The organism is Corynebacterium sp. CCUG 61414 (genome assembly GCF_024453945.1).
GTDB classification, from domain to species: Bacteria; Actinomycetota; Actinomycetes; order Mycobacteriales; family Mycobacteriaceae; genus Corynebacterium; species Corynebacterium pseudogenitalium.
This window is the reverse complement of the sequence record NZ_JAGPYU010000001.1, coordinates 57,018-287,703: the sequence shown is the minus strand read 5'-3', so window position 1 is coordinate 287,703 and position 230,686 is coordinate 57,018. Positions and strand designations below refer to the sequence as shown.

General features: G+C 58.3%; 216 protein-coding genes, 1 pseudogene and 1 riboswitch (2 of these 218 only partly in view). Of the genes and pseudogenes, 69 read left to right on the top strand and 148 right to left on the bottom strand.

Annotated features, from left to right (window positions below; genetic code table 11):
- On the top strand, positions 1-827 hold the 3' portion of the coding sequence (locus KBX14_RS01345; protein WP_256041712.1) for a glycosyltransferase family 87 protein. The gene continues 490 nt to the left of window position 1, outside the view; 827 of the gene's 1,317 nt are visible here — the last part of the coding sequence; the start codon falls outside the window, past its left edge; it ends in the stop codon at positions 825-827.
- Positions 766-1,185 carry a peptide-methionine (R)-S-oxide reductase MsrB gene (msrB, locus tag KBX14_RS01340; protein ID WP_070976779.1) on the top strand — a complete coding sequence of 140 codons (420 nt, stop codon included), beginning with the start codon at positions 766-768 and terminating at the stop codon, positions 1,183-1,185. The genes KBX14_RS01345 and msrB overlap by 62 nt, the downstream gene beginning before the upstream one ends.
- A 55-nt stretch (positions 1,186-1,240) precedes the next feature.
- On the opposite strand, the gene hemQ is transcribed toward msrB, so the two are convergent.
- Positions 1,241-1,942 carry a hydrogen peroxide-dependent heme synthase gene (hemQ, locus tag KBX14_RS01335; RefSeq protein WP_070362360.1) on the bottom strand — a complete coding sequence of 234 codons (702 nt, stop codon included), beginning with the start codon at positions 1,940-1,942 and terminating at the stop codon, positions 1,241-1,243.
- Positions 1,943-2,131: 189 nt separating this feature from the next.
- On the opposite strand from hemQ, the gene KBX14_RS01330 reads away from it, so the two are divergent.
- On the top strand, positions 2,132-2,707 hold the full coding sequence (locus KBX14_RS01330; protein ID WP_070362359.1) for a DUF3000 domain-containing protein: 576 nt from the start codon (positions 2,132-2,134) through the stop codon (positions 2,705-2,707).
- Positions 2,708-2,724: 17 nt separating this feature from the next.
- Positions 2,725-3,921: an HRDC domain-containing protein gene (locus KBX14_RS01325; RefSeq protein WP_070478958.1), complete on the top strand. Its 1,197-nt coding sequence runs from the start codon at positions 2,725-2,727 to the stop codon at positions 3,919-3,921.
- 12 nt (positions 3,922-3,933) lie between these two features.
- Here KBX14_RS01325 and dxs read toward each other — a convergent pair whose 3' ends face one another.
- From dxs to dut, 4 genes are all read right to left on the bottom strand, one after another.
- The gene (gene dxs / locus KBX14_RS01320; protein ID WP_070478956.1) at positions 3,934-5,871 is read right to left on the bottom strand and encodes a 1-deoxy-D-xylulose-5-phosphate synthase; all 1,938 of its coding nucleotides are present in this window, start codon (positions 5,869-5,871) and stop codon (positions 3,934-3,936) included.
- Positions 5,872-5,944: 73 nt separating this feature from the next.
- Positions 5,945-7,198, bottom strand: coding sequence for a class I SAM-dependent RNA methyltransferase (locus KBX14_RS01315; RefSeq protein ID WP_083290926.1), 1,254 nt, complete (start codon positions 7,196-7,198; stop codon positions 5,945-5,947).
- Complete coding sequence (locus tag KBX14_RS01310; RefSeq protein ID WP_070478954.1) at positions 7,198-8,061, bottom strand: DUF3710 domain-containing protein; 864 nt, start codon at positions 8,059-8,061, stop codon at positions 7,198-7,200. Before KBX14_RS01310 ends, KBX14_RS01315 begins: the two co-directional genes overlap by 1 nt.
- Positions 8,062-8,145: 84 nt before the next feature.
- Positions 8,146-8,616, bottom strand: coding sequence for a dUTP diphosphatase (gene dut / locus KBX14_RS01305; protein ID WP_070362355.1), 471 nt, complete (start codon positions 8,614-8,616; stop codon positions 8,146-8,148).
- An 85-nt stretch (positions 8,617-8,701) separates the two neighbouring features.
- On the opposite strand from dut, the gene KBX14_RS01300 reads away from it, so the two are divergent.
- Positions 8,702-9,208 (top strand): DUF3093 domain-containing protein, encoded by a 507-nt coding sequence (locus KBX14_RS01300; protein WP_070362354.1) that lies wholly within the window; start codon positions 8,702-8,704, stop codon positions 9,206-9,208.
- A gap of 26 nt (positions 9,209-9,234) precedes the next feature.
- On the opposite strand, the gene KBX14_RS01295 is transcribed toward KBX14_RS01300, so the two are convergent.
- Positions 9,235-9,528, bottom strand: a complete 294-nt coding sequence (locus tag KBX14_RS01295) for a DUF4193 domain-containing protein (protein WP_070363501.1) — start codon at positions 9,526-9,528, stop codon at positions 9,235-9,237.
- 292 nt (positions 9,529-9,820) lie between these two features.
- On the opposite strand from KBX14_RS01295, the gene ppgK reads away from it, so the two are divergent.
- Together ppgK and KBX14_RS01285 are read left to right on the top strand one after the other, a co-directional pair.
- Positions 9,821-10,603 carry a polyphosphate--glucose phosphotransferase gene (gene ppgK / locus KBX14_RS01290; protein WP_070363500.1) on the top strand — a complete coding sequence of 261 codons (783 nt, stop codon included), beginning with the start codon at positions 9,821-9,823 and terminating at the stop codon, positions 10,601-10,603.
- Between the two features lie 210 nt (positions 10,604-10,813).
- On the top strand, positions 10,814-12,253 hold the full coding sequence (locus KBX14_RS01285; protein ID WP_070478953.1) for an RNA polymerase sigma factor: 1,440 nt from the start codon (positions 10,814-10,816) through the stop codon (positions 12,251-12,253).
- Between the two features lie 62 nt (positions 12,254-12,315).
- Here KBX14_RS01285 and KBX14_RS01280 read toward each other — a convergent pair whose 3' ends face one another.
- Positions 12,316-14,028 (bottom strand): DEAD/DEAH box helicase, encoded by a 1,713-nt coding sequence (locus KBX14_RS01280; RefSeq protein ID WP_070363498.1) that lies wholly within the window; start codon positions 14,026-14,028, stop codon positions 12,316-12,318.
- A gap of 65 nt (positions 14,029-14,093) precedes the next feature.
- The gene (locus tag KBX14_RS01275; protein WP_070363499.1) at positions 14,094-14,348 is read right to left on the bottom strand and encodes a DUF3039 domain-containing protein; all 255 of its coding nucleotides are present in this window, start codon (positions 14,346-14,348) and stop codon (positions 14,094-14,096) included.
- Between the two features lie 51 nt (positions 14,349-14,399).
- Here KBX14_RS01275 and KBX14_RS01270 point away from each other — a divergent pair, with 51 nt between their 5' ends.
- From KBX14_RS01270 to KBX14_RS01250, 5 genes are all read left to right on the top strand, one after another.
- The gene (locus KBX14_RS01270) at positions 14,400-14,876 is read left to right on the top strand and encodes a DUF3099 domain-containing protein (RefSeq protein ID WP_256005073.1); all 477 of its coding nucleotides are present in this window, start codon (positions 14,400-14,402) and stop codon (positions 14,874-14,876) included.
- A gap of 4 nt (positions 14,877-14,880) precedes the next feature.
- On the top strand, positions 14,881-16,434 hold the full coding sequence (locus tag KBX14_RS01265; RefSeq protein ID WP_256041711.1) for a methyltransferase: 1,554 nt from the start codon (positions 14,881-14,883) through the stop codon (positions 16,432-16,434).
- Between the two features lie 2 nt (positions 16,435-16,436).
- On the top strand, positions 16,437-16,871 hold the full coding sequence (gene dtd / locus KBX14_RS01260) for a D-aminoacyl-tRNA deacylase (protein ID WP_256005076.1): 435 nt from the start codon (positions 16,437-16,439) through the stop codon (positions 16,869-16,871).
- 92 nt (positions 16,872-16,963) lie between these two features.
- Positions 16,964-17,959 carry a sigma-70 family RNA polymerase sigma factor gene (locus KBX14_RS01255; protein ID WP_070478945.1) on the top strand — a complete coding sequence of 332 codons (996 nt, stop codon included), beginning with the start codon at positions 16,964-16,966 and terminating at the stop codon, positions 17,957-17,959.
- A 139-nt stretch (positions 17,960-18,098) separates the two neighbouring features.
- Positions 18,099-18,785, top strand: a complete 687-nt coding sequence (locus KBX14_RS01250) for a metal-dependent transcriptional regulator (protein ID WP_070362348.1) — start codon at positions 18,099-18,101, stop codon at positions 18,783-18,785.
- A 13-nt stretch (positions 18,786-18,798) separates the two neighbouring features.
- Here the strand turns inward: KBX14_RS01250 and KBX14_RS01245 are convergent, their stop codons facing one another.
- Positions 18,799-19,956, bottom strand: a complete 1,158-nt coding sequence (locus KBX14_RS01245) for a DUF4192 domain-containing protein (RefSeq protein ID WP_168156179.1) — start codon at positions 19,954-19,956, stop codon at positions 18,799-18,801.
- A 136-nt stretch (positions 19,957-20,092) separates the two neighbouring features.
- On the opposite strand from KBX14_RS01245, the gene KBX14_RS01240 reads away from it, so the two are divergent.
- Together KBX14_RS01240 and KBX14_RS01235 are read left to right on the top strand one after the other, a co-directional pair.
- On the top strand, positions 20,093-21,133 hold the full coding sequence (locus KBX14_RS01240) for a PAC2 family protein (RefSeq protein ID WP_083290923.1): 1,041 nt from the start codon (positions 20,093-20,095) through the stop codon (positions 21,131-21,133).
- Between the two features lie 36 nt (positions 21,134-21,169).
- Entirely contained in the window at positions 21,170-23,713 is a 2,544-nt protein-coding gene (locus KBX14_RS01235) for a DEAD/DEAH box helicase (RefSeq protein WP_256041710.1), read from the top strand.
- Between the two features lie 35 nt (positions 23,714-23,748).
- Here the strand turns inward: KBX14_RS01235 and KBX14_RS01230 are convergent, their stop codons facing one another.
- Both KBX14_RS01230 and KBX14_RS01225 read right to left on the bottom strand, forming a co-directional pair.
- Complete coding sequence (locus KBX14_RS01230) at positions 23,749-24,273, bottom strand: carboxymuconolactone decarboxylase family protein (RefSeq protein ID WP_256000254.1); 525 nt, start codon at positions 24,271-24,273, stop codon at positions 23,749-23,751.
- A 77-nt stretch (positions 24,274-24,350) separates the two neighbouring features.
- The gene (locus tag KBX14_RS01225; RefSeq protein WP_070362343.1) at positions 24,351-24,947 is read right to left on the bottom strand and encodes a peroxiredoxin; all 597 of its coding nucleotides are present in this window, start codon (positions 24,945-24,947) and stop codon (positions 24,351-24,353) included.
- Positions 24,948-25,083: 136 nt separating this feature from the next.
- On the opposite strand from KBX14_RS01225, the gene KBX14_RS01220 reads away from it, so the two are divergent.
- Together KBX14_RS01220 and hrpA are read left to right on the top strand one after the other, a co-directional pair.
- The gene (locus tag KBX14_RS01220) at positions 25,084-26,040 is read left to right on the top strand and encodes a hydrogen peroxide-inducible genes activator (RefSeq protein WP_070479000.1); all 957 of its coding nucleotides are present in this window, start codon (positions 25,084-25,086) and stop codon (positions 26,038-26,040) included.
- 15 nt (positions 26,041-26,055) lie between these two features.
- Complete coding sequence (hrpA, locus tag KBX14_RS01215; protein WP_256041709.1) at positions 26,056-29,961, top strand: ATP-dependent RNA helicase HrpA; 3,906 nt, start codon at positions 26,056-26,058, stop codon at positions 29,959-29,961.
- A 13-nt stretch (positions 29,962-29,974) separates the two neighbouring features.
- On the opposite strand, the gene nrdR is transcribed toward hrpA, so the two are convergent.
- Positions 29,975-30,436: a transcriptional regulator NrdR gene (gene nrdR / locus KBX14_RS01210; protein ID WP_070362341.1), complete on the bottom strand. Its 462-nt coding sequence runs from the start codon at positions 30,434-30,436 to the stop codon at positions 29,975-29,977.
- A gap of 49 nt (positions 30,437-30,485) precedes the next feature.
- Positions 30,486-30,878, bottom strand: a complete 393-nt coding sequence (locus KBX14_RS01205) for a hypothetical protein (protein WP_143000867.1) — start codon at positions 30,876-30,878, stop codon at positions 30,486-30,488.
- A gap of 204 nt (positions 30,879-31,082) precedes the next feature.
- Between KBX14_RS01205 and lexA the strand changes: the two genes are divergently transcribed.
- The 5 genes from lexA to KBX14_RS01180 all read left to right on the top strand — a co-directional run bounded on the left by lexA (position 31,083) and on the right by KBX14_RS01180 (position 36,230).
- Positions 31,083-31,766, top strand: coding sequence for a transcriptional repressor LexA (lexA, locus tag KBX14_RS01200; RefSeq protein ID WP_070976759.1), 684 nt, complete (start codon positions 31,083-31,085; stop codon positions 31,764-31,766).
- Positions 31,767-31,902: 136 nt separating this feature from the next.
- The gene (locus tag KBX14_RS01195) at positions 31,903-32,688 is read left to right on the top strand and encodes a DeoR/GlpR family DNA-binding transcription regulator (protein WP_256041708.1); all 786 of its coding nucleotides are present in this window, start codon (positions 31,903-31,905) and stop codon (positions 32,686-32,688) included.
- A gap of 159 nt (positions 32,689-32,847) precedes the next feature.
- On the top strand, positions 32,848-33,816 hold the full coding sequence (locus KBX14_RS01190) for a 1-phosphofructokinase family hexose kinase (protein ID WP_256041707.1): 969 nt from the start codon (positions 32,848-32,850) through the stop codon (positions 33,814-33,816).
- Positions 33,817-33,838: 22 nt separating this feature from the next.
- Positions 33,839-35,893 carry a fructose-specific PTS transporter subunit EIIC gene (locus KBX14_RS01185; RefSeq protein WP_070362336.1) on the top strand — a complete coding sequence of 685 codons (2,055 nt, stop codon included), beginning with the start codon at positions 33,839-33,841 and terminating at the stop codon, positions 35,891-35,893.
- A 67-nt stretch (positions 35,894-35,960) separates the two neighbouring features.
- Positions 35,961-36,230, top strand: coding sequence for an HPr family phosphocarrier protein (locus KBX14_RS01180; protein ID WP_070363496.1), 270 nt, complete (start codon positions 35,961-35,963; stop codon positions 36,228-36,230).
- Positions 36,231-36,288: 58 nt separating this feature from the next.
- On the opposite strand, the gene KBX14_RS01175 is transcribed toward KBX14_RS01180, so the two are convergent.
- Entirely contained in the window at positions 36,289-37,581 is a 1,293-nt protein-coding gene (locus KBX14_RS01175; protein ID WP_070362335.1) for a uracil-xanthine permease family protein, read from the bottom strand.
- Between the two features lie 62 nt (positions 37,582-37,643).
- On the opposite strand from KBX14_RS01175, the gene nagB reads away from it, so the two are divergent.
- Positions 37,644-38,405: a glucosamine-6-phosphate deaminase gene (gene nagB, locus KBX14_RS01170; protein WP_070362334.1), complete on the top strand. Its 762-nt coding sequence runs from the start codon at positions 37,644-37,646 to the stop codon at positions 38,403-38,405.
- A 19-nt stretch (positions 38,406-38,424) separates the two neighbouring features.
- On the opposite strand, the gene hflX is transcribed toward nagB, so the two are convergent.
- Positions 38,425-39,942, bottom strand: a complete 1,518-nt coding sequence (gene hflX / locus KBX14_RS01165; RefSeq protein ID WP_256041706.1) for a GTPase HflX — start codon at positions 39,940-39,942, stop codon at positions 38,425-38,427.
- 127 nt (positions 39,943-40,069) lie between these two features.
- On the opposite strand from hflX, the gene KBX14_RS01160 reads away from it, so the two are divergent.
- Positions 40,070-40,834, top strand: coding sequence for a hypothetical protein (locus tag KBX14_RS01160; RefSeq protein WP_070478927.1), 765 nt, complete (start codon positions 40,070-40,072; stop codon positions 40,832-40,834).
- A gap of 16 nt (positions 40,835-40,850) precedes the next feature.
- Positions 40,851-41,366 (top strand): hypothetical protein, encoded by a 516-nt coding sequence (locus KBX14_RS01155; RefSeq protein WP_071572552.1) that lies wholly within the window; start codon positions 40,851-40,853, stop codon positions 41,364-41,366.
- Here KBX14_RS01155 and miaA read toward each other — a convergent pair whose 3' ends face one another.
- Positions 41,367-42,281, bottom strand: coding sequence for a tRNA (adenosine(37)-N6)-dimethylallyltransferase MiaA (gene miaA / locus KBX14_RS01150; protein ID WP_256000259.1), 915 nt, complete (start codon positions 42,279-42,281; stop codon positions 41,367-41,369).
- Positions 42,278-42,601, bottom strand: coding sequence for a hypothetical protein (locus tag KBX14_RS11265; RefSeq protein ID WP_370687038.1), 324 nt, complete (start codon positions 42,599-42,601; stop codon positions 42,278-42,280). The genes miaA and KBX14_RS11265 overlap by 4 nt, the downstream gene beginning before the upstream one ends.
- Before the next feature lie 434 nt (positions 42,602-43,035).
- On the opposite strand from KBX14_RS11265, the gene KBX14_RS01140 reads away from it, so the two are divergent.
- Entirely contained in the window at positions 43,036-44,415 is a 1,380-nt protein-coding gene (locus KBX14_RS01140; RefSeq protein WP_370687037.1) for a DUF349 domain-containing protein, read from the top strand.
- 11 nt (positions 44,416-44,426) lie between these two features.
- Positions 44,427-45,479, top strand: a complete 1,053-nt coding sequence (locus tag KBX14_RS01135) for a GNAT family N-acetyltransferase (RefSeq protein WP_256041704.1) — start codon at positions 44,427-44,429, stop codon at positions 45,477-45,479.
- Here the strand turns inward: KBX14_RS01135 and KBX14_RS01130 are convergent.
- From KBX14_RS01130 to KBX14_RS01110, 5 genes are all read right to left on the bottom strand, one after another.
- A complete protein-coding gene (locus KBX14_RS01130; protein WP_070362328.1) occupies positions 45,476-46,054 on the bottom strand; it encodes a hypothetical protein in 579 nt (192 codons plus the stop codon). The genes KBX14_RS01135 and KBX14_RS01130 overlap by 4 nt on opposite strands.
- Before the next feature lie 29 nt (positions 46,055-46,083).
- Positions 46,084-47,664 (bottom strand): tRNA (N6-isopentenyl adenosine(37)-C2)-methylthiotransferase MiaB, encoded by a 1,581-nt coding sequence (gene miaB, locus KBX14_RS01125; protein WP_370687036.1) that lies wholly within the window; start codon positions 47,662-47,664, stop codon positions 46,084-46,086.
- 45 nt (positions 47,665-47,709) lie between these two features.
- Positions 47,710-48,312: a recombination regulator RecX gene (gene recX, locus KBX14_RS01120; protein ID WP_071572548.1), complete on the bottom strand. Its 603-nt coding sequence runs from the start codon at positions 48,310-48,312 to the stop codon at positions 47,710-47,712.
- 3 nt (positions 48,313-48,315) lie between these two features.
- On the bottom strand, positions 48,316-49,425 hold the full coding sequence (gene recA, locus KBX14_RS01115) for a recombinase RecA (protein WP_071572547.1): 1,110 nt from the start codon (positions 49,423-49,425) through the stop codon (positions 48,316-48,318).
- A 210-nt stretch (positions 49,426-49,635) separates the two neighbouring features.
- A complete protein-coding gene (locus KBX14_RS01110; RefSeq protein WP_083290922.1) occupies positions 49,636-49,851 on the bottom strand; it encodes a DUF3046 domain-containing protein in 216 nt (71 codons plus the stop codon).
- A 75-nt stretch (positions 49,852-49,926) separates the two neighbouring features.
- Here KBX14_RS01110 and KBX14_RS01105 point away from each other — a divergent pair, with 75 nt between their 5' ends.
- The 3 genes from KBX14_RS01105 to KBX14_RS01095 are packed head-to-tail and all read left to right on the top strand — an operon-like array spanning position 49,927 to position 51,816.
- On the top strand, positions 49,927-50,499 hold the full coding sequence (locus KBX14_RS01105; RefSeq protein WP_070362325.1) for a biotin transporter BioY: 573 nt from the start codon (positions 49,927-49,929) through the stop codon (positions 50,497-50,499).
- A 14-nt stretch (positions 50,500-50,513) separates the two neighbouring features.
- A complete protein-coding gene (locus KBX14_RS01100; RefSeq protein ID WP_070478922.1) occupies positions 50,514-51,209 on the top strand; it encodes an energy-coupling factor ABC transporter ATP-binding protein in 696 nt (231 codons plus the stop codon).
- Positions 51,199-51,816: an energy-coupling factor transporter transmembrane component T gene (locus tag KBX14_RS01095; protein ID WP_336296753.1), complete on the top strand. Its 618-nt coding sequence runs from the start codon at positions 51,199-51,201 to the stop codon at positions 51,814-51,816. The genes KBX14_RS01100 and KBX14_RS01095 overlap by 11 nt, the downstream gene beginning before the upstream one ends.
- A gap of 77 nt (positions 51,817-51,893) precedes the next feature.
- Here KBX14_RS01095 and KBX14_RS01090 read toward each other — a convergent pair whose 3' ends face one another.
- The 4 genes from KBX14_RS01090 to pgsA all read right to left on the bottom strand — a co-directional run bounded on the left by KBX14_RS01090 (position 51,894) and on the right by pgsA (position 54,288).
- Complete coding sequence (locus tag KBX14_RS01090; protein WP_070977168.1) at positions 51,894-52,721, bottom strand: PspA/IM30 family protein; 828 nt, start codon at positions 52,719-52,721, stop codon at positions 51,894-51,896.
- A gap of 90 nt (positions 52,722-52,811) precedes the next feature.
- A complete protein-coding gene (locus KBX14_RS01085) occupies positions 52,812-53,186 on the bottom strand; it encodes a helix-turn-helix domain-containing protein (protein WP_083290921.1) in 375 nt (124 codons plus the stop codon).
- The gene (locus tag KBX14_RS01080) at positions 53,186-53,752 is read right to left on the bottom strand and encodes a CinA family protein (RefSeq protein ID WP_070362321.1); all 567 of its coding nucleotides are present in this window, start codon (positions 53,750-53,752) and stop codon (positions 53,186-53,188) included. The genes KBX14_RS01085 and KBX14_RS01080 overlap by 1 nt, the downstream gene beginning before the upstream one ends.
- On the bottom strand, positions 53,752-54,288 hold the full coding sequence (gene pgsA, locus KBX14_RS01075) for a CDP-diacylglycerol--glycerol-3-phosphate 3-phosphatidyltransferase (protein WP_240492803.1): 537 nt from the start codon (positions 54,286-54,288) through the stop codon (positions 53,752-53,754). The genes KBX14_RS01080 and pgsA overlap by 1 nt, the downstream gene beginning before the upstream one ends.
- A gap of 45 nt (positions 54,289-54,333) precedes the next feature.
- Between pgsA and KBX14_RS01070 the strand changes: the two genes are divergently transcribed.
- Positions 54,334-54,621, top strand: a complete 288-nt coding sequence (locus KBX14_RS01070) for a YciI family protein (RefSeq protein WP_070362320.1) — start codon at positions 54,334-54,336, stop codon at positions 54,619-54,621.
- A gap of 12 nt (positions 54,622-54,633) precedes the next feature.
- Here KBX14_RS01070 and KBX14_RS01065 read toward each other — a convergent pair whose 3' ends face one another.
- Both KBX14_RS01065 and KBX14_RS01060 read right to left on the bottom strand, forming a co-directional pair.
- Positions 54,634-55,803 carry a TerC family protein gene (locus tag KBX14_RS01065; RefSeq protein WP_256041703.1) on the bottom strand — a complete coding sequence of 390 codons (1,170 nt, stop codon included), beginning with the start codon at positions 55,801-55,803 and terminating at the stop codon, positions 54,634-54,636.
- A 179-nt stretch (positions 55,804-55,982) separates the two neighbouring features.
- Entirely contained in the window at positions 55,983-58,733 is a 2,751-nt protein-coding gene (locus tag KBX14_RS01060; RefSeq protein ID WP_256041702.1) for a DNA translocase FtsK, read from the bottom strand.
- Positions 58,734-58,767: 34 nt separating this feature from the next.
- Between KBX14_RS01060 and KBX14_RS11260 the strand changes: the two genes are divergently transcribed.
- Positions 58,768-58,914 carry a hypothetical protein gene (locus KBX14_RS11260; protein ID WP_246814942.1) on the top strand — a complete coding sequence of 49 codons (147 nt, stop codon included), beginning with the start codon at positions 58,768-58,770 and terminating at the stop codon, positions 58,912-58,914.
- A 166-nt stretch (positions 58,915-59,080) separates the two neighbouring features.
- Here the strand turns inward: KBX14_RS11260 and KBX14_RS01050 are convergent, their stop codons facing one another.
- The 5 genes from KBX14_RS01050 to dapB are packed head-to-tail and all read right to left on the bottom strand — an operon-like array spanning position 59,081 to position 64,232.
- Positions 59,081-59,707: a TIGR03085 family metal-binding protein gene (locus tag KBX14_RS01050; protein WP_083290919.1), complete on the bottom strand. Its 627-nt coding sequence runs from the start codon at positions 59,705-59,707 to the stop codon at positions 59,081-59,083.
- Positions 59,708-59,760: 53 nt separating this feature from the next.
- Positions 59,761-61,773 (bottom strand): ribonuclease J, encoded by a 2,013-nt coding sequence (locus tag KBX14_RS01045; protein ID WP_256000265.1) that lies wholly within the window; start codon positions 61,771-61,773, stop codon positions 59,761-59,763.
- A gap of 2 nt (positions 61,774-61,775) precedes the next feature.
- Complete coding sequence (gene dapA, locus KBX14_RS01040) at positions 61,776-62,684, bottom strand: 4-hydroxy-tetrahydrodipicolinate synthase (protein WP_256000266.1); 909 nt, start codon at positions 62,682-62,684, stop codon at positions 61,776-61,778.
- Between the two features lie 45 nt (positions 62,685-62,729).
- Positions 62,730-63,482 (bottom strand): FAD-dependent thymidylate synthase, encoded by a 753-nt coding sequence (gene thyX, locus KBX14_RS01035; protein WP_070362315.1) that lies wholly within the window; start codon positions 63,480-63,482, stop codon positions 62,730-62,732.
- Positions 63,483-63,485: 3 nt separating this feature from the next.
- Complete coding sequence (dapB, locus tag KBX14_RS01030; RefSeq protein WP_071572535.1) at positions 63,486-64,232, bottom strand: 4-hydroxy-tetrahydrodipicolinate reductase; 747 nt, start codon at positions 64,230-64,232, stop codon at positions 63,486-63,488.
- A 97-nt stretch (positions 64,233-64,329) separates the two neighbouring features.
- Here dapB and KBX14_RS01025 point away from each other — a divergent pair, with 97 nt between their 5' ends.
- The gene (locus KBX14_RS01025) at positions 64,330-64,944 is read left to right on the top strand and encodes a hypothetical protein (RefSeq protein WP_256020320.1); all 615 of its coding nucleotides are present in this window, start codon (positions 64,330-64,332) and stop codon (positions 64,942-64,944) included.
- 60 nt (positions 64,945-65,004) lie between these two features.
- On the opposite strand, the gene KBX14_RS01020 is transcribed toward KBX14_RS01025, so the two are convergent.
- The 4 genes from KBX14_RS01020 to KBX14_RS01005 form a co-directional block, all read right to left on the bottom strand.
- Positions 65,005-67,323 carry a polyribonucleotide nucleotidyltransferase gene (locus KBX14_RS01020; protein WP_070362313.1) on the bottom strand — a complete coding sequence of 773 codons (2,319 nt, stop codon included), beginning with the start codon at positions 67,321-67,323 and terminating at the stop codon, positions 65,005-65,007.
- A gap of 137 nt (positions 67,324-67,460) precedes the next feature.
- Positions 67,461-67,730 carry a 30S ribosomal protein S15 gene (gene rpsO, locus KBX14_RS01015; protein WP_070362312.1) on the bottom strand — a complete coding sequence of 90 codons (270 nt, stop codon included), beginning with the start codon at positions 67,728-67,730 and terminating at the stop codon, positions 67,461-67,463.
- Positions 67,731-67,829: 99 nt separating this feature from the next.
- Complete coding sequence (locus KBX14_RS01010) at positions 67,830-68,783, bottom strand: nucleoside hydrolase (protein WP_256041701.1); 954 nt, start codon at positions 68,781-68,783, stop codon at positions 67,830-67,832.
- 38 nt (positions 68,784-68,821) lie between these two features.
- Positions 68,822-69,814 (bottom strand): bifunctional riboflavin kinase/FAD synthetase, encoded by a 993-nt coding sequence (locus KBX14_RS01005; protein ID WP_252930810.1) that lies wholly within the window; start codon positions 69,812-69,814, stop codon positions 68,822-68,824.
- Between the two features lie 30 nt (positions 69,815-69,844).
- Between KBX14_RS01005 and truB the strand changes: the two genes are divergently transcribed.
- Positions 69,845-70,738: a tRNA pseudouridine(55) synthase TruB gene (gene truB, locus KBX14_RS01000; protein ID WP_070362310.1), complete on the top strand. Its 894-nt coding sequence runs from the start codon at positions 69,845-69,847 to the stop codon at positions 70,736-70,738.
- A 31-nt stretch (positions 70,739-70,769) separates the two neighbouring features.
- Here truB and KBX14_RS00995 read toward each other — a convergent pair whose 3' ends face one another.
- The 9 genes from KBX14_RS00995 to rimP all read right to left on the bottom strand — a co-directional run bounded on the left by KBX14_RS00995 (position 70,770) and on the right by rimP (position 80,004).
- On the bottom strand, positions 70,770-71,423 hold the full coding sequence (locus tag KBX14_RS00995; protein WP_070362309.1) for a 4'-phosphopantetheinyl transferase: 654 nt from the start codon (positions 71,421-71,423) through the stop codon (positions 70,770-70,772).
- On the bottom strand, positions 71,423-72,226 hold the full coding sequence (locus KBX14_RS00990) for a metallophosphoesterase (RefSeq protein ID WP_070478902.1): 804 nt from the start codon (positions 72,224-72,226) through the stop codon (positions 71,423-71,425). The genes KBX14_RS00995 and KBX14_RS00990 overlap by 1 nt, the downstream gene beginning before the upstream one ends.
- A gap of 7 nt (positions 72,227-72,233) precedes the next feature.
- The gene (locus KBX14_RS00985; RefSeq protein ID WP_256008106.1) at positions 72,234-73,547 is read right to left on the bottom strand and encodes an MATE family efflux transporter; all 1,314 of its coding nucleotides are present in this window, start codon (positions 73,545-73,547) and stop codon (positions 72,234-72,236) included.
- A 12-nt stretch (positions 73,548-73,559) separates the two neighbouring features.
- A complete protein-coding gene (locus tag KBX14_RS00980) occupies positions 73,560-74,546 on the bottom strand; it encodes a bifunctional oligoribonuclease/PAP phosphatase NrnA (RefSeq protein WP_256041700.1) in 987 nt (328 codons plus the stop codon).
- A 5-nt stretch (positions 74,547-74,551) separates the two neighbouring features.
- A complete protein-coding gene (rbfA, locus tag KBX14_RS00975; RefSeq protein WP_070362305.1) occupies positions 74,552-74,986 on the bottom strand; it encodes a 30S ribosome-binding factor RbfA in 435 nt (144 codons plus the stop codon).
- 136 nt (positions 74,987-75,122) lie between these two features.
- Entirely contained in the window at positions 75,123-77,852 is a 2,730-nt protein-coding gene (gene infB, locus KBX14_RS00970; protein WP_256041699.1) for a translation initiation factor IF-2, read from the bottom strand.
- A 106-nt stretch (positions 77,853-77,958) separates the two neighbouring features.
- Entirely contained in the window at positions 77,959-78,273 is a 315-nt protein-coding gene (locus KBX14_RS00965) for a YlxR family protein (RefSeq protein ID WP_071572529.1), read from the bottom strand.
- 155 nt (positions 78,274-78,428) lie between these two features.
- Complete coding sequence (nusA, locus tag KBX14_RS00960) at positions 78,429-79,433, bottom strand: transcription termination factor NusA (protein WP_070478894.1); 1,005 nt, start codon at positions 79,431-79,433, stop codon at positions 78,429-78,431.
- A 19-nt stretch (positions 79,434-79,452) separates the two neighbouring features.
- A complete protein-coding gene (gene rimP, locus KBX14_RS00955; RefSeq protein WP_256041698.1) occupies positions 79,453-80,004 on the bottom strand; it encodes a ribosome maturation factor RimP in 552 nt (183 codons plus the stop codon).
- 42 nt (positions 80,005-80,046) lie between these two features.
- Between rimP and KBX14_RS00950 the strand changes: the two genes are divergently transcribed.
- Positions 80,047-80,862, top strand: a complete 816-nt coding sequence (locus KBX14_RS00950; protein WP_256041697.1) for a DUF4439 domain-containing protein — start codon at positions 80,047-80,049, stop codon at positions 80,860-80,862.
- 20 nt (positions 80,863-80,882) lie between these two features.
- On the opposite strand, the gene KBX14_RS00945 is transcribed toward KBX14_RS00950, so the two are convergent.
- Positions 80,883-82,664, bottom strand: coding sequence for a proline--tRNA ligase (locus tag KBX14_RS00945; RefSeq protein ID WP_256041696.1), 1,782 nt, complete (start codon positions 82,662-82,664; stop codon positions 80,883-80,885).
- Between the two features lie 30 nt (positions 82,665-82,694).
- Between KBX14_RS00945 and yaaA the strand changes: the two genes are divergently transcribed.
- Genes yaaA through KBX14_RS00930 form a run of 3 tightly spaced genes read left to right on the top strand, consistent with a single transcriptional unit; the run spans position 82,695 to position 84,835 of the window.
- Positions 82,695-83,417, top strand: a complete 723-nt coding sequence (gene yaaA / locus KBX14_RS00940; RefSeq protein ID WP_256041695.1) for a peroxide stress protein YaaA — start codon at positions 82,695-82,697, stop codon at positions 83,415-83,417.
- Positions 83,418-84,143, top strand: coding sequence for a DUF1648 domain-containing protein (locus KBX14_RS00935; protein ID WP_256041694.1), 726 nt, complete (start codon positions 83,418-83,420; stop codon positions 84,141-84,143).
- Positions 84,140-84,835: a thermonuclease family protein gene (locus KBX14_RS00930; RefSeq protein WP_256041693.1), complete on the top strand. Its 696-nt coding sequence runs from the start codon at positions 84,140-84,142 to the stop codon at positions 84,833-84,835. The genes KBX14_RS00935 and KBX14_RS00930 overlap by 4 nt, the downstream gene beginning before the upstream one ends.
- Here KBX14_RS00930 and KBX14_RS00925 read toward each other — a convergent pair.
- Positions 84,810-85,778: a methyltransferase gene (locus KBX14_RS00925; protein WP_256041692.1), complete on the bottom strand. Its 969-nt coding sequence runs from the start codon at positions 85,776-85,778 to the stop codon at positions 84,810-84,812. The genes KBX14_RS00930 and KBX14_RS00925 overlap by 26 nt on opposite strands.
- An 87-nt stretch (positions 85,779-85,865) precedes the next feature.
- Here KBX14_RS00925 and KBX14_RS00920 point away from each other — a divergent pair, with 87 nt between their 5' ends.
- Positions 85,866-87,074: a protein adenylyltransferase SelO family protein gene (locus KBX14_RS00920; protein WP_256041691.1), complete on the top strand. Its 1,209-nt coding sequence runs from the start codon at positions 85,866-85,868 to the stop codon at positions 87,072-87,074.
- A 57-nt stretch (positions 87,075-87,131) separates the two neighbouring features.
- Here the strand turns inward: KBX14_RS00920 and mqo are convergent, their stop codons facing one another.
- Complete coding sequence (gene mqo, locus KBX14_RS00915) at positions 87,132-88,628, bottom strand: malate dehydrogenase (quinone) (protein ID WP_256041690.1); 1,497 nt, start codon at positions 88,626-88,628, stop codon at positions 87,132-87,134.
- 258 nt (positions 88,629-88,886) lie between these two features.
- Between mqo and KBX14_RS00910 the strand changes: the two genes are divergently transcribed.
- The 4 genes from KBX14_RS00910 to KBX14_RS00895 all read left to right on the top strand — a co-directional run bounded on the left by KBX14_RS00910 (position 88,887) and on the right by KBX14_RS00895 (position 92,582).
- Positions 88,887-89,891, top strand: a complete 1,005-nt coding sequence (locus tag KBX14_RS00910; RefSeq protein ID WP_256041689.1) for an alpha/beta hydrolase — start codon at positions 88,887-88,889, stop codon at positions 89,889-89,891.
- A 3-nt stretch (positions 89,892-89,894) separates the two neighbouring features.
- Positions 89,895-91,307: a mycothione reductase gene (gene mtr, locus KBX14_RS00905; RefSeq protein ID WP_256041688.1), complete on the top strand. Its 1,413-nt coding sequence runs from the start codon at positions 89,895-89,897 to the stop codon at positions 91,305-91,307.
- A gap of 344 nt (positions 91,308-91,651) precedes the next feature.
- Positions 91,652-92,053, top strand: coding sequence for a hypothetical protein (locus KBX14_RS00900; RefSeq protein WP_256041687.1), 402 nt, complete (start codon positions 91,652-91,654; stop codon positions 92,051-92,053).
- 49 nt (positions 92,054-92,102) lie between these two features.
- Positions 92,103-92,582, top strand: coding sequence for a hypothetical protein (locus KBX14_RS00895; protein WP_256000280.1), 480 nt, complete (start codon positions 92,103-92,105; stop codon positions 92,580-92,582).
- A gap of 139 nt (positions 92,583-92,721) precedes the next feature.
- On the opposite strand, the gene map is transcribed toward KBX14_RS00895, so the two are convergent.
- The 5 genes from map to dxr form a co-directional block, all read right to left on the bottom strand.
- On the bottom strand, positions 92,722-93,621 hold the full coding sequence (map, locus tag KBX14_RS00890) for a type I methionyl aminopeptidase (protein ID WP_256041686.1): 900 nt from the start codon (positions 93,619-93,621) through the stop codon (positions 92,722-92,724).
- Positions 93,622-93,656: 35 nt separating this feature from the next.
- Positions 93,657-95,480 (bottom strand): penicillin-binding transpeptidase domain-containing protein, encoded by a 1,824-nt coding sequence (locus KBX14_RS00885; RefSeq protein ID WP_256041685.1) that lies wholly within the window; start codon positions 95,478-95,480, stop codon positions 93,657-93,659.
- Positions 95,481-95,542: 62 nt separating this feature from the next.
- Complete coding sequence (gene ispG, locus KBX14_RS00880) at positions 95,543-96,706, bottom strand: flavodoxin-dependent (E)-4-hydroxy-3-methylbut-2-enyl-diphosphate synthase (RefSeq protein WP_070362289.1); 1,164 nt, start codon at positions 96,704-96,706, stop codon at positions 95,543-95,545.
- Between the two features lie 20 nt (positions 96,707-96,726).
- A complete protein-coding gene (locus tag KBX14_RS00875) occupies positions 96,727-97,935 on the bottom strand; it encodes a site-2 protease family protein (RefSeq protein WP_256041684.1) in 1,209 nt (402 codons plus the stop codon).
- A gap of 27 nt (positions 97,936-97,962) precedes the next feature.
- On the bottom strand, positions 97,963-99,126 hold the full coding sequence (dxr, locus tag KBX14_RS00870; RefSeq protein ID WP_071572513.1) for a 1-deoxy-D-xylulose-5-phosphate reductoisomerase: 1,164 nt from the start codon (positions 99,124-99,126) through the stop codon (positions 97,963-97,965).
- A 327-nt stretch (positions 99,127-99,453) separates the two neighbouring features.
- Between dxr and KBX14_RS00865 the strand changes: the two genes are divergently transcribed.
- On the top strand, positions 99,454-99,894 hold the full coding sequence (locus KBX14_RS00865; protein ID WP_070478870.1) for a DUF2631 domain-containing protein: 441 nt from the start codon (positions 99,454-99,456) through the stop codon (positions 99,892-99,894).
- Between the two features lie 93 nt (positions 99,895-99,987).
- On the opposite strand, the gene rlmN is transcribed toward KBX14_RS00865, so the two are convergent.
- Genes rlmN through frr form a run of 3 tightly spaced genes read right to left on the bottom strand, consistent with a single transcriptional unit; the run spans position 99,988 to position 102,605 of the window.
- Entirely contained in the window at positions 99,988-101,085 is a 1,098-nt protein-coding gene (gene rlmN / locus KBX14_RS00860) for a 23S rRNA (adenine(2503)-C(2))-methyltransferase RlmN (RefSeq protein ID WP_070478868.1), read from the bottom strand.
- Positions 101,086-101,105: 20 nt separating this feature from the next.
- On the bottom strand, positions 101,106-102,035 hold the full coding sequence (locus KBX14_RS00855; protein ID WP_083433144.1) for a phosphatidate cytidylyltransferase: 930 nt from the start codon (positions 102,033-102,035) through the stop codon (positions 101,106-101,108).
- Positions 102,036-102,047: 12 nt separating this feature from the next.
- Positions 102,048-102,605 (bottom strand): ribosome recycling factor, encoded by a 558-nt coding sequence (gene frr, locus KBX14_RS00850; RefSeq protein ID WP_070362284.1) that lies wholly within the window; start codon positions 102,603-102,605, stop codon positions 102,048-102,050.
- A gap of 137 nt (positions 102,606-102,742) precedes the next feature.
- Here frr and KBX14_RS00845 point away from each other — a divergent pair, with 137 nt between their 5' ends.
- Positions 102,743-103,834, top strand: coding sequence for an amidase family protein (locus KBX14_RS00845; RefSeq protein ID WP_252930797.1), 1,092 nt, complete (start codon positions 102,743-102,745; stop codon positions 103,832-103,834).
- Here the strand turns inward: KBX14_RS00845 and pyrH are convergent, their stop codons facing one another.
- From pyrH to rpsB, 3 genes are all read right to left on the bottom strand, one after another.
- Positions 103,835-104,518 (bottom strand): UMP kinase, encoded by a 684-nt coding sequence (gene pyrH / locus KBX14_RS00840; RefSeq protein WP_256041763.1) that lies wholly within the window; start codon positions 104,516-104,518, stop codon positions 103,835-103,837.
- 200 nt (positions 104,519-104,718) lie between these two features.
- Positions 104,719-105,537, bottom strand: coding sequence for a translation elongation factor Ts (gene tsf / locus KBX14_RS00835; RefSeq protein ID WP_070362282.1), 819 nt, complete (start codon positions 105,535-105,537; stop codon positions 104,719-104,721).
- 167 nt (positions 105,538-105,704) lie between these two features.
- Complete coding sequence (rpsB, locus tag KBX14_RS00830) at positions 105,705-106,619, bottom strand: 30S ribosomal protein S2 (protein ID WP_070362281.1); 915 nt, start codon at positions 106,617-106,619, stop codon at positions 105,705-105,707.
- A 308-nt stretch (positions 106,620-106,927) separates the two neighbouring features.
- On the opposite strand from rpsB, the gene KBX14_RS00825 reads away from it, so the two are divergent.
- Positions 106,928-107,419, top strand: coding sequence for a M23 family metallopeptidase (locus KBX14_RS00825; RefSeq protein WP_143110510.1), 492 nt, complete (start codon positions 106,928-106,930; stop codon positions 107,417-107,419).
- 4 nt (positions 107,420-107,423) lie between these two features.
- Here KBX14_RS00825 and KBX14_RS00820 read toward each other — a convergent pair whose 3' ends face one another.
- From KBX14_RS00820 to rpsP, 12 genes are all read right to left on the bottom strand, one after another.
- A complete protein-coding gene (locus tag KBX14_RS00820; RefSeq protein ID WP_252930795.1) occupies positions 107,424-108,329 on the bottom strand; it encodes a tyrosine recombinase XerC in 906 nt (301 codons plus the stop codon).
- A 21-nt stretch (positions 108,330-108,350) separates the two neighbouring features.
- Positions 108,351-109,535, bottom strand: a complete 1,185-nt coding sequence (locus tag KBX14_RS00815; protein ID WP_071572509.1) for a DNA-processing protein DprA — start codon at positions 109,533-109,535, stop codon at positions 108,351-108,353.
- Positions 109,532-111,088: a YifB family Mg chelatase-like AAA ATPase gene (locus KBX14_RS00810; RefSeq protein WP_256041683.1), complete on the bottom strand. Its 1,557-nt coding sequence runs from the start codon at positions 111,086-111,088 to the stop codon at positions 109,532-109,534. Before KBX14_RS00810 ends, KBX14_RS00815 begins: the two co-directional genes overlap by 4 nt.
- The gene (locus KBX14_RS00805) at positions 111,075-111,449 is read right to left on the bottom strand and encodes a YraN family protein (RefSeq protein ID WP_083329535.1); all 375 of its coding nucleotides are present in this window, start codon (positions 111,447-111,449) and stop codon (positions 111,075-111,077) included. Before KBX14_RS00805 ends, KBX14_RS00810 begins: the two co-directional genes overlap by 14 nt.
- Positions 111,450-111,591: 142 nt before the next feature.
- A complete protein-coding gene (locus KBX14_RS00800) occupies positions 111,592-111,900 on the bottom strand; it encodes a DUF2469 domain-containing protein (protein WP_070362276.1) in 309 nt (102 codons plus the stop codon).
- Positions 111,897-112,541 (bottom strand): ribonuclease HII, encoded by a 645-nt coding sequence (locus KBX14_RS00795; RefSeq protein WP_256041682.1) that lies wholly within the window; start codon positions 112,539-112,541, stop codon positions 111,897-111,899. Before KBX14_RS00795 ends, KBX14_RS00800 begins: the two co-directional genes overlap by 4 nt.
- A gap of 25 nt (positions 112,542-112,566) precedes the next feature.
- Positions 112,567-113,256 carry a signal peptidase I gene (lepB, locus tag KBX14_RS00790; protein WP_083290932.1) on the bottom strand — a complete coding sequence of 230 codons (690 nt, stop codon included), beginning with the start codon at positions 113,254-113,256 and terminating at the stop codon, positions 112,567-112,569.
- 119 nt (positions 113,257-113,375) lie between these two features.
- Entirely contained in the window at positions 113,376-113,723 is a 348-nt protein-coding gene (gene rplS / locus KBX14_RS00785) for a 50S ribosomal protein L19 (RefSeq protein ID WP_070362274.1), read from the bottom strand.
- Positions 113,724-113,837: 114 nt separating this feature from the next.
- Positions 113,838-116,138: a Tex family protein gene (locus KBX14_RS00780; protein WP_256041681.1), complete on the bottom strand. Its 2,301-nt coding sequence runs from the start codon at positions 116,136-116,138 to the stop codon at positions 113,838-113,840.
- A 17-nt stretch (positions 116,139-116,155) separates the two neighbouring features.
- On the bottom strand, positions 116,156-117,343 hold the full coding sequence (gene trmD, locus KBX14_RS00775) for a tRNA (guanosine(37)-N1)-methyltransferase TrmD (protein WP_256041680.1): 1,188 nt from the start codon (positions 117,341-117,343) through the stop codon (positions 116,156-116,158).
- Positions 117,336-117,848 (bottom strand): ribosome maturation factor RimM, encoded by a 513-nt coding sequence (gene rimM / locus KBX14_RS00770; protein WP_350338457.1) that lies wholly within the window; start codon positions 117,846-117,848, stop codon positions 117,336-117,338. Before rimM ends, trmD begins: the two co-directional genes overlap by 8 nt.
- 89 nt (positions 117,849-117,937) lie before the next feature.
- The gene (rpsP, locus tag KBX14_RS00765) at positions 117,938-118,432 is read right to left on the bottom strand and encodes a 30S ribosomal protein S16 (protein WP_070362270.1); all 495 of its coding nucleotides are present in this window, start codon (positions 118,430-118,432) and stop codon (positions 117,938-117,940) included.
- Between the two features lie 359 nt (positions 118,433-118,791).
- Here rpsP and KBX14_RS00760 point away from each other — a divergent pair, with 359 nt between their 5' ends.
- The gene (locus KBX14_RS00760) at positions 118,792-120,957 is read left to right on the top strand and encodes an acyltransferase family protein (protein ID WP_256041678.1); all 2,166 of its coding nucleotides are present in this window, start codon (positions 118,792-118,794) and stop codon (positions 120,955-120,957) included.
- A gap of 64 nt (positions 120,958-121,021) precedes the next feature.
- Here the strand turns inward: KBX14_RS00760 and ffh are convergent, their stop codons facing one another.
- Entirely contained in the window at positions 121,022-122,623 is a 1,602-nt protein-coding gene (ffh, locus tag KBX14_RS00755; RefSeq protein ID WP_256041677.1) for a signal recognition particle protein, read from the bottom strand.
- Positions 122,624-122,718: 95 nt separating this feature from the next.
- Positions 122,719-124,302, bottom strand: a complete 1,584-nt coding sequence (gene ftsY, locus KBX14_RS00750; RefSeq protein ID WP_256041676.1) for a signal recognition particle-docking protein FtsY — start codon at positions 124,300-124,302, stop codon at positions 122,719-122,721.
- 77 nt (positions 124,303-124,379) lie between these two features.
- Here ftsY and KBX14_RS00745 point away from each other — a divergent pair, with 77 nt between their 5' ends.
- Positions 124,380-124,904 carry an META domain-containing protein gene (locus KBX14_RS00745; protein WP_256020263.1) on the top strand — a complete coding sequence of 175 codons (525 nt, stop codon included), beginning with the start codon at positions 124,380-124,382 and terminating at the stop codon, positions 124,902-124,904.
- 15 nt (positions 124,905-124,919) lie between these two features.
- On the opposite strand, the gene smc is transcribed toward KBX14_RS00745, so the two are convergent.
- The 7 genes from smc to KBX14_RS00710 all read right to left on the bottom strand — a co-directional run bounded on the left by smc (position 124,920) and on the right by KBX14_RS00710 (position 133,200).
- Positions 124,920-128,384 (bottom strand): chromosome segregation protein SMC, encoded by a 3,465-nt coding sequence (gene smc / locus KBX14_RS00740; protein ID WP_256041675.1) that lies wholly within the window; start codon positions 128,382-128,384, stop codon positions 124,920-124,922.
- A 10-nt stretch (positions 128,385-128,394) separates the two neighbouring features.
- Positions 128,395-128,679, bottom strand: coding sequence for an acylphosphatase (locus KBX14_RS00735; protein WP_256041674.1), 285 nt, complete (start codon positions 128,677-128,679; stop codon positions 128,395-128,397).
- A 3-nt stretch (positions 128,680-128,682) separates the two neighbouring features.
- Positions 128,683-130,218, bottom strand: a complete 1,536-nt coding sequence (locus tag KBX14_RS00730) for a sodium:alanine symporter family protein (protein ID WP_256041673.1) — start codon at positions 130,216-130,218, stop codon at positions 128,683-128,685.
- Positions 130,219-130,246: 28 nt separating this feature from the next.
- Complete coding sequence (gene mutM / locus KBX14_RS00725) at positions 130,247-131,083, bottom strand: bifunctional DNA-formamidopyrimidine glycosylase/DNA-(apurinic or apyrimidinic site) lyase (RefSeq protein ID WP_256041672.1); 837 nt, start codon at positions 131,081-131,083, stop codon at positions 130,247-130,249.
- Positions 131,084-131,086: 3 nt separating this feature from the next.
- On the bottom strand, positions 131,087-131,872 hold the full coding sequence (rnc, locus tag KBX14_RS00720; RefSeq protein WP_071572495.1) for a ribonuclease III: 786 nt from the start codon (positions 131,870-131,872) through the stop codon (positions 131,087-131,089).
- On the bottom strand, positions 131,869-132,405 hold the full coding sequence (locus KBX14_RS00715) for a DUF177 domain-containing protein (RefSeq protein ID WP_070362261.1): 537 nt from the start codon (positions 132,403-132,405) through the stop codon (positions 131,869-131,871). The genes rnc and KBX14_RS00715 overlap by 4 nt, the downstream gene beginning before the upstream one ends.
- Positions 132,406-132,468: 63 nt before the next feature.
- Complete coding sequence (locus KBX14_RS00710; protein WP_070363481.1) at positions 132,469-133,200, bottom strand: DivIVA domain-containing protein; 732 nt, start codon at positions 133,198-133,200, stop codon at positions 132,469-132,471.
- 74 nt (positions 133,201-133,274) lie between these two features.
- Between KBX14_RS00710 and KBX14_RS00705 the strand changes: the two genes are divergently transcribed.
- Positions 133,275-134,399 (top strand): glycerate kinase, encoded by a 1,125-nt coding sequence (locus KBX14_RS00705; RefSeq protein ID WP_256000299.1) that lies wholly within the window; start codon positions 133,275-133,277, stop codon positions 134,397-134,399.
- Here KBX14_RS00705 and KBX14_RS00700 read toward each other — a convergent pair.
- Positions 134,369-134,767, bottom strand: coding sequence for a hypothetical protein (locus KBX14_RS00700; protein WP_070362260.1), 399 nt, complete (start codon positions 134,765-134,767; stop codon positions 134,369-134,371). The two genes, KBX14_RS00705 and KBX14_RS00700, sit on opposite strands and share 31 nt — an antisense overlap.
- 39 nt (positions 134,768-134,806) lie before the next feature.
- On the opposite strand from KBX14_RS00700, the gene KBX14_RS00695 reads away from it, so the two are divergent.
- From KBX14_RS00695 to KBX14_RS00685, 3 genes are all read left to right on the top strand, one after another.
- A complete protein-coding gene (locus tag KBX14_RS00695) occupies positions 134,807-136,129 on the top strand; it encodes a DUF4921 family protein (RefSeq protein WP_176754849.1) in 1,323 nt (440 codons plus the stop codon).
- A 97-nt stretch (positions 136,130-136,226) separates the two neighbouring features.
- Positions 136,227-137,483, top strand: a complete 1,257-nt coding sequence (locus KBX14_RS00690) for an amidohydrolase (protein ID WP_070362259.1) — start codon at positions 136,227-136,229, stop codon at positions 137,481-137,483.
- A 65-nt stretch (positions 137,484-137,548) separates the two neighbouring features.
- Entirely contained in the window at positions 137,549-139,945 is a 2,397-nt protein-coding gene (locus tag KBX14_RS00685; protein WP_256020250.1) for a glycogen/starch/alpha-glucan phosphorylase, read from the top strand.
- A 142-nt stretch (positions 139,946-140,087) separates the two neighbouring features.
- Here the strand turns inward: KBX14_RS00685 and pyk are convergent, their stop codons facing one another.
- The 16 genes from pyk to KBX14_RS00605 all read right to left on the bottom strand — a co-directional run bounded on the left by pyk (position 140,088) and on the right by KBX14_RS00605 (position 153,461).
- Positions 140,088-141,533 (bottom strand): pyruvate kinase, encoded by a 1,446-nt coding sequence (pyk, locus tag KBX14_RS00680; protein WP_070478976.1) that lies wholly within the window; start codon positions 141,531-141,533, stop codon positions 140,088-140,090.
- A gap of 110 nt (positions 141,534-141,643) precedes the next feature.
- Positions 141,644-142,534, bottom strand: coding sequence for a prolipoprotein diacylglyceryl transferase (lgt, locus tag KBX14_RS00675; RefSeq protein ID WP_256041671.1), 891 nt, complete (start codon positions 142,532-142,534; stop codon positions 141,644-141,646).
- A gap of 18 nt (positions 142,535-142,552) precedes the next feature.
- Positions 142,553-143,347, bottom strand: a complete 795-nt coding sequence (locus KBX14_RS00670; RefSeq protein WP_070362256.1) for a hypothetical protein — start codon at positions 143,345-143,347, stop codon at positions 142,553-142,555.
- Between the two features lie 103 nt (positions 143,348-143,450).
- Positions 143,451-144,095 (bottom strand): TIGR02234 family membrane protein, encoded by a 645-nt coding sequence (locus tag KBX14_RS00665; RefSeq protein ID WP_070362255.1) that lies wholly within the window; start codon positions 144,093-144,095, stop codon positions 143,451-143,453.
- Positions 144,096-144,464, bottom strand: coding sequence for a phosphoribosyl-AMP cyclohydrolase (gene hisI, locus KBX14_RS00660; RefSeq protein ID WP_070362254.1), 369 nt, complete (start codon positions 144,462-144,464; stop codon positions 144,096-144,098).
- Positions 144,464-145,237 (bottom strand): imidazole glycerol phosphate synthase subunit HisF, encoded by a 774-nt coding sequence (gene hisF, locus KBX14_RS00655; RefSeq protein ID WP_070478840.1) that lies wholly within the window; start codon positions 145,235-145,237, stop codon positions 144,464-144,466. The genes hisI and hisF overlap by 1 nt, the downstream gene beginning before the upstream one ends.
- Positions 145,238-145,307: 70 nt before the next feature.
- Positions 145,308-146,132 (bottom strand): inositol monophosphatase, encoded by an 825-nt coding sequence (locus KBX14_RS00650; protein ID WP_256041670.1) that lies wholly within the window; start codon positions 146,130-146,132, stop codon positions 145,308-145,310.
- A 5-nt stretch (positions 146,133-146,137) separates the two neighbouring features.
- The gene (gene priA, locus KBX14_RS00645) at positions 146,138-146,887 is read right to left on the bottom strand and encodes a bifunctional 1-(5-phosphoribosyl)-5-((5-phosphoribosylamino)methylideneamino)imidazole-4-carboxamide isomerase/phosphoribosylanthranilate isomerase PriA (protein WP_256000341.1); all 750 of its coding nucleotides are present in this window, start codon (positions 146,885-146,887) and stop codon (positions 146,138-146,140) included.
- A 44-nt stretch (positions 146,888-146,931) separates the two neighbouring features.
- Positions 146,932-147,585 carry an imidazole glycerol phosphate synthase subunit HisH gene (gene hisH / locus KBX14_RS00640; protein WP_256005147.1) on the bottom strand — a complete coding sequence of 218 codons (654 nt, stop codon included), beginning with the start codon at positions 147,583-147,585 and terminating at the stop codon, positions 146,932-146,934.
- 11 nt (positions 147,586-147,596) lie between these two features.
- Positions 147,597-148,823, bottom strand: a complete 1,227-nt coding sequence (locus KBX14_RS00635; protein WP_083290931.1) for an MFS transporter — start codon at positions 148,821-148,823, stop codon at positions 147,597-147,599.
- 76 nt (positions 148,824-148,899) lie between these two features.
- On the bottom strand, positions 148,900-149,076 hold the full coding sequence (locus tag KBX14_RS00630; RefSeq protein WP_168156151.1) for a hypothetical protein: 177 nt from the start codon (positions 149,074-149,076) through the stop codon (positions 148,900-148,902).
- Positions 149,077-149,679, bottom strand: coding sequence for an imidazoleglycerol-phosphate dehydratase HisB (gene hisB / locus KBX14_RS00625; protein ID WP_256041669.1), 603 nt, complete (start codon positions 149,677-149,679; stop codon positions 149,077-149,079).
- The gene (locus tag KBX14_RS00620) at positions 149,669-150,799 is read right to left on the bottom strand and encodes a histidinol-phosphate transaminase (protein WP_256041668.1); all 1,131 of its coding nucleotides are present in this window, start codon (positions 150,797-150,799) and stop codon (positions 149,669-149,671) included. Before KBX14_RS00620 ends, hisB begins: the two co-directional genes overlap by 11 nt.
- A 2-nt stretch (positions 150,800-150,801) precedes the next feature.
- Positions 150,802-152,115 (bottom strand): histidinol dehydrogenase, encoded by a 1,314-nt coding sequence (hisD, locus tag KBX14_RS00615; protein ID WP_252930773.1) that lies wholly within the window; start codon positions 152,113-152,115, stop codon positions 150,802-150,804.
- Positions 152,116-152,247: 132 nt separating this feature from the next.
- Positions 152,248-152,781 carry a hypothetical protein gene (locus KBX14_RS00610; RefSeq protein WP_256041667.1) on the bottom strand — a complete coding sequence of 178 codons (534 nt, stop codon included), beginning with the start codon at positions 152,779-152,781 and terminating at the stop codon, positions 152,248-152,250.
- On the bottom strand, positions 152,772-153,461 hold the full coding sequence (locus KBX14_RS00605) for a hypothetical protein (RefSeq protein WP_070362246.1): 690 nt from the start codon (positions 153,459-153,461) through the stop codon (positions 152,772-152,774). Before KBX14_RS00605 ends, KBX14_RS00610 begins: the two co-directional genes overlap by 10 nt.
- Before the next feature lie 170 nt (positions 153,462-153,631).
- Here KBX14_RS00605 and KBX14_RS00600 point away from each other — a divergent pair, with 170 nt between their 5' ends.
- The 6 genes from KBX14_RS00600 to KBX14_RS00575 all read left to right on the top strand — a co-directional run bounded on the left by KBX14_RS00600 (position 153,632) and on the right by KBX14_RS00575 (position 162,229).
- Positions 153,632-154,225 (top strand): TetR family transcriptional regulator, encoded by a 594-nt coding sequence (locus tag KBX14_RS00600; protein ID WP_256041666.1) that lies wholly within the window; start codon positions 153,632-153,634, stop codon positions 154,223-154,225.
- A gap of 63 nt (positions 154,226-154,288) precedes the next feature.
- A complete protein-coding gene (gene glgX / locus KBX14_RS00595) occupies positions 154,289-156,472 on the top strand; it encodes a glycogen debranching protein GlgX (protein WP_252930770.1) in 2,184 nt (727 codons plus the stop codon).
- A gap of 93 nt (positions 156,473-156,565) precedes the next feature.
- On the top strand, positions 156,566-157,969 hold the full coding sequence (locus KBX14_RS00590; RefSeq protein ID WP_252930769.1) for an exonuclease domain-containing protein: 1,404 nt from the start codon (positions 156,566-156,568) through the stop codon (positions 157,967-157,969).
- A gap of 228 nt (positions 157,970-158,197) precedes the next feature.
- Positions 158,198-158,611, top strand: a complete 414-nt coding sequence (locus KBX14_RS00585; RefSeq protein WP_252930768.1) for a hypothetical protein — start codon at positions 158,198-158,200, stop codon at positions 158,609-158,611.
- 47 nt (positions 158,612-158,658) lie between these two features.
- Positions 158,659-161,166, top strand: a complete 2,508-nt coding sequence (gene treY, locus KBX14_RS00580; RefSeq protein ID WP_256041665.1) for a malto-oligosyltrehalose synthase — start codon at positions 158,659-158,661, stop codon at positions 161,164-161,166.
- A 25-nt stretch (positions 161,167-161,191) separates the two neighbouring features.
- The gene (locus tag KBX14_RS00575; protein WP_070362242.1) at positions 161,192-162,229 is read left to right on the top strand and encodes a GTP pyrophosphokinase family protein; all 1,038 of its coding nucleotides are present in this window, start codon (positions 161,192-161,194) and stop codon (positions 162,227-162,229) included.
- On the opposite strand, the gene KBX14_RS00570 is transcribed toward KBX14_RS00575, so the two are convergent.
- Genes KBX14_RS00570 through KBX14_RS00560 form a run of 3 tightly spaced genes read right to left on the bottom strand, consistent with a single transcriptional unit; the run spans position 162,226 to position 163,510 of the window.
- Positions 162,226-162,612: an RNA-binding S4 domain-containing protein gene (locus KBX14_RS00570; RefSeq protein ID WP_256041664.1), complete on the bottom strand. Its 387-nt coding sequence runs from the start codon at positions 162,610-162,612 to the stop codon at positions 162,226-162,228. The genes KBX14_RS00575 and KBX14_RS00570 overlap by 4 nt on opposite strands.
- A gap of 9 nt (positions 162,613-162,621) precedes the next feature.
- Positions 162,622-162,855 carry a hypothetical protein gene (locus tag KBX14_RS00565; protein WP_070362240.1) on the bottom strand — a complete coding sequence of 78 codons (234 nt, stop codon included), beginning with the start codon at positions 162,853-162,855 and terminating at the stop codon, positions 162,622-162,624.
- A gap of 10 nt (positions 162,856-162,865) precedes the next feature.
- Positions 162,866-163,510, bottom strand: a complete 645-nt coding sequence (locus KBX14_RS00560) for a YigZ family protein (RefSeq protein ID WP_070362239.1) — start codon at positions 163,508-163,510, stop codon at positions 162,866-162,868.
- Positions 163,511-163,567: 57 nt separating this feature from the next.
- Between KBX14_RS00560 and treZ the strand changes: the two genes are divergently transcribed.
- A complete protein-coding gene (gene treZ, locus KBX14_RS00555; protein ID WP_070976595.1) occupies positions 163,568-165,352 on the top strand; it encodes a malto-oligosyltrehalose trehalohydrolase in 1,785 nt (594 codons plus the stop codon).
- On the opposite strand, the gene ilvA is transcribed toward treZ, so the two are convergent.
- Positions 165,336-166,625: a threonine ammonia-lyase IlvA gene (gene ilvA, locus KBX14_RS00550; RefSeq protein WP_070362237.1), complete on the bottom strand. Its 1,290-nt coding sequence runs from the start codon at positions 166,623-166,625 to the stop codon at positions 165,336-165,338. The two genes, treZ and ilvA, sit on opposite strands and share 17 nt — an antisense overlap.
- Before the next feature lie 194 nt (positions 166,626-166,819).
- On the opposite strand from ilvA, the gene KBX14_RS00545 reads away from it, so the two are divergent.
- Positions 166,820-167,278 (top strand): hypothetical protein, encoded by a 459-nt coding sequence (locus KBX14_RS00545; RefSeq protein ID WP_070362236.1) that lies wholly within the window; start codon positions 166,820-166,822, stop codon positions 167,276-167,278.
- Between the two features lie 36 nt (positions 167,279-167,314).
- Positions 167,315-167,689, top strand: coding sequence for a hypothetical protein (locus KBX14_RS00540; RefSeq protein WP_256008081.1), 375 nt, complete (start codon positions 167,315-167,317; stop codon positions 167,687-167,689).
- A gap of 80 nt (positions 167,690-167,769) precedes the next feature.
- Here KBX14_RS00540 and KBX14_RS00535 read toward each other — a convergent pair whose 3' ends face one another.
- The 8 genes from KBX14_RS00535 to lspA form a co-directional block, all read right to left on the bottom strand.
- On the bottom strand, positions 167,770-168,978 hold the full coding sequence (locus tag KBX14_RS00535) for a cobalamin-independent methionine synthase II family protein (RefSeq protein ID WP_070478808.1): 1,209 nt from the start codon (positions 168,976-168,978) through the stop codon (positions 167,770-167,772).
- A 101-nt stretch (positions 168,979-169,079) separates the two neighbouring features.
- Complete coding sequence (gene dnaE / locus KBX14_RS00530) at positions 169,080-172,643, bottom strand: DNA polymerase III subunit alpha (protein ID WP_256041663.1); 3,564 nt, start codon at positions 172,641-172,643, stop codon at positions 169,080-169,082.
- 56 nt (positions 172,644-172,699) lie between these two features.
- A complete protein-coding gene (locus KBX14_RS00525; protein ID WP_070362232.1) occupies positions 172,700-173,980 on the bottom strand; it encodes an ABC transporter permease in 1,281 nt (426 codons plus the stop codon).
- Complete coding sequence (locus KBX14_RS00520) at positions 173,977-174,690, bottom strand: ABC transporter ATP-binding protein (protein ID WP_070478973.1); 714 nt, start codon at positions 174,688-174,690, stop codon at positions 173,977-173,979. The genes KBX14_RS00525 and KBX14_RS00520 overlap by 4 nt, the downstream gene beginning before the upstream one ends.
- A gap of 186 nt (positions 174,691-174,876) precedes the next feature.
- On the bottom strand, positions 174,877-176,544 hold the full coding sequence (locus KBX14_RS00515; RefSeq protein ID WP_256041662.1) for an efflux RND transporter periplasmic adaptor subunit: 1,668 nt from the start codon (positions 176,542-176,544) through the stop codon (positions 174,877-174,879).
- 76 nt (positions 176,545-176,620) lie between these two features.
- Positions 176,621-177,157 carry a hypothetical protein gene (locus tag KBX14_RS00510; RefSeq protein ID WP_145945241.1) on the bottom strand — a complete coding sequence of 179 codons (537 nt, stop codon included), beginning with the start codon at positions 177,155-177,157 and terminating at the stop codon, positions 176,621-176,623.
- Positions 177,150-178,040, bottom strand: a complete 891-nt coding sequence (locus tag KBX14_RS00505) for an RluA family pseudouridine synthase (RefSeq protein WP_083290930.1) — start codon at positions 178,038-178,040, stop codon at positions 177,150-177,152. The genes KBX14_RS00510 and KBX14_RS00505 overlap by 8 nt, the downstream gene beginning before the upstream one ends.
- Before the next feature lie 44 nt (positions 178,041-178,084).
- Complete coding sequence (lspA, locus tag KBX14_RS00500; RefSeq protein ID WP_370687032.1) at positions 178,085-178,597, bottom strand: signal peptidase II; 513 nt, start codon at positions 178,595-178,597, stop codon at positions 178,085-178,087.
- 72 nt (positions 178,598-178,669) lie between these two features.
- Here lspA and KBX14_RS00495 point away from each other — a divergent pair, with 72 nt between their 5' ends.
- Both KBX14_RS00495 and KBX14_RS00490 read left to right on the top strand, forming a co-directional pair.
- Complete coding sequence (locus KBX14_RS00495; protein ID WP_256041661.1) at positions 178,670-179,602, top strand: DUF6263 family protein; 933 nt, start codon at positions 178,670-178,672, stop codon at positions 179,600-179,602.
- 34 nt (positions 179,603-179,636) lie between these two features.
- Positions 179,637-181,334, top strand: coding sequence for an ABC-F family ATP-binding cassette domain-containing protein (locus KBX14_RS00490; protein ID WP_070362226.1), 1,698 nt, complete (start codon positions 179,637-179,639; stop codon positions 181,332-181,334).
- Between the two features lie 7 nt (positions 181,335-181,341).
- Here KBX14_RS00490 and KBX14_RS00485 read toward each other — a convergent pair whose 3' ends face one another.
- Positions 181,342-181,932 (bottom strand): hypothetical protein, encoded by a 591-nt coding sequence (locus KBX14_RS00485; protein ID WP_256041660.1) that lies wholly within the window; start codon positions 181,930-181,932, stop codon positions 181,342-181,344.
- Positions 181,933-182,062: 130 nt separating this feature from the next.
- On the opposite strand from KBX14_RS00485, the gene KBX14_RS00480 reads away from it, so the two are divergent.
- Positions 182,063-182,974, top strand: a complete 912-nt coding sequence (locus KBX14_RS00480) for an asparaginase (protein WP_256005179.1) — start codon at positions 182,063-182,065, stop codon at positions 182,972-182,974.
- On the opposite strand, the gene KBX14_RS00475 is transcribed toward KBX14_RS00480, so the two are convergent.
- From KBX14_RS00475 to KBX14_RS00370, 22 genes are all read right to left on the bottom strand, one after another.
- Positions 182,963-184,348 carry a DNA polymerase IV gene (locus KBX14_RS00475; protein ID WP_070976574.1) on the bottom strand — a complete coding sequence of 462 codons (1,386 nt, stop codon included), beginning with the start codon at positions 184,346-184,348 and terminating at the stop codon, positions 182,963-182,965. The two genes, KBX14_RS00480 and KBX14_RS00475, sit on opposite strands and share 12 nt — an antisense overlap.
- A 6-nt stretch (positions 184,349-184,354) precedes the next feature.
- Entirely contained in the window at positions 184,355-187,543 is a 3,189-nt protein-coding gene (ileS, locus tag KBX14_RS00470) for an isoleucine--tRNA ligase (RefSeq protein ID WP_256041761.1), read from the bottom strand.
- Positions 187,544-187,887: 344 nt separating this feature from the next.
- Positions 187,888-188,904, bottom strand: coding sequence for a DivIVA domain-containing protein (locus KBX14_RS00465; RefSeq protein WP_252930753.1), 1,017 nt, complete (start codon positions 188,902-188,904; stop codon positions 187,888-187,890).
- Positions 188,905-189,177: 273 nt separating this feature from the next.
- Positions 189,178-189,471 carry a YggT family protein gene (locus KBX14_RS00460; RefSeq protein ID WP_070362221.1) on the bottom strand — a complete coding sequence of 98 codons (294 nt, stop codon included), beginning with the start codon at positions 189,469-189,471 and terminating at the stop codon, positions 189,178-189,180.
- A gap of 50 nt (positions 189,472-189,521) precedes the next feature.
- Positions 189,522-190,010 carry a cell division protein SepF gene (locus tag KBX14_RS00455; protein WP_070362220.1) on the bottom strand — a complete coding sequence of 163 codons (489 nt, stop codon included), beginning with the start codon at positions 190,008-190,010 and terminating at the stop codon, positions 189,522-189,524.
- Positions 190,011-190,081: 71 nt separating this feature from the next.
- Positions 190,082-190,795 (bottom strand): YggS family pyridoxal phosphate-dependent enzyme, encoded by a 714-nt coding sequence (locus tag KBX14_RS00450; RefSeq protein WP_256041659.1) that lies wholly within the window; start codon positions 190,793-190,795, stop codon positions 190,082-190,084.
- The gene (gene pgeF, locus KBX14_RS00445) at positions 190,796-191,536 is read right to left on the bottom strand and encodes a peptidoglycan editing factor PgeF (protein WP_256008076.1); all 741 of its coding nucleotides are present in this window, start codon (positions 191,534-191,536) and stop codon (positions 190,796-190,798) included.
- Positions 191,537-191,545: 9 nt separating this feature from the next.
- Entirely contained in the window at positions 191,546-192,763 is a 1,218-nt protein-coding gene (ftsZ, locus tag KBX14_RS00440) for a cell division protein FtsZ (RefSeq protein WP_070362217.1), read from the bottom strand.
- A 154-nt stretch (positions 192,764-192,917) separates the two neighbouring features.
- Entirely contained in the window at positions 192,918-193,661 is a 744-nt protein-coding gene (locus tag KBX14_RS00435) for a cell division protein FtsQ/DivIB (RefSeq protein WP_252930750.1), read from the bottom strand.
- Position 193,662: 1 nt separating this feature from the next.
- Positions 193,663-195,150: a UDP-N-acetylmuramate--L-alanine ligase gene (gene murC / locus KBX14_RS00430; RefSeq protein WP_071572461.1), complete on the bottom strand. Its 1,488-nt coding sequence runs from the start codon at positions 195,148-195,150 to the stop codon at positions 193,663-193,665.
- A gap of 7 nt (positions 195,151-195,157) precedes the next feature.
- Positions 195,158-196,237 (bottom strand): undecaprenyldiphospho-muramoylpentapeptide beta-N-acetylglucosaminyltransferase, encoded by a 1,080-nt coding sequence (gene murG / locus KBX14_RS00425; RefSeq protein ID WP_256041658.1) that lies wholly within the window; start codon positions 196,235-196,237, stop codon positions 195,158-195,160.
- Positions 196,238-196,270: 33 nt separating this feature from the next.
- On the bottom strand, positions 196,271-197,770 hold the full coding sequence (locus KBX14_RS00420) for an FtsW/RodA/SpoVE family cell cycle protein (RefSeq protein ID WP_256041657.1): 1,500 nt from the start codon (positions 197,768-197,770) through the stop codon (positions 196,271-196,273).
- Between the two features lie 43 nt (positions 197,771-197,813).
- Positions 197,814-199,229 carry a UDP-N-acetylmuramoyl-L-alanine--D-glutamate ligase gene (gene murD, locus KBX14_RS00415; protein ID WP_256041656.1) on the bottom strand — a complete coding sequence of 472 codons (1,416 nt, stop codon included), beginning with the start codon at positions 199,227-199,229 and terminating at the stop codon, positions 197,814-197,816.
- Entirely contained in the window at positions 199,226-200,335 is a 1,110-nt protein-coding gene (gene mraY, locus KBX14_RS00410; RefSeq protein ID WP_070478780.1) for a phospho-N-acetylmuramoyl-pentapeptide-transferase, read from the bottom strand. Before mraY ends, murD begins: the two co-directional genes overlap by 4 nt.
- 9 nt (positions 200,336-200,344) lie before the next feature.
- A complete protein-coding gene (gene murF, locus KBX14_RS00405; protein ID WP_070976548.1) occupies positions 200,345-201,883 on the bottom strand; it encodes a UDP-N-acetylmuramoyl-tripeptide--D-alanyl-D-alanine ligase in 1,539 nt (512 codons plus the stop codon).
- A 9-nt stretch (positions 201,884-201,892) separates the two neighbouring features.
- Positions 201,893-203,410 carry a UDP-N-acetylmuramoyl-L-alanyl-D-glutamate--2,6-diaminopimelate ligase gene (locus KBX14_RS00400; RefSeq protein WP_256041655.1) on the bottom strand — a complete coding sequence of 506 codons (1,518 nt, stop codon included), beginning with the start codon at positions 203,408-203,410 and terminating at the stop codon, positions 201,893-201,895.
- 21 nt (positions 203,411-203,431) lie between these two features.
- Positions 203,432-205,369: a peptidoglycan D,D-transpeptidase FtsI family protein gene (locus tag KBX14_RS00395; protein WP_370295848.1), complete on the bottom strand. Its 1,938-nt coding sequence runs from the start codon at positions 205,367-205,369 to the stop codon at positions 203,432-203,434.
- A 114-nt stretch (positions 205,370-205,483) separates the two neighbouring features.
- Entirely contained in the window at positions 205,484-206,191 is a 708-nt protein-coding gene (locus tag KBX14_RS00390; RefSeq protein WP_070976545.1) for a hypothetical protein, read from the bottom strand.
- 14 nt (positions 206,192-206,205) lie between these two features.
- Entirely contained in the window at positions 206,206-207,204 is a 999-nt protein-coding gene (gene rsmH / locus KBX14_RS00385) for a 16S rRNA (cytosine(1402)-N(4))-methyltransferase RsmH (RefSeq protein WP_256041760.1), read from the bottom strand.
- Positions 207,205-207,406: 202 nt separating this feature from the next.
- Positions 207,407-207,841 carry a division/cell wall cluster transcriptional repressor MraZ gene (gene mraZ, locus KBX14_RS00380; protein ID WP_070362207.1) on the bottom strand — a complete coding sequence of 145 codons (435 nt, stop codon included), beginning with the start codon at positions 207,839-207,841 and terminating at the stop codon, positions 207,407-207,409.
- Positions 207,842-208,246: 405 nt separating this feature from the next.
- On the bottom strand, positions 208,247-208,642 hold the full coding sequence (locus KBX14_RS00375) for a DUF3040 domain-containing protein (protein WP_070362206.1): 396 nt from the start codon (positions 208,640-208,642) through the stop codon (positions 208,247-208,249).
- A 96-nt stretch (positions 208,643-208,738) separates the two neighbouring features.
- Positions 208,739-209,173: an SAV_6107 family HEPN domain-containing protein gene (locus tag KBX14_RS00370; protein ID WP_256041654.1), complete on the bottom strand. Its 435-nt coding sequence runs from the start codon at positions 209,171-209,173 to the stop codon at positions 208,739-208,741.
- A gap of 129 nt (positions 209,174-209,302) precedes the next feature.
- Between KBX14_RS00370 and KBX14_RS00365 the strand changes: the two genes are divergently transcribed.
- Genes KBX14_RS00365 through KBX14_RS00355 form a run of 3 tightly spaced genes read left to right on the top strand, consistent with a single transcriptional unit; the run spans position 209,303 to position 212,519 of the window.
- The gene (locus KBX14_RS00365) at positions 209,303-209,875 is read left to right on the top strand and encodes a GNAT family N-acetyltransferase (protein ID WP_256041653.1); all 573 of its coding nucleotides are present in this window, start codon (positions 209,303-209,305) and stop codon (positions 209,873-209,875) included.
- Between the two features lie 56 nt (positions 209,876-209,931).
- A complete protein-coding gene (locus KBX14_RS00360; RefSeq protein WP_070362203.1) occupies positions 209,932-211,044 on the top strand; it encodes a polyprenyl synthetase family protein in 1,113 nt (370 codons plus the stop codon).
- 2 nt (positions 211,045-211,046) lie between these two features.
- Positions 211,047-212,519 (top strand): alpha-(1->6)-mannopyranosyltransferase A, encoded by a 1,473-nt coding sequence (locus tag KBX14_RS00355; protein WP_070976531.1) that lies wholly within the window; start codon positions 211,047-211,049, stop codon positions 212,517-212,519.
- Here the strand turns inward: KBX14_RS00355 and KBX14_RS00350 are convergent.
- Positions 212,488-212,850, bottom strand: coding sequence for an Rv2175c family DNA-binding protein (locus tag KBX14_RS00350; RefSeq protein WP_240492798.1), 363 nt, complete (start codon positions 212,848-212,850; stop codon positions 212,488-212,490). The two genes, KBX14_RS00355 and KBX14_RS00350, sit on opposite strands and share 32 nt — an antisense overlap.
- Before the next feature lie 48 nt (positions 212,851-212,898).
- Between KBX14_RS00350 and KBX14_RS00345 the strand changes: the two are divergent.
- Positions 212,899-214,086: pseudogene (locus KBX14_RS00345) on the top strand (protein kinase); the annotation flags it as partial.
- Positions 214,087-214,123: 37 nt separating this feature from the next.
- On the opposite strand, the gene KBX14_RS00340 reads toward KBX14_RS00345, so the two are convergent.
- From KBX14_RS00340 to KBX14_RS00275, 14 genes are all read right to left on the bottom strand, one after another.
- The gene (locus KBX14_RS00340; protein ID WP_256041652.1) at positions 214,124-215,512 is read right to left on the bottom strand and encodes a class II 3-deoxy-7-phosphoheptulonate synthase; all 1,389 of its coding nucleotides are present in this window, start codon (positions 215,510-215,512) and stop codon (positions 214,124-214,126) included.
- A gap of 86 nt (positions 215,513-215,598) precedes the next feature.
- The gene (locus KBX14_RS00335; protein WP_070478769.1) at positions 215,599-216,111 is read right to left on the bottom strand and encodes a polyadenylate-specific 3'-exoribonuclease AS; all 513 of its coding nucleotides are present in this window, start codon (positions 216,109-216,111) and stop codon (positions 215,599-215,601) included.
- Positions 216,111-216,287 (bottom strand): hypothetical protein, encoded by a 177-nt coding sequence (locus KBX14_RS00330; protein WP_168161635.1) that lies wholly within the window; start codon positions 216,285-216,287, stop codon positions 216,111-216,113. Before KBX14_RS00330 ends, KBX14_RS00335 begins: the two co-directional genes overlap by 1 nt.
- Positions 216,288-216,300: 13 nt before the next feature.
- Positions 216,301-217,041: a 1-acyl-sn-glycerol-3-phosphate acyltransferase gene (locus KBX14_RS00325; protein WP_070362198.1), complete on the bottom strand. Its 741-nt coding sequence runs from the start codon at positions 217,039-217,041 to the stop codon at positions 216,301-216,303.
- Complete coding sequence (locus tag KBX14_RS00320) at positions 217,034-218,005, bottom strand: ROK family protein (protein WP_070362197.1); 972 nt, start codon at positions 218,003-218,005, stop codon at positions 217,034-217,036. The genes KBX14_RS00325 and KBX14_RS00320 overlap by 8 nt, the downstream gene beginning before the upstream one ends.
- A gap of 11 nt (positions 218,006-218,016) precedes the next feature.
- Positions 218,017-219,162 (bottom strand): glycosyltransferase family 4 protein, encoded by a 1,146-nt coding sequence (locus KBX14_RS00315; RefSeq protein ID WP_256041651.1) that lies wholly within the window; start codon positions 219,160-219,162, stop codon positions 218,017-218,019.
- Between the two features lie 5 nt (positions 219,163-219,167).
- On the bottom strand, positions 219,168-220,214 hold the full coding sequence (locus tag KBX14_RS00310; protein ID WP_256041650.1) for a C40 family peptidase: 1,047 nt from the start codon (positions 220,212-220,214) through the stop codon (positions 219,168-219,170).
- Positions 220,215-220,339: 125 nt separating this feature from the next.
- Positions 220,340-221,083, bottom strand: a complete 744-nt coding sequence (locus KBX14_RS00305; RefSeq protein WP_256041649.1) for a C40 family peptidase — start codon at positions 221,081-221,083, stop codon at positions 220,340-220,342.
- Between the two features lie 14 nt (positions 221,084-221,097).
- Positions 221,098-221,269: riboswitch (cyclic di-AMP (ydaO/yuaA leader) on the bottom strand.
- Between the two features lie 535 nt (positions 221,270-221,804).
- The gene (locus KBX14_RS00300) at positions 221,805-223,424 is read right to left on the bottom strand and encodes a cytochrome bc complex cytochrome b subunit (RefSeq protein ID WP_256041648.1); all 1,620 of its coding nucleotides are present in this window, start codon (positions 223,422-223,424) and stop codon (positions 221,805-221,807) included.
- Positions 223,424-224,644 carry a ubiquinol-cytochrome c reductase iron-sulfur subunit gene (locus KBX14_RS00295; protein ID WP_070362192.1) on the bottom strand — a complete coding sequence of 407 codons (1,221 nt, stop codon included), beginning with the start codon at positions 224,642-224,644 and terminating at the stop codon, positions 223,424-223,426. The genes KBX14_RS00300 and KBX14_RS00295 overlap by 1 nt, the downstream gene beginning before the upstream one ends.
- Positions 224,641-225,489, bottom strand: coding sequence for a cytochrome c (locus tag KBX14_RS00290; protein ID WP_070362191.1), 849 nt, complete (start codon positions 225,487-225,489; stop codon positions 224,641-224,643). The genes KBX14_RS00295 and KBX14_RS00290 overlap by 4 nt, the downstream gene beginning before the upstream one ends.
- Before the next feature lie 80 nt (positions 225,490-225,569).
- Positions 225,570-226,190, bottom strand: coding sequence for a heme-copper oxidase subunit III (locus KBX14_RS00285; protein WP_176754846.1), 621 nt, complete (start codon positions 226,188-226,190; stop codon positions 225,570-225,572).
- Positions 226,191-226,645: 455 nt separating this feature from the next.
- Entirely contained in the window at positions 226,646-227,077 is a 432-nt protein-coding gene (locus KBX14_RS00280) for a cytochrome c oxidase subunit 4 (protein ID WP_070362190.1), read from the bottom strand.
- A 17-nt stretch (positions 227,078-227,094) separates the two neighbouring features.
- Positions 227,095-228,189, bottom strand: coding sequence for a cytochrome c oxidase subunit II (locus KBX14_RS00275; protein WP_070362189.1), 1,095 nt, complete (start codon positions 228,187-228,189; stop codon positions 227,095-227,097).
- 436 nt (positions 228,190-228,625) lie between these two features.
- On the opposite strand from KBX14_RS00275, the gene asnB reads away from it, so the two are divergent.
- Positions 228,626-230,548 carry an asparagine synthase (glutamine-hydrolyzing) gene (asnB, locus tag KBX14_RS00270; protein ID WP_256041647.1) on the top strand — a complete coding sequence of 641 codons (1,923 nt, stop codon included), beginning with the start codon at positions 228,626-228,628 and terminating at the stop codon, positions 230,546-230,548.
- Between the two features lie 13 nt (positions 230,549-230,561).
- Positions 230,562-230,686, top strand: partial view of a S41 family peptidase gene (locus KBX14_RS00265; protein ID WP_071572448.1) — the 5' end (the start) only. Its footprint extends 868 nt past the window's final position; the window shows 125 of its 993 coding nt (coding positions 1-125); the start codon lies at positions 230,562-230,564; its stop codon lies off the right edge, out of view.

The window sequence follows — 230,686 nt, the reverse complement described above, 5'->3', positions numbered from 1 at the left end:
CAGTTGTGAACACACTCGTCTTTTCGAACATCAATGGTGTATTGCTGCTCCTCTTTACCGTATTCCTCTATAGCTATACTCACAGGCGCTTTGCGTTAGCCGGCGTCTGCCTAGGCCTCGCCATACTGGTCAAGCCGATGTTTGCCCCCTTGGTGGTGTTGCCACTCATGCAACTCCGCTGGCGTTGCGTCGTACCGAGTGTCCTAGTTCCCGTGCTCTTCAACGTTGTCGCATGGCCAATGACACCGGGCGCCCGCGATTACATCGATGTCGTCGTCCCCTATCTAAAGATCACCCGCGACTATGCCAATTCATCGCTTGCCGGCTTCACGACTTACTTTGGCTTTCCGACGCAGTTCTACGACGCACTATTCGTCTTTTTCGGCATCACTGTCGCTATAGCGGTCCTGGGGCTTGCCCGCTGGCGCTGGTCAGACGAGCTCCTATGGCTCACGTTTAGCTCCACGGTTTTACTCGCGGGTGTATGTTTGCTCTCGTCCCTCGGCCAGGCTTACTACTCGATGATGCTCTTCCCGGCGGCTTTCACTGTTCTTTCAGCACGAAGCCCAATGCACACCAGCGGCCCCTGGATCGGACTATTTTTCTGCCTTGCACCGTTACAATGGACGACACTTCGAAACCCTCTCATCGGGAACTGGATTACTACATTCCTCCCCACATTGGGTTGGGCTGTGTTCATCGTATCGACGGCCACCTGGGTACTCACAACAGTGTTCACAACAAAGAAAGGCGACAGAGACCCTCATGACAGAGAATCGTTTTCAGCAGATGACGGAAGCAGAGTGGAAAGCTCACCTCGCCCCTGAGGAATTCCGTGTACTTCGGCAAGCCGGCACCGAAGCACCTGGAGTTGGTGAGTACACCGACCATTTCGAAGAAGGCATCTACGTGTGCCGCGCATGCGGCGCAGAGTTGTTCCGCTCTACAACGAAGTTCGACGCCCACTGCGGGTGGCCAGCGTTCTACGCTCCTGATAGCGAAGCCGCCGTCATCAAGCGAGCCGATTACTCTCTCGGGATGGTAAGAACTGAGGTGCTTTGCGCTCAATGCCATTCCCACCTGGGGCATGTATTCGAGGGTGAGGGTTTCAACACACCAACCGATCAGAGATACTGCATCAATTCAATTTCTCTGAAGTTTGATGCCCCAAGAAAGGACGATTAAAGAACTCCCCCAGCGCCGAGATGCGCTGAGGGAGTTTTTGATTTCGCAATGCCAGCTACGGCAGAACCTTTATGACGTCAGCAATGCTTGCGACGCGGCGCCCGGTCTGGAACGGGATTTCTTCTCGGACGTGAAGGCGCGCTTCTGTGTAGCGCATCGTCTTCATAAGTGACTCAATACGCTCCAGCGTGTCCGCCTCGAACGAAAGCATCCACTCATAGTCGCCAAGGACAAAGGCCTCGACGGTGTTGGCACGAACGTCTGCATAGTCGCGTGCTGCCATGCCATGCTCCATTAGGATCTTGCGACGCTTCTCAGGCTCCATTACGTACCAGTCGTATGAACGAACGAATGGGTACACCGTAATCCAGTCCTTCGGATCCTCCCCCATGATGAAGCTCGGAAGATGCGATTTGTTGAACTCCGCAGGGCGGTGAATTCCATTACCGAGCCACGAAACCTCCAACAGCTGACCGAACGCAGTGTCACGGCGGAATCGCGCGAGTGCATCCTGGATGTACTCAAATTCCTCCGCATGCCACCAGATCATGAAGTCCGCGTCAGCCCGAATACCAGTGTTGTCATAGATACCACGTACGACAACTTTCCCTTCCTCTTTGAGCTGCTCAAAGAACTTTTCTGCTTCTGCGATAACTTCGTCGCGCTCGGTACCAAGTGCACCTGGGATCGCACGAAATACCGCGTACTGCAGGTAGCGCTGGGTTGCGTTCAGCTTTTCGTAGTCAAGCTTCGCCATTTAAACTCTCCTTCTGAGATTCACGGAAACACGTTGGATGCCAAGGCGACCAACCGTCGCTATAAAAACATACATCAAACGAAAGTACTAGTTCAGTGTACACTTCGCTGCAAACGCTGAATCTTGCGAACCAATATACGGCGCGCCTCGCCCCCTCAAAGCCGCATCCTCATTAGCTTGGTTGGCGTGATGAACTCGGATACCACCTCCCCAAGCGAGAGCGCGTCGACTCCTGCGGAGTTCACCGCAGCGGTCGAATCGATGCATAAGGCTCAAGTGCGCCCAGAAATCTCCATCGGTACCATTCGGCCTCCTCAGCGGCCTGCACCGTTTAGCCACGCCGTTGGGCTTGAGGTTATCCAGACCAAGCCAGACCAAGGTGACGCGTTCGGTCGCCTCATCCTGCTTCATTCCCCCGACGCTGAAGAGGCCTGGGAGGGTTCAATGCGACTAGTCGCCTATATCCAGGCAGATATGGACGATGCTGTTGCGGCGGATCCACTTCTCCCCGATGTGGCATGGCAGTGGCTTAACGAGTCGCTCGATGGCAATGGGGCCGGGTTTACCAACCTTGGAGGTACGGTAACCTCCACAGCTTCCGTCCGCTACGGGGAGATTGGCGGCCCTCCGCGGGCGTACCAATTGGAGATGCGCGCATCTTGGACAGCTGAAGGAATTGATCTGTCATCACATGTGGAAGCGTTTGCAAATGTCCTCAGTTTAGTGGCGGGTCTGCCACCCGAAGGTGTGCGAACTATTTCGTAGCATTAGTATGTGTACGCATGGAAGTGAATTTGTCCTACACCTTTGTCGATCATCCATCGCAGTTTGCCGAGGTAGCTGATCGATTAGCCGAAGGACTTGGTCCTTTTTGTATCGATACCGAACGAGCCGGCGCGTACCGCTACGATGACCGAGCATTCCTCGTACAGATCTACCGCAAAGACGCGGGAACGTTCCTCATTGCCCCTGAGCACTATCGAGACGAGTTCGAACAGTACTTTGCACCAGTCTGCAATGATCAGGAGTGGGTAATACACGCGGCGAGAGAGGATCTACCGTGTCTCGCGCAATTAGGATTACGTCCGTCCACTATTTTCGATACCGAACTTGCAGCACGATTTGCAGGCTACCCAGCAACCAAACTTGGCGTGTTGGTAAAGGAGTTTTGCCAAGTCTCACTTCCCAAGCAGCACGGCGATGCCGATTGGTCACAGACACCACTGACCGACTCAATGCTCGAGTACGCAGCGCAGGACGTTATTTACCTGCCCCACCTTGAACAGGCCTTAGTACACCTCCTCGATATGCAAGGCAAACTTGAATACGCGAATCAAGAATTTGCTCATTTGGTAGCTACGCGTTCAAACCCGGGGGTAAAGAAACATTCTTGGCTCGATATACCCCAGGTTTCGGACAAATTGTCGGATCTCGAGCTCACTTTGACGAAGTGGCTTTGGGATGCTCGCGATTGTTTTGCCTACGACCAAGACATAGCTCCGGGATTAGTACTTCCGAACAAGATGCTGGTACCACTGGCTCAGTCCCGCCCAACGACCGTTGACGAATTGCTGGCGTTTGACGGTGCAACCCATGCGCTCACCACCTATCCATACTTCTGGCTCGAGACAATCCATGATGCGCTGTTATCCCCATTTGAAACCGCACTGAGGGAACAACTTCGCTTACCTACTAGGAAAAGCATTTGGGAGTGGACAAGGCACAACAAAGTGGCGCTACGTACGCGACAAAACATAAACAATCGGGTCGCCGAAATCGCCGAGACTCTTAAGATCCGCAAAGAGCTGATTTTGACGAACAAGGTCCTCGAACGGACCATATGGACCGCCTTCCACGAACGTCTAGATTGGCCAATGGAATACACCCGTCCCCTGCTCAAGCAGATGGGACTGCGCGAATGGCAAATAGACTTCCTAGCACCTATTTTCGTGGCGGAACAGCCGGAACCTCGCCGCTAGGCAGCGAGTGCCTTATTGATCGCGGTCCTCAAGGCCGCGTACCCACTCGCGAATCTTTTTCGTCGCAGCTGACTCGTCCATACCGAATTCTTCAAAGATCTGTTCCCGGGAAGCGTGCTCTGGGAACACCTGAGGAAATGCAATATGCCGCAGCGGTGTGTCGATTTCAGCGTAGGACAACGCTTCTGCAATTGCTGAACCAACGCCTCCATGCACGATCCCGTCTTCATACACCACGACAAGATCGGACTCAACCGCAAGCTCGAGAATATCAGGGGAAACAGGCACAACCCAACGAGGATCTACCAGGGTAACTCGAACATTGTCCGATTCCAATCGTTCAGCGACCCGTAGTGCCGAATCCGCAAAAACTCCCACTGCAACAATCAACACATCAACTGTCTGGTCACTTTCATCATCTTGCGCAGTCGATGATGGCTCTCGAAGAATATCGACGCCACCTGGCAGCCGCTTAATAGCTGCTCGGTTCTCGCCGACGTTCCCCTTAGGGAAGCGGACGACAGTTGGCCCGTCCTTAACAGTCAAAGCTTCCCTAAACAGTTCCCTTAGCTGCTGCGGATCGCGAGGCGCCGCGACACGAATATTTGGGACGATCGACGTCAGCGCCATATCCCACACGCCGTTGTGGCTTGCGCCGTCCGTACCAGTGACGCCCGCTCTATCGAGCACTACAGTCAACGGCTGCTTGATAAGTGCTGCGTCCATCAGGAGCTGATCGAAAGCTCGGTTCAAAAATGTGGAGTAGACCGCGACAACGGGGTGCAGTCCCCCGAGAGCAAGCCCGCTGGCAGAGGCAATCGCATGCTGCTCCGCAATACCGACATCAAAAAATCTATCAGGAAATTCCTCTGCGAACGGTACAAGGCCTGTCGGCCCAGCCATAGCGGCCGTGATTGCGACAATGTCACGTCGAGTCCTAGCGGCGTCGAGAAGTTCCTCGGTGAAAATTGATGTCCACCCTGGCTTGGACTTCTTCAGAGTTTCTCCTGTAACAGGGTCAATCGCACCAGTGGAGTGCATTTGGTCGGCGATGTTGTTAACTGCGGGGGCGAAGCCGTGGCCTTTCTCAGTCACAACATGCACAATCAAGGGCCCCTCGTAGGTCTTCGCGTACTCGAAAGCGCTTAGCAACGCCGTGAGGTCGTGACCTTCTACTGGCCCAACGTACTTCATCCCCAGCTCCGGGAACATCTCTGTTGGGATAACCTGGGCCTTCACTCCTTCTTTCAGCGCATGAAGCGCTTCAAACGTCCGTTCTCCGACCCAACCCATCGACTTGAGGGTCTTCTTACCGGATTCCATTACGTCGTCGTAGCCGGGTTTCATGCGCAAAGCTGCGAGCTGATCACGAAGGCGAGTCAGGTTGTTCGCAAAACCACCAATAGTTGGCGAATACGAGCGACCATTGTCATTTACGACTATGACTACGTTGCGTTCTGCGGCTGCAATGTTGTTCAGCGCTTCCCAGCACATCCCACCTGTCAGTGCACCGTCACCGACGACGGCGACAACATTTTCGTCGCCCTTGCCCTGAATGTACTTGGCTTTCGCTAAGCCATCTGCAATTGAAAGCGAAGCACTCGCGTGCGATGACTCAGTCCAATCATGTTCCGACTCCGAGCGCGAGGTATAGCCAGAAAGACCGTCTTTCTGACGCAAGGAATCAAACTGACCAGCACGCCCGGTCAGAATTTTATGCACGTACGACTGGTGAGAGGTATCAAAAACGACCGGTTCCGTTGGCGAGTCGAATACGTAATGCAGTGCAATTGTCAACTCGACAACGCCGAGGTTCGGCCCCAGGTGACCTCCCGTTGCTGACACCTTCTCAATTAAAAACTGGCGTACTTCATCAGCGAGATCTGATAATTCCCCAGGCGCCAACGACTTCAAATCCGCTGGCGAATTGAGTTTACCTATCAGTCCCACGGTCCTCTACTTCTCCTTTAGAACAAGCAATAGTTGACGCTAGTTTACACCTTGCGGGGCGCACGCCCCATTCCTAATGAGGACGCAGAGGCTCCAGGCATGCAAGCGTTTCAAAGTGATGCGTTCCTGGAAATGCATCGATGACTTTTATCTCAGTTACGTGATATCCGCATGCTCCCCAACTTGCTAAATCTCTAGCAAATGTTGCCGGATCGCACCCAATGTGAATCACTCGCTGCGGACTCGCCGCTGCGATATCATGAATCACTTTGTCTCCAGCACCAGTTCGAGGAGGGTCGAGCACAACCAGGCCCGCGGGGGGCAAGGATCGAATTCCTGTTTCTACCCGGGAGTTGACTTTGTTGACGTCGAGGCTTGCAAGTGCAGGCTGAGAATGCGCCATCGCGGACTTCGAATAGTCGACGGTTGCAACCGGACCACCACCGAGTGCCGCGGACATGGATGGAACAAAGAGCCCTACTCCGCCATAGAGGTCCCAACCGGAATTGTTCTGATAAGGCCTCCCCGCAAGGGACCACTCACGCACCAGATCTGCATATGCCGACGGTGCACTACGGTGCGCCTGCCAAAACGCAGTCGCCGGAAACTCAAACCTATCGTTTCCGACCATTTCTACGATGTTGCCGGAGCCTTCAACCGTACGGTCTATTCGTTCCACGCGCCGTCCGCGTTGGACTTTGCTCGTTTCAACGACATGCCGGTTCCCGAGAGAATCGATGACGACGACTATCTCAGACCCAGGAGTAAATCGTCGTGCCCCATCGCCAACAATCCCGTCAAACAGTTCCGGCATCGCCTGAGTACAACGCTCGGCGACGACGTCATTGGAACGTGCTTTCCTGAAACCGGCACGCCCCTGCGCATCAGTGCCGAGTCGGATACGCGTCCGCCATCCGGTCGTAGGCGCTAAAGCCTGAACCGAAATGGCGGTGAGATCAATGCCATCAAGCACACCAGATGGACGTGCCATTTTTTCAAGCTGTCCAACAAGTACCTCTGTTTTGGCGGCCCGCTGCAGAGATTCACTCATATGCGCAAAGTCGCAGCAGCCCGCACCTGCCGCAGCAGCAGGACATCCTACCTTCACTCGATCTGGTGAAGTTTGTTGTATCTCGAGCAGTTCACCGCGAGCCCACCGCTTTTTCACTTTCAGCAGTTTGACGGTCGCTGTTTCTCCAGGTAGAGCGCCTTGCACGAAGACAACTCGTCCGTCATTGGCAAGGGCAATAGCCTCACCGCCGTGAGCAAAGGCGTGGAATGTGACTTGAATGCTGTCGCCTGGTGTCAGCGATGGTTGGGCACTCATTAATTATTCTTATTCGCTTCGTTGTTTTGTGCGATGATCTGTTTCAGCGCGTCACTCAGGGCGTTCGGGTTTCCAGCCTGTGGGCTCTGCTGCTGCGACTCCTGCGCAGCCCGCTCCTGTACAGCCTGCTGCACCTGCCGAGCCAACTGCGCAGGCAGGACGACTGGCAAAGAGTTACCCGCCAAAATTGGGTCCGGACCGCGGTAAACAAAGCTGCGTGCTACGACTTCCCGCCCGAGCTCAGCAAGCTGTTCTTCCATTCCCGCCGGAGCGGCCAACGTGACACGGTACAGCCATCGAGGCGCCTCAACACCGATGATGCGGATCACACCGTTAGCGCCAGTACCAACGATTTCGGTTCCCCAGGGGCCCTCTTCAAACTCGACAGGCATGTCCTCGTTCTTCATGCCCTCGGCAATTTCTTCTGCCGATTCGGCCCACAGGCCGCCGTTACGCGGTGCAGCGAAAGCAACCGGAGTGATGCGACCGTACCTGGTAACGATGTGCACCATCTTCGGGCCGTTCTCGCCCATTTCAACCTGCACCTGCGAATCCTTTGGCAGCGGAATCTGCATTGATCCGAGGTTGAGGTTCACCTGGGAGAAGTCAGAAAAATCGAACTCCTCAATGTCGACGTTGTCGCCGTCGAACGGACCGGTAGATCCACTGATTGGATCATAATCGGCAAGAGTACCAGTGGCTGATGGAGTCTGGGATGGATCAGTATCCGCTGCAATCCCCGTGTCCTGAGACTTTGGTGCTGTGACCTCTAGATCGTCGTTGGTCTCTGCCTCCGTCTGAGCGGGGGCAGCGTCTTCCTTCTGCTGGTCTTTCTTCTTTTTACCAAATGGCCACCATGCCATGGGTGATCACCTTTCGAGTGAAGTTGTGTATTTCAAAAAAGTTTCTTCGGGTGAGAATTACTCTAGTACGGGCCCAATGTGGCCTCAGGCGAGCCCCGTTGATCCGTATCCTTGGGCACCACGCTGGGTATCGTCAAGCTCGGAAACTTCGACGAAGTCAACCAACTCGACTTTTTGCACCACTAGTTGAGCAATCCGCATTCCTCGTTCAACTGTAAACGAACATTCACGGTCGGTATTAAGAAGGCAAATCTTCAACTCCCCTCGATACTGGGCATCAATGGTGCCTGGCGTGTTCACAATAGAAATCCCGTGTTTGGCAGCGAGTCCCGAACGAGGATGAATGAGCCCGACAGTTCCCATGGGCAACGCGACAGCAATTCCGGTGCCGATGAGCGCCCGTTCGCCGGGAGCCAATGTCCGTGTTTCCGAGGAGTAAAGGTCCGCCCCGGCGTCACCTTCATGCGCTCGTTTAGGAAGCGGCATGTCTGGATCAAGACGTTTTACTGAAATTGGTTCAAGAGAGGTCACTTCATACACCTTACGGGATTCCATTGCGTGTGCATTCTTAAGATAATTTCGCCTAGTGTTATTGGGTAACGTATTCGGGAGTACATCGAATTGACGAGTTGATGAGGGTATGAATAGCAACCAAAACGCACCGGCATCCAGTGGTTCCAAAGTCTTATATACGGAGCGTCAATGGGTGCCTTGGTACTGGTGGATCATCGGTGCAGCATTAACGCTGCTCATCGGGGCACAACTTACGCTCAACCGCAATATTTGGTGGTTTATTATCCCCGTGCTCGTTATCGGAAGTTTAGTTTTTTGGTTCTTGACATGGCTTTCGAAAACTACAATTGCGGTCGAGCAAGACAGCGACGGCACTCGTTGGCTCGTCGTTGACGACGCCAACTTACCCAACACCGTTGTCAGCAGATCTATGGTTGTCCCTGCATCAGCGAAGCGAAATGCTCTCGGACGACAGTTAGACCCAGCTGCTTTCTTGGTATCGCATGGTTGGGTGAAAGAACATATTCTGCTTGTCTTGGACGATCCTCAGGACCCAACCCCCTACTGGCTAATTGCTGCGAAAGAACCGGAGAAAATCCTCGGAATGTTTTTGCCTGAGCAGCGGACCGCCTAGGGATCGCGCGACTGCGTTGCTCGCTACTACTCGCAGTCGAGGCAAATCTTCTGGCCGTCTTCGGTTTCGTAAGCCAGCCGATTCTTTTTCTGAACCAAATAGCAAGACGCACAAGTGAATTCGTTATCTTGGCGAGGCTTTACCTCAACGTTCAGTTCCTCACCAGACAGATCTTGAAGTGGCGGTTCAAACGGTTCAACGATTTCACCGTCATCATCCATGCTGCTGCCCGCAACCTCCGCAGCCTTCAAGCCCTCGAGGGAGTCAGTCTCAAGCTCGTCTTCTGCGCGCTTACGCGGTGCATCGTAATCGGTCGCCATGGTGGTGGTGCCTCCAGGAGTAGTCAAGTTCAGCAATGCCTAGGCCCGTTGAGGAGATACGCTTCCTATAGATGAGCCTCAGCCTTTTTATTGGTTTGGAGCCGAATAATAAAGCACACAAAGCTATATGTCATATTACAAGGTCAGCAGGCCAATACCCACGGGTTCCCTACACATCAAAGGCTTTATAGCTAATTAAAGTACAGCGACGTCAACCCGCTCGTTCTAGGTACCGCGCTCCTAAATATTTTCCTACATGCGCAATGAGCACACCTTTTGTATGCTCAATGTTATGACTACAACAAGTGGAATTGATGGTGCCCAAGAGCACTATGGTATGGGCGTCGATGTCGGCGGTTCTGGAATCAAGGGCGCCATCGTCAACCTCAAAACCGGAGAATTCGTCGGCGACAGGATCAAGATCGCAACTCCTCAGCCAGCTACACCTGAAGCTGTTGCATCAACAGTCGCAGAGATCGTCCGTCTCCACGAATGGGACGGCCCTGTGGGAGTAACGCTGCCGTCGGTGATTCAGCATCAGATCGCAAAGAGCGCAGCTAACATCGACCCGTCGTGGATCGACACCGATGTGCATGAGCTCTTTGAGCAGCATCTCCCTGAGCGCTCTGTCACTGTATTAAACGACGCCGACGCCGCGGGGCTTGCTGAAGTTGCCTTTGGCAATGAACGAGCCCGAAACGGTTCTGTCATATTCCTCACGTTTGGCACTGGTATTGGTTCAGCGTTCCTGGTTAATGGGCACCTCTTCCCTAACACAGAAATTGGCCATTTAATCGTCAATAGGAAGGAAGCAGAGCACGTCGCCTCCTCAGCTGTAAAGCAGAGGGAAGACCTGAGCTTCAAGAAGTGGGCGAAGCGAGTTGATAAGGTGCTGCACGAATACGCGCGACTGTTTAATCCAGAGTGTTTCGTCGTCGGTGGTGGCATCTCGCGGAAATCTGACAAATGGGTCCCTCTATTGACTGTCGACACTCCTGTCGTCGTGGCCACTCTTCGCAACCGAGCAGGCATTGTCGGAGCAGCGATGGCGGCCAATGAGCACCTCGCACCGTAACTAGCGAGACTCGGCGTCTAACACAAAGCAGCTTGACAATGCTGTTAAGATAGGCGTTCTGAAAAATCAGCACAGTTTGCGTACGCTAGGAAGGCAGACCGGCGTTTGCTGGTCTGCTTTCACCAGAGTGACTTTCTTTCCATCCATTGTTGGAGGAAGTCTCGGTGTCCGCAAAAGCATCAATCAGTTCACAAAGGCGAAAGGGCGTACGTGGTAGCCAGCGAAGCTTCAGGCAAAAACTCCGTCAACGATGCGGCAGAGAGCACTTCCGGCGGCGTAACCGACGGCACAACGACCGCCAAGAAAGCCACCAAAAAAGCAGCCAAGAAAACCGCCAAAAAGGCTGCCAAAAAGACCGCCAAGAAGACTGCGAAGAAAACAGCACGCAAAACCGCGAAAAAGGCGTCAAAGGTAGCTAAGAAAGCGAAGAAGACAGTAAAGAAAACCGCCGCAAAGAAGGCTGCTTCACCCGCAACTGATGAGGTCACCAGCGACGACTCCGCGCTGGAAGAAACGGACGAATCGCTCGACGATTCTGACCAGGAGCAGGACTTCGACCCGCTGACGGCTGAAGAAGATGACGAAGAATTTGACGAGCATCTTGGTGATGACGACGAGGAAAAAGAAGACGAGGAAGACGACGGATCTTCTGTCTGGGATATCGAGGAATCTGCTGCACTTCGCCAAGCCCGCAAGGACGCTCAGCTCACCGCATCTGCGGACTCTGTCCGTGCGTATTTGAAGCAAATAGGTAAGGTTGCTCTGCTCGATGCTGAGCAGGAGGTTTCTCTCGCGAAGCGCATTGAAGCTGGTCTCTACGCGCAACACCGACTCGACGAGATGGCCCGTGCAGCTGAGGAGGGAGACAAGGAAGCACGCCTTACCCCTGCGGTTAAGCGCGACTTCCGCGCCGTCGCCCGAGACGGTCGCAAGGCGAAGAACCATCTGCTCGAAGCTAACCTTCGACTCGTGGTTTCGCTGGCAAAGCGCTACACCGGTCGCGGTATGGCCTTCTTGGACCTCATCCAGGAGGGCAACCTCGGTCTCATCCGTGCAGTTGAAAAGTTCGACTATTCCAAGGGCTACAAGTTTTCCACCTATGCAACGTGGTGGATCCGCCAGGCAATTACACGTGCCATGGCAGACCAGGCTCGAACCATTCGCATCCCGGTGCACATGGTCGAGGTCATCAACAAGCTTGGCCGTATCCAGCGTGAGCTTCTACAAGATCTTGGACGCGAACCTACACCGCTTGAACTCGCAAAAGAGATGGACATCACCGAAGAGAAGGTGTTGGAGATCCAGCAGTACGCCCGTGAGCCGATCTCATTGGATCAGACGATCGGCGATGAAGGCGACAGCCAACTCGGTGATTTCATCGAAGACTCCGAAGCCGTTGTGGCAGTCGACGCTGTTTCCTTTACGCTTCTTCAGGACCAACTTCAGGATGTCCTCCACACACTTTCCGAGCGTGAGGCCGGCGTCGTGCGGCTCCGCTTCGGCTTGACCGATGGCATGCCTCGCACGCTAGATGAAATCGGCCAGGTGTACGGTGTGACACGCGAACGCATCCGGCAGATCGAGTCCAAGACGATGTCGAAGCTTCGCCACCCGTCGCGTTCACAGGTGCTGCGCGATTACCTCGATTAAATGCGTTTCTACGTAGTAAGCAATAACCGGTAGGAGGTCCACTCTCCTACCGGTTTCGTGTATTACCAATCTCGTAAGTACGCAATACGCGCCCGCAGCTGTTCCGCATTGCACAGCGCGGTCGGCGGACCACCACACGCTTTACGCGCTTCCGTATGGATCGCACCATGCGGGCGACCCGTCTTTCCAGCGACGATTGAAACGCGAGCGTTGAGTTCCTTTCTCAACTGGGGAATCTCATCAGCCGCCACTGATGCCTCCTCGCTGCTACCCGGCGCGGAGGTTTGCTTGGACGGCTGAGTGGGAGCCAAGTGCTCTCCTAGTACTTCAGCACGCTCGCGTGCTTGGCGCTCGGCAGCCTTTCGCGCTTTTTCTTCTGCTTCTCGGGCATCTAGTTGGTCGCTTTGGCGTTTGCGGAGCAGAGTCTTGACCTGTTCTTCGTCAAGCAGCCCTGGAAGGCCTAGGAAGTCTTGTTCCTCTGCGGATCCTGCGACGGTGGGTGTGCCGTAGGTGGAGCCGTCGAAAATTAAAGAGTCTAGCTCGGCTGATGCGCCGATGGCTTCGTACGAAGGGTTGTCGTCTGGTTCGTTTTGAACTTGGTTTGCTTGGGCTAGTAGTTCGTCGGACCACCCTGATTCTCGGTGTGGTTTGCCCAAAACGTGGTCGCGTGACACCTCCATTTCTTCCGCGAGGCGGAGCAGAACCGGGACCGACGGGAGAAAAACGGAGGCGGATTCGCCTGGCATGCGTGAGCGTACGAATCGTCCGATTGCCTGCGCGAAAAACAGTGGTGTCGATGCTGATGTTGCATATACTCCGACAGCGAGGCGAGGAACGTCGACTCCCTCAGAGACCATTCTGACTGCGACCATCCATTCGTCGGTGGACGCGGAGAATTCGTCGATGCGGTCGGATGCCCCGGCTTCGTCTGAGAGCACGACCGTAACGGGCGTGCTCGAAATGCTGGAGAGGATCTTGGCGTAGGCGCGTGCTGTCGTCTTGTTCGTAGCGATGACGAGGCCTCCGGCATCCGGCATATTCGTACGAAGTTTTTTCAGCCTTGTATGTGCCGCCTGGAGGACTGCCTTGATCCAGTCCCCTTTCGGATCTAGGGCAGTTTTCCAGGCACGCGCGGTCTGCTCGGCATTCAGTGGCTCACCAAGCCTTGCGGAATACTCTTCCCCGGCGGAGTCTTTCCACTGTGCCTCGCCGGAATATGCCAGGAATACAACTGGGCGGACGACGCCATCGGCCAAGGCGTGGGAGTACCCATAGGTGTAGTCCGCTTGTGAAACGAGGTGCCCATCGCCGTCTTCGACGTATCGGACGAACGGAATCTGGGAATCATCAGAGCGAAACGGCGTACCTGTCAACGCTAAGCGGTGTTCGACATCGTTGTAAGCCTCGTAGACTCCATCCCCCCAACTTTTGGCGTCACCAGCATGGTGAATCTCATCAAGAATCACCAAACTGCGCTTCGCAGTGGCCACCGCATGATGCTTGAACGGGTGCATACCGATTTGCGCATACGTCACGACAATGCCGTCATAGGCAGGGTTTACCGCAGATGAGTTTGTGAAGTTTGGGTCTAGCGAAAGGCCGAACCTCGCTGCTGATTGGGACCACTGGTGTTTTAGGTGTTCTGTTGGTACGACGACGATGATGCGCTGCACTGCCTTCGATGCGTGCAGTTTGCTGGCTAGTGTCAGTGCAAACGTCGTCTTACCCGCACCAGGAGTTGCTACAGCGAGAAAGTCTCGAGGTTTGGTGCGCATAAACGAATCGAGGGCCTCTTGCTGCCATGCGCGCAGCTGAGGCCCGGCCGACGTACCTGGAGCCGTCACTTCCGACGCAACCCCTTATAGATGCGTTCGCAGTCAGGACATACTGGCGACCCAGGCTTCGCCTGCTTCTTCACCGGAAATGTCTTGCCACAGAGTGCGACTACGACTTTTCCAGAAATCGCAGAATCGAAAATCTGATCCTTCTTCACATAGTGGAAAAACTTGGGGGTTCCATCATCATTTGTTGACGATGTGTCTTCCCGAAGGTCTGTGCGCTCAAGAGTCTTCGTCGTCGTATTCACGACTCCCATCATGCCCCACTTTGGCAAAGTTTTTAAGCCGAGGCGCTAACCTGTGTATTTATGAACGAGAGAGAGGACGAGGCACAAGAGCACGTCTCGATTGATGCGGAAGTCGAAGTCCACGACGATAAGCATTTCCTTTTTCGTCATTTCCGCTCAAAACGACACCGTGCACTCATTACGGATGCGAAGCAGACGCCGGAGCAAAACCTGCAGAGCCGAGAGGCTCAATACCTTTGGTTGCAGGCGCTTCGAATCCCATTCATTTTGCTTTCGATCGCATCTGCGTGGTGGCTCGGAAACTGGTGGATTGCGACGTTGCTCTTTATTGTTTCCGTACCGCTCCCCTGGGTCGCAGTGATGTTGGGCAACGCGAAAGGAGAGTCGCGTGATCCGCGTGAAAAGAATGTCTACAAGCCTGCGCTGAGTCGTGCCTATGCCGCGTTGGAGGAGCAGTCGAGGCAACAACTATCCTCGAACCAGGCTTCAACAGATACGACGCCGACCGTTATCGATCACGAATCCCACTCGGAGTAGCAGCATGACAGATTTATCATCTACAGCATTTGGATTACACCCTGGACTTGCGCGGGAGCTCGGTGAACGATTGCGCGCGCTCCCCTACACCACATCTTCGATTGGAAGTTATCTTGGGCCAAATGCATACCAGGCTCTCTACCGGGGCGAGGTGGGAGCCGTCCTGCGTCGCTGCCATTCAGAAGACGTTATCGGATCGGCCATATCCACTTTGTTGTTGCGGCGCCCGACTTCCCAAAACGAGCTCGAGGCGTTATTTGGCTCGTCCCTTGCTGAGAAACTCATCAGCGCAGGTGTCTTTCACCAGACCAAAGAGCAACGCTACGAGGTTGCTTACGACATCCGGCCTCATTTGTTGTCTCAACAGCATCACCTCATAGTTGCAGATCTCGACGCCTCTACGTCTGCAATCGTTCCCGGCAAAGATCACGTACTTGGAGTCGGAGCGGCGTCGAAATCCCTGTTGCACGCGATCCCGCAGTCACCGACTGGAACGGTTTTGGACCTTGGAACCGGTTCAGGGGTGCTGTCGGTAGCACAATCTGGCCTTGCCGATCAGATCGTCGGTACTGACATTCATCATCGAGCGATCGAGTTGGCTCAGGCCACGCTCGAGATGAATGGCATCACTAGCGTTCAGCTCCGCGAAGGATCTTGGTTTGAGCCTGTCGCGGGCGAGCAGTTTGACAGGATCGTTGCCAACCCGCCGTTTGTAGTCGGCATTCCGGAGGTGGGGCATGTTTACCGCGACTCCGGCATGCCACTGGATGAAGCAAGTCGCCTCGTGGCAGAGCACGCACCTGAATATCTCGCAGAAGGTGGGATGCTGTGCATGCTGGGCTCATGGGCCCATATTGATGGTGAGGCGTGGCAGTCGCGAGTTGCGAGTTGGGTCCCTTCGCAAGGAGTCAGCGCATGGGTGCTTCAACGAGAAGTGGTTGACCCCGAGACCTACGTCGCCACGTGGCTGAAAGATGAATCAGTCGACCTCAGGACTGAAAGCGGCATAGCCCGCACACAACAGTGGCTCGATTACTTCCAAGCCGCGGGTGTTCACGCTATTGGTTTCGGTTGGATTTTCATGCAACACATCGGCGACCAGCCCTCCGAGATTACTGCGGAAGAATTAACACACCCGTTCACGGACCCGCTTGGGCCTGAGGTCGAAGAATACTATCTACGGCAGGCGTGGCTACGGCAAAAATCCGTCCAGGAACTCTTAGATAGTTCGTTCCTGGTCCGGCCCACAGTCGCGATCGAAGACATCGCTGTGCCAAATACTGAAGAGGGGCTGGGTTTCACGCGCGAAGAGCTGCGCATTACTCGAATGGATGGCCCACGATTCTCTCATTCATTGGATGAGGCGTTGAAAACCGTCCTTGCAGGATTGCATCCCGCCGGCTTGCCACTGCGTGACGTGGTGGGCATCCTAGCAGCATCTCGAGGTGTCGACGACCAGCAGGCCCTTGAAGAATTGGAAAACCAAACGGTTGCAGCTGTTGTGGATCTTATCCGCCACGGCATCGTGCTGCCGTCGGAAATTGCAGAGGTGGAGTAGGAATGAAGGCTGTATTGACAAGAGTTACGAGCGCGAGCGTCACCGTCGACGGTGAAGTCGTCGGAGCAATCGACTGCGAGGCGACTGGTGGAATTCTGGCCCTTGTCGGAGCAGGACGTAAGGATAGCGACGACGCTTGGGAAACGGTTGCTCGCAAAATCGCGGAACTGCGAATCCTGGAGGGCGAAAAGTCTGTAGTGGACGCACAAGCCCCTGTTTTGCTTGTGAGTCAGTTCACGTTGATGGGTCGCACGGCAAAAGGACGGAGGCCATCATGGAGTGACGCAGCCCCCGCAGATGAAGCAGCACCCATCATTGAAAAAATCGCAGCCTACCTCCGGGACCGGGGCATCACGGTCGCTGAAGGAAAGTTTGGTGCCCATATGAAGGTGCAGAGCATCAACGACGGCCCATTCACGGTGATTGTCGAGGCCTAGCACTCTTTTGATCATTGGGAACAAAAATGTGTCCAAGATCGTTGAGGGTGTAGAAGATTACCTGTTCCACTCGTCCAAGGAGGCAGTGCTCAATGACGTCGAAGAGTCAGACCTTAACAGCGGACAACGAAGAAAAAGTTGACCGCGGTAGTCGTCGCAATCAAACGAACGACAATCCATCGGCTGACCTTGTTCGCGTGTATCTCAATGGCATTGGCAAGACTGCCCTGCTCGATGCAGAAGAAGAGGTCGAACTAGCCCAGCAGATCGAAGTTGGACTCTATGCCCAGCAGCTTCTTGATGATCCAGACTGCAAGCTCACCCGAGCCCAGAAACGTGACTATAAAATTCTGGCGAAGCAAGGACGGAAAGCTCGCGCCCACCTCCTCGAGGCAAATCTTCGTCTGGTTGTGTCGTTGGCAAAGCGCTACACAGGACGCGGGATGCCACTGCTCGATCTGATCCAAGAGGGCAACCTCGGACTGATCCGCGCGATGGAGAAATTTGACTATGCCAAGGGCTTTAAATTCTCAACGTACGCGACGTGGTGGATTCGCCAGGCCATTACTCGCGGCATGGCAGACCAGTCTCGTACTATCCGTCTCCCTGTGCATCTTGTAGAACAAGTCAATAAACTCTCCCGAATTCGCCGCGAGATGTACCAGTCGTTTGGCCGCGAACCAACGAATGAGGAGTTGGCAGAGGAGTCTGGCATCGAAGAGGACAAGATTGAGCTCCTCCTGCGTCAATCCCGAGACCCCGTGAGTCTTGACATGCCGGTCGGAGCGGATGAAGAGGCCCCCCTGGGGGACTTCATTGAAGATGCAGAAGCTACAGACGCCGAAGACGCGGTGGTATCCGTGCTCCGTCACGATGACATCCAAGATGTCATCAACGGTTTGGAGCAGCGCGAGCAGGACGTCATCCGTATGCGCTATGGGCTGACCGACGGTGTTCCCCGCACATTGGACCAGATTGGGCGTAAATTCGGCTTGTCTCGTGAGCGCGTTCGCCAAATCGAACGAGAGGTCATGGCGAAGCTTCGCGTAGGTGACCGGGCAGAGCGCCTTAGGGATTACGCAATGTAACAACCGCGACGAAGCGTTCCGCAACTAATAGTTTTTTGGGTTACCATAGCAATCGTTAATAGGCGTCGATTCTTGGACTGCGTTGAATGTTGATGCAGCCTCAACGCTTCAGAGCGACTTTTAGGCAAGGGAGTTCCACGTGCGTGATCTCGTAGACACAACAGAAATGTATTTACGTACAGTTTACGAACTTGAGGAGGAAGGCATTGTGCCGCTCCGCGCACGAATCGCAGAGCGGCTCGAGCAGTCTGGCCCGACAGTTTCCCAGACCGTCGCCCGCATGGAGCGCGACGGCCTGATTGTTGTTGAAACAGATCGCTCGCTCTCCCTTACCGACGAGGGACGCGCCCGTGCGACTGCGGTGATGCGTAAGCACCGCCTCGCAGAGTGCCTTCTCACCAGCATCCTCAAGTTGGATATTGAACAAGTGCACGACGAAGCATGTCGCTGGGAACACGTGATGAGTGAAGCCGTGGAAAAGCGCGTATACGAGGTACTCAACCACCCTCAGGTATCTCCGTTTGGCAACCCCATCCCTGCGTTGGATGAAATTGGCGGTTCAAATGTTGCTAAGCCTGAGCTTGGCACTCGCGCAACGGACTTAGATCTCTCCGAGGGCCGCGAAGCTGTAGTGGTCCAAATCAGTGAGATTCTGCAGCTCGAAGCAGAGCGCTTGCCGGAGCTGGCAGGCCTAGGCGATATCGTCGGCCAAAAAGTCATAGTGAGCCTTCCGGATGATGGGGGGCTACAGCTATCACTTCCTGGCCAAAAAGATTTCGTCATTCCTGATGACCTCGCGCATGCCGTGCGCATTGAGCTTCAGTAGAGCCGATCTGCTGTTAGGAACCTGCAAGCATCTCTAGCTCCATCCAGACTGCTTCCCCGCCTTCTTCAACTGCGTGCAGGAGACCCTCATATTGACCGATCGCGAGTAACTGCAGGAGCACGTCGCTTAATGAGTGGTCCGGCATTTCTTGCAGCGCGCACTGTAGTGCGACCCCTGCCCAAGACCCGATCTCGCACCGCACAGCGATCACAGCCCACAACGCTAACGCGTTTGCCCGCACTGTCCCCACAGCATGGCGCGACAAGAATAGTAGTGGAGCAGCAAGTCGCTTTGGGTTCTGCATAATCGTGGGGATAAGTGTATCCCGCAGTAGAGCATGGGTGAGCAGAGCCGTCAAGCCTTCGAGCGCGATTCTCATTTCATTCGAGATTTCGCCGATTGGATTAGCATCGCGCTGGCCGATGAGGCAAGTCTCGGGCAAGCAAAGCAGAACCTCGATAATGCTTTCAATTTCTTCTTTCGCCAGTTTTGCCGGGTGTTCCTCCTCCCCAGCGTGGCTACCGCCCCACAAGTCTTTCAGTAGCTGCAACCCGTCTTTGCGTGTCTGTGCCTGGATTTGTTGCGCCAGTTGGACGGACTCCGAATCGACCGGCTCAAAATAGCTAAACGTGTCTTGTCTATCGAGTTCTGGGAGTATCCCCTGCTCAACGTATGGGCGCATCGATGGAGAGGAAATCACTGACGATACACAGCCACCAATGAGGGAGGACGCGCGATCGCATTCTTCGGCCGCATTCAATGGCGGTCCAAAAAGCAATGTATATGGGGTACCCTGCGCAATTTCGGAAACATGCCAGCACAGGTCGACTTTGAAACCGGTTTCTTCTTCGAGGAACTGCAAGCGATCAACTGCGTCTTTGACGAGCTCTGAGTTCGGAATACGGCTCACAATGACTGCAAGGTACGCGATGACGTCATCCCCCAGTAGGTATTGCGTCACGTCGGTCTTGAGGCTTTCTATGAATGCTTCAAGGCGCGTGAGGTCAACGCGAACTACAGGTCCAAGTTGAAGCCCACGTGTTCCTTCGCTGTCCGGAATGATGCCGAGCACCACGACCGATTCTTGAGGATAAAACCCTAGAACCCCGGGCAGGGCTGCGATGATATCTGATGGTCCAAAAAGTGATGAATTAGCTGCATTTATTTTCATACAGTTTAGACGTAGCCAACACAGCATCGGTTCCCGCTTTGCTAGAATTCCTTATTTTCAGCAGGAATATTTCTTCACCCCAGACGTTGTGGGTAAGTACAAAGTTAGATCCTTTCAAATTATCCTAGGAGCGGTCATGCCAACGAATAATCGCATGTATGAACTTGAGTACCCGTCTCCCTCGAGTCTTGGCGAATCTCCTGAGGGGCCAACGCTCGTCGTTGCGTTACAGGGTTACGCAGATGCGGGCCATGCGGTTGAAGGGGTATCGAATCATCTCAACGCGGCGTTGGAAACCCGCACTTTAGCCACCTTCAATAACGATGAACTCATTGACTACCGCTCTCGCAGGCCTGCTGTAACCCTGGCGAATCACACGGTGGCCGACGTCGAAGAGATCGGCATTGAGCTGCGTGTTGTCCGCGACACAAAGGATATGCCGTTTCTGCTGCTGAGCGGGCCAGAGCCTGATCTGCGTTGGGAGGCATTTAGCAAGTCTGTGGCTGACCTTGCAGTGCAGTTTGGAGTTCAGCAAACGCTGTGCCTCTACGCTGCCCCTGTTGCCGCTCCCCATACCCGCCCAGTAGTGGTTTCCACACACGGAAATGATGAGAGCTTGGTGAAAGACAAGTATCTCTTCGACGGAATTATTACTGTGCCCGGGGCTGCCTCCATCATGATCGAGCGAGAGCTAGATAAGCGAGGCGAAAAGGTCGCTGGTTTTACTGCGCATGTACCTCATTACATTGCAAACTCTCCTTACCCGATGGCGGCGTTCCAGCTCATGCAGGCGCTCGAGGATACAGCAAATCTTCAGTTGCCACTCCGCGCGCTCGAGCAAGAGATAACAAGTGTTCAGCGTCAATTAGCAGAGCAAACGGCTGCGTCAAAGGAGATCGCGCAAGTCGTCTCGGCTCTCGAACAGCATTACGACCGTGAAGTTGAGGAGTACCGCAGGAACAATCCCAACGCAAAGATGCCCGGTGAGGCACAGGTTCCTTCCGGCGATGAGATCAGCGAAGCCTTCGAGAACTATCTCACGGCGATCGAGGACCAGCAGAGTCGTCCGCTTGTCGACGGACAACGGGGACTGCCTTTTGGCGATGATCTCAGTCAGGCTTTGCAGGATTTTTACTATATTGACCCAGCTCAGCCAACCGATGAGGAAGACGAGTAGCGGCTTTTCGCGACGAACTCGGCTACGGTAGTTGGCGTGACTCTTTCGACGTATTTGGCAGACCTTGACGACGTTCCAGCAGACCTTTTTGAAGAGGCCGTCTGGGACTCTTTCACTGCGTGGACACAGAGTCGTGGAATCTCGCTTTATGAAGCTCAGGAAGAAGCTTCGCTTGCGTTGCTTGCTGGGGATAATGTGATCCTGGCGACGCCAACCGGTTCGGGAAAGTCGATGGTGGCAAACGCTGCGCACTTCATTGCCATGGCTCGAGGGCAGCGCTCGTTTTATACTGCCCCAATTAAGGCGCTTGTGAGCGAAAAGTTCTTTGCACTGTGTGAGATCTTCGGAGCAGAAAACGTAGGGATGATGACCGGTGATGCCACAGTAAACAGCGGCGCCCCTATTATCGCAGCCACCGCTGAAATCGTCGCGAATATTGCGCTGCGAGAAGGTGAGCACGCGAAGATTCAGCAGGTCATCATGGATGAGTTTCACTACTATTCGGAGCCGGACCGCGGATGGGCATGGCAGGTGCCGCTACTGGAACTCCCCCAGGCCCAGTTCCTTTTGATGTCTGCCACGCTTGGAGAAACTGCCTGGATAGAAAAGGATCTCACCGAGCGCACTGGCCGCCCAACCACGTATGTTGGTGGGTCGGAGCGTCCCGTGCCACTCGATTTCAGTTACGTGTTCTCCCCCGTCCATGAGACGATCGAAGAACTACTGGCGGATAACAAAGCGCCGATCTACGTTGTGCACTTCTCACAACGCGAGGCAGCAGAGCGCGCGCAGGCACTGACCAGTATGAAAATCATCACCGCAGAGGAGAAGCAACGTATCGCCGAGGAGATCGGGAATTTTAGGTTCACGACTACCTTCGGTAAAACGTTGTCGAGGTTACTTCGAAAAGGCATTGGCATTCACCATGCCGGAATGCTGCCGAAGTATCGACGGCTCGTCGAAAAACTATCTCAAACAGGGCTTTTAAAGGTGATCTGCGGAACGGACACCCTCGGCGTCGGTATCAATGTGCCAATTCGTACTGTGCTGATTACCGGCCTGGCAAAGTATGACGGGACGAAACAACGCATCCTTAAATCGAGGGAGTTTCACCAAATCGCCGGCCGCGCGGGGCGAGCTGGGTACGACACCGAGGGCACGGTCGTCGTCGAAGCGCCAGAACACGAGATTGAGAATGCAAAGCTTCGGCGTCGCGTCGGCGACGATCCGAAGCGGCTTAAGAAGCTCAACAAGAAGTCAGCTCGTGATGGCGAAGTTACCTGGTCCGAAAAAACTTTCCAGCGCCTCACTACGGCGGAACCGGAGGAACTCACTAGCCAGTTCCAAGTTTCGAATTCCATGTTGCTCAATGTTATTGCTCGCCCGGGTGACGGCTACGGGCACATGAAGCACTTGATTCGGAGCAACCATGACACACGCGCTAAGCAGAACCGTGACATTCTTACGGCAGTCGATCTGTTTCGCGGGCTCATCCAGGCTGACATTGTAGAACGCACTCCTGATTCTCCAGCGTATCGCCCCTATACTCTCACGCGAGAGCTGGACAGGGACTTTGCGCTCAACCAACCGCTTTCCCCGTTCGCGCTGGCATTTCTCACGGTGCTTGACCCCGAGTCTTCAACGTATTCGTTGGATGTAATCTCAGCGTTTGAGGCAATCTTGGATGACCCCCGTCAGGTGCTGCAAGCTCAGCAGTCAGCAGCTCGCGGCGAGGAGATCGCAGCTCTCAAGGCAGAGGGCGTCGACTACACGGAGCGCATGGCACTCATCGAAGATGTGACGTACCCTCAGCCGCTCGCGGAGGAACTGGAAGATGCATTTGAGACCTACTGCTCCAGTAACCCGTGGGCGAAGGAGTGGCAGCTTTCGCCAAAGTCGGTGGTACGCGACATGATCGAGCATGCGATGACGTTTTCGGATCTCATCGCAACCTACGGGCTATCCCGCTCTGAGGGTGTGGTGCTCCGCTACCTCACCGATGCGTGGCGCACCCTCTCCCACTCTGTGCCCGAGGCATATATGACTGAGGAGCTCGAAGATATCATCGTATGGCTAGGCGAGCTGATCCGTCAGGTGGACTCGTCGCTCATTGACGAATGGGCGACACTAGCTGATGACGACGCCCCAATCTCCCAGGATGTTCTCGACCGCGAGCTTGCGTTCGGTGTTGAGGATCCTACGGCGCTCACAGCGAACCGCAGGGCGTTCAAAATCATGGTTCGCAACTATTTCTTTAGGCTTGTCGAACTGTTTGCGTTCGAAAAGGAAGAAGCCCTGGAGTCGATGCTTGAATATCTCGACCCCGATGTTCGGCCCGACTGGCCCTCGCTTCTTGACGACTACTTCGACGAGTACGACGATGTCATGATCGACGCAGATGCTCGCGGGCCAGAGTATTTCCGAGTTAAGGATGAAAGCTCGCGGCTCTGGGAAGTCGTACAGATCGTGAAAGATCCAGATGGGGACCGCAGCTTCCAATTCCACGGCGTCGTCGATCTCGATGCCTCTGATGAGGCAGGAGAAGTTCGGCTGAGGGACTTGGACGTTGTCCAGATGTAGTCCCTCAGCCGACTATCGCGCAGAAGACGTAACAGTTAGCGTGCGTCTTCTACCACTACGGTCTGTGCAATGGCCTGGATAACAGCAGCAATCTTTACTGCCTCCCAGACCTGCTCCTTGGTCAGGCCCTCTTCGCGCACGACGTTGGAGTGTGCAACAGCGCAATGCTCGCAGCCATTGATAGCAGATACTGCGAGCGACCACAGCTCAAAGTCTGCCTTCTCGACGCCAGGCTTCGAGATGATGTTCATGCGAAGGCCAAACTTTACCTGTGCAAAGTCATCGCCGAGCCAGCCCTTTGCGCGGTAGGCAACGTTGTTCATTGCCATAACAGTTGCTGCGCCGAAAGCGGCATCGAGAGCCTCTTCGGACAGGTGCTCCTTGGCCTCGTCCGTAATCTCAGAGATCACGGTGGGGTTCTTTGTCGCTGCAGCGGAGGCAACGAGAGTGCCCCACAGCTGCTGCTCGTTCAGCTCTGTAGAGCGTGTCAAGGAGCCAAGGTTCAGCTTCTGGTCTTTTGCATATTCAGGCAAAGCGCTGCGCAGGTTATCGATCGACATATCTCTTTCCTCTCTATTGTTTATTAATAAATCCCCGTCACTGAGTATTGAACTAGTGACGGGGACTCGGAGTTCATTTACTTCAGGGATTCCTGAACGACAGCCAACTTGTCGATATTCTTCGTTGGGTCGTTCTTCTGCCAGTCACAGGCGCAGACCTCTTCGGACTGGAGAGCATCCAAAACGCGAAGGACCTCTTCGACGTTACGGCCAACAGCATCCGGGGTGACAGACACGAACTGGATGACGCCGTCTGGGTCGATGATGAACGTTGCACGATCAGCGACGCCTGCCTCATTTTCAACGCCCAGTGCACGGATCAAGTCGTGGCGGACATCAGCAAACATTGGGAACGGAACGGTCTTCAGATCTGGGTGCGTTGCACGCCAGTTGAAGTGGGAGTACTCATTGTCAGTGGAGCCACCAAGGACCTGCGTATCGCGATCTTCGAACTCTTCGTTCAGCTTGCCGAACGCTGCGATCTCGGTTGGGCAGACGAACGTAAAGTCCTTCGGGTAGAAGAAAACGACCTTCCACTTACCCTCGTACTTTTCCAGGGATACATTCTCGAAGTAGTCCTCTGGGCTTGTTGCGTCGACCTCATGAAGGTCGCCACCCTTCAGCGCTACCAGATCGAACTCAGGGAAACGCTCGCCTACAGTCAGAATTGCCATAGCTTAACCTCCGAATGTGAGATGTCGTATATATACGGTCTTGGAATGCAATCGCTCGCACTCTGACAAACATTGTGCCAGAAACGCCGCGCAATTTCAACAGCAAAACCTATTGCAATGCCGTATGGTTATAAGAATGAACAATAAAGAATATAAACCAACCTTGGCCCAACTTCGTACGTTTGTGACCATCGCCGAGAATAGGCACTTCGGCACTGCTGCGAGCAAGCTCAACATTTCTCAACCGTCATTATCCCAGGCATTGGTCGCGCTAGAGACCGGTTTAGGGATTCAACTTATCGAGCGATCCACCCGAAAGGTCATCGTCACTCCAACTGGGGAGGCGCTCCTCCCCTATGCGAAAGCAACGCTTGAAGCAGCCGATGCTTTTGTTGCACATGCCCGCGGTGCACATGGGGTCCTTTCCGGGCCTCTCAATATCGGCATCATCCCCACCATCGCACCGTATATCCTGCCCACCCTTTTACAACTGATTCAGAGCGAGTTCCCCGATTTAACTCCTCGAATCATCGAAGAGCCCACCAAACACCTACTCGCTAAATTGCGCGACGGAAACGTCGATGTGGCGCTGCTAGCCCTGCCTACGCACGCGCCTGGAGTCAGTGAACTGGAACTCTATGACGAAGACTTCATTGTCGTAACAAATGAGAAACACAAGTTGTCTGGGCTCCAAAACCTTACCCTCGATGTCCTGGAAGAACTCGATTTGCTTCTTCTCGACGACGGCCACTGCCTGCGCGACCAAATAGTTGATCTTTGCAAGAACGTTCAAACCACGCCCTCAAATTCAAGCCAATCAGATACACGGGCTGCGTCACTGACTACCATCATGCAGCTGGTTGTTGCTGGCCTTGGATCAACCCTCGTTCCCAAGTCAGCTATTGCAGCTGAGTGCACACGTCCTGGTTTGGGGCTTTCTACCTTCCAGAAGAGTGTCGACGCGAAGCGTACAATTGGACTGGCCTACCGCTCTTCTTCTTCCCGCATCCATGAGTTTGAGGAACTTGGAGCGTTGTGTAGAAAGGCGTACAAAGAGGTAGCGAAAACCAGTGATGCGATTCTGTCCCGCTAAACTGGGACGCTAGTTATGAAGGACCAGGAACAAACACCTAAGAAAGAACTCTTCCGCCAACTAGACAACGTGGAACTACGCGACGTCCGACGTCTTCGCCGTCGCATTCGACAGGCCAAGAACGGCAAGGAACTTAACAAAGTTGAAGAGGCAATTGCCCGAAGCTTGCACGTCGTTCGGGCGCGGGATGAACTCATTCCGAACATCGAGTACCCAGATGCACTCCCGGTTTCTCAACGCAAGAATGACATCTTAGAAGCTGTCGCGAACCACCAAGTGACTGTTATTGCTGGTGAAACTGGATCCGGCAAGACCACCCAGATTCCTAAGATGCTGCTCGAGCTCGGCCGCGGTCGACGAGGACGTATAGCGCATACTCAGCCGCGCCGTCTCGCTGCTAGAACTGTCGCTGAACGCATAGCAGACGAATTAGGTCAGAGCATTGGAGAATCGGTCGGCTACGCCATTCGCTTCGACGACAAGGTCAGCACCACTACCTCAGTGAAGCTCATGACAGACGGAATTCTCCTTACGGAGATTCAGCGTGATCGGTTCCTCAACGCGTACGACACCATCATTATCGATGAGGCGCACGAGCGTTCCCTGAACATCGACTTTTTGCTTGGATACGTCAAGGAGCTTCTCCCCAAACGCCCCGACCTGAAGGTCATCATCACGTCCGCCACCATTGACGTCGAACGCTTCGCGCAGCACTTCTGTGACGAAGAAGGCAACCCCGCCCCGGTTATTGAGGTTTCAGGTCGTACCTACCCGGTTGAGGTGCGCTACCGTCCGCTCGTCGAAAATGCCGGCGATCGTGAAATTGATATTGACATGATTGACGGTGTTATCAACGCCATCAAGGAGTTGATGGCAGAAGGCGACGGTGACATCCTCTGCTTTTTCGCCTCAGAACGTGACATCCGTGACTGCATGGAAGCAATTGAAAAGCAGCATTGGAAGAATGTTGAAGTCGCGCCACTTTTCGGACGCCTTTCGAACGCAGAACAGCACCGCGTCTTCTCCCCACATAGCGGGCGTAGGATCGTCCTCTCTACGAACATCGCCGAAACTTCGCTCACAGTGCCGGGAATTCACTACGTTGTGGACACTGGCCTCGCTCGCATTTCACGGTATTCAACGCGGACTAAAGTACAGCGTCTTCCAATTGAGGAGATATCCCAAGCCTCAGCAAACCAGCGCTCGGGCCGTTGTGGACGTGTTGCTGACGGTATCGCTATCCGCTTGTACTCGGAAGAGAACTTTAATTCACGCCCGGAATTTACTGACCCTGAAATATTGCGGACCAACTTGGCAAGTGTAATCCTGCAAATGATTTCTCTCAATCTCGGCGACATGCGGCACTTTCCATTCGTGGAATCCCCAGACGACAAAGCTATTCGCGATGGCCTTACGCTCTTGTACGAGCTCGGTGCAATCAAAGCAATACCAAAGGGTGAACTTCCAAAACTCACGAAAATTGGCCATACGCTTGCGAAAATCCCAGTCGACCCCAAGATGGCTCGCATGCTCGTCGAGGCCGAACGCTACCGGGTGTTGGAGGATGTCACCGCAGTTGTCGCCCATATGTCGATTCAAGACGTGCGCGAACGCCCCCTGGAATTTCAGGCACAAGCAGACCAAGCCCATGCACGCTTCAAAGACAAGACATCCGACTTTCTTTCAGCGCTCAAGCTCTGGGATTACGTCGGAGGTCTCCGTGAAGAGCTTTCAGGCAATCAGTTCAGAAAGCGCATGAAGCGTGAGTATTTGCACTATATGCGAATTCGTGAATGGCACGACCTCGTTCGTCAGCTCCGCGACGTCGAACGTCGACTGGGCTGGGACGTCGACAAAGCAATGACAACGAAACGTGACGCTGACTCGATTCATCGAGCGTTGCTCACTGGCTTACTTTCGAATATCGGTGCTCGCGACGGAAACAGCAAGGAATACCAAGGTGCTCGTGGTACCCGTTTCCTGATTTTCCCAGGGTCATCGCTGGCCAAGACCCCACCAGAGTTTTTGATGGCAAGCGAGCTTGTAGAAACCTCGCGGCTTTGGGCCAGAGACGTGGCAAAAGTAGAATCCTCATGGATCGAGCACGCGGCAGGATCACTCCTGAAACATGTCTATTCAGAACCGTTCTGGTCACGGAAACGCGCATGCGCAATGGTTCATCAAAAATCGTTATTGTACGGCATCCCTATCGTGCGAGACCGACTTATCCCCTACCACCGCGTTGATCCTACGGCTGCGCGCGAGATGTTTATTCGTCACGCACTCATTGACGGCGATTGGACGAGGACTCATAAGTTTCTCGAACACAACAGCTTGTTGCTAAGCGAAGCCGCAGAAGTTGAAGAAAAGCTACGGCGTAGGGGCATCGTCGTTGACGAAGACACTCTATTCGATTTCTACGACGTGAAACTGCCGGATTCAGTCACAACAGCGAACAATTTTGACAGTTGGTGGAAGAAGCAACGGCAGCTCGATCCCGGATATCTTCACTTTGATCCAAGTAAACTCGTTGACGATTCTGCCCAGACTATCTCTGCAGAAGACTTTCCAATGTCATGGTCACAAGGGTCGATGCGGTTCGATGTGTCGTACAAATTCGAGCCTGGAACCGCCTACGACGGCGTTACCATCGCAATTCCCCTGCCTCTACTGGCCAGCGTTGAATCAGTCGGATTTGACTGGCTTGTACCTGGGCTACGTAAAGAGTTGCTGACTGAACTCATTCGTTCACTGCCGAAACCACTACGCAAGGGCGTCGTCCCCGCTCCAGACTTCGCTGACCGTGCACTTGAGCGTATGACGTTCGATCCACGCACGTCGGTTACCGAAGCACTGGCTCAGGCCCTCACTGAATTGGGTGCCAGCGGCATTAGCGGGCATGATTTCCGCACGCACCTGCTGCCACCGCACTTGCTCATAACGTTTGCAGTCATTGATAAACGTGGGAAGATTGTCGACTCAGACAAGAGTCTCCTTGCTTTGAAGAAGCGTCGGGCCACACAGATTCGTTCTTCAGTCGCGAAAGCAAGCCGCCACTCTGAAACTGCCGAAGTTCCTGTATGGACCGAAGACACACTCGGCGATATTCCCGAAAGTACGACCACAACCATTGATGGCAACAAAGTCGAGGCCTATCCTGCGCTCGAGGTGACTCCCAAAGGCGTTCGCGTTGCTGTGCATCCAACCCGGGCGAGTGCTGATGCATCAATGATGACGGCAACGCTCACGTTGCTGCTGCGGGCAATCGAGGTTTCCGATACTCAGATGACGAAGGGACTGCCACTACAGCAACGTGTCGCTGTTGATAGGTATCCACATGGCGGGGCTTCCGGCCTTGTCGAAGACGCTCGCGTTGCAGCAATCCGCGACGCGATGATTCAAGCCGGCGGCCCTGTGAGGTCACCTGCTGATTTCGACGCACTATGTGCGAAAATTAAACCGACTATTCCGGGAGCTGTCCGACGATCAATTGTATCGATCGCGCCAGGTCTCGCTGCATACTCAGATTTGATGCAAGAGCTCAAGAATTGGTCTGGTCCTGCGATTGACGATATTCGGGAGCAACTAGCATTCATGCTGCCCGCGAACGCTATCACGGTTCATGGCATGCAACACCTACAGCACCTCCCCCGTTACATAGAGGCAATCCAGATACGGCTTGAGCATCTAGAAGCGGAACCGGAACGTGACGAAGAGCGGCAGGCTGAAGTAGCAAATGCTAAGGCTTACCTAGAGCGACGATTGGAACAGCTCCCTGCCCAACGCAGGAAGACACGCGCATACAAGGACGTGATGTGGCGAATTCAGGAGCTGCGAGTGAGTTTGTTTGCACAACACCTTGGCACCCAAAAGCCTGTGAGCGTGCGTCGTATTGAAAAAATGGTCGATAAACTTCGCTAGTGAGCCTCGGACTTTATTCCAGTCCCTCTCGCTCGCGTCGTTTCATCAAGCGGATTTCCGACTGAAAATCTTCGGCGCTTTCAAAAGACTTGTACACCGAGGCAAATCGCAGGTACGCAACTTCGTCCAGTGTGCGAAGCGGTTCCAATACCGCCAGTCCAATGTCATTTGCCGCAACTTGAGAACTTCCTTGGGCCCGAACCGTCTCCTCTACTTGCTGCGCTAGCCGCTTCAATGCGTCGTCGCTAACGTTCCTGCCTTGACAAGCACGCCGAACACCAACGATCAACTTTTCCTTGTCGAACGGTTCAGTTACTCCATTGCGCTTCACAACGGTCAGCACGGCCTTCTCGATCGTTGTGAATCGGCCCCCGCACGATGTGCACTCTCGCCGCCGCCGGATAGCAGAGCCCCCGTCTACAACACGAGAATCTGTAACTCGCGATTGTTCGTGATGACAAAACGGACAGTACATCTACACCCCACTTTCTCGGAGAACAGTTATCACCCCCTACATTAGCGGGTTAACGTTGCGCTGCAGAAGCGACTTCATAGCTATGAGCAACGTTCGAATCGTCCCGCGACACCGAGTCCCACTCGCTATTACCGAAATCGCCCGAGATAAGTACAGCGACGAACATAGTTACCCCAAGAAGGGCTCCCATTAGAACGTTTGCTCGCTGCTCTTGAGGCTCGGCGGAAGAATAAACGGTTGGCTCGGGAGCATCTGCAGCCGCCCAGCGGCAACGAAAGTTCTGGTTGATAACCTGCTCGTGGCGTGACGGCTCACCCCCTCGATCACCCCGCATGGGTACAAAATCCCACACTTCAGCTGGCATTGAAGACCGTGGTGCAAGTGGAGCTCCCGCCATATCAGCACGAGTAGAAATTATTTTCGCCTGGTCAATGATGCTCATAAAATGCCCCTTACTTCATTTCGCGAATTCGAAGGTTTCTCATCTCACGCGAAACATTTTTAGCGTATTTGTTCGATTTAACTTCTATGTTCGATTTATACCATCTCATATCAGATCCCCACAACCCCCCCAACTATCGAACATATTTGCCCTCTTTGATATATTCTGTACAGAAGACACTATCGAGACTCAATGTGAGGACCCATGGCACGCAAGAACACAACCAGTGAAAAGTTCGATATGAGCGTACTTTCAGACAGACAAAAGCGAATCCTTCAAGTCATTCGCGACGCCGTCGTATTACGTGGCTATCCACCAAGCATTCGAGAGATCGGCGACGCCGCAGGACTCCAATCAACTTCTTCTGTCGCCTACCAGCTGAAGGAGCTCGAAAAGAAAGGGTTCCTTCGCCGTGACCCAAACAAGCCACGAGCCGTAGACCTCCGCCACCTGCCAGAATCTATGGGAGGTTCGGTTACACCGAAAGACGATGCGGACATTGATGGAACTTCTCCAGCACGGATGATCCCTGTCCTCGGCCAAATCGCCGCTGGAACTCCGATCCTGGCAGAGGAAAACATTGAACACTACTACCCCCTGCCGGAAGAACTACTCGATAGCGGCGACCTCTTCATGCTTCAGGTGGTTGGAGAATCAATGCGCGATGCAGGCATTCTCAATGGTGACTGGGTAGTCATCCGCTCACAACATGTTGCCGAAGAGGGCGAGTTCGTAGCAGCGCTAATTGACGGGGAGGCAACTGTCAAGGAGTTTCATAAGGACTCTTCCGGAGTATGGCTCATTCCTCATAACGATGCCTTTTCTCCGATACAAGGCAACGACGCCGAGATTATGGGCAAAGTGGTCTCTGTTTTCCGGACCCTGTAGCCATTTTTCGCCATTTCGCCCCCAACCGGGGGCTATCAAACACATGTAAAAGCATTCGGGCGCACGGTTTTGCAACAATAGGGGCAACCTAATTTTTGAACCCTGCTGATTCGTGGTTGCCCCACGGAGGAGTTGTATGTACGCCGAAGAGAGAAGAAGGCAGATCGCGTCACTTACCGCAGTCGAAGGACGCGTGAATGTTACGGAGCTGGCCGAACGGTTTGATGTAACAGCCGAGACCATCAGGCGGGACTTGGCAATTCTCCATAATGAAGGAATTGTCCACCGCGTTCACGGCGGAGCCGTCGCTAGCCAATCATTTCTCACCACAGAGTTTTCTCTTGATGCCCGGTTCCGGTCGGCACCGACCGCCAAATCGGCGATCGCGCGCGCTGCGACACAGTTTCTCCCAGAGGATCCTGGCGCTGGCATCTTTCTCGACGCCGGCACCACCATCAATGGACTGGCCGATCTTATTGCCGCAGCAGGAAAAACACAACATTGGTCTATAGTTACGAACTCCCTCCCGATCGCGCTAGACCTATCATCCTGCGGGCTTACAGACGTTCAGCTCCTCGGGGGGACAGTCCGTGCAATCACCCAAGCTGTTGTAGGCGATACGGCATTACGCACTCTCGCGCTTATGCGTGCAGATGTTGCTTTTATTGGCACGAATGCCTTGACTATTGACCACGGCCTCTCTACCGCCGACGCCCAAGAGGCTGCGGTCAAATCTTCAATGGTCACCAATGCACGCAAGGTAGTTGTGCTCTGCGACTCCACGAAGCTCGGCAATGATTATCTAGTTAGCTTTGCGCCGCTAGACGCAATTGACATCGTTGTTACCGACACAGACGCACCAGAGAGCTTTGTCAGCGAATTGCGGGAGCGTGGAATCAAGGTCGTCCTTGCCGAAGAGTGAAACAAAAGGAACCAAATGCCCGATTGCGTCCGACCTATTGCATTAACGGACACAATCGGGCATTATGGCTTTAGTAGCGCTTTTCGATACTGCAGCTGCACAACAGACTTTCGGTAGGCGCTACCCCACAGAGCACCAATTACTCTAAGGATGCGCCACATGATTCTGACGTTCACTCCGAATCCAAGTACAGATGCAACGCTTTCTGTAGCAACGTTGCGTCGCGGCGAAGTCGCCCGTGCCATTACCGCTACGCGAGAAGCTGGCGGAAAAGGCGTCAACGTGGCCCACGCCGTAGCGAAGGCTGGAAGAGCGGCACTCGCTGTAGTTCCTTGCGGGGAAAGCGACCCTTTCAAGTTCGCTGCTAACCGACTCGGTTTTCCTTTTGTTTTCATCCCGGTTGAGGGCACTATCCGTACCAATACTGCGATTACTGAATCCGACGGTACGACTACCAAAATCAATGAGCTTGGCCCTCAATACACCATTGATGTCCAGCAGGGGTTCCTCGACGCGCTTGATTCGCATAGCAGCGAATGTAAGGCCGTCGTCATGGCAGGGTCGCTGCCCAGTGGAGCCCCGGCGGATCTCTACGCAACGTTGACCCGAGAAATCCGATTGAGGCTCGCCGAAGACGTACTGGTGGCCGTCGACACATCAGACGAACCCCTGGTAAAGCTGGGAGATCAGCTTGAATCTGCAGCCCCCGATATCCTGAAACCCAACGCTTTTGAATTAGCGCAATTGGTGGGAGCCGATGGGCATGTACTAGAGACTAGCGCTTCAGCCGGAGACTACTCCGAGGTTGTTGAGGCAGCGAAGCGCTTGATTCAGCGAGGGGCTAAGGAAGTTCTCGTCACCCTTGGTGGCGCAGGTGCTTGCCTGGTCACTGCAGACTCTGCCTGGGCAGCAACGCCACCACCGACTGTTGTGAAATCTACCGTTGGAGCAGGCGACAGCTCACTTGCTGGATATGTTATGGCTCGCACTCAAGGCCTGCCGTTGGACCAGTGCCTTCAAACCGCGGTCGCCTATGGCTCTGCTGCAGCAGGCCTACCAGGTACCGGGATTCCAAGCCCTGACGACATCAACTTGGAACAAACCCAAGTTGTAGAAATCGATTCATAATTTAAGAGAACAGGAGTCCACCATGAGTGACAACATCATCACTCCACAACTCGTTAGTCTCGATGTGGACTACGGGTCGACGCCGAGAGAGGTCATCGAACACCTCGCGCAGCAAGCCCAGGACGCAGGCCGAGCAAGCGACAGCTTGAAGCTAGCCGACGCAGCCTACGCCCGTGAGCAGAAAGCTGGCACCGGTGTGAATGGCCGTGTTGCAATCCCCCACTGCCGCACCGAAGCAGTCGAAACCCCAACGTTGGTTTTTGCCAGGTTACAGCGGCCCGTTGACTTCTCGGGGCCAGATGGAGACGCAGAGCTTGTATTTTTGATCGCTGCTCCTGAAGGCGGCGGTAAGGCGCATTTGAAGATCCTTTCCAAGCTTGCACGTGCCTTGGTACGCGGCGACTTCGTAACTCAGCTCCGCGAGGCAAAGGATGAGCAAACGGTCGTCAACGCGGTGCTGGACGTCGTCAACGCTGCTCCTAAGAAGAAAACTGCCGCAGCACCTACTCCCGCTGCGACGGGCAAGACCGATGGCGTGAAAAAGTTTAGGATTGCAGCTGTTACATCGTGCGCGACCGGCATTGCCCACACATACATGGCAGCCGACGCTCTGACACAAGCTGCGCAGGCTCGCGATGATGTCGAGTTTCAGGTGGAGCCGCAAGGTTCTTCCGGCGGCGATCCTCTGGATCAGGCCTACATCGACAGTGCTGACGCCGTAATCTTCGCCCATGATGTTGCTGTGCGTAACAAAGCACGTTTTGCAGGCAAGCCGGTCGTTGATAGTCCAGTAAAGCGTGGCATCAACGAGCCAAACAAGATGATCGACGAGGCCATTGCCGCTGCAAACGATCCGAATGCACCAAGAGTCACCACGGCGGGATCGGAGCAGCGAGAAGACTCCGCTTCCTCTGGTGAAAGCTGGCCAAAGAAGATCCAGCAAGCTGTAATGACCGGTGTGTCGTACATGGTGCCTTTCGTTGCAGCAGGCGGCCTGCTCCTCGCGCTTGGTTTCCTCTTCGGCGGATACGACATGGCGAATGGCTGGCAGTCCCTCGTCACGAACTTCTCCCCGACCCACCTGCCTGGACATACAATCGATGTCGACGGTGAAATGATGACGTTCCGCCGTTCCGGCTGGCTTCTGTATCTCGGTGCTGTCATGTTCGCGACAGGCCAGATGGGCATGGGCTTCGTTGTTGCGGCGCTCTCCGGCTACATCGGGTATGGCCTTGCAGGACGTCCAGGTATCGCGCCAGGATTTATCGGCGGTGCTATCTCCGTCATGGTTGGCGCAGGTTTTATCGGCGGCCTTGTCACAGGTCTGCTGGCTGGTTTGATCGCATACTGGATTCAGACATGGAAGGTTCCGCGCTGGCTCGGGTCCCTGATGCCAGTGGTCATCATCCCGCTGCTGACTTCCCTTGCTATCGGCCTCATCATGTTCTTACTGTTGGGGCGTCCGCTTGAGTCTCTCATGCTGGGACTGCAGGGCTGGCTTGAGTCGATGAGCGGATCCTCTGCGGTCCTGCTCGGCGTCATCATCGGGCTCATGATGTGCTTTGACCTAGGTGGCCCGGTCAACAAGGCGGCGTACCTCTTCGGAACCGCTGGTCTGTCTGCGGGAACGGAGGCAAGCTTCCAAATTATGGCGGCTGTAATGATTGCTGGCATGGTTCCCCCGATCGCACTGTCAATCGCGACGTTCCTCCGCAAAGGATTGTTTACCCCGGCGGAGCAAGAGAACGGCAAATCCGCATGGCTCCTCGGACTGTCGTTTGTCAGCGAGGGCGCAATCCCGTTTGCTGCAGCTGACCCGTTCCGCGTTATCCCTTCGATGATGCTCGGTGGCGCCACTGCTGGCGCGGTCAGCATGGCACTCAATGTTGGTGTGCAGGCTCCACACGGTGGTCTCTTCGTGCTCTTTGCCTACGAGCCTTGGTGGGGACTGTTCGTCGCGCTCATTGCAGGCGTGGCGGTCGCAACTGTAGCGGTCATCGTCGCTAAGCAGTTCTGGCCAAACGAGGAGATCCAGAAGGTCGCTGCCCAAGCAGAACCTGCAGCGGTGGCGAACTAAGGACACAGGCCCCTAAACTGAATACAGAAACTCGATAGATACTTTCAAAGCAGAAAGGATGAAGCACATGGCTTCAAAGACAGTTAAAGTCGGATCCACCGTTGGACTGCACGCACGTCCAGCAACCATTATTTCTGACGCCGCCGGTGAATACGATGACGAGGTCATCCTGACCCTTGTCGGTGACGAGGACGAGGAAGAGACGGATGCTGCTTCCTCGTTGATGATCATGGCAATGGGCGCCGAGTTCGGTGACGAGGTCACCGTTACCTCTGACAACAGTGAGGCAGTTGAAAAGATTGCCGCATTGATCGAGAAGAACCTCGACGAAGAGTAAATTCCTCAACAAAAGCCCGAGCGCTACATCTGAGCGCTCGGGCTTTTGCTTGTTCAAGCTATTTTCGAGATGCAGCGTTGAACTGCCCCTCACCCACTGTGTTGTAAATCCACTTCAACAGAGGATAGAACACGATGATGCCGACCGACCCCAGGGCAATGCCCTCAAGCGTCACCTGACCGACAGTGAACGACAGGTTGCCGATACCAACAATGAGTGCCACAGCCGCAACTGTTAGGTTCACCGGGTTCGTGAAATCTACCTTGTTATCCTGCCAAATACGTACACCAAGCATTCCAATCAGGCCGTAAAGAACCAGGCACGCTCCGCCTAGCACACCGGCCGGGATTGTGAAGATGACTGCGCCGAACTTCGGGATGAACGCCAAAACGATCGCGAAACACGATGCGACCCAATACGCAGCCGTCGAGTAAACCTTGGTAGCAGCCATCACGCCAATGTTCTCCGCATAAGTCGTCGTACCAGAGCCGCCAAAGCCACCAGCCAATGTCGTCGCGATACCGTCACCGATCAACGCCCTGCCTTGGTATGGGTCCAGGTCGCGTTGCGTCATCTCAGAAACTGCCTTGACATGACCAATATTCTCCGCGATCAGCACGACGATGACAGGAAGCGTCACCAAAATCGCTGAGAGGTGGAACTCTGGCGTATGGAACTGCGGCAAGCCGATCCAAGGACTAGCGCCAATTGTGTCCAGTGCATCATCCGATAACCCGCCAGTGAGCGCCGCAAACACCCAGCCGACGATGACGCCGATCAGAATGCTCAGACGAGACAGCATTCCTCTAGCAGCGACAGTCAGCAGAGCAATCGTGCCGAGCGTGACAAACGCGACCCCGGGCTGAGTTTCCACATTAGAAACGGCAGTCGGCGCAAGATTGAAACCGATCAACGCGACGATGGCACCAGTGACCGTGGGAGGCATGACGGCGTCGATAACTTTCTTGCCTGCAAGTTGAACAACAAAGCCAACTGCAATCAACGTCAGACCTGTGATGAGCACCCCGCCCAGCTGAGAGCCGATTCCGTACTGGGACGACGCAGACAGCGGCGCGATGAAAGCGAATGACGAGCCAAGGTAGCTAGGCAGTTTATTACGGGTAATCAGCAAAAAGATGATGGTTCCCAGTCCTGAAAACAGCAGCGTTGTGTTTACAGGGAATCCCGTCAACGTTGGAACGAGAAGTGTAGCTCCGAACATTGCTACGACATGCTGCATGCCGATGCCAATTGTTCGAGGCCAAGAAAGGCGTTCATCAGGGGCGACCACCGCGCCGGGCAGAACGCGGCGCCCGTCGCCATGCAAGGTCCATCCAATAGTTTTACTCACAGGCTCATATTATGTCGCTAGATAATTGCCGAAAGCGAATTGGGCAAAGTAGCGTAATACGCATGGAGATTTTCATTCGCCGCACGGCAGACGAAATTGGCGATTTCGCTGCAAACATGATTGAACCATTCGTCAAGCAAGGTGCAACGCTTGGTCTTGCTACTGGCTCGACACCGAGTCCAACGTATCAGGCACTGATCCGAAAGCACCGCGAGGAAGGCCTCAGCTTCGCCGACTGTGACGCATTCTTGCTCGACGAATACTACGGAATCGATCAACACCACGAGCAGTCATACTGGTCCACAATCCGACGCGAGCTGACGGCATCAATCGATATCGATGACGCGGCCGTGCACTCGCTTAGCAGCTCAGCGGCCGATCCGGAGCAGGAGGCTGCGACGTATGAGTCCATGATGAAAGACGCCGGTGGTGTCGACATTCAGCTGCTCGGCATCGGCGCGAACGGCCATATCGCTTTCAACGAGCCGACCAGCTCGCTGAGTTCCCGGACCCGACTGATTGATCTACGCCCGCGGACCATTGCTGACAACGCACGCTTCTTCGAGTCAGAAGATGAAGTGCCTCGCCAGGCAATGACACAGGGCATCGGCACCATCTTGGAAGCGAAGAAGATCCTCCTCATCGCTACCGGTGCAGCGAAGGCCGAGGCTGTCCAAGCAATGATCGAAGGGCCCTTGAGCTCTTTCTGCCCTGCCTCATCGCTGCAAATGCACAACGATGTGTGCATATTACTCGACGAAGCCGCAGCATCCGGCCTCGGCGATGTGGAGTTCTACAAGGAGATCGACGCCTACTGGCGTTAATTCACCACTCCAGCAGTCTCTAGTAGACCTGCTGGACAAACTCGTCATACTGGCGCGCCAGAACTCGTGGCAAGCGGACATCGATCCTGGTGCCGTCGGTTTCATATTCTTCGGAGCGAATCGTCCCGTGTTCATGGACGAGTGAGACAACATCTCCTCGGGTGTACGGGATCAGCATGACTACATGCTCATCGAGCGTGTTCAGGAACATCTCGATGTTTCCCTCGAGTTCAGCAATACCCTCACCCGTGAGCGCTGAGACAAACACCGCTTCCCGACCGGTCGCGTCAAACACGTGGCGTAACTCTGCCAAAACCACAGGGTCAGCGGAGTCAATCTTGTTGACGACCACAATCTCCGGAGGCAATTCGGAATCTTGATCTCGCGTGATCTCTGCCAGCACCTCGCTCACGGCAGCAATCTGCTTGAGTGGGAACTCGTCTGCTCCATCAACGACGTGTAGCAAAAGGTCTGCATTGCTCACTTCCTCCAGCGTCGACTTAAACGCCTCGACCAACTGGGTCGGCAGGTGCCGAACGAAACCAACTGTGTCCGTCAAAACGACGTTTCGCCCATCGGCCAGCGTTGCGCGTCTCGTGGAGGGGTCAAGCGTTGCAAACAATGCGTCTTCCACAAGCACGCCGGCGTCCGTCATTGCGTTAATGAGTGAGGACTTCCCTGCGTTCGTGTATCCGGCAATCGCAATCTTGGGTGTCGTCGAGCTCTGCCTCTTCGCGCGCTTAATCTGACGAACAGTCTCCATGTCTGCTAATTGATGACGCAGCTTTGCCATCTCTGAGCGCAACCTTCGCCGGTCTGCCTCAATTCTGGTTTCACCGGGACCGCGCAAACCAACGCCGCCATTCGAACCCGCACGACCACCGGCCTGGCGCGAAAGGTTGCCGCCCCAACCACGGGTACGGGTGTAGAGATACTCCATCTGCGCGAGGCTAACTTGTGCTTTGCCCTCCTTGCTCTTTGCGTGTTGAGCAAAGATATCCAGAATGAGCATCGTTCGGTCGATCACTTTAGAGTTGAGGGCTTCCTCTAGCGCCACCATTTGACCAGGGGATAGCTCACCGTCGAATACGACGGTGTCCACTCCACTGGCGTCGACAATCTCGCGCAGCTCTTTCACCTTTCCGGAACCAATGTATGTCCCTGGATCCGGCTTATCTCGTTTTTGATAGAGCATGTCAATAACTTCAGCGCCTGCGGTTTCGGTCAGTGCTGCCAATTCCCGCATGTTTGCTTCCATTTCGGCGGTGGAACCTTCAGTCCATGCTCCAACAAGGATGACGCGCTCGAGCCGCAGTTTACGGTACTCGACTTCGTAGATGTCTTCCCGGTCTTCGTTGCGCAGCTCTGTCGTGGTGTTTACGCGACGAAACGAGTTTCGTTCCTCTAGGTCGAGTGCGCCCTGTGTTGGCGTCGATGGGTCTGTTCCCGAGGTTTCGGTGCGCGTCTGTGCGTTATGGCGAAACGCTTCATCCAGCAACGCCTCATGCGAATCAGGAGTGGTTGATTTCGAATTCATGCAAGCTTTCAAAAATAGTGTGTATACGTAACTTTTTTCGCTTTCTTCCTTGTTCAACGGTAGCCCACCCATTTTTCTTCCACCACATTTCTTCACCTCAGAGCGCATTCGACTAGGCTTCACACTTATGAACCAACAACCTCTGACTGAAAACAAGGATCTGGCCGCGATCGGCCTGAACTTTCCTAAGTGGCAAGACGCGGTAGAAGCTGCAATCGCATCCGGTCGCCTGGGTGTTATCGGTGAGGTACGCGGCGGCCAAATGGTCCAATACCAGGACCGCTCTGGTGCCCAGCTGAATATCTTGGCAGTTGAGCCATTCGCCACCTTTGCCGGCTTTGAAGGCATCACACGCACAAACGCGCACATCACCCCGGCAACCGATGTGGTTGCGCTTGCTGAGGTTGTGGATCCACATGGGAATCCAATCGGATCTCTGACGCTAAACCTGGCGCAGGAGCCATTGATCGTCGATGAGCCCACAATCCAGTGGCAAGAGCTCAGCGTGACCGCCCTTGCGCTCGATGTGAGCACGTACGAATCCACCTCAGCTTATCTTGAGGAGCACCCTGGTAGCACGGTTGGCACAGTCGCTTCTGCAGGAGCCGAAGCGATTGCAACTGGCGCAGCCTCCTCCCCCGATGCAAAAGCCACTTTTTCCGCACGCGTGCTGGAAGCTGAATACCGCACGTCGGAGTTGACGGGTGACCGCTTCATTCATGTTTCAGTCGACGGGGCGTTTCCATTCGACGTTTGCTTACCTGATGGCGATCTCCCCCAACGCGACCAAGTCATCGCCGGCAACGCCGTCATGGTCGGTACCATCCCGGTGCCTACAGGTGGCGGATGTGGTGGTTGTGGTGGCTCCTGCGGTTGCGGTGGCGGTTGCTAGGAACTAGGCACTACTCATGGATCCAGCACGTCGTGATCTTTCCATAGCACTGTGGGGCGCCCTGATCTTCGCCGTCATGGTGCTGCTTGTGCTGCTCCTCAAGACTCCTGGCGCCATCATCGCCGGGCTTCTTGGTGTCACGGCGCTTTTGACCCGCAGGCGTTTTATTCCTAACCCGGAAGTAGAGTCGCTTCGCTCATCGCTTCTGATTGCGTGCGATGACATCCGCGACATCGTTGAAGCATTTGATAACTTGCAACATGGTAGCTCGACGCAGGCGTTGGCCGACCGCACGCTTCATTTTCCCGCGCTTGCGAACAGCGATCTTTCTGTACCCGAAATCAGCGAATTTCATCTCAAGTACAGTGCGGCACAGCGCTTTCTCGCGCGCGTTGACACCTACTTGCAGTCACCGGACTTGGAACGCGTCCACCTTGAAAAACTCATTCGAATTGCGGACGAGCGCGCCCTCGAGCTTGAGGACGCCTGGGTCGCTGCCCGTAACGCTGCTCGAGAAATTGGTCCGTCGTAATCAACCAAGCTGTGCTACTAGTTCCGCAACGTCATAGTTCGCCGCGTCAATCCAAGTGATTCGTTTGTCGCGCCTAAACCAGGATTTCTGACGCCGCACATAGCGCCGCGTTCGCAGCTTGGTGTCCTCGCAGGCTTCGTCGATGGTGAGGTGGCCGTCGATAACTCCAAGCCCTTGGGCGTATCCGATAGCTCTGCCAGCAGTCGAATCCTTCGCTAATCCCTGGCCCACCAACCGATGAATCTCATCGATGAGCCCCTGCTCGAACATCGCATCAGTACGCTGCGCAATCCGCGGGTTGAGCCACTCTGGGGTTGTCTCCAACCCAATCATGCGCGTACCCCAGCGTGTAGGGGCGTTTTTGGGGGGTTGAGATGCCTGAAAAGGCTTACCAGTAAGCTCAATGACTTCGAGTGCACGCACTGTGCGCCGGGGGTCACGGTCTTCAATTATCGACGCCGCCACAGGGTCAACTGCAGCTAGCTGCGCATGGAGGCGATCTATCCCGATTTCCTTCAATAGAGACTCGTAGCGCCTGCGGACTTCGGGGTCGGTTGGCGGGAACTGCCAAGCGTCGACAAGTGACTGCATGTACAGCATGGACCCACCAACGAGAATCGGCAGCTTTCCTCGATTGGAGATCTCCTCAACGGTCTCCACCGCTCGTTGCTGATATTCTGCAACACTGGCAGTCTTTGTAACCTCCCAGATATCAAGCAGGTGGTGCGGTATTCCTTGTCGCTCCGCAAGAGGCAATTTGGCAGTGCCGATATCCATCCCGCGGTAAAGCTGCATCGAGTCAACGTTGACAATCTCACCCTCGAGTTCGTGCGCAAGCGCGAGACTCAGCGAGGACTTACCTGAAGCCGTCGGGCCGACGATTGCTACTGGTTGGTGTCCGATCTCCTTGTTCACTGCTCTACCTCCCAGTAAGCAACATACCGACCAACGCCCAACGTGTCGTCTACGTCTACGAGTGTGGCATTCGTTGGCTGCAGTGTTTGTAGCTCAAGCCAAATATCTGGTTCCAGTACTCCTGCGTCTCGCATTTCCTGCTCACGGATCAGGGAGCTCTGCTTTCCTGACAACAAAGCCTGGAGTTTGTCGTGCGTATCAGCAGCCGCAGGGATTAACGCTAGCGGAGCGCGAGTTGTCAGCCCTGCAGGTCCATCGACTACCAACACTGTGAGCACCGAAGGATCTAACGGCAACAGGTGCTCGCGGCTCTCACGCACCGTAGCCCCGTGAAGGCAGTATCTGGCGACAAGTTCGCCTAATACGTGCCCACCTCCTACTTCGACGTGTGGTGCTCCCCAGGCAGCAAACGAGCCAGCAAGGTGCGTTGTCCATCTCCTGTCGTGGCTGCACACAATGTCAATAGTTTTCGTCAGTTTTCCGGCTGTCTCTCTAATTGAGTTCAGCAAACGCTGAGACGGTTCGTCAGCAGGTGCGAGTTCTCGCACGAGAGCTGGCGAACCAGGCATGACAAGTAGACAGGCACGGGCTTCATTCACCTCGCCCACCATAGTGGGGTTTTCTCGGAGTTGAAACCACGACACATGACGCATGTTCGTCTGCAACACGCTAGAGTTATGAAGACGAGAATGCCGTCGATTATGTATCTCGGCGCCGTGACGCGCGGCACAGCTATTTGTGAAAGGACTGTTTCATGACTTCCTCGACTCCAAAGCCACAGCCACCAGCTGGACGTCCGAACCCGGCTGCCATGCCGAAGCAAACGCCGAAGCCCGGACCTCGTCCAGGTGCGGCACAGTCTGTTCCTTCACAGCGGGTTGTTCCACTCGCGCATGCTCAGTCGTCATCAGCGAACACTGATCCGTCGAAGTTCGGGCGCGTCGATGATGCCGGCAATGTTTTTGTCACCCGTGACGGCGTTGAGCGTCAGATCGCATCTTGGCAGGCCGGGTCTCCCGAGGAAGGACTTCGCCACTACGGGCAGCGTTTCGACGACCTCATCGTCGAAACTGAAGTCCTGGAGGCGCGACTCACTGCACACCCAGAGGACGCACACACTCTGCATCGCAGCGTGACTGAGCTGAAAGACTCGCTGAAAGACGTCGCCGCAATTGGCGACTTCGCAGCGCTCGAGGCACGCCTACAAGAATTACTGCGCAAAACAGAGGTTGCGGAACACGAAGCAAAGGAACTCAAGCAGACCCGACGGGCTAACGCAATTGCCCAAAAGGAAACTCTAGCGGCCGAGGCTGAGGAAATCGCCGAGAAATCTACAGACTGGAAGGCTGCCGGGGACAGGATTCGAGCGATCCTCGAAGAATGGAAAACGATCCGCGGTATCGACCGCACAACCGACGACGCGCTCTGGAAGCGCTACTCGCGTGCACGAGATGCCTTCAATCGCCGTCGTGGGGCTCACTTCGCTGAGCTCGATAGGAATCGCGCAACGGCTCGTCGTATCAAGGAGGATATCATCGCCCGCGCGCAGGCAATCCAGGACTCAACGGATTGGAACGCCACCACCCGTGCCTACCGCTCTCTGATGGATGAGTGGAAAGCAGCCGGACGCGCCCCACGTGGCGTCGACGATGAGCTGTGGGCACAGTTCCGCGCTGCTCAGGATCACTTCTTCGCCGCCCGCAACGCCGTAAACGCGGAGCGCGACCGTGAATTTGAAGCAAATGCTGCAGCTAAGGACGCACTTATAGATGAGTATGACGCGCTCATCACCCCAGAGAAGGGTCTAGGTGCGGCACGCGCCAAGCTGCGTGAGCTCCAGGAGAAGTGGGACGAAATTGGATTTGTGCCTCGCAACAAGGTCCGTACGTACGAAGACAAGATTGCTCGGCTGGAACAGCGCGTAGCGGATGCAGAGGAGTCACGGTGGCGCAAAGCAGACCCTGAGGCACAAGCGCGGGTGAATCAGTTCCAGGAGAAAGCTGATCACTTCCTGCAGCAGGCTCAGGAAGCTGAGGCAGCCGGGAATTCTTCCAAGGCGGCGAAGCTCCGTGAACAGGCCGAGCAGTGGCAGGAGTTTGCCAACGTCGCAGCGAAGGCCGTCGACGAGCAGTAGTGCTATATCCCTTGATCGTTGGGAGTGCCGACCCGTCACACGCCGCAGTCTCCTCCTACGCATTCTCAGTCACGCTTGCTATCCAGGACATTACGGGAGAAGCGCACTCCGGAGTGAGTGCAGCCCATCTCGCGAAACGCCTGGAGGGGTCCGAAGAATCGTTAGCGCTCCTCTTCGCCCTGTGTAGCAAACCAGCGCCACGGTCCCTTGGCGCGTTCGGTTACCCAGTGCTGACTGAGGATGATCTGTACGACGTCGAAGGCTGGGTGCTCATGTCGCTTCCTTTACTTGAGGACGTCGATGTGTTGGAAGCGAACGTCACTATCGACGCCTCCATCGCTCCTCTTCCCGGAGAGGATCAGCCGGCGCACGTATGGCGAAGTGCGCTCGCGCTGATTGACGCGCTTTCTGCAGAGTTGCACCGTCCCATCCGTCAGATTTGGATCACGGAGCCATTGGGGGCACCGGAGCACCCATTCCTTCGCGCTGACGGCTACACGCCGGCGCACTGTGAGCGACAGGCAATTATCAACGCGGACGCTATCGTGGCGCCTGACCAGAATGATAGGTGCGACGTGATTGAAGACATGGCATTCGACCCTACTGATCTGCCCTCCTTCTTAGCTACTCTCCAGGAGTCCGCAGCGAAATACCCTCGTGGTTCACTATCGCTCGAGCCTGTCCAGTGGTCTGCGTCCCGTCTTCAGGACGCTGCTGCACGTCTCAAGGACCGCGGCGGTTCCCAGATCACCGCCATTGCCCGTGATGTCTCAGGGAAACCGGTCGGGCTTGCAGAGGTAGCAAAATTCGAGAATGACGCAGATTCTGTTGCAGAAATCGGGCTGGTGTACGTACGGGAGGCAAGCCGGGGACTCGGTTTAGGCAAGCGCGCCTTGGCTTCTGCGATATCAGCCGCGCTCTCGATTTGGCCACAAACGAAGCAGATCTACGCTTCTTATCCCAACCCGCAGCCGGGTGCGAGCCACATTCTCGACCACTATGCCCCAACCGGGATAAGCCAGGCGACGGCCTGGCAGAAGGGCGTACCAAAGCTCGATAGCTAGTTGCTTCTTTTGTGGCGTCGTGCCGCGTTCGCTCGTCGGTCATCGACAAGCAGTGGGTTCGTTTCTTGCTCCTGATGAGTCCGCGTCGCATTCAATTGCGCATCCGCGATATCCGCGTCGATTTCGCTTGGCTGATTCCGGAGCAGTTCCGGGGCAACCGCTGTCTTTCGCACGAACAGCGGAATGTACGTCAACACGACCAGGAGTACCGCGACAACTTCTAGGTAAAACCCGGGCCCGTGCTGAAACGTTCCTGCAACACCGGTACTCGACTTCCGCAGCCACACTGCCAGCAACGAGCTAACCAGGGCAACTGTTGAAATCATCCACGCGGCTGTGGCCATTCCGAAACGTCGCGAAACCGTCACTAGCGACGTGCAAACGCCTACGCCTAAGAAGCCTAGCCATACAAATACGTACTCCGTGATCTTGGTATCTGCACTGCGGGCGCCTTCGCCCACCGCGAGCACCTGCCATCCGGGAATGTCACCAACGAAGGGCAAAAACAGCGCAACAAGCCACCCAATACTTGCAATACCGAGTACCCAGCGCGCGGATCCTAATTCCATTTTCATTGAAGTCTCCCTTCCAGTAGTCGCGTGGTTTACGCTTCAGGAGTCGTGCAGCAGCCAGTGTTGCTTACGTTAGTCACTGGAACGATGTCTGGACGTGCAACCGTAGGAATTCCAAGTCCCACCCCAACAGGTGCAGTCGTTGGTACCTCGCCTGCCTCAGCGTGATCACCCGCGAGTGTGCGTCGGTGTGAAAGCACACCAGAATCCGCGATCAGAAAATATGACTTTGCTTCGGTGATACGAGCGGTAACAATGTCACCCGGACGGATGGCAGATCGATTGGCCTCATCGACAGCAAAGTGCACGAGCCTGCCGTCGCGAGCGCGTCCTGACATTCTGTGAGTCGTCTCGTGCTTTCGACCTTCGTCCTGCTGAACAAAGAGTTCTTGCACAGATCCAATGAGCTTTTCATTCTCTTCCAGGCTGATTCGTTCCTGGAGTTCAAGCAGTCGTTCGAACCGCTCCTGCACCACAGCTTTCGGAACCTGGTTTTCCATTTCAGCCGCCGGGGTCCCAGGGCGCGGTGAGTACTGGAATGTATAGGCGGACGTGAATCGTGCCTTCTCAACTACATCAAGCGTTGCCTGGAAGTCTTCTTCCGTCTCGCCTGGGAATCCGACAATGATATCGGTGGTGATCGAAGCCTCAGGAAGCTTCTCACGGACCTCATCCAAAATGCCTAAAAACTTCTTGGATCGGTACGAACGGCGCATGTCCTTGAGTACTTTGTCAGACCCCGACTGCAACGGCATATGTAGCTGCGGGCAAACGTTCGGGGTTTCTGCCATTGCGTCGATGACGTCAGATGTAAACTCTGCGGGGTGCGGGGAGGTGAAGCGAACACGCTCGAGGCCTTCGATCTCGCCACACGCTCGTAGCAGTTTTGAAAACGCGGACCTATCTCGCTCCATTTCCTCGTCAACGAAATGCACACCGTAAGCATTGACGTTTTGGCCAAGCAAAGTGACTTCTAAGACGCCTTGATCCACGAGCGCCTGTACCTCGGCGAGGATATCGCCCGGACGGCGATCAACTTCTTTGCCACGCAGACTCGGAACGATACAGAATGTACACGTATTATTGCACCCGACAGACACCGAAACCCAGCCCGCATAGCTACTTTCACGTTTCGCTGGAAGAACAGAAGGAAATACTTCGAGCGCTTCTGCAATTTCAACTTGCGCCTCGCCCTGTACTCGTGCACGTTCCAGCAGTACCGGCAGTGAGCCCATATTGTGGGTCCCGAAGACCGCGTCTACCCACGGTGCTCTCTGGATAACGTGGTCTTTGTCTTTCTGCGCCAGACATCCACCAACCGCAATCTGCAAATCAGGCTGCGATTCCTTAACCTTTTTCAAATGTCCAAGCGTTCCGTACAAACGCTTGTCTGCGTTTTCACGCACGGCACAGGTGTTGAAAACGATGAGGTCTGGGGCCTGCCCATCTTCAACTGCCACGTACCCCGAATCTTCCAGCAGACCCGACAACCGCTCCGAATCATGAACGTTCATTTGGCATCCGAAGGTTCGTACTTCGTATGTCCTTGATGCAGCCATCTGGTTCGCCTTTCCTGGTTGATTACGCGGGCCTACGCAGGCACGGCTGAACATTCTAGCCACTGCCAACTACCCCGCCCAAACGCCGCAAATTGCTCCCTAGGAAGTCTCTCGAAGTGATTCAACCCTTGTATCTAGTGCAGTTCTTGCGATAGACATGCACATACCTTGTGGAAAGCCTCGACGCGCCAGCACTCCGACAACCCTGCGCAGCGCGCGGGTGTACTCCGCGTGCCCCGCTGGTGGTGTTTTCACTTCTCGCGCCTTCTTTTCCGCGAGGGCTTCAGCAATTGCGTGTTGGTCCTCGTCACTGATTTGTGCGAGCGCGGCGCGCCGATCTGTTTCTGAGACTCCTTTTTCCCTGAGCTCGCGGTCCAGAAAGCTTCTCGACTTTCCTCGACGTTTCGCCCGCTGTCGAACCCATTCATGGGCGAAGCGCCGATCGTCGAGAAGCGAGGACGCGCGAAGAGACGCCAGTACCTCATCAACGAGAGGCGCTGGGAACTCAGCCTTGACAAGACGCTCCCTGAGTTCATGCTCTGATCGCGGTCGCTGATCCAGCAACCTTAATGCACGCCGCCGTACTGGAGCGAGGGCTTCTTCACGTTCGTAGTTGAAGAGTTCTCCATTCCCACCGGTAGCTTCCCATTCGGCAAGTGCGTCCTGCAGGCGTTGAATCTTTTCCGGATCTGGTGTTGCCACGTATTACTTCGCCTTCGCTGGCTCTTCCTCGTCGTCGAAGTCAATGTTTGGCACCATGTCTACTGGGTCATCAGTCAGCGCATCATCATCGGCAAATTCGCCAACCCCCAATGCACGGAAAATCTTTTGCTCGATCTCGTCCGCAAGGTCCGGGTTCTCCTTCAGGAAATTGCGCGCCTTTTCCTTGCCCTGTCCAAGTTGATCGCCTTCGTAGGTAAACCAGGAACCTGACTTCTTCACGAAGCCGTTCTCTACGCCCATGTCAATAATGGACGATTCCCGAGAGATGCCCTCTCCGTACATAATGTCAAACTCTGCGATCTTGAATGGTGGCGAAACCTTGTTCTTCACTACTTTGAGGCGGGTTCGGTTTCCGATGGAATCCTGTCCGTCCTTCAACGTCTGGATACGTCGGACATCACAACGAACCGAGGAGTAGAACTTCAGCGCTTTACCGCCCGTAGTTGTCTCGGGTGAACCGAACATGACGCCGATCTTCTCACGCAGCTGGTTAATAAAAATCGCTGTAGTGCCGGAGTTGTACAGCGCACCTGTCATCTTCCGCAGTGCCTGCGACATCAACCGAGCCTGGAGGCCAACGTGAGAGTCACCCATCTCACCTTCAATTTCAGCCTTAGGCGTCAGTGCGGCAACCGAGTCAATGACGATGATGTCAATCGCGCCAGATCGGACAAGCATGTCCGCGATCTCCAGTGCCTGCTCCCCTGTATCTGGCTGAGAAACGAGCAAGTTATCAGTATCGACGCCCAGCTTGCGGGCATAATCCGGGTCCAGAGCATGCTCGGCGTCGATAAAAGCTGCGATTCCGCCGGCCCGCTGCGCGGAAGCGATGGCGTGAAGCGCAACAGTTGTCTTACCGGAAGACTCAGGTCCGTAAATCTCAACGATGCGGCCGCGTGGCCACCCACCGATCCCCAGAGCGACGTCAATAGCCGTATTCCCAGATGAAATCGACTGAATTGGAGGCCTGTTCTCATCACCGAGACGCATCACAGCCCCCTTGCCATAATCCTTCTCGATCATTGCGAGTGCAGCATCTAGCGCATTCTGGCGATCTTTCGCGGCTGATGCGGTTTTCTTTTTCGCAGCCATTTACATGTTCTCCTTAATGTTCATTCTGTTCGAGTTCGGCGGCGGCGTTTTTGCATACGCCATCGCCCACACACATGTTTAGACTCACCTTCGAGGGTTACGGTTCCCGATGACTTCTAAATCTGGATCTGACTATAGGCAAGTGCCGAGACATCACCAGAGTGTACACGCATACATGTTCGAATTAAAAGTGCAAAACGGCGAGAGCAGCTAGAAACCCGGCCGATCTACGCCAAGGCGACGCGCCTCTGGAACATCAAAGGCGTCACAAAGTTCGTCCCAGGCTTGACGCAAATCGCCTCCATTTTCGATAACCTCTGCGGCGGTACACCCATGACGAGGCAAAAGTTGCGCCTCAATAATCCATGACGCCCGATCAGACCCAAATTCATCCTGGACGAGTTGGTGAAACTCCGTTAATCGCATGGCCTCAAATATACGCGCAGAAAAATCAATACGATTTCATAGCGAACTGAACACTGTTCAAGTACTATTCTCGCTATGTCAAAAAGCATTCCGCAATCAAAGATTGAAGCCCAAGACCTCGCATACATCGCCGTGTTCGCGGCGGTGATCATCGTACTCGGGTTTGTCTCTATTCCAGTCGGCGCTGCCGGCGTTCCAATCGTCATGCAGAACGCTGCTTGTATTCTCGCGGCGCTCGTGCTCGGCCCTAAACGGGGAACCTACACAGTGCTATTGTTCCTCCTCATCGGACTTGCTCTTCCCGTTCTCGCAGGTGGACGCACCGTCGTCTATGCCCTGGGAAGCCCTACAATCGGATATCTGGTTGGCTACATCGCAAGCGCATTTGTTGCAGGTCTCATCGCCTACCGCGCTTCCAGCAAGAGCTCTTTCGTGAATATCGCCCTCCTTCTTGGAGCCGGGTTCGCTGGCCTGTTCCTGCAGTACTTCTTTGGGGTGTTTGGATTGATGGCACGCGCAAACATGACCTTTGGCGCTGCATGGGCAGCACAGCTACCGTTTGTCATCCCTGACACCGCCAAGGTGCTAGTGATTGTGTTCATCGCATTCGCAGTTCGCGCTGCACTCCCCTCACTCCGTCGCGCATAAACTGGATTATTTCCATGCCGCAGATCAGCTTCAACGACGTGAGCGTCGTACGTAATGACAACACACTGCTCCAACCATTTTCACTTACGTTGCAGGAACATCGGATCGGCATCATTGGCTCGAACGGTTCTGGTAAGTCAACGCTCGTCCGGCTTATCAATGGGCTCGAAGAGCCGAGCACAGGCGAGGTATTCTACGACGGAATTTCGCTTGCAACTCGTAGCTCTGAAGTCCGCCGACGTGTCGGGTTCGTGTTCTCCGACGCAGAAAGCCAGATTGTCATGCCCCAAGTCCACGATGACGTGGCGTTTTCATTGAAGAAGTTCAAGCTCTCTAAGGCAGAGAAAGAGCAACGCGTCGATGAGGTACTGGAACGCTTCAAACTCTTGCACAAGGCAGAACAATCACCTCATACGCTCTCTGGCGGTGAAAAACAGCTTCTCGCGCTGGCCGCGGTACTGGTGACTGAACCGACCACCATCATCGCAGACGAGCCAACAACATTGCTTGACCTGCGAAACCGTCGGCGAATAATCGCTGAATTGAACTCGCTTGATCAACAAACAATCGTGGTGACCCATGATCTAGAGCTACTCAGTGACTTCGACCGAGTAATTTGTGTCAACGACGGCGTCATTGCATACGACGGCACACCAGCAGACACGATTCAGTTCTACACTCAGCTAATGGAGCCGAACAGTGAAGATTGACTCGCTACCAATGGGCGTGTACATCCCAGGCAAAACGCTGCTCCACCGTATGAGCCCAAAGAAGAAATTCGTACTGCTCATACTGTATATCCTCATAGCGACCAACTTCGGGCGTACGTTCCCAATCGCGCTCGCGTTGCTAGGCTTGATCTTCGTTCTGTACATCGTGGCAAGAATTCCGATCCGAATCGTTGCCAATCAGCTCGTGCCAATTCTTCCCTTGCTCGCAATGCTGGGCGCTTTCCTTGTTTGGCAAAATGGCATCGGACTTGCTGGCGTCACGCTGATTACGTTGTTCGCAACGATTCTCGCCGCAAACCTTCTTACTCTGACCACAACAGTTGAAGCGCTCCTTGTATCGCTCGAGGAGGGCCTCAAACCGCTCGGCCGTTTCGGAATATCAACTGAGAAAATCAGCCTCGCCATCGCCCTCACGCTCCGTCTCATTCCGCTCATCTTGCAGACGTCGCAGGAAGTTCTCGACGCCCGCAAGGCCCGAGGACTGGGATTTTCTCCCCTCGCGTTTGGCGTACCGCTCATCGTGCGAAGTATCCGAAGGGCGGAACAGATCGGCGATGCACTTGTCGCTCGTGGCGCGCTCGACTAACCGCGTTCAATCCTTCGCAGGGCAAAGCAAAAAGCTCCAGGTTTCTATAGAAATCCTGGAGCTTTCTTTACCACGCTTTAGGCTTCGCCGCGGAGCTCACGCATCCGACGTGCGACGGCGTCCTCACTTGCTTGCGGGGCGCCGGTCTTGCCCTGCTCAATCGACTGCTGTTCCTTTCCCGAGGTCAACTCGCCAGACATCTCTGCGCGAATCTGCTCGAGCCGACTGTGGCCTGCCATCTGGATTCCAGCCTGCTCCACCTCAGCCATGCGGCCTTGGATCGAGTTCTCCGCGAGCTCTGCAGCACCCAGTGCGTTCGCGTAGCGGCGCTCAATCTTGTCGCGAACCTGGTCCAAGTTCGGGCCGGAGGCGGTCAACGAGTTCATCGAGCGCATGGTCTCGGAAACCTTCTCCTGCATCTTGGCCTGCTCAAGCTGCGACAGCAACTTCGAGCGCTCAGCGACCTGCTGTTGCAGGTGTGCCGCGTTGCGCTCCACAGCTTGCTTTGCCTGTGCTGCCTGCTGGAGTGCCTGGTCGTGCAGCGCCTTCGTGTCTTCAACGCCCTGCTCTGCGGTAACAAGCTGCGCCGCGAACGCCTCAGCAGCGTTCTCATACTCGGTCGCCTTCTGTGCGTCACCGTTGGAGCGGGACTTATCTGCTAATTGGAGCGCCTGGCGAGCGTTCGCTTGAAGCTTCTCGACTTCCTCCAAGCGACGATTCAGCTGCATTTCCAGCTGACGCTGGTTACCGATAACCGCGGCTGCCTGCTGCGAAAGCGCCTGGTGCTGGCGCTGAGCCTCGGAAATTGCTTGCTCAATCTGGATCTTTGGATCAGCATTCTCTTCGATCTTGTTGTCGAAAAGTGCCATCAGGTAGTTCCAGAATTTTGAAAACGGGTTTGCCATAGTGTTGCGTTTTACCTTTCGCTGAGCATTGAAATTGGCCGTGTCCACGGCCAAACTGTTTCGTATTCTATCTGTTACAGCGCTGCTCCGCTATGCGTGAATCGCATCAGCCGTAGCGAATTCATCGTTCATCGATTGCAGTGAAAGGTTCGCAACAGCCTCGAGAACAACTTCTGAAACCGTAGTGTCCAGGGCTTCGCAAATCGATGCGAGCAGCTCTGAGGAAACTTCCTTGCGCCCACGCTCCAGCTCAGAGAGGTAACCAGAAGAGACTCGAGCTTGAGCAGCAAGAGATCGCAACGTCACGCCTTTATCCGCCCGGAAAGCTCGCAGTGACATTCCTAGCGCCTCTCTCAGCAGCGGTTCTTTCTGGCGGGTTCCAGACTCGCGAAATGGAAAAGCGACCTCATCCTGTGCATCGAACGAGGGCTCAAGCGGCGTATCGATTAGAAGTGTCGTAGTCATCACTTGGTATAACTCCCCTCAACGTGTTTTTGTTCCCGCACGGCATGCAACAGGACGCGAAGTGCTGCTTCAACAGCCCACTCGCGTATCTCGTTGCGCGGCGCCTGTAGCAAGTTTCGGGCATGACTGAATCCTGGAATGGTTCCGCGTACGAGAGGGGCGTCGGAAAGTATGTCGCCTGCGAGAACTGCTTCACAGTCATCACTTGAGGCGATCCCTACCCAGACCTCACCGACAGGGTGGCCATCCTGTTCACTGGGCCCGGCCACACCAGTGAGCGAAAGACCCCAGTCTGCGTTGAGCTTCCGCCTTGCCGCCTTCGCCATCTCTTTCGCGGTCACCGGAGAAACAGGTCCAAACTCATCGATGACGTCCTGGGGAACGCCAGCCAAGGTAACTTTGCACTCGGTCGCGTAAGTCACCATCGCGCCTCGTAGCGCTGCGGAGGCACCCGGAACGCCTGCGAGTGCGGCACTTGCCAAACCGGCAGTGAGCGATTCACAAAGCCCAACTGTTGCATCCCTCTTAGTAAGTTCCGCAATCACATCGGATGCAGTACCTCGCATTAGTTATTCACCTTGCGAGCATCGACAAGGTATTGCACGCCGGTCACCACGGTGACGACTACGGCCAACACCATTACAACGTAGGACGGCGCGTCCATCCAGGAAGGCAGCGGGCACAGGTAGAGCGCCACACCTACCGTCTGGAGCACTGTCTTCACCTTGCCACCCTTGGACGCGGGAACGACTTGGTCGTTGCGCAGCATCCACATTCTCCACATGGTGATGCCGAGCTCGCGGACCACGATGACGATAGTCATCCACACAGGAAGGTTGGACGCCACGTTGAGTACTACAAGTGCCGTAATCATCAGGGCCTTGTCCGCGATCGGGTCCGCAATTTTCCCGAAGTCGGTAATCAGGTTGTAGGTACGGGCGATTGTTCCGTCTAGCTTGTCCGTGAGCATCAGCGCGACGAACACACCGAACGCCGCACCCCATCGCTGGTCCAGTGCCAACCATGCGAAGACGGGGATAAAAATGATTCGCAACGACGTCAAGACGTTGGGTACGTTCCAGTTCGATGGTTTTTCAGTCACGCCCTCTACCCTACCTATCCCATGCTTTCCCTTAGACTGCGTGTTATGAAATATTTTGCATTCCATTACACGTACTCAGATAATACGGACCTCGTAGATGCTACGCGCCCCGCACACCGCGAGTTCATCGCGAAGCAGCTAGAGCTCGGAAGGATTGTCGGATCTGGCCCGCTAGTCGACGCCGGCAAGGCCCTAATCATCGTGCAATTACCAGATACTGCCGACGCTGCGGAGGCAGTATCACTCATGAACCCGGACCCCTACTGGCAGAACAACGCTCTGCGCAGCCGAGAGGTCCACGAGTGGAACCCGGTTTCCCGGGTGTTCCCTTAGACCGCGGAGGTTCTACTTCCTCCCGCGCTGGACGTGAAGGTGATCCGTCTCGCGGGAACCAGTGGCGGTGTGGTCGCCCTTGCCCGACGTTGCAGGGTCATCAATCCACTCGATGTGGTGGCCCTGATTGTCGACTTTCCGGCGATTGCCGTGGTCGTCATAGTCAATGTGCCAGCTCGGACCGTTCGGGTCCCGCCGCCCAGCCTTGATATCCGCTCGGTCCTTCACCATGGAGCACAGCACGGTAATCACCAGTACTGCCACAATGAAGCCGAGCGATGCAACGGTGCCGACCTCCGGTACGCTCACGTTCTCACCGCCATTGACAAATGGCAGATTGTTCTCGTGTAGCGCGTGAAGCAACAGTTTGATGCCGATAAAGCCAAGAATTACGCCCAATCCGTACGGCAGATACACCACACGGTCCAACAAGCCAGAAAGCAGGAAGAACATCTGGCGAAGGCCCATGAGTGCGAACGCATTCGCGGTAAACACGATGTACGCCTCAGAGGTAATCCCGTAGATTGCTGGGATCGAATCAAACGCAAACATTACGTCGATAAACCCAATGGAGAGCAGTGCGACGAACAGCGGGGTCGCTGCGGACTTGCCCTCCTTCGTCTTCGACCACAGCTTGTCACCGTGGTAGGAGCTCGTGACTGGGACGACTTTACGGAGTGCCTTCACGACAGCCATATCGTTCGGATCTGTTTCAGGTGCATCAGTCGCTTCGTCGTAGACGAGCTTGACAGCCGTGTAGATCAAGAACGCTGCGAAGATGTAGAAGACGTCGCTCCACGCCGCGATAAGTGCTGCGCCGAGCAGAATAAACAGCAAGCGGCATACCAACGCGATAACAATGCCCAGGAGCAGCACCTTTTGCTGATACTTCCTTGGAATCTTGAACGCGCCCATGATCAGTGCGAAGACGAACAAGTTGTCCACGGACAGCGCCAGCTCAGTAATGTAGCCGGTGAAGAACTGGACGCCGTGCTCGCCGTCCCACTCCCACCAGATCACACCGCCACAGATCGCTGCCATCGTCATGTAGAACAGCGTCCAAAAGCCCGATTCTTTGATAGTTGGCTCGTGGGCCTGGCGAACGTGAGTAAGAAAGTCAAAGGCGAAAAAGCCCAGAATGATTGCTGCAGTGAGCAGCCATATCCATAGGGGGACACTCAACGTGGTTACCTCCGGTCGTTGCATAGGACAAAGAAAGACCGGAGGTCTCCCCCACCACGTAGCTACGCGGCTGCCTCAACCGGGATACGTATGTTCCGTGTTGACGATTCGAGGCACTTGCGGGGTACTCCCCTCCAATGCGAATGCCAGGCTACACCATCAAGAGGAGTCGCTACCAGTTATACGGCTCCACCGGTGGGATTGTAGGTTGCTTCGACCGTCTTAACGTCATCTTCATCTGCAGTGGCGTCATCACCACGTTGTGCGTCGACGTCCTTCGGTGCGTCCGCGGGATCCGCACCCTTGAGCATCCAAAGAATGGTCTCGAGCTCCTCTGGCTTCACCAGCACTTCACGAGCCTTGGAGCCTTCCGATGGCCCAACGATGCCACGGGACTCCATCAAATCCATCAGTCGGCCGGCCTTTGCAAAACCGATACGCAGCTTCCGCTGCAGCATCGAGGTCGATCCGAGTTGCGCCGTTACAACGAGTTCAACGGCTTCCAGCAGGTCGTCCAGGTCTTTGCCGATGTCGTCGTCGATAACCTTCTTCTCGGACTCCTTCTCTTCCGTAACGCCCTCGACGTACTGTGGTTCGTCCTGGCTCTTGGCAGCGTCCACGACGGCTTGGATTTCAGCGTCAGACACGAACGCACCTTGCATGCGTTGCGGTTTGCCGGCGCCCTGCGGGATGAAGAGACCGTCGCCCATGCCAATGAGCTTCTCCGCGCCACCCTGGTCGAGGATGACGCGTGAGTCAGTAAGCGAGGATGTTGCAAACGCGAGCCTGGACGGCACGTTCGTCTTGATCAAGCCCGTGACGACGTCCACCGAAGGTCGCTGCGTAGCCAAGACAAGGTGGATACCTGCTGCGCGGGCCTTCTGCGTAATGCGGACGATCGAGTCCTCGATCTCCTTCGGCGCGGTCATCATGAGGTCGGCAAGCTCGTCGACGACACAGACGATGAACGGGTAGGGTCGCATCTCGCGCTGAGAGCCTGCAGGAGCAGTGATTTCACCGCTCTTCACCTTCTTGTTGAAGTCCTTGATGTGGCGGACACGAGCGGTCTTCATGTCCATGTACCGCTGCTCCATCTCCTCCACCAGCCACTGCAGTGCCGCCGATGCCTTCTTCGGCTGCGTGATAATTGGCGTGATCAGGTGCGGAATCCCCTCGTACGGAGTGAGCTCCACCATCTTTGGATCGATGAGGATCAGGCGTACTTCTTCAGGTGTTGCGCGCGTCAGCAAGGAAACCAACATCGAGTTCACGAACGCCGACTTACCGGATCCCGTAGAACCCGCAACAAGCAAGTGCGGCATCTTCTGTACCGAAGAGGCAATAAAGTCACCCTCGATGTCCTTGCCTAAGCCGATGAGCATAGGATCATCGTCCGCAGCAACATTCGGCGCTTCGAGGACATCGCGCAGACGAACCATTTCACGATCCTGATTCGGCACCTCAATACCGACGGCAGATTTGCCGGGAATTGGCGTCAACAAACGAACGTTATCGGTCGCGACTGCATAGGCAAGATTGGACTGCAAGTTGGTAATCTTCGACACCTTGACGCCGGGCCCAAGCTCTACTTCGTAGCGGGTCACGGTCGGACCACGGGAGAAGCCCGTCACCATAGCATTGACCTTGAACTCCTCGAAGACCTCTGTAATGGCTTCGATCATGCGATCGTTAGCTTCGGTGCGAGTCTTCGGCGCTTGGCCAGCGAGCAGCAAATCGGTTGTTGGAACGACGTAGGTGGAATTCCTGTCGACCTTCTTCGCGTGGCCATCCTTCGGCGCCTCAGGTGGAGTTGCGCTTGGGTCCTTCCCTGAACGCGCTACGACCGCCTGGCGAACTGCGTCTCGCGACTGATCGACAGCATCCCGTTGAGCCTCCTCAAGCGTAGGCCGGGGTAGAATCTTCGTCTCCTCGGGTTGCGCAGGCTGACGTTTCGACGCCGCCTTCGTCGCAGGGCGCTCAATGACCGTAGTGGCGTCGCTGCCTTCCTGCGTGTCGAAGTCTTCACCGAAATCGAAAACCTCTGTCTCATCACCCTGTGCTTGAGGCGCTGACGCTGGCTTCGCCGGGTAGTTATCCAGTGGCGTGGAGGCCTTTCGCAACTTCTCCGAGAAAGACGAAAACCCAGAAACCCTTGGTTTCTTCGCCGCGGTACGTGGAGAAAGACCGGTACGTGGGCTCCTCGATTCAGGCTCAACCCGCGAGCGCTTTGCCGACGTGCGCGGGCGCCCCTCTGCGATAGCGTCAATGTCCCGGCCTACATCACTGTAAGGATCCGACTCATCGTCAGTCTCGGGCCGCTGGAATACCGAGCTAAGCCACGCAGTGAAAAAGTCATAGGCCTCACGCACAGTAATACCGGTTGTACGAAGCGCACCATAAACAATGACAAGTCCCAGCAGCGGGACTGCCACATAAGAGGAGAATCCAGCGGCGAGCAAACCACCGGTGAACGTGCCCACTACCCCACCGGCGATCTTGCGGGATTCCCAATCTGCAGGGTTGCCAGCGAAGACATGAATCATGCCAAGCATCGCAACACCAATAATCAACAGGCCCGACGCCACCCTGGCACGTACTGCCGGTTCTGCCTTCACGTTCAGCATGAGAGCGATAGCGATGCAGACCAAAATCACAGGAAGCAGGAGCGCACCAGCACCAATTGCCCAGTGAACACCCTGCGCAATGACGTTGCCTATCGGGCCAGCGATATCCATCCATACGGAGGCGCCCAGGATCGCGGCAAGGCCAATGAGCACTAAACCATACGCGTCAACGTTGCCACGCGAGATACCCAACGAGCGACTGGACTTTCGTGAGTGCTCTTCACGTTGCGGCGCCTCAGCAGAGGGGCCGTCGTCAAGAAAATCGAAGTTGTCGTCCTCGTCATCGTATCCGTTTGCGTCGGGCACGCTGTCAAAACTCTCCTTACGGCGTGGTCGAAGTTTGGTAAGCAACGAACCAGCTCCGCGAACTGCACTGCCAATTGAGCTTCCGACGACTCTCGTCGCGGACCCGACCCGTTCATCGGCAGTCTCTGCCGCGACCATGGACGAGGTCGGTGGATGCGTCATCGACGCTGGGGCACCGTAACGGCTCGTCGTTGAACGTGCACGGTCCCGCGGGCCTGTCGAAGCTCGCGTATTTCGTGGCGCTGGTTTCCTGGCAGACATGTGCTACACACTAGTACCTTGCGCACCATTATTACCATCCGCCACTCTAAAACCACAGATGTTGTTACAGGCGAATGAATCAAGTACTACAACTTGATATCTACTCCAGCAAGAGCCTCAACCGCACCGGTTACATCCACTTCGACCGCGCTGCGACCGGCGGCCCACAACAATAGTTCCCCGGGTTCGCCGTATACGCGGACGACGTTATCGCCCTGCTTTGAAACGCCGACGCCTTCGCCAATGACGGCAGGAGGCAAGTCCGGTGGCGTCAAAATCACAGGTACCGCAACACCTTTAAGCGTGACTGAACCAAACCGCTTCGCAAGCTTCAAAAGTTCTTTGTTGGTGACGGCACTAAACTGCCGAGGCTCGACCTTACCTCTACCTCGACGAACGTCTTCGTGGTGAATAAAGTGCTCGGCTGTATTTAACGTGTCGTCACTCGGCTTGAAAAGCGAAGGCGGACCGATGGCCCAGAGACGCACAAGATCCTCGTACGACCATGATGCAAGTCGGGCTTCCTCCGCCTCCAAAAACTTCCTCGCTCGCTTTACGAATATTCCGATGGCAGCTAATGGCCTTCGTTCACGGATATAGAGGTGCGTCGCCAAATCGCGAGTGTTCCAGCCCTCGCACAGCGTCGGTGCTTCAGGCCCGACTTCGAGTAACAGTTCAGCGAGTTGATTTCGTTCAGTCTTTGCAAATGACATGGGCCCTAGCATAGTGCCAGGGCCCATAGTTCTGCTCACAAAAGTGTCAGGTATTAAAGCGACTCTCGTGTTGCTTGAACATCAGCGTCTTCTGCCGGTCCAATATCCGCCGCGGTTGGAACCACGGTTGGAAGAATGACTGGCTCACGCTTGTACTTCTGCTCAATCGTTCGCGAGAGCTGACGACGAAGCTGCTGCACCATGCGGTACGGGTCATTCTCCCCTTCTGCAGCCAAATCACCCATAACTTCCTGGACACGCTCGACGACCTTCTTATTGAAGTCACGGTCGTCTTCAGAGAAACCAGTGGTGGAGACGCGCGGTACCTCAATGAGGCTACTCGTGCGGTCGTCGATCACGCAGGTAATCGAGACAACGCCACCTGAGGCAAGCGAGCTGCGGTCTGCCAGCACGTCCGGGTCTACGTCGCCCATCGTCGCGCCATCAACATAAAGCTGTCCGACCTGGTACTGGCCAACAACCTTGATCTTGCCCTTCGTCATGTCAACCACAACACCATTTTGAGCAAGTGCGGTATTCTCCGGCTTCACACCGGTCGCAATAGCGAGCTCCTTGTTCGCGCGCATGTGGCGCCACTCACCGTGCACAGGCATAGCGCAAGTCGGGCGTGCTGCGTTGTACAGGAAGAGAAGCTCACCGGCGTAGCCGTGGCCAGAAGCGTGGACATGAGCTTCGGAGTTCGTCACCACAGTCGCACCGATTTGTGCGAGGTTGTTGATCGCCGCGAACACAGCTTCCTCATTACCTGGGATCAGGGAAGACGACAGGATGATCATGTCACCGTCGCGGATGGTGATCTGGCGGTGTTCACGGCGCGACATACGCGAAAGCGCAGCCATCGGCTCGCCCTGCGTACCCGTTGTGATCAGCACAACCTTATGCGGCGCCATCTTGGCAGCTTCTTCGATAGGGATAATCGTGTTCTTCGGAGCCTTCAGCAGGCTCATCTTCTCGGCGATTTCCATATTTCTCAACATGGAGCGGCCGTTGAAGGCAACCTTGCGACCATTCGCTACAGCCGCGTTGACTGCCATTTGGACGCGAGCAACGTTGGAAGCAAACGAAGCAATCACAACGCGCTGCTTCGCCTGGCTCACCAAACGCGTCAGTGTCTCCTCGATACCGGCCTCGGATGCAGAAATACCCGGCACCGTAGCGTTCGTGGAGTCACACATAAACAGATCGACGCCTTCGTCACCGTAACGCGACAGCGCCGGCAGGTCCGTCGGCATTCCATCGTACGGAGTCTGGTCCACCTTGACGTCACCGGTCATCACAACATGACCCGCGCCGGTCTTAATAGACAGGCCGAGACACTGCGGAATGGAGTGATTCACGTGCCAGAAACGCACGTGGAATGGGCCCAAGTTGACGGAAGAATCCTTGTTCACCTCATGCAACTTCGGACGCTGACGGTGCTCCTTCGTCTTCGCAGCAATCAGCGCATTGGTGAATCGCGACGAGTAAATCGGGATATCCGGGCGCAGCTTCAACAGCCACGGGATTGCGCCAATGTGGTCTTCATGACCATGTGTGACAACCAGGGCCTCGACCTTGTCCAACTTCTTTTCAATCGGACCAAAGTCAGGCAGCACAAGATCAACGCCTGGTTCACCGGAGTTCGGGAACAGCACACCACAGTCGACGATGAGCAGGCGTCCGTTGTATTCAAACACCGTCATATTACGACCGATTTCGGAAATACCACCCAAGGCGTAAATACGCAGGGTCCCCTTCGGTGCCTTCGGAGGAGCCGGGAGGCGCTTCGTCAAGTCTGCGCCCTGCATCGACTTCACCGGGTTGCGACGGCCACCGCCGTTGTTACCGCGTCCACGGCCGCGTCGGCGATTCCTGCCGTTACCGCCATTTCCGTTCGAGTTCCGGGACTTGCTATCCCGCTGTGACTTCTCAGAGCCCTTGTCATCTTCATTACTTGCGGTTCCTGCGGCCTGCTTCGGTGCCTGAAACACCGGCTTCTGTTCAGTGGCCTCAGGTGGCCCTGCTTTACGCGTCACTTTGCGTGAGCGTGTACGGGGTTCGTTCATACTTAAAGGACTCCAGCCTTCTTCAAATCTTCTCTGAGAACCTCCACCTGCTCAGAGGTCGCTCCGACCACTGGCAGGCGTGGTTCGCCTACTTCAATGCCCTGCAGACGCAGGGCAGCCTTTGCAAATGTTGTGCCACCGAGAATCGCTTGTTGATGTGCGAGAACGTCGATGACATTGGCGTTAATTTCCCGCGCACGGACGAGGTCGCCTTCCTCGAAGCTTGTGATGAGCTCGCGCAACGCTTGCGGTGCTGCGTGGCCTACAACCGAGATCACACCGGTTGCCCCCATGGCCAGCCACGGCAGGTTCAGCGGGTCATCCCCGGAATACCATGCCAGGCCTGTTGATTGGATCAACGGTGCTGCCTGGAAGAAGTCGCCTTTCGCATCTTTCATCGCAACTACGGTTGGCAATTCCGCCAACTTCGCAATGGTGTCCGAGGCAATCGGAATCGCAGAGCGTCCTGGAATGTCGTAGAGGCAGATCGGCAACGAAGTTGCAGACGCGATCTCCCGGAAGTGCGCAAACACGCCGTCTTGAGACGGCTTCGAGTAATACGGTGTGACAGCCAAGAGGCCATCAGCCCCTGCCTCAGCAGCTTCCTTCGCCAATGCGACGGACTTTCGGGTATCGTTCGTGCCTACTCCGGCGATAAGTTTGGCGCTATCGCCAACTTCTTCACGCACCGCTTTCAGTAACGCGACTTTCTCTTCACTGGTTGTCGTTGGCGATTCGCCCGTCGTGCCCGCAAGCACGAGGGCATCAATGCCATTGCCGACAAGGTGGGCAGCTAATGCTCGTCCTGCCTTAACGTCTAGCTCGCCATGCTTATCGAACGGCGTGACCATTGCGACGCAGACTGTGCCGAAAACGTCAGCACCGATATTAGCTTTCATAGAAGTGCCCATGCCAAAAGAGCGTACCCTTTTTGCTGGCTGAATGTAACTCCACCGCTACGTTTTGTACTGGGTTGTTGCCTTCTTAGTCCCGTCCGGCAGCGTTGTGACAACGAAGTCCTCGAACAAGACGGGTGCGCACTCACTCAAAAGTTCCAGACACCTCACGGCGACCGCTCGTAGCTCCTCCCCACTGTGCTCAGCTGCCCTGGTCGCAACAAAATTCCGCCAAGTCCGGAGGTTGCCGCTGACAACAAGTCGGGTTTCTCTCGCAGCCGGAGCAAGTGCCATAGCTGCCTCGCGTACCTGTTGCTTGCGCAGTAACACATTCTTCTCATCCGTCAGACTTGCTTCCACCGCGTTATGCAATTCGTCGTGCACAAACGCAGCGTCTTCAATCGCGTGCTCGAAAAACCGTTGAAGTTGCTCGTCGCGCTGTACAACGCTAGGAACCACGACTCCTCTTTGCTCTTCAGGTAAGGAGTACTGTGAAAGCTCGCTGATTGAAAAGTCTCGGTGTCGCAATATCTCATGGCTGGTGGCCATTGAGATTCCCTGAATATACAGCGTCACGCTTGCGTGCTCGAGCAGCGAGAGGTTGCCGGTATCAATGACGTGATGCAGGAAGGCGTCCGTGCTCGAAGTGTGAGACTCATTGTCACCGAAGGAGTCATAGCTTGCCCTGCCTGCAAATTCGACGACAGCATCCGCCGCCGCTGCACCAGATGAAGGCCGCCAGCCCAGTCCGGCTGGCGGTTCGAACGTTGATGCTGCCACGAGCTGGATGCTGAGTTGGCGCTGCGGCTGCATCTGTTACAGCCCGAGGAACTTGTCAAGGCCGATCGTGAGGCCTGGATGATCCATGACGTTTCGCACGCCGAGCAATACACCCGGTACGAACGAATCACGCCCATAGGAATCTTGGCGGATAGTCAACGACTGATCGACGGTGCCGAAGATAACTTCCTCATGCGCAACCATTCCGGTCATACGCACAGCGTGGACTCGGACGCCATCGATATCCGTGCCGCGCGCTCCATCGAGTTCCTGCACAGTGGCATCCGGACAAGGTTGCATTCCGGCGGCCTTTCGGGCCTCTGCAATCCCTTGCGCTGTCTTTACCGCAGTGCCGGACGGTGCATCCAGCTTGTTCGGATGGTGGTACTCAACTACCTCGGCTGACTCGAAGAACTTGGCCGCCTGGCGAGCAAAGGACATCGTCAATACAGCTGAGATGGCGAAGTTAGGCGCAATGAGAACGCCAGTGCCCTGCGAAGCAGCACACCAGCTGCGTACTTGGTCGTAGCGATCGTCGTCAAATCCTGTTGTGCCCACTACACAGTGGATGCCGTGCTTGATACAGAACTCGAGGTTGCTCATTACCGAGTCTGGAGTGGTGAAGTCGACGATAACTTCGGCACCAGCGTCCAACAGTTTTTCTAAGCTGTCGTCTTTATCGATCTCGGCCACAAGTTCAAGATCATCAGCCGCGCGCACGCCCGCTACAACTGCGGTACCAACGCGCCCATGCGCTCCCAAAACACCGACTTTGATTGTCATATCCATTCCTCAATTCTGCCTTTGCGAGTTGCGTTCGTTCTACTGCTGTCACTGTAGCGCGCCGTGCGGCAGGTGTGGTTCGGTACACTCGAAAAGCATGAAGAGTAGCTTGATCCTCCCCGGTATCCTCACCGTGGCTGCACTGCTCACGGCTTGCGGCACGGGCTCCGAAGTGACAGAGCCGTCCGCAGCGACCGCGTCCCCTGAAAGCGTTGCAGCTACCACTACGCAAGACGCACCTGCTACGGAGTCAACGGTGTCGGCTGTGGCATCTCCCGCAGCCCCAGCCGCTCTCAACGCCTTCGCTCCGCCCGAAGGTGCCCCTGAGCTAACGCTCCAGGATGTTCGAGTCGGTACCCATGAGACGTATGACCGCGTCGTCTTCGAGTTCTCAGGCAATGGCCTACCTGGATACCGAATTCAGTACACCGATAAGGCACTCCAGCAGGCCTCCGGCCACGAGCTCGCGGTCTCCGGTAACGACATCTTGGAGGTGCTCATCGAAGGCACACCGATGGATCGACTCCCGAGCAACCCTGATCTTATCTCCGCTGGCCCGTATCAGCTGGCAACCGGCAACGTCGCTGGGATCACCAACGGCGGCACGTTTGAAAACCAGTCGCAGTTCTTCATCGGACTCGACCGGCAGCGTTCGTTTGAGGCCACGGTGTTGGAAAGTCCAACACGGCTAGTTATTGACGTCCACCGTTAGCTCGGCAAACGCGTAGTGGCCAGGGCGTAAATGCCCTGGCCACTTCTTTAAGCGGTGAGACTACTTGTCCTGCTCAACAGGAACAAGGGAGATCTTGCCGCGATTATCAATATCACGAATCTCGACCTCGATCTTGTCACCGACGTTGACAACGTCCTCGACCTTCTCGATGCGCTTGTTGCCACCCAAGTTCGAGATATGAATCAGGCCGTCGGTTCCCGGGACGATCGAAACGAACGCGCCGAATGCAACGGTTTTGACCACGGTACCCAGGTAGTGCTCGCCTACCTTCGGCAACTGTGGGTTAGCAATTGCGTTGATCTTGTCGATCGCGGCGTCTGCTGCTTCGCCACTGGTTGCCGAGACGTACACGGTTCCGTCCTCTTCAATCGAGATGTCCGCGCCGGTTTCCTCGGTAATCGAGTTGATCATCTTGCCCTTCGGGCCAATGACCTCACCAATCTTGGAAACAGGAACCTTCACCGTGGTGATTTTCGGCGCCAACGAGCTCATGTCATCCGGCGAATCAATGACCTCTGCCATCGTGTCCAGGATGGTCTCTCGAGCATCATGCGCCTGCTTCAGAGCCGAAGCGAGCACGTCAGAAGGAATGCCGTCCAGCTTGGTATCAAGCTGCAGGGCGGTGATGAACTCGCGGGTGCCTGCCACCTTGAAGTCCATATCGCCGAACGCATCTTCCGCGCCCAGAATGTCCGTCAGAGCGACGTACTTCGTCTCACCATCGACGTCACCCGACACAAGGCCCATCGCAATACCCGCGACCGGAGCAGCCAGTGGCACACCAGCGTTGTACAGCGACAACGTCGATGCGCACACGGAGCCCATCGACGTCGAACCGTTGGAGCTCAGCGCCTCAGAAACCTGGCGAATCGTGTACGGGAAGTCTTCGCGCGAAGGTATCACTGGCAACAACGCGCGCTCTGCAAGCGCACCGTGACCGATTTCGCGGCGCTTCGGGGAGCCAACACGACCTGTTTCACCAGTCGAATACGGTGGGAAGTTGTAGTGGTGAATGTAACGCTTCGAAGTCTCAGGGCTCAGCGAATCGATTGGCTGTTCCATCTTCAGCATGTCAAGCGTCGTCACACCAAGGATCTGGGTCTCACCGCGCTCGAACAGTGCCGAACCATGCGCACGCGGGACCAGTTCGACTTCCACGCCGAGGTCACGGATCGCGGTCACGCTGCGACCGTCGATACGGTAGCCATCCTTCAGGATCTTGCCTCGAACAATCTCCTTCTGCAGTGCGTTGTACGCCGCGCGAATCTCCTTCACCACAGCAGCAACATCGTCGTCATCTTCGTCGACGTCGAGGCGGTCAAGCACATCTTCTTCGATGTCCTCGATGTACGCGTTGATCTTCTCTTCGCGCTCCTGCTTGCCAGCGATGGTCAGGAAGGAAGCGAGCTTCTTCGATGCCTTCTTCTCCACTGCTTCAAACACCTCATCGGTGTATGCCGGGAATAGCGGGAACTCCTTGCGCTCCTTGTCGAACTGAGCTGCAAGATCGCGCTGCGCCTCACACAGCGTCTTGATGTACGGTTTCGCAGCCTCCAGACCGTCTGCGACGGTTTCCTCGGTAGGTGCAGGTGCGCCGTCAGCGATCAGCTTGACGACGTTCGCGCCAGCTCCTGCCTCAACCATCATGATTGCAACATCCGCTTCCGTCTTACGGCCACGCTTGCGCTCAACAATGCGGCCCGCAACAACCATCTCGAAGATGGCACGCTGGTGCTGCTCGTGATTCGGGAATGCAACCCACTGGCCTTCTGGGTGTTTATCGTCAGCGATCAATGCCATACGCACACCACCAACAGGGCCGGAAACCGGCAGGCCAGAAAGCTGCGTTGCCGCGGAAGCTCCGTTGATAGCGACAACGTCGTAGTATTCTTCCGGGGCGATCGACAGGACGGTAATCACGACCTGAACCTCGTTGCGCAGCCCCTTCACGAAGGTTGGGCGCAGTGGGCGGTCGATGAGACGGCAAGCCAGGATCGCCTCGGTGGATGGGCGGCCTTCGCGGCGGAAGAACGAGCCCGGGATACGGCCCGCGGCATACATCCGCTCCTCGACATCAACGGTCAGAGGGAAGAAATCAAAGCCTTCGCGGGGGTTATTCGACGCCGTCGTCGTCGCAAGCATCATGGTGTCATCGTCCAGGTAGGTCGTCACCGAGCCATCTGCCTGGCGAGCCAACTGGCCCGTCTCAAAACGAATGGTGCGAGAACCGAAATCACCATTGTCGAGCGACGCTACTGCTTCGGTAACCCCATACTCTTCATCAACGTGGATTTCGTACGAATTTCTCGGCTTAAAACTGCTCAATTGATCCCTCTCCTTGGATCTCCGGGCGATCATCGATGTCGCCGTTTTTGTGTCATTTAGAACGAAGCACACTCTACCACCCTGCCAGGGATTTCACCACGCTCCAGACACAGCTAAACCCCCGCCCTGAAAGCCAGAGCGGGGGTTTGAAGCCTTATGACGTGATCGTCTTAACGACGAAGGCCGAGACGAGCAATCAGGTCACGGTAGCGCTCGACGTTGTTCTCGCGCAGGTACTTCAGGAGACCACGACGGCGACCAACCAGCAGCAGCAGGCCACGACGGGAGTGGTGGTCGTGCTGGTGGAACTTCAGGTGCTCAGTCAGGTTGTTGATGCGCTCGGTGAGCAGCGCAACCTGTGCCTCCGGGGAACCGGTGTCAGTCTCGTGCACACCGTAGGTCTTCAGAATCTCTGCCTTTTTCTCAGCGTTCAGCGCCATGAAAAACTCCTCATTTGTTTCAGTCCGCATATACTTTGACCACTTCGTGCTGCAACTGCTGCGAACCACAGTCTCAACGCGCACAAAGCCTGGACTACTTTAGCTGCTGCGCGCCAGGTTGGTCAAACGCGTCATGAACTCATCGAGGAATCGATCAACGTCGACACCAACTGCAACCTGACTCGTCTTCTTCGGGTCATTCAGACGCTCCGGGTCCCCGATCGTTCGTCCACGAGTTGGCTCTTCGAGGTCCGTGCGCAGGTTTATACCAATGCAGTCAACCAGGCTGGGATCTATCGCAACTGCTACCGCCAACGGGTCATGCAGCCCGCACCCACCAAGATGCGGCGAAGTTGTTTCATATGCCTTGATGTAAAAGTCAGTCGCCTCTGCCAAGAAGTCGCCTTGAGACGTGCCCAACTCCTTCCACACCGCGGTTTCTTTCGACGTCAACAGCGTCTGCAAAGTGACATCGAGCCCGATCACGGTGAGGTTCTGCGCCCTGCGCATCACAAAATCAGCAGCTTCGGGGTCCTGATTGATGTTCGCCTCAGTGCACGTATTGACGTTTCCCGGCACGGTCAACGCACCGCCCATCATCACAATCCTGGCACTGTCTGCAAAGTCTTTATCGGCTTCCATGGCAGCTGCGACCGTCGTCAGAGGCCCGACAGGAACAACCACTAACTCGTCGCCGTAGCGGTGGAACGCGTCGACCATGAAGTCCACCGCGGAGGCTTCCTCGACAGCGCGATGGGCATCCGGAAGTTGCGCCTCCCCTATACCGTTTACGCCGTGAATGAACTGCGAAATCTCCAGAACTTCAAAGCTATCCTTGGCACGAGCATGCGTCGGGCCAGCGAACACGGGAATATCGGTGCGCCCGAATAACTCGAGAATCGCGAGACTGTTGCGAACACTATCAGCCACCGTGACGTTTCCATATGTCGATGTCACGCCGACAAGTTTCACTTCAGGTGAAGCCATAGCATATGCCAACGCCAACGCGTCGTCGATACCGGTGTCTACGTCGAGAATCATCTTGATGGTCACAGCAAAAACCTTTCAAGCAACACAGATCAGCAACGGCTTTATTCTACGGAATCAGCAACAGGCTCGCTTAAGAGCTCGCGGGTCCGGGAAACGTCCCGAGCCATGTGCTCCAGAAGCTCGTCAACGGAATCGAACTTGACCATGTCGCGAACCTTCGCCACGAATTCGACGCGGGCCATCCGATCGTAAAGGTCAGCATCTCTATCAAGCACGTAGGACTCGACACTGCGCCGCTTGTCACCGAACGTCGGATTAGTGCCGACTGAAATCGCAGCCGGGTAGCGCTTTCCCGGAACCATGTTCCCGCCGATGGGGGCATCGTCGATAATTGTGAGCCACCCCGCGTACACCCCATCCTTCGGGAGGGCAGAGACATCAGCAACATACTGATTCGCGGTCGGGTAACCGAGCTCGCGACCTCCTCGCCCAGCACCCCGCTCGATCGGACCCACGACGGAGAACGGCCTGCCCATGTAGTCCTTAGCCACGCTGATGTTGCCCTGCGCAAGCTCGTCCCGAATCGCCGTTGAACAAATTCTTGTCGCACCCTCTTTCAGCAGGCGGACTACCGTCACATCAACACCATTCTGCTCACCGAGCTGCACCATCGTCTGCGACGTGCCGGAAGCGTTACGTCCGAACGTAAAATTCTCGCCCACAAAGACATGACGAGCATGCAAGGTGCCCATCACTACTTTGTCGAAATAGTCTTGTGCACTCTCCCCCGCAAGCTCTTTGCGGAAATCGATAACAATCAGCGCGTCCACGCCAAGCTCAGCGATGAGCCGCGCCCGCTCCTCGAGTGGCATCAGCGCCGTGGGTGCGGCTTCCGGACGAAATACTGCTACCGGGTGCGGCTCAAATGTCATCACCACGCATGGCACCTGGAGACGCTTCGCCTCATCAACAGCTGCTTTGATCAGCATCTGGTGACCGCGGTGGACCCCGTCAAAGACCCCTATCGTCAGCACGGTGCCGTCAAGGGCACCGAACGATTCCGGTACAGCATTAAGACCGTGCAAAATATCCACGTGCAATAGCGTACGGCATACTAAAGAGCTATGAGTGATCCCCTCGCTACATCTGGAATTGTTGTCATCGATAAGCCACAAGGTCTCACAAGCCACGACGTGGTCGCACGCCTTCGCCGTGCTTTCGGGACCCGCAAAGTTGGTCATGCCGGCACCTTGGATCCGATGGCGACTGGAGTACTGGTTGTCGGTATCGAGCGTGGCACAAAGCTCCTCGCCCACCTCGTCGCGGAAACCAAGACGTACGAGGCAACCATTCGGCTCGGTGCCGCCACCACGACGGATGACGCCGAGGGCGAGGTCGTCAGCACCTCCCCCACCGATGCAGTCACTGACGCCGACATTATCGACGCCATCGACAGCTTCCGCGGCGATATCATGCAGCGTCCCTCAAGCGTGTCCGCAATCAAAATCGACGGCAAGCGCGCACATCAGCTCGTCCGCGAAGGACACGATGTCGAGATCCCAGCCCGACCAGTAACAATTCATGAGTACAGCATTTTGGGCATCGCTCGCGTCGATACCTGGATTGACGTCGATGTCCGTGTGCACTGCTCCTCGGGGACGTACATTCGCGCGCTCGCACGCGATCTAGGTGAGACCCTACACACCGGCGGGCACCTGACTGCGCTTCGCCGAACCACAGTCGGGCCCTTTAACCTCGAGCACGCATTGGAGCTGGAAGACATCCAGGCTCACCCGCGCTTCAGCCTCACCCTCGACGAAGCCTGCGCTACCTGTTGGCCGGTACTGCCCGTCACCAACGATGAATACGACGCCCTCGCTATGGGCAAATGGCTCGAACCTCGCGGACTTTCGGGTGTACACGCTGCACAACGTGACGACGGCCGCGTCGTCGCCCTTGTGAAAGAATCCAAGAAGCGTCTTGCCACGGTGTTTGTCGCGCGCCCATCCACGCTGTAGTCAGCGCTAACGCCGTTTTTCGCGTTTGTCGCTACAACAGAAACGCAGAAGTGATGACGTAGCCAGCCCGGTGCACCCAGCGCCCCTCAAAGAACGGAGCGGGCGTCGGCCGCTCGAGAATGTACGAAACAAATGTTCCGTTCGGCCGGATATAGATTTCCGCCTGATCGAATTCCAACATCTTTCGCGCCAACGGGAACCAACACTTATATGTGGCCTCTTTCGCGCAGAACAGCAGCCGATCAGCCCAGAAGCAGCCCTCTGCCCGAAGTGCGTCCAACATCTCAAGCTCGGTTGGGCACGCGATTTGGGGCAATACGCCTTCCGGAAGCGGCTCCGCCAGCTCAGCATCAATACCGATAGAGCGCACCTTGTTGAGTGGCGCAACGACCGCCGCACGAAAACCATCCGTGTGTGTCAAGGAGCCGCACACGCCGTCGGGCCACAACGGCATCCCAGCTTCGCCCCGCATGATGCGGTGAGGACCTTCGACCCCTAGTTCGTCGAGGGCGCGGTGCGCACACCAACGGGCATCGCCGAACTCCCCTTTCCGGATATCGACCGCTCCGCGGACAACGCCTTTCTCCTGCTCGTCGAGATTATCGTAATTGCGGAGATTATGGCCGTCATCGGTTCGAAGAGAGACGAACCGCGCAGAGGGAGGGAATAATGACAGATCGCGCACTAGCGGTTCACCTCCCAGACTGGGTACGGCCAACGATGTTCCTCTGGCCAGCGCTGCCACTCCCTGGGGTACCCCAACGACACTTCAATATGCGGAATGCCGTCTACATGTACAGTCCCCGGGATATGAAGGTGTCCGTAGACTACGGCCTGTGCCTGGAACCGCTTAGGCCAACTGCGCGTGTGCCGGGTCCCGCACCACATGGCAATGTCCCCGTAGAACAGGCGGTGCGTTGGCTCCTTTACCAGTGGCCAGTGGTTGACCAAGATCGTCTTACCGTGCACGCGAGAAAGGCGCTTCGTTGTGTACGCCAAGCGCTCCCAGCACCACGCACGAGTATCTACAAATGGGCGGATAGCAAACTCGTCCGTCATCAGAATGTTGTTGTCGCGAGCTTTCTTCAGCGCGGCGTCGACACTTAAATGCTGAGGGCGAAACGAGTAGTCGTACAGAGTAAACAGTGGCGCCACCGTAATGCCGTGGAATACCGGGTACGGGTCCTCAGGCGTTACAACGCCGAGTTCTCGCATTGCCTGGACTAGCGCAACGTACTTATCACGGCCTCTGTAGCGTGATCGCTCGCTAGAGAACAGCTCGTGGTTTCCAGGGGCCCAGATGACTTTCTCAAACCGTTGAGCAAGTACACCCATCACGTTGACTATCAGCTCAAATTTCTCTGCAACATCACCCGCGACAATCAGCCAATCCCCCTCATGCCGCGGTTGAATGAGGTCGATCTTGGCCTGATTCGCCTTTACTGCAGCATGCAGGTCGCTGACCGCCCACAGTGTCGGACCTAGCATGACGTACTCACTCCTCTACCCCGGTGCGCGCCCACTTCATCGAACGGAACCGCCACAGCACTCCCACCAGACGCAACACGACTGAGACAAAATAGCCGGCCCACACACCCGCGAGCCCCCACCCCAGCCACATGGACAACAACGTCAAAGGCAAAAATCCACCGAGCATTGCGCCAATCGAAAGGTTGCGCAGGAAGACAGCGTCACTCGCTCCAAGCAGCACCCCGTCGAGCGCAAACACCGCACCCCCCACAACGATCATCGCCACCAACCACCGCCAAGGGACAGCCAGCGCGTCTGCCATGCCAGGATCATGCGTAAAAATCGACTGAATTGGCCCATCGAACACTAGAAAAACCGCAGCGAGCACAACCGCAAACACCGTAGCGTAGCGCGTAACAGCTGCACCTGTCCTTCTTGCGCGCTCCACGTTTCCCTGCCCAAGTGCAGCCCCTGTAAGCGTCTGAGCTGCAATTGCGAGCGAGTCCAGCACGAGACACAGGAAGTTCCACAACTGCAGCAACACCTGGTGCGCGGCCAACGCGAAGACACCAAAACGACCAGCGACTGCGGTAGCGGCGAGCAACGAAATCTGAAAGGAGGCGGAGCGCAAAATCAAGTCACGTCCAAGCACCAACTGATGGGCAATGACATTCCACTGTGGACGCCAAACAGCGCCCTCTCCTCGATGTTCCTTTACAAGCGCCCCAACGAATAGTGAAGCGGTAATTCCCATTCCTATTACATTGGCCACAGCAGAGCCCACCAGCCCAAAGTGGTCAACAAGCAAAGGCAATAGAACCGCCCCGGGTACAAGACCGCACAGCGTCAACACAAACGGTAGCCTGGTGTTTTGCACTCCTCGCATCCAACCATTACCTGCCATAATCAGCAGCGTCAGCGGAATAGCGACCGCCGCGACATGCATCCACTGCGCCGCGTCAGCAGACGTTTCCGCATTCTGAGTCAACGCGAACGCGATGGGTTCGGCGAACAGCCAAATAATCGACGCCAATCCGAGGCCCACGAGTATTGCCACCCACGAAGCCTGGACGCCTTCCGCGACCGCATCAGCACGCCGACCTGCGCCGTAAAGACGCGAGCTACGCGCGGTAGTGCCGTAGGAAAGAAACGTCAGCTGCGTGGTCACCGTAGATTGCACCGCAGTACCAGCAGCGAGCGCCGCAAGCTCAACCGTGCCCAGCCTTCCAACCACAGCAGTATCCAGCAGCAAATACAGAGGATTCGCCGCAAGCACGCCGAGGGCCGGTAGCGCCAGGGCAAAAATGTCACGCGCCCGCACACCATGCGTATTCGTCATACAGGAGCAGCCTTACTCCGCAACGTATGCGTCATGCAATGCAGCCAGAAGCTGATCTTGTACCTGCTCTTTCGTTCCTTGCGCTGAGTACCCCGCAGCCGGGCGGTGACCACCCCCGCCGAGCGCACTTGCAACGACGGAGACATCTACCTTTGTCGAGCGCAAGGAAATCCCCCACCGCTCCGAGTGGAACTGCTTGAGTACAACCCCGACGTCACTGCCAACGAGGACACGCGCGTAATCAATTACGGCTTCAACGGCAGTTTGGCTCATCGCTTGCATCGCAGCTTCATCAATACACATGAACGAAACTGTGAGATCATCGACTTGGCGTGATTCCAAGCTTGCTAATGCACTACCCATCAAACGTAGGTCATCGGCCGTCATCTCGTCCGAAAGCTGCAGGGATATGTTCCTTGGATTGAGCCCGAATTCCAACAACTCTCCAGCAAGCGTATGCATTCTCGGGGAACCCCAACGGAAGTTACCTGTGTCGGTGACAAGCCCGGAATACAGGCAGTAGGCCAGTTCAGCATCTAACTCGACGCCGAGGTACGTGAACAGCTCCCGGATGATAGTCGTCGTCGATTCAGAATCGATAATGAGGTTCCGCGCTCCGAACCCGTCATTCGAACGGTGATGGTCAAGCACGATCACCCGCTCTTGCTGCGCCAAAAGCTCAGATTGGTAGCATCCCGTTCGGTCTACCGAGGCACAATCAACCGTGACGATCAGCCCATCCGCTGGTAACGCTTCCCCATAGATGACCTCATCAACCCCCGGAATAGAGCGCAGGTTATTTGCGTGCGGGAATGGCTGACCGATGTAAGCACAGGCTTCAATTCCGATCTGTCGCAATCCGCGAACAAGAGCGCATGCCGATCCAATCGCATCAGCATCGGGCTTGATATGGGCCAGCACCGCAACATTCGATGCGCTCTTAATGGCGCCAGCAGCTTTGCTAAATTCAGCCTCTGCTTGGGGAAATAACAACGCCATAGTGCCTACTCTTCAATCGTCTTATACGGGTTTTCCTCACCTGCTGGCTGGGCGTTCTCTCGCAGTCGCGCCAGCTCCTCATCGCGACGACGAGCTTTCTCCAGCAGCTCTTCCATCCGCGCCGAGGACTCCGGCACCGTATCAAGCTTGAACTCAATCGTAGGAGTAAAGCGGACGCTCAACTGGTCGCCAACGATCTTGCGGATCTGTCCTCGGTGACGGTGCAGCGCCTCTGCAGCCTGATCGTAATCCGGCTCGTCGTCGATATTCTTTCCGCGGACCGTGTAGTAGACAGTCGCATCATGTAGGTCGCCAGTCATCCGGACGTCCGTAATAGTCACCAATTCGAGGCGACGGTCTTTCACTTCACGCTCTATCGCCGAAGCGACGATCATTTGGATCTGCTTCGCCAGGCGCTGCGCGCGAGGGTTCTCTGACATTTCGTCTCCTTTACTTCATTGGCACTAAACCTCCGAACAGTCTACCCTGCTACGACGCAGCCCACTACTTCGAGAAAAGAAACGGCCCTGCTCACTTCGTGTTTGTCAAGGAGCAGGGCCGTTTTCTCTCTACCGGCTAGTCGCGGGGGACTTCCACCATCTCGTATGTCTCGATGATGTCGTCGACCTGGATGTCCGGGTAGGACAGCACCATGCCGCATTCGTAGCCCTTTGCAACCTCTGTTGCGTCGTCCTTCTCGCGTCGCAGCGAGTCGATGGTCGCGTCCGAGGTAACAACGTTGCCGTCGCGCACGAGGCGAATCTTCGCTCCACGCTTGACCTTGCCTTCGGTAACCATGCAGCCTGCGATGAGGCCGACAGAAGATGCCTTGAAGATCTGACGGATCTCGGCCTTGCCCAGGTCCTTCTCTTCGTAGATCGGCTTCAGCATGCCCTTCAGGGCTGCCTCGACTTCCTCGATCGCCTTGTAGATCACCGAGTAGTAACGAATCTCGACGCCCTCGTTGTTGGCTTCTTCCGTGGCCTTGCCCTCAGCGCGGACATTGAATGCCACGATGACAGCGTCGGAAGCGGCCGCGAGCACGACGTTGGTCTGGGTAACAGCACCGACGCCACGGTCGATGATGTTTACCTCGACTTCGTCGTCGACCTCGATCTTGAGCAGCGCCTCCTCCAGAGCTTCCACCGAACCGGCGTTGTCGCCCTTGAGGATGAGGTTGAGCTGGCTGGTCTCCTTGAGCGCCTGATCCAGGTTCTCCAGAGAGACGCGCTTCTTGCTGCGCGCCTGCATAGCAGCGCGATGACGGGCGTCACGCTGCGCAGCGATCTGGCGGGCAACGCGGTCGTCCTCGACTACCAGGAGGTTGTCGCCTGGACCAGGAACGCCATTGAGGCCTTGTACCTGTACCGGGCGGGACGGGCCAGCCTCTTCAACGTCGTTGCCCCACTCGTCGACCATTCGGCGGACACGGCCGAAGTTGCCGCCCACAACGATGGAGTCGCCGACGCGCAACGTACCGCGCTGCACGATAACGGTGGAGACTGGGCCACGGCCACGGTCGAGGTGCGACTCGATAGCCACGCCCTGTGCATCCATGTCCGGGTTCGCCTGCAGCTCGAGAGCTGCGTCGGCGGTCAGCAAGACTGCCTCGAGCAGTTCGTCGATGCCGGTGCCCTGCTTCGCGGAGATGTCGATGAACATGGTGTCACCGCCGTACTCCTCCGGAACCAGTCCGTATTCGGTCAGCTGACCACGGATCTTCTCCGGCGAAGCCTCCGGCTTATCCACCTTGTTCACTGCGACCACGATAGGCAGATCTGCAGCCTTGGCGTGGTTGATAGCCTCAACCGTCTGTGGCATCACGCCGTCGTCAGCAGCGACAACGAGGATAGCGAGGTCGGTTGACTTCGCACCGCGGGCACGCATTGCCGTGAACGCCTCGTGACCTGGGGTATCGAGGAACGTGATCTTACGCTCAACCCCCTCGAGCTCAACGGTGGTCTGGTACGCACCGATGCCCTGGGTAATACCGCCGGCCTCGCCGCGCCCAACGTTGGCGCGACGAATTGTATCCAGCAAGCGGGTCTTACCGTGGTCCACGTGACCCATGACAGACACCACTGGTGGGCGCTGTTCAAGGTCCTCTTCGGTGCCTTCATCCTCACCGAACTGGAGGTCGAAGGACTCGAGAAGTTCGCGGTCCTCGTCCTCAGGAGAGACGATCTTAACCTCGTAGTTAATTTCGGCGCCGAGTAGCTGCAGCGTCTCCTCGGGGACCGACTGCGTTGCCGTTACCATTTCACCAAGGTTGAACAGCGCCTGCACCAGGTTCGATGCTTCGGTACCGATCTTGTCAGCGAAGTCAGCCAAGGTCGCGCCCTGACGCAGACGCACAGTCTTGCCACCGCCATCGGGAAGGCGTACGCCACCGATGACGTTTGGTGCGTGCATCTCTTCGTACTCGGCCCTCTTCTGACCCTTCGACTTACGACGACGCCCTGGTGCGCCACCTGGACGGCCGAATGCACCAGCGGTTCCGCCACGACGTCCACCGCGACCGCGGAAACCGCCGCCCTGTGGGCCGCCCGGGCCGTGTCCACCACGGCCGCGGCCGTGCCCACGACCGCCACGGTTGTCCGACCCAGCCGCCTTGCGTGGCATTTGCGTTGGTGATGGTGCCGCTGCCATATCTGCTGGGGACGGACGACGGCTACCTTGACGCTGCGCGCCAGTCCCGCGACCCTGGCCCTGGTTCTGCCCTGGGCGTGGGCCACCTTGGCCACCGCGACCAGGCTGACCACCACGGCCACCCTGTGCACCGCGACCACCCGGACGTGGAGCTGGTCGTGCCCCACCAGTGTTGGAAGAAAATGGATTGTTGGCTACCCGTGGGCGGCCACCCGGCTTCGGCATCGGCCGCGGCATACCCGACGGCTTCGGTGCTGCAGGTTTTGCAGCACTTGGCTTCGGTGCCGCTGGCTTTGCTGCTGCAGGCTTCGGGGCAGCTGGCTTAGCAGCGCCGGGCTTTGGAGCGGCTGGTGTGGCAGCACCGGGCTTTGGTGCTGCAGGTTTTGCAGCACTTGGCTTCGGTGCCGCAGGCTTTGCTGCTGCAGGCTTCGACGCCTTACCAGCGGGCTTCGCTGCATCCTTATCCTTCGCGGATGCTTCTTCTCCGCCACCATTCTTTTGCTCGTACAGTGCCGTCATCTTCTTGACGACGGGAGGCTCAATGGTGGAGGAAGCTGTCTTTACGAATTCGCCCTCTTCCTTCAGAGTGGCGAGTAGTTCCTTGCTTGTTACGCCGAGTCGTTTTGCGAGCTCGTGTACGCGTAGCTTTCCGGGCACGTGTCTCCTCTTAGTTGGGCTAGAGGGCGGCACCGGAAACGGCGACCGGCCTCTAGACGTTGATTATGACTTTCATCGCTGATGCTGCTTCATTGTTGCGTTCTCATCAGTGTTCGGTCTTCCTTACTTCTGTTGGGTCTTTCGCCTTTTCAGCGAGGTACTTGTGTACATGACCTACGTCCGCAGGGGCGGACAGACGGAGGGCGCGAGAGAAAGCTCTACGCTCTTCCGCCAGCTTTAATGCATCCCATGTAGGGGTTATCCACGCTCCCCGCCCAGGTAATGATCGGGTGGGATCTGCAAGAACAACACCTGGAACAGTACCGTCAGCAACAACCCGGAGCAATTCCCTATCTGGAAGTTTCCGGCCTGTGGCTATACAGGTGCGACGACGGATTGAGCGTTCGCTCGCTGAAGTCATCCACACCCTTCTTCCACATACTCGACATTGCTGAACGGCTATCGCGTGGCCAACACCACGATGGGAAAATTAGCCACGGACCAGCCTACGCCACTTTGCCAAGTTTTTATAAGCGTTGTGTGAATTCCCAACACAGAGGCCAGGATCTGGCGTCGTTAATCCGCGGCTGCGTCGGAGTGGATGTCGATCTTCCAACCGGTAAGGCGAGCAGCCAGACGTGCGTTCTGCCCCTCCTTGCCAATCGCAAGTGACAGCTGGTAGTCGGGCACGGTAACACGCGCTACTTGCGCCACTGGGTCGACGACCTCGACCTTGACAACCTTCGATGGCGCCAGTGAGTTACCAACATACGTAGCCGGATCCTCTGCCCAGTCGATGATGTCGATCTTTTCCCCACCGAGCTCCTTCATCACGTTTGAGACACGCGAGCCGCGCGGGCCGATGCATGCGCCTTTCGCGTTGACACCCTTCACCGTCGCCCGTACAGCGATCTTGGAGCGGTGCCCCGCCTCACGGGCAATGCCCACGATCTCAACGGTGCCATCTGCGATTTCCGGGACCTCAAGCGCGAACAACCCGCGCACGAGCTCAGGGTGCGTGCGCGACAGGCTTACCTGCACACGACGGTCAGACTTATTGACGCCAACTACGTACGCCTTAATGCGGTCACCGTGCTTGAGCGTTTCGGAAGGGATCTTTTCTGCCGGGATGAGCAGGCCATCCTGTGGATCGGCTTCGGTTCCAAGCTGCACCACGGAGATTCCGCGTGCTTCCGCTTGCGCGTCCCGCTGCACGATGCCTGAGACAACAGTACCTTCAGCGCCGGAGTACTCCTCGTACACGCGACCAGCTTCGACGGCCAATAGCTTGCCCTTGATGGCGTCGCGCACGGCCCTCGCACCGATTCGAGAAAAGTTGACCGGGGTGGCGTCGTACTCCGAGATAATTTCGCCCTCAGCGTCGAGCTCAGAAACCATGACGGCAACGTCACCGGTTTCGGAGTCGATGTCGACGCGCGCCTTGTGGTGTTCATCCTGGGGGTGCTCCAGGTTGTCCGTGTACGCGAAGAGCAGCGCCGAGGCGATGGTCTCGAGTAGTTCGTCGAACCCAATTCCTTGCTGTGCTTCGATGTTCTTCAAGACTTGGACGTCAATATTCACTTGTCTTCCTCCGGATCCCTTACAGGGTTGCTGCTACTTCTGCTTCTTCAAACGTCGCCTCGCTGAGTTCTCGCTCAGCAGCGGGCGGCATGTTGAACTCAATTTCTACCACCGATTTCGGCATTTCGGAAACTTCCAAGATTTGCACCGCCGGGGTCTTCTTCCCTGCCTCGATCAGCGCGACCTTCGTTTCCTCGGAGTTCATCGCACCAATGCGCCAGATAGAACTCTGGCCGTTGGTGTCGTTGAGCTTCACTAGCCGCCCGCGGTTACGACGCCAGTGGCGCGGTGCTGTGAGCGGTAAGTCGACGCCTGGGGTGGTCACTTCCAGCGTGTAACCAGCACCGAATGAGAACGCTCCGACTTCTTCCTGTTCGTCGAGGAACTCCCCGATTTCGTTCGACACTACCTCGAGCTCGTCCAGCGTTGGACGCGCATCGGCATCAAGCGCGATGACAATCTGGGATTTCTTGCCAGCCTTCACTGCCTTGACGTGTTCGATGTCCATGTTGTGGCGTTGGGCCAGCGGCTCAATGAGTGTCTCTAGTTCTTGGGGAGTTGGAAAAGCCATGTGCCCACCATAGCGCGACGCAAACGTGCTAGCGTTTTCCCCGTGAAAAAATTGCTGGTTGCTGTTCTTGCGGTGCCGTTGTCGCTGACGCTTTCGTCGTGCGACCTTCTCGGTGTTGTTGGGCCCCGCCCCGACAAAGCAGTGCTTGGCCTTGCGCAACAGGCGACTGCGGATGCGCGCAGTCTTTCGGATCCAGCACTCGCTGAGCTTCGTGGCAAGCAGGCGGATGAGCTTTTTGGAGAGGTTGCGCGACTCTGCGGCAACATTGACGCGGAGTTGCCGCGCAGCTGCGAGTTTTCCACCGGTCCTGGTGAAGCCGTGGGTGTCAGCGACGATGCAGCTCTGCAAGAGTTCGTCGAGCAGTCCGTGACAGCTTCTTTGGAGAAGGTTCCAGCGCAGTCGCGAGACTTAGTTGCGGCGCAGGCCGTCGACATCATCGCGGCAATCGTCCCCGAACTCGACGCTGAGGACGTCGCCGCACTGCAAAACAAGGGCGATATCGAGCTTGCCAGTGCGGCGCTCAAAACAGAGTACGAGTTCCTCTATGGGCTGGGGCTGGCAAAGGCGTATGCGGATGCGCCGCTGCACGCGCGTATCGCCACGTTGGAGGACGCCTCCGATGAGCGCGTCGCGTTCCTGCGCACCGCACTGCGCGACGCTGACTCGATTCCAGTCGCAGCAGCTGGGTATCAACTCGCCCACGATGATGCGCTCAATGATGCAGCAGATGCCGAAGCGCTTGTCGACGCCCTCTCCGCCCAGCTCACCAATACCTGGAGGGGAACCGTATCCCAGGCCAGCTCTTCCGAGTGGAAACAACAAAGCCTTATGCTTGCCGCGCACGCGCAGCAAGCATAAGGCTCCTTGCTACTGCCGAATTAGCTTTCGGCGATGAGCTGCTGCAGCTTCGCCACAACCTCACCAGCTGGGACCTCAAGGGTCTCGCCGCCGCGGATGCGAAGCTCAACGATGCCGTCGGCGAACGAGCGACCGAGGATCACAACGAACGGCATGCCGAGCAATTCGGCATCCTTGAACTTGACGCCCGGGGACACCTTTGGGCGGTCGTCGTAAAGAACCTCAATGCCCTTGTCGCTGAGTTCCTGCACGAGTGCGTCGCCGGCTTCCATGGCTGCCTTGTCCTTGTTCGCGACGGCAACGTGTACCTGGTACGGCGCGACTGCAACTGGCCACACGAGGCCCTTCTCGTCGTGCTTCTGCTCCACGACGACGGCCATCATGCGCGAGATACCGATGCCGTAGGAGCCCATCGTCGGCACGGCGCGCTTGCCATTTTCGTCAAGGATCTGCACGTCCATCGCCTCGGTGTATTTGCGTCCGAGCTGGAAGATGTGACCCAACTCGATGCCGCGGGCGAGTTCGACAGTGCCATTGCCGGACGGCGAGGGGTCACCTTCCTTAATCTCGGCGGCTTCGATAAATCCGTCGACGGTGAAGTCACGGCCGACAACAAGGCCGACGACGTGCTTCTGCGGAGCGTCTGCACCAGTGATCCACGCGGAGCCTTCCACCACGCGGGGGTCCGCGAGGACACGTACGCCGTTGGCCTGCAGCGCGCGCGGCCCAACATAGCCCTTGACCAGGAAGTCACTCTTTGCGAAGTCCTCGTCGCTAGCCAGCTCAAACGTCGCTGGTTCCAACGAAGCTTCCAGCCGCTTTTCGTCGAGCTCGCGATCGCCCGGGATCACAACGCCGACGAGCTGCGGGCCGACCGGCTTGCCATTATCGTCGACTACTCGCGGGTCGTCGACCTTGATCATCATGCACTTCAGGGTGTCGGAGGCTTCGGCAGGGCGGCCGTCGATAAGCACTCCTGCTTCCTGCGCCCACTCCACAAGTGCTGCGATGGTCTCAGACGCTGGTGTGTCGTGCTCGACGGCCTCCGGCAACCCCTCGATCGGGCGTGGTTCCGGCGCAACCGTGGTCACTGCCTCGACGTTTGCTGCGTAGTCCCCCGCAGTGGACACGGCAAAGGTGTCCTCGCCATTTTCGGAGTATGCGAGGAATTCTTCGGATGCGGAGCCACCCATCGCTCCGGAGGTTGCCTTGCAGATCTCATAGCGGATGCCAACGCGGTTAAAGATGCGCTGGTAGGTCTCACGATGCTTGGCGTACGAGTTGTCCAAGCCTTCGTCCGACATATCGAAGGAGTATGAGTCCTTCATCACGAACTCGCGGCCGCGGAGAATCCCGGCGCGTGGGCGTGCTTCGTCGCGGTACTTGGTCTGGATTTGGTAGAGCGTGACCGGGAAGTCCTTGTAGGAGGAGTACATGTCCTTGACTGCCGCGGTGAACATCTCTTCGTGGGTTGGGCCGAGCAGCATGTCGGCGCCCTTACGGTCTTTGAGGCGGAACAGGTCGTCGCCGTATTCGGTCCAGCGGTTGGTCAGCTCGTATGGTTCGCGTGGAAGAAGGGCTGGGAACAACAGCTCTTGTGCGCCCATGCTGTTCATTTCTTCACGGACGATGCCCTCGATCTTGCGCAGCGTGCGAAGCCCGAGGGGCAGCCAGCTGTAGACGCCCGGCGCGGCGCGGCGGACGTAGCCTGCTCGGACGAGCAGTTTGTGGCTGGGGACTTCGGCATCGGCGGGGTCCTCGCGCAGTGTGCGCAGGAATAGCTCTGACAGGCGTGTAATCATGGGGCATATCTTAGCGCTAGGGTGAGTTGCATGTTGATCCTGCTCCCTCCTTCCGAGACGAAGGCGCCCGGCGGCGAGCGCGACGCCATGTCTGTCTCCTTCCCTGCCCTTGATTCGGTGCGTGCTTCGCTTATCGACGACCTCTCCGCAATGGACGTGGACGAGATGATGGGGCTGCTGAAGATCCCGAAGACGAAGCGGGAGGAGGCGGTGGAGAATCAATCGTTGCGGTCGGGTCCGGTGATGCCTGCGATTTATCGCTATACGGGGGTGTTGTATGACGCGCTTGATCCTGAGACGTTGCCGGATGATGCGATTCGCCGTTTGGCGGTTGGCTCGGCGCTGTTCGGTGTTGTGCGTGCTGGTGACATGATTCCGCGCTACCGGGTCTCTGCCTCGTCGAAGGTGCCTGCTGCGGATGGGTCGCTGCCGACGATGCGGGCGCGCTGGGGGTCAGCGATTTCGGAGGCGCTTTCGAAGGAGCCGTTTGTGGTGGATATGCGCTCTGGCGCGTACGAGAAGCTTGGGCCTGTCGATGGCGCGGTGACGGTCCGGGTGGAGTCCGTTGCCCCGGATGGGTCGCGCAAGGTGGTCAGCCACTTTAATAAGCACTACAAGGGGCTGCTGGCCAGGGCGCTGGCGTGCGGGCCGGAGGTGGCGTCGATACGTGAGGTCGCCGAGGTTGCCGAGGCCGCGGGTTATGCTGTCGAGGTTCATGGTTTGGTGCTGACGCTTGTGGTGGAGGAAACGTAGATGGGTGCGCCGGTGAACTGGAAGCCGTGGGGTGTTGCTGTCATTGTGCTGCTGGCGCACGTGGCGCTGTTGCTGCTGTACTGGGACAGTATTCCTGACCCTGTTGCGACGCATTTTGACGCGTCGGGCCAGGCGGATAGTTGGGAGCCGAAGACGATGCTGCACGTGCTGATGATGCCGCTGGTTTCGGTGGCGACTGCCCTGTTGATGTTTGCATGCCTTCCCCCACGTGAGCTCGCACAGCCGCAGCCGGTTCCTGGAAGCGCCTCCGTGCCGTACTCCGTGAGTGTTGCGCAGCGAGTGGAACAGCTTGTGCACATGACCTGGCGCTTCATGGGGTGGTTCGCAGTGGCGATTGCTGTCGCGTTTCTGGTCAGCGACGCCACGACGCGCCTTCCAGCGTTTGCCCACATGCAGTGGCTTGCCCCCGCTATTTGGGTGGCGTTCACCATCCTGGTTGTCGCGGGAAGCCTCATCTTGATGGTGCGGCTGACGTCCTCGAAGAAGATCGAACCCGATGCGGAGGAGATGGACCGCGCTGATGACGAGTTTCTCGTGGGCATGTACAACGACCCGAACGATCCGATGGCCGCAATATCGATTTCGTCTCGCCCGACTCGCATCATCATCAACCGTGGGCAGCGGCTGGGCAAGCAGTATTTAATGCGGATGGTGGTCTCGATCGTGGTGTACACGCTCTTCACCGTGCTGGTGGCCATGCTATGAAAAAGGTGTTTGGGCTCCTCGCTGCGATTGTGCTGCTCGCTGTCGGCAGCTGGGTCTGGCAGCAGGTCGACGCCCCGGAGGCTGAGTTTCACGTCGCACAGGTTGTTGACGGCGACACAATCGTTGTCGACGGCCCCGCTGGGCAAGAGCGCGTTCGCCTGCTCGGGATTGACACTCCGGAGCGTGGCGAGTGCTTAGCTGACGACGCAACCCGGCGTCTCGAGGAACTCCTCCCTGAAGGCACGGGCGTACGCCTCGAATACGACCAGGAGCGCACCGACCGCTACGGGCGCACGCTTGCTGGTGTGTTTCGCGACGGCCAATTCGTCAACGCCGTGATGGTGTCCGAGGGGCTTGCCCGCGTCGTCGAGTACGCGCCGAACACGAAGTTCACGCAGCGTCTCGAGGCAGAAGCCGCCCCCGCGGTGCGCGATTCCCTCGGCATCTACGGGCTGGGGCCCGAGTGTTGGTTTACCGAACCAACGCAACAAGTCACCTTCGAGATGCTCACCACCGGCATCGAGGAGCTCGAGCGCTCCCCCGGTGACCGCGGCCTTGCCGGCCGCTGCCAGCACTACGTCGACGCACTGCGCGACAGCGTGAAACGTACCCGAAACTTCACGTTCCGCGAGCCCGCCATGGAGTACCTCGACGAACAGCAACGCCTTATCGACGAGCTGTCAGCACCGTAAACTTCGAGTTCCTCGCCACCTGCTCCACCTGTGCAAAACGCTTCGTGACCTGGGCACGGTATGGCAGGTGCGAGTTGAACACTATGAAGAGCTGACCGCCCGGTTTCAATAGGCGATGCGATGCGTCCAGCAGATGCTCCACCAGCGTCGTGTCCACGGTCGTGCCCGCGTGAAAGGGCAGGTTGAGCGCCACGGTATCGAAGGAGGCGTCGGCAAACTTGCTTCCGGCATCATCCCAGGTCGCGTCAATACCGATCGCGCGGGCGGAAAGCACCGCGTCCGCATCAGCATCCGTGGCATACACCTCCCCCTCAAGCCCCTTCGAAACAGCCCCATTGCCGCAGCCCAAATCCAGCAGCGCGCCGGGGGCGTCCGGAAGGCACGACCGCAGCAGCTGCCCGCCGTAGTCCGCCCGCGCACCTGCGAAAACACCACCGATAGCGACGAACCCGTTTGCTTCTACCGGCGTGTAGGACACTTGCTGCGGCCCGTATGCGGCCAAGCAGCGGAACTTGCCTTTGCCCCGCGTGGCGTGCACCTGCGCGAAGGACTGCGCCAGCACACCATTCATGGTGCGGCTCAGGTGCTTGTTGTTCGCCCCCAACACTACGTCCGCCTGCGTAAACCCTGCGCCCGCGATACTGCGCGCGAGGTAGTCAAGGCGCGCGAGCGACTTCGGTATCTCTCCCAACGCAACGCACGAACCGGACAACCCCGCCAGGTACTCATCGAGGCGCTGATCACCGACGACCTCTGCGCCCAACGCTGCTGCTTGCTGGCAGCGGGAGTAGTCCGTGTCCGCGACGATGACGCGCTTCCCGCTTTCCACACCGGCATGCACAAGCGCCCCGGTCGGGTCGTTGCACACGATGAGGATGTCGGCTGATCCGAACCCCTCGAGTTCCCTCACCTGCCCCCAGATCAGCCGGTCAAGCGCGCGCACGGCCACTTACCTCCCACTGCGTCAACACCAGGTACTGCTGCATGTTCTCTCCTTTTGCTCCTTGCCCAGACAGTTTAGGCTGTTGGCATGCATTACCCCGAGCTCCACCAACACTTTGCGGAAACACTCCCAGGCATGGTCGGCACGGTGGTGCCCACGCACTTCCCCAACGCCCAGGTGAGCTACCTCAACGAGTCAGCCGCGTCCGAGCTCGACCTCGACACGGAGTGGCTCCGAAGCGATGAGGGCGTCGCCTGGATGTGCGGTGCCACAGGCGGGGTGGCAACTGCCTACGCCGGCCATCAATTCGGCGCGTTCGTGCCCCTGCTTGGCGACGGCCGCGCAACCCTCCTCGGCGACCGCAACGGCTACGAAATCCAACTGAAAGGCAGCGGGCGTACCCCTTTCTCCCGCCCAGGCTCCGACGGGAAAGGCCCACTGACCGCCATGCTGCGCGAGTACCTGGTCTCGGAACATATGCACGCAATCGGAGTGCCGACCACACGCGCCCTCGCTGTTATCAGCACAGGTGAGACAGTCATGCGCAGCAGTGGCCCCGTTCCAGCGGGCATTGTGGTCCGCGTCGCGCGCTCCCACCTACGCGTTGGCTCGGTGCAGTACGCCGGGACCCAGTCCCATGAGCTCTTGGAAGCCGTAGTGCACGCCGCAGGTTTCGATGCTGCGGAAAGGCTGTTGGAGGTGGTCGTCGACAAGCAGCTCGAACTGGTAGCGCAGTGGATGCGCTACGGGTTCGTGCACGGCGTCATGAACACGGACAACACCGCGCTCAGCGGCGAAACCATCGACTACGGACCCTGCGCCTTCACCCAAGGGTTTGACCCGCACTCATGCTTCTCATCCATCGATCGGCATGGGCGCTACTGCTTCGGAGCCCAGCCGAACGTGATCGCATGGAACCTGGTCCGACTCGCGGAAGCGCTCTTGCCACTGATGCCGGAGTCAGTCACCAACGAGATCCTTGCCACCATCCCTGAGCGCTGGGAGGGCGCCACCAAGCGCTGGTTCGGACCGGAAGGCCTCGATGCGGTAGTAGGTGTCGACGACCTCGCCGCCTACAACCGTAAACACGGTGTGAACGGACGCCCAGGTCCGTTGTATGTGCCGAAAAACTTCGCGCTACAAGACGCACTCGACGCGGTCGAGCACGTTGGCGACTACAGTCCGTTCACCGCTTTGCTCCAGGCAGTCACCCACCCATACGACCCGGACGCCGGGGAGCCGTGGATGCTCGAGAAGGAACCTGACGGCGCATTCACGACGTTCTGCGGAACGTAAAAGCCACACGGCGCCGGTACAACCGGAAGCCGTGTGGCCGATACTTTCAAGCTGCTACTACGCCTGCAGACCAAGCGTCTTTTGCGTCCACTCCCACTGCTTCTCATACGCCGCCTTGTCGTCGCGCAGCGATACGCCATAGGTCGGGAACATTTCGTGCAGCTTGTCGCCCCAGGAAACCATGCGCTCGCCGAAGCAGCGTTCCAGCAGCTCAATCATCGCAGCCGGGGTAATCGACGCACCCGGCGACGCACCCAAGATGCCCGCGATCGTGCCGTCCTGGTCGTTGACCAGCGCGGTACCGAACTCAAGGGAACCGAACTTCGGTGCGCGCGCTGGCTTAATCACCTGGACACGCTGGCCAGCAACTGCAACATCCCAGTCAGCCGGGTTGACCTCCGGGTAGTACTGGCGCAGCACGTCGATCTTGCCGTCGAAGTCGCGGAAGACTTCCTCCACCAGGTACTTCACCAGGCCGATGTTTGAGGCCGCAACACCGAGGTAAGAAGGAATGTTGTCGGGACGAATCGACTTGAACAGGTCCAGGTAGGAACCCTTCTTCAAGAACTTCGGGCTCCAACCACCGTACGGGCCGAACAGCAAGGACTGCTCACCGTCAACAACGCGCAGATCGAGGTGCGGGACAGACATCGGAGGCGCACCGACCTTTGCCTTGCCGTACACCTTTGCCTGGTGCTGCGCGACGAGCTCCTGGTTGTTGGTCCGCAGCCACATACCTGAAATCGGGAACCCTGCGTATCCGTGCACCTCCGGCACGCCTGCCTTACGCAGCAGGTCGAGGGCGTAGCCACCTGCACCCACGAACACGAAGCGTGCACGTGCAACATGCTTATCGCCAGTGCGAACGTTGCGGACGGTGACATTCCACAGCTTGCCCTCACGCTTCAGGTTGAGCACCTCGTGCCCATAGTGGATCTGGGTGCCAGCCTTCACGGAGGCGTCGAAAAACTGGCGGGTCAGCGCCCCGTAGTTAATGTCAGTGCCTGCATCCATCCAGGAGATCGCGACCGGCTCAGCACCGAAGTCGCGGCCCTTCGCCATCAACGGAAGCTTTTCAGCAAACTTGTCTTCCTCCGCTGAAAACTCCATGCCCGGGAACATGTGGTTCGCCGACAGCGCCTCGTAGCGGCGGCGTAGGTAATCAATCTGGTCCTGACCTTGTGCAAACGAAACATGTGGCACTGGGTGAATGAACTCGCTCGGATCCCCCAGCTTGCCGTTGTCGATCTGATGGGACCAGAACTGGCGCGCAGTCTGGAACTTCTCATTAATCGCAAGCGCCTTCGCGATCTGAATCTGCCCATTCTTTTCAGGCGTGTAGTTCAACTCACACAGCGCAGAGTGCCCGGTACCCGCGTTGTTGAGCGGGTACGAGGACTCTTGCGCTGGCCCCTCAAGTCGCTCATACACTGCTTGAGTCCACTCCGGCTCAAGCTCCCGGATCATTGCTCCCAGCGTGGCACTCATAATTCCGGCGCCGATATGCAGTACGTCAACCTCATCAACGTACTGGATGTTGCCCGTCTCAGACATTAGTAATATTCCCTCTTCGATCCATATCGTTGTACGAGTGCAACGCACACCTCAGGCAGGTGCGTAACCTCTCTAACCATACGCTTGTTGGCTGAACAGTTTCCACCTTACGTTACCCCTTATGCCCACATTTTGTTTTTGCTTCATACTTGCAGCCACCCCACCCCCTACACCCGCCCCCACCCCCTAGACCAAATGGTAAACATGGCTACTTGCACAGCCTAAGCAAGTTCCTAGCCAGTCCGTTACCATTCCTACATGGCCAAAATTAGGAGCAACTACTGGCAACCAGACATATTGGGGGACGGATTCGAACAACTTACGCTCCCCCTCGGGGAAGACCCTGATACCCACCAGCCGGTCGTAGCAACACTCGTAAGAACGAGCCCAGCGCCACCGTCCAAACCTGGACAACCAGCCTTACTGTGGATTCACGGCATGTCCGATTACTTTTTCCAGGATCATGTGGCCGAGTATTTCCACGAACAGGGTTATCCATTTTATGCACTCGACCTTCGTCGCTGCGGGCGCTCTCGACAGCGAGGTGAGCGCTGGCACTACACCCGGGATATGTCCCACTATTTCCCGGAAATCACGAAAGCGGTGCAGTACGTAGCCCAGGAACACGGCCAGGTAGTACTACTCGCACACTCAACGGGCGGGCTTATCGCGCCACTGTGGGCCGATGAGATGCGCCGCAACAACCCCGAAGTCCACGAACTTGTAGCCGGCATCATTCTGAACAGTCCCTGGTTGGACCTGCAGTTTCCGAAATCAATGACGACGGTGTTCAAGCCAGTCATCAATACTCTCGGCAAAGTTGTTCCGCTGCTGCCACTCCCAGGAGGAAGTCTCACCGCCTACGGTAAATCTCTACACTACGAGGATCATGGTTCATGGTCCTTCAACAAGCAGTGGAAACCGATCTCCGGGCATCGGAAATATTTCGGCTGGATGCGCGCTGTACTTCAGGCGCAGGCAAAGATTCACTCGGGAACAGTCAACGCTGGTGTTCCAACCCTGGTCCTGCATTCCTCGCATTCTTTTTTGAAAAACGAATACACCCCGGCGGCCGATACCGCGGACACCATCTTGGACGTCGACCAGATCAGCTACTGGGCACCCCACGTTGCGGACGACACCACCACCGTCGCCATCGATGGCGCCCGCCACGACGTCTTCCTTTCCGAGCCTTACTCGCGCACAGCTGCCTACCGTGCCTCCATCCAATGGCTGCAGACCCTCACAACACCTAAGGAGTAACCAATGAGCATTCACGTAGACGAACACTTTGCCCTCATTATTATCGGCACCGGGTCCGGCAACTCGATCCTCACCCCAGACTTCGACGATAAAAAGGTAGCCATCGTCGAGGAAGGTACTTTTGGCGGCACGTGCCTGAACGTCGGCTGCATTCCTACAAAGATGTACGTCCTCGCCGCCGACGCCGCCTACCAGGCCCGCACTTCCAAGAAGCTCGGTGTTGACCTCGAATATCGAGGCGTCGATTGGCCATCCATCATCGACCGTGTCTTCACCGAGCGCATCGACAAGATTGCTGAGGGCGGCGAAGCCTACCGCCGCGGCGACGAGTGCCCCAACGTCACCGTTTTCGACCAACACGCGCGGTTCGTCGCCCCAAAGACAATCTCCACCGGCATCGGCAACGAAGCGCGCACAATCTCCGCTGACCAGATCGTGATTGCCGCCGGATCACGCCCCTTCATCCCTGAGTGGGCAAAAGCGGTGCCCTTCCACACCAACGAAGACATCATGCGCCTGCCGGAGCTCCCCAAGTCCCTGACGATCGTTGGCGGCGGTTTCATCGCAATGGAGTTCGCCCACGTCTTCGATGCACTCGGCACCAAAGTCACGGTGGTGAACCGCTCACCGTTCCTGCGCACCTTAGATGAGGACATCAACCAGCGCTTCAATGAACTCGCCCAAGAGCGTTTCGACGTCCACTTCGGCACCGTCCGCGACGCCCAGCACAACGCAGACGGCATAGCGCTGACTCTTGACGACGGCACCACCATCACCAGCGAGCACCTCCTGATTGGCATGGGCCGTATCCCGAACGGCGACCAAATGTCGCTCGAGGCATCGGGCATCGATATGGAAAAAGACGGTCGCGTGGCCGTCGATAGTTACGGGCGCACCACCTGCCCTGGCGTGTGGGCCCTCGGTGACGTGTCCTCTCCGTACCAACTCAAGCATGTAGCTAACGCGGAGATGCGTGCCGTGCGCCACAACCTACTGGCGGCGATGAATGGCGCCCCAGAATCCGAGTACCGCACCATGCCACACGAGCATGTCCCATTCGCCGTCTTCACCGAGCCACAGATCGCCACAGTTGGCCTCACGGAGAAGGAGGCCCAAGACGCAGGCTACGACGTCACTGTGAAACAACAGAACTACGGCGACGTCGCCTACGGGTGGGCACTCGAGGACACCTCAGGCATCGTAAAGCTTGTCGCCGACAAGAAAACTGGGAGACTCCTGGGTGCCCATCTTATTGGTCCACAAGCCTCCACGCTCGTCCAGCAGCTGATCACCATCATGGCGTTCGACATGGACCTTCGAGAAGTTGTACGTAAGCAATACTGGATCCACCCCGCCCTGCCAGAAGTCATCGAAAACGCGCTTCTTGGTCTTGACCTTGCATTTATCGGCGAGTAAAACTTGCCGCCACCCCAAAACGGGGTGGCATTGGACCTAGGCAAGGCACCCCTAATAGCTGCACGCATTTTCCCAGGTGACTTGACCACGTGTAACGCATGTGACGCGCGCGACGATTCTCCCGTTGGTGCAGCAGGCCATACGCGACCTAACTGAAAGTTCTCTCACGGATTTTTTGGGATAACTTGTGCAAACTTGGTCGCGTTGGTCTAAAGTAGGTCACCGACACCGGGCAGAGTCCACATGGGGCTTGCTATCGGTCCTAGGACCTTCACGGGTTCTGGATTTCTCCGAACTTCCACCCGGACGTCTTGTAAGTAACTATCAGAGAAGGATTTCGTTTCATGCGTAATTTCCGTAAGGCAGCCCTCGCAGGCGCTACCGCTGTCACTGTAGCATTCGGCTCCGCAACCGTCGCTATTGCTGATGAGGCAAAGACCACTGAGACCACCGTGTCGCACCCAACCGAGGTCGTCGAGGTCAAGGATGCTGAGGGCAGCCTGTCCTCCAAGATCGGCAAGGGCCTCGGCGCTTGGGAACCGACTAAGGACGGCAAGGTCCAGAAGAACGGCGCTGACGGTCGCGAGATCTTCGGCTCCTCGAAGGACAAGTTCGGCAAGCAGCCAGTGTGGGCACAGATTGGCTACGTCCTCACCGTGTTCACCTCTGTCGCTGCAGCAGTCGGCCTGATCGTTGGACCTGCGTACAACTTCGTTGTTCACGGCCTCCCAGCAATGAACAAGTAATCGCGGATTTCCGCAACTGAATCAATAAATTTCGAAAGAAGGAAACTCAATGCGTAACTTCCGCACCGCAGCTGTTGCTTCCGCAACTGCACTGACCGTTGCTCTCGGTGGCATTGCTACCGCTTCTGCAGCAGAGGACAACGCTCCTGCAAAGGACACCAAGGTAACGACCACCACCACCAACACTCCTAAGCCTAAGGCTGACCGCCAGGTTATCTTCACCGGCAAGCAGGACGGCGACAAGGACTTCTCCAAGGTTGTCTCCGACGGCACCAAGGGCCTGTTCAACAAGGGTGGCTCGTCTCACTACTTCGACCAGAAGGTGAACGACAACAAGACCGACAACAAGGACATGGATCAGCCATTCTACATCACCGATGCTTTCGGTAAGAAGACCGACGCTGCAGCTGTTCCGCAGTGGGCACGATACTGGATCGACGGCACCGTCATCGCTGGTATCGGCGCACTGGTTGGCCTGATCATCGCTGGCTTCAACTTTGCTTCCTACAACGGCCTGATCAAGCTCTAAGATCAGTTTCTTAGGAAACGCCACTGCCCTGTCGCAACACGCGACAGGGCAGTTTTCTATTATTCGGCAAAATAAAACCGCTGCTGGCGTCTTAGGTTAGGACAAACACCAACAGCGATTCAGCGCGTCTAGGAGCTGTTTATGCTCCCAACATCAGCTGGCCCTCCGCAACATCCTTGTCTGGAATGGTGAGGATCTCGTTGCCGTCGTCAGTGATTACCAGCGTGTGCTCGAACTGAGCGGAGAATTTCCCGTCGCGGTTCTGCACAGTCCAGCCATTATCCCAAATGTCATACGGCAACGCGCCAAGGTTGATCATCGGCTCGATAGTCAGCGTCATACCTGGCTCCAGGATGTCCCGGTATGCATCCGAGTCGTAGTGGAGCACCACGAGTCCATTGTGGAACGTTGGGCCAACACCATGGCCAGTGAAGTCGGTTACCACGTTGTAGCCGAAGCGCTTCGCATAGGACTCGATCACCCTGCCGATCACGTTGATCTCACGGCCAGGCTTCGCCACCTTGATACCACGCATCATCGCCTCGTACGTGCGCTGGACCAGATCCTTATGCTCCTGGGAGACATCGCCGGCGAGGAACGTCGCATTCGTATCGCCGTGGACACCATTCTTATACGCGGTGACGTCAATGTTGACGATGTCACCGTCCTCAATCACGGTAGTATCCGGGATGCCATGGCACACGATCTCGTTCAAAGACACGCAGCACGACTTCGGGAAGCCACGGTACCCGAGGGTGGACGGGTACGCACCGTGGTCAAGCATGTACTCGTGGGCGACGCGGTCGATCTCATCCGTCGTCACGCCAGGCTTTACTGCTGCACCCGCAACCGCCAGTGCATTCGCGGCGATCTTGGAGCTCTCGCGCATCTTCTCAATCGTCGCGGCGTCCTGCACGTACGGCTCGCCGATGTTCTCCTGTACATCGTCCTTCCAGGCGTACTCGGGACGTTCAATGTCCTTCGGAACCTTCCGGATTGGAGTGGACGCTTCTTGCTTTAGTTTTCCTCGTTTGCTCATGCGCCCCATAGTAGTACCTGCCTACTGAGGTCGAACTAACCCCCGCGCGACTGGTCAAGATTCACCAGCATCGAATTCGTCAACGCGACTGCAGCCTCCGATCCACCGCCAAGCACGACCAAAGCAGCGAATGCTATGTCATCGTCGACACGGTAGCCGGTGAACCACGAATGCGACCCCTGGTTGATTTCGGCCTCACCGGTTTTGCCGCGGATATCACCACCGGCGGTCATTCCCGCCGCGGTACCACCCGGGGCGGTCACCGCCGCCATCATTTCCTGGAGCTGGTGCCATGCCTCATCCGGCATACGCGGCGCAGACTCGCTCAGCTCAGTCTCCGCTCCCTTAATCAGGTAGGGGATCGGCATTGAGCCATTCGCCGCAGACGCAGCCACGAGTGCCATCCCGAACGGGCTCGCAAGGTCATGGCCCTGCCCGTACCCGGCCTCTGTTCGGTCGAGTGGCTCCTCGCCTACCGGGATGGAGCCGGTGATCGTCTCCAGGCCTGGAATCTTCATATCGAGCCCAAGCCCGAACTGCTTGCCTATATCTCGGAGCTCACCTGGGGCGAGCTTCGTCGAAATATCGGCGAATGTCGTGTTGCACGAGTGTGCAAAGGCCGACTGTAATGAGACGTTGCCCAGAGAGAATCCGTCGTAGTTCGTGACGGTCCTGCCATACAGGTTCATGGTCCCCGGGCACGGCACCGTGCTACCTGGTGTAAGGGCCTGTCGCTCAAGACCGGCCGCCGCCGTGATGATCTTAAACGCCGATCCCGGTGGGTACTGGCCCATCGTGGCAAGATTGCCTTCACGGTCAGCGTCACGAGTCTGCGCAACGGCAAGCACCGCACCATCCGACGGGCGGATAGCAACAATCATTGCCTGCCGCCCCGCGTAGGACTCCAACGCTCGTTCAGCTGCCAATTGCACGCTGTGGTCAAGGCTTACCTCAATAGCTGGAGCGGGTGCAGGTGCGTGTCGCTCAACATCTTCCAACACGGCGCCGTGCTCGTTGACAACGCTCACGCTCCAGCCGTCGTCACCGATGAGGTCCTCGCGAACCAACTCACCAACGCGAGCAAGCATATCCGGCGCGAAATCAGGCTCAATGCTCACCATCGCCGCTTCCTCGTTGATGCGCACTCCTGGCACGGCACTGAACGCTGCCTTGGCGGCATCGCCGAATTCGGACGGAACCATCGCAACCGAGTAGGTACCCTGAGTCTCAAGGAGGCTGTTCTCTAGTTCATCGGCGGGAATCTCAGGTACGGCAGATGACTTACCACGGGACTCTTGTAGGAAAGCGGAAATCCGGCGAGCGGTGTCCGGAATATCGCGCACGGCGTGCTTTTCCACCAGGATGCGGAACGCTGTCCCGGGTCGCAGCAGTTCTACCCCATCGGAAGAAACGACGCTCGCCTTAGATGCGGCTACGGAACGCAGCTCCAAGTGTTGCTGCGCGCCCAGGCGCGGATGCAAAATGCTGGGCTGCCAACGAACGGTCCACTTCTCGCCAATCTGGGTCAGCGTCATGTGCGAGTCATACTCGACCGTGCGTTCTTTCGGCAGGCCCCACTTCAAGTGGTACGAGACGGTAGCTAGGTTGTCACTCTGGTTAACGTCGTTGATCGTCGCCTCCAGCGCCTCAGCTTGGAGCCCTTCGACCGTTTCTTGGAATGATGCGTTGGCGTCGGAGGGGACGTCGACAAGATCTTGAAAATTAGACCCGTCAAGACTCACGAGGGCGTCAAGAAACTCACGAGCGACGGGCTCAACATCATTCGGGCGCGGTGTGCAGGCAGTGGCCAGCGCGCCCGTAAAAACTACGCTTAGGAGCAAAGCGAGGAGACGTTGCATGGACCTAAAGTACCAAGACCACAGCGAAACGTCGCCTCCGCCACTCCCCGCGAGCAGACTATCTAGCGCGTAACCTTGACTTCCGCGCGTGCGCCCTCGACCTCCTCGAGGCCTTCTTCCTCAGCGATACGCTGAGCGTGGGCGATAAGGGTCTCAACGATCTTCGACTCTGGAACAGTCTCAACGACCTCGCCCTTCACAAAGATCTGTCCCTTGCCGTTGCCAGAAGCCACGCCTAAGTCAGCGTCGCGAGCCTCACCAGGTCCGTTCACAACGCAGCCCATGACGGCGACGCGCAGCGGGTACTCCATGCCCTCGAGACCTGCAGTCACTTCCTCAGCGAGCTTGTACACATCCACCTGTGCGCGGCCACAGGACGGGCAGGAGACAATCTCAAGCTTTCGCGGGCGCAGGTTCAGCGACTGCAAAATCTGGTCGCCGACCTTGATCTCCTCCACCGGGTCCGCAGAGAGCGAAACGCGAATCGTGTCGCCGATGCCCTGTGAAAGCAGCGCACCAAATGCGACGGAGGACTTAATAGTGCCCATGAACTTCGGGCCGGCCTCAGTCACGCCGAGGTGCAACGGGTAGTCGGTCTTCTCGGCGAGCTGGCGGTAAGCCTCAACCATGAGAACCGGGTCAGAGTGCTTCACGGAAATGGCGATATCGCCGTATCCGTACTCCTCGAACAGGCCAGCCTCATAGATCGCGGATTCAACCAACGCCTCAGGGGTGGCCCGGCCATACTTCTCCAGCAGGCGCTTATCGAGCGAGCCACCGTTGACACCAATGCGAATCGGGATACCAGCGTCCCCTGCAGCCTTAGCGACTTCCTTCACACGACCATCAAACTCTTTAATGTTGCCCGGGTTCACTCGCACGGCAGCACACCCGGCATCGATCGCTGCGAAGATGTACTTCGGCTGGAAGTGGATGTCGGCAATCACCGGGATAGGTGACTTCGCCGCAATCGCTGGAAGAGCATCTGCGTCAACGGTCTTCGGGCAGGCAATGCGCACAATGTCACAGCCCGCGGTAGCCAGCTGCGCGATCTGCTGCAGCGTAGCGTTAATGTCGTGCGTCTTCGTCGTGGTCATGGACTGGACCGTGATCGGGTGATCCGACCCAACTCCCACACCGCCAACCATCAGCTGACGAGTCTTTCGACGAGGTGCGAGCGTTGGCGCTGGGCCTTCAGGAATACCTAAACCGATGGGAAGATTCATAGTTGCTTACTCTAGCACTGCTACCCAAACAGCTTGATTGGGTTCACCACATCCGCAAGCATCACAAATACACCAATCGTCAGCAGTGCAGCGGCCATCGCGTATGTCACCGGCATCAGCTTGCGGTAGTCCGCAGGGCCACCAGGCTCGAGCCCCCGCAACCTGCGATGCGCATCCCTAATCTTCTCATACAGGACTACTGCTATATGCCCACCATCCAGGGGCGGCAAAGGAATCAAGTTGAACAGCGCGAGGAAGAAGTTGAGACTCGCCAACATCATCCAGAACATCGACCACATGCTTTGTTGCGCTAACTCCCCGCCTGCGCGAGAAGCGCCGATGACACTAACTGGACCGTCAAGCTCTCGCTCAGCACCAAAAATTGAAGCCACAACACCAGGAATCTTCGACGGGAACGCGATAAGGCCCTGGACAGTCGCATTCAGCATCTGGCCCGTAAACGCAGCCGTAGCTGGCACAGCCTCGAGCGGACCGAACTGGCGCATCGCGTCTTCCACTGGCGCGCTTGTGACACCGATCGCCCCCGCTTCAAAGGACGCACCGGTCGCTGGATCGATCCTGGACACGGTCGCGAGTGGAACTGCAATACCAAGCTCTTGCTCGTTACGCATCACAGTAAGCGTGACTGTTTCCCCCGGACGCTGCATCACATAATCCCTCAACGCGGGGAACGTAGTGAGCTCCTCCCCATCAACGGCGAGTAGCTTATCCCCTTCACGCAAACCTGCATCATAGCCAGGACCATTACCGGTGCATTCTCCCAGATGAGTCTCATCAATCTGGTCGGGAGCGCACTGCAGCTCACCCACAGTTGGTGTCCGGTCGGCGTACGGGTTCGGAATCGCCGCGAAGATCGCCACGAAGTACAGCACCACAACGCCGATCAGTAGATTCATGGCGATGCCGCCACTGAGCACCGCAATTCGCTGCCACCACGGCTTGCGGTACATCGCAACGGGAGCTTCCTCCTCAGTGACAGGATCCTGCGCGGTCATCCCTGCGATATCGCAAAATCCGCCGAGAGGCAGTGCCGCAATGCCGTACTCCGTCTCCCCCTTCTTGACGGACCACACTTTCGGCCCAAAGCCCACAAAATATCTCCGCACGCGCATCCCAAACGCGCGTGCGGTAAACATGTGTCCGGCCTCATGGAGCGCGATAGAGACTGTAATACCCAGGGCAAAAAGTATGATTCCTACAACGCCCACTCGCTGCTCCTTGCCTTTCAGGCTGGTTTACAGCTGGGCGATTACTTCCTTTGCCGCCCGGCGTGCACCAGCATCCACGTGAAGAATATCTTCGATAGATGTCGGCGCAAAAGCAAACGCCCCTGCCGCGTCAAGGACATATCCAATCACGTCAACGATGTGCGGGAAACGAATCTTGCCTGCAAGGAATGCTTCCACCGCCACCTCATTCGCAGCGTTGTACACCGCTGGGTATGGGTCCCCCATCGCTGAAGCTTCCCGAGCGAGACGCACGGCGGGGAAAGCTTCGTCGTCGAGCGGCTCAAACGTCCACTCACTTGCCTGCGAAAAGTCCAGCGCTGGCTGTGCACCCGGGATACGCTCCGGCCAAGCAAGAGCGTGGGAAATCGGCAACATCATCGACGGCGGCGAAGCTTGCGCAATCGTCGCACCATCGGCAAACGTGATAGCCGAGTGCACAATCGACTGCGGGTGCACCACGACATCAATAATGTCGGGCGCAATACCAAACAGCAGCGTCGCCTCGATCAGCTCCAGTCCCTTGTTCACCATCGTGGCGGAGTTCAAGGTGTTCATAGTGCCCATCGACCACGTCGGGTGCTGCCCGGCCTGCTGCGGAGTTGCCTCCATCATCTGCTCGCGGGTCCACCCCCGGAACGGGCCTCCCGAAGCAGTAAGGACGAACCGTGAAACGTCAGCACGGCTCCCTGCGCGCAGGCATTGGGCCATCGCAGAGTGCTCAGAATCGACCGGCACGAGCTGTCCAGGCTTCACCTTCTCCATGACGAATTGACCGCCAGCGACCAGCGATTCCTTGTTCGCCAGAGCTAGCACGCCATCCTTGCGAAGCGTCGCAAGCGTCGACTCAAGACCGGCGGAACCGACAAGTGCATTTAACACGATGTCTGCATCTTGCATTTCAACAAGAACCGCAGCGGCGTCCTCACCTGTGATAATGACATCACCCACAGCGCGAGAAACGTCTTTCGCAGGGTCGAGCTGCTGCACTGCAATTTGTTCTGGGCGCAGATTGAACTCCTGTGCCTGTTGGATAACAAGCTCAGGGTTGTGCCCTGCTGCCGCGATGCCGACAACCTCAAAGTCTTCAGGGTGCTTCCGAATGATATCGAGAGCCTGTGTGCCGATAGAGCCTGTCGATCCAAGAATCAGAACCTTTTTCACAACCTCCATTGTGGCACGTCACGGCAAAAATAGATACTTAGTTTCTCCTTAAAGTATTTTTGACCACCGCTCGTCGTGGTGCATACACAAGATGTGCACATACGACCGTGGGGATACTCTGTCATTCCCATCACCACACATCGCACCCACAGGCGCACCTCCCCCGCTGGCCCTCACGTACATGATGCGAAAGTTTGAACTCATTGGGGGCTACACAGTGCCATCGCGCCCTGCAATATGAAAAGATAATGCACAGTACACACAGATTTAGCATGTCCGCCGTCGGGCGCATACACAATAGTGCGAACCGATGCGGACGACTACAGCTCAAGGAGAATGGCAGTGGCTCACCCTCAGGACAAAGCTCCACAGGTATATAACGGCGTTTCTGAAGCTGACGTCCCTTCCGCCCGCTTCGGGTGGAGCGCGTTCAAGCCGCGCACGATTCAACTCGCAGGGTGGATCTCGGTGATCTTCTTGCTCGCGTACAACTTCGGTAACCACCACGGCCACGTAGAAACGATTTGGCTGCTCGCATTTGCAGTTTTGATTGCAGTTGCACTGATTTTCCACGGACTGCAGCCGAAGCTCAGCCAGGTTCGCACGGTCACCTCGCACAACAAGCCTGCTGGCCACAAGGAGCCGGACTGGATTTACGCACAGCAGACAATGACCGGCCCATACGCCGAGCTCGATGAGCGCGAGCTGCGCGCCCTCAACATCGATCCGGCGCGTCTCAATACACTGCGCGGTGCACAGCAGCAGAGCATTCACTAGTTTCGCGCTTTACACCGAATAGCAATAAACGGCGCCACCCCACTCACAGGTTGAGGGTGGCGCCGTTTTCGCGCACCTAAACTCGGCGCAACGTCACTCGCCTTCCGCCGCGAGCTGCCCGCAAGCCGCAGCGATCTCCTGACCCTTCGTGTCACGGACAGTGCACGTCACACCCTGCGCAATCACACGACGAACAAACTCATCCTGGCGCGCCTTCGGGGACGCGTCCCACTTCGAACCCGGAGTTGGGTTCAGTGGAATGAGGTTGACGTGTACCAGCGGCCCTAGCGCCTGATGCAGCTTCCTGCCGAGCATGTCAGCGCGGAAATCGTGATCGTTGATGTCACGAATCAACGCGTACTCAATCGATACGCGGCGCCCTGTTGTATCCGCGTAGTAGCGGGCTGCGTCCAGCACATCCTGCACGGAAAACCTATTGTTCATCGGCACCAGTGTGTCGCGCAGCTCGTCATCAGGGGTGTGCAAGGAAACCGCGAGCGTGCAGGAGAGGCCTTCGTCGGCAAGCATTCGAATCTGCGGCGCGAGACCAACTGTTGACACAGTGACGTTGCGCTGAGAAATCCCGAATCCCTGCGGCGCTGGACTCGTGATCTGGCGTACTGCGCTGACCACGCGCTTGTAGTTCGCCAGCGGCTCTCCCATCCCCATAAAGACGATGTTGGAAAGACGGGAGCCTTCCTCCTGCATCATGGCTGCTGCAGCTCGCACCTGATCGACGATCTCCGCAGTTGACAAGTTTCTATCGAGACCGCCCTGACCGGTCGCGCAGAACGGACAAGCCATTCCGCAACCCGCCTGTGAGGAGATACACAGCGTCGCGCGATCCTTGTACCGCATCAGCACAGACTCCAGGAGAATGCCGTCATGCAGCCGCCACAACGTCTTGGTGGTGTCCCCCTCATCGGTCTCTACCCGACGTACTGGAGTCAGCAGCGTCGGAAAAAGAGCCTCTTTTACCTTCTCGCGCTGCGCGGCAGGCAGATCCGTCATCGTGAGGGGATCTGCTTCAAACTTGCCGTAGTAGTGGCGCGCAATCTGGTCCGCACGGAACTTCGGCAGACCAAGGGACTTCAGGGCCTCGATGCGCTCTTCGCTCGACAAATCAGCGAAGTGCTTCGGCGGCATACCAAACTTTGGGGTCAGAAGTGGCAGTGTTGGGGTCTCAGTCATAATTGCCCCATCTTTGCACGTTAGAACGGATTCATCAATGCGGAAGCGCTGAGCAGAATGTACGTTGCGCACGCTGCTGGCAACATACCGTCTAAGCGATCCATGATTCCGCCGTGTCCAGGCAGTATCTGGGACATATCCTTGATACCGAGTTCACGCTTGAATTGGCTTTCGACGAGATCACCCATAGTGGCGCACATAACCAGTGCGGCACCCAAAAGGATCCCCATCCACCACGGGCCCTTGATCAGTAGCGTGACCACCGCGACGCCTGCAATGATCCCGAATATCATCGAGCCCGCAAATCCTTCCCAGGACTTCTTCGGGCTTACAGCCGGCGCCATCGGGTGCGCACCAAACATCACGCCAGCAGCGTATCCCCCAACGTCAGACGCCACCACACAGCACATGAACGCGACAATGAACGCTGAACCACTGACGGAGCCTTCGTCGATAAGCGAAACCATCGCAGCGAAGCTTCCAAACAGTGGAATCCACGCCAGGACGAACACTCCCACGGCGGTGTCGCGGAGATAGTTGGTCGGTGTCTGGTGCCTGCCGTGGTCGAACAGCCGCCAAAACATCAGGAACAGCACTGTGAACGCGAAAGCGCCAACTACGCCAGCGGTTTTGTAGGCGGCGGAGGACCACACCATGATCTGACCGAGGATGATCAGCAGCGTGCGCGGCTGCTGGTAGCCCGCTTCCCGCAAACGGGTAAGCACCTCCCACATCCCACCTGCTACAGCGATGGCGACAAGCGGATACCAGGCCATAGGACCAACCCACACAGCAGCGATCACCACAGCGCCGAGGATGACCCCGGTCGTGATGGCGGCTGGCAGATCGCGACCCGCATCATTTTTCGGCTTGGGCGGCGCGATGCGGGGCCAGCCCGATGGTCCTGACTGATCTGTCGAGTGTTTCACGTAGCGGTGCTTTCTATTCATCGAAAGGTCTGCTTAGACCTCCATCAGCTCGGCTTCCTTGCGCTGAACTAGCTCATCAATCTGTGCCACGTAGCCCTGGGTGGTCTTGTCCAGTGCCTTTTCTGCGGTCTGCACTTCGTCCTCGCCGGCGTCGCCGTCCTTCTGGATCTTCTTCAGTGCTTCCATACCGTGGCGGCGGACGTTACGGATAGCGATCTTGCCGTCCTCACCTTTCTGCTTGGCCTGCTTGACCAGGTCACGGCGACGATCTTCCGTCAGCTGTGGGATCGTGACGCGAATGACTTGCCCGTCATCGGTCGGATTGACGCCGAGATCAGAGTTGCGGATGGCAGTCTCAATTTCCTTGAGCGTTGACATGTCGTACGGCTTGATCAGCAGCATGCGTGGCTCCGGAACAGAGATCGTCGCCATCTGGTTGATCGGGGTTGGGGCACCGTAAAAATCAGCCATGACGCCATTAAACATGGCAGGGTTAGCGCGACCAGTCCGAATCGTTACGAGGTCATCGCGGGTGAAATCGACAGAAGCGCTCATACGCTCTTCGGCATCAAGCAACACGTCATCAATCATTTTTACTCCACTTCTTCTGTACAAAGCGTTCGGGACAAATAAGTCGCACACTAATCTACCAGCGTTTCACTCCCAGCCGTGTCGTGGCTTGACGGGGAACGGCAGAATTCAAGGCAAGTTACGCCTAGACTGTCCCCATGCTTTACTCCCCCGCCAGTGCCGCGATGGTCTATACACACCCGACTCCATTGCGCACTGCTGAGGGCCGACTTTCATCGTGGCAAATCCCCATCAAAGACGGAACGGATGTCGCTGGAATGCCCACCACGCACGGCAACCCGTCACGCAGCGTCATCGCGGAAGAGCACAGCCCAATCGTCGCAGCACTGCTTGAGTCTGGGGCAGCCATCCCTGGAAAGTCACTGACAGCCGAGCTAGGGGCGACGTGCTACGCCGAAGAAGTCCACTCACCACTTTTAGAGTCCCCCATGTTCCCTGGGTGCACGCCCGGTGGTTCTTCAGCAGGCGCCGGAGTGCTCGTGGGCAGTGGGCTGTACCGTGCTGCACACGGCACGGACGCTGGAGGGTCCTTGCGAGTCCCGGCTGCAGCCTGCGGTGCCGTTGGTTACAAGCCTGGAACACGCGGGGCAGTCGCGAATGGTTTTATCACGCGCAGCGTCGCAGACCAGTTTGAGTTGTACGGACATCACCCCACCGCGGTACGCAAACTGCGCATCGGAGTACTTATCGACGGCCTCTTCGCCAACACCACTGTTTCAACGAGCCGCGGTGATGCCCTTGAGGCCGCTGCACGTGAGCTCGGGAAACACCATGATGTAGTGTCTCTTCGCCCCTATGCGGATGCACAATCAACGTTTGAGCACTTCAGACACCGCATCACGAGCAGCTTCCGCAACGTAGAGCCACTCGACAATCACTACCTCGCATGGATGCACGCACAAGGTTGCGCAGTAACTCCAGAAGAACTATTTTCAGCGAATGACCACTTCGCGCACCTACTAAGACACGTACAGCACGAGTGGGACGTCGATATCGTGCTCACCCCCACGATTGCGTTTGATCCCCCACCAATTGGCTACTTCTCTTCCCTCGCCCCGGATGAGAGCTTTTACCAACAAACAGTGTGGACGCCCTGGTGCACGCTGTTCAATGTGATGGGCAGCCCCGCTGTCGCAGTCGGGGCGCTCCACCTTGGGTCAGTCACAGTTGGCGGACGCGCGCTACTTTCGGTAGCGCGCACCGTCGAACATTTTGGGCTGCCCGATTAATTAGGAAACAAGGGTACCGATCTGCTCGCCGGATACCGCGCGGGCAATGTTGCCTTCCTTGAGCAGGTTGAACACCAGGATCGGCATGTTGTTGTCCATGCACAGCGAAAACGCGGTGGCATCGGCAACCTTGAGTTCCTTTTCGAGCACCTCGCGGGGAGAAACCTCGCTGTAGAGCTGTGCGTCTGGGTTGGTTCGAGGGTCGTCGTCGTAGACTCCGTCAACCCCCTTCGCCATCAGGAGCACCTCGCAACCAATTTCCAGGGCGCGTTGCGCGGCCGTGGTATCCGTAGAGAAGTACGGCATTCCCATGCCAGCACCGAAGATGACAACGCGCCCCTTCTCCAGGTGACGCACTGCACGAAGCGGCAAATAGGGCTCAGCGATCTGTGCCATGTTGATGGAGGTCTGAACGCGGCAGTCGACGCCCTTCTGCTGCAGGAAGTCCTGGAGCGCCAGGCAGTTCATCACCGTGCCGAGCATGCCCATGTAGTCGGAGCGTGCACGGTCAAGGCCACGCTTTTGCAGCTCTGCACCGCGGAAGAAGTTGCCGCCGCCAATTACTACCGCTACTTCGGTTCCGGACTGGGCGACTTCGACAATCTGTGCAGCGACGCTTTCGACGACGTCCGGATCGATACCAACCTTTCCACCGCCGAACATTTCACCGCCCAGCTTGAGCATGACGCGTTTGAATCCTGTGCGGGTAGACGCAAGTTCTGACACTGTGAGGACACTCCTTGAGAGTTGGCCAATTCGAGCCGTAGAGGACAATTCTGTTCTCGACCGATCTTAGCGATCTCAGTCCGGTTTGTAGCAACCGGGCATAAAGAAACCGCCGACGGAGGGTACCCCCTCAACGCCGACGGTAAAAAGCATCAGGCTTATGCCTGGCCAACCTCGAAGCGAACGAAGTCGGTGACCTCAATGCCGCTCTCCTCCGTGAACTGCTTCACGGTCTTCTTGGAGTCAGCAAGCGACGGCTGGTCCAGAAGAACAACGTCCTTGAAGAAGCCGCCCATGCGGCCCTGGACGATCTTCTCGATAGCTGCCTCAGGCTTACCCTCGTTGCGGGTGATCTCTTCCTGAACAGCGCGCTCCTTCTCGACGACCTCGGCCGGAATATCCTCTTCCTTGAGGTAGCGAGCCTTCATCGCAGCGATCTGCAGCGCAACCTGGTGTGCAGCCTCAGCGTTGTCGCCCTTGTAAGCAACCAAAACGCCAACAGCTGGTGGCAGGTCAGCGGAACGCTGGTGCAGGTACTTCGCCAGCTGCTCACCCTCGATGGTGGCAGCGCGGCGCAGCTCCAGCTTCTCGCCAATCTTTGCGGAGAGGCGCTCAAGAACGTCGTGGGCAGTCTCGCCGTCGACATCAGCGTTTGCCAGCTCCTCCTGGCTGTTTGCCTTCGCTGCTGCAGCAGCGTCAGCAATCTTGCCAGCGATGGTCTTGAACTCGTCGTTCTTAGCAACGAAGTCCGTCTCCGAGTTGATTTCGACGATGGTGTTGCCGGAGACAGCGACGAGCCCCTCGAGAGCATTGCGCTCTGCGCGCTTGCCCACGTCCTTTGCGCCCTTGATGCGGAGCAGCTCGACAGCCTTCTCGAAGTCGCCGCCGGTCTCCTCCAGCGCCTTCTTGCAGTCGAGCATGCCGGAGCCGGTGGTTTCGCGCAGCTTCTTTACGTCAGCAGCAGTGTAGTTCGCCATATTCGGGCGATCCTCCTCGTACAGTAGTGGATAAATACGTCGTAAAATTATGCTTCAAGCAAAACACCCCACGCCCAATTCGCGCCCATAATCCAGGACGTGAACAGGACGCGGGGTGTCACACTCGCTTATGCAGGATACACGTTTCGCGCGTCCTGCGAGCGGAGTTACTTAGCCTGCTGAGCTTGCTCTGCAGCGCGAACAGCGTGTGGCTGCTCGACTGGTGCAACCTCCTGTGGCGCAGCAGCTTCAGCCTCAGCAGCTGCCTTTGCAGCGTCTGCAGCGGAAACCTCAGCGGATGCGGCTGCCTGAGCAGCGGCCTCTGCAACCTCTGCCTGGTGCTTAGCGTCGGTGTCGCCTGCAGCCTCACGTGCGGAAGCCAGCTGACGCTCTTCGCGCTGCTGCTTACCAGCGATGACTGCCTCGCCGATGATGTGGGTCAGAATCTTGACCGCGCCGATGGCGTCGTCGTTACCCGGGATTGGGAAGTTGACGTCGTCCGGATCGCAGTTGGTGTCAAGAACAGCAACAACCGGGATACGCAGCTTCTCTGCCTCGTTGACCGCGATGTGCTCCTTGTTCGTGTCAACAACCCACAGAGCAGAAGGTGCCTTGGTCATGTCAGCGATGCCACCGAGGACACGCTCGAGCTTCTGGCGCTCGCGGGTCAGCATCAGAACTTCCTTCTTGCCGCGACCTGCGTAGCCGTTCTCAGCAGCGTCCATAGCCTGGAGCTCCTTCATACGGGCGATACGCTTGGAAACGGTCTGGAAGTTGGTGAGCATGCCACCGAGCCAGCGGTGCGTTACGTATGGCATACCAACGCGCTGAGCCTCTTCCTGAATAGGCTCCTGCGCCTGCTTCTTCGTACCAACAAACAGGATCGTGCCGCCGTGTGCAACGGTCTCCTTGACGAACTCGAAAGCCTCGTCAATGTAGGTCAGCGTCTGCTGCAAGTCGATGATGTAAATGCCGTTGCGGTCGGTGAAGATGAAGCGACGCATCTTCGGGTTCCAACGACGCGTCTGGTGGCCAAAGTGGACACCTGCGTCGAGGAGTTCGCGCATGGTTACAACTGCCATGGGAATTTCTCCTTTGGAGTAATCTCGTTCGGTTAATGTTCATGTACTGCAAGGGTTTTTATCCCTCGCCCTAGCACCGCACCCGCTCAACACCCTCATACTGTGGGACCAACGCTGAGCTGGCGTTATTCGGCGCGCGTAGTCAACTTCGAAAAGTTGCCTTGCCAAGCATAGTCGACTATCCCTCGATTACCTAATTTGACCTGCACAAACCCTGAGCTTTATCCACAGGCCAGTTTTTCTCCACAGGCTGCATGCCCACAGCCTTGTCCACTACCGCGGTTTCAGGGCTCAATGGCAACATGCACATGTTCACACGCTTACTCGCGGCCATTGCTCCCCTACTTTGCACGTGGTGCTTGGCGCCTCAGGCTCTTGCGTACGTCGACCCCACCACGGGGCTGCCCTACGCAACCCGGATTACACGGCCCGCAGAGATCCCGGAGAAGAACTGGATGCCGGGGCATCGCGGGGTTGATCTTGCGCTACGCGTCGGAGCCACTGTTCTAGCAGCAGACAACGGGACAGTCGCTTTCGTGGGCAAGGTAGCAGGCACACCCATTATCAGTATTGATCACCCAGATGGCATCCGTACGACGTACCAGCCTGTACACGCGCGTGTGCGGCAAGGCGACGAAGTAAAACTCGGCGATGCGATTGGGACGCTGGCACGGCCGACGGGGCCGCAGGCACATCTCCAGGACGGGCTGCACTGGGGCGCACTCATTGCGAAAGACACCTACATCAATCCGCTTTCCCTCTTATCGACGCCCACCATTCGGTTGAAGCCGACCCGTTAGAGGCTCATGCCCTGGGGTGCGCTTGGTTGTAAATCTGCGTGAGCCGCTGTGAGGAGACGTGCGTGTATATCTGCGTGGTTTGCAGGCTAGAGTGCCCGAGCATTTCTTGCACCATTCGTAGGTCGGCGCCGCCTTCAAGCATTTGCGTAGCCGCTGTGTGTCGCAACGAGTGCGGCGTGATACTCGCCTGCCCCGCTTGCAGCCCGGCGCGCTCGACGATTCGGCGAACTTGGCGTTGGTCGATGCGCTTTCCCTGGGTGCCAACGAACAGCGGTTCGGCCCCCGCGTTAGCACTATTGGCGAGGGCTGGCCGGGCGTCGTGAAGCCATGTGGTGAGTGCCTCGTGTGCGTTGTTTCCGAAGGGAACGATGCGTTGTTTGTTGCCTTTGCCAGTGACTTTTGCGGTGTTGGTATGGAAGTCGAGGTCGTCGATGTTGAGGGCGACGAGTTCGCCGACGCGGATTGCGCTGGCGTAGAGCAGTTCGAGGATGGCGGTGTCGCGGATGTCTTCTGGTGTGTCGCCGTGGGGGCGGATGAGTTCCTCGGTAGCGGGGGCGCTGAGCACGGTGGGTAGTTTGCGCTGTTCTTTCGGGGTGCGCAGGCGGGCTGCTTCGTCCTTTGCGATGTAGCCGTGTTGATAAGCCCAGGTGGAAAAGGCGCGCGCGGATGCGGTGCGGCGCGAGATGGTGGAGCGGGCTTTGCCTGCTTGGACTGCGTCGGCGAGCCAGTGACGTAGAGCGTCGATGGTGAATGCGTTGAGATCTGATGTGTACGGCGCGAGTGTGGTGAGATCCGATCTGTAGCTCTTGCAGGTCGCCGCGGCGCGGTTTTTGACGTGTTGGCAGTAATCGATGAAGTCGTCCACCGCGGTAAGAAACTGGGTGGACGACTGATCGTGGCTGCTACTCATGCTCCGTATTGTATCGGTGCCTTAGGGTTTGGCTGTCTCGCTTCGTCGCCACAGCTGGCCTTCCCGCTGGATCAGTCCCTTGCCTTGCAGCTCAATGAGCGTGTTGATGGTGACTTGGAGGGATAGCGCGGCGGCACCTGCAATCTCCTCCGCTACAAGCCCGTCGCGATGATGCTTTGGCGCGGCATCGTAGATGCGCATCTCGGTGCGGGTCAGGAGCTGGAGGGGCGAAGCTACATTGTTGTCCGCAAGTTCTTGTTCTGCATCCAGTCCGTTCTCGAGGCGGATCGCCTCGTGGACGTAGGTCGCGTTGAGCACCATCGTGGCCTCCCCCTTATAGATGGCGAGGTTGGTGCCGACAGATCCGGCGGTGGTTATCGGCCCAGGTACTGCGAGCGTCCCGCGTTGGTAGTACTGCGCCCAGCGCAACGTGCTAAGTGCTCCGGAGCGGTAGGCGGCTTCTATTACTAGCGTGGCCTGTGTGAACCCAGCGACGAGTCGGTTCCGGGTGAGGAAGCGGTGTCTCTCAGGGGCCATGCCAGGGCTGTATTCGGTGATGATCGCTCCCCCTGCCGCCACGATGCGATCAAATAGCTGTTTGTGGCGCCTCGGGTAGGTGATACCCGGCCCGCATGCGGCGAACACCACAGTTGGCAGTCCCGCCTCGAGGGCCGCATCGTGGGCTGCCGCATCAATACCGAGTGCACCGCCGGAGACGATAGTGTATCCCCAGCGCTTCAGTCCATGCACGATGTCACGGGTGGCTGAATGCCCATATGCGCTCAGCGCTCGTGTGCCGACGATCGCGATCGAGTTTTCCAATAGCTCCGGCAGGTTGGTATTGCCTCGAACCCAGAGGGCGTGTGGCGGAACCCCGTCTGCACGTATCGGAGCACCTTCGCCATCCCGACTCATCTTTGCGCCGAGATTGAAGGAGTCATAAATCCGTTCGCGAGGCCACTCGGGCGATTCCGGTGTGATAAGTGTGTACCCATGCTCCGCTGCAGTAGCTAGGTCTTCTGCTGGCTGGTCCCAGGTGTATCTCGCATCGGTGTCGGCGGCCAGGTCACCGAGCCAGGGCGCTCGTGTGCGCACGCCTTCGGCGATTTCGTCAGCGGTATAGCCTTCGTTTCGCAGTGCCCACAGCGCCGTCGACGGACCCTCGATGACACGGTTGAGGTAGGCCCATGATTCAAGCGCGCTCATGCCGATGCCTCCTCACGTGCTGAAAGCAAGGTCTGGTCGTCTCGAAGATCGACGGCCTCAGCGACGTGCCCGAGGTGTGGGCACTGTGCACCAGTGAGATCCGCCAAGGTCCACGATAATTTCAGGATGCGGTCGATACCGCGCTGGCTGACCTCCCCGCGCGCAAGCATCGAAGAGAGGAACATCATCGCGGAATCTTCCGCCGGGAAGTATCGACGCAGCCACGGCCCCGGCACGCGCGCATTCGTCAACGCCCCGTTCGTGTGTTCCTCGCACGTCCGCCACCGATGTGCCGCACGGTCCCGTGCCTCTGCCACACGCTGGGCGATGGCCGTGGAAGACTCTGCCCCGTTTGGGTTTAGCACGGCGTTATCCAGCGAAGTCCTGCAGACAATATCCAGCCGGTCCCGCAGCGGACCCGAAATACTTCGCGCATACCGCGCACGCTGCGCCCCGGAGCACCGACAGCGGTTCGCTGGTTTTCCACACGGGCATGGATTCATCGCGAGGATGAGCTGGAAGTCGGCTGGAAAGACGACGTCGCGGTTGCTGCGTCGCAGGCGCACCTCGCCTTTCTCCAGGGGAATGCGCAACGCATCGAGGGTAGCGGACGCGATCTCAGAGGCTTCGTCGAGAAACAGCACACCGTTATGGGCTTGACTGACCGCGCCGGGGCGAGGAATCCCGCTGCCTCCCCCGATGAGTTGCGCCTTGGAAAGCGACGGGTCCGGCGCGATGAACGGGCGGTGCGCAATCAGCTCTCCCCCGGCGATCCCGGCAGCTGCGTGAATCGCTGTGGACGTGACCATTTCTTCGACGTCCATTGCGGGGAGGATGGATGGGAGACGCTCTGCAAGCATGGACTTGCCTGAGCCGGGTGGTCCGATCATTAGCATGTGATGCGCACCGGCCGCGGCGACTTCCATAATCCTTCGCTCGGGGCCTTGCCCTGCGATGTCTGCAAAGTCCAGCTGTCGTCCTTGCTCAATGCTTGGCGCACCCACAGAAGCTACTTCAAGCACCTCTTCCCCGACCAGCCACGCCCACACCTGCGCCAGCGAGTCCGCCAGCACGATGTCTCCGCGTGACACGAGCTGTGCCTGGTGCTCGTTCGCGCGCGGAACCACAATGCGGTCAATTCCACCCTCCTGAACAAGCAGCTCCTGGGCCGCCAGCAGCATCGGCAGCACTTCCGGTACAGGCCGCAAGCTGCCATCCAGCGCCAACTCTCCTACAAAAAATGTTCGCGATAGTGCCCGTTGAGCGCGTGGATCTAGGCTCCCCATCACCGCCAACGCAATCGGCAAGTCAAACTGCGAACCAGCCTTCGGCAGGTGCGCCGGCGACAGCGACACCATCGCCTTCGTCTTCGGCCACGGCAGTGAACTATTACGGCAGGCGGTACGGATTCGCTCGCGGGATTCTTTCACGGCAGCATCGGCGAGCCCAACAATATGCATTCCTGGTAACCCTGGCCCGACGTTGGCCTCCACGCGTACGATGCGCGCCCGAATGCCCTCAACCGTGGCACTCAACGTACTAGCAAGCGGCATCTTCGACCCCCATGATGAACTCAAACTCGAAGCCGTCCTCGTGATACATCGCCTCCACGACGTCGAACCGGACTTCGTAGAACCCCTCAGTGCTGCGCAACCACTCAGCAGCCGCGTTACGCATTGCCATCATCTTCTTCGCGTGCACCGCCTCAACCGAACCAAACCCCGGTAAACGACGAGTTTTCACCTCTACGAACACCACGGTGCCGTAAGAGTCCTGCATAATCAGGTCAATCTCGCCATGCCGTAATCGCACCCGCCTGCCAAGGCACGTGTAGCCCAACGCTAAATACTCCTCCAGTACGGCATCTTCCCCTAGACGGCCAAGCTGGTACTGGTCCATGCACGGTTTCTGCATAACTTCGTTCCCTTCTTCACATCCTTGTTCGTTTGCACACCTCCAGACGCACCAGAGGCGTAAGTGTTTAGACGCAAAAACCCCTCCCGCGGTTCCTTACAGGCAACACGCGGGAGGGGCGGAGGGGACGTCGAAACGCAGACTACGAATTAGGGAACGTGATGTCCGGCTTGTCTAGCTCCTCGATATTGACATCCTTGTACGTAATGACGCGGACGTAGCGAACAAAACGCACCGCGCGGTACATGTCCCACACCCAACAATCCGACATACGGACCTCGTAGTACACATCGTTGCCGTCTTTGTGCGGGATCAACTCGACAGCATTCGCAAGGTAGAAACGACGCTCCGTCTCCACAACAAACGAGAACTGGCTCGCGACGTCTCGATACTCGCGATACAGCGACAGCTCGACGTCAGCCTCGTAATTGTCCAGATCCTCAGCACTCATGCGGTGCCCCCTTCGTAAATCTCAACGGCAGTTCTCACGTTGGCATAACTATAACGATGTTGCGGCGTCGCCCCGTGGCGGCGCACCGCATCCATGTGCGCCTTCGTGCCATACCCCTTGTGGCGCTCCAACCCATACCCCGGGTACTGCTCCGCGTAGCCATCGAGGAGACGGTCGCGGCTCACTTTAGCTAACACACTGGCGGCGGCGATGCACCGGGCACTCGCGTCACCGCCGATAATCGGCAGTTGTGGTAGGGGCAAACCCGCGATATGGAAGGCGTCGACAAGCGCGTACCGCGCCTCCGTCTCTAGCTGCGCAACTGCGCGCCGGGCCCCGTCAATGTTGGCATGCTGCACCCCGCGGTGATCAATCTCGCTGGCGGGCACGTGCACGATCGAGTACGCGAGCGCGTGCTGGCAAATGATGTCAAAGAGTGCTTCTCGACGCTTCGCCGTCAACTGCTTGGAATCCGTCAGCCCTTCAAGTTGCCGTATCGGCTGCGGTGGTAGCACGCACGCGGCGACTGTCAGTGGCCCGAAGCAGGCGCCCCGGCCGGCCTCGTCAACCCCTGCGACTGGACCGAGACCGGCCTTTTCAAGTGCCACCTCGTACGTCCGAAGCTGCTTCAAACGACGCACCACAGCTCACACACCAAGCGTCGGGCTACTGCTGGATCGCCGGGTCGTCGACGCCACCAAAACGCTGGAGTGGGAACACAATCGCAAGAACTTTTCCGCGAAGGTTCTCCTCCGGGATCGTGCCCTGGTACTCATCACCAAGGTGGTAGCGCGAATCAGCGGAATTCGTGCGGTTATCACCCATCATGAAGTAGTTCCCATCAGGGACAGTTACCGGGCCGAAATAATTACCACCGCAAGCGTCGGACCCAGTCTCAGGATCCACCGGGTAGTAGTTCGGCTGCAGCGTGTACGACTGGTCGATCGGCTTGCCGTCCACCATCACCGCCGGATCCCCCTCCTGGCAGGACACCGTCTGGCCACCCTTCGCGATGATGCGCTTGACCAACGTGTTCTCATCCTTCGGCACCAGCCCCACCCAGGAGGACACCTCCTGCAGACCGGCAATGGCCGGGTTGTCGGAGCGGTTAGTGACGAAGCCGGTATTCCACGAGTCAGTCCCCTTAAACACGACGACGTCACCCGGCTCCGGATCGGAGAAGTAGTAGGACACCTTCTCCACGAAGATGCGATCACCCTTGCCGTCCTGTCCATGCAACGTCGGCTCCATCGACGCAGACGGAATCACGTAGAGGCGGCCAATGAATGTCTGAATAATGAAGATGAACACCAAGGTGAGTACAACGACCATCGGGATTTCGATGTACCACGGCATGGATTTTTCTTCAGATGCGCTCTTTTCGTTCACCCGCAACACTCTAGCAGCGCAACAAAACACCCCGCACCTTACGAAGCGTAAGTGTGCGGGGTGCTGCGCAAGAAACGGGTATGCGCTTAGCGACGCTCCTTGATGCGGGCAGCCTTGCCGCGCAGGTCGCGCATGTAGTACAGCTTCGCGCGACGTACGTCACCCTTGCGGACGACCTCAATCTTCTCCAGGTTCGGGGAGTGTACCGGGAAGGTACGCTCAACACCGATACCGAAGGAAACCTTGCGGACCGTGAACGTCTCACGGATGCCGTCACCCTGACGACGAACGACGAAGCCAGTGAAGACCTGGGTACGGGTGACCGAACCCTCGATAACCTTGACGTGTACGTCGAGGGTATCGCCCGGACGGAAGTCAGGGATATCGTCACGCAGCTGGCCTGCGTCTACAAGATCAATAATGCCGTTGCTCATTGAAGCAATCCTTTACGTTTCTGGACAGAGGACCCTAGCGGCTTTTTCCACAGGTGGACGCTCGGCTGGTTCATGTCGCTTACAATAACCCGCACGATTCTACATGCGAGCACGTCACTTCCCAAATCCGGCACGCTTGAGTGCATCCGCCATCGAACCGCCCTGCGGCGCACCTCCAGCGCGACCTCGCTGGCGCTTCCCACCCTGACGGCTCGGCTTCTGCTGCGGCTTCTTCCCGCGTGAAGACTCACGCTTCTGTTCGCTCCCCGGCTCATCATCCAGGCGCAGCGTGAGGCTAATTCGCTGGCGCTGCACGTCCACCTCGAGGACCTTCACCTTCACCACTTCACCCGAGCGCACGACCTCGTGCGGGTCCTTCACAAAAGAATGGCTCATCGCAGACACGTGCACGAGGCCATCCTGGTGCACGCCGACGTCCACAAACGCGCCGAATGCGGCGACGTTGGTGACCGTCCCTTCCAGAATCATGCCCGGCTGGAGGTCAGACACCTTGTGTACGCCTTCTTTAAAAGTGGCCGTCTTAAACTCCGGACGCGGATCCCGGCCTGGTTTTTCCAACTCGGCAAAGATATCCGTGATGGTTGGGACGCCGAAGGTGTCGTCGGCAAAGTCTTGCGGACGAAGACCCGACAGCACTCTGCTGTTACCAACGAGTGCCGCAGTGTCCACCCCAGATTGCTGAGCGATGCGCTCCACAACGGGGTAGGCCTCCGGATGCACAGCGGAGCCATCAAGCGGATTCTCTCCGCCTTGGATGCGTAGGAAGCCGGCCGACTGCTCGAAGGCCTTCGGCCCAAGTCGCGGCACCTTCTTCAGCTCCTTGCGCGAAGCAAACACACCATGTTCATCGCGGTAGGCAACGATGTTCTTCGCGATCGTCGGCGTCACGCCAGCGACTCGTTCCAGCAGCGGTACCGACGCCGTATTGACGTCCACCCCGACTGAGTTCACCGCATCCTCCACCACGGCGTCCAACGACTGCGCGAGCGCCGCCTGATTCACATCGTGCTGGTACTGCCCCACGCCAATTGACTTCGGGTCGACCTTGACCAGCTCCGCAAGCGGGTCCTGGAGGCGCCGCCCAATCGAGACCGCGGAACGCAGTGACACATCCATGTCCGGAAACTCCTGAGCCGCGATCTCAGAAGCCGAGTACACCGACGCACCCGATTCCGACACCACCACCGGAACAGGCCTGCGCCCGCCCGCTGCTGCGATCATGTCCGCGACCTCTCGTGCAAGCTTCTCCGTCTCCCGCGACGCCGTGCCGTTACCAATCGCGATGAGCTCCACGCCGTGTTCCGCCACGGTGGTCGCGAGCACCTGCACCGCCTGCTGCCATTGGTTCTGCGGTTGGTGTGGGTAGACGATCGCGGTCGCGAGCACCTTCCCCGTGCCATCTACGGTCGCTGTTTTTACACCGTTCCTGTAACCCGGATCCAGCGCCAGGGTCGCGCGTTGACCGGCAGGAGCGGCCAGCAGCACATCGCGAAGATTCGTACTGAAGACGTCCAGAGCCGCCTCATCCGCGCGCTCCTTCAGACGCATCCGTGTATCCAAATTAGAAGAGACCTGCAGCTTTGTCTTCCATGCCCACCGCACGGCCTTCGCCAACCACGGGCTCTTTTCACAGTTAAGGTCGAAACGGTTCGCGATCATCCCCTCGTACGCCGCGTCATCTCCGGCGTCCAAATCCAGCGAAAGCACGCCTTCCTGCTCGCCTCGCAGCAGCGCTAAAATGCGGTGCGACGGCAACGAGGCGAATGGCTCGCTGAAGTCGAAATAGTCGCGGAACTTCGCACCCTCGTTCTCCTTGCCTTCGACGACGCTCGAACGCATCGTTCCGGACTCGTACACCTTGTCGCGGACCTCGCCGACGAGATCCGCATCGGTGGCGATCCTGTCAACCAAGATCGCGCGGGCACCGTCCAGCACCGCTTTCGTGTCGGCGAACCCTTCACAGATATAGCGTGCCGCCTCTGTCTCGGCGTCGGCCGAAGGGGCGTCAATAAGCGAGTCAACGAGCGGCTCGAGACCGGCCTCACGCGCGATATCCGCCTTGGTCTTCCTGCGCTTCTTATACGGCAGGTAGAGATCCTCGACGCGCGCCTTCGTATCCGCACCCATGATGAGCGCCTTGAGCTCATCAGTGAGTTTGCCCTGCTCCTCGATCGCCTCAATGACCGAAGCCTTGCGCTCCTCAAGCTCGATCAAATACGCATTGCGCTGCTCAATGTGGCGCAGCTGTGTGTCATCCAAGCCACCGGTAGCTTCCTTCCGGTAGCGAGAAATGAATGGGACCGTATTCCCCTCTGCCAACAGTTGCAGCGCAGCCTCAACGTGGCGTGGCGCTACCTGGAGTTCCGATGCAATGGTCTCAGCAATGAACGTCATTCCGGACATTCTAATGCTTATGCGTTCCCATCCACGAGGCGGGTCGATCCGTACCAGTAGGTACCTCTGGGCAGGCCTGCAACCACCGCTTGCGTCGCAGCGTCCAGCTCGAGCGCGGTGCGGCCGCGCACCTCGAGCCTGCACAAAGACTCAAGAGGCGGATGCCCCTCCTTCAACAGGTAATCGGTCTCAAGAATCGACTCATCCTCGCAGTGCGGGCCGATCGGCTCCAGTGAGATTTTGGGCTCGCGGTAACCAGTCTTGCGCAACGCACGGGCCAAAGACTTGCGCGCCTTCGGCCAGCGCTTCTCGTCGACGAGCACCTGCATTGCCGTCACGACGTCGCGGCCGTACAGCGCAAACTCGTCATCCTCATCGAGCTCGGCGGCGTCCAATAGCTCCGGGCGGACTTGCTGCGTGCGCAGCAGCGATACATCACGTCGGTAGCGCTCCACCTTGGCGTGATCACCCGAAAAGAGCACGTCAGGGGCGCCGATCCCGCGCCACGTTCGTGGCTTTGTGTAGCTCGGTCCCTCAAGCAACCCATCGGAAAAACTATCGTCCTCGTGGCTCTGCGTATTGCCCAGCACCCCGGGAATCAGACGGGTGACGGCCTCCGCGATCACCAACGTAGCCACCTCCCCGCCGATGAGCACGTAATCGCCGATAGAGACCTCGCGCACCCGGTACCGCTGCTGGGCGTCAACAAAGACTCGCTGGTCAATACCCTCGTAGCGGCCACAAGCAAACACGATGTGGGACTCGCGCGACCACGCCTGCGCATCCTGCTGCGTAAACGGAGATCCCGCCGGAGTAGGCACAATCAGCAGTGGTTGCTCAGCAGATTCGCCTTCGCGGACATCACTAACTTCATACGGCCGTGGCGCGACGGCGTGGACCTCATCGTGGCGGGCCTTGTCATTGCGGTGCGGAGCGGCGGAACGCAACCCTTCACCTTCGTTGCCAGCTGCCACGGCATCAAGCGCCTCACCCCACACATCCGGGCGCATCACCATACCAGGCCCGCCGCCGAGCGGAGGGGCGTCGACAGACTTATGTACACCAAGCCCCCACTGTCGAAGATCATGCACGCCGACGCTCACAATCCCCTGCTCAATCGCCTTGCCCAACAACGCGTGGCGCAGCGGCTCAAGGTATTCGGGGAAAATGGTGACAATGTCGAGCCTCAAGGTGTGCCTAGACATCGAGTAAACCCTCTGGCGGGGTGATCGACAGGAAGCCCTTCTCCAGATCTACTTCGGGCACAATATCGCTCACGAACGGCACGAGGACCTCACGGCCGTCGTACTCAACCTCCAGAATCTGGCGCCCCGGCGTATGCATCACACCTGTGACCTGCCCGATCTCCTCCCCATCAAGACGCACATTCAGTCCAATCAATTCGTGATCGTAGAACTCATCCGGGTCCGCGTCCTCCCCGCGTTCAAGCGGCGCCGCAAAGAACTTCAGCCCTCGCAGCCCCTCAGCGGCGGTACGGTCCGGCACCTCTTCGAAGCTGAGCAACAAGCGTCCTTTGTGCGGGCGGGCCGTCGCAACGGTGAGTTCAATATCCTTCCCCGTTTGCGTGCCGCACAGCTTGCTGCCCACTGCGAAGCGGACCTCGGGCTGGTCCGTGTGCACTTCCACCGCGACTTCGCCCTTAATACCGTGAGTCTTCACGACCCGACCAATCAGTAGCTCCATGCTCAATTACCCTACTTTTCGACGCCCACTTCGCAAACAAAAACGGCACGCCCTCCGACCACACGGATCGGGAACGTGCCGTTGCGAGGTTCGGATTAGTCCTCGGACTCCTCAGCTGGGGACTCCTCTTCAGCGGACTCCGCAGCCTCAGCAGCTGCAGCTGCCTCAGCCTCTGCGGCAGCCTTGGCCTCAGCCTCTTCCTTTGCCTTCTTGCGCTTCTCGGTGATCGCCTCAGCGGTCGGGCCGTTGTTGGCCTCCTCGAGAGCCTTGTTGAACAGGTCAAGCTTGGATGGCTTCTCCTCAGCAACCTTGAGGGTGCCCTCAGCACCGTCGAGGCCCTTGTGCTTCTGCCAGTCGCCGGTGATCTTCAGCAGAGCGAGCACAGGCTCGGTCGGCTGCGCACCAACGCCGAGCCAGTACTGAGCACGCTCGGAGTCGATCTTGATGAGGGAAGGCTCCTGCTTCGGGTGGTAGATACCGATGTTCTCGACAACCTTGCCATCACGACGAGCCTTCGCGTCAGCGATGACAACACGGTACTGCGCGTTACGGATCTTACCGACGCGCTGCAGCTTAATCTTTACAGCCATGAAATTTCTTCCTTTACGGTCACCGGGCAGTACAGACACCCGCCAACACGATAGGCGGGCCGGTTCAACCCTTCTTCTTTACCCTGCGCGTGACTGGTTGGGCGACATCGCACATCTCTGCACGTGACGGGTCCAACGCGAACGCAGTTTGGTCCTGTTCAAAACCTGCATACACAGATAATCAACCTGAAAGAGGTTACCCCATAGCGAACCAATTCCCAAACAGGACTTGTTATCTAGGCAGATAGTTACCATTTGCCTGCCTGTTGCGGGTATCGTCTTTTCAGTTGCCCGCCGAAAAATAGCATGAAGCGTAATGAGGGCGCGAAACAATCTGAGAGTACACGAGGTTTTTCAGCATGCCTGCACCGAGCACGAAACGCTCAACCGCATACCGCGTCGACCTTGACGGGCTTCGAGGCTTTGCTATCGCACTAGTCGTCTTGTTCCACGTCTACGTCGGCCGAGTCTCAGGCGGCGTCGACGTCTTCTTGCTGCTGTCTGGATACTTCTTCCTCGGCGGCCAGATCCGCTACGCAATGCGCCCAAACCCAAGCCTCAACCCCTGGTGGCCACTGTGGCGCACTATTCGACGCCTCGTTCCAGCACTTGCGCTCACTGTCCTGGCAACCATGCTTGGCGTGATGCTGCTCGCCCCCGAACTCATGGGCGTGGAACTCTCCAAGCAGTTCACCGCCTCCATGCTGTACTACCAAAACTGGGAGCTGATCGCCCAAGATGCGGATTATGCGGCGGCAAGCCAGGACACCTCGCCGCTGCAACACCTGTGGTCAATGAGTGTGCAGGGCCAGTTCTACGTTTTCGCCATTTTGTTGGGGACGCTGCTGGCCTTCTTGATCTGGAAGTGCAAAGTTCCGGCTGTCATTGCCAAGCGAGGCGCGATCACGCTGCTCGCCATTATCACCGTTGCTTCGTTCGCATACGCTGCGCGCTTCGGCTTCGTCGGTACGGGCCAGAACTACTACTCCACCTTCTCCCGTGCGTGGGAGCTCGCGCTCGGTGGGTTGCTTGCCTTCGTGCCAACCAGCCGTTTCCTGCCACAGCGCACAGCCGCGTGGACTGCGGGCCTTGGCGTTGTGATGATTTCGATTACCGGCATCGTCGTCACCACTTCACTCGCGTTCCCCGGCCCTGTCACGCTGCTGCCACTCACTGGCGCCGCGCTGATTGTCATGAGTGGCAACCAGAACTCGGTCTCAAACATTCTGGCGTCGAAGCCGATGACGTGGCTAGGCAGCATCGCCTATTCCCTCTATCTTTGGCACTGGCCGTTGCTCATCATTGTCACTCTTGCTGGAGGGTTCGGGACTCCTCCGTGGTGGGTTGGCACCCTCGTCATCGCGGTTTCGCTCGGACTCGCACACGTCACACACCTGCTGGTAGAAGACCCGCTGCGTCAACACCGCAAGCGCCCGCAATCGACCGATACACCGGTTATCGACGCCCGCTCGACGCTGCGCACCCGCACCGGCATTGGCCGCGCAGGCGGCGGCGTGCTGGTTTCCGTGCTCGTTGCCACTATTTTTGCAATCCAACCGCTTTGGAATCAGCGCATCGAGGACGCAGACCGCGATCTTCCGGAGGACCTTTACCCGGGCGCCCTCGCCATTGCTGGTGCTGAAGTCCCAGACGTCAAGCCACAGCCCGATCCGGCCCTGATTGCGGGCATCTACCCACCTATCGGCGTAGACGAGTGCATGATCATGATCCCCCAACCGGCAACGGACATGCCTCGTCCCGACTGCCAGTACGGCGACCTCGAGTCCGACGTCACTGTAGTGATGACCGGCGGGTCCCACATCGAGCCGTACGTCGTGCCCCTCGACAAGCTCGGGAAAGAGCACCACTTCCGGGTCATTCCGTACGTACGGCAGGAGTGCCCGATTGTCATCGGCGGTGCCGACAGAGACGAGTTCGTCAGCGATGTATGCGCTCAATGGTCGGAGCTTGCGTTCCAGAACATCGTCGAGATGAACCCGGACCTGGTGATTTCAAACTCCACACGCCCCGAGGGCCACGCAGGCGGTGCAGCGTTTTCCACGGACAAGGTCCCCGACGCCTACGCGAACCTGTGGCAGAACTTCGCCTACTACGGCATCCCGTTCGTTGGTTTGCGCGATAACCCATGGATGTTCACCCCAGAAGGCGATCCTATGGACCCGAACCTCTGCATCGTTGCTGGTGCCTCCGAACGCGACTGCTCAGCACTGCGCAGCACAATCTACGGGCCCGAGGACCCAGCAACCTCGTACCTCTTGCCCGAGAATCACCAGTGGTCTATCGATACCGCTGACTGGTTCTGCGACGACAAGTTTTGCCCGCCACAGCGTGGCAACGTGTACATCTACCGCGACCAGAACCACATCTCGAACGCCTACGCAGCAACGCTCGCTCCGCTTCTGTGGGCTGAGCTGATGCCGATCTTCGAAGAGCTAGGCCTGCTCCCGGGGCCCGCCACGGATCCCACACCGAGCTTGGAGATGGACGCACCCGCTACGCAGTAGCGTGCGAGCACGATAGCAAAGGGCCGGTACGGATGCCCGTACCGGCCCTTCAGTGTTTTGCTGACTACTTCTTCTTGCCCATGCGCTTCATCGCTGCGCCGAAGTCAAGATTGTTGAGGTCAAGCCCCTCCATACCTGGAGGAAGTTGTTCCTGCATCTTCTGCAGATCCTCCATGCCAGGCATTCCCGGCATCTGTGGCATGCCCGGCATCTTCGGGCCTCCACCACGGCGCTTCGCGGGCTTGCGCTTCCCGTTCTTGCCCCTGCGTCCCTTGGGCTTCTTCTTCGTCGCGGAGCGTCCGCCACCCATGCCCGGCATTCCTGGTAGGCCGAACTGGTTGGCCATCGCGCCCATCATCTTCTTCGCCTCAAAAAAGCGTTCAACGAGCTGGTTGACGTCAGAGACTTTCACGCCGGAACCAGCAGCGATGCGCTTCCTGCGCGACGCATTGAGAATCTTCGGGTTCGCGCGTTCCTCAGGCGTCATACCGCGGATGATTGCCTGGATGCGGTCCAGCTGCTTCTCATCAACCATGTCCGCCATCTGGTTCATCTGCTTGCCGCCAGGCATCATCTTGAGCAGATTGCCGATCGGGCCCATGCGGCGGATCATCAGCATCTGGTTCAGGAAGTCTTCAAGCGTGAGCTCCCCAGTGCCGAGTCGGCTCGCGGCCTCCTCAGCCTCCTTCTGGTCGAAGACGGTCTCTGCGTGCTCAATGAGTGAGAGCAGGTCGCCCATACCGAGGATGCGACTCGACATGCGCTCCGGGTGGAAGACATCAAAGTCGTCGAGCTTCTCACCGGTGGACGCGAACAGGATCGGCTTGCCGGTGACTTCGCGAATGGACAGAGCTGCACCACCGCGGGCGTCACCGTCGAGCTTCGTCAGCACGACGCCGGTGAAATCCACGCCGTCCGCGAAGGCCCGCGCAGTCGTGACCGCGTCCTGACCAATCATCGCATCGATCACAAACAGGACTTCATCAGGCTGGACTGCATCACGGATGTTACGGGCCTGCGTCATCAGTGTTTCGTCAATACCCAAACGGCCCGCGGTATCGATGATCACCACGTCGTGCTTGTTCTGCTTCGCGTGCTCAATACCAGCCTGCGCCACCGCGACAGGGTCGCCGTGGGAAGTGCCCATCTCGTGCTCAAACGAGTCGATGGACGTGCCAGGATCCGGAGCGAACGTTGCAACCTCGGCGCGCTCACCCACAATCTGGAGCTGCTGCACCGCGCCCGGGCGCTGGAGGTCACAGGCCACCAGCAGCGGTGTGTGTCCTTGTTTTGCCAGGTGGCGGGACAGCTTACCTGCCAGGGTGGTCTTACCAGCACCCTGTAGACCTGCCAGCATGATGACGGTCGGCGGTGTCTTTGCAAAGTTGAGGCGTCGAGTCTCTCCGCCCAAAATGGCGGTCAGCTCCTGGTCAACAATCTTGACCACTTGCTGTGCCGGGTTCAGCGCCTCTGAAACGTCGGAGCCCAAAGCGCGCTCTTTCACGCGCTTAATGAAGGCGCGTACGACAGTCAGCGAGACGTCAGCCTCCAGCAGCGCGATCCGAATCTCACGTGCTGTGGCGTTAATGTCAGCCTCGGTGAGCTTGCCTTTGCCGCGCAAGCCTCCAAGCGCTGATTGTAAGCGGTCAGACAGTGACTCGAACACAGTGCGTTGCTCCCTTAACTAATTCATTCTTCGGTAATGAGACAGAACGCACCTAGCCTAGCGCCTTTCCGCCCAACTGTTCACATCACGCCAGGCTATCCCAGCAGAGCATCCACAAAGCTCTCTACTTCAAACGGCGCGAGGTCATCGGCGCCTTCGCCAAGACCCACAAGTTTGACCGGCACACCCAGTTCCTCTTGCACCTGGAACACAATGCCGCCCTTCGCGGTACCGTCCAGCTTCGTCAGCACCACACCGGTGATATCAACGACCTCTCGGAACACTCGCGCCTGCGCAATGCCGTTTTGTCCAACCGTTGCATCCAGTACCAGGAGCACCTCATCAACAGTGGATTTCTTTTCGACGACCCGTTTCACCTTACCCAGCTGATCCATCAAGCCAGTCGAGGTGTGCAGACGGCCCGCTGTGTCTACAAGCACGACATCCGCACCCTCTTGCACGCCGGTCGCCACGGCGTCAAACGCGACAGAGGCAGGGTCCGCGCCTTCTGCTCCGCGGACCGTAGAGGCGCCTACCCGACGCCCCCACGTCTCCAGCTGGTCTGCCGCAGCAGCGCGGAATGTATCCGCAGCGCCAAGTACCACCGAGTGGCCCATCGCTACGAGTACACGTGCAAGCTTGCCCGTCGTGGTGGTCTTACCCGTGCCGTTGACGCCGACTACCAAGATCACAGCGGGCTTGCCTTCGTTCGGCATTGCGTGAATCGAACGATCGAGCTCTGGCTTCGCGGCTTCGATCAGGGTTTCCCGCAGCATTGCGCGTGCTTCAGCCTCAGATGCCACGCCTCGCTCGGCAATCTTCTGACGCAGTGCATCGGTAATGCGCATGGTCAGATCCGCACCGATATCTGCCATGATGAGGGTGTCTTCGATCTCTTCCCACGCGTCCTCGTCGAGGTCGCCTGCGGTAAGAATGCCAAGCAGCCCTTGGCCAATCGCGTTCTGCGAGCGCGACAGGCGCCCGCGCAGCTTGCCCATCCGGCCTGCGGCTGGCGCGATTGCCTCGACAGGCTCGGAGGAGACTGGTTCGCTGACAATTGCGTCCTCGGTCGGTTCGGCGCCGTCTTCCAGGGCACGTTCCGCCCCGTCGACCGTTGCTGCGGCTGCGTCCGCTGCCTCTTGTGCTTCTTCGATGTCTTGGTGTTCGACGTCTGCTTCGTCGGAGGCGGGTTCTGCAGGCGCGGGCGCCTTTGGCTCTTCCGTGACCAGTGTCGGTTCCGGCTCCTTCTCAACCTCAGGTTTCGGTTCTACTGCAGATTCAGGCTCGGCCTGCGGTTCCGGTACAGCCACCGGCTCAGGCTTTTCAGACTGAGTTTCCTCAACCGGCTCCGGCTCAGGCTCAGGCTCAGGCGCCGGCTCCTCCTCTACAAGCGGCTCAGGCTCTGGCATTGGTGCAGCCTGAGCGGGCTCCGGCTCGGAGGGGGCGTCGACAAGCGGGACAGGCTCCTTCTCCTTCGCCCCAGCTTGGGCAAAATTAAAACCGCCTTTTGCCTGGTAATTCCCTGATTTTTCCTGCTGGGTAAGCTCTTTCGGCTCCTCGGTCTTTTCAAAGGAAACAGACTTTGCCGATTTCCGTTTATTGCCAACAATGATGATGCCCACAATGAGAATCACGAGCACCACAGCTGCAATTGCAATCCATAACGAGTACGTAGTCATGACTTCCATAGTGCCAAAGGCGCCCACAATTGTGTGGAATACCCCATTTATCCCTGTAACGTGGTTGAATAAGGTTTATGAATACTCCCCCATTTTTGAAGAATCTGCCACAAGACGTTGCCCAATGGATCCTGCCAGTCCTCACAACGCTGATTTCGCTGGCCGTCGGACTTGGCATCATTGCCTCAAGTGGCCAGCTTGGCAGCTCAAAGGTAGACGTGCCGAGCGTTGGCACCGACGCGCCGAAGGAGGCAGTACCAGCGACTGGTGAGGCGCTCACCACCGCGCTGAACACCACCTGGGCACCGCTGCCGTTGTATGACGGCGCTACTGTCCAATTTGTCAAGGAAGATAAGGGCTACGTGCTTGTAGGCGGTCCATGCAACGGCTACGGCGTCGGCTTCACCATTGACGAAGCAACTGGTGCAGTCTCCACGTTCAAGACGCCGACGACGAGGAAGGCATGCCCGTCTGAGGACACCATCTGGGAAAACACCACCAGCGACTTGCTGAAGCAGACCACGAGTCTGAAGGTGCTCGGCCAGGATAAACTCTTCGCCGTTGGTTCTGAGGGAACACTGGAGCTTGTTGTAAAGAACTAAGCCCCGCACCCCTATTTATGCGTCCGGATCGGAGTCAGGAGCTGACCCCGCCGGGCGCATTCTTTGTGAGAGCACCCTCGTTACACCATCACCGCGCATGGTGACACCGTAGAGCACGTTCGCCACATTCATGGTCGGCTTCTGGTGGGTGATCACAATCAGTTGCGAGTCCTGCCGCAGCTCCTCGAGCAGCGCGATCAATCGGCGCAGATTCACGTCATCAAGCGCTGCTTCCACCTCGTCCAACACGTAGAACGGGCTCGGACGCGCTCGGAAAATCGCTACCAGAAACGCCAGAGCAGTCAGCGACTTCTCTCCACCTGACAGCAGTGACAGCCGCTTGACGCGCTTGCCCGGTGGGCGCGCCTCGATCTCGATGCCGGTGAGCAGCATGTCATCTGGTTCCGTGAGTATCAGGCGGGCTTCCCCACCGGGAAACAGCGTATGGAACACACGTGGAAACTCCTCCTCCACGTCGTGCCAGGCATCCGTGAAGAGCTGCAAAATGTGGGCGTCGACATCCTCGATGACGTCGAGCAAGTCCTTTCGAGCCTGAATCACATCGGCAAGCTGGGTAGAGAGGAACGTATAGCGTTCCTCAAGCGCCTTAAACTCTTCGAGAGCCAGCGGGTTCACCTTCCCCAAAGAGCGCAAATCTTTTTCGGCCTGGCGCAGTCGCTGGGTCTCAGTGGACTCGTCAAAGTCTTCTCCCGGCGTGAAGTTCGCGAGCAAGTCATCGACCGAAATACCGAGCGACTCGACGATCTTCTGCTGAGCTTCCTCAAGACGCACCTTCGCCTGCGACCTTGCAATGTCTGCGGCGTGCGCGCGGTCACTCAACCGATTCAGCTGCTGACGAGCAGCGCTGACCTGCGATCGCTCTTGTTGAATCCTGCCCTGCAGCGCAGCAAGCGTGCGCTGCAGCTCATCGCGCTGCGCGGTGGCTCGCTGTAATGCATCCTGGACTCGCGAGATCAGAACCTCCGTATGTTCCTTCACGGCTCCGGCGAGCAGGGCTTGGGACCGCCGACGTGCAACGGCTGCGTCATGACGCGCTTTTGCCTGGCGCTCGTTTTCCGCCTGGCGCCGCAACGCATCGCCCTTCCCCGCAATCGCCTGAGCGCGCTGTTGCGTCTCACGAGCAGCGAGAACCGCTTCCAGTTCGAGCGCCTTCGCCTGCGTCAGTTGCTGGGATGCAGCATCGCGTGCCTCGGGCGAAGGGCCTTCCGCAGCAGGAGTGTCGTCGATGCGAGAAAGACGCTCCTGGGTTTCCAGCAGTTGCTCACGGCGCTGAGCGAGCCGCTGCTCTGCCTCCTCAAGCTGCTGCGCGGCACGGACGCGCTCTTGCTCGGCCGTGTCCGATTGCGCAGCCAAGCGCTGATGCTCACGCTGCCACGAAGCAACCTCGGTGTCGTGCTCGCGCAGCGCTGCCTTCGCCGCCGCAACATTCACCCGCGCGTCCTCGGCTGCGAGCTGCGCTCCCTCAAACGTGCCCGAGAGCTCCGCCAACGCGTGCTCTGCGGTGCGTAGGTCTCGCTGTGCGGCTTCAACCTGCGCACTCACCTCGACCGTAGACGCGCTCGCGATGCCTACCGACATCCAGCCTTCGCCGAATAGTGCCCCCTCTCGCGTCACAGCACGCAGTCGTGGGTCTGCCTTCACGACGTCCACGCCCTCCTGCGGCGTCTCCACTACGACAACGTCTGCCAACAGGCGCGCCACGGGGCCCGCGACCGAAACGTCGACGTCGAGGTGGTCGAGGAGCCAGTCATAGCACCCGTCGGTTTCAACACGCCACAGCGCACCGCCGACTGCCTCAACGATGCTGGCACGATCTGCGGATTGCAGCTGCTCCACAACGTCCAAGTCGCGCTCGCCCACCAATGCCTCACTGAAGCCACCAAGCGCGGCAGCCAGCGCTCCTGCCAGGTCAGCAGGAGCCTTCACCAGTGATGCAAGCGCGGGATAGCCTCCGAGCATCTCCTCCGCGGTACGTGTTGGCATTTGGTGCTGCAGCGTCTCTATCTTCGACTGCAGCGTAAACACCGCCCGCTCATGCTCGCGCTGCTGCGTCTGTAGCTCCTGAAAGCGCTGCTCGGCGGCGGTGAGCTCTGAGCTTGCTTGCTCGTACTCATGGACGAGTGGCCCTCGGCGGGCTTCAAGCTCAGCAATCTTCTCCGCTACCTCCTCGGCTTCGCCGCGGGCACTGTGGGCCCGCTCGCTGCTGAGTGAAAGTTGTTCCTCAAGCCGGGTTGCCTCTTGCTCACCTCCGAGCACGGCCTGCTGGTGCGCCTCCTCTTGCGCCACCAGCCGCACAACGCCCTCACGGCGATCCGCTACCGCCTGAATCTGCGCCACGTGTTCGCGTTCAGCTTCATCGAACGCAGCCTGGTATTCGGCAACGTCTTCCCGAACAACCTCAAGTCGCTCCGCGGCCTCCTCGGCAGCCTCAATGGCCACCTCATATTCTTCGTCCGCTGCTGCCGCCCGAGCGAGCAGCTCCTCTGGGTCTTGCCCGTGGTACTCAGTCTGCGTGTTCAGGTTGTGCGCGCGTTCCTGTGCGATGCGCAACGTCGCGTTCGCCCGTTCCTCGAGAGATGACAGTGCAAACCAAGTTTCCTGTGACTCCTGGGCACGCGGCTGTACCTCCCGTTGTTCTTCCTCGAGCTGCGCGTACTGTTCCTCAGCGCTCTCGAGCGACGCGGTCACGGTCTCGACCTGTTCTTCGAGCAGCTTCGCACTCTCGTCACTTTGTGCATGCGCTGCCTGCAGCGTGACCATCTGGTGGCCGGCGAGGCGGAGCCGGGCGTCGCGAAGCGTGGCTTGCACAGTCGCGGCGCGCTTCGCGGCTTCGGCCTGGCGCTCCAGCGGCTTGAGCTGCTTGCCAAGCTCATCTGTCAGATCCTGCAACCTGTCGACGTTGCCCTGCATCGACTGCAGCTTGCGTTGCGCCTTTTCCTTGCGACGCCGATGCTTCAGCACACCCGCAGCTTCCTCAATGAACGCTCGGCGCTCCTCAGGGCGCGACTCCAAAATCTCAGACAGCTTGCCCTGCCCGACGATGATGTGCATCTCGCGGCCAATACCTGAGTCCGACAACAGCTCCTGAATGTCCATCAGCCGGGCTTTCGAGCCGTTAATTTCGTACTCGGAGGCTCCATCACGGAACATACGTCGCGTGATCGCAACCTCCGTGAAGTCCACTGGAAGGTGCTTATCGCTGTTGTCGAAGGTGAGTGTTACCTCTGCGCGCCCTAGTGGCTTGCGGTCCCCCGCTCCCGCGAAGATGACATCCTGCATCTTCCCACCGCGTAGATTCTTCGCACCCTGCTCCCCCATCACCCAGGCAAGCGCGTCGACGACGTTCGATTTACCTGAGCCGTTCGGTCCGACAACAGCGCAGATGCCGGGCTCGAACTTCATCGTCGTCGAAGAAGCGAAGGACTTAAAGCCCTTCAGCGTCAACGATTTCAAATGCATTGTGGTGAGTTTACCGTTCGTGGAAGCCTTCCGCCCCACGAGGCTCACCGTACTGCGCGACTACTATGTCCACGCGGCCTGGTCGTTGCGTTGAGGAGGGCTGTTCTTCCAGTAGTCGCTTCAGCGTATCGACGTCCCCGTCGTCGCCTTCCGCGACTACTTCAACGCGGCCGTCGACAAGATTCTTCGCATACCCTCGCACACCGAGCTCCAGGGCTCGGCAGCGAGTCCACCACCGGAACCCAACACCTTGGACGCGGCCGTGCACGAACGCGGTCATACGAACAGAGGCCATAGGCTACTTCAAACCGCCCTGCTCGTTGTCCTCGCCTACTGCACGGGCCTCGGATGCGGCGATGCGGTCCTCCAGGCTGCGGCGCGTTACTGGGTCGGAGCCATCCCAGAACTCTACGTTCTTGACCTCAGGCATCATGTCGCGGTGGAACACCGGGTCGATGCCCTGGACGCGCTGCTCGTTGTAGTTCTTGAGCAGCTTGATGGCGACACCCGCAAGCGGGACGATCGCGATGATGTTGATGATGGCCATCGTGCCCGCCATCGTGTCGCCAAGCGACCACACCAGCGGAATCGAGCCGAACGCTCCGAAGAACACAAAGACGATGACACCGCAGCGGAAAACGTTCAGCACCGTCTTCGAGTCCGAGAGGTACTCAATATTCGCCTGCGCAAGGTAGTAGTTACCGATCACTGACGAGAACGCCAGGAAGAAGAGAATGAACGTGATGAAGTGCGTGCCCCACGCACCCACCGTTGCCGCCAAGGCGGACTGTGTCAGCGATGCACCCTGTACATCATCCAAGCCGTAGTTGATCTCAGGGCCGAGCAGCACGACGAACGCCGTAATCGAGCACACAACGAGGGTGTCGAAGTACACGCCGAGCGTCTGCACCAGTCCCTGCTTCACCGGGTGCGATACCGTCGCAGTAGCCGCTGCGTTCGGAGCGGACCCCTGGCCGGCCTCGTTCGAGAACAGACCACGGCGCATACCCCAGACAAACGCCATACCCAGCGTCGCACCACCAACCTGCTTCAGCCCCAGGGCGTGGCCGACGATCAGCGCGATCATCCCTGGAACTTCCTGAATGTTCAGAATGACTACCAGCAGGCCAACCAGGATGTAGGCGACCGCCATGAAAGGAACGACGACCTGCGTGAAGTTCGCGATACGGGTCACACCGCCGAAGATGATGGCAGAAGTCAGGGCAGCAAGGATCACTGCCACAATCAGCTTCAGCGTCATCGAGTCGGAGCCAACAGAACCGCCGACGGCCTCAACGATGGAGTTCGTCTGAATTGCGTTGTACACAAAGCCATAGGTGAACGAGAGCGCAACAGCGAAGATCACGGCGAGCGGGCGCCACCCGAGTCCGCGCGTCATGTAGTAGGCGGGACCACCGTGGTAGTTGCCGCTTTCGTCTTTCGTCTTCCACAGCTGTGCGAGCGTGGACTCAACGAACGCGGTAGCGCCACCCACAATGGCGATCATCCACATCCAGAACACTGCGCCAGGCCCGCCAACCGAGATCGCGAGAGCGACACCAGCGATGTTGCCCGTGCCCACGCGGGAAGCAGCGGAAATGGTAAACGCCTTGAACGCAGAAATACCGCCGTATTCTTCGTCCAAATCGCGTCCGTCACGGTCTTTGCCCTTCGGGGTTTCGGTAACCGCCTTGAACATTTCCGGAAGTAGTCGGACCTGTACGAACAAGGTACGCAGCCCGAAATAGACACCCGCAGCAAGCAGGAGCCACGGGACAATGTCCCAGATGATGCCGTTGAGAGTTCCGTCAATGAACTCGGTTGCTTTTTCCATGCGGAGAATCCTAGTCGCAATGACAGGATTATTCGCGATTTTGCTCAGGATCCTGGCATGTTGGGCAGTAATAACTCGACCGCTGGTTCACGACCGTCTTCACAATGGCGTCCCCGCAGCGGGCGCAAGGTTCACCCGCGCGCCCGTAGGCATTCAGCGAGCGGGCAAAATACCCCGAGGCACCATTGACGTTCACGTACAAGGAGTCGAAGCTCGTTCCGCCTTGGGCGAGTGCACGCTCCATGACGTCACGTGATGCGTCGAGAAGCTCGACCGCACTCTCCTGAGCGAGTGTATCTGCCCGTTGCCACGGCGCGACTCGCGCGGCCCACATCGCCTCGTCAGCGTAGATGGAGCCAATACCGCTCACCACGGCTTGATTGAGCAGCACCGTTTTGACGGCCGATCGCTTTTTACGCATCAACGCCGCAGTTTCGTCAACATCGAAACCCGCCTCGAAGGGATCCATCGCGATGTGGCTCGCGAGTTCAGGGATACCGTCGACGAGCTGGCAGTATTGCCACGAGCCGAACGTGCGCTGATCCACGAAGACCAGTTCCACGTCGCCCATCCTGGCGCGAATCCGCGCGTGTGGACTGTCCACGCTGCCCGGCGCGGCGACCAGCATCTGTCCGCTCATCCTGAGGTGTACCAGGAGGCAGCCCCCGTCGGAGAGGGTGAGCCAGAGGAATTTGCCGCGACGTCCGGTACCAGTGACGCGAAGCCCAGGCAGGATCGTTGTGAGGTCGACGGTGCTGTCCCTGACTGCTCGGGGATGCGCGACCTCGATACTGTCGAATGTCCTGCCAACAATGTGCTCGTTCAGGCCCCGACGCACGACCTCAACTTCCGGCAGTTCGGGCATCAGCTACGCCTTGTCGTGGGTCTGCTGCTCAAGAACGAGCGCTTCCGGGTGCTTCTGAAGGAACGCCACTGCTTCCCTGGCTGCTTCTTGCTCGGCGAGCTTTTTGTTGTGCGCCACTCCACGTCCGCGGTTTTCACCAAGAATGATCGCGTACGACGTAAATTCGAGGTCGTGCTCGGGGCCTTCAGACGTCGTTTCGTACTCGACCATTGGGATGCCACGTTCCGCGAGGCGTTCCTGCAGCACAGTCTTCCAGTCTTGCCTGTGGCCGTGTGCCGTCGCGTTGTGGAGCTTCTCGTGGAAGAGCTTAAGAATTACGTCGCGGGCTGCTTCGAATCCGTGCTGCCGATAGATCGCGCCAAAGAGCGCCTCCGTCGTATCGGCGAGGATGGACTCTTTGTCCCTGCCACCGGTATGCAACTCGCCTTTTCCAAGCAGCACGTACTTACCAAGCTCGATGCCACGGGCGACATCCGCCAACCCGTAGCGTGACACAATTGAGGCCCGCATCGGGGAGAGCACCGACTCGGAGCTCGAAGGGTAGATCTCGAAGAGCTTCGTGGCTACGGTCAGACCGAGCACTGCGTCTCCGAGAAACTCAAGCCGCTCGTTATTTGGCAGGTAGTCGTGCTCGTTGGCAAAGGAGCGATGTGTCAAGGCGAGTCGCAACAGTTCGTCGTCCAGATCCACACCCAGCCACTCGAGCAGAGGCGCATGGTCTACTTCGGAGAACGCGCTGTTCCACGCTTCTTCGCCGCTGACGCGATTCTTCTTTGAACGCCGGCTCATAGGAACTTCTCCAATCCAGCCCAGCGCGGATCCACCGCGTCGGTTGCTTCGCCGCTGATGCCGTCTGGTGCCGGAACGTCGCTGTCTTCGGGGCATGCAGGCTGGCAGGTCGGGTTAAACGGCAGTGTGAGGCCAGCTTCGTCGACGAAGGCCTGCTCGAGATCAACCGTTTCTTCCACGATGCGCATGATCTCATCCCCGGATCCTGCGTCTTCCTCTACTTCTTCATCACCCTGGATGAAGTCGTCGCCGTTAGAAAACACCTGGGAGACACGCAGCGTTTCCGTCGGCTGCAGGGTGCGCAGGCAGCGTACGCACTGCCCTTCCAGTACCGCGGTCACGGTGGCGTCGACCATCACGCCAGAACCGAGCGGGGTCACGGTAGCGTCGACGGCCACCTCCTGGCCTTCCGGAATTGCGATCATCTCCGGCCCGATGCGGGAAGGAGCTGGGCCCACGTTGTGGACAACTACCGGCATGCCGTCGCCGTGCAGAGCGTCAGCTACTTGAATAATGAAAGGATTTTTAGCCATAGCAACCCAAACTCTACATCGGTTTTCTTCCGGAAGTGCTACCTGGTTTTCTCTTGTGCGTTCCTAATGCTCGCCGTAGTCGTAACGCTCCGCGCGTTGGCTGCCGCCTGAGACGCCGGCGCCACGCCGGAGCGCAGAACGGTCCTTAGATACTGTGCGAAGCACTGCGGAAAGTGACTCCTCAAACTCCGCAAGCTTGGAATCCACAAACTCGTCGCACTCCCCGCGCAGACGCGAGGACTCCGCGTGCGCCTGCTCGACCAGGCGGTGCGCCTCCTCGTCTGCGCGACGCATGACCTCTGCCTCGGAAACAAGGTGTTCCTGCTGCGCCAAGCCCTCATCAATTGAGCGCTGGTATTCTTTCTGACCGTTTTCAACCAGGCGCTGAGCTTCTTCCTGTGCTCGCGCCACGGTGGCTTCCGCGTCTTCGCGTGCGCGGCTGACCATATCGCGGGAGTCCTCTTCAGCGTTGGTCACCAGCATGGTCGCGTGGGACTGGGCGTCGTCAATCATTTCTTGAGACTGCTCGTTTGCCTCATCCATAATGTGCTTCGCGTCTGCATTGGCTTGAGCCACCAAATCGTCCGCGCGTTCCTGTGCACCATGCAAGATAGCGTCCTGCCGGTCGAGGACATCTTGGGCGTCGTCCATCTCATTCGGGATTGCGTCACGAATATCGTCTAACAGCGCAAGCACTTCGTTGCGCGGCACGAGGCAAGAGCTTGATATTGGCACGCCGTAGGCCTGCTCGACGATTTGGACGAGTTCATCAAGTGCTTCAAAAACGCGATACATGTCGGTCATCGTACCCGAGAACCACTGCGCTGAGTGTGCAACACAACGGAAGGTATGCACTACACTTTGCCCTCATGGATGAAGCATTGCGTACCCCAACCACAGTCACCATCGCCCCAGACGCATTCAAAGGCACGGCGTCGGCTGAGCAGGCCGCAACGTGGATCGGAGAAGGCGTCCGCGAGATATTAAAGGACGCAACCATCAAACTCGCCCCAATGGCCGACGGCGGCGAAGGCACCTCCGAACTGTTCAAGGGCGAGCGCATCACCCTGCCCACCACGGACGCCGCGGGGCGCCTCACGGAGGCTACCTACACCTATGATGCCGCTTCAACCACAGCGTTTATCGACGTCGCTGCCGCCTCTGGGCTACCCGCCGTCGCAGATTCACCAGTTCCGTTGACCGGCGATACCTACGGCACCGGAGTGCTCATCGCCGACGCACAAACCCGTGGCGCAACACGGATCGTGCTCGGCTTGGGCGGCTCGGCAACCACCGATGGTGGCACCGGCATTCTCGTAGCCCTTGGCGCGAACCCCGTCGACGCTGAGGGCTATCAACTCAAGCCTGGCGGCGGCGACCTCGAGCGCCTCGCGGACCTCGATACCGCAAAGGTCAACATTCCCGCAGGCGCGCTCGACTGGGTACTACTCACCGATGTGGATTCGCCCGCCACGGGACCGGAAGGCTCCGCCGCTGTATTTGGACCTCAGAAGGGCGCTTCCGAAGAAGACGTGGCCAAGCTCGACCGCGGGCTGGCCAGGCTGTGCGAAGTAGCAGGTCTCGACCCCACTACTCCGGCCTTCGGGGCTGCGGGTGGAATCGCGATCGGCATCACCTGGCTATCAACGCTCCTGCACGGCGATGCCAGCCACGTCTCCATCTCCCCCGGTGCGCCCGTCATCGCGAACGCCAGCGGGCTCGCAGATCTTATCGCACAGTCCGGACTCGTCATCACCGGCGAGGGACGCTATGACGCCCAAACCGCCGCTGGCAAGGTTGCCAGCACGGTAAGCGACCTTGCCGCTGATGCAGGTGCTGTCTGCGTAATTGTGGCGGGTAGCTTCGACGCCGAACCCGCTGGTGAAGCAATCGCAGTCCCCCTTGAAAACATCGCTGACACCAGTGAGCAACTCCGCCGCGCAGGCCGCGAGGCGGCGATTCGTTACCTGAACACCTCGACGGTCCAGGGGTAAAGCGCAGGCGTCTCAAACTGGTCTTGCTGCTCCAACGCGACGGGGTCTGATGGAAGCTGCGCTCGCGGGGTCAGAATCCGCGACAGGCCCATCGCCAGGCTGTTCAGGCTCCTCGCGCCTTCAACCTCGATGTCGTAGCGCTGGAGGGCGGCACCCTCTTCTTCAGCCGAGACCTGCCTGTCCTGCACGTATGTTGCTTCCAGTTCCTCGGTGACCTCGCTAGGCAACGCTACATGCGGGGTGTACACAACATTTCCGGCAGTGAGTTTTTCGCGCCGCACCAAAATATCGATTGCGCGCTGGTACGCCTCCGCCAACTTTTCTGCCGACGCATCGGGGGCCAGCACATGGAACTGAATGATCGCCATGACGAACAGGCTAATACACCGGGGAGTAACGTAGCAGGTATGACTTTTCCAGTGCACTCGTATCGTGACGCCCTGACGACCATGGCTGACGGCACGATCAAGCAAGTCAACCCATTTTCCGGCACCGAGGTTTGGACGGTCCCAGGCAGAGGAAACCGGCCCCTTTCCCACCCCTCAGGGACCCCGCACCCGCTCAGCGATTCCGACTTTCACGAGCACTGCAACTTCTGCGACGCCCACCAGTTGCGCACCCCGCCGGAGAAGTCGCGCATGGTGCGCACCCGGGATGGTTGGGAGATCGTCCGCAACGCGATGCCCGAAGAGCTCGACGCCACCACCGCCGAGTTCCGCCGCGTACCGAACCTCTTCGAGATAGTCTCCTACGACTACTGGGCAAAGAACTACGGCTACAGCATGCCCCAGTCCCAGCAGGAACACATGGACCGCTACCTCGCGGACCCCGCCGGCAAGGCCCACGTCCTCGACATCGTTCGCACCCGCCTCAAGGCCTCCGGGGAGAATCCCGACCGCGACGAGGCGTCACTTTTGGAGATCGCGCCCGCGTATTTCGGCGGCGGCCACGACGTCATTATTGCTCGACGCCATTTCGTCGACGGTGCCACCGACGACACACAGCTAGCAAGCTCCGGAACACTCACCGAAGACGAGCACGGGGCCTTCTTCAAGTTCACAGTTGATTCCCTCCACGACCTCGTCGTAAAGAATCCCTACTCCCCGTACGTCGTGGTCTTCCAAAACTGGCTTGCGCCTGCTGGCGCCTCCTTCGACCACCTGCACAAGCAGCTCGTCACCGTCGACGCGCGTGGCGTGCAGGCCGAGATGGAGATTGCAAAGCTGCGCCAGAACATCAACATGTATAACGAATGGGGAGTGAACTACGCGTTCTACCACAACCTGGTGATCGCGGAGAACGACTTCGCAATCGCCATCGCAGGCATCGGGCACCGCTACCCCACTGTCTCCATCTATTCCAAGTCCGCAACCTGCGCACCTTGGGAGCAGTCGGAGCAGGAAGTGCGCGGTCTGTCGGACCTCGTGCACGCGATCCACGCAGCGATGGGACCTGAGGTCGCGTGCAACGAGGAGTGGCACTACCGGCCTGTGGATCTGGACCTTCCGATGCCATGGAGGGTGAACATTAAGTGGCGTATTTCTACACTCGCGGGGTTCGAAGGCGGCACTAAAATCTACGTCAATACGCTTTCCCCGTTTGATGTTCGTGACAAAATGGTGGACAAACTCTACCGACTCCGCGATGCCGGGAATGTGACAAAGTCGCTGCGTATTGCCACAGAATGTGCCCCGTCACGCAACTCTCTCCTCTACAACCCAGTCCTTTAGACCAAAGTTGTTTATACCTTCCTCCCAAAAGACTGGTATTACTTAATGTGATGGTAGTTAAGCAAGCACGTGCGGAGTGACGCACAGAGGGACGTACATGATCAACATCAACGATATTCTCAACAGTTACGTCGTTGACGAATCGTGGCAGCGTGCATTCTACGAATTCATGCACACCACGCCCGAGCTATCGATGCAAGAAGAGGAGACGCACCAACGGCTCCTCGCCGAACTTACCCAGTTCGACTGCGAAGTAATTGCACCGATTGGGGGCTACGGAATCTGTGCGGTCTTCCGCAACGGTGACGGGCCAACTGTACTGTTCCGTGCCGACTTCGATGGGCTCCCAGTTACGGAATCTACCGAAGTTCCATACGCTTCAAAGAAGAAGGTGCGTCTTGAGGACGGCACGAGCGTCGGCACTATGCATGCTTGTGGCCATGACATGCACACCACGGCACTTCTCAGTATGTGCAGTTTTATGGACAACACCCGCCACGCCTGGCGTGGGACGTTCATTGCACTGTTTCAGCCAGGAGAGGAGCTGGGGGTAGGGGCAGAAGCGATGGTCAATGACGGGCTTCTGGAGCGCATCCCGCGTCCTGATGTCTGCTTTGGCCAGCATGTGATGCCCGGACCTGCGGGAACCGTGATGTCAAAAGCGGGTCCCCAGTTCGCGGCATGTGACTCCATCAGGATTACGATCCCGGGGCGAAGTGCGCACGGCTCTATGCCACACAACGCCATAGACCCAACGTTTACGGCAGCGATGATCATTGCCCGCCTGCAAGGTCTCGTGGGCCGGGAAGTCGATCCTTCTGACTTCGCAGTCGTCACCGTTGCCAGTTTGCACGCTGGAACGACGAACAACATTATCCCCGACTCCGCGGAACTCGTACTCAACTGTCGCTTTTATCAAAACAAGACAAAAGAGCAGATGTACGCCTCCATCGAGCGGGTTGTTCGCGCAGAGGTGCAAGCATCTGGTGCCACCGAAGCGCCTACGTTCGAGTACTTCGCTCACGGAGAACTTATGAGCAATGACGCCGAGGTGTACGCAAAGGTCCGCCAGTCTTTCGACGAGGTTTTCAAGCATGAGTCTGCTGAAGCCGACCGAAAGACAGTGTCTGAGGACTTCCCAGTCATCCCCCTGGCGTTTGACGTGCCGTACTTCTACTGGCTTATCGGGTGCACCCCGAAGGCACAGTGGGATGAAGCCGTTGCGGCAAATAGAGTCGCGGAAGACATTCCAGTCAACCACATGCCGACCTTCTTGCCGGACTACGCACCCACGGTGAAAGCAGCTACCAATGCCGGACTCACGGCAGTTCTGACGTATCTTGCTCAGCCATAGCGCAACGCCGTTCCGGCTGAGCACGACGCATTCCAATTCGACACATCAAGAGATCTGAGGTTTTTATGAAGAACACTGTAGGAACATCGGTACCGGCACTGCAGGACACTGTCGCCGGCCATGTTCGTGGTTTCTCTGGACGCAGCCCGCAGGCATCCACCAATAACAAGTTTTGGACTGGCCTCTCGGCCGCCGTTGTGGAGCAGATTGCCGACAAGTGGGATGCAACCCAAAAGGCCTACTCGGCTACTCGTCAGCAGGCGTACTTCTCCGCAGAGTTCCTGCAAGGCCGTGCACTGCTGAACAACCTCACGAACCTGGGCATGGTGGAAGAGGCTGAGGCTGCAGCAGCAGAGCTCGGCCACAACCTGACCGATGTCCTCGAGGCAGAGCACGACGCCGCGCTGGGCAACGGTGGCCTTGGCCGCCTCGCGGCGTGCTTCCTGGACTCCGCAGTGACGCAGGACTACCCGGTCACCGGCTACGGCCTGCTCTACCGCTACGGCCTGTTCCGCCAGGAGTTCGTCGATGGCTTCCAGAAGGAGCACCCAGATTCCTGGAAGGAATCGTTCTACCCGTTCGTTGTTGAGCGCACCTCCCAGCAGCGCATCGTGAAGTTCGACGACATGACGGTTCGAGCAGTACCGTTCGACATGCCGATTACCGGCTACGGCACCGATAACGTTGGCACCCTTCGTCTGTGGGACGCATCCCCAATCCACGAGTTCGACTACGATGCGTTCAACTCGCAGCGTTTCTCCGACGCCATCCTGGAGCGCGAGGCTGTCCACGACATCACCCGCGTGCTCTACCCGAACGACACCACGTACGCAGGTAAGGTGCTGCGCGTCCGCCAGCAGTACTTCTTCGTTTCCGCTTCGCTGCAGGAGATGATTGACAACTACATCGAGCACCACGGCGAGGATCTGAGCAAGTTCCACGAGCACAACTCAGTGCAGCTCAACGACACCCACCCGGTGCTGGCGGTTCCGGAACTCATGCGCCTGCTCATGGACGAGCACGGTCTTGGTTGGGAAGAGGCGTGGAACGTCACCACCCAGACCTTCGCGTACACGAACCACACCGTGCTCCAGGAGGCTCTGGAGACTTGGGACGAGTCCATCTTCAAGCAGCTGTTCTGGCGTATCTGGGAAATTGTCCTGGAGATTGACCGCCGCTACCGCCTCGACATGGAGTCCCGTGGCATTGGCCCGGAGGACGCACACCACTACTCCCCAGTCCACGACGGCAAGGTGCACATGGCGTGGATCGCCTGCTACGCTTCGTACTCTGTGAACGGCGTGGCTGCGCTGCACACCGAGATCCTGAAGCGCGACACGCTCAACTACTGGTACTCCATGTATCCAGAGCGCTTCAACAACAAGACCAACGGCGTCACCCCACGTCGCTGGCTGCGTATGTGCAACCCGCGTCTCGCATCCCTGCTCGACCGCCTGTCTGGTTCTGATGAGTGGACCACGGACCTGTCCAAGCTGAAGGAGCTGCGCAAGTACGCTGATGATCCTGCAGTGCTCAAGGAACTGCGGGAGATCAAGGCTGCTAACAAGCAAGACTTCGCTCGCTGGATCGAGCAGCGTCAGGGTTCGGTCCTCGACCCGGACTCCGTCTACGATACGCAGATCAAGCGTCTGCACGAGTACAAGCGTCAGCTGATGAACGCGCTGTACATCATCGACTTGTACTTCCGCATCAAGGAAGACGGCGAGACCGACGTACCGAAGCGCACCTTTATCTTCGGCGCGAAGGCTGCACCTGGTTACACGATGGCAAAGGGGATCATCAAGCTCATCAACGCCATCGGCGAGCTGGTGAACAACGACCCAGTCGTTTCGAAGTACCTGCATGTGGTCTTCGTGGAGAACTACAACGTCTCCCCTGCTGAGCACATCATCCCGGCAACGGATGTTTCCGAGCAGATCTCGACGGCCGGCAAGGAGGCGTCGGGCACCTCGAACATGAAGTTCATGATGAACGGTGCGCTGACCTTGGGCACGATGGACGGCGCAAACGTGGAAATCGTTGACGCTGTCGGTGAAGAGAACGCCTACATCTTCGGCGCTCTCGAGGAGGATCTGCCTGAGCTGCAGCGCTCCTACGACCCGAAGGCTACCGCCGAGCAGACCCCAGGCCTGCACCGTGTGCTCAACGCACTGGTCGACGGCACCCTGGACGACTGCGGCACCGGCGCGTTCCACAACATCCGCGCTTCCCTGCTCGAGGGCTTCGGCTTCGACGAAGCCGACGTCTACTACGTGCTGGGCGACTTCGCGGACTACCGCGCAACCCGCGACCGCATGGCCAAGGAGTACTACGAGGACCCAGATGCATGGGCACGCAAGTGCTGGATCAACATCTGCGAATCCGGTCGCTTCTCCTCTGACCGCACGATCCGCGATTACGCGAACGAGGTCTGGAAGATCGAGCCGACGCCGATTAACTAGCCTGTAGCTCCTACTACAAAAGGCCTGCCGCTGTTGCTTCGCGGCAGGCCTTTTGCGTGTCCCCCATGGATTTAGCGAGCTACAAGCCGAGAGATGAAAAACACCCCGGAGCAGCTGCCCGGGGTGTTCTCCGATTTGGAACTTAGTCTTGTTCCTCTTCCTTCTTCTTCGACCAGTAAGCCTCCTCGCCCAGCTGGTGGACGTGGACCGTGTTGGTCGAGCCTGCAACTCCTGGAGGGGTACCTGCAACCATCACCATGGTGTCATTCTCCTGGTACTCATCCATCGCCAGCAGGTACTTGTCAACGGTGGCGATCATGTCATCCGTGCTGTGCACCGGCGGGCACAGGAAGGTCTCCACGCCCCAGGTCAGTGCGAGCTGCGAGCGAACCTCCTGCTTCGGAGTAAACACGAGCAGCGGCAGGTCTGGGCGCAGGCGCGCAACGCGTCGAGCGGTGTCGCCGGTCGCGGTGAACGCCACGATTGCGCGTGCATGCAGACGGTTTGCCACATCGTTAGCCGAGTAGGAGATCACACCACGGCGGGTACGCGGGATGTGGTTCAGAGGCGGCACCTTGTCCATAGCCTCAGCGGAGCGGACAATGCGGCTCATCGTACGGACCACGTTGTGCGGGTCAACGCCAACGGAGGTCTCACCGGAGAGCATGACGGCGTCTGCACCGTCGAGCACGGCGTTCGCAACGTCGGAAGCCTCAGCACGCGTCGGACGCGAGTTATCAATCATCGAATCCAGCATCTGCGTAGCGACGATGACCGGCTTCGCGTTTTCACGAGCGATCTGGATGACGCGCTTCTGCACACCTGGAACAAGTTCAAGCGGAATCTCAACGCCGAGGTCGCCACGGGCAACCATCACGGCGTCGAATGCCAGGATGATTGACTCCAGGGCGTCGACTGCTTCTGGCTTCTCCAGCTTCGCGATGACTGGGACACGACGGCCAACTTCGTCCATGATCTCATGAACCAGGTCAACATCTGCCGGCGAGCGCACGAAGGACAGCGCGACGACGTCGACACCCATCTTGAGTGCGAACCGCAGGTCCGCCTTGTCCTTCTCGGACAACGCCGGGACGGAGATGTCCATCCCCGGCAGGGAAACACCCTTGTTGTTGGAAACAGGGCCACCTTCGGTCACGCGGCAGACAACGTCGTTGCCGTCGACTTCGACACAGACCAGACCGACCTTGCCGTCGTCGACGAGCAGGCGGTCGCCCGGCTTCGCGTCCTTGGCGAGGTTCTTGTAAGTCGTCGAGACTCGGTCGTGCGTGCCTGGCACGTCATCGACTGTGATGCGGACCGTTTCGCCCGTCTCCCAGACGGTCGCGCCTTCTTCAAAGCGCCCAAGACGGATTTTCGGACCCTGAAGGTCGGCGAGGATGCCAACTGCGTGTCCCGTTTCATCGGTGGCTTCGCGGACCCAGCGGTAGTTCTGCTCGTGGTCCGGATAGTCGCCGTGGGAGAAGTTGAGGCGGGCGACATCCATGCCGTCGCGCACAAGTCCGAGGATTGCTTCTTTGCTGGCCACAGCAGGGCCGAGCGTACATACGATCTTTGTTCTTCTATCCACGAGATCCAACCTAGTAGCGATTCAACAATTACCGGTGGTTTCAAGGCCAGATAGTGTGTGAATTCTCCACTGCCGTATCGTGTGGCCTATCTTCCACTTCGGATACCACCCTACCCCGAATCACGATTCGTATCATCATTATCGTTGTGAGCGAGTTCCTTCTCGGCTTCTCTCCCACGTGGCAATAGGAAGAAAATCCCAAGTGAAACAACAAAAAGCAGGCCTGAAACCCACGTGTTCACACGCAACCCCAAAATTAGTGTTGCGGCATCAGTACGCATCAACTCGATTGCAAATCGGCCCATCGTGTAGCCAGCAACGTATAGCCAAAATACCCTGCCGTGTCCGAGCCTGAAGTGCTTATCTGCCCAAAGCAGGAAAGCAAACACAAGCAGATTCCACACCAACTCGTAGAGGAACGTCGGGTGAACGCTCGCGATGACCTCACCGGTAGAACGCCCTGTCAGCGGAGCGAACGCCCCTTGCTCGTCAACGCGGTAGTAGATATCCAACGCCCACGGTACCGTCGTTTCAGCACCATAGAGTTCCTGATTGAACCAGTTCCCAAGGCGTCCCACGGCCTGGGCCAACACGATGCCTGGCGCCAGCGCATCGGCAACAGGCCCAACAGCAATCTTCTTCCACCGCAGCAGCAACCACACGCTCGCCGCGCCCAGTGCGACTGCGCCCCAGATGCCCAAACCACCCGCAGTAATGTTCAGCGCCTGCAGTGGATCTTTGCCGGGGCCGAAGTATTTATCATGATCCGTCAGCACGTGGTAGAGCCGACCGCCAATGATGCCCATGGGGATAGCGACAATTGCCGCGTCCCAAATCACGTCGGGATCACCACCACGCGCACGATAGCGTCGCGTGCCCACCCACATTGCAAGCAGAATGCCGGTGATGATGCACAGCGCGTACGCCCTCACCGGGAGCCAGCCAATGTGCCACACACCCTGTGGTGGCGAGGGAATGTTTGCCAGAATCGTAGTTTGCACGCCCCCTAGTGTGCCTGATTATCGGCGGGAAGCGCACGCGGGGTGTCGCCCGGCGGTAGCAAGTGAAGGAATAGCCGCTTCGGCATTCGCCAAAATGGCGTCTGCTCCTGCGGCAGCGACGTTAAACAGATCACGCGGAGTCAACACATCCGCCATCATCACCACGCGGATCTTGCTCGGAAGGCCTGCAACAAGTTCGCCCAGTGCGAAGTGATCAGTCTCCCCCGATGGACGTTTCGGTGGCACAACAGCCAGCACCGATGCGCCCGCCCGAAGCGCACGTGCCGCCTCCTCAGCGTCTCCGACTTGTACGAAGGCCGACATGCCAAGCGTCTCCGCTCTATCTAGCAACGCCTCCAGTCGCGGCTGCTCAAGAATATCTGCACGAAGCACAAGCGCATCGGCTCCATAGCAGCGAGCCTCGTGCACTTGGTACGGATCAACAATCGTATCCAAGCTCACCACCGGTATATGCACTGCTGCCCTCGCTGCGTCCATCTCAATGTTCGCGACCTCACGGCCAAACAGCGCACCCGAACACGCGAGCAGCTGCGCCCCCTGCATCTCAAGCTCCACTGCGGCAAGTGCCGCTCGGTGAATCCGCTGCTGCGTAGTCCGGACGCCGTGCTGGTTGTACTGTACCTGGGCAATAATTGCGCATCCGTCTGAGTCAACGGCCGCGTATGCGTCGCGCGCAGATGCAGCTGCCCGCGAGCGATCCTTCACCTCTTGGAACGACACCAAGGACTCACGGCGCGCGACCTGCCGCTGCACTGCAGCGAAGAGATCGCTGTGTACATCCGTGGCACACATACTCGCCTCCCGCGTGACTCCGAGGTGAAAGCCTATTGTTGCAGTTGCCAGCGTAGCCCGCGCGTATTTAGTTCATGAAATTTCACGGGGGTATACCGAATATTTATCGGCGTGCCTCATCATCCGTAGGGTCAATTCCGGAGTCCAAGGCGTCCCACATCACGCGCCCAGAGTCCGGTCGAGCTTCGAGATCTTCACCTAGCTTTTCACGGCGCACAGCCTCTGTCTCATACTTGTTGAGCTTCGCGGAATCTACACCGGGCCGCATTACAACCGTGAGCGCTCCAATAAGCCCCAGGAGCGCCCCCAAGATGACCAGGTAAATGCCAGCGCTATGCTGCTGCACCTGTGTGATCTCCGCCCACGCGGCAATCGCCCCGTCACTGGCTGCTCCTCCCTGCTCCCCGCTTCCGGCACTCAGCAGTGTGTGCAAACGCTCCAAGTCAGGCTCGGCTAATAAGGTTCGCAAGCCCGATACGCCGGCGCCCACGGCGCCTAGTGCGGCCACCACACCTACTATTCGACGCCCAACTCGCCGCAGCGCGAATATCGCAATCATTGCAACGATCAGAATGAGCGCCACTGCCGCGATCTCCGTAGACCACATTGAACCATCGACGGTAGTGGTACTGGCTCCAGCGCGGTCGTCGAAAACTTCGACAGTAAACCAGTCCATCCTGGACCCCACCCACGCCAGCGCGCCACCGACGCCCACCAGCAGTGCGCCGACGCGGTTCGCCGTATTCACCTAGATATCCTCCAACAGCAGATCTGCATCGAAGCACGTACGGTCCCCCGTATGACAGGCACCATCCGTCTGGATCACCTTCACCAGCAAGGTGTCGCCGTCGCAGTCGAGGCGCACCTCGCGGACCTCTTGCACAGCGCCACTGGTGAGCCCTTTTACCCAGTATTCGTTACGGGAGCGAGAGAAGTACGTCCCACGTCGCGTTTCCAGCGTGTACGCCAGCGCCCGCTCATCCATCCAGGCCATCATGAGGACCTCACCGGTGTCAGCAGCCTGCACCACGGCGGGAACCAGGCCGCGGTCGTTCTTCTTCAGCCGAGCAGCAATTGCAGGATCCAATACGGCATCTTCTGGTCGTAGTTCAGTCATCAGCGAACCTCAAAGCCCTCATTCCGAAGCGCATCCTTTACTTCCGCGATGCTCACTTCGCCGAAGTGGAAGATCGACGCCGCAAGTACGGCGTCTGCGCCCGCTTTTACTGCTGGCGGGAAGTCTGCAGCCTTGCCAGCGCCACCGGAAGCAATCACCGGGATGCTTACCGCTGCTCGAACCTTCTCCAACAGCTCGAGATCGAACCCTTCCTTGGTCCCATCTCCGTCCATCGAGTTCAACAAGATTTCCCCCACACCCAGGTCTTGTCCAGTGCGAGCCCACTCCACCGCGTCGAGACCAGCCGAACGCGTACCACCGTGCGTGGTCACTTCAAACCCAGACGGCTGCGGAAGCCCACCATTCGGCACGCGACGCGCGTCGACAGACAAGACAATGCACTGTGCTCCAAACTTCTCACTGAGCTCACGCAGTAGCTCTGGCCGGTGAATCGCCGCTGTATTCACACTGACTTTGTCCGCGCCAGCACGCAACAACTCAGAGACGTCTTCGACGCTTCGAACGCCTCCGCCAACGGTCAACGGGATAAATACCTGCTCTGCGGTCTTACGGACGACCTCAAGCATCGTTCCACGGCCCTCACGCGACGCGGTTACGTCCAAAAAAGTAAGCTCATCAGCGCCTTCCAGACCGTACCGCTGAGCAAGCTCTACGGGATCACCAGCGTCCCGCAGGTTTTCAAAATTTACGCCTTTTACTACCCGCCCGTCGTCCACGTCGAGGCAAGGAATCACACGGATTGCAACAGACAAGGTAATTACCCTCCATACATGTTTTGTGCCACGCTACTCCAGCCCGCAAATACGTTCCGGAAACTACATACTACCGCGAAGCACTCTGCCTATCAGGGCTTTCAAAGCACCGTTGGACCGTCGCGAGCGCAGTCGCATGGGCAGCATTCGTACCAATGACAGCCCCCATCGACGACATCTCCCATGGCTGCCCGTACACGTCAGTCACCGTCGCGCCCGCGCAGCGACCGAACAAGACACCGGCCGCGTTATCCCACACGTGCGGGGAGAAACTCACGCTGGCCTGGAACACACCCGACGCCACAAACGCCAAGTCCACGCCCACTGAGCCAGTCATGCGTGGTCGCAGTGAGGTGGCAGCCAATTCACCGACGAAGGCCAAGCGGCCTTCCGCTGGAAACGCAGCGCGATCATCCGAACCAACGGTTGCAACGCCTACCTGAGCGGCCGTCGTCGAAGGATCAACGCCCTGTGGGAGCGCAGGCAATGGGGCGCCGTCAAGCACAACGGGCTCACCCGAGATCGCATGCATGCGGTGCCCCAGCAAAGGCATGTCGGTCACCGCGACGACCGGTTGGCCGTCGATAAGGAGCGCTACCAAGATCGCGCACATCGGGTTGCCACACGAGTAGTTCGAGGTGCCGTCGACAGGATCGAGCACCCAGCACGCCTCAGCGTTGAGGTCCCCGCCGTGTTCCTCCCCAAACACGGGGATACCGGTCGCTTCCGTCAAGCGTTTCCTCAGCAACGTTTCAATCGCGAGATCCGCTTCCGTGGCAAAGTCACCTTCGCCCTTAAAGAGCGCTGGAGCTGCACCGATATGTGTTCGAAAGAGCTCGGCGGCTTCATCGACCGCCGCTAACGCAATAGCTCGGTATGCCTGCAGATCCCGCACGCTGTTTACTCGCCCTTCGATACCTTTGCGACGGCCTCCAGCGCCTCACTCAGCGTGAAGCGCTTCTCGTAGAGAGCCTTGCCGATAATGACGGAGTCGATCCCTTCATCGGCATACCGGGCCACTTCTACAACGTCGTCGAGAGTCGCGATTCCGCCCGAGGCAGTAATCTGAGCGTCCGTCGCTGCGGCGACCTCCCGCAACAGTGCAACATTCGGCCCCGCTAGCGTGCCGTCCTTGCTCACGTCGGTCACCACGAAACGGCTGCAACCAGCGGCATCGAACCGCTCCAGAACCTCCCACAGATCACCGCCGTCGGACGTCCAGCCGTTCCCCTTCGTGCGCCACTCACCATCAGTTTCACGCACCGCGATATCAATCGCGATCTTGTCGCCGTAGCGCTCAATTGCCTTACAGGTCCACTCCGGATCCTGTAGCGCCGCGGTACCAATATTGACGCGCTTCGCTCCGGTGGCAAGGGCCCGCTCCAACGTGGCGTCGTCACGAATACCACCCGTGAGCTCGACAGCGATACCCAGCTTCGCAGTGATATCCGCCATCAACTCATGGTTCGAGCCACGCCCAAACGCGGCGTCCAAATCCACGAAGTGCAGCCACTGCGCCCCCTGCTCTTCCCAGCGACGAGCAGCCTCCAGGGGATCCCCGTAGCTCTTCTCCGTCCCAGCTTCCCCCTGGTCAAGCCGCACGGCCTGACCTTTAACAACATCAACAGCAGGCAACAAGGTAAAAGTCATGGTGCTCATCTTATCCAATCTAACTCAGCCAGGTTCGGCGCCCGCTACAGAGTCTTCACCCAGTTTTCCAAGAGATGAAGTCCTGCGTCACCAGACTTCTCGGGGTGGAACTGCGTCGCCCAGAGCGGGCCATTTTCGACGGCAGCCACAAACTTATCTCCACCGTGCTCCGACCAGTGCACAAGTGGCGGCGCAATGAACTCATCCGCTTTCAGCGTCCATTCGCGAACGCCGTACGAATGCACGAAGTAAAAGCGCTCGTCTATATTAATGCCGTCGAACATGCGCGAGCCGCGAACTATGTCGACGGTGTTCCACCCCATGTGTGGAAGCACAGGAGCCTGGAGCTTTTCAACGGTCCCCGGCCACTCTGCTAATCCAGCGGTATCAATGCCATGCTCGACTCCGTGCTCAAAAAGGATTTGCATACCAACGCAGATACCCAGCACAGGACGACCACCTGCAAGGCGCTGTCCGATGATGCGCCCCCCTTGCATTGCCTGCAACCCACGCATGCATGCATCAAACGCGCCAACCCCCGGCACTAACAGGCCGTCAGCCTCCACCGCGATCGCCGGATCGGCAGTAACGCTGACGCGCGCGCCAACTTGTTCTAGCGCACGCTGAGCGGATCGGATATTTCCTGCCCCGTAGTCGAGCAGCGCAACATGGGGTTGTGGCATGTCGTTAGCAGTCATGAAGATTAATTCTAGCGCCCGTTCCGCCGATAAAGGCGCGGGGGCTGAACATTTTTCAGCCGCACGGACAAGTTATTAACTTCGACGACGCGGTGCTTGCCCAGCTGCCTATCCAGCAACGTAATAACTACGCCAATAAGGATCACGGCCGCCGCCAAACCAAACATCGGAGTAAACATCATCATTGTCAGCAACATGCCGTACATCGTCGACCCCAGACCTGTTCCTCCGTCGAATGCGATATTCCAAATCGCAGAGGCCTCAGAGCTCTTCGAACGGGGCAAGCGATAGAACATCAAGGTGAGCGCCTCGTTCTGTACCGCGCCGAATCCAACACCGTAGATCAACGCTGCCAACGCCATCCACCACACCGGCAGATCAAGAAGCAGAATGAGCGCGATGAGAAAGACACCACCTGCAGCAATGAACTGGCACGGAATGAGAATGCTGCCTGGGTATCCCTTGCGGTCCATGACCTGACCCGCTGCGTACCGCGACAACATAGAAGCGAAGTTCATCACGCCCAGCATCACACCGCCAAGCGCCGCTCCCTTGGCCGGATCGAGATCGCGCATCGCCGCGGGAAGGAAGTTAGTAATTGCGCCATACGCTGAGGTGACGAACATCAAGGCCATGCCCGGAACAAACACAAGCCGCCACATCGGTACGTGCACGTGCGCCACGCTCAACTCGTCGCGGTCCGCTTGTGGCACAGCTGGGATGAACATGCATGCCACCAACGAAATGAGGCCTACGCCCGCTGCAATGTAATACACCGCGTTATACCCAATGACGTTGACCAGGGCGAGGCCCGTCGGCAAGCCGACCATCTGAGACAAGCCCACCATGATGCCCAGCGTGCCGGTCGCCCGCCCCAGCAAGCGACGCGGTACCAACTCAGCGACGACGGCTGCCTCCGCTACCGTCAGCGCGCCAAACCCAACACCGCGGATCGCGCTCACAGTCAGCACTGTTCCGGCTTCCATTCCCAACGCGTAGGCGAACGCCGGAACACCCAAGAGCAAGGAAGACAGACCCATAATCAGGCCAAACCCGAACTTGCGCAGCAGCGCAGGTGTCGCCATCTGTGTAAGCACTGTAGCGAGCATGAACACGCCGGTGGTAAGCCCGGCCAGCGTTTCGGTTCCTCCTGCATCGAGCACCGCCGTAGGAATCACCGGTAGCAGCACCGCCCATGCGGCGAACGCTGCCATCACCGCGAGCAGGACGGGCTTCATGCCGCGTGCCTTCCAAACACTCGAGACCGAGTTGATTTCCTCAACAGTAAGCGGTGTTGGTGGGAAGAACTTCAAACTACATAACCTCCATCATTGCCATGATCGCGAATGCGAGCGCCAGCGCAGTAGCCAAGGCTAACACTGCAGTCGGCACCCTCAATCCACGCTGGTACGTTGACCACACTCCGCCTGCGAGCACACCCGCCAACACGAAGAGGCCAAGCACTCCCATACTTGCTGGAATGCCTCCCACCTATAACGCACCCTTTGTCGACGGCACACCCGTAATCTTTGGGTCTGCATCCACTGCAGCTCGCAAACTGCGGGCCACAGCCTTGAATTCGGCTTCCGTAATGTGGTGCGGATCGCGACCATAGCGCACATTCACGTGCAAGGTCATTCGGGAGTTATACGCAAGCGCCTCAAAGAAATGGCGATTTATCACCGTGGCGTAGTGCCCGCCGATGACCTGCCAATCCATATGCTCCGGCTCACCGTTCATCACAAAGTACGGACGCCCAGACAGGTCTACAACTGCCTCAACGAGCGTTTCGTCCATCGGCAACAGCATCGAGCCAAAGCGGCGGATGCCACGCTTGTCCCCGATCGCATCCAGCAGGGCCCACCCGAGCGTGATGGCGGTGTCTTCCACCGTGTGGTGGGCATCGATCTCCGTGTCGCCTTTCGCCTTCACCGTGAGATCGAAAGCGCCGTGGGCCCCGAATGCGGTGAGCATGTGATCGAAAAACGGCAATCCGGTGTCAATGTCAGTCACGCCTGTGCCATCGAGATCGATGGACACAGAGATGTCGGATTCAGACGTCTTCCTTTGTGCGGTCCCTACCCTATTCGCCATGAAGTACCTTTCTTGCTGCTTCTAGGAAGGCATCGTTTTCGCTATCAAGTCCAACCGTCACTCGCAGGTGACCTGCGACGCCCACGTCACGAATGAGTACGCCACAGTCGAGGAACTGCTGCCACGCTGCATGGGTCGAAGCGGCGTCGCCAAATGGGCCGAAGAAGATGAAATTCGACGAGCTCGGCACAACCTTGTAGCCCATCTCTTCCAGCGCTGCTTGCACGCGCACGCGCTCCTGCGCCAACTTGTCAACCGTCGCGAGCGTGTCCCCGGAGTGCTTCAGCGCCACGCGTGCAGCGACCTGGGAGAGCACCGAGAGGTGGTACGGCAAGCGAACCAGCATGACGGCGTCGATAAACGCCGGTGCTGCAACGAAGTACCCTAGGCGCGCCCCTGCGAAATCGAACGCCTTCGACATCGTGCGCGACACAACGAGCTTCTCTGGATACGTTGCTAGCAGCGTCGTTGCGGACGGGGAATCCGAAAACTCAGCGTACGCCTCGTCAATAATCACGATGCCAGGTGCAGCCTGAACAATCTTTTCGATGTCTTCGAGTGCAGTCTCACCGCCAGTTGGATTGTTCGGCGTAGTGATAAAGATGACGTCCGGCGCGTGCTTTTCGACGGCCTGCACGGCCTGCTGCACATCGATATCGAAAGATTCGTTGCGATCAATCGGGATAAACTCGGTTTGCGTGCCCGCCGCAAGGATTGGGTGCATCGAGTAGCTAGGCACGAACCCCAAGGCATTGCGTCCGGGGCCACCGAAAGCTTGCAACAGCTGCTGCAAAATCTCGTTCGAACCGTTTGCGGCCCAAATATTGTCTTTGCTGACCTGGACGCCCGTCTGCTTCGACACGTATGCGGCCAAGTCTTCCCGAAGCAACACGGCGTCGCGCTCTGGGTAGCGGTTGAGCGACCATGCCGCTGCTTCAACCTCGGCAACCAGGTCCTGAATCAACGCCTCAGAGGGCGGGTACGGATTCTCGTTGGTGTTCAGCGCGACAGGCACTTTCAACTGTGGGGCGCCGTATGGGTTCTTTCCTTGCAGCTCGTCGCGAAGTGGTAGCGATTCGAGCGTGACGCCCTTCGCGATCGTCGAAGGATCAGTAGACATACTTACTTAGCTCCGTTTCCTCGTGCCTTAATGGATTCACCGTGTGCAGGAAGCTGCTCTTCCGCAGCCAGCACCATGATGTCCTCAGCAATTTCCACCAACGCTGCCTTGTCGTACTCGATGAGATTGACAGGCTTCAGGAACGTCAGGGTGGACAGGCCGGGGTTGAAGCGCGCCGTCCCGGATGTCGGCAAGACGTGGTTCGAGCCAGCCGCATAGTCACCGAGTGGGACCGGTGAGTATGGCCCGACGAAAATTGCGCCCGCGTTTCGAACTCGCTCCGCAACCGCGCGAGCATCGCGCGTGTGCACCTCCAGGTGCTCTGCTGCGTAAACGTCTGCGACTGCGACAGCCTTCTCAATATCGTCGACCAGGATGATGCCGGATTGCTTACCGCCCAGCGCAGTAGAGGCACGCTCAGCGTTGAGCGTTTCCTTCGAGCGCTGCTCAACGAGTTGGCCGACTTCCTGCGCCAGGGCCTCTGAGTCGGTGATAAGCACACTAGCTGCTTGCTCGTCGTGCTCTGCCTGCGAAATCAGATCGAGCGCCACGTATTCCGCATTCGCGCTGGCATCGGCGATAACCGCGATCTCGCTCGGGCCGGCCTCCGCGTCAATGCCCACCGTGCCGTTGACTACACGCTTCGCGGCAGCAACGTAGATGTTCCCCGGTCCGGTCACCATATCAACTGGTTCCAGGCCGTGGGCATCATCGCCGTACGCCAGCAATGCAATCGCCTGGGCTCCACCGACTGCCCACACTTCATCGACGCCGAGCAGCGCGCACGCGGCGAGCGTCGTTGGGTGCGGCCAGCCGCCGAACTCCTCCTGAGGAGGAGTGCAGACCACCATGCTGTCCGTCCCCGCCTCCTGCGCAGGAATCACGTTCATGAGCACGCTCGAGGGGTACACCGCCTTTCCACCTGGAACATAAAGTCCCACGCGCGAAACAGGAATAAATGTCTCGGTGACAGTTGCGCCATTCGCAAGCGTCGTAGTGTGTGGCTGCGGCTTCTGTTCAGCGTGTACCTTGCGAATCCGCTCGATCGCGACTTCAAGCGCGGAGCGCAGCGCAGGATCAAGCTTGTCGACGGCCTCTTTGATCACCTCCGACGGCACCCGCACGGATGCTGGACGGATCCCGTCGAACTTCTCTCCGTATTCGAGTGCCTTTTCGGCACCGCCTACGCGAACCTCTTCAACGATCGGCGTAACTGCGGGAAGCACGGCATGGACATCAACGCCACCACGTGGCAGTGCCCTGCGAAGTTCGGCGGTCGTTGGGGTTGTCCCCCGGAGGTCGGTAACTCTCAGCATTTTCGTGTCTCCCAGATTCAACAAATGAGCACAATACGTACCGCAGCCATTGTATTCTCCGACAGGCGCGAAAAAGCTGTTCAGGCCAAAAAAGGCGTCACCCCAGAGCTTTCACCAAGGGAATAAGGTAGTTCACACTATTTCGGGGGTGTCGACTGCGCGGATCACCATCCTCGACCACGCGACGAGTCCTGTGGCGAATGGAGCGAGGCACAACGCCACTCCCGGGGCAACTATCGGAAACACGCTGAAGCGTTGACCGTCCTGGAAGCCGTCTGCATGCTCAGGCAAAGCTGTGAGCCAGCCCGAGACCATTCCGCCAACCGCCAATACAACGTATCCGGCGAGCGCGGCAACGATGAGCTGCCAGACAAACCATGCGAGCTGGCCCCCGCCTCGACGCGCTCGACCCGCAGCACCGACAACCAACCCGACTACCAACAACACCACCGCTAGCCAGCCGAGTCCAGCAAACTGCGCATTCTGGATCGTTTCCGTTTCATCGATCATGAACGATCCATCCGACACAACGGTCACTATCGGGGGACGCAACCACGCCCACGCTGCCCCACCGATTACACCGCTGACAAGCCCAGCGAAAAGGAGGCCGGCGCCAGCGTGGATCGTGGCGCGCGGCTTGGAGTCGAGCTGCTGTGCTAGTTGCACAGCTTCCAGCGACCGTCTTCGTGCGTGAAGAGCTGGGTCTGGGTCTTTTCGCCCTCGGAGTTATTCGACTTCACTGTCGCCGAAGCATGGTTGCCATCAACGCGGACGTCGCTCAGGGAAATTTCGGTCTTCGGGATCTCAATCGCCTGACCGGCCTCTTCCTGCATACGGGCAGCCTGCTCAATCACCTCGAGGGAAACGCCTTGGCGCTCCATCTCTTCCAGTGCGGGTTCGGTGATCTTCTTACAGGAGTTATCCAAGATGACGCGCGTCCACTTTTCGAAGGACTCCGGGTTGGTCACCTTGCGAACCACTTCCTCCATTTCCTTGCGCTGCTCTTCGGTGCCTTCTTTACCGCCCTCGATTGGCTCGAAGGTTGGAACAGCGAACTCTCCGTCCTCAAACGGATTCGCAATCGTTGGGATCGCACCGGGCTCCCCTTGTGCCTCCGTCTGCTTTTTGTCGTCGGACTTCTTCTCGCCCTTTTCGTCCTTCTTCGGCTCTTCCTTCGCCGAATTCTCGGCCTTATCTTTCTCAGAAGCCGCCGAATTCGGAGCGCTGGCAGCGGTGGACAGTCCGCCGCCCGCGGTCTCGTCATCAGAGCCACACGCAGTCAATGACATTGCCAATGCAACAACGGCAGCTGCAGCAACCTTGGAACCAGTGGTGGAAATCCTCACGACGTATCTCTCCTTACAGCGACCAGCACAACGGTTGTACCCGGCCTGTTACGTTAAAAATCGTTGATGCCAATTTTAACCACTCGTTTCTGCTGGCCCAATTACGCTCCGGTACAAAGTATCTGAACACTCTCTGTGAACTCGTTGTAAACGTCCACCCCCTCTCCACCATGAGACAGGTAACATGGGCACACATGCACCTGTCCGTGGATCAGATCACGATCACTGCGATGGATTTACTCAGGTCATATGGCTTAGCCGATGTGTCAATGCGCAGGATCGCCAAGGAGCTCGACGTCGCACCGTCAGCGCTGTATTGGCATGTGGCAAGCAAACAGGACCTTGTGGCTCGCCTGGCAGAGCACATCGTTGCGCCCCTCACAACCTCTTCCTCACCAGCCACATCCACGAGTGAAGCAGCCAGAATGCTCCGTAACTGCCTGCTCAGCATTCGAGATGGTGCTGAGGTGACGGTCACAGCGGTAGGCAATCCGGAGTCTCCGATACACTCCCAACTCCAGCGCTTTTTCATCACATCATTGGCTATGGAAATCGAAGGGGCGTCGACACCTCAGCTCCGCGCAACCGCCGATGCTCTCCTACACCTGATCCTTGGCAGTGCCCTCGTCCAGCAAACTGAATCCCAGCTGGTAGCGGCTACGAATGCAAGCGAAACATTGCCACAATCACAGACCATTGAGAGGGACGACTCGTTCGCATTTTCCGTCGATCTCATCATTCGGGGGCTGCAAGCGGGCTGCTGATTGCCAGGCTGGTGAGGGTTTCGCAATGCGGGAACCCCCGGGGGTGCACTATGGTGATTCCTTATGATTCAAAGCTCTACTTCCCCAAAGCCCGCGAACGATATCGTCGTGTGGCCTGGTTCCCCATACCCGCTAGGTTCTACCTATGACGGTGCCGGAACAAACTTCACGCTCTTTTCAGGAGTTGCGGAGAAGGTTGAACTTTGCCTTATCGACGACGAAGGCGCCGAAACTCGCATCGAACTTGAAGAGGTAGACAACCACGTGTGGCACGCCTACCTTCCAGGAATTACACCTGGACAGCGCTACGGCTACCGCGTCCATGGTCCGTGGGATCCAGCGAACGGCAAGCGCTGCGACGCGAACAAGTTGCTCGTCGACCCCTACGCGCGCGCTTTCGACGGCGAGTTCTCACAGCATTCTTCGCTGTTTTCCTATGACATCAACGCAGACGCTCCCGGAACGGGCCGCAACGAAGAAGACTCGCTGGGCCATACGATGCTCTCTGTCGTCATCAACCCGTTCTTCGACTGGGGCGATGACCGCGCACCACGCATCCCGGATGAGGAAACCGTCATCTACGAATGCCACGTCAAAGGCATGACCCAGACGCACCCTGACGTACCCGAAAACCTCCGCGGCACCTACGCAGGCATGGCACACCCAGCAGTGGTCAATTACCTCAAGGATCTGGGTGTGACGTCTGTCGAGCTCCTGCCTGTCCACCAGTTCTTGCAGGATGGGCGTCTGCGCGACCTTGGTCTGCGTAACTACTGGGGCTACAACACCTTTGGATTCTTCGCCCCCGAGAACAACTACGCAGCTGCTGCGCAGCCGAGCGACGCCGTCGCCGAGTTCAAGGGCATGGTGCGGGCGTACCACGAGGCAGGCATGGAGGTCATCCTTGACGTCGTGTACAACCACACTGCTGAAGGCAACCACCTCGGCCCCACCATTGCTTTCCGCGGCATCGACAATGAGGCCTACTACCGCCTGGTGAACAACGACAAGTTCCACTACATGGACTACACAGGCACCGGAAACTCATTCAATGTGCGCGACCCTCACTCACTGCAGCTCATCATGGACTCTTTGCGTTACTGGGTCACTGAGATGCACGTCGATGGTTTCCGTTTCGATCTAGCTTCGACCCTTGCACGCGAGTTCTCTGACGTCGATCGTCTGGCAACATTCTTCGACCTGGTCCAACAGGACCCGGTAGTCTCCCAGGTCAAGCTGATCGCCGAGCCGTGGGATGTCGGCGAAGGCGGCTACCAAGTTGGTAACTTCCCTGCGCTGTGGAGCGAGTGGAATGGTAAGTACCGCGACACAATGCGAGACTTCTGGCGTGGTGAACCAGCGACACTTGGTGAGTTCGCATCGCGGCTGACCGGTTCTTCGGACCTGTACCAGCACAACGATCGCCGCCCGACTGCGTCAATTAATTTCATCACTGCACACGACGGCTTCACGCTCAATGACTTGGTTTCCTACAACCACAAGCACAACGAAGCGAACGGCGAAGACAATCGCGACGGTGAAAGCCATAACCGTTCCTGGAACTGTGGCGTCGAGGGCCCGACGGATGACCCCGAGGTGAATCAGTTGCGCGCCCAGCAGCGTCGCAACTTCTTGACGACGCTCCTGCTCTCCCAAGGCACGCCCATGATCTCTCATGGAGACGAGCTGGCCCGTACCCAGGGTGGCAACAACAACGTCTATTGCCAGGACAACGAGATTGCGTGGATGGATTGGACACAGCTCGACGACAGCGAACAGCTGCACGAGTTCACCAAGCGCCTGATCGCTATCCGCAAGGCCCACCCGGTCTTCCGCAGGCGCCGGTTCTTGGAAGGCGGCGCGCTGGGCACGGATGCTGTCGACCGCGAAATCGCCTGGTTGGTGCCGTCCGGCGAGCTGATGACGCAATCCGACTGGGACTTCGCGTTTGGCAAGGCACTGATGGTTTACTTCAATGGCGACGCCATCGCAGAACCGGATGCTCGCGGTCAGCGTGTGCGAGACGATTCATTCATTCTGATGTTTAACGCCCACTACGAAGACATCGAATTCACGCTTCCTCCACAGGAGTTCGGATCAAGCTGGGAGGTGCTCATCGATACAACTGAGAAACTTGGCTACCCGGCGAGCACGCTGACAATCGGCGCCTCGGAGACCACAGTCGTCCCGGCGCGCTCTACAGTTGTGCTGAAGCAGGTAGGTGCCCCGGTTCGCGAGGACGCCTAACTCCAGGGGCTTGACCGCCGTCAGTTTCATGTCCGGTGGGTGAGTAGTATGTGTGCTACCCGCCTACCGGATTTTTGATTGGAGCCATACGCTGTGATTACTGCTTGCCGTGCGACGTTGAGTGTTTCGAATACGGAGCTGGTCGTCACCCCAACCCCCTTGGAGGCGGCGCTGGCTGGCTCCAGCGAGCCCACGCGCATTCCGATAGAGGCAATCACAAAGGTTGACTTGACCGAAGGCGATGACTGGAGCACGGGCACCGTCAGTATCACGTGTAGCGACATCGTTGTAAACGTTGTTTTTGCGCCTGGCGCGGGCGCTGCGATGCGCGAGCTCGAGGATGCTATTTCTGCTGCACAGCGTGGCGACGCCCCGACGCAGGACGCGCAGCGAAGCGGTTCAAGCGGTTTTCCTGGCTTTGATTTCGTTGCGTTTGATGTGGAAACTGCCAACCAGAGGTGGGGTTCTATCTGTCAGATCGGTGCGGTGAAAGTCATTGATGGTGTAGAAACTGACCGCGTTTCTTGGTTGTGTATGCCTCCGGAGCAGTGGGCCGAGTTTGACCCCCACAACGTCGCTATTCATGGGATTCGTCGGGAGGACGTGGCAGACGCACCAAGTGTGGCTGACTGTATTGCGCAACTTGTCGAGTTCGCTGGTTCCCTCCCCCTTGTGGCTCACAATGCGCATTTTGATAGCACTGCGCTGTTTCAAGCTGCTGGTGCAGTCGGGATGGATGCGCCACAGGTGCTCTTCGCATGCTCGTTGGCGCAGGCACGCTCGTGCGACCTTGATGTTGAGAACCACAAGTTGCCCACCTTGGCGTCTCACTTCGGCGTGCCGCTGGAGCAGCACCACGACGCCTGCGCGGATGCTGCAGCCTGTGCGGGCATCATGGTTGGCCTGGCCCGTCGGGCGCACTACCAGGGTTCACTTGTTGGGTTTGTCCATGACGCTGGCTTCACTTTGGGCTCGATCGATTCCCATCGGGTGACTCCAGTGCTCAGGGACCGATCCGGCGCGGGCCGTGCACTGCAAGCAGAAAGCATCGCCAAGGGAGGCATGCAGGCAGCTGCCGCTGCAGTTCCTGCACCTGCTGGAAGCAACCAAGCGGGCCCCTCTAGAAAGAGCACACAGAAGCAGAGCAAGGGTCGCAAGCCAGCTCCGTGGCAAGCGGTGGCAACCCCGGACACGGTGCCAGAACCGGCGCTCGATGCTGATGCTTCCTCGCCATTGTTTGGGCAGCACGTCACGCTGACCGGTGAGTTTTCTCCATTTGATAAGGGTGCGCTGTGGCAAGGCATTGCTGCTCAGGGCGGCCAGGTGGGCAAGAACGTGACGAAGAAGACCACCATCCTCGTTGTTGGCGAATGGGGGTCAATGACCTCGAAGGAAAAGCGGGCTCGGCAGCTTATTGAGCAGGGCCAAGACATAGCAATCTGGAAGGCCGATCAATTGCTGGATGCCCTAGGATTGAACGAGCAACCACCGTTTTAAAACTTTTTTGGGAACCATCGGCGGGTTTGAACGGTCTAAGTACATATGACTACTCATATGCCCGCTCCGTGCGCCCCTTCAATGCTTGTACCCATTTTCCCCCGTCTGGCCCGACGTTGTGAAGTCACGTCGAGTTCTTCGCGTGCGTGGCTCACGCCAGGTTTCGGGGCTTCGACCGCTTACATCAGTTTGGCGCCCGGGTTGGTGTGCGTCTTTGACTCAGATTCGGTGGAGGGCCTGACGCACCAGTCCATTGGCGCGATGGGCTTGACGGTCCATCAGGCGTGGAACTCAGCTGCGCGCATGCTGAGCACCGATCTTCTCGAGGGCCGAGTGATCTTGGATTACCTGCCAGCGGAAAATTCGCTAGGGTTCGGAGCACCGAAGGGAGTTCAGGTGCAAAGCTCTGCTGGGTATGCGGCGTCTTGGCTCGCTCACCCGCAACTCTTCTCGACGCTCTATGCTCACGTTGATCGCGTACTCATGCCGCACAACGAATTGCTGTTCTATTCCCGCGATCAGCAAGAACTCTTCGTCTTCGACGCCACCTTGGAGGAAGTTCTGGCGTTCGCCAATCCGGAGCACGTCATGCGCTATTCGGTTGGCTTCCCTCTCTCTTGTGATTCTCGCGTCCGCAGCTAAGTGCGTCTTGAGCTACTAGGGTGGCTGGTAACTTCAAGGAGGACGTATTGCAAGCCCCAATTACATCAACCTACCGTCTCCAGCTGCGTGGCCCACAAGCCGATCCGTCGGGTCGCGCGTTCGGCTTCGACCAGGCAGCGCAGTGTCTGCCCTATTTGGAGTCACTCGGTATTTCCCATGTGTACCTCTCTCCTATCTTGCAGGCACTGCCGACATCGAATCACAACTATGACGTCACTGACCCGACTGTGGTCAACCCGGAACTGGGTGGACTAGCAGGCTTCCGGCGCTTCGTGGAGGCAGCCAGAAAACTCAACCTTGGCGTGATCATCGATATCGTGCCGAACCACCTGGGTGTCGCTTCCCCGCAGCTCAATAGCTGGTGGTGGGACGTTCTCAAGCATGGTCGCGACTCTGAGTACGAGCGCTACTTCGATATCGATTGGCACGCTGACAACGGGGCGGGCGGGAAGCTCGGCCTGCCGATCTTCGGGAAGGAACACGACGAAGATGCTCTCACGCTGCGCTATTTAGATCAGGACAACCCCGAAAGCGGCATCGTGCTGGCCTACTACGACAACGTATTCCCACTCAAGCCAGGCACCTGCTCTTCCCTCGACGACGATCCGAAGGAGGTCTACGAGCGTCAGTCCTACAAGCTGATGTTTTGGCGCGACGGCATCATTTCTTATCGCCGATTCTTCTCTGTCAACGGGCTTGCGGGCATCCGACAAGAGGACCCCGCGGTCTTTGAACACACGCATGCGATCATCCGCCAGCTTGTGGCTGAGGATCTGATTGACGGCGTCCGCGTCGACCACCCGGATGGACTCACGGATCCTTTCGGGTACTTGTCACGGCTTCGTGATGTTGTTGGTCCCGATCGCTGGCTGGTCGTCGAGAAGATCTTGGAGGCCGACGAGCCGCTCGACCCACGCCTGCGCGTCAACGGCACAACTGGCTACGACGCGCTTCGCGAGCTCGACGGCATCTTCGTCAACCAGACGGCCGAGGATACACTCAGTATGCTCGCACTGCGCCAATCGGGCTCCACGTGGGATCAGGCGGCGCTTGATGCCGCGGCGCTACAGCTCAAGCGTGAGGTGGCAACGCACGAGCTTCAGGCGGAGGTTCGCCGTCTTACGCGCGCTATTCGGCGCGATAACTTTTCGACGGCCGGCTCCGCCGTCTCTGACGAAATCCTCGTTGACACCGTCATTGCATTAGTCGCAGCCATCCCCGTCTACCGCGCCGATTACCGATCACTGTCCAGGATTACCGCGACGGTCGTTGCCGATATGGCGCAGCGCTTCCCTTCCCGGCGCGACGCCCTCGACCTCATCGCGGCTGCCCTGCTCGCTGAAGGTGAGGCAAGCACCCGCTTTGCGCAGGTGTGTGGCGCAGTCATGGCAAAGGGCGTCGAGGACACGTTGTTCTATCGGGCGAACCGGTTGGTGGCGCTGCAGGAAGTAGGCGGCGCTCCTGGCCGTTTCGGGGTTGGTGCGGCAGAGTTCCACTTGTTGCAGCAAGAGCGTGCTGAGCTGTGGCCGCAGACGATGACGACGCTGAGCACCCACGACACGAAGCGTTCCGAGGATACGCGCGCGCGGATGCTCGAGATCGCCGAGCTTCCGAATGTGTTCGCAGAGTTGGTCAATACGGCCACGGCGTTACTGCCACCTCCTGACCACGCCACCGCGCACTTTCTGCTCCAGAACATCGTGGGGATTTGGCCCGCGGATGGGGTTGTGACAGAGACGCTTTCGCAACGGTTGCGTGACTATGCGCTGAAGGCGATCCGCGAGGCCGCTCTTCATACCAGCTGGTTCGACCCCGATGAAGGGTACGAGCAGCAGGTACTGGATTGGGTGAATGCGGTATTGGCAGGCCCTGCGACTTCGCTGATTTCGGACTTCGTGGCGACTCTCCACGAGGGGGCCGTCGCGGTATCACTGGGACGCAAGGTGCTCCAATTGGCTGGCGCAGGTGTCCCCGATACCTATCAGGGCATGGAGTTTTTCGAACCCACACTCGTAGACCCGGACAACCGCAGCTTCATCGACTACACCGCACGCACGCAAACGCTGCACCGGTATCTCGATGCACGGCAGCAACCGCAGTTCAATCTGGGTGACTTCTTGGGCAGCGAGCAAGACGGTTCGCCGGGCCGGTCCTGGCCCGGCCTATCCGAGTCTGTTGACGCCGCCAAGCAGCTGGTTATCCGTGAATGCCTTACGGCACGAAAGACCACGCCGACCTTGTTTACCGAGGGGAAGCACCGCGCGGTGTTTGCGGTCGGCCCATCCCAGCAGCACTTTGTCGGATTCGCTCGTGAGCACCGGGATACGGCCGAGATTGGTGTGATTGCGGTTGCAACCCGAAAGCCCATTGAACTTGCGCGCCGGGGTGGCTGGGAGGACACCACACTGACGTTGCCGCAGGGGTCCTGGTTCGAGCTGTTCACCGGTAGAGAGTTTCACGGCACTGTCCCGGTCGGTGTCCTGCTCGAGTACCTTCCTACTGCGCTGTTGGAGCGTCGAGAGGCCCTCGACTAGGAAGAATCGGTACACTGTTGTGCCGATGAACACGAAGCACAATGACACAATCGCGCAACTCGGCAACACCTACTTCGCGTGGCTGCGGCAACACGAAGGGGTTGCCGAGGAGTTTCGTCATGCGCTCCACGAGCTCATGATCGACGCCGGTATCAACTTTGACCGCGTCGATGTCCGCATCAAAAGCTGGCCTTCGCTGAAAGAAAAAGCTAAGAAGCGTCGTGGTGGAAAGATTGTGTACCCGGACCCGTGGAACGACATCCGTGACCTCATCGGGGCCCGCATCACCGTGATGCATTCCACCGAAATACCGGCGGTGCTGCGCCTTCTGGCGGATCAATTCGATGTGCTCCGAAGCGTGGACAAGGCACAGGAGACGAGGGTGTCAGGCACGTTCGGATACGGCTCACACCACCTGGTACTCCAGGTAGGTGAGCATAACGAGGAGCTCGAACACTACCGCGGGCAAGTCTTCGAGGTGCAAGTACGGACGGTGCTACAGCACGCGTGGGCGGAGTTCGAGCACGATGTGCGATATAAGCGCTCCCACGGCGAGCTGGACCCACAAATTGATCGCGCGTTCACGCTCGCAGCCGGGCTTATCGAACTTGCGGATCAGCAGTTCGACCAAATCGCAGAGCTGTCCAACCCGCAAAAACAGAGCCCGAGCGCTCCCGATACCGCAGCGGCATTGGCACCAGAGACGCTCCCCGGCGTGCTCACCGTGATCCTTGGGGCGTCGTTTCCCCTGTCCCGCGTTGATGATTACAGATTCTTGCACGAGCTACTCAGCGCCGACGGCATCGAGACAGTCTCTGCTCTCGCGGAGTTAGCGAACCCGGCAGACATCGAAGCCGTGCAGAACACGCTGCAGACGCGGTTCACCCCAGGCCAAGTCAGGCTTGTCGACGACCTCCTGCTGAACAAGTACGGGCAGGAGCACATCAACCGCACGTGGGAAAGCGGAAACCGGCCATTACTACGCAAACGCAAACTTACACGCAGGCTCACCCAACTCCGTGAGGGCGGCGCCCCGCAAACAAACTCGGGCGAGAACGCCTAGAAGCTGTTGCGCCCCCGCAGGCGGTCGAGCTGCCTGCGCTCTTTCTTCGTCGGCCGACCTGCCCCACGATCCCGTACGGGCAGCGCACCAAACACCTCCGATGTCACAGGAGGTGGCGAGTGGTCTATATAGCAGGTCGTGGCGATCTTCGCCCCGGCGCGCTTCTGCAGCGTCCGGGTGACTTCCAGGTCAAGGTAGCGGTGGTCCTTCCACACCTTGAGCCGATCCCCTGGCACGACCTGTGCTGAGGGCTTGACTGCTTTGCCATTGAGCTTGGCATGTCCGGCCCGAACCGCCTCCGCGGACAACGAGCGTGTCTTAAAAATGCGGACAGCCCAGAGCCAGACGTCGATCCTCGTCGCGGTGGTATTTGGGCTAGTCATCGTGCTTGTTTAGTAGTTGTCGTGATGGTTTACGATCTTTTGCACCTTGCTCCAGTTGATATAGCCACCAACCACGCCAATGACAAGGCACACGATAAACAGTTGCCACGAACCGGCAATCAGGCCGAGCGCTACACCAGCGCCAAGGCCACCGCCGGCCCACACGACTGCGTTCTTGGAGTAACGGCGTACCGCTTGCTTGCGGGATTCAATCGGATTCGATGGACGAGGCTGCATAGTCATGGTTCACAGTTTAGCGTGCAGATTCAATCCATTGGCGGCCTGCTTCTTCTGCCTCCGCTCGGCCCTGGGTGCTCGCTGCGAGTTGCGCGTCGAGTGCTTCGCGTTGTCCGGGGTCGTGCGCCAGCGTGTACGTGGCGGCGGCGCCGTACTCGACGTTGACAATGTCAAAGCCTGCGTTGCGCAGCTCGGCCTCGATGCGACCTGCCTCCGCGTGCGGCAGATCGACGCGCACGAGTTCCTTTGTACTACGCAGCACCCGCGGTACCAGTGGAAGCGTCTGCCCAACCGAGTCAGAGTAGGCGTGAACCAGCCCTCCTGCACCCAGCTTGATACCACCGAAATATCGGATCACGACAGCGGTGAGGTCAAGCATTTCGGAGCCGTGCAGCATATCGAGCATCGGTTTGCCTGCGGTGCCGGAGGGCTCCCCATCGTCGGATGAGCGTTCGACGGGCAGGGCGTCGTCGACGTGCAGAATATATGCGGAGCAATGGTGACGTGCATCGGGGTAGGTCTCACGGGCCTGCTGGATCAGGGCCCGCGCCTCGGCTTCAGACTGGGTGCGGCCAATCCAAGTGATGAATCGGGATCGTTTGATCTCGATCTCGTGAGTGGTGATGTCACCGGCGGCGGGCAGTTCGTACGATGTGCGCATAGTGCTTCCACTCTAAATCCATTGCGACGGTTATAGTACTTCCATACAGTTGGTGGTATGTCTAGCAAGCACACTCCGATGCCCCAACAATTTGGGGTGTGGGCTCCGAACGCGCACGGCGCGCGCCTGCACCTCCACGACAGCGAAGGGCCCCGCACGCTCGAGATGCAGCGTGACGAGACCCGCCGGGACTGGTGGGTGGTTCCGCGCGAAGTCGCCCAACCCGAAATTGGTGCGCGCTACAGCTTCTCCTTGCTTCGTGACGGCGAGTGGTCACAGCCACTACCCGACCCTCGTTCGCGCTTCCAGCCCGAGGGCGTCCACGGCCCATCAGAGGTGACCAGCAGCACGTTCGATTGGACGGATGATTCGTGGGAAGGCATCGCACTTCGCGACCAAGTCCTCTACGAGCTCCACGTGGGCACCTTCACGCCACAGGGGACGTTCGAGGGGGCCGTCGAAAAGCTTGATTATCTTGCCGAACTTGGCGTCAACTCCATTGAGTTGCTGCCGGTGCAGCCCTTCGCGGGCGCCCGCAACTGGGGCTACGACGGCGTGGACTGGTTCGCCGTGCAGGAATCGTACGGCGGCCCCGAGGGCCTCAAGACCCTTATCGACGCTGCTCACGCCCGCGGTATCGCCGTCATCCTCGACGTGGTGTACAACCACTTCGGCCCCGAAGGTAACTACAACGGCAACTTCGGTCCGTACACAACCGCAGGGCACACCGGCTGGGGTGACGTGATCAACCTGTCCGGTGCCCACTCGGATGAGGTCCGCGCATATGTACTCGACGCCGTGCTCCAATGGCTCGACGAGTTCCACGTCGACGGCCTGCGACTCGACGCGGTGCAGACCTACGACGATCGCCTGGCCTTCTCCATCATGGAGGAAATCAAGAACGTCGCCAACGAAGTTGAAGCTTCCACCGGCATCCCCCGCACCATCATCGCCGAATCGGAGCAAAACAACCCACGGCTCCTCGAGTCCCCGGAGCGCGGCGGCTACGGGCTCGACGCACACTGGCTTGACGACGTCCACCACGGGATCCACACGCTGGTCACCGGCGAGCGTGCCGGGTACTACGCCGACTATGGCACGCTCGAAATCCTGGCGGATACACTGCGCAACGGTTACCGCTTCCGCGAGGACTACTCCGTGTACCGCCAGCGTACCCACGGCAAGGCGCTCGACCTTGACCGCGTCGCACCGTGGCAGATGGTCACCTACACCACCGACCACGACCAGACCGGAAACCGCGCGAAGGGTGACCGCCCGTCGCAGTATCTCAGTGCGCGCAAGCAGGTACTCAAGGCGGCCGTCGTACTCCTATCTCCATTCAGCCCGATGCTTTTCATGGGCGAAGAGTTCGGTGCACGCACGCCGTTCCCATTCTTTGTCTCGCACAGCGATCCACAGCTCCTGGAAATGACCCGCCAGGGGCGCATGAACGAGTTCGCCCGCATGGGGTGGGACTCCTCAGCCGTCCCGGATCCTGCCGCGGAGGAAACGTTTACCTCCGCGAAGCTCGACTGGAACTTCGACGAGGAGCAGCTCGAGATCCTCAGCGCGTACAAGAAACTCATCGAGCTGCGCAAGCAGTACCCGATGGCGCGCGACGACCTCCGCCAGCTGACCGTAGATCACGGCCCAGCCCAGGGCGCAGACGACGCGTGGCTAACCATGGGTGACCAGGCAGTGCTGGTGGCAAACTTTGGGTCGGAGGGCACCGTCGCCCCAGTGGGCGGAACCCTGCTGTACACCTTCGGTGGCGCCGAGGTCTCCGCCGACGAAACCCGCTTAGAACCGTGGGCATTCGCCCTGGTTATGCCGACACAATAAAGTCATACTCTGGTGTGCCTGGGAGGAGGCGTCGGCAATCAATGACCGACGCCTCCATCCGCTCAAGCAACGGCTCGAGGTCGCTAGCGCAAGAAAGCTCCAGGCCAACCAGTGCGGCACCGGTTTCTTTGTTGTTCTTCTTCAGGTACTCGAACAAGGCGATATCGTCATTAGGCCCAAGGATGTCGGTAAGGAACGTGCGCAGCTGCCCTGGCTCCTGAGGGAAGTTCACCAAAAAGTAGTGCTTCAGTCCGCGGTGCACAAGCGAACGCTCCATGACCTCTGCGTAGCGCAACACGTCGTTGTTGCCACCAGAGATGATGCACACCACCGTGCTGCCCGGCTGCAGCTTCATCTGCGATAGTGCCGCCACAGACAGCGCGCCCGCAGGCTCCGCGATGATGCCCTCGTTTTGGTACAGCTCCAGCATCGACGTGCACACCGCGCCTTCTTTGCAACGCAGCAGGTGCGTGCGAGCAAGGTTTTCCTCAATAACAGCGAACGGGAAATCGCCGGTGCGCTTCACAGCCGCGCCATCCACGAAGGACTCAATTTCGTTGAGCGTCACAGGGTGACCAGCCTCCAGGGCGGCCTCAAGCGACGGTGCACCCTCGGGCTCAACGCCTACGACCGCAGTGCCAGGCACCATGTCGGACACGTAGGAAAGCACGCCAGCCAGCAAGCCTCCCCCGCCGACTGGCACGAAGATGGTGTCCAGCTCGCGGCCCATAACTGACAACTGCGACACGATCTCCGCCGCAACTGTCCCCTGCCCGATGACGGTATCACGGGCGTCAAAAGGCTCAACCATGGTTGCACCGCGCTCAGCAGCGTCCTTGCGGGCGGCCTCCGCAGCGGCGTCAAACGTATCCCCCACGACGACCAACTCGATATTGTCGCCGCCGTGCACCAGGATGCGGTCTCGCTTCTGCTTCGGCGTTGGCTTCGGCACAAAAATCTTGCCCTGGATTCCCAACGCCCGGCATGCGTAGGCCACACCCTGAGCGTGGTTGCCCGCTGACGCCGCAACGACGCCGGCTGCACGCGCCTCGTCACTGAGCCGTGAGATGCTGTAATACGCACCGCGAATCTTGTAGGAACGAACGTCTTGCAAATCTTCCCGCTTGAGGAAAATCTCTGCACCGTACTGCTGCGACAAGCGGGGGCAGTACTGCAATGGGGTCGGCTCAATCACCGCAGAAATCTTCGACTGCGCTGCTTGAACGTCTGCGGCGTGTACCGCGTGGAAAGCTGGCTGTTCCTGTTCACTCATAACAGCAAAGTGTATACCGCTGCACCACGTCTAGGTGATACTTTGCCGTAGCCAGTCCAGGCGTTCTAACTATTAAAAGCGTCAATTATCTGCTAGATTTTCTAGCAACAATTCGTGGAGACCGTAGCATTTCATTGACATTGCTGTGGTTTCGCCTCGAATTCCTATCCTTTCAAACAACTTCAGGAGATTTCATGAAGCGCATTTCCACCGTTGCCGTTGCCGCCGCAACCGCAATCTCGTTGACCGTCGCCCCTGCGTTCGCAGAGGAGAACGCCCCAGCGAAGGACACCACGGCTCCAACCGCCGAGCAGACCCCTGGTGACACCAAGGATCAGAACACCCAGGAAACCCCTGACACCGGCAAGGAGTCCGACAAGAAGGACGAGGAGAAGCCAGGCGAGACCGAAAAGTCAGGCGAGACCGAGAAACCAGGCGACAACAACACGAATCCTGGCACCAACAACAACACGAAGACGTCCGGCAGCTCTAAGGGACACGCCCTCGGCGCTTTCGCAGGCATCCTCGCTGCGGTCCTGACCACCGGCTTGATCGTCCTGTCCGACCCGACTGGCCTCAACAAGCTCATCGACATGGCAAACGCGCAGTTCCACCTGGGTCTCGGCCACGTCCACGTGCCGAAGGTGTTCTAAGCTTCACCACTACTTCAGACAAACAGGGAGTTAAACGTGAATACACGCTCACTGGTCGCGCTTGCAATCACTACCGCACTCGGCGGAGCATGCCTCACGGCAAGCCCACTGATGGCACAAGAGAAGCAAGACACGCCGACCACGCAATCACGTGTTACTGCCACAGAAACAGCACCTGCTGTGACCGTGACGGTTACCGCTTCGCCAGTACCAAAGACCACGGAGCCACGAAAAGCTGAAGGCCCAAGCTCCGAAGCGATCAACAAAGGCATCATGACCGATGAAACTCGCGAGATTTTCAGCTATATCTCGGCTGGCATCGCACTCTTCGTCGGGCTGATTCAGATGATCACCGCGGCGATCAAGGTTATCCCTGGAGCGCAGGACAAGCTGAAGTCCATGCTTAAGTAGCTGCGTAGCAAGTAACGCTAAGGCCGGTGCCCATCTCTTTCCGAGGTGGGCACCGGCCTTAGCGCTTCTGCTACTTCCGATTAGCCGAAGAGCTGACGTGATGCAATCTCCGCGCCCTTCACCAGTGATTCCAGCTTCGCCCAGGCGATCTGGTGGTTCAGGCGCCCACCCAGGCCACAGTCTGCCGAAGCGATAACGTTTTCTGGGCCGACGACCTCGGCGAACTGAACGATCCTATCCGCAACCAACTGTGGGTGCTCGACAGCGTTCGTGCTATGCGAAATGACACCCGGGTAAATAACGCTGCCCTCTGGCAACGCGTGGTCCTGCCAAACGCGCCACTCATGCGCGTGACGCGGCGATGCCCCCTCGAAGGAAAAGCCGCCAACCTCTGCCCGCAGGATCTCCTCGATAATGTCACCGAACGGTACGTCGGTAACGTGCGGGCCGTGCCACGAACCCCAGCAAATGTGCAGGCGAGTCAGTTCCTTCGGCAAGTCGCGGATGGACTCATTGATGGCGTCGATACGAATACGCAGCCACGCACGGTAGTCTTCCAGGGTCGGCTCGGGGTTAATCTGATCCCAGGATTCCGCAAGGTCAGGTGCGTCGAGCTGCACGGTCAAACCGGCGTCGGTAATTGCCTTGTACTCGTGTGCCATCGCAGCAGCACACGCCTGTACGACTTCTTCGTCGGTGTTGTAATACTCATTCTTCAGACGGGCGGCGGAGCCTGGCGAAAGCGCTGCGACAAACCCCTGCGTGGCACCGGCGCGATCCATGGAGCGCTTCAGCAGTGCAACGTCCGTCTCAACTTCCTGCTGGCCAATGTAGGTAATCGGACCCGTGAACTTCGGGTTACCAACCTTCGCACGGCCAGTGAAGATGCCGGAGTGTGGGTCGGAGTACGCCTCGGAAAAGAGTGCGCGGTCTCGGCGATCAGCGAAGCTGGTCAACTCAATGTTTCCAGGCGTGGAACGCTTGATCTCCTGCGAGGCCCAGCGGTCCTCGTCGGTCATGGTCAGTCCACCAAGACGAGAGAATGAGTAATTCCACCATGCGCCGTAATCAACTGCGCCCGAGGTGATGTGCCCGTACTCGCCCTCGTTGATGATGTCGATGCCCAGGTCAACCTGGCGCTGCACCACGTCGTCGATCGCGCGCTCAAGGATCTCCTTAAAGTCCTCGTCGTTGATTTGCTGCTCCGAACGAAGTTGGTTCGCTTCGAGCAGCTCAGGGGTGCGCGGCAGGGACCCAACATGTGTTGTCAAAATCTTGTGCTCGGACATATATTATGCTCCACTCATTCGCCTCTTAGCTGGTATTGATTCCAACGACAGAGTGTAGCCAAGCTTATTTTCACACCGGGGAATATATTCACTCCCCTCCACTAGCCGAGGATCCCAACCCCCATCGTCGCCTTCAGATCGCCCATCAAGCTCGCCGAACGCTCCACCCGCAGATGGTCGCCTAACACCATCATTTGCGTCTCGTCGCCATGTACAAGGTTCAGGTACACATCCGAGTCGCCCGGGTTGTTCTGCAGCACGCCCTTCAAACGCTGGATATTATCCACAGTGCACTGCTCGGTGCGCAGCGTGAGACGCAGTGGCAGCCCAGCACCGTTGCCAGGCCCGAGCTCCGGCGTTTTGACGTCGTCGCCGAACAGGCTCATGCGTTCGTCACGGATCGAGACGTGCGCCTTCACAAGGATGATATTGTCTTCCACAATTTGTGGCGCAACCAGCGAATACACCTTGTTAAACAGCAACACGTCAACGGAGGCGCCGTGGTGATCCTCAATCGTGACGATCGCCCAAGGGGAACCGTCCTTCTTCGAGAAACGCCGATCGACCGAAGAGATCAGACCGCCAATCGTTACCTCGGCGCCGTTTCGCAATTCGCCGGAGAGGATCGTCGTTAACTGAGTATCGGTCTGTGCGTCAATTGCTTCCTCGAAGCCGTCAAGTGGGTGGCCCGAGACATACAAGCCCAGCATCTCACGCTCGAGAGCAAGTTTGTGTTTCTTGTCCCACTCCTCATCCGGGATCTGCAGCGCAAACGCGTTGTCAGCAGCAACTGCGTCGTCACCTCCGAAGGAGGCGAACAGGTCGAACTGCCCCTTGTCAGCAGCCTTCTTCGTGGTAAGCACAGAATCGACGGCATCCTCCTGGATGAGCATCAACCCCTTGCGCGGGTGCCCAAGCGAGTCAAACGCACCGGCCTTAATTAGAGATTCAGTAATTCGCTTATTACATGGCAGTAGGTCAATCTTGTCGAGGTAGTCAGAGAAGCTCGTGAACTCGCCCTTCGTCCGGCGTGTCTCCTTAATCGACTCAACAACTTCGACGCCGACGTTACGCACCGCCGCGAGGCCGTATCGAACGTCCTCGCCAACAGCCATAAAGTTCTCTTCGGAAGCATTAATATCTGGCTGGAGCACGGAAATGCCAAGGTGGCGGCAGTCGGAAAGGTAGATCGCCGACTTGTCCTTCTTATCGCCCACCGAGGTCAACAACGCCGCCATGTACTCAGCGGTGTAGTTCGCCTTCATGTACGCCGTCCAGTAGGACACTAGCGCGTAACCTGCAGCGTGCGATTTGTTAAACGCGTAGGAAGCGAACGGCTCAATGATCTGCCACAGTGCGTCCATCGCGCTCTTGGAATAGCCATTGTCCTGCATCCCCGACCAGAACTTCTCGTACTGCTGCGCCAGCACCTCTGGCTTCTTCTTACCCATTGCCTTACGGAAGCCGTCTGCCTCACCCGCGGTGTAGTTCGCAACCTTTCGGGAGATCTCCATGATCTGCTCCTGGTACACGATCAAACCGTAGGTTTCGTCCAGGATGTCCTTCAGTGGCTCCTCAAGTTCCGGGTGGATGGCCGTAATCGGCTTGCGGCCATTCTTGCGGTCCGCGTAGTCCCAGTGGGCGTTCATGCCCATCGGGCCTGGGCGATACAGCGCGAGCGAAGCGACGATGTCCTTAAAACCAGTCGGGCCCATGCGCTTGAGCAGCTCTTGCATGCCACCCGAGTCCAGCTGGAACACGCCAAGCGTATCGCCGCGAGAGAGCAACTCGTATACCTTCGGGTCGTCAGTACTCAACGACTCAAGGTCGACGGTCTCGCCGCGGTTCTTCTTCACGTTTTCCAGTGCGTCGCCAAGCACGGTGAGGTTTCGCAGGCCAAGGAAGTCCATCTTCAGCAAGCCGATGGCCTCACACGCTGGGTAATCCCAACCAGTAATGATCGCACCGTCGGCAGGCCGCTTCCACATCGGGATGTGGTCCATCAAAGGCACCGACGCCATAATCACGGCACAAGCGTGCACGCCTGCCTGGCGCACAGTACCTTCAAGGCCACGCGCCGTCTCGTAGATGCGGGCTACATCCGGGTCAGTCTCAATCATGGAGCGCACCTCGGTTGCCTCGTTATACCGCGGGTGCTCCGGATCCGTAATACCTGCCAGCGGAATGTCCTTCGCCATGATCGCAGGAGGCAGCGCCGCGTTAATACGGTCCGCCATCTGGAAGCCGGGCTGGCCGAAGTTCACCTTGGCCGAGTCCTTAATAGCCTGCTTCGTCTTAATCGTGCCGAAGGTAATCACCTGTGCGATCTTGTCCTCGCCCCAGCGCTCTGCAGCGTACGTGATCATTTCCCCGCGGCGGCGGTCGTCGAAGTCGATATCAATATCAGGTGCCGACGGCCTCTCCGGGTTCAAGAACCTCTCGAAGAGCAGGCCATGCTCCATCGGGTCAATGTTCGTGATGGTCAGCGCGTACGCCACAAGCGCACCCGCCGCGGAGCCACGGCCCGGCCCGACGCGAATGCCAACCTCACGCGCATGCTTGATCAACTCGGCAACGATGAGGAAGTAGGACGGGTAGCCCTTCATATCGATGACGTCGATCTCGTAGTTCGCGCGCTCGATGTACTCCTCCGGCACCTCCCGGCCCTCGAAGCGCGCCTGCAAACCACGCATCACTTCCTTGCGCAGCCACGTTGTTGGGGTCTCCCCTTCCGGCACGTCAGCCACCGGCATCCGGTCGTGCGGATGTTCCTCCCACAGCTCGCTGTAGTCACCGACACGCTCCGCAATCCACAGGGTGTTATCGCAGGCGTCAGGCACCGTAGAGTCCCACAGGTCGCGCATCTGCTCAGCTGACTTGATGTAGTAGCCGGTGCCGTCGAACTTAAAGCGGTCCGGGTCCATCAGCGTCTTGCCGGTCTGCACACACAACATGGCCTCGTGCGCCGGCGCCTGGGACTCCAGGACGTAGTGACAGTCGTTCGTCACCAGTGGCGGAAGATCGAGCTCCTTGCCGATGCGCAGCAAGTCATTACGTACGCGCTGCTCAATATCCAGACCGTGGTCCATGAGCTCGAGGAAGTAGTTATCACGCCCGTAGATGTCCTGCCACATCGCCGCGGCCTCAAGAGCCTCACGGTACTGGCCAAGCCGCAAACGGGTTTGCACATCACCCGACGGGCACCCCGTGGTGCCGATGATGCCGTCGGCGTGCTCGGCGACAAGCTCCGCGTCCATGCGCGGCCACTTACCAAGCTGCCCCTCGTACGAAGCCAGCGACGAGAGCTTGAACAGATTGCGCAGGCCGGTCGCGTTTTCTGCCAGCATCGTCTGGTGCAGATACGCACCGGAGGCGGACACATCGTCGCGCTTCTGGTCAGGGGTGCCCCACAGCACGCGCTTCTTATTCAGGCGCGACTCCGGCGCCAAGTAGGCCTCGATGCCAATGATCGGCTTCACCCCCGCGTCCACCATCTGGCGGTAAAACGCGTTCGAGCCGAACATATTGCCGTGGTCAGTCATGCCCACCGCGGGCATTCCCTGGCGCACAACCTCCTCCGCAAGCATGTCAACTTTCGCCATGCCGTCGAGCATCGAAAACTCGGTGTGGTTATGCAGGTGGACGAAGGAAGATTTTTTGGCCATGCGCTTCATCTTATCCAGACTTCGGACACGGCCAAAAGAGCCAGCAACCAGCGAACTTATTCGTAACGCAAAGCATCAATAGGCTGCATCTTTGCAGCCTTCGCGGCTGGATAGGCACCGAAGAAAATACCGGTTGCCAGCGAAAACCCGAGCGCCAACACAATTGCGCCGAGCGGCGGCCAAGTAAAGGCATCGAACGCGGCCGTCGCGATCATGCCAATCGCCCCGCCCAGAATTACACCGATGATGCCGCCAATCAGGCACACCAGCATCGCCTCGACGATAAACTGCGTGCGAATATCGCTTTGCTTGGCGCCCAACGCTTTGCGCACACCGATCTCTCGCGTGCGCTCAGTGACGGTGATCAGCATGATGTTCATCACGCCGATGCCACCGACCAGCAACGAGATACCGCCGATCGCGGAGAGCACTGTCGACATGATGCGGAATACGCTCGTTAGCTCTTCCAAGCTCGAGGAAAGATCCACCACCTCAATGGTGTAATCCTCGTTATTGGCGTACCAACGGTCCATGTAGTGTTGCAGGTCGGCCTGGAAGGTCTTCGCGTCTTCATCCGGCGCCGATTGCACCGAAAATGACGTGAACCAGTCGCTGTCAAGCCCAACGCGATCTGCAGCGGTGAGCGGGATATAGATGTCCGCAAACTGTTCTGCGGCACCAAACATTCCGCCGCCTCGGGAATCTTCCTCGCCATCGAGCACGCCCACGATAGTGAACACTGCCGGCTGGTCGTCTACAACCACATCGATGCGCTTGCCCAAACTGGCTTGAGCGTTGCCGTCGAAGAGGGCGTCGATAAGCGAGGGGCTCACCACTGCGAGCGGTCGGTGCCCATCGATGTCATCCTGGGAAATCTCGCGGCCGAACTGCACTTCGATGTTTCGCACCTTCATCGAGTCTGCAAGGACCGGCTTGACGTTCGTGGACACAGTTGTGTCATCGGAGACCACTTCCCCACTCGTGGAAACATCGATGTCCACGCCCTGGATACGGTCCCCAAATGCCTGACGCAGCTCATCGAGCTGCTCGGGAGTGACTGCGTTGCGCTCATCGGATGGTGGCGCGTAAGAAAACGCCGCGAAGGGATCCTCGGATGCATCCGCGTCATCGGGACGCTCATGCACCATCACCGGGTGCGTCGTAGTGCCGACGCCTTCAAGCCCCGACATCACCTGGCGCTCCAGACCACGACCCAGCGTCATAATAATGACCACTGCCATAATGCCGATAATGATGCCCAGCAGCGTCAGCAACGAGCGAAGCTTATTCTTGCGAAGCGACGAGGAGGCAAGCTTGATTGACTCTCCTACGTTCATGGCCTCGCCCCCAGTGGGGCGCGAACCTGCGCGATGCGCCCGTCCATCATCTCTACAATGCGGCCAGTTTCTTCTGCCAACTCAGGGTTGTGCGTGATGAAGACGATGGCTTTACCAAGGTCGTCGTGCAGCTCATGGAAGAGATCCATCACCATGCGGCCCGTCTTGGAGTCAAGCGCGCCTGTGGGCTCGTCGGCGAGTAACAGGTCAGGGTCGTTGGCAAGGCTGCGAGCAATTGCCACGCGCTGCTTCTGCCCACCCGACAGTTCGTTCGGGTTATGGTGCAAGCGGTCGCCCATGCCCATCATGTTCAGAAGTTCAGCGGCGCGCTCCTCGCGCTCTTTCTTATCGACGCCCGCATACATCATTGGCATCGCCACATTTTGCAACGCGTCGATTCGACCAATCAGATTGAAGTTCTGAAAAATGAAGCCGATGTTCTGGCTACGGTACGCGGCCAGCTCATTGTCCGACTTGGCGTACACCGGCTCGCCGTTGAACGCGTACGCGCCGTCTGTCGGCCGGTCGAGCATGCCAACCAGGTTCATCAGCGTCGACTTGCCGCAACCCGACGGGCCGACGATAGAGACAAATTCGCCCTGCTCTGCATGGAAGTCGATGCCATGCAGCACGGTCAGCTCGCTGGGCTCTCCGACGTTGTACGTCTTGACGATCCTGCGCATGTCAATGAGCAGACCGCTCTTCGACATCGCCTCTTGCCCTGCAGGTGTGTGCAGTGCTGGTTGAGGTTGCGCAACTGGCTCTGTCAGCGTTGGTACTTCGAGCTCCTCCGTCGAAGGCTCGGCGGCCTCAAACAACTCGTCGAACTCTGCGTCGGTGGCATCGTCCTGTACGCGTTGTCGGGAGTGCTTTCGGAAGGGATTCCGTGCCATCGCCTACCCCTCCTTTTCCGCTGGCGCGGAAGACTTCGGCGCTGCAGAAGACGTCGCCGGAGTGGTTGCAGCGGCACTGCCTGTCGGCTTCTTGTCCTTTGCGTTCTTTACCTGCTCAGGATCAAAGTTTTCGTCGTTGACCTTCACCGTGGAGCCAACCTTGTCCTTGAAGTTCTCAGGCCAGTTGATCACGATGTCGCCTGGCTTGAGCTCGCCCCCCGTGACAGCGACGTCAACGTCATTCTTCGCACCGGTCTTGACAGTGCGCTCTTCTACGACGCCGCTGGTGTCGCCGGGATTCTCCGTTGCGAGCACCAAAATCTTGTTCTCGTCGTAGACGGCGTCGCGAGGAATGTTGATGGAGTTCTTCGCCTCTTCAGTGATAATTTCAGCACGCACACTGCCACCGAGCAGCAGGCCTTCCTTGTCACCGGTGACTTCGATCTCAACGGGGAACATCACCGAGGAGCCTCCGCCGCTGCCACCTGCGGACATTGCGGCTGCAGCCTCTGCCCCACTACCAGCACTCGCGCCTGTGGAACCGACCGGGGAAACTCGCGTGACGCGCCCAGTGAACTTCTTCTTACCCGTCGCAGTCGAGGTGAACTCAACGCGGTTGTCCTGCTTGATCGCCGGGACGTCCGCCTCGCGCACGTTAGCGCGGATCAACAGTCGGGAGTCATCTGCGATGCCAAGGACGCGACCCTGCGGGATATCGCCTACCTGCACGTCAACGTTTGTGACTACGCCAGCCATTGGAGCGTTAATCGTTGCTTCCTGCACTTGGAGCTGCAGCGTACCGTCGTCGTCAGCGGCAGAAGCATTCTCTGCTGCGCGCCACGCGGAATCAACCTGTGCCTGGAGCTGCTGCCGCTCCTGCCCGGCCTGCGCCTTGGCGGCCTCCAGCGCGGCTTGCGACTCCTGAAGTGCAGCTCGAGCCTGCTCCACGCTCAGCATCGGGACAGCACCCTGGCCGCCACCCGGAACTTGACCCGGCGCGGCCGGGGCTGCAGGAGGTGCCGTGCGGATGCCGTGGCCGGAACCGCCTGGCAGACGGGAGGACAAATCGCCGGCCATCTTTTGAACGTGGGCTGCGATCTTCGGCGAAGCGATCATCCGTGCGCCACCCTGCGCGGCAAGCGCAGCATCAAGCGCTGCCTGCGCCTGATCCACCTGGGCCTGCGCCTGAGCCACAGCCGGGTTGGAGCCGTTTGCCATCGCCTGGTCGTACGCGTTGAGCTGACTCTTGGCCTGCTCGACGCCCTGCATCGCTTCTGCCTGGGCACTCGCCTGCTGTTTTTCCTGCTTGGCAAGTTGGCGCTGCAGCGCGTCGGTGTTCATCTGCACCAAGAACTGATCTTTCGCGACGCGGTCGCCTGGCTGCACTGCGAGCCGTTCGACCTCGGACTGCAGCGCGGTCGTGATGCTCACTGAGCGAATCGGCGCAATGTTGCCATTGACCACGATGCTATTGGTGAGGTTTTCCTCTGCAGCGATCGTGTAATCTCCGGCGAGCAAACCATCGTGCCCGCCGTCATCACCACCGCCAATAGCGCCACACGAGGCCGCAAATAACGCTGCGGTTGTAGCCAGCGTGACACCCACAATTCGCGTTTTCGAAAAACGCTGACGCTGCGGGCTTCGGGCGTTGATTCCAGGGTCGGAAACCAATGTCTCTCCTCGTGTTGTTTTCCGCGCACCTTTTGGATGCGCGTATAGGTGCAATCCCGGAAAACTATACACGCCTTCACTGTGCGTCTACGAAACTTACGGGCCGGATTGCGAACGCGCCCCATACCGCGTCAGCTGGTAAAACTTCCACAGCAAACACATCGTTCACATCGTTCACATCAGCCAAATGCGCAACAGCGTCGTAGACGACTGCGCCTTCAATGTGTGCAGAGACTCCTCGGAATATCTCGGCGCGCGACGCTCCGGGCGCAGGCTCTCCGACTGGATTCGCGCCTAACTCGGTGATCACGGCGTTCACGCGCCCAACTGGGCGCAGTACTGCGTCTGCTTCTTCTGGATTCAAAGGATGGCCGAACGATACAAGCGCGAAGTGAGCCTGTTCACCTTCCTGCAATGCCTCTTCGAGGCTTTGCTCCGCGCGCGCCGCGTACTGCGGCGCAGTCTCGTCTTGTTCTGCCCCCAGAGCGTCCCCTTGCAGCACAGGTTGCTCCGGCGGATTATTGACGCCAACAAGGTAGCAGCATCCGTAAAGCACAGCACCGGCGAGCAATGCCGTGATTACAGCCCGCCACCCCTTTGCCTGGTTAGCCACGGTTCGCCGATCGCAACATGTCCAAGGCGTGCTGCAAGTCGTCCGGGTAGGAAGATTTCACCGTCATTGGCTTTCCGGTACTTGGGTGGTCGAACGTCAAGCTGGTGGCGTGCAGCCACTGTCGGTTGAGCGCAAGCTTGGCAGCAAGGTTCGGGTCACACCCGTACATTGGGTCGCCGACACACGGGTGCCCTACCGAAGACATGTGGACACGAATCTGGTGTGTGCGCCCTGTTTCCAGATGGACCTCAAGCAGGCTTGCCTGGCGAAACGCCTCGAGCACCTCGTAGTGCGTAATACTCTGGCGCCCATCCGCCGTGACAGCAAACTTCCACCCCGCCGACGGATGGCGCCCGATCGGCGCGTCAATCGTGCCGACAATCGGGTCAGGCAGCCCCTGCACCACCGCGTGGTACGTCTTGTGCACTGTTCGCTCCTTGAACGCACGCTTCAACACCGAATAGCCACGCACACTATTTGCGACAACCATCACTCCGGACGTGCCGACGTCCAATCGCTGCACAATCCCCTTGCGCTCCGGGGGGCCAGCATCTGGCAGCGTAAAACCCATCGCCTGCAACCCACCGACCACGGTTGGCCCCTCCCAACCCAGTGTTGGGTGGGCGGCAACGCCTACCGGCTTGTCCACAGCGATGACGTCCGCGTCGTGGTAGATCACGTCGAGTCCGTCGACGTGCTCGGCTACAGGCTCCGGCGCGCGCTTCGGCGGTGGCAGCGTGGCCTCCAGCAGGGCGCCCGCAGTAACACGATCGGATTTCTGTACTGGGGAGGCGTCGATAAGTACGCTGCCGTCGGCGATCATCTCTGCCGCAACACTGCGCGAGACCCCAAAGAGCTTTGCAATTGCCGCGTCAACGCGCATCCCCGACAGCCCCTCAGGCACCGGAAGCGCGCGAAACCCCGTACTCACGACCGCGCCTCCTTTGCAAACATCGAGATGACGACGACGGCCACCCCGATGGTGATGGCGGCGTCGGCAAGGTTGAACACTGCAAACGAACCGATGGAGATGTAGTCAACGACATGGCCGAACCAAAAGCCCGGCTCGCGCGCGAGCCTATCGATGAGGTTGCCAAGCGCCCCTCCCGCGATCAACGCCACCCCAAGTGTCTCCCACCTGCCAGCAAGGCGTGGGGCATAGATCAACGCACCGATAACGAACACAAGCTGGATCGTCGTGAACAGCCACGTCGAGTTCTGTCCCATCGAAAAGGCCGCGCCAGGGTTAAACAATAAATACAGTCGAGCCCAATCACCGATCACTGGCACGGGCTCACCGGGTGTCAAGGATGTCACCACGATTTGCTTGACTACTTGATCCACAGCAGCAACAGCGAGCATAACGCCGACGACGACACCGAGCGAGCGACGCTTCGCTGACGCCCCGCCGCGCACACGTGATTCCTTTGAATTACCCATCGCAGATAACTGTAGTATGCAAATGCTGTAGCTTGTGAAGTTGTGTTGTACTCCGCTCATCCCAAAAGTTCATTGTTCAGCCCTCTGACCATCACCGCCGCGGTTTTTGCGCTCACTGCATGCAGCGCCGAGGAGCCGGATCCATTCGCTGACATTCCCGAGTTCGCCGTTGATTCACCAGTCGTGCAGGTACTTTCACAAGGACAAAACCCCCAGGTGTGGAAGTACGAGGACGGCGCGTCAACAGCCAGCGAAACTACGGCGCCGCAGCGGGTCGCGCTGTCGCACGCGATTGCGCAGTACCCCGGCGAGGAGAGCTCGGAGCCGGTCATCGCGCGCGAGCACGAGCGCGACACAGTCACGCTGACCGTTTCGACGCACACTTCAGAGAGCAACAGCGAGGGTGCTGTGCGCCAGGTAGACCTTGTCACAGAAGGGTTAGAGCACTCGGATTTAGCGATGCAGAACAGCTTGACGTCAAACGAGGGCTTCCAGATGCGCTGGCACAGCGACCCTAACGGCACAGTATCGGCGGTACAACTGATGCCTACGGCGGATTCCGATGAGGAAGGCCGGGCCATTGCCGAGCAGAACTTGCTCGAGTTGATGTCGTGGCAAGTTGTCTTCCCGGATGAGCCAGTCGGCGTAGGCGGCTCCTGGAAAGTTGAGCAGCGAGGACTTGGCGCCTCGGACATGCTACGGACCACCACGTACACGCTGGAATCCGCACAGGACGCAACACTCGAGCTGAAAGTAGATGTCCAGGAACGCCCGCTGAAGCGATCCATCACTATTGATAACGAGGTCGCTGGCGCATTGGACGGCACGACGCTGCACGTGGTGAGCAACACTTCGCACTCGGAGGGCTCGCTGACGGTGGACCTGCATTCGCCACTTCCGGTGGGCGGTTCTGTGCTTACCGCTACGCGGCTTGTCTACGGCAGTGACGAAGCCGATACCCGTGTGGCCCAAGACACCACGAGCGTTGTGGACTATAACGTATAAGAGACGGCCCACATTTGATGACGAGGAACATCCCATGACTGCCCCACTGCATATTGGCCTTGACGGCATTTCGTTTTCGTACCCAGGCGGACACCGCGTCCTCACCGACATTTCTTTCGCGGTGCCATCCGGGTCTGTCACCGGGCTCATCGGAGAGAACGGCGCCGGCAAATCGACGCTGCTCGGCATCATCTCCGGAGAGCTGAAACCCGACGCAGGGGTGCTTATCACGCCCCCGATCACGGGCTTCATCCCGCAGGAAACCTCGCTGCCGTTCAGCGAGCCCGCCCAATCACTTATCGACGAAGCCGTCAAAGAGCTTCGCGCTGTCGAGGAAGACATCTCAACCTTTGCGCAGCGCATGGTCGACAACCCAGACGACCAGGAGGCGGCCGACGCGTACGACCGGGCGTTGTCCCGCGCGGAAAACTCCGGCGTGTGGGAGTTAGATGCTCGCATCGCTACCGTGTTGGCTGGCCTCGGCCTTGCGAACGTCGACCTGGCCACCCCACTGGGCGAGATGTCTGGCGGGCAACGCCGACGGTTTGCACTGGCCACGCTGCTGCTACACCCGGTGGACGCCATGGTCCTCGACGAGCCGACCAACCACCTCGACGACGAAGCCGTCGACTTCCTCATCGGCGAGCTCGAGGCATTCAAGGGGCCTGTACTCGCCGCGTCGCACGACCGCTACTTCCTCGACACCGCGTGCGACGGCATCGTCGACCTCGACCCTGGCTTGGGCGCCGAGGGCGGCTTCGGCGAGGAGACCCGCCAGGGCACCCGCTACCGTGGCGCGTTCAGCGACTACCTCAAGGCCCGCGAGGATCGACGCCGCCGTTGGGAAAGCGACTACGCAGCGCAAGAGCACGAGCGCGCCAGGCTTGAGAAGGCCGCTGAGCAAACCGGCGAGGACATCTTCCACTCCCAAGAAGCCTCTTCTGACATCCGAATGGCGGCAAAGTTCCAGGCGGACCGCGCGGCGAAGACGGTGGGCAACCGCAGGCGCTCGGCGTCGCAACGCCTCGAAGCGCTGGAGCGAACGGAGATTCCGGAGCCACCGGCGCGGCTGCGCTTCCGTGGCCTCCCGCCGCATACCGCGACCTCGCTTGGGCTCCCGGCGCTGGTCACCCAGAACCTCTCCGTTCCTGACCGCCTCGCCCCACTGAGTATCAAAGTGCAACCCGGCCAGCAGCTCCTCGTTGAAGGCCCAAATGGCTCCGGTAAGTCCACGCTGCTGAAAATTATCGACGGCCAGCTGCGCGACTACGAGGGCGAGATCATCATGCCGGAAGAGATGACCGTCGCACGCCTCGAGCAGGACGACTCGTGGACTGACCTCGACAAAACCGCAGCCGAAGTGTTCGCGGAGCTCACCCCAGAGGGTGTGCCAGACCTCGTAGAAATGGGCCTGATGACCGAGGAGCAGGCAGCGAAGAAGCTCGACGACCTCTCGCTCGGCCAGCGTCGCCGCGTCTCACTGGGTATCATCCTGGCGTGCCCGCCTGACCTGCTGCTGCTCGACGAGCCGACAAACCACCTCTCGCTCGCACTGGCCGAAGAGCTGGAACACGCCCTGCTCGCGTTCGAGGGCACCGTCATCATCACCAGCCATGACCGTTGGGTGCGCCGCCAGTGGCACGAGCGCCAGGCCAAGAAAGACGCACGCGCCAGAACTCTGACTCTCGCCACGTTGTGGACTGAGGAGCTCTGGCGCGCGGATAAGCAGTAGTGTCTGCTTAGAGGTTCGGTGCCTGCTGGTAGCCTTCCGCAGGCTGCTCACCTGGCTGCTCTTCAGCCGGGGCTGCCGGCTGCGGAGCAGAGCTCTTGCACATCTCTGGTACCTGCTCAGGCGGCAGGGTGTTGTTGATCAGGGTGCATGCCCAGACCTGAGAAAGCTTCCACACGCCGTCTTCGAAAACGAATTCCACGTCCTCCGCAAGCTGCGGCTGGGAGTCGGGACGGGTGAAGCTGACCGTTGCCAGAACGGTATCCGGGGTGTAGCCAGGAAGCACAGGCGGTACGACCTGGAAGTTCGCGCCGGACTCCTCCTGGGACTGCGCCATCACGTCGAACAGTTCAGGGACGTTCTCTCCGCCCTGGACCGTGTTCACGCGCTCCTCAATCGGCAGGCTTGCATCGGTTGCGCGCATGAGCACTGCGTTGAGTTCTTCAGCGGTTGGCTGCTGCGCGGCGGGCGCGACAGACTCGCTGGTGGCCTGCGTTGCCGTGGTCGCGGGATCATCCTGGCTGTTGTCGCCAGAGCATGCGCTCACGCCGAGCCCAATGCCCAGCGCGGCGGCGACAGCTACGATCGGTGCTGCTTTCACGATTTCTCCTTGAAGCATTGTCTTCAGCGGCTCACGGTCACAGTTAGCGATCCGACACCGCTCTAACCTTGCCAACGTTACCGGCGTTTTTACCTTGGCACCAATACGCCACTCTGGCACGCTGTGAGTTATGGAATCTTTCGTACTGCTCATCGCCACCGGTGGCACCATCGCATGCACCGCAAACTCTGAAGGTGCACTCGTTCCAAGCCTTAGCGCTGAAGACCTCGTCCACTCCAGTGGCACCACCGAGCCCGTCCGCGTGTATGACGCGCTGCGTCTCGACTCGTCCGCGATCACCTTCGCTGACATCGACAAGCTTCGCTCCCTCACTGCACAAGCACTGCAAGACCCGCAGATCAGTGGCATCGTAATTAGCCACGGCACCGACTCCATGGCGGAGACCGCATTCGCACTCGACATCGTGCACGACGACCCCCGCCCTATTGTGCTTACCGGTGCCCAGCACGCCGCCGACCACGAACACCCCGATGGCCCCGGGAACCTCGCGGGCGCAATTGCCGCTGCCGCAGATCCGCTTCGACGCAACAACGGCGTACTCCTCCACTTCGGCGGCGCCACCCTGCCCGCCCGCGGGCTGTTGAAGCGCGACACACACGCCCTCGAAGCCTTCACCTTGAGCAGCGAACGCCCACTTCCCCGCCCCGCAGCACTTGCCTGCACGCCGTTGGCAGCCATTCACATTCCCATCCTGCGCGCATGGCCCGGCGCGGACGGCGAGATCGTGGATGCCGTGACCAGTATGAACCCGGATGGCATCGTGATCGAGGCGCTCGGATCCGGCAATGTTGGCCCCGGCATGGGTGAGGCAATCACCCGCGCACTCGATTCGGGTATCCCCGTCGTAATCACCAGTTCCGTACCCTACGGCGAGGTCACCTTCGCCTACGGCGGCACCGGTGGTGGCGCTACCCTCGGCTCCCAAGGGGCGATCGCCGCGGGGTTCCTACGCGCTGGTCAGGCGCGCATCGCGCTCGCGACAGCGCTGGCCAACGGCGTGGATCCGGCGTCAGTGTTCTGAGTCGAGCCAGTCCTGCCACGCGAGGGAATCCACCGGGTCCGCTGGCTGGAGCTTGGGGTCGTCGATACGCAATGTGTGCATCTTCCCTGGCCCCGTGGCCCTCGTTTCAAAACGCACGCTCACCCAGCCTTTGCCCGCGCCTTGGACCCAGCCGTGGCCGAAGTCCTCGTGGTAGATGTCCTGGGTGGCGCGCCACACGCCGTTGGTAGGCCCGTCGTATAGCTCGACTGCAACATCGCTGCTGGCCACGTGGTCGCTGACCCCGGATTCGTAATCACTGTCAGCGGGTACAGGCCGGATGATTTCCTGGTCTAGCTCCGGAAAGAGCACGTCCTGGAGCGCATCTTCGAGTCCTGAGTAGGACACGCCCACGAGCCGGATCGGGCCGACCTCGTCCGGGTAGCGCACGATGCGAAACGCCGTCGCGCGCAGTGTCTCCGCATCGTCAGTGGCGTAAGGCAGCGTCGCAGAACGCGACTCAATGCGGAAGTCCGCCATCCGTAGCTTCACCGTCACAGTCCTCGCACCGCGCCCATCTTTCAACAAGCGCCTGTGCGACTCCTCGGCGGCGCGCTCGACCGCGGCGTCAACCTCGGCCGCAGTGGTCAGGTCCTGGGGAAAAGTGTGCTCGGAAGAAATCTGCTTCGCGACGGCCCTCGGCGCCACCGGACGATCATCGTGCCCCCGCGCCAGCTGCCACAACTGCTTCGCGACGACCCCTCCGAGCGCGATATCGACTTCCTTCTCGCTCAGCGCCGCGAAGTCCCCGATCGTTTCAATCCCGGCCTGCGCAAGCTTCGCCTCAGTGACAGGCCCAACGCCCCACAACTCGTTGACGTTCAGAGGGTGCAGCAGCGCTTCCTGCTGTTCGTGAGGCAAAATGTACACCCCGTCGGGTTTTGCCAGGCCCGAGCCGATCTTCGCGTATTGCTTACCACTGCCCGCACCAATCGAGCTTGGCAAGCCTGTCTCATCCTTAATGTCTCCACGTAGCTCGTTGGCCCACTCAAGCACGGTCTCCGGATTCGCTCCCGCGAGCTCCTCGGGCTCCATGAACGCCTCGTCGATAGAGAGCTGCTCCACGACGCTGACCCTGCGCTCAATGATTTCAAACACGCGTTGCGACGCCACCTTGTACACCGGGCGCCGCGGGGCAACGAGCACCGCTCGCGGACCCACCAGCTTCGCAGCTTGGTGGGTCGGCATTGCGGAACGCGCCCCATACTTGCGGGCTTCATAGCTTGCGCCCGCGACAACGCCCCGCCCGTTGACACCAGCAACGAGGACGGGGCGTCCACGTAACGTTGGGCGTGTGAGCTGCTCACAGGATGCGTAGAACGCATCCATGTCGATGTGCAGGACCCAACGTTTCATCGCAAATTACTGCTTAGCAATCGCTGCGCTCACACCTTCGTGAATCGTGTGCGCCTCGCCGTTGAGCGTCTCGACGATCTCGAAGGACGTCGCGAGCGTCTCATGCGCGATGTGCTCAGCGTGGCGCTGCGCCCACTCGACCTTGTCGGAAGGTACGCACAGCTGTACCGAGATGCGGTCAGAGACTTCGTATCCTTCCTGCTTACGAGCATCCTGCAGACCACGAATCACGTCTGCTGCCCAGCCCTCGGCCTCGAGCTCCTCGGTCAGCTCCGTATCAAGCACGACCAGGCCAACGACGGCATCGGTAGCGTCAACCCGAGCGGTACTCGTCGGGTCCTCAGCCACCAGGCGCTCGGTGTAGAGCTCCGGGGTGAGCACGATGTCGCCGTCGACAACAACGTTTTCGCCTTCACGGACGTAGTTGCCAGCCTTGACGTTCTTAATAGCGCGCTGTACGTCACGGCCCAGCGTTGGACCCGCGACCTTCGCGTTCACCACAACCTCGAAGGAACCAACGGAGTCGACGTCGTCAGTCAGCACGACTTCCTTCACGTTGACCTCATCCTTGATCACGGACGCGAAGTCCTGCAGCTGGTCCGAGCCCGCCAGCGCCACCGTGAGCTTCGGCAGTGGCAAGCGGTTGCGCAGCTTCTTCGACTTACGCACAGACGAAGCAGCGGAGCACACCGCGCGCGTTGCATCCATCGCACTGACCAGTGCAGGGTCCGCCGGGATCGCATCCGCGGACGGGAAGTCCGCCAAGTGCACCGAGCGACCACCGGTCAGGCCACGCCAGATGACCTCACTGATGTACGGCAGCAACGGGGCCGTCACACGGGTCAGGATCTCCAGGACCGTGTACAGCGTGTCAAACGCCTCAGGATGCTCCTCCTGACCCGCCCAGAAACGGTCGCGTGACCGGCGCACGTACCAGTTCGTCAGCGAGTCAGCGAAGCGACGGACCTCGTCACATGCGTCCGCGATGCGTGTGTCGTCGAGCGCCTCCTTCACCGCAGCCACGAGGTCATGCGTCTTCGCCAAGATGTAGCGGTCCAGCACATCCTGCGAATCGACGCTGAACTTTGCCTCCTCGGAGGAGTACAACTGCAGGAAGGTGTACGCGTTCCAGATCGGCAGCAACGCGTGGCGCACGCCCTCGCGGATGCCCTGCTCCGTCACGATGAGGTTGCCGCCACGAAGAATTGGCGAAGACATGAGGAACCAACGCATCGCGTCGGAACCATCACGGTCGAAGACCTCGTTGACGTTCGGGTAGTTGCCCTTCGACTTCGACATCTTCAGACCGTCATTGCCCAGCACGATGCCGTGCGCAACGACCTTCTTATACGCCGGACGGTCGAAGAGTGCCGTCGCCAAGACATGCTGCACGTAGAACCAACCACGCGACTGGCCCGAGTACTCCACGATGAAGTCCGCAGGCTGACGAGCGTCGTGCTCCTCAACATTCTCAAACGGGTAGTGGTACTGCGCAAACGGCATCGAACCAGAATCAAACCAGCAGTCCAACACGTCCGGCACGCGACGCATCATCGACTTCCCGGTCGGATCGTCCGGGTTCGGGCGGACCAGCTCATCAATGTCTGGGCGGTGCAGCGACTTCGGGCGAACGCCGAAGTCCTTCTCCAGCTCTTCGAGCGACCCATAGACGTCCACACGCGGGTACTCCGGGTTATCCGACACCCACGCCGGCACCGGTGAGCCCCAGTAGCGGGTACGCGAAATGTTCCAGTCACGCGCGCCTTCCAACCACTTACCGAACTGGCCGTCGCGAATGTGCGATGGGATCCAGTCGATCTCCTGGTTCAGCTCCACCATGCGGTCGCGGAACTCAGTGACCTTCACAAACCACGCCGGAAGCGCCATGTAGATCAGCGGCTCGCCCGAACGCCAGGAGTGCGGGTAGGAGTGTTCAATCGTCTGGTCACGGACCACGCGGTGCTTCGCACGAAGGTCACGGATGATGTCACGGTTCGCGTCAAAAACCAGCTTGCCTGCGTACTCCGGCACCAGCGAGGTGAACTTACCATCAGCATCAACCGGGATGACTAGGTCGATCCCGTACTCCTGGCAGGTGTACATATCGTCTTCACCGAACGCAGGCGCCTGGTGAACAACGCCCGTGCCGTCCTCGGTGGTGACGTAGTCCGCGTTTAACACCATGAACGCCTTTTCCTGGTCGCGGAAGTAGTCGAAGACCGGCTCGTACTCCAAGCCCTCGAGCTCGGAGCCCTTGAAGGTGGCGACAACCTCGCGCTCCTCACCGAGCTCCTTCGCGTACGCGCCGATGAGCTCCGTCGCCAGCAGCAGCTTCTTGCCGACGACCACCTCTTCACCGTCCGCACCAACACGGACCAGCGAATACTCAACGTCCGGATGGACCGCAAGCGCCAAGTTCGACGGCAGCGTCCATGGCGTAGTGGTCCAGGCGATCGCAGCTGCGTCGTGCAGCTCAGGGTGCTGCTTCCAGGTCTCCGCAGCAGCAAATCCTTCACGCCCACCCGTAAACGGCATCGTTACAGTTACGGTCGGATCCTGCCGATTGCGGTAAGAATCATCCAGACGCGTCTCTTGGTTCGACAGCGGCGTATGCTCCGCCCACGAGTACGGCAGCACGCGGAAGCCCTGGTAAATCAGCCCCTTGTCATACAGGGTCTTAAACGCCCACATGACGGACTCCATGTACGGCAGTTCCATCGTCTTGTAGCCGTTATCGAAGTCCACCCAACGAGCCTGGCGAGTCACATACTCTTTCCACTCATCGGCGTAGTGCATCACGGACTTGGCACAGTACTCGTTGAACTGTGCCAGACCCATGTTTTCGATCTCAGCCTTATCCTTGATGCCGAGCTGCTTCTCAGCCTCGAGCTCCGCGGGAAGGCCGTGGCAGTCCCAACCAAACACGCGCGGAACGTAGTAACCAGCCATCGTGCGGTAGCGTGGCACGATGTCCTTGACGTAGCCCGTCAGCAGGTGGCCGTAGTGTGGCAAACCGTTGGCGAACGGAGGGCCGTCGTTAAACACATATTCTTCGCAGTCTTCGCGCTGCTTCAGCGATGCCTGGAACGTATCATCCTCGTTCCAGTACTTCAGTACCTGCTCCTCCATTTTTGGAAACGCGGCACTTCCCCCGGTCAGATCTACCTTTGGGTAGACACTTCCGACCTTGCTCATCTCCGTCTCTCCTTCACGCACAATGCTTACCTTGTCACAGGGACGCAGCGAACAACGCCACGCGGTACCACCCTGCTTGAAGTCCGCCGTGAGACGAACTTCCGCTTCATTTGCGGTGAAAGAAATAACGCTTCCTAATTACGTCCGGTTCTACTAAGCAATAGCGCACTGTAGCGCAACAGCTGTTCTTCCGGAAACGCTCCCCGATGATGGTCGGATCATCACGCGCTACCGCACCACCAGGTGGTGAAGCACGTAGCTTGTCTCATTCTAGCCCTTTGTCCCCCAGAAATGGCAACAACCACCACTCACCGCAGTGAATGGTGGCTGATGCTTGAAAGAAACTACTTATTGCCAGCGTCGCCGCTCGGAGCGGACGTGCCACGGGTCTCAAGCTCCTCCAGCTGGGACTCGAGCAGTGTGCGCAGGCGAGTGCGGTACTCGCGCTCGAAGGTGCGCAGCTCAGCGATGCGGTTCTCGAGGGCGGTCTGCTGCTGCTTCACCGTGTTCATGATCTCGGTGTGCTTACGCTCAGCCTCGGTGCGCAGCTTCGTTGCCTGCTCCTCAGCCTGGCGAATCTGCGCCTCAGCGCGCGAGTTAGCTTCGTTGGTGGTTTCCTCAGCCTTCTTCTCGGCGTCTGCAACGAGCTGCTGTGCACGAGCCTCAGCCGACTGCTTCGTCTCAGCAGCCTTACGCTCAGCCGCCTGGATCTGCTCGCGGGAATGCGTCTCTGCCTCAGACAGCTGCTTCTTCGAGCGTGCCTCGGCATCTGCCAGCTGACGCTCTGCGGAACCACGGGCCTCGTCGAGCATCGAGCGGGCCTCTGCCTGCGCGTCGTTGGTGAGGCGGTCTGCCATCTCCTGCGCGAGCCCAAGCACCTTCGCCGCCTGCATGTGCGTATCGGCGGATGCTGCATTCTGGTCGAAAGCCGCAGCCTGCTGCGGTGCGGCGGCAGCCTTTGGCGCCTGCTTAGCCTGCTTTGCAGCCTGCTCCGCGTCCTGGCGAGCCTTTGCCGCTTCCTGCTTCGCAGCCTGAGCGTCCTTCTCAGCCGCTACCTTTGCCTCCTGCGCAGCACGGAGCTTCTGCTCGTACTCAGCACGAACCTTCTTCTCAACTCGCTTTTCAATCTCAGCTTCGTCGACATCGCTGGACGCGGCCGCAGGAGCAACCGGGGCAGCAGACCCACCAGCACCGAGCTCTTCGACACGGGCCCGAAGGTCATCGTTCTCATCTTGCAGTTGCGCAAGCGTGTCTTCCACGAGGTCCAGGAACTGGTCAACCTCGTCCTCGTTGTAGCCCCGCTTACCAATTGGTGGTTTGCTGAAAGCGACATTGTGCACGTCTGCTGGTGTCAGCGGCATTGGCGTTCCCTTCGATGTCGATATTGTGTCCGCAATGTCGCGAACACAGATTGCCTCCCACGCTACGGGAAGCGAACCCTAAAATCTAATAGTTCGTCATTCTTTTATCGATCCATAGTAACGCATAGGTTCACACGCACCAGGCATCACCGCCAGTTATACCCCTTTTCTGCCCCCGATGCCCAATAATTGATGTCGATCCGAGCATAAATTACGGGAAAATTAAGCAAAAAAGGCACCTACCAATGTAGGTGCCTCAATCCAAGCTCACTATTACAACATGGTGACCCGTACCAGCATCTGGAGCAGCATAATCGCCACGAACAGTACGATCACACTGACGTCTATCCCAACGCCGCCACTCATACGCATGGGCGGAATGAGTTTGCGGAAGAACTTCACAGGCGGGTCCGTGACCACGAACATGCCTTCCGCAACGACCATAAACCAACTTGGTGGATCAAACTGCTTCGAGAAGGATTGCACCATCTCGACAATGATGCGGATGACCACAATCAGGGAGTACAACCCAAGCGCGGCGTAAAGAATTGCTCCTAATAAAGACACGGGTCACACACTACCTGTTCTTCTTGATGTTTCGCAGAGCTGGACGTCGATTAGCGAAGACGCGCTGTGTGCTGCAGCTCAACTTCGGTCAAACGGGCGTTTTCCGGAACGATCGCGAAGACTCGTCGGCGGGTCTCAACGCCCCTGCTCAGGTTGTACATGTTGCCACGAAGTGCGAAGCACAGACCAGCGGCAAAGTCGACGATGCGCTTTGCATCGTGGGGGTCGAGATCCGTCAGCTCCATAATCACGGCATCGCCATCACGGAACGGCTCGCCGATATCCTTCGCATCGTTGTAATTGCGCGGAGCAGTGGACACGACCTGGGGAGTGTAGGACTTCGGTGCGCGATCCGCGTAGTCACGGGTAGCTGAGGAGCGGTAGCGGTCCTCGCTGCCGTACTCAGATGTGCGCGAAGGTCTCGTCGATTCCTCGCGAGTGTTCTCGCGCTCGTCGTACTGCACTTCATCGAAGTAGGGGTCATCTTCGTTGAACGGGCCAAGACCGAAAAATTCTTTCGCGCTGCCGATAATAGACATCTGGGTGCTCCTCGTTTGTTGCCTGTGCTGACGGGGCAGAAATTACCTCTATGTAATTCCGGATTAGGTTTTTAGACTACGGGCCTCGGCCCCATCACCGCCGTTCCGACACGCACGACATCCGAGCCATGCGCGATGGCTTCTTCAAAGTCCGCGGACATCCCCGCCGAGAAACGCAGGGGCCGCCCAAGCTTGGCCGCGTAGGTGTCTCGCAGCTCGCGGACCTGGTCGAATACCTCGCTGACGTTTGCATCTAGCGGTGGCACAACCATAAACCCGTCGAACTGGAGGTGCTCAGCCCCCTCGAGCGCTTCAACCAACTCGGCGATCTTCTCCACCGCGACACCGCCACGGCTTTCGTCGCCGTCTGCAGAAACCTGAACAAGGCACGGCAGGATTTCGGACGTCCGATCACCCCGCTCAAGGGCGAGCGCCATGCCACGCTCGAGTCCCTTCGCCAACTTCAAGGAATCCACCGAGTGAACCTCACTCGCCCATCGCGCCACTGCGTTCGCCTTCTTCGACTGGATCTGCCCGATCATCGCGATACCACAGTCGACCCCGTGCTCGCGCAGAGTCGCGACCTTGGCGCTCGCTTCCTGCTCGCGGTTCTCCCCCACCAGGCGAATACCTTCCGCGGCAAGTATCTCAATCGACGAGCACGGGTGAAACTTCGTCACTGGTAGCAGTTCCACGCTTCCCGGCTCGCGACCCGCGGCACGCTCCGCGGAGCGGATACGCTCCTGCACCTTGGCAAGGTTGCTTGCAATATCAGTTGTGCTCATTTATTTCACTCCAGTTAGCCAAATAACGCCTGCTTGGCGCCCAGTTGTGGATTCTCTCCGGTATGAAAAGAAGTCCTCGTCCGCGATGGTATCGCGCGGATCTACGTCAATTCGCTGCACACCGAGCTCAGTGAGCTGGCGCCGAATACCGGCACGGATGTCAAGCCCAGTGGTCCCTGCATGCGTAGTGGTCCGGGAGCCTGGCAGCTTGCGCTCAACATCCGCTGCCATATCAGCGGGCACTTCGTATGACGCTCCCGCAGCTGCAGGGCCGAGCAGCGCCTGCATCTGTGAAGGCTGAGCACCCAGGTCACGCATTGTTTCAACGGTCTTCTTCACGATGCCGTTTCGCGCCCCAAGACGCCCAGCGTGCACCGCGGCAATCACTCCAGCGACGGGGTCTGCCAACAGCACCGGCGTACAGTCAGCGACCAGCACGCACAGGGCGAGGTTCGGGGTCGTGGTTACGATGGCATCAGTAGCCTCGACAGGCTCAGACTGCGGCCCGTCCACGACCGTCACGTTCGGCGTGTGGAGCTGCTCCATCCACACGAAGCGCCCCGCATCTACCCCGAGCAGCGATGCAAGCCGCGCGCGGTTCGCGCGTACGGCCTCCGGGTCATCCCCGACGTGCAGCGCAAGATTGAAAGAGTCATATGGGGACGACGACGCCCCGCCCGCACGGCTTGTAAACACCATGCGGACGGGGCGCTGTTCTACGTCGAGAAGAGAGTCAGTCATGCTCCCAGACTAACGCAAGAAATCAGGGACATCGACGTCAAAATCATCGCCGCCGCGCTCCTCGCGTCCACGACGCTCATAGGAGGATTCGGACTCCCCGCCGGTGAAGAGGCCCGAGCGGTGCGGCTCGTAGCGGTGACGCGCCTGGTAGGAGTCGTCGCGTTCCGTCTCCGGAGCTCGATCCTCAAACAGTGAACCACGCGATGGAGACGGCGCCGCGCCTTCTTCCGCCGATGCGGCTGCAGCATCGACCGGCTGCTGGGCATCCGGGCGAGCGTTGGCCTTCTCGTCGAAGCCAGTTGCGATAATCGTGACGCGCACCTCGTCACCGAGGTTGTCGTCGATGATCGTGCCGAAGATGATGTTCGCGTCGTCGTCTGCCTTCTCTTCGACGATGGACGCTGCGGCACTCGTCTCGTTCAGGCCGAGATCGGAACCACCAGCAACGGAAATGAGCACGCCCTTCGCGCCCTCCATCGTGGTTTCCAGCAGTGGCGAGTTGATCGCCTGCTCCATCGCATTCATCACGCGGTTTTCACCGCGGGAGGAGCCGACGCCCATCAGAGCGGAGCCGGCGTCGGCCATCACCGAGCGCACGTCTGCGAAGTCGACGTTAATCATGCCCGGAATGGTGATCAGGTTCGTAATACCCTGAACACCGTTGTAGAGCACCTCATCCGCAGCGCGGAATGCATCCATCATGGACAGGTCCGAATCACCCAGCTGCAACAGTCGGTCGTTCGGAATGACAATGACGGTGTCGCACACTTCCTTCAGGTTCGCGATGCCCTCGAGCGCCTGACGGGTGCGCCGCTTACCCTCGAACGTGAACGGACGGGTGACAACGCCAATGGTCAGCGCACCCATCTTCTTCGCGATACCCGCGACAACTGGTGCAGCGCCAGTACCCGTACCGCCGCCCTCGCCAGCGGTCACGAAGACCATGTCCGAGCCCTTCAGCGACTCTTCGATTTCCTGCTTGTGGTCCTCAGCAGAGGTCCGGCCAACCTCAGGGTTTGCACCGGCGCCAAGTCCGCGAGTCGCCTCACGCCCGATGTCGAGCTTGGTGTCTGCATCCGTAAAGAGCAGTGCCTGCGAGTCCGTGTTGATCGCAACGAACTCCACACCTTTCAGGCCCTCTTCGATCATGCGGTTGACAGCGTTAACGCCACCGCCACCGACACCGACGACGCGGATCATGGCGAGGTAGTTTGCGGGAGAGGTCATGGGTAGTGTCTCGCCTTTCAAAACTTCTTAGAACTTCAACAATTGCGGTAACGCATCCCATCATGGGCGAAAACACGAAAAAATTTATTGTTTCCCTCGGCGTGTCTCGACCCTAAACCTTTACTTTAGGGTTTTGACCTGGGGTTTTACACCGCTACCGCGCGGTAATCAGCTCCGGATTAGAAATATTGAACTCGGCGCCCTCGCGTTGCAAAACGGTTTCAAAGGCCAGTGACTTATTCGCATTGTCTTCTGAGGCGCCCCACACCACGCGGCGGTTGTCGTGTAACCGCAGCACGAATGAGTAGCGGCCATTCGCCTCCAAAGCGGCAACTTGCGCACGCGCACCACTGCTTATCGACGCCGCGATCGCCACAGCTTCCCGCATCTGCTCCTTGTTCTCGACGTCGACCCCCACGAGCTCCATCGCCCCAACCGGCGGTTCAGCGATCAGAAAATCCTTGCCCTCAGTATCGATCAGATGCGCCCCGTCCGGCTGCTGCAAGTACGCCACTGCGACACGCTCTTTGAGGTCAACTCTCACAGTGCTTGGCCAGTCGCGGTGCACCGTAACAACGTCCACCCACGGGTCCTGCACGATGTTCTCAGCAGCACGGCGCACCTTGACCAGCCCCATAGGCGTGCCCAGCTCAATATCGGACTGGGCTTGCACCGCCTCGGGCGTGAGCACGTCGTTGCCATCAACAACCACACCCTTCACCGGCATCAACGGTGTAAACGGCAACGCAATTCCGCACACAGCGAGACCAGCGATGACAGCTCCCGCGATAGCGAAGCGACGCTTGCGCTTGCTCTTGCTACGCGTTTGAGCGTCCTCATCACCAAACTCGTCGAGGTGGTCCGACTCGAAGGCTTCATGCTCTGTCTGCCCTGTCACGCTAAACCTCCGCCTGCCGAAGTTGCGCGAGGATCTCATCGGCGAGCATTGTCACCGACCCAGCGCCCATCGTTAGGATGACGTCCCCAGGACGAACCATTGATGCCAGTGTCACCGGTACTGCGAGGAAATTGGGCTCAAGCACTACCGGCACCGAGCTATCCATCTTGTCAGTAATGAGCCTGCTGGTCACATCTTCAACGGGCGCTTCGCGTGCGCCGAAGATGTCCAGCACCATGACGACATCCGCGAGCGAGAGGGCGTCAGCAAACTCTTGGGCAAAGTTCTGTGTGCGCGAGTACAGGTGCGGTTGGAAGCACACAACGACGCGCGCACCCTTGCCCTCAGACTCGACTTTCTCCCGCGCCGCCGTCAACACAGCGGTGACCTCGGTTGGGTGGTGCGCGTAGTCGTCGTAGACACGGGTACCTGCGAACGGCCCGTCCTCTACGAGGCCCTTAAACTCGAAGCGGCGCCGGACACCGGAGAACCCGCTCAGCCCCGCTGCGATCCGTTCAGGTTCCGCACCCGCCAGCGTCGAGGACAACAGCGCGGCCAAGGAGTTGAGCACCATGTGGCGGCCAGGGATCGACAGGCGATAGGAGTACTCAGCAGATGTGCCACCGGTGTTGAGTCGAGCACGCACGTCGACGTAGGAGCCGTCGATACGCTCTTCTACAACTACTGCACCTGCGGGAATATCTGGGTGCGCTGCAGCCGCTGCTTCAGTGCCGTAGCCGACGACGTTGATGCCGCGCTGCAATGCGCGCTCACCACAGCTTGCAGCGTGCTCGTCATCCATACAAACGACGAGGAAACCGCCGGGCTGCACGCGATCAGCGAAGTCGTCGAACACCTTGAAGTATGCCTCGTGCGTGCCGAAGTAGTCCAGGTGGTCAGGCTCAATGTTGGTGATAACGGCGATATTTGGCTTGTAGCGAAGCAACGAAGCATCGGACTCGTCCGCCTCCGCCACGAAAATATCGCCCGCACCGTGGTGGGCATTGGTGCCGGCTTTGTTGAGCTGGCCACCAATCGCAAAGGAAGGGTCCTCCCCCGCAGCCTGCAACGCCACCACGGTCATGGACGTCGTGGACGTCTTGCCGTGCGTGCCTGCTAGCAGGAGCTGCGTGTAACCGTCCATCAACTCGCCGAGCAGATCTGAGCGGCGAATCACAGGAATTCCCTCCTCCTTCGCACGCACCAACTCCGGATTATCTTTCGGAATCGCAGCAAAGCTGGTGACCACGACGGTCGGAAGTTGCCCCGTCAGCTCGAGGTTCGCGGCGTCGTGTCCGACTGCGACCTGTGCACCTTGCGAGCGCAACGCACGCACTGGACGGGAGTCTTTCACATCGGACCCGGTCACTACTGCCCCGCGGTCAAGCAGGATGTGGGCGACACCGCTCATGCCAGCGCCACCGATACCAACCAGATGTACGCGGGAAAGATCCACAGAACCAGGCGCGGTGGTGTGTTCGGAAGACATGACGGTGTTACTCCTTTGTGATAGTCGCAATGATCCGTGCAGCGAGATCTTCTGCCACACTACCCGCGCCAGAGTGCTCGAGCGCTTCTCGCATGCGCTGCATTTGCTCTGGCCGACCCAAAATCTCGTTGACGCTGCGGGCAAGCGCGTCTGGGGTGAGCTCGGCGTCATCGATACGCATTGCCGCCCCGGTAGCTACCAGGTGCGCCGAGTTAAGCCCCTGTTCGCCGTTGCCGTGCGGCAGTGGGATGTAAACGGCTGGCAGGCCAGCGGCTGAGTTTTCCGCCACGGTCATGGCGCCGGAGCGACACACAACCATGTCCGCCACGGCATACGCAGCTTCCATGTCGTCGATGTACGGCACCGCCGTGTAGCCTTCGTGTGGCTTCGGGGCGTCGTTCTTTCTGCCGTAGGCGTGCAGCACCTGGTACCCGCGCGCCGTGATGTCCTCGATGGCCCCGGCAACAGCCCGGTTGATGCTCACCGCGCCCTGGGACCCACCGGTAATCAGAACCACCGGCTTGTCCGGATCAAGGTCCCACATCTTGTACCCACGCAGCGCTTTCGCTCCATCCGTATCGACGCCCACTCCCGGACGCACCGGGATCCCCACGACATCACCCGGCATCCCCGAGTTCGCCACGGCGTTAATCCCGACACCACCTAGCTTGACGCCAAGCTTATTGGCCATGCCCGCCAACGCGTTCGTTTCCAAGACGAAAAATGGTAGACGCAACGATGCCGCGGCAAGGTACGCAGACGCCGACACATAGCCACCCGTACCAAAGACTGCCTCAGCCTTCGACTCCTTCATCACCTTCCGTGTTTGGTGCACGGAACGCGCAAGTTTGAACGGCACGCCAAGAAGCTTCCATGGCTTCTTGCGCGGGATCGGCACAGGGTCAATGAGTTGAAGGTCAAAGCCGCGCGCGGGGACGATAGTGGTTTCCAGTCCACGCTCAGTTCCGAGCGCAATCACATTTGCGCCGTACTGTTCACGAAGCACCTCGCCTACCGCGAGTGCCGGTTCAATATGGCCCGCGGTGCCTCCCCCTGCGAGCACCACTGTGTGTTGGATCTTGTCCATGATGGATCCCGTCCTTTCCTTTTCGACGGCCACCTAACGGTACCGGCGTCGCTCTGATTGGTTCGGTCGTGGTCTCCGTTGCGTTACCTCGACATTCCTGGTGGGCCGGGGCGAGTGCCGCTGAGCACGGTCGTCTGGGGCAACTCGGTGAGCAACAGGCACTCCGTACCGTTGCTCTCGGCGTGACTGCTCATGTGTACGAGTTCGCTCCGCGCGAGTCGCGCGCAGCTGTGCCGTCGCCTTCGGCTCCGGGACGAACAGCATTCTGTCGAAGCGTGGGCGCCCGTAGTTCTGCATGGCCGAGACTGCGTCGGGCTCGTGGCGGGCAATGGAGGCCAGCATGCCCATCGACCACAAGGTAATCACTGCCGAGGTACCACCGGCGGACAACATCGGCAGCTGAATACCCGTCACCGGCACAAGGCCGACGACGTACCCGATGTTAATGAACGCCTGCGAAACTACGCCTGCTGTTAACGAGGCAGCGGCGAGTCCCTGGAACGATGTCTGTGCGCGTTGCGCAGTGCGCAAACCGAAGTAGCCAAGAGCAGCAAACAGGGCGATCACCATAATGCCGCCCCACATACCGAGCTCTTCGCCGATGACGGCGAAGATGAAGTCGTTTCGTGCCTCTGGGAGGTAGAACCACTTCGCGCGGGACTGTCCGAGGCCGACGCCGAAGAGGGAGCCGTCGGCAAGAGAAAGGAATCCTTGGTGCGTCTGGAAAGCAGCACCGCGAGTATCGCTGAAGTTTCCGAACAGCGCCTCGAAGTAGACGTGGAAGCGTTGCGAGCGGAAGCCGCCAAGCAGGAACAACATGACCGCTGCAGCACCGATGAGCCCGCAGAGGATGCCGATGGCCTTGAGCGGGAAGCCTGCGAACCACAGCACAAAGATCACGATGGCGGCAAACGACATGGTCATGCCGGCGTCACCCTGCTTCGCAATCAGGAGGATGCACACGCCCGCGCCAAGCAAGAACTGTGCGGTCGGCGACTGCCACGCAGGCGCCGATGCTGGCGGCTGCTTCTTCGACAGCACCGCAGCACCCCAAATTGCAATAGCCACACGGGCGAACTCAGAAGGCTGCATCGTCAACGAGCCGAACATCAGCCACGATTGCGAACCGACTTCCTCACGTCCGGTACCGATTAGCAGCACCAGTACCAGCAGGAACACCGCGAAGAGGAATAGTGGCGTGGCCAGCTTCCGGATGCGCTCGGGCGGGATCATCAGCGAAACCCAAAACAAGACAAGGCCCGCCAGCACCATCAGGGATTGCCGAAGCGCAGTCGACCACACACTGCTCGAAGCAGCGAACGATGACGCCATCGACGAGCTCATCACCATCACGACGCCCAACGCAGCCAGCACCAGCACCACGGTCCGAATCACGGTGTAGTCAATGAGGGGCCGCTGCTCAAGCGCCGCAATGAACGACGTATGTGCCCGGCCCAGTGCGCTTTGAGGCACGTCGCGGGTGCCAGTCTTTGGCGCACGCGCCGGCGGTTGCTGTCGACGATTTCGCTTCATGGCACCTCATTACCCTTCGCTTCGAACACTGCTGTGTCTCAAGTTACTGTAGTGAAAAGTGTCGCCTGGCGGCCGCACGAAACGCGTCGCCGCGCGCAGACATACCCGGATACATGTCCAGGCTCGCGGCAGCCGGTGCCAGCACAACGCTATCGCCAGGCTGCGCGTGCTCTCCAGCAAAGCGAACCACGGCGTCCATTGCCACCTCGGGGTCAGTCGAGTCAGTCGCAAAGATAGGCAGGTCAGGTGCCAGCCGCTTGACGGCGTCGTAAATTTCCATGCGGTCGACCCCAAGCAGCGCTACGGCACGCATGTGCCCCACATGTTTTTCGACGACCTCATCAATCGCAGCGCCCTTCAGCTGACCACCTGCAACCCACACGACGGTGCCCGCCCCGGTCAACGCCGAATCAGCCGCGTGCGGGTTCGTCGCCTTCGAGTTGTCGATCCACCGAACGCCATTCGCCTCGTGGACCACGGCTCCGCGATGCCCCGCAACGTGGAAGCCTGCGAGTGCTTCACGAATCTCAGAGGGTGTCGCACCACACAGCAACGCCACGGCAGCGGCGGCGCCTGCGTCCAGCACGCCTGCAGCACCCGCGGGTTCAATGCCATTCGTATCTGCCAGTTCAAGGACCGAGCCGTCGCGGCGCGCAACGAGCTTGCCGTCGATAACACCGACCTGGCCCTCTTCGGGCTGGCCGAGCGTAAAACCGAAGAATTGCTTGCGGTCATTCTGTGCCACGATCGCTTGCACGTGCTCGTCATCGATGCCGACCACGGCGTTGGGAGCTTTGAGCACCTTCGCCTTCGCAGCCGCGTACGCCTCGAATGAGCCGTGCCAGTCAATGTGGTCGTCCGCAAGGTTGAGTAGAACTGCCGCGTTGGGAACGAGCTGGCTCGACCAATGCAACTGGAAACTGGACAGCTCGGCCACGAGCACATCGACACGCTGGGGATCCACCACCGCGTCAGCCACGGCGGTACCGATGTTTCCGCACGCCAGCGCACGCTTACCAGTGCGGGCAGATGTCTCCTGCATCATGGCTGCGAGCATGCCAGTGGTGGTGGTTTTACCGTTCGTGCCTGTCACAACGAGCCACTCGCGCGGTGGCCCGAACACGCCCGCGCGATCCAACCGGTAGCACAGCTCGACATCACCGATGACATCGAGTTGGGCCGAGGCGGCGTCGACAAGCAGCGGCGTGTCGGGCCTCCACCCTGGAGACGTCACTACTACCCCGACCTCACCGAAGTACTCGTGTGCCAGCTGCGTATCGACGGCCCGCACTCCCCACGTGCGCTCAGCGAACTCGCGGTTTTCCTCGCTGTCGTCCGCGACGATGCATGGAACGCCGACCTGCTGGAGCATGCCGAGCACCCCTCGGCCCGAAACGCCCGCACCAGCCAGCAGCACGCCGCGGGAAATCTCTGCGGGGATCACACTCGTATCGATCATGACAGCGTCACTCCGTTCTGTGTGAGCCATTCACCGTAGAAAATTGCGGTGCCGAGCGCGACCGCCATCGCAGCGATGAGCCAGAAACGCACAACCACGGTTGTCTCCGCCCAGCCGCCTTGCTCAAAGTGGTGGTGGAACGGCGCCATCCGGAACACACGCTTGCCGGTGGACTTAAACGATGCCACCTGGATGACCACCGAGGCTGCCTCGAGCACGAAGAGTGCGCCAATGATGATCATCAGAAGCTCGGTCTTGGATGCCACTGACAGGCCCGCTACGAGGCCACCGAGCGCCAGCGAACCAGTATCACCCATGAAAATCTTGGCCGGGGACGCGTTCCACCACAGGAATCCAACGCAGGCACCGAAGCCTGCAGCCGCAAGCACCGCCAAGTCAAGCGGGTCGCGGACGTTGTAGCAGCCCGCTGCCAGCGCTGCCTCGCAAGAGTTCCGGAACTGCCAGAACGTGATCATGGTGTACGCGGCCATCACCAGAGCAGTCGTACCAGCGGCCAGTCCGTCGAGCCCGTCGGTGAGGTTCACCGCGTTCGACCAAGCAGCCAGCAGAATGTAGATAAAGATCAGGAACAGAATTGCGCCAAGGATTCCACCGCCGACCGCGATGTCAATCGTTTCGATATCGCGCACAAAACTCAGCAGGGTCGAGCCTGGCGTCAAGCCGTTCTCGTCAGGAAATCGCGTGATCAGCAGGCCGAAAACAATCGCAATTGCAAACTGGGACACAAGCTTCGCGGTCTTGTTCAAACCGAGATTGCGCTTCATGAAGAGTTTAATGCCATCGTCGGCAAGCCCGACCAGGCCAAGCGCCAATGTCAAGCCCAGCACGATGACGCCGCTTGCGGTAAACGCCGCGTGGTTAGTGGCCAGCGCGACAATCGAGCTAGCCAAGTAGCCCAGCGTGATCGCGAGCAAAATAGCGATGCCACCCATCGTTGGGGTGCCGCGCTTCCGCGCGTGCGACTGCGGCCCGTCCTCCCGAATTTCCTGGCCGATCTCGCGGCGGTGGAAATACCGAATCAACAAAGGTGTGACAAAGATGGAAACGAGGAAGCTGATAACTCCTGCGACAATTACTTGAATCATGTGAGACTGCTACCTTGCTTCATTCTCATTGGTTGACTTACTTTGACTGTCAAGCGTACGGGTGCGCATGAGTTGTTCAGCCACCACCCACAACTTTTGGGCGTTCGACGCTTTGACCAGCACCACTGCTGGCGGGGGTGTGGCAGTGGTAATCGTAGCTTCGACAGCGTTGCTTGCCTCGGCACTATCGGCAACAGACTGTGTGGCGATGCCCTGCTGCTGTGCCGCTTGCGCCAGCGATTCCATCGCGTCACTTTGCCCCACTGCTACAAGGTCCGTGATGTTGTGCTTTACCAGTTCTGCGGCCAGCTCGGCGTGGGCTGACGCGGACTCCTCGCCGAGCTCGCCCATCTCACCGAGCACCGCAATCGATCGCGCCCCCGGGTGTGCGGCAGCCGTCGACGCAAGCGCTGCGATACCGGCACGCATCGATTCAGGGTTTGCGTTGTACGCGTCGTTAATGACAGTCACGCCATCCTCGCGGGTGCGCACATCCATGCGGTTCACGGATACGGTCCGTGCCTGGCTCAGCGCTGCCGCGATCGCTTCAGGCTGCATGCCCGCGCCGAAACCGACTGCCGCCGCAGCAAGCGCGTTGCCAACCTGGTGGGCGCCGTGCACACCCAGGCGAACTCGGTGCTGTTGCCCGTCTGGCGTGTGCATCACAAACGATGCTCGGGCAACCTCGTCCAATGAGATGTCCGTAGCAAAAAAGTCTGCTTCGGGCGATCCTTCAGCCGAAAACATCCACACCTTCGCAGTTGTGCGGGGACGCATACCTGCAACAAATGGGTCATCGGCGTTCAAGATGGCGATTCCACCGTGATCCGCATCAGGGAGTGATTCGACTAACTCGCCCTTCGCCTGAGCAATCGCCTCGCGCGAGCCAAACTCCCCAAGGTGTGCGGAGCCAACGTTGAGCACCACGCCGATTGATGGCGGGGCAATCTTTGCAAGATGCGCGATGTGCCCAATGCCCCTCGCGGACATCTCCGCCACCAAAAACGCCGTCTCCTGTGTGCAGCGCAGCACCGTGTACGGGTGACCAATCTCGTTATTAAAGGAACCCGGAGGAGCCACGGTCTCGCCTTTGTGGCGAAGCACCGCAGCGATCAGGTCTTTCGTCGAGGTCTTCCCCGCCGAACCGGTCACGCCGACAATTGTGAGTCCGTGTTCGCGAACTAGGCTGCGAGCCACGTGCGCTGCGAGCTTCGAAAGCCCCGCGACAACACCGAGTGCACTGCCCGTTGGGTCGCTCGCAGCCAAGTCAGAGTTGTCATCTGGCCGAACCTCGGCGCACGGAACGATCACCGCAGGAGCACCCACGTCGCGCGTGGTTATGGCGGCTACCGCGCCCTGCTCCAATGCCGTGCCGACGAAGTCGTGTCCATCAACCCTCGCGCCTTTCAGCGCAAGGAAAAGGTCGCCCTCAGACACCTTCCGCGAATCAAACTCGACGCCACCCGATACTTTCGCCTCGGGGTCCGCCTCCTTCGACAGCGTTCCCCCGACGATCTCGGCGATCTCACCCAACGAACATGCAATCATTATCTACTGTTACCTCGCGAAAGTTTCTAGGGCGCGACGCATCTCTTCCCGATCATCGAAGTGGTGCGTCGTAGTGCCAACAATCTGGCCGACTTCATGCCCCTTGCCAACGACAATGACCGCATCTCCCGGCTGTGCCCACTGCACCAGAGCGTCAATCGCCGCAGCGCGGTCGCCGATTTCACGCACCTCCGGGTGGTGGGGAGCATCCGCGAGTTCCAATGCACCACGCAGCACCTCCGCGCGGATCGATGCTGGGTCCTCTGTACGCGGGTTATCATCAGTCACCACTACGAAGTCAGCACGCTGCGCAGATTCGCGGCCCATAATGACGCGTTTCGACGCATCCCTGTCCCCGCCGGCGCCAACAGCAATGCCGACGCGTCCAGCCACTTGCTTTCGGAGCGTATCCAGCACGGCTGCGATGGCCGCAGGCTTATGCGCGTAGTCCACGACTGCAACAAACGGTTGCCCGCAGTCGATGCGTTCCATACGTCCAGGGACCTGCGCTTTTGATAGGCCCTTCATGAATGCATCTACATCAACGTCGGCGGTGTACGCCATAGCGGTTGCCAAGGCAGCGTTAGCCACGTTGAACGCGCCCGGCATTTGCAGCGTCAACGTGTGAGTCGAAGTGGGCGTCGATAAGGAAATCTCTTGCGCGCCAGTCTTGTCTGCGGACAGCTGCTTCGCGCTCACGTCGACCCCAACCTGGCCGTGGGTGCCAACGCGAACCGGGTGCTGTGCCCGGTCAGCCATGCGCTCGCCCCACTCGTCATCGACGCAAACTACCGCGCGTTTCGCGGCACTGCGCGACGTCGGGTCAAAGAAGAGCGCCTTCGCCTCAAAGTACTCCTCCATTGTTTTATGGAAGTCCAGGTGATCCTGGCTCAGGTTTGTAAACCCAGCGACATCGAAAGACGTGCCACTCACCCTGCCAAGCATGAGCGCGTGGGAAGAAACCTCCATCACTACGTGCGTCACTCCAGCCTGCAGCATGCGGCGGAACAGAGACTGCAGCGTCGGAGCTTCCGGGGTAGTCAGGGACGTTGGAACGTATTCGCCGAGAATCTTCGTGCCGGTGGTGCCAATCAGACCAACCTTCGCTCCTGCTGCCTCAAGCCCCTTCTCCAGCATGTACGTCACGGTAGTCTTGCCAGACGTGCCGGTAACCCCGAGCAGCGTCATGTGCTCGGATGGGTGACCATACACCTCGGCTGACACATCGCCGAGAACTTCGCGAACGTCTTCGACGACCAGCACCGGCCGCGTTTCCCCTTGGTCCTCGAGGATCTTCGCGCCTGCATTGTCAGTAAAGATGGCGCCTGCTGGGCACTGCTTTGCAAACGTTGCACCATGCACGCGGGTGCCGGGCAAAGCTGCGAACAGTCCGCCTGGGGCAATCTTCGACGAATCGAGTGCAATCTCTTCAATGTGCAGCGGCTGATCTGGGGCGTTGTGGAGCGTCCCACCAGACAGCGCTGCGAGCGCCTCCAGGGTAGGCGCGTTCGGTGTTGTCTGCGTCATGTCATTCATTGTGAAACTTCCCTACTGGGCTTGCAAAACGTACTGGTCCGCTTCTGGGCTAGGTGGCAAGTTCTCCCTATTGATCAACCAGCTGGCGATTTCAGTAAACACCGGACCTGCCGACTGTCCACCGGCTCCGCCTTCTCGTGTACCTCGCTGCGGCTCATCAAGCATGACGGCCACGACAAATCGCGGATCGTTCGCAGGCGCGATGCCAGCAAACGTAATCCAGAACTGGTTTTGCGAGTAGGCGCCAGTCTCAGGATTCACCTTTTGCGCGGTACCAGTCTTGCCCGAAAGCTGATAGCCAGGAAGTTGGCTGTTCTGGGCGGTACCGTTGTTGATCCCTGCCGGGTCGTTTTGGAACGTGGAACGGAACATGTCCACGACTGTGCGTGCCGTCGCCTCCGACACCACACGATGCCGCTCAGGTTCGGGCTGTTCCAGCGGTGTGCCCTCTGCACTTTCAATGCTGCGGATAATGCGAGGCGTAATCCGCTCGCCACCGTTGGCAAGCGTTTGGTAGACGCTGGCCATCTGAAGCGCTGTCCAGCTCATTCCCTGCCCAATTGGTAGGTTCGCAAACGTTCCTCCGGACCACTGCTCTAGCACTGGCAACAGACCGGCGGACTCGTTGGGCAGCTCAATGCCGGTTGTGTTTCCGATTCCGAAGCGCTGCAGGTAATCCCAATAGCGCTCCTCGCCCAGCTTCTGCGCAATCTGCAAGGTGCCCACATTCGAGGACTTCCCGAAGATGCCCGCTGTGGTGTACGGCATCACGCCATGCTCCCACGCGTCGCGCACAGTAATACCAGCCATGTCGATAGAGCCCGGCACTTGGTGTACTTCTTCCGGAGTAGTCACCTTCTCCTCAATTGCCGCAGTCGCTGCGATAATCTTCGCCACGGAACCCGGCTCAAACGGGTGCGAGATCGCGTTATTGCTGAAGTCCTTCCCTTCGCGCAGCTGCCGTTCGATGTCCCCGTTCGGGTCAATAGTGGAGGTATTCGCCATTGCTAGCACTTCACCACTGCGGGCATCGAGCACTACTGCCTCGGCGTCCTTTGCCAACGAGTTCCGTTTCGCGTTCTCCAGAGTCTGCTGCACAAACGACTGCAGGTCCAGGTCGATCGTCAAGGTGATCTTCGCGCCATCCACCGCGGGTACAACATCGCGCAGCGTACCGGGGATGGACTGCCCGTCGTTCGACACGTCCTCTGTCTTGCGCCCGTTGATCCCGGTGAGCACCGCATCACTCGATGCTTCAAGCCCAAACTGTCCCTGCCCGTCCATCGACACCTTGCCGAGGATGTTTTCAGCAATCGCCCCGTTCGGGTACTGCCGGATGTCCTGGTGGTCCGAGGCCACGCCGTGGAACTCAGCAGCAATGTTCGACGCCACATCAGGGTCCACGTTCCGGACAAGTACCTCGTAGTTCGAATCCGCGTGCAGCTTCTCGAGGATGTCGCGTGCGTCAACCTTGCCCACACTGCGCATATCGTCATTGTCTCGTCGCCTATCGACGTCCTCTTCGCCCATTGCCTCGCCAATCATGACGGGAATCTCGTTGGCCATCGTGCGCAGAATATCCTCGACTCTCGCGTCAACCATGGCTCGCGTCGCGTCATCGTCGAGATTCGGAATGTTTTCATTGAGCATGACCTGCTCACGCAATTCCTTACGAAGCGTCACCGGCGACACAGTCAACGACCGCGCCTGCATCGTGTACGCCAGGTGGTTACCTTCGCGGTCCACGATCTCACCGCGCCGCGCGGGGTCAGTGTAAATCCTGGCGCGCTGCGATTGCGCCTGCTCGCGCAGCTGTGGACCCCACACCACCTGCACAAGAAACAGCCTGCCGACCAAAAATACGCTGACTACAAGAAACAGAATTACTGCCCATTGGGACCGCTGGTGCAACACACTTCGCCGTGTCTTAGGCGCTTGAGGTGCTTGCAGGGCACGTGGCCGAGCAGTTCGTTTTCTCCGGTCCGGGTGCGATTCGACCACTGCCCTATATTCACCTCACTCAATTGCATTCAACGGGTAAGAAACGATTCGTGCCCTTAGAGCTTAGAGCGTAGGTGGGACATTCGGCGCATACGGCGCCACGTTGTCCAAACGAGAAGTGCTGCCAAGCACGTTATTGCCAGGAAGCTGCGTCAAAGAATCACCGATTTCGCGAGTTGCTTGCTGGTCACTCGACGCGCGCCCAGATCGTGCGTGAGACTCATTCACGTCCACCACACCGACAGTTGCGTTCGGGTCGAACGGACGCTGCTCATGCACACTGCCATCTTCATGCACCGCAACGATCCCTGGAGCCGATGGAACCAACAGGCCTGCGTCACCTGCACGTTGTGCAATCTCTGCGGATGATTTGCGGTCCTCAAGGTCGCGGGTCAGCGATTCGACACGGTTGGTCAGCTCTCGTTCCTGCGCCTGAAGGCGCTGAATGGTAAACGTTTGCGTCGTCGACAAAGCGCTGAGCCCCATCGCAGCAACAACCCCGAATACCAGCAATACCACCGTCACTGTGAACGTCAGCGACAACTGTTTCTTAGCGACAGCCGGCTGCGCAATCCTTCTGCCGCGGTAGGACACAATCTGCTTCGACCCCAACCGCCCGTGAGTACGCGGGTGTGGGACGTGTGGCCGAATTCCCGGGTTGAGCAGCCGAGTGTTCGCGCTACGCTGCTGGCCGGAGCGCCGCGTCTGCGGGCGTGCCTGATCACCGCGCGTCAGCGTCATGTTCGATCCGCTGTACTCTCGTGCTGCCATGATTGATCAGTTCCTTAGTTGCCTTGTGCTAGTTTCTCGACACCACGTACCCGTACGGACGCCGCTCTAGGGTTATGTTCAATTTCAGTTTTCGACGCCTTCTCCGACCCATTTGTGATGGATCGAAACAGCGGCTGCGTACCGGGTAAGTCCATCGGGAGCCCCGGTGGGGTTTTCGACTCCGTGAGTTCCCGAAACGCCGCCTTGACGATTTTGTCTTCCAACGATTGATAGCTCATGAAAACCACACGGCCACCAACTCCTAGGAGGTCAGTAATGACGGGAAGGACCTGCTCGACCGCTTCGAGCTCGCGGTTCACTTCGACTCGCAGCGCCTGGAACGTTCGCTTTGCCGGGTGCCCGCCCGATCTACGTGTGGCTGCCGGAATCGTGTCGTACAGCAGCTCCACCAGACGCGCACTCGTTGTGAATGGCTCCTGTTCACGCTGCTGAACAATCGCCCGAGCAATCTTTCCCGCAAAACGCTCGTCTCCGTACGTCTTCAAAATGCGTGCCAAGTCACCGTGCGAGTAGGTATTCAGCACGTCAGCTGCAGTGAGCGATTGCGTCGTATCCATCCGCATATCTAGCGGGGCATCAATCTTGTACGCGAAACCGCGTTCTTCCTGATCGAGCTGCATCGAAGAAACGCCAAGGTCAAACAGCGCCCCGGCAACTCCATTTTCGCGGACGATGCCGAAAGGCACCCGCTCGTCAGAAGCCGCAACTTCGCCAATTGCGTCAAAACGGGCTTGCACCGGAACAAAACGGTCGCCGAATGGAGCCAGTCGCTGCGTTGCCGCAGCTAACGCGTTTGGGTCTCGGTCGATTCCAATAACGTACGCGTTTGGAAATGTAGAAAGAAAGTACTCAGTGTGGCCGCCTGCCCCGAGGGTGCCGTCGACAATCACTGCGCGATCGCCGAATTGCTCAACTGCTGGTGCGAGCAATTCCGCCATCCGGTTACGCATCACGGGAACGTGGCCACGGTTTGCCACCGGATCAAAGTCCATCGCGGCTTCTACCATTGTCGGGCACACTCCCTTCACTGCGTTGTTCTGAAAATTACCTACACCCATGTTTGGGGAGCGTATAGAGCCCTACCCCGGGCGGCTGCTCTGATGTCGGGGAAGTACACCAGAACGCTTCACGCCCGGGATAGAGTCCGTACACGCTCTCCGTCAGTAGTCGATGTCCACTGTCAGGTAGTCAGCCTTACAGCAGACCGGAGAGTATGTCGTCGTCATCCGCCGCCGAGAAGGCGGCTTCAGTCTCTTCTTGATATTGAGCCCAGGATTGTGCATCCCAGATCTCGAGAAAATCTACAGAACCGATAACCACGCACTCCTTGGAAAGGTTTGCGTATTCCCGGTGCGACGCCGACAACGTGATACGACCAGAACCGTCAAGCGTTTGCTCATCCGCACTGGCAGCCAGATTACGAATGAACGCTCGAGCCTTCGGGTTCGTACGGGATGCTGCAGCAGCCTTTTTGGCTCGCGCTGCGAACTCCGCACGGGGGTAGACCGCCAAAGAGTGATCTTGCCCCTTGGTCACCATCAGCCCGTCCGCGAGGTCCTCTCGGAACTTCGCAGGCAGCGTCAAGCGTCCTTTGTCATCAAGCTTGGGAGTGTAGGTTCCCAGAAACATCGGGCGACCCACCTTCCTCTACGCCGTCAGACACGTGATGTATGTAGTTTTCTCTGCTTCGTGCGACAAAGGTGTGTAGTCAGCACACCACCGCGCCTTCCGCTACGCCCCACTTTAACCCACTGTGCCCCACAAATGCCACACCACACACAAAAAAGATTACCGACTTCAACATAACCGCAGGTCAACGAGTAAGAAAACGGTGGGGCTCCCTCCCCCTTTCGCGCTTCACAATAGCCACAATCACCCCACTAGTCGACTAGATACGCAAAGAAATACCCACAAAAGTCCATCTCCGCATACACGTGTGGGCAAAAGTGGAGAATGTGGGTGAAAGTGGGGCGCTTGGCTTCGCCCACACAATAAAAAACGCCCCCAGTAAAGGGGGCGTGGTCCTTTTTAGGATTAAGGCCGATCCTCGAACCGGCGTTTAAAGTTCTGCTCCATCGAGCTCACTCGAGGAGACTTCGGCTGGTTCCGGGAAACATTCCGCAACTGCGATACAGATGGGCCATGCGCTGGGGTGCGCAACGCCATGATTCCACCAGCCATCATGACGCCGAACCCGATAACGCTAATGATTACTGTCCAAATGGAAAGCGAGGCAAGCGCAACACCGCCGAGCAACAACACCACTCCAAGCACCATTAACGCAACGCTGCGCATCGTAATCCGGCCTGTGGACGATGGAGCCGCATAGTCGGCGTTTCGGCCGACGCTTTGCACAAATGAAGGGTCATCTGCCATGAGTGACTGCTCAATTGCGCGGAGTGCTTGCTGCTCCTGTTCAGAAAGTGACACTGCTCTACTCCCAAGCTCCAAAGCGGACGTTGCTATCCATACAACGGCCATCCTAGCGCCTTTGTTCCCCGGGAGACGAGGGCAAGATTGCCCCGGCTAAGCCGCAACACCATTTCCGGCAGGAAGTGCCTCGAGGTAGAACTGTTCCGCCTGCTCAAGCAACTGCGCAACCCTGCCAGCTGGCGGCATATGCTCAATCCCCGAGGCAACGCGGCCGCGTTCCCGCGAGAACGACTCAAACACATTCGCCCACCGCTCACCGCCCTTCCCCGTGAGCGCAAGCTTCTTCCACGCACTACTTGGCAGCCGCTTTCGCTTCTGAATTACCGGACTATCGGAACACACCGCACCCGCAGTCCGCAGCGCTGCACGGTAGGCATATTCCATAGCCTCGTCGTACGCCCCCTCCTCAAATCGCCCATAGGCATACGTGAGGCAACCATCGGCAGTTTCAAGAAACTGGTCACGCTTCGATTGACGGACGCGAGCACCGTAAACTTCGTTCGTTGTCGCAGAGATAACGCTGTTCATGTTGATTTCTCCTTCATTTCCCTTTCGCATTTCAGATGAATATAGAAAATGGGTCCGACAAACCCCCCAGAACTTCGCTCATTTGTTCGAATATGGCGAAACTTTCCGAACTCATGGTTCGATAAAGGCATGAAGCCCGAAATCCGCCGACTCACATCGGCCGAGTACCTTCTTGCAACGCCTGCACTCGTCGACCTCTATATAGAGGCCATGGACTACCCGGTCAATGTTCGGGCGCAACGCATCTCCTCCTGGCGCCAAGAGGCTCTCTCCCCAGGCTTCACTGCAATCGCGGCAGTTGCTGACGACACGATCATCGGCATTGCATACGGAATGTTGGGACAGCGTGAACGATGGTGGGATCAGCAGCTCAGGCGGGCGCTTGCCATGCAAGGGGGGCCGTCGAAAAGCGAAAAGGAGTTACTCCAAAGCTACTTTGAGGTCGCTGAAATCCATGTGCTCCCTAGCTATCAAGGGAGAGGTATCGGCGCGAGGTTGCTCCGGGAGCTCCTGCGCCTTGCGCCGGCAAAATTTGCTCTACTGTCTACCCCTGAGGTCGAGCACGAGGACAACGGTGCGTTCAAGCTCTACCGCAAATTTGGGTTCTCCGACGTCGCACGTAACTACCTCTACCCCGCTGATCCGCGGCCATTTGCGATTCTTGGGCGATCGCTGCCACTCAGCGCCTCACCAATGTTGTAGGTTTGTCGTGGTAACTCGGTAGTCTCTAGGTGCATACGTCTACGACAGATTCTGGAATGGAGCACAACGTGTCTGAAGTATCCTCACAAGGGCCGACGCTCGAGGCTATCCCCGCACTTGTTGAGGAGCAGCTTCGCGTGTTCTTCGACGGCCAGGAATCGGTAGTCGCGGAAATTGGTGCCCCAGTGGAGGACGCAGTCTCTTACCTGCGCAAGTTTGTCCTCGGTGGAGGCAAGCGGATACGGCCACTCTACGGTTGGGCAGGCTTCATCGGTGCAGGAGGGCTTGACCACAGCCAGGAGAACCCCGACGCAGTGCTGCGCGCAGTGAGCTCACTCGAGTTCATTCAGGCGTGTGCGCTCATCCACGACGACATTATCGACGCCTCCGACACCCGGCGCGGCAACCCAACAGTGCACCGCGCAGTTGAGGCAACGCACCGCAACGAAGGCTACCGTGGTGACGCCGCTTCGTTCGGCGAGCACTCGGCCATTTTGATTGGCGATCTTGCGCTGGTGTGGGCAGAAGACATGTGGCGATACTCGGGGCTCACGAATGATGCCCTCGACCGCGCGGCGAAGCCGTGGGTGGGGATGCGCACTGAGGTGATCGGCGGCCAGCTGCTGGACATCATGTTAGAGGCTAAGGGCAGCGAATCTGTTGAGCTCGCAGACAAGGTGAATCGGTACAAGACCGCTGCGTACACGATTGAACGGCCGCTCCACCTTGGCGCCGCGATTGCCGGCGCGCCGGATGCAACGATCGCCGCGTTCCGTGGTTACGGACGTGATATTGGCATTGCGTACCAGCTCCGCGATGACATCCTTGGGGTCTTCGGTGAACCTGAGGTGACCGGCAAGCCGGCTGGCGACGATATCCGTGAGGGCAAGCGTACCGTCTTGTTCGCCACTGCGCTGGCAAACTTGGACGCGTCCGATCCTGCCGCAGCGCAACGCCTTCGCGACGGGATTGGTGTCGCAGCATCGCCAGAGGAGCTTTCCGAACTCGCAGAGCTTATTCAAGAAAGTGGCGCCGTCGAGGCAGTAGAGGCGCGCATCGACCGCCTCACTGAATCAGGCCTGCAGCACCTTTCGGACGCAGGGATTGATGATGCAGTTGCGCAGTTCATGCGTGACTTAGCTATCAAAGCCACGGCTAGGCGTATGTAGCAATGAAGTCTCTTTCGCCGACACGACTAGGGCTGCTGGCAAGTATCTTGGTGGCCCTTGGTTCCTTTGGGGCCGGCGCCACCCGCAACCGTGGCGGCGTGATGCGTATGTTGGGCGTCGACAATTTGACGTACGGGCACGGGCGTGCGCTCATGGACATCACGATGAGCGTCGGCATCGTTTTGTTGTTGCTTGCCTGGCTGTGGCTGTGGCGTACGCGTCCCACCTTCGATACGGTACGGCGCACCACCTGGCTGTGGACCGCACCACTCGCGCTGAGCGCACCGATGCTCTCGCGCGACGTGTACTCCTATCTGATGCAAGGCGCCATGCTTCGCGACGGCTTCGACCCATACTCAGAAGGTGCGGCCGTCAACCCCGGCCCGCTGCTGTGGGAAGTCTCGCACGACTGGCGCAACACCACCACCCCGTACGGTCCGCTGCACCTGGGGTTAGGCAAGCTGATCACACTGGTAACTGGCGATAGTGTAGGTGCCGGCATCGTTGCATATCGGCTCCTAGCGCTGGCGGGTTTCGCGCTGATTATCATCACGGTCCCGAAAATTGCGCAGCAGCTCGGCGGCGACAGTGCATTTGCGCTCTGGATTGGCGCGACGAACCCCTTGATGCTGCTGCATATGGTTGGCGGCATGCACAACGAGGCCGTGATGGTGGGGCTCGTCAGCGTCGGCATCGTGTGGGCACTACGCCGCCCAGCAACCTTCGCCACTTTTAGTGGCGCCATCGCTGTGGTGGCTGTTGCGGTCTCGCTCAAGGCCACGGCTGCCGTGGCGATGCCTTTCATCGTGTGGCTGATGGTTGCCCATTTCGCGGGTGCATCAGCATCTGTGCTTAAGAAGTGCGGCGTGTTCATCCTTGCCACGGCTTGGTCTATCGCGCTGACAGGCGGGGTGCTTTATGTTGTCACCGCGGCGTCTGGCGCGTCGTGGGGATGGCTGGCTGAGATCTCCGGCAACTCGAAGGTGATCAACCCGTTGGCAGGGCCCACGCTGGTCACCGAGATACTCACTCCCGGGTTCCAGCTTTTCGACGACCACTTCTACTACAACAGCCTGCTCGTTGTCGTGCGCGCGGCCGCTTCCATCCTGATGTTGGTGGCGTTAGCCGTTGTGTGGTGGTGGTTCCGCCCGAAACCGGGTGCAGCGAACGACGTGCGCGCTGTCCAGGGCACCACCGCCGCGTACGTCGCCGCGTTCATCACGAATGCGGTCACGCTCCCCTGGTACTACGCGTCGATTTTGGCACTCGTGGGAACTTTCCGGGCACCGCGGTGGGTGCAACAGGTCGCCGTGGGTGCGAGCGTGATCATCGTGCTGGCGTTTACAGGCGGCGGTAACCACCGCTTTTACGATGCCTGGTTCCTCGTCGCGGCACCGTTCGTGGCCTTTGCAGCAGTGCTTGCGGTGTGGCCGTTCAAGCAGGCTAAAACGCCATCGCCTGTGCTCGGCGAATAACTTCGCGGGCACCATGGCCGTGCAGCGCGTCGATTGGACGGCCGCTCAGTGATTCATCGGGGGTGAATAGGTACTGGAGCGACTCTTCGGGGGAAAAGCCGCCGTCCGCAAGCACGGTGATTGCACCGCTGATGAACTTTGACATTTCGCCGTCCGCCAGCAGGAGCGCAGGAATGTAATTCACGCCGTCCTTGCGGTAAACGAGGAGCTTGTCGGCGTGAACATAGTCGTGGATTTTTGTGACTGGAACGCCGAGTGTTTCCGCAACTTCGGGAAAGGTCAGCAGTTCATCGTGTTCGAGCAAAGAATCAATAGTCTGTTGAGCACTCACGACCGACAGTTTACGCGTCGAGAGCACGTTTGGGCCATACTGGAGCGCATGGCACAGCTCGCAGTTGGAGACACGCTGGACAACCGGTACATCATCGATCGCCCCATCGCACGCGGTGGCATGGCGACGGTATACCGCTGCGTCGATACGCGTTTAGGCCGTGAAGTTGCCGCCAAGGTGATGCACGAGTCCTACGTGCATGACAGCGTGTTTCGTGAGAGGTTTCGTCGAGAAGCTCGAGCGATGGCCCAGCTTTCCCACCCCAACCTGGTCAACGTGTACGACTTCGCTGCCCAAGGCGAACCCACGAACCAAGTATTTTTAATCATGGAGCTCATCACCGGTGGAACACTGCGTGAGCTGCTCGCCGAGCGCGGTCCCATGCCGCCGCACGCCGCCGCCGAGGTAATGCGGGCTGTGCTCACTGGCCTCGCGGTCGCGCACCAAAAAGGAATGGTGCACCGCGATATCAAACCGGACAATATCCTGATTAACAGCGATCACAGTGTCAAGCTTGCGGACTTCGGCCTTGTGCGCGCAGTCTCAGACATCACGCATTCTACCGACCAGATCGTAGGTACGGTCGCCTACCTCTCCCCCGAGCAAGTGGACGGTTCACCGATCACGCAGGCCTCCGACGTCTATTCCGCAGGCATCGTGCTCTTTGAGCTACTCACCGGCCAGCAGCCCTTCAACGGCGATACCCCCATCGCGCACGCCTTCGCACGGCTACATGATGTGGTGCCCGCGCCCAGCTCTCGGATCGGAGGCGTACCAAAGCTTTTCGACGAACTCGTGGCCACCGCCACCGCGACCGACCCCCACGACCGCTTCCATGACGCATCGGAGTTCCTCGCTGCGCTCAACGACGTAGCGGACGCGCTTGAGCTACCACCCTACGCGGTACCAGTACCAAGGCATTCCGCAGCGAATCGTGCCGCAGCTCACCCCACGCAGTTTCGCCTCCGGCCGAATTCAACAGATGATTCCCCGAGAACACGTGTGGATGCGCCGACAGTCCAGCCCCCGGCGCCTGCACCGCCACCACCACAGGTACCAGCCCCGGCTCCACCGCAAGCCCCGCTTTCCCCGGCGCGACCTCGCAAGCCGGTGAGCAACCGCTCGGGAATCGGCCTGGCAGTTTTCCTAGTGTTCAGCGCAATCTGCACAGGCTTGGTTGCGGTGGGCGGCTGGTGGCTCGGGTCCGGCATGTACGGCGAGATTCCGCAGATCCTCCTACCGATGCCCTAAGGCGCCACCGCCGCGCGCAATCTTAGTAGCGCAACATCTCCGCTACGAGGAAGGCCAACTCGAGTGCCTGCTCAGTGTTCAAGCGCGGGTCGCAGGCAGATTCGTAGCGGCCTGGCAGGTCAACGTCAGTGATGTCCTGCGCACCGCCGAGACACTCGGTGACCGCCTCGCCGGTCAGCTCAATGTGGATGCCACCCGGGTGCGTGCCCAACTGACGGTGCACCTCGAAGAAGCCCTGGACCTCATCCAGAATCTTGTCAAAGTGCCTGGTCTTGTAACCATTTGACGCCGTAAACGTGTTGCCGTGCATCGGGTCGCTTTGCCAAATCACCTTATGGCGAGATGCCTCAACGGCGTTGACGATGCCTGGCAACACTTCGCGAATCTTGTCGTGCCCCATCCGGATCACCATCGTCAAACGGCCAGGCTCGAAATTCGGGTCGAGCTTATCCGCGTACGCCACGGCTTCTTCCGGAGTGGTCGTCGGCCCCAACTTGATGCCGATCGGGTTATCAATCATCGCGGCGAAGTTCACATGGAAGTCATCGAGATCGCGGGTGCGCTCGCCGATCCACAGCTGATGCGCGGACAGGTCATACGGCCGCGTCTCCCCCTGATCGTCTTCGGCGAGGCGCAGCATAGCGCGCTCGTAGTCCACAAGCAGGGCTTCGTGGGAGGCGTAAATCTCCGAGGTCCGGAGGTGTTCGTCGCTCACGCCACAAGCATCCATGAACGCAAGCGAGCGCGAAATCTCACGGCCGAGAGCCTCGTAGCGTGCACCCGCCGGAGAGTTGGTCACAAACTCGCGGTTCCAAGTGTTGATGTTGTGCAGGTCCGCGGTACCAGACGCAGTAAGTGCACGAACCAGGTTCATAGCCGCAGACGCATTTGCGTACGCGCGGACCATGCGAGCGGGATCATGGCGACGCGCCTCCGGAGTCGGTTCGACGCCATTGACGATGTCACCGCGGTAATTCGGCAAGCCGTTGCCGTCGAGATCGGATGAACGTGGCTTTGCGTACTGCCCGGCGATACGCCCGAGCTTCACTACGGGCATCGACGCGCCGTACGTCAACACCGCCGCCATCTGCAGGAGTGTACGCACGTTCGCGCGGATATGAGGCTCTGTGTTGGACTCAAATGTCTCCGCGCAGTCACCACCCTGAAGCAAAAACGCTTCACCGTTAGCGACCTTCGCCATTTTCTGCTTGAGTTCTTCAACCTCTGGGGCAAGAACTACCGGCGGTACAGATTCGAGAATCTTCCGCACATACTCAGCCTCATGACGGTCCCAGCTCGGCTGCTGCTTCGCGTCACGCGACAACGCGTCCTGGAACTGTGCATTGAGGTCTCCCGGGAGCGGTGGCAAATCGGGGAGAACTTCTTTGGGGATATCTACTGTCCAACTCACACTTAATGTTTAGCACGAAGCTGCGACGAATACCACAACTTTGCGGCGCGAATACCTGCACAGACTCAAAGTGTGAAACGCGCGTCTCACGATCTAGACGCGCGGCCAAGCCGGTCAAGCGGCAAATATTCCGCGCATACGCGGTACTTCTTCAGGTTATGGCGCGCATCTACCAATGCATCGTGGTTCCCGCGCGGCACCTGTGGCAGCCTCGGCCGCCCCGCCATTTCCCAGTACTGCTTCAGCTCTCGAGTAAAGCGCGGAAGGTTCTTCGGCAACCCGGTCATGTCACCCCACAGCTGCGCCAGCACAACGTGATCGTACGCCCCCACCCATGCCCAAAGCTCCGGGGCGGAGCGGGGCGTCGTCAAGAACTCGTAGACCTCACTGCGGATCTGCTCCCGCGACTTCCATGCGGGGTGACCAGCACCGGGCAGTTTATCCAAGACATTGTCGCGCACCCACTGGTTCGCACGCGCGGCGTCAAACTCATTGGACACCGCGTAGTATTCACGGCCGTCCTCCGCGACGATGCCGATGGAGACTAGCTCAATGGTCGAGCCGTCTTCGATGAACTCTGTGTCGTAAAAGTAACGCACTAGTTCGCCTCACCCTCCGGGCCCTCAGGTTTGCGTGGCCAAAACATCACCGCTGCAACGAACAGTACGAGTAGCGGCGAAATCACATTCCTGGCTATCTCAAGTTCACTCGTGACGAGATACGCTCCCACCGCGCAGCACACGAGCACAATACGAGTAACGAGGTCCCGGTCCATCAAACGTCCTTACTTAATCCTCTTCGGGCTCGGCGCCCTCAGGATAGCGCCCCGTCTCTTCCAGATGCTTTTTGACGTCCGAAGCATACACATCCACGTACGGGTACCCGGACAACGCAGACATCTTATGCATCACGAAGTCCGTAAACGGACGCATCACCTCCCGCGAGTGCGGATCAAATCCGTGCTCCGTCGCCCAAGCGTGCGGGTCAATAGGTTCGCTGAGCTTGATGCGGACCTTCGCCGGGCGCGGAAGCACCGACCCGATCGGGTTCGCCTCGCGGGTGCCAATCATGGCCACCAAGATCACCGGCGCTCCCGTGTCCATCGCGACACGAGCCATACCGGTGCGCCCCTTGTAGATGCGACCATCCGGTGAACGCGTGCCTTCCGGGTAGATACCGAACACGTCGTTGCGATCAACAATCACCTCGCGCGCAGCCTGCTGCAGGTTCGCGCCCGCATTCGAATCACCGCGATGCACAGGGATCTGACCAACAGCGGTAAAGAAAAACCGCTTGAACCTGCCCCTCAAGCCAGGTTGCGTAAAGTACTCGCTCTTCGCCGGAAACGTGATTTGCCGACGCAGCATCAGCGGCAGATAGAACGAATCCATCACCGCTTGGTGGTTCGAGACAAGAATGACGCCGCCTTCGTCCGGCACATGCTCCGCGCCTTCAATCGTGGGACGGTTCCACACGAGCAGCGCTGGACCTAGCAACGCTTTAAACGCCGAATACCACTTGTTATGCACGGTGTCTCCCTGCTAGATCCTCACGAGCCAAGTCTGCGACACCGATCATACCTGCCTGCGGGCCCAGCTCTGCGCATAGAATCTCCGGAACAGGGCGGTACCCGGAGCCAACCATGTTACGACGCAACGAATCCTTGGCATCTTCCATAAAGAGGTCTGCGTCGGCGCTCACGCCACCGCCAAGAACCACCAGGCCCGGATCCATAACGTCAGCCACTATCGACAAACCACGGCCCAGCCACTCCGCAAAACTCGCAAGCGCCTTCACGCCAAGCTCATCGCCCTCGCGTGCAGCCTCCATCACGTCATGGCCCGTCGCCCGCTTATCGACGACTTTCCGGTACAAACCGCACTTCTTAAAACCGCCGTGCGCTGCGACCTCCAAAGCACAGTCCACCAACGACGTGCCCGAGGCGTACCGCTCCAAGCAGCCCTGCTTACCGCAGGAACACACGCGCCCATCTGGCACAACAGTCAAGTGCCCGAACTCGGGGGCAGTGCCGAACGATCCGCGGTAAATCTTGCCATCAATCATCAGCGTTGCGCCGATACCGGTACCGACGGCAAAGAACACCCAGATATCCGCATCCTTTGCTGCGCCAAATCGGTATTCACCCCAGGCTGCCGCGTTCGCGTCGTGCTCAAGGCGGACCGGTAGCCCCAGAGCCTCCTCAAGCTGCGCCCGAACCGGCTGGTCGTTGCGCCACGGCAAATGCGGGGCGAACCGCACGATCTCGCAGTCCGGGTCAAGAAAACCGGCGATAGCCAAGCCGACAGCATCAACCACGTACTCCCGCTGCAGCTGCCGCACCATATCGACGATGACGTCGATAAGCTCATCACCAGTCTGCGGAGTACCAGTAGATATCGATGCAACGATGCGCCCAGAGTCATCAACCACTGCTGCGCGAGTATTCGTCCCGCCGATATCAAAACCGACAGTCAGCTTGGATTCAGTAGACATACATGACCATGCTAGTCGCCGAGAGCCTGAGAAAATAATAATTTCTCACACCGCTCCCCCAACACCTGCCACGAAAACTCCCGCTGCACATGGCGTCGACCCGCCTTCCCCATCGATTCCCGCAGCAGGGGATCACGCAGCAGACGCACCAACGCCGCGACAAGTGCATCATCATTCTTATCGACGACCACTCCGCTGTGGTCCGTCACCGTTTCCGGCGCACCGCCCGAATCACCAGCGACCACCGGCACCTCACACGCCTGGGCCTCGAGAAACACAATCCCGAGACCCTCAACGTCGAGGCCTCCGCCGCGGGTACGAACCGGCATCGCGAACACGTCTGCAGCCGCAACGATTCGACACAGGTCATCGTCGCTGACCCGCCCGGTGAACCTGACACCGTCGACGCCCTCCGCCATCGCGTGAAGCCGACGGGCATACGGCCCCTCCCCAACAATCACCAATTGTGCACCCGGCACCTGCTCGCGCACCCTAGGCAGGACGCGGATCAACCGGTCTTGCCCTTTGCGTTTCACCAGACGCGACGCACACACAATCAGCGGAGACTCCGCGCCGATTCGGAACGAAGCTCTGGTCTCCAACTTCTCCTGCTGCGTTGCGGGCGCGTAGCGGGACGTCGATACGCCTGAGGGAAGCGCAACGAACTGAGGATTCGGATCAAATGCTTCCTTGAATCGCCCCAGTGTGTACTCCGAAATGTACGTGATTACATCGGCACTACCGCCAATCGTTCGCAGCAGTCGACGACCAACGCGAAACATTGACCACCCGACCTCATGGCCATGCGTCGTCGCCACAACCCGCGAAGCACCCGCACGCTTCGCAGCACCCCCCATCACTCCAAGAGGAGCTGCAGCACCAAACCACACCGTATCGACGTGCTGTTCCCTGATAATTCGCTGCATCATCCTCCGGACAGCAGGAGTAGGCAACATCACCGGAAACGGCCAACGAATAATCGTGTACGGCTGTTCCACATCCCAAGCGAGAGCAGCCGCCTTATCCTGCATCGAGGCAAACACAATGATGCTCTGCGCCCCACGACGGTGAACGACCTCCTGCACATAATCCCGCAAGTACGACTGAATCCCACCGACAGTCGGTGGGAAATCATTCGTCACCAATAAAACAGTCATGGTGCCTAATAACGGACAGCGCCCTGGACCGGCATCGAATTCAACGGGACAACCTGAACCGGAATACCGTAGTCAGAGGCATGCACAACCATGCCGTCGCCGATATACATGCCAACGTGCGTCACTCCCGGGTAATAACCGACAATGTCACCTGGCTGCAGGTCCCCCATGCTCACCGGCATGCCACCAGCAAGCTGAGCCTGCGAGGTACGCGGGATCGCCTTACCGTTCTGCCCGTAAGCCCACACCATGAGCCCAGAGCAGTCGAACGCCGACGGCCCCGTCGCGCCCCAGCCATAAGGCTTGCCAACCTGCGCGAGCGCGGCACCGACAACCCCATCCCCCACCGGAGGCAACGAGCCAGCATCAACGGGGTGCAGACGTCCCTCCCACAACGAACGCGCCTCCGGCGACAAATGATCGACGCGCGCCTCAATCTCCTCAATCTGTCCCTGCAGCGCCTCGCGCTCACGCTCGAGCTTCGAACGCTTTGAATCAAGGTCATTTCGGAGATACTGCGCTTCCGCAAGGGCTACGTTTGCAGCATTCGCCTTCGTTGCCGCGTCCTGGGCAGCGCCTTCGTACTCGCGGAGCACACTTTGCTGCTTGCGGGACAGCGAATCCAGGTACGCAGCACGGTCAATAGCAGTCTGGGGACTACCAGAGTCCAGCGTTGTAAGGATCACATCGGCCTGGACGTTGCGGTACCGGGACGCAGCGAGGCGGTCTACTTCCCTTTGGAGATCATCACGAGCGATTTTCGCAGCTTGGACTTGGGTACGCGCATCCGCCGCGTCAGACTGCAAGCGCTCAAGTTCCTCCGACTTCGCGGCAATATCATCCTCGACGCCCTTGAGCTCTTCTACCTTTGCGGTGACCTCATGCGAAAGCTCATCAACCTGATGAATCAGTTCTTCGACGTCATCCGCCACTGCGGACGGAGCAACAACGCTACTGCTCACAACGACAGAGAGCGATGCACCCAGCGCCACGCGCTTCCCCCAGGAACGCCCATTTGCAACATGACGCGCATGTAAAGAGTGTTTAGCCACTTAAAGCCCCTTCGCTGGCAAGAAAAACTATCACCAATATAGCGAGAGGGGCTTAAAGTTACAATCTTGTAATTCTTCTGCCGACCCCCACCACAATCGTTTGGATCGGCCGATAAATACCGAGCTCAGAAGCGCACAGCGGAGTGCACTGGCATCATGTGCAGTGGACGCTCAGCGACCGGAGCGTTGGTGTTCAGTGCATCAATGATAGTGCCGTTACCGGTGTAGATACCAACGTGGGAAGCGCCACCGTAGTAAGCCACGATGTCACCAGGCTGAAGCTGATCAAGCGGAACCGGAGTACCCGCAGCCGCCTGCGCCTGCGAGGTACGAGGGATGGACTTACCAGCCTGCGCATATACCCAGGAGGTGAAACCGGAGCAGTCGAACACGTTCGGGCCTGCAGCGCCGTATACGTATGCAGCACCAATCTTTGTACGTGCAATATCGACCAGGCGCTGACCAGCGGAGACCTGCGGCGCTGGAGCAACTGCCGGCGCAGCAACGTTTGCGGAGTATGCCTTCGCGACTGGCGCCTTGAACTGAGCCTCGACGTTTGCCAGCCATGCACCAAACGAAGGTACGTTGTTAACGCCAGGAACCGCACGAACCTGTGCAATTGCCGTTGGGACATCAGCATTGGACTTCTGACCTGCCAGGGATGGGATCCAAGCCTCGATGCCAGGAATCGCAGCGATGCCCGGCACGTCCTCAATACCTGGAACCTGAACAGCTACCGGCGAGTTCGGGACGCGAACCTCAGCCGCCTCTGCAGAGATTGGCGAGAGCAACGAGGCACCTGCAGCTGCTGCGGTCACTACCGCGACGTTACGTGCAGTGCTGTGTGCCTGACGACGGTGCTTAGCCATAATTGTAAAACTCCATATCTTCTCTTTTGCCGACCGAGTTAGCTGACGGGTTGGGCTAGAGAACCAGCCTTACGACTTCCACGGAAAACTCCGCTCTCGTTCGCATTCACCCCAGAGAGAAAATCCTGCTTGGGTCCCCGGCTTCCCGAAGCCACTAAGGCTCAGGGAATTAGGCGCTATATGTACTTACTGTTTGCTTTCAACGGCTGTTGCTGCAATGTCTCGATTAGGTTACGAAACGGAAACATCTTTGTCCAACGACACGGCCGTTATCGTTCCGTTATTTTTCCCTCCCCTCATTCCGCGCGAATTTTCCTGAGAACTACAAGCAGAGCGCCACAATGTACCGAACCTGACGAACGACCTTCTACCTGCGCTTTTGCGAACCTTCCTCACCTGTACACAGAGTGCCGATTTGGTAAGAATGCACTAAATCACTCTTATGTGACATTACTCACTAATATTGTGTAACGCTTCCATAACGCTTCGAAATGGCTTCAAATTCCTCCGCCTTCAGACGTGAAGCGGTGAGCCATTGCTCCGCATTTATACCAAGTGCCGTAACAGAACGAAGTCAGAAGTGGGCTCGTGTCATAGCACGGGCGAGATAAAGGTGCTGAGTTCCAAAAGTGAACTGACCAGACATACAAAAACGCCCTGGCCAGCTGTACTCTCGTACAACCAACCAGGGCGCCTTGAGCGACCGCTAGTGTGTTAGAGCCTATTCAGAAGCATTGCGGTCATCGAGGTGTTTGGTTTCCTCGAGCTTGCGCAACGTCTCGATCTCCTCATGGTGGTTCTCGCGCTGCGTGTCCCGGACGCGCTCGGAAACGCCAAGCTCAGCAGGCTTGAATTTACCGATGGTCCCGGAGTCAGCGAAGCCGAGCTGGTTGAGGCGCTTCGGAACCGGAGCACCAGCGTAATCGAGCGGCACTGGGTGTCCATGCTCGTCGACTGGGCCAAGCGGCTGGTGGATCTCCACAAAGGCACCGTTAGGCAGCTTCTTGATGATGCCCGTTTCGATACCGTGCTCCAGAACCTCACGGTCGGAACGCTGCAGACCAACACAGATACGGTAGGTCAGCCAGTATGCGAACGGCGGCAAGACAATGAGACCGATGCGACCGAACCAGGTCATCGCGTTCAGCGAGATCTGGAAGAAGTGAGCAACGTGGTCGTTGCCACCGGAAATCGTCAGCAACAGGAAGAACACGAGTGCCATCACACCGAGGCCGGTACGCACTGGAACGTCACGTGGGCGCTGCAGCAGGTTGTGGTGCGCCGTGTCACCGGTCACCTTCGCTTCGATGAACGGGTAGCTGATCAGCAGGACGACCATCACGCCACACATGAGGGCAACCCAGAAGGCACCCGGAATGGTGTACGGGCCGAGGTAGAGCTCCCACGCTGGCATGACACGAGCTGCGCCGTCAGTCCACAGCATGTAAACGTCAGGCTGCGAACCGGCGGAGACCTGCGACGGGTTGTATGGGCCGATGTTCCAAATGCCGTTGATGGTGGTCAGACCAGCCATAGCAGCGAGGACACCGAAGACAACCAGCATGAAGCCGATCGCCTTGACTGCGAAGACCGGCATAATGCGGATGCCAACAACGTTGTTCTCCGTACGGCCGGGGCCTGGGAACTGGGTATGCTTCTGGAACCAGACGAGCAGCAGGTGCGCTGCGATCAGAGCCAGGATCACGCCCGGGAGGATCAGAACGTGCAGGATGTAGAAGCGGTCCAGCATCAGGTCAGACGGGAAGTCGCCGCCGAAGATTGCCCAGTGCATCCAGGTACCGATGATCGGGATACCAACAATAATGGCAGACATAATACGGAGGCCAACACCAGAGAGCAGGTCGTCTGGCAGGGAGTAACCCATGAAGCCTTCGGCCATGCCGATGAGAATCAGGGTAACGCCGATGACCCAGTTAGCCTCACGTGGGCGGCGGAAGGCACCGGTGAAGAAGATACGCATCATGTGGGCGAACATCGCCATCATGAACATCAGCGCAGCCCAGTGGTGCATCTGACGAACGAACAGGCCACCGCGGACCTCGAATGAAATATTCAGAGCCGTGGCGTACGCGCGTGACATTTCCACGCCGTTGAGCGGTAGGTACCCGCCGTCGTAGATCACCTTCGTAATGGAAGGGTCAAAGAACAGCGCGAGGTAAATACCTGTCAGCAGCAAGATAATGAAGCTGTACAGCGCCATCTCACCGAGCATGAAAGACCAGTGGCTCGGGAAGACCTTATTCAACTGTGGCCGGAGGAAACCGGCTACCGTGTACCGCGAATCAACGTTGTCCGCGGCTTGTGCAAGTTTAGTACTCATTAGGATTTACGCTCCCAGAATGCCGGGCCGACGGGCTCGATGAAGTTTCCGTTGGCGATGAGGTAACCGTCTTCGTCAACAGTCACAGGAAGCTGAGGCAGAGCACGGGCAGCCGGTCCGAAGATCGGTTTGCCGTACTGCAGTGCGTCGAACTGCGACTGGTGGCACGGACAAAGGATGCGGTTCGTCTGCGCTTCGTAAAGCGAGGTCGGGCAACCAATGTGCGTACAAATCTTGGAGTATGCGTAGTAATCCCCGTAGTGGAAATCTTCCTGACCTTCACGCTCAACGACGCGGCGTGCGTCCTCAGAGCGAAGGCGGATCAGCATAACTGCGTTACGAGGGCCATGCAGCGAGTGCATGTGGTGTTCGTATACGTCGCGCTCTGGGTCGTAAATGTCACCATCGTTGACATCCTCCGGGTAGAGCGGGAATACCGTCTCCATGGAAGCAGCAGCGAGGTCTTCTGGACGCATACGCACCAGGCGGGAAACACCTGCCGTGGAGTAGTGCGAGCCAGCTACGCCTTCGTGCAGCTCGGCGATCGCGCCAGTGTCGCGACCGAGGTAAACCTTGACGCCCTTCTCCTGCATGGTCCACCCGTGTGTCCAAAGCGTGCCATCACCTAAGTAGTTAAGGTCGTGGCGCTTCTTCCACGGGTTTTTGATCATGCCACCGAGGGGTGCAACGACCATGAGGCCGGCGAGAACACCAGCGGTGCCAAGCAGACCCTTCATTGCCTTACGACGACCAAGGGTGGAAGTCTCCCAGGCATCATTCAGCAGAGCGGTCGTCGTGCGACGGTCCAATTCGGAAGAACGGCCGTCGTGACGACGCTGTACGGAGATCTCCTCAGGGATGAACTTCTTCACGTACTGGACAATCGCGATACCCAGGGCGGCAAAACCGACACCAGAAGTAAGGCCGAGCAGTGGCGTGTAAAGCGTGTAAACCCAAAGTCCTTCATCGCCGTGGAAGCGTGGCTCCCATGGCCAGAAGAGGTAGACACCGAGGAACGCGATTCCGCAGAGCACCGAAATAATCAACCAAATGTTGATTCCGAGTTCGGAAGACTTCTCGCGTGGGTCGCCATCAACTGGGAACCGCTCCTTGCGGTACGCAACGGTGACGTCGTCGAGTTCCGTGCCCAGAGCAGCGAGCTCCGCATTATTCATGCGGTCCAAATCTTGGGATGTGTAGTTCTTGTTTACTTCACTCATGAGCGCGATCCAATCCAGATAGCTGCGGCAGCAACGAGCGTTACGCCGATCATCCACATAGCCATACCTTCAGAAACTGGGCCAAGGCCACCAAGGGCGTAACCGCCAGGGCTTGGGGTTTCCTTCGAGGACTTAATAAACGCAATGATGTCGCGCTTCTCGTCGGCGCTGAGCTGGCGGTCCGAGAACTTTGGCATGTTCTGCGGGCCAGTCAGCATCGCCTGGTAGATCTCCTGCTCATTCGCTGGGTCCAACTCCGGCGCATACTTACCAGAAGACAGTGCGCCACCGCGGCCGGTGAAGTTGTGGCAAGACGCGCAGTTCAAGCGGAAGAGCTCGCCGCCACGTGCGACGTCGCCAGCCTGAATCTGGCCATCGTAGTTCTTACCGCGAAGCTCTTCCTTCGCGAGTGATCCGTCTGGGTTGTACACCAGCTCCGGTCCCCCACCGTTGGCAGCAACATAGGCAGCCAGTGCCAGTGCTTGAGACTCGGTGTAACGAGGACGCTTGCGTTCAGCCTGAGCGTCATTCGACATCATCGGCATACGTCCGGAGTTGACCTGGAAGTACACAGCACCTTCGCCGGTGCCGATCAGGGACGGGCCGCGGCCTTCAACACCCTGGAGGTTTGCGCCATGGCAAGTGATGCAAGCGACGTCGTAAATGTCCTTGCCTTCTTGAATCATTGCCTGGTCATCTTTTTGCGCAGTAGCGACCTGCGCGTTCGGGGCAAGCGCCGATGCGAGGAAACCCGCACCCGTGAGGCCGAGCGTCAAGGCTGCTGCACCAGCAAAGGTGCGCTGCGCCTTGCGCCGACTGCGCTTTTTCTTAGGTGATTTTTCCATCTTGTTCCCTTTGAGCGTCAGTGTCTAATACAGATAAATGGCCTTCCGTCATTTCGACGGCGACTCTACGTATCAGATACCTATTGAACGATATACAGAGTAATGAAGACGCCGACCCAAATTACGTCAACAAAGTGCCAGTAGTAAGAGGTCACCATTGCTGCAGTAGCTTGTGCCGGAGTGAACTTCGACTTAGATACGCGGAGCAGCACAACCACGAAGGCAATGATGCCGGCGGTCACGTGCGCCATGTGGAAGCCAGTGATGATGAAGAACACTGACCCGAAGACACTCGCCTGAATGGTCACGCCGTGCATGATCATTTCTCCCCACTCGAAAGCCACGAGTCCGAGGAAGACAACGCCAAGCGCGATAGTTACCGTGAACCATTTGCGGAGCCCAAAAACGTCACCCCTTTCTGCTGCAAATACGCCGAACTGAGAAGTCACGGAAGAAGACACGAGCACGATCGTGATGATCAAGCCGAACATCACGTTCAGGTGTGCCGTCTGGTTATCCCAGTCGCCTGCGGTCATACCGTTTGCACGCGAGGTGAAATACATCGCGAACAAACCGGCAAAGAACATCAACTCTTGGGCGAGGAACGCGATCGTGCCAACGCTGACCATGTTTGGTCGGTTCAGCGCCGGGACACGATTCTGCGGTGTCGCCATACCTTGGTTAGAAATTGCGGTCGTCACGCATGTGATTATCCCCTGTTTTCGGGTCAAAGTCATCTCCTTTCACCCACAAACTTTTCGGCAGATTTCGCGCTAACCTGCCTTTTCTGGCCTAATAGCGCTCGAAGGAAATAACTTTCTGCAATACCGGGAACTTTTCTAGCCACTCATCCGACTACATCAATGCAGGTCACAACTTTCTCGACTTCATTCAGCTCACTTTCGGCTGATTTTTAGGCAATCCAGGATTCTTTTTCATCGATTCTTTGCGGTGTTTCAAAAGTTCCCAATAGTGATGGGACTCACATTCCACCGCTGCCGTTTCCGCCTGCAGACCTACTTTCGTATGACCCCCAAGTGTTACGAATGAGTTCAACCGAAAGGATGAAAATAGCAAGCAAAAATCCCCTTCAGCCTTAGCTGAAGGGGATCAGTTTTCGCCGACACCTCCCGAAGGCGGGGAGGTCAGCGAATCTTTAGTGCTTCTCGCGCGGGATACCGTACTGCAGATTCAGCTGCGTAGTGGTCCACACGAGGAATACTGCGCCAAACACGACGAGCCACAGCTGCCAGAATGCAATTCCGAGTCCGAGGAACATAACCGCACCAGACATTGCGAACGGCCAGATGGAGCTTGGCGAGAAGAAGCCGAGCACGCCTGCGCCATCTTCAACCTCTGCCTCTTCCCAGTCTTCCGGAACAACGTCCATGCGACGCTCGGTGATGTCGAGGTAGACGGCGAGCATGAAGCAGAGCGCAGTAGCGAGAACCAAGCCAACGCCACCGACCCATTCGAGCCCGTAGAGGTAAGCATCTTCACCAATCCACGCTGTGCTGATCATGTAGAAGACTGCCATCAGCGCCAGGAAGGTACCGATTGCGTAGAAAACTTTTGAACCAGTTGCCATTTCTCTGCCTTCTCTTTCTATACCGTCGCGTTAGGGTCGTTGGTGTTGTTGCCGTCGCGGGTGCCGTGGCGGTCAGACACGAACGGACGTGTGGAGGTGGCGTACGGCGCTTCGCCGATGGATGCGAGCGCATCGGAGTTTGGCGCCTCAGGGTTGTCAATACGGAACTGAATGTACTGAGCAAACTTTTCTGGGGTCACGGCACGAACCTCGAAGTTCATCATCGAGTGGTAAGTACCGCACATTTCGGCACAGCGACCAACGAATGCGCCAGTCTTATCGATCTTCTCAATCTGGAATGCACGCTGCTGCTGGTTCACCTCTGGGTGAGCGTAGGTATCACGCTTGAAGAGGAATTCAGGAACCCAGAATGCGTGGTTCACGTCACCGGATGCGAGACGGAACTCAATCGCACGATCGGTTGGCAGGACGAGCACCGGAACCTCTTCGGTGGTTCCGAGAGTCTCAATCTCATTGAAATTGAGGTACGAGAGGTCACCGGTAGAAGTGCCGTGGATCGGGTTCGGGTTCTTAATGTTTTCGTCGTCGTACTTCGTTGCCTCGGCCTTGGCCTGACGCTCGGTGTCAACACCGTCATATGCCTGACCGTTCGAGGTGAACTCACCGTCAACGTTTGCGTAGCCAAACTTCCAGTTCCACTGGTATGCGGTTACGTCAACCGTCACCTTCGGGTCCTTGCCGAGGGCTGTAGTCTTCGTCTGCGCCTGGACGGTGAAGAAGAAGAGCACCATAACAATGACGATCGGAATGATCGTCAGTACAAGTTCCAGCGGCACGTTGTACTGGAGCTGCTTCGGGAACTCAGACTTGCCGCGCTTCTCCTGGCTCTTCGCGTTCCACTTGAAAATCGCGGTGAGGAACAAGCCCCACATGATGATGCCGATAATCCATGCTGCAACCCAGGTCCATACCCAGAAGTTGTACATCTGCTCACCCTCAGGGGTAACAGGATCTGGCCAACCCATATCCAGCACCTTCGAGAGCGCCTCTGGCGGTGCAACCTCACAGCCCGTCAGCGCGAGACCGCCCAGCAGGAGCGATCCGGCAACTGCGATTTTCTTCGCGAAGTTGCGGTCCTTTACCTTTTCCACGTGTGTCTGCCTTCCTGTCCACACTCGCTGTTTACGGCAGGACGCACAAACAGGTGCGCCCAAGCATTGTTACTCCGTCAGAATAGTGGATAAGGCGCATCGCCTCTGAATTCTTTTGATTTTGAGTCGAGGCAAGCATTCGTAGTCAGCTGACACCTTTTACCGTTAATGCAAAAGCCGTGCACTCAACGGGTTTTGCTTAAAACGGTACAAACGTCCTGGTAAGAGCTTTATTTTTCACTCAAATTGCTCAACCATAAGTTGGCCCCCTTTTGGGGACCGAATAAAGGATGAAGAATTTCCGCATTTTGGCGCTGGTTTCGTTGGTTCGCGCATCCCCTACAGAAAACCCTATTGTTGATTGGAAGAAATGCTTCGTGGCCCAGCGCTCCGCACGGCTGCGTACACCTTATATATAGGAGAGGTTTTCAAGTCTATGTGTGGCCTGTTGGCTCTACTCACCACAAACAGCAATGCTGCAAGCTTCGTGGAAGCCGCGGAACGCGCGTTGCCCTGCATGTATCACCGTGGCCCTGATGCCGCCGGCACCTGGAACGACGACCACGCCGTTTTTGGTTTCAACCGCCTTGCCATTATCGATCTCGAGCATTCTCACCAACCCCTACGCTGGGGCCCGAAGGAGAATCCGGAGCGCTACGCGCTGACGTTCAACGGCGAGATTTATAACTACATCGAGCTTCGCGAGGAACTGCAGGAGGCAGGCTACGATTTCAATACCTCGGGGGACGGCGAGCCAATCGTTGTTGGCTTCCACCACTGGGGAGAGAAGGTTGTCGAACACCTGCGTGGCATGTTCGCGTTTGTCATTTGGGATACCGAGACACAGCGTATGTTCGCGGCACGTGATCAATTCGGCATTAAGCCCTTGTTTTACGCCACTACCCCGGTCGGTACCGTGTTCGCCTCCGAGAAGAAGTCCATCCTAGAAATGGCTCCAGAGCTGGAGATAGGTCTCGACCTAGATCGGCGAGCTATCGAGCACTACGTTGACCTGCAGTATGTTCCCGAACCAGAAACGTTGCACGAGAGCATTCGACGCGTGGAGTCTGGCTGCACGGTGTCACTGACGCCTGGCGGTGAAGTCACATCGGAGCGCTACTTCAAACCACACTTCAGACCACAGCAAGTCCCACAAGGTCAAGAACAGAAGCTTTACGACAGGATCGCTCAGGCGCTCGAAGACTCCGTCGAGAAGCATATGCGTGCGGACGTCACCGTCGGTTCTTTCCTCTCGGGCGGCATTGATTCGACAGCGATTGCGGCCCTGGCGAAGAGGCACAATCCAAACTTGCTGACGTTTACCACCGGCTTCGAGCGCGAGGGGTACTCCGAGGTAGACGTGGCTGCGGAGTCCGCTGAGGCGATTGGTGTTGAGCACATCGTGAAGATTGTCTCGCCTGAAGAGTACGCGGACGCGGTGCCGAAGATCATGTGGTACCTCGATGATCCGGTCGCGGACCCTTCGCTTGTCCCGCTGTTCTTCGTCGCACAGGAGGCCCGCAAGCACGTCAAGGTGGTGCTCTCGGGTGAGGGTGCCGACGAGCTGTTCGGTGGGTACACCATCTATAAGGAACCGCTGTCGCTCGCGCCGTTCGAGAAGTTGCCGACGCCTCTTCTACGGGGACTGAACAGGCTAAGCCGTGTGCTGCCGGAAGGCATGAAGGGCAAGAGCTTACTCGAACGCGGTACGACCCCAATGGAGGACCGTTACTACGGTAACGCTCGTTCCTTTAACTTCGAGCAACTACAGCGTGTGCTGCCGTGGGCGAAGCATGAGTGGGACCACCGCGAGGTCACCGCGCCGATTTACGCCACATCGACAGAGATGGATCCAGTTGCCCGGATGCAAAACTTGGACCTGTTTACCTGGATGCGCGGCGATATCTTGGTCAAGGCGGACAAGATGAACATGGCGAACTCGCTGGAGTTGCGCGTGCCGTTCCTGGATAAAGAGGTCTTTGAAGTCGCGCAGACGATCCCGTACGACCAGAAGATCGCGCACGGCACCACCAAGTACGCGTTGCGTAAGGCGATGGAGCAGATCGTTCCGCCGCATGTTCTCCACCGCAAGAAGCTGGGATTCCCTGTTCCGATGCGCCACTGGCTGGCCGGCGATGAGCTCTTTGGCTGGGCGCAGGACACTATCCGCGATTCGCAGACCGACCATATCTTCGCCAAGGACCAGGTGCTGGAGATGCTCAAGGAGCACCGTGACGGTGTTTCCGATCATTCGCGTCGCCTTTGGACGGTGCTTGCGTTTATGATCTGGCACGGCATTTTTGTCGAGCATCGCATTGATCCGGGCATCGAGCACAAGGAATACCCGGTTCAGCTTTAAGGAGGACCTGCTCATGTGGACCAAGAAACGAGTACTGACCACCATCGTTGCGATGCTCAGCGCGTTACTGCTTGCAGTTGGCGCCGTGGCGTTCGTCTACGGTCCGACGCTCACCGCGATGCTGACGGGCACCGCTCG

What these genes read in the sequence shown, in the direction of transcription:
- msrB (WP_070976779.1), top strand. Translation starts at nt 766, where the DNA reads ATGACAGAGAATCGTTTTCAGCAGATGACGGAAGCAGAGTGGAAAGCT.
- hemQ (WP_070362360.1), bottom strand. Translation starts at nt 1,942, where the DNA reads ATGGCGAAGCTTGACTACGAAAAGCTGAACGCAACCCAGCGCTACCTG.
- KBX14_RS01330 (WP_070362359.1), top strand. Translation starts at nt 2,132, where the DNA reads ATGAACTCGGATACCACCTCCCCAAGCGAGAGCGCGTCGACTCCTGCG.
- KBX14_RS01325 (WP_070478958.1), top strand. Translation starts at nt 2,725, where the DNA reads ATGGAAGTGAATTTGTCCTACACCTTTGTCGATCATCCATCGCAGTTT.
- KBX14_RS01315 (WP_083290926.1), bottom strand. Translation starts at nt 7,198, where the DNA reads ATGAGTGCCCAACCATCGCTGACACCAGGCGACAGCATTCAAGTCACA.
- KBX14_RS01310 (WP_070478954.1), bottom strand. Translation starts at nt 8,061, where the DNA reads ATGGCATGGTGGCCATTTGGTAAAAAGAAGAAAGACCAGCAGAAGGAA.
- dut (WP_070362355.1), bottom strand. Translation starts at nt 8,616, where the DNA reads ATGGAATCCCGTAAGGTGTATGAAGTGACCTCTCTTGAACCAATTTCA.
- KBX14_RS01300 (WP_070362354.1), top strand. Translation starts at nt 8,702, where the DNA reads ATGAATAGCAACCAAAACGCACCGGCATCCAGTGGTTCCAAAGTCTTA.
- KBX14_RS01295 (WP_070363501.1), bottom strand. Translation starts at nt 9,528, where the DNA reads ATGGCGACCGATTACGATGCACCGCGTAAGCGCGCAGAAGACGAGCTT.
- ppgK (WP_070363500.1), top strand. Translation starts at nt 9,821, where the DNA reads ATGACTACAACAAGTGGAATTGATGGTGCCCAAGAGCACTATGGTATG.
- KBX14_RS01280 (WP_070363498.1), bottom strand. Translation starts at nt 14,028, where the DNA reads ATGCGCACCAAACCTCGAGACTTTCTCGCTGTAGCAACTCCTGGTGCG.
- KBX14_RS01275 (WP_070363499.1), bottom strand. Translation starts at nt 14,348, where the DNA reads ATGGGAGTCGTGAATACGACGACGAAGACTCTTGAGCGCACAGACCTT.
- KBX14_RS01270 (WP_256005073.1), top strand. Translation starts at nt 14,400, where the DNA reads ATGAACGAGAGAGAGGACGAGGCACAAGAGCACGTCTCGATTGATGCG.
- KBX14_RS01265 (WP_256041711.1), top strand. Translation starts at nt 14,881, where the DNA reads ATGACAGATTTATCATCTACAGCATTTGGATTACACCCTGGACTTGCG.
- dtd (WP_256005076.1), top strand. Translation starts at nt 16,437, where the DNA reads ATGAAGGCTGTATTGACAAGAGTTACGAGCGCGAGCGTCACCGTCGAC.
- KBX14_RS01255 (WP_070478945.1), top strand. Translation starts at nt 16,964, where the DNA reads ATGACGTCGAAGAGTCAGACCTTAACAGCGGACAACGAAGAAAAAGTT.
- KBX14_RS01245 (WP_168156179.1), bottom strand. Translation starts at nt 19,956, where the DNA reads ATGAAAATAAATGCAGCTAATTCATCACTTTTTGGACCATCAGATATC.
- KBX14_RS01240 (WP_083290923.1), top strand. Translation starts at nt 20,093, where the DNA reads ATGCCAACGAATAATCGCATGTATGAACTTGAGTACCCGTCTCCCTCG.
- KBX14_RS01230 (WP_256000254.1), bottom strand. Translation starts at nt 24,273, where the DNA reads ATGTCGATCGATAACCTGCGCAGCGCTTTGCCTGAATATGCAAAAGAC.
- KBX14_RS01225 (WP_070362343.1), bottom strand. Translation starts at nt 24,947, where the DNA reads ATGGCAATTCTGACTGTAGGCGAGCGTTTCCCTGAGTTCGATCTGGTA.
- KBX14_RS01220 (WP_070479000.1), top strand. Translation starts at nt 25,084, where the DNA reads ATGAACAATAAAGAATATAAACCAACCTTGGCCCAACTTCGTACGTTT.
- hrpA (WP_256041709.1), top strand. Translation starts at nt 26,056, where the DNA reads ATGAAGGACCAGGAACAAACACCTAAGAAAGAACTCTTCCGCCAACTA.
- nrdR (WP_070362341.1), bottom strand. Translation starts at nt 30,436, where the DNA reads ATGTACTGTCCGTTTTGTCATCACGAACAATCGCGAGTTACAGATTCT.
- KBX14_RS01205 (WP_143000867.1), bottom strand. Translation starts at nt 30,878, where the DNA reads ATGAGCATCATTGACCAGGCGAAAATAATTTCTACTCGTGCTGATATG.
- lexA (WP_070976759.1), top strand. Translation starts at nt 31,083, where the DNA reads ATGGCACGCAAGAACACAACCAGTGAAAAGTTCGATATGAGCGTACTT.
- KBX14_RS01195 (WP_256041708.1), top strand. Translation starts at nt 31,903, where the DNA reads ATGTACGCCGAAGAGAGAAGAAGGCAGATCGCGTCACTTACCGCAGTC.
- KBX14_RS01190 (WP_256041707.1), top strand. Translation starts at nt 32,848, where the DNA reads ATGATTCTGACGTTCACTCCGAATCCAAGTACAGATGCAACGCTTTCT.
- KBX14_RS01185 (WP_070362336.1), top strand. Translation starts at nt 33,839, where the DNA reads ATGAGTGACAACATCATCACTCCACAACTCGTTAGTCTCGATGTGGAC.
- KBX14_RS01180 (WP_070363496.1), top strand. Translation starts at nt 35,961, where the DNA reads ATGGCTTCAAAGACAGTTAAAGTCGGATCCACCGTTGGACTGCACGCA.
- nagB (WP_070362334.1), top strand. Translation starts at nt 37,644, where the DNA reads ATGGAGATTTTCATTCGCCGCACGGCAGACGAAATTGGCGATTTCGCT.
- hflX (WP_256041706.1), bottom strand. Translation starts at nt 39,942, where the DNA reads ATGAATTCGAAATCAACCACTCCTGATTCGCATGAGGCGTTGCTGGAT.
- KBX14_RS01160 (WP_070478927.1), top strand. Translation starts at nt 40,070, where the DNA reads ATGAACCAACAACCTCTGACTGAAAACAAGGATCTGGCCGCGATCGGC.
- KBX14_RS01155 (WP_071572552.1), top strand. Translation starts at nt 40,851, where the DNA reads ATGGATCCAGCACGTCGTGATCTTTCCATAGCACTGTGGGGCGCCCTG.
- KBX14_RS01140 (WP_370687037.1), top strand. Translation starts at nt 43,036, where the DNA reads ATGACTTCCTCGACTCCAAAGCCACAGCCACCAGCTGGACGTCCGAAC.
- KBX14_RS01130 (WP_070362328.1), bottom strand. Translation starts at nt 46,054, where the DNA reads ATGAAAATGGAATTAGGATCCGCGCGCTGGGTACTCGGTATTGCAAGT.
- miaB (WP_370687036.1), bottom strand. Translation starts at nt 47,664, where the DNA reads ATGTTCAGCCGTGCCTGCGTAGGCCCGCGTAATCAACCAGGAAAGGCG.
- recA (WP_071572547.1), bottom strand. Translation starts at nt 49,425, where the DNA reads ATGGCTGCGAAAAAGAAAACCGCATCAGCCGCGAAAGATCGCCAGAAT.
- KBX14_RS01110 (WP_083290922.1), bottom strand. Translation starts at nt 49,851, where the DNA reads ATGCGATTAACGGAGTTTCACCAACTCGTCCAGGATGAATTTGGGTCT.
- KBX14_RS01105 (WP_070362325.1), top strand. Translation starts at nt 49,927, where the DNA reads ATGTCAAAAAGCATTCCGCAATCAAAGATTGAAGCCCAAGACCTCGCA.
- KBX14_RS01100 (WP_070478922.1), top strand. Translation starts at nt 50,514, where the DNA reads ATGCCGCAGATCAGCTTCAACGACGTGAGCGTCGTACGTAATGACAAC.
- KBX14_RS01090 (WP_070977168.1), bottom strand. Translation starts at nt 52,721, where the DNA reads ATGGCAAACCCGTTTTCAAAATTCTGGAACTACCTGATGGCACTTTTC.
- KBX14_RS01085 (WP_083290921.1), bottom strand. Translation starts at nt 53,186, where the DNA reads ATGACTACGACACTTCTAATCGATACGCCGCTTGAGCCCTCGTTCGAT.
- KBX14_RS01080 (WP_070362321.1), bottom strand. Translation starts at nt 53,752, where the DNA reads ATGCGAGGTACTGCATCCGATGTGATTGCGGAACTTACTAAGAGGGAT.
- KBX14_RS01070 (WP_070362320.1), top strand. Translation starts at nt 54,334, where the DNA reads ATGAAATATTTTGCATTCCATTACACGTACTCAGATAATACGGACCTC.
- KBX14_RS01050 (WP_083290919.1), bottom strand. Translation starts at nt 59,707, where the DNA reads ATGTCATTTGCAAAGACTGAACGAAATCAACTCGCTGAACTGTTACTC.
- KBX14_RS01045 (WP_256000265.1), bottom strand. Translation starts at nt 61,773, where the DNA reads ATGAACGAACCCCGTACACGCTCACGCAAAGTGACGCGTAAAGCAGGG.
- dapA (WP_256000266.1), bottom strand. Translation starts at nt 62,684, where the DNA reads ATGGGCACTTCTATGAAAGCTAATATCGGTGCTGACGTTTTCGGCACA.
- thyX (WP_070362315.1), bottom strand. Translation starts at nt 63,482, where the DNA reads ATGCAGCCGCAGCGCCAACTCAGCATCCAGCTCGTGGCAGCATCAACG.
- dapB (WP_071572535.1), bottom strand. Translation starts at nt 64,232, where the DNA reads ATGACAATCAAAGTCGGTGTTTTGGGAGCGCATGGGCGCGTTGGTACC.
- KBX14_RS01025 (WP_256020320.1), top strand. Translation starts at nt 64,330, where the DNA reads ATGAAGAGTAGCTTGATCCTCCCCGGTATCCTCACCGTGGCTGCACTG.
- KBX14_RS01020 (WP_070362313.1), bottom strand. Translation starts at nt 67,323, where the DNA reads ATGATCGCCCGGAGATCCAAGGAGAGGGATCAATTGAGCAGTTTTAAG.
- rpsO (WP_070362312.1), bottom strand. Translation starts at nt 67,730, where the DNA reads ATGGCGCTGAACGCTGAGAAAAAGGCAGAGATTCTGAAGACCTACGGT.
- truB (WP_070362310.1), top strand. Translation starts at nt 69,845, where the DNA reads ATGAGTGATCCCCTCGCTACATCTGGAATTGTTGTCATCGATAAGCCA.
- KBX14_RS00990 (WP_070478902.1), bottom strand. Translation starts at nt 72,226, where the DNA reads ATGCTAGGTCCGACACTGTGGGCGGTCAGCGACCTGCATGCTGCAGTA.
- KBX14_RS00985 (WP_256008106.1), bottom strand. Translation starts at nt 73,547, where the DNA reads ATGACGAATACGCATGGTGTGCGGGCGCGTGACATTTTTGCCCTGGCG.
- KBX14_RS00980 (WP_256041700.1), bottom strand. Translation starts at nt 74,546, where the DNA reads ATGGCGTTGTTATTTCCCCAAGCAGAGGCTGAATTTAGCAAAGCTGCT.
- rbfA (WP_070362305.1), bottom strand. Translation starts at nt 74,986, where the DNA reads ATGTCAGAGAACCCTCGCGCGCAGCGCCTGGCGAAGCAGATCCAAATG.
- KBX14_RS00965 (WP_071572529.1), bottom strand. Translation starts at nt 78,273, where the DNA reads ATGACTTCAGCGAGCGAACGCTCAATCCGTCGTCGCACCTGTATAGCC.
- rimP (WP_256041698.1), bottom strand. Translation starts at nt 80,004, where the DNA reads ATGGCTTTTCCAACTCCCCAAGAACTAGAGACACTCATTGAGCCGCTG.
- KBX14_RS00945 (WP_256041696.1), bottom strand. Translation starts at nt 82,664, where the DNA reads ATGATTACACGCCTGTCAGAGCTATTCCTGCGCACACTGCGCGAGGAC.
- yaaA (WP_256041695.1), top strand. Translation starts at nt 82,695, where the DNA reads ATGTTGATCCTGCTCCCTCCTTCCGAGACGAAGGCGCCCGGCGGCGAG.
- KBX14_RS00935 (WP_256041694.1), top strand. Translation starts at nt 83,418, where the DNA reads ATGGGTGCGCCGGTGAACTGGAAGCCGTGGGGTGTTGCTGTCATTGTG.
- KBX14_RS00930 (WP_256041693.1), top strand. Translation starts at nt 84,140, where the DNA reads ATGAAAAAGGTGTTTGGGCTCCTCGCTGCGATTGTGCTGCTCGCTGTC.
- KBX14_RS00920 (WP_256041691.1), top strand. Translation starts at nt 85,866, where the DNA reads ATGCATTACCCCGAGCTCCACCAACACTTTGCGGAAACACTCCCAGGC.
- mqo (WP_256041690.1), bottom strand. Translation starts at nt 88,628, where the DNA reads ATGTCTGAGACGGGCAACATCCAGTACGTTGATGAGGTTGACGTACTG.
- KBX14_RS00910 (WP_256041689.1), top strand. Translation starts at nt 88,887, where the DNA reads ATGGCCAAAATTAGGAGCAACTACTGGCAACCAGACATATTGGGGGAC.
- mtr (WP_256041688.1), top strand. Translation starts at nt 89,895, where the DNA reads ATGAGCATTCACGTAGACGAACACTTTGCCCTCATTATTATCGGCACC.
- KBX14_RS00900 (WP_256041687.1), top strand. Translation starts at nt 91,652, where the DNA reads ATGCGTAATTTCCGTAAGGCAGCCCTCGCAGGCGCTACCGCTGTCACT.
- KBX14_RS00895 (WP_256000280.1), top strand. Translation starts at nt 92,103, where the DNA reads ATGCGTAACTTCCGCACCGCAGCTGTTGCTTCCGCAACTGCACTGACC.
- map (WP_256041686.1), bottom strand. Translation starts at nt 93,621, where the DNA reads ATGAGCAAACGAGGAAAACTAAAGCAAGAAGCGTCCACTCCAATCCGG.
- KBX14_RS00885 (WP_256041685.1), bottom strand. Translation starts at nt 95,480, where the DNA reads ATGCAACGTCTCCTCGCTTTGCTCCTAAGCGTAGTTTTTACGGGCGCG.
- ispG (WP_070362289.1), bottom strand. Translation starts at nt 96,706, where the DNA reads ATGAATCTTCCCATCGGTTTAGGTATTCCTGAAGGCCCAGCGCCAACG.
- dxr (WP_071572513.1), bottom strand. Translation starts at nt 99,126, where the DNA reads ATGGAGGTTGTGAAAAAGGTTCTGATTCTTGGATCGACAGGCTCTATC.
- KBX14_RS00865 (WP_070478870.1), top strand. Translation starts at nt 99,454, where the DNA reads ATGGCAGTGGCTCACCCTCAGGACAAAGCTCCACAGGTATATAACGGC.
- rlmN (WP_070478868.1), bottom strand. Translation starts at nt 101,085, where the DNA reads ATGACTGAGACCCCAACACTGCCACTTCTGACCCCAAAGTTTGGTATG.
- KBX14_RS00855 (WP_083433144.1), bottom strand. Translation starts at nt 102,035, where the DNA reads ATGAATAGAAAGCACCGCTACGTGAAACACTCGACAGATCAGTCAGGA.
- frr (WP_070362284.1), bottom strand. Translation starts at nt 102,605, where the DNA reads ATGATTGATGACGTGTTGCTTGATGCCGAAGAGCGTATGAGCGCTTCT.
- KBX14_RS00845 (WP_252930797.1), top strand. Translation starts at nt 102,743, where the DNA reads ATGCTTTACTCCCCCGCCAGTGCCGCGATGGTCTATACACACCCGACT.
- pyrH (WP_256041763.1), bottom strand. Translation starts at nt 104,518, where the DNA reads ATGCTCAAGCTGGGCGGTGAAATGTTCGGCGGTGGAAAGGTTGGTATC.
- tsf (WP_070362282.1), bottom strand. Translation starts at nt 105,537, where the DNA reads ATGGCGAACTACACTGCTGCTGACGTAAAGAAGCTGCGCGAAACCACC.
- rpsB (WP_070362281.1), bottom strand. Translation starts at nt 106,619, where the DNA reads ATGGCAGTTGTAACCATGCGCGAACTCCTCGACGCAGGTGTCCACTTT.
- KBX14_RS00825 (WP_143110510.1), top strand. Translation starts at nt 106,928, where the DNA reads ATGTTCACACGCTTACTCGCGGCCATTGCTCCCCTACTTTGCACGTGG.
- KBX14_RS00820 (WP_252930795.1), bottom strand. Translation starts at nt 108,329, where the DNA reads ATGAGTAGCAGCCACGATCAGTCGTCCACCCAGTTTCTTACCGCGGTG.
- KBX14_RS00815 (WP_071572509.1), bottom strand. Translation starts at nt 109,535, where the DNA reads ATGAGCGCGCTTGAATCATGGGCCTACCTCAACCGTGTCATCGAGGGT.
- KBX14_RS00810 (WP_256041683.1), bottom strand. Translation starts at nt 111,088, where the DNA reads ATGCCGCTTGCTAGTACGTTGAGTGCCACGGTTGAGGGCATTCGGGCG.
- KBX14_RS00805 (WP_083329535.1), bottom strand. Translation starts at nt 111,449, where the DNA reads ATGCAGAAACCGTGCATGGACCAGTACCAGCTTGGCCGTCTAGGGGAA.
- KBX14_RS00800 (WP_070362276.1), bottom strand. Translation starts at nt 111,900, where the DNA reads ATGAGTGCTGAGGATCTGGACAATTACGAGGCTGACGTCGAGCTGTCG.
- lepB (WP_083290932.1), bottom strand. Translation starts at nt 113,256, where the DNA reads ATGCCGTGGTACATCGAAATCCCGATGGTCGTTGTACTCACCTTGGTG.
- rplS (WP_070362274.1), bottom strand. Translation starts at nt 113,723, where the DNA reads ATGAGCAACGGCATTATTGATCTTGTAGACGCAGGCCAGCTGCGTGAC.
- KBX14_RS00780 (WP_256041681.1), bottom strand. Translation starts at nt 116,138, where the DNA reads ATGACGTTCATTGCTGAGACCATTGCATCGGAACTCCAGGTAGCGCCA.
- trmD (WP_256041680.1), bottom strand. Translation starts at nt 117,343, where the DNA reads ATGTCTAGGCACACCTTGAGGCTCGACATTGTCACCATTTTCCCCGAA.
- rpsP (WP_070362270.1), bottom strand. Translation starts at nt 118,432, where the DNA reads ATGGCTGTAAAGATTAAGCTGCAGCGCGTCGGTAAGATCCGTAACGCG.
- KBX14_RS00760 (WP_256041678.1), top strand. Translation starts at nt 118,792, where the DNA reads ATGCCTGCACCGAGCACGAAACGCTCAACCGCATACCGCGTCGACCTT.
- ftsY (WP_256041676.1), bottom strand. Translation starts at nt 124,302, where the DNA reads ATGACTACGTACTCGTTATGGATTGCAATTGCAGCTGTGGTGCTCGTG.
- KBX14_RS00745 (WP_256020263.1), top strand. Translation starts at nt 124,380, where the DNA reads ATGAATACTCCCCCATTTTTGAAGAATCTGCCACAAGACGTTGCCCAA.
- smc (WP_256041675.1), bottom strand. Translation starts at nt 128,384, where the DNA reads ATGCATTTGAAATCGTTGACGCTGAAGGGCTTTAAGTCCTTCGCTTCT.
- KBX14_RS00735 (WP_256041674.1), bottom strand. Translation starts at nt 128,679, where the DNA reads ATGGCCTCTGTTCGTATGACCGCGTTCGTGCACGGCCGCGTCCAAGGT.
- KBX14_RS00730 (WP_256041673.1), bottom strand. Translation starts at nt 130,218, where the DNA reads ATGGAAAAAGCAACCGAGTTCATTGACGGAACTCTCAACGGCATCATC.
- mutM (WP_256041672.1), bottom strand. Translation starts at nt 131,083, where the DNA reads ATGCCCGAACTGCCGGAAGTTGAGGTCGTGCGTCGGGGCCTGAACGAG.
- rnc (WP_071572495.1), bottom strand. Translation starts at nt 131,872, where the DNA reads ATGAGCCGGCGTTCAAAGAAGAATCGCGTCAGCGGCGAAGAAGCGTGG.
- KBX14_RS00715 (WP_070362261.1), bottom strand. Translation starts at nt 132,405, where the DNA reads ATGGCTAAAAATCCTTTCATTATTCAAGTAGCTGACGCTCTGCACGGC.
- KBX14_RS00710 (WP_070363481.1), bottom strand. Translation starts at nt 133,200, where the DNA reads ATGTATCGCGTTTTTGAAGCACTTGATGAACTCGTCCAAATCGTCGAG.
- KBX14_RS00705 (WP_256000299.1), top strand. Translation starts at nt 133,275, where the DNA reads ATGGATGAAGCATTGCGTACCCCAACCACAGTCACCATCGCCCCAGAC.
- KBX14_RS00700 (WP_070362260.1), bottom strand. Translation starts at nt 134,767, where the DNA reads ATGGCGATCATTCAGTTCCATGTGCTGGCCCCCGATGCGTCGGCAGAA.
- KBX14_RS00695 (WP_176754849.1), top strand. Translation starts at nt 134,807, where the DNA reads ATGACTTTTCCAGTGCACTCGTATCGTGACGCCCTGACGACCATGGCT.
- KBX14_RS00690 (WP_070362259.1), top strand. Translation starts at nt 136,227, where the DNA reads ATGATCAACATCAACGATATTCTCAACAGTTACGTCGTTGACGAATCG.
- KBX14_RS00685 (WP_256020250.1), top strand. Translation starts at nt 137,549, where the DNA reads ATGAAGAACACTGTAGGAACATCGGTACCGGCACTGCAGGACACTGTC.
- KBX14_RS00670 (WP_070362256.1), bottom strand. Translation starts at nt 143,347, where the DNA reads ATGTGTGCCACGGATGTACACAGCGATCTCTTCGCTGCAGTGCAGCGG.
- hisI (WP_070362254.1), bottom strand. Translation starts at nt 144,464, where the DNA reads ATGACTGAACTACGACCAGAAGATGCCGTATTGGATCCTGCAATTGCT.
- priA (WP_256000341.1), bottom strand. Translation starts at nt 146,887, where the DNA reads ATGACTTTTACCTTGTTGCCTGCTGTTGATGTTGTTAAAGGTCAGGCC.
- hisH (WP_256005147.1), bottom strand. Translation starts at nt 147,585, where the DNA reads ATGACTGCTAACGACATGCCACAACCCCATGTTGCGCTGCTCGACTAC.
- KBX14_RS00635 (WP_083290931.1), bottom strand. Translation starts at nt 148,823, where the DNA reads ATGAAGCCCGTCCTGCTCGCGGTGATGGCAGCGTTCGCCGCATGGGCG.
- hisB (WP_256041669.1), bottom strand. Translation starts at nt 149,679, where the DNA reads ATGGCGAATAGGGTAGGGACCGCACAAAGGAAGACGTCTGAATCCGAC.
- KBX14_RS00620 (WP_256041668.1), bottom strand. Translation starts at nt 150,799, where the DNA reads ATGTCTACTGATCCTTCGACGATCGCGAAGGGCGTCACGCTCGAATCG.
- hisD (WP_252930773.1), bottom strand. Translation starts at nt 152,115, where the DNA reads ATGCTGAGAGTTACCGACCTCCGGGGGACAACCCCAACGACCGCCGAA.
- KBX14_RS00600 (WP_256041666.1), top strand. Translation starts at nt 153,632, where the DNA reads ATGAGACAGGTAACATGGGCACACATGCACCTGTCCGTGGATCAGATC.
- glgX (WP_252930770.1), top strand. Translation starts at nt 154,289, where the DNA reads ATGATTCAAAGCTCTACTTCCCCAAAGCCCGCGAACGATATCGTCGTG.
- KBX14_RS00575 (WP_070362242.1), top strand. Translation starts at nt 161,192, where the DNA reads ATGAACACGAAGCACAATGACACAATCGCGCAACTCGGCAACACCTAC.
- KBX14_RS00570 (WP_256041664.1), bottom strand. Translation starts at nt 162,612, where the DNA reads ATGACTAGCCCAAATACCACCGCGACGAGGATCGACGTCTGGCTCTGG.
- KBX14_RS00565 (WP_070362240.1), bottom strand. Translation starts at nt 162,855, where the DNA reads ATGACTATGCAGCCTCGTCCATCGAATCCGATTGAATCCCGCAAGCAA.
- KBX14_RS00560 (WP_070362239.1), bottom strand. Translation starts at nt 163,510, where the DNA reads ATGCGCACATCGTACGAACTGCCCGCCGCCGGTGACATCACCACTCAC.
- treZ (WP_070976595.1), top strand. Translation starts at nt 163,568, where the DNA reads ATGTCTAGCAAGCACACTCCGATGCCCCAACAATTTGGGGTGTGGGCT.
- ilvA (WP_070362237.1), bottom strand. Translation starts at nt 166,625, where the DNA reads ATGAGTGAACAGGAACAGCCAGCTTTCCACGCGGTACACGCCGCAGAC.
- KBX14_RS00545 (WP_070362236.1), top strand. Translation starts at nt 166,820, where the DNA reads ATGAAGCGCATTTCCACCGTTGCCGTTGCCGCCGCAACCGCAATCTCG.
- KBX14_RS00535 (WP_070478808.1), bottom strand. Translation starts at nt 168,978, where the DNA reads ATGTCCGAGCACAAGATTTTGACAACACATGTTGGGTCCCTGCCGCGC.
- dnaE (WP_256041663.1), bottom strand. Translation starts at nt 172,643, where the DNA reads ATGGCCAAAAAATCTTCCTTCGTCCACCTGCATAACCACACCGAGTTT.
- KBX14_RS00525 (WP_070362232.1), bottom strand. Translation starts at nt 173,980, where the DNA reads ATGAACGTAGGAGAGTCAATCAAGCTTGCCTCCTCGTCGCTTCGCAAG.
- KBX14_RS00520 (WP_070478973.1), bottom strand. Translation starts at nt 174,690, where the DNA reads ATGTCGAAGAGCGGTCTGCTCATTGACATGCGCAGGATCGTCAAGACG.
- KBX14_RS00505 (WP_083290930.1), bottom strand. Translation starts at nt 178,040, where the DNA reads ATGCGCGTTGACGCGGCAATTGCAAAGCTCTTTGGGGTCTCGCGCAGT.
- lspA (WP_370687032.1), bottom strand. Translation starts at nt 178,597, where the DNA reads ATGGGTAATTCAAAGGAATCACGTGTGCGCGGCGGGGCGTCAGCGAAG.
- KBX14_RS00490 (WP_070362226.1), top strand. Translation starts at nt 179,637, where the DNA reads ATGACTGCCCCACTGCATATTGGCCTTGACGGCATTTCGTTTTCGTAC.
- KBX14_RS00480 (WP_256005179.1), top strand. Translation starts at nt 182,063, where the DNA reads ATGGAATCTTTCGTACTGCTCATCGCCACCGGTGGCACCATCGCATGC.
- KBX14_RS00475 (WP_070976574.1), bottom strand. Translation starts at nt 184,348, where the DNA reads ATGAAACGTTGGGTCCTGCACATCGACATGGATGCGTTCTACGCATCC.
- ileS (WP_256041761.1), bottom strand. Translation starts at nt 187,543, where the DNA reads ATGAGCAAGGTCGGAAGTGTCTACCCAAAGGTAGATCTGACCGGGGGA.
- KBX14_RS00465 (WP_252930753.1), bottom strand. Translation starts at nt 188,904, where the DNA reads ATGCCGCTGACACCAGCAGACGTGCACAATGTCGCTTTCAGCAAACCA.
- KBX14_RS00455 (WP_070362220.1), bottom strand. Translation starts at nt 190,010, where the DNA reads ATGTCTATTATCGGCAGCGCGAAAGAATTTTTCGGTCTTGGCCCGTTC.
- KBX14_RS00450 (WP_256041659.1), bottom strand. Translation starts at nt 190,795, where the DNA reads ATGAGCACAACTGATATTGCAAGCAACCTTGCCAAGGTGCAGGAGCGT.
- pgeF (WP_256008076.1), bottom strand. Translation starts at nt 191,536, where the DNA reads ATGACTGACTCTCTTCTCGACGTAGAACAGCGCCCCGTCCGCATGGTG.
- ftsZ (WP_070362217.1), bottom strand. Translation starts at nt 192,763, where the DNA reads ATGACCTCTCCCGCAAACTACCTCGCCATGATCCGCGTCGTCGGTGTC.
- murC (WP_071572461.1), bottom strand. Translation starts at nt 195,150, where the DNA reads ATGTCTTCCGAACACACCACCGCGCCTGGTTCTGTGGATCTTTCCCGC.
- murG (WP_256041658.1), bottom strand. Translation starts at nt 196,237, where the DNA reads ATGGACAAGATCCAACACACAGTGGTGCTCGCAGGGGGAGGCACCGCG.
- KBX14_RS00420 (WP_256041657.1), bottom strand. Translation starts at nt 197,770, where the DNA reads ATGAAGCGAAATCGTCGACAGCAACCGCCGGCGCGTGCGCCAAAGACT.
- murD (WP_256041656.1), bottom strand. Translation starts at nt 199,229, where the DNA reads ATGATCGATACGAGTGTGATCCCCGCAGAGATTTCCCGCGGCGTGCTG.
- mraY (WP_070478780.1), bottom strand. Translation starts at nt 200,335, where the DNA reads ATGATTCAAGTAATTGTCGCAGGAGTTATCAGCTTCCTCGTTTCCATC.
- murF (WP_070976548.1), bottom strand. Translation starts at nt 201,883, where the DNA reads ATGATTGCATGTTCGTTGGGTGAGATCGCCGAGATCGTCGGGGGAACG.
- KBX14_RS00400 (WP_256041655.1), bottom strand. Translation starts at nt 203,410, where the DNA reads ATGACGCAGACAACACCGAACGCGCCTACCCTGGAGGCGCTCGCAGCG.
- KBX14_RS00390 (WP_070976545.1), bottom strand. Translation starts at nt 206,191, where the DNA reads ATGGCAGCACGAGAGTACAGCGGATCGAACATGACGCTGACGCGCGGT.
- rsmH (WP_256041760.1), bottom strand. Translation starts at nt 207,204, where the DNA reads ATGGACTTTGATCCGGTGGCAAACCGTGGCCACGTTCCCGTGATGCGT.
- mraZ (WP_070362207.1), bottom strand. Translation starts at nt 207,841, where the DNA reads ATGTTTCTGGGAACCTACACTCCCAAGCTTGATGACAAAGGACGCTTG.
- KBX14_RS00370 (WP_256041654.1), bottom strand. Translation starts at nt 209,173, where the DNA reads ATGAACAGCGTTATCTCTGCGACAACGAACGAAGTTTACGGTGCTCGC.
- KBX14_RS00365 (WP_256041653.1), top strand. Translation starts at nt 209,303, where the DNA reads ATGAAGCCCGAAATCCGCCGACTCACATCGGCCGAGTACCTTCTTGCA.
- KBX14_RS00360 (WP_070362203.1), top strand. Translation starts at nt 209,932, where the DNA reads ATGGAGCACAACGTGTCTGAAGTATCCTCACAAGGGCCGACGCTCGAG.
- KBX14_RS00355 (WP_070976531.1), top strand. Translation starts at nt 211,047, where the DNA reads ATGAAGTCTCTTTCGCCGACACGACTAGGGCTGCTGGCAAGTATCTTG.
- KBX14_RS00330 (WP_168161635.1), bottom strand. Translation starts at nt 216,287, where the DNA reads ATGGACCGGGACCTCGTTACTCGTATTGTGCTCGTGTGCTGCGCGGTG.
- KBX14_RS00320 (WP_070362197.1), bottom strand. Translation starts at nt 218,005, where the DNA reads ATGTCTACTGAATCCAAGCTGACTGTCGGTTTTGATATCGGCGGGACG.
- KBX14_RS00315 (WP_256041651.1), bottom strand. Translation starts at nt 219,162, where the DNA reads ATGACTGTTTTATTGGTGACGAATGATTTCCCACCGACTGTCGGTGGG.
- KBX14_RS00305 (WP_256041649.1), bottom strand. Translation starts at nt 221,083, where the DNA reads ATGGCTAAGCACCGTCGTCAGGCACACAGCACTGCACGTAACGTCGCG.
- KBX14_RS00300 (WP_256041648.1), bottom strand. Translation starts at nt 223,424, where the DNA reads ATGAGTACTAAACTTGCACAAGCCGCGGACAACGTTGATTCGCGGTAC.
- KBX14_RS00295 (WP_070362192.1), bottom strand. Translation starts at nt 224,644, where the DNA reads ATGAGTGAAGTAAACAAGAACTACACATCCCAAGATTTGGACCGCATG.
- KBX14_RS00290 (WP_070362191.1), bottom strand. Translation starts at nt 225,489, where the DNA reads ATGGAAAAATCACCTAAGAAAAAGCGCAGTCGGCGCAAGGCGCAGCGC.
- KBX14_RS00280 (WP_070362190.1), bottom strand. Translation starts at nt 227,077, where the DNA reads ATGGCAACTGGTTCAAAAGTTTTCTACGCAATCGGTACCTTCCTGGCG.
- asnB (WP_256041647.1), top strand. Translation starts at nt 228,626, where the DNA reads ATGTGTGGCCTGTTGGCTCTACTCACCACAAACAGCAATGCTGCAAGC.